This is a genomic window from Marinobacter lacisalsi, assembly GCF_042651045.1.
GTDB classification, from domain to species: domain Bacteria; phylum Pseudomonadota; class Gammaproteobacteria; order Pseudomonadales; family Oleiphilaceae; genus Marinobacter; species Marinobacter lacisalsi.
Map to the genome: position 1 here is coordinate 115,344 of NZ_JBHSDI010000012.1, position 167,667 is coordinate 283,010.

Here is a 167,667-nt window from a genome sequence, read left to right on the forward strand (position 1 = left end):
TCGCCGGGGATGAAATCCCCAAGCCGGAAGGCGGTGGCGGGGGCGGCTCAGGCGCCGGCCAGGCCAGCCCCGACGGCGAGGGCATGGACGAGTTCGCCTTCCAGATCACTCAGGACGAGTTCCTGGACTTCCTGTTCGATGACCTGGAACTGCCCAACCTGGCTCGCAAGAAGCTCAAGGACACCGAAGCGTTTACCCTCCAACGCTCCGGCTTTACCTCCCAGGGCGTGCCCGCCAAGCTGGATGTGGTGCGCTCATTGCGGGGCGCCCACGCCAGGCGACTGGGCCTGAGCGGTGCACGCCGTAAAAAGATCCGTGAACTGGAGGCCCAGCTCGCCGCCCTCAGGGATGCCCCGGACGACCTGGACCCGGCATTCAGCCATGCCGACCAGATCGAAGCGCTGGAATCGGAAATCGCCCGGCTCAAGGCGAATGTGCGCCGCATTCCGTTCATCGACGAGATCGACCTGCGCTACCGGCAGCATGTGAAGAAGCCCAAACCCGCCACCAGCGCGGTGATGTTCTGCCTGATGGACGTGTCCGGCTCCATGACCCAGACCCACAAGGATATTGCCAAGCGCTTCTTCATCCTGCTGTACCTGTTCCTGAAGAAGAACTACAAGAAGATCGACGTGGTCTTCATCCGCCACCACACCAGCGCCAAGGAAGTGGACGAGGAAGAGTTCTTCTACAGTCGGGAAACCGGCGGCACCATCGTGTCCAGCGCGCTGAAGCTGATGCACAAGATCATCGAGTCGCGCTATTCACCGGACGAGTGGAACATCTACGCGGCCCAGGCATCAGACGGCGACAACTGGAACGACGACTCCCCCATCTGCGGCAAGATCATGGCGGAACGCATCATCCCTCTGGTGCAGTATTACTCCTATGTGGAGATCACGCCCCAGGATCACCAGATGCTGTGGTACGAGTACGAAAAGATCATGGAGCGCTTCCCGCAAAGCTTCGCCATGCAGCAGATCGCCGATCCGGCTGAAATCTACCCGGTGTTCCGCCAGTTGTTCGAGAGGAAAGCCGCATGACACATACCATCGAGCACCCCAAGCTGCCCGATCGTGAACAGGTCCGGCCAGATCCGATTTCCACCGGGTCAGAGTGGACCTTTGACCTGATCCGGGAATACGACGAAGAGATCGCCAAATGCGCCGAAGAGTTCGGCCTGGACACCTACCCCAACCAGGTGGAGGTAATCAGTGCCGAACAGATGATGGACGCCTACAGCTCTGTGGGCATGCCCGTGGGTTACCATCACTGGTCCTTTGGCAAGCAGTTCCTCAACACCTCCAAGGGCTACCAGCGGGGGCAGATGGGCCTGGCCTATGAGATCGTGATCAACTCCAACCCCTGCATTGCCTATCTGATGGAGGAGAACACCCTGCCCATGCAGGCACTGGTTATTGCCCATGCCTGCTACGGCCACAACTCCTTCTTCAAGGGTAACTACCTGTTCCGCACCTGGACGGATGCCAGCGCCATCATCGATTACCTGGTGTTTGCCCGGAACTACGTTGCGGAGTGCGAGGAGCGACACGGTGTCGAGGCAGTGGAGGAGATCCTGGATTCCTGCCATGCCCTGATGAACCATGGCGTTGACCGCTACAAGCGCCCGCCACCCATTTCAGCAGCGGAAGAGCGTCGCCAGCAGAAGGAACGGGAAGAATACATCCAGCGCCAGCTCAACGACCTGTGGCGCACCATTCCCAAAATGGGTGATGAGGATGAGGACTCCGAGCGCCGCCGCCAGCGGTACCCGTCGGAGCCCCAGGAAAACATCCTCTACTTCATCGAGAAGAACGCCCCGCTGCTGGAAACCTGGCAGCGGGAAATCATCCGCATCGTGCGCAAACTGGGGCAGTATTTCTATCCCCAGCGCCAGACCCAGGTCATGAACGAGGGCTGGGCCTCCTTCTGGCACTATACCCTGCTGCACCGCATGTATGAGAAAGGCCTGGTCACTGACGGCTTTATGCTGGAGTTCCTGCAGAGCCATACTGCCGTTATCTACCAGCCGCCGTTCAACAGCCCCTGGTACAGCGGCATCAATCCTTACACCCTGGGTTTCTCCATTTTTTCCGACCTGCGCCGGATGTGTGAGAACCCCACGGACGAAGACCGGGCGTGGTTCCCCGACATTGCCGGCAGTGACTGGCTCGAGACGCTCCATTTCGCCATGCGTAACTTCAAGGACGAGAGCTTCATCCAGCAGTTCCTGTCACCCAAGGTGATGCGGGACATGAAGCTGTTCTCCATCGAGAACGATGATCAGGAGGAGGTCTACCGGGTAACCGCCATTCACGATGACCCCGGCTACCGGCCCCTGCGGGAAAAACTGGCCCGCCAGTACAACCTCAGCTATCGGGAGCCGAATATACAGGTATGGAATGTGGATGTGCGGGGTGACCGCTCGCTGACCCTGCGTCACATCCCGGTGGACCGGGTGCCCCTGGGCGATGATGCCGACGAGGTTCTGCGGCACGTGCACCGACTCTGGGGGTTCGATGTGCACCTGGAAAGCGTGGATGATGGTACGGTTGTCGCTGAACACCACTGCCCACCCGCGGATCTGGATGACGAATAACGGCCCTGCTGGCACGGCGTTGGGTAACCACCCCAGGGCCGGGCCAGTGTCCCGTCAGCGGTTTACCCGGACAGGTTAAACCTCAGACTTCGTCCGGCGATATGATCACCCCATGGTTTCGCAACAGGTCTGAAAAGGCCTTCGCTGTGCTGGGTCGGCTGAAGTAGAACCCCTGGGACTCATCACAGGACACCCCCCGCAGGAAAGCCTCCTGGGCTTCGGTTTCCACCCCCTCGGCAATCACCGTCAGGCTCAGGGTACGGGCCATGTTAATGATGGCTTCGGTGATGGCCCGGTCATGGTCACTCTCCGGCAGGTTACGGATGAACGACCGGTCCACCTTCAGGGTATCAATGGGGAAACCCTTGATCTGTGCCAGGGAGGAGTACCCTACCCCGAAATCATCCAGGGCCGTGCGAACGCCTATTTCCCGCAGCTGTGTCAGGGTGCGGATGGTGTGATCCGGGTTCAGCATCACCATGCTTTCGGTGAGCTCCAGTTCCAGCAGCTTTGGATCCATCCCGCTTTTGTCCAGGGCGTCATGGATGTGCTGCAACAGGTCCGGATCTGAAAACTGCCGGGCCGAGACATTCACCGCCATCTTCACCGGCGGTAAGCCCTGACGCTGCCATTCCACGTTCTGTCGGCAGGCGGTCTCCAGTACCCAGCGTCCAATGGGAATAATGGAGCCATTCTCCTCACACAGGGGGATAAACTGCTGCGGAGAGATCTCGCCCATTTCCGGATGTGTCCAGCGCAGCAGGGCCTCAACGCCGGTTATACGGTTGGTTTTCAGGTCGAGCTTGGCCTGATAGTTCAGTACGAACTCATTGTTGACCAGGGCGTTGCGCAGGGCCGCCTCCAGCACGAGCCGTTCGTTGGACAGCGACTGCATGCCGGGCACGTAGAACTCGTAGGTGTTCTTGCCCTTCTCCTTGGACAGGTACATGGCGGTGTCCGCATTCTTCATCAGCGTCTACTGGTCTTCCCCGTGTTCCGGATAGACACTGATGCCGATACTGGCGGTCACCCGGCACTCCTGCCCCACGACGTTCACCGACTCCAGCGCCGCGTCCAGCAGCTTGCGGGCCACCAGTGCGGCGTCGTTGGCTGCAGCCACGTCATGGAGCAGCACCACGAATTCGTCGCCGCCCAGCCGGGAGAGAATGTCCGACTCCCGCAACACGGCTCTCAGGCGCCGGGCCATCTCCTGCAGCAACTGATCACTCGCAGCGCTGAGGTTACCGTCTACAGAGTTGACCTGATCCATCGGTTCCCCTTTCCTGTCACTCTGAATTCCAATGGCTGTCTTGCCCCGCCAGTGCCCAGGTATTCCTGCCATTGTCCTTGGCCTGATACATGGCAAGGTCCGCCGCTTTCATGAGCGCCCTCTGGTTTTCGCCGTGATGCGGATACAGGCTGGCTCCGATACTCAAGGTGACCACCAGTGGCTGACCATCCACCTGGACCGGGTCCTGGGCAGCCGCCAGCAGCTTTTCTGCCACCCGCTGCGCGTGTTCCCGCCGGTCAATATTCTGCACCAGTACCACGAACTCATCGCCCCCCAGGCGCGCCAGCACATCGTGCTCACGCAGGACGCAGCGAAGCCTGCCTGCCATCTGCTCCAACACCCGGTCACCGGCGTCGTGGCCCCAGGTATCGTTGATCTGTTTGAAATTATCCAGGTCGACAAACATCAGGGCCGGGTTATGGCCGGTCCGGTTGACCGAGGCAATGGCCTGGTCCAGCAGATCTGTCAGCAGGTTCCGGTTCGGCAGGCCGGTCAGGCTGCAGTGGGTTGCCAGGTAATGGGCCCGGTCCTCCGCTTCCCGTCGCACCTGTTCCCGTTCAAACGACTGCAGTGCAAAGGCAATATTTTCCGCCATGCGCACCAACAGGCCGACAATTTCCTCGTCAAACGCGTTCTTTTCCCGGGAACACAGATGCAGGGTGCCAATAGCCTTGCCGTTCAGCAGAATGGGAACCGAGGCCACTGCCTTGAGCAGGGTACGGCTGCGCATCTGTTGGTGCCAGGGGCCCGTGCGACGGTCTTTGAAATAGTCATTGGAGACGGCAGGCTTACAGGTTCGAAACGCGGTTCCGTTAAGGCCGCGCCCCTCGGGCCGGTCCGGTTTGATCGATATGACGGTCTCCATCAGGACTTCACGGCCATAGCCGGCCATGGCTTTCATCTCCATCAGGTCAGACCCGGGGCGGGGCATCAGAATCGCCGCTGTCGTCATGCCACCGCTGTCGATGGCGGCATCACATACCGCCTGAAACAACTCCTCTCTGGACGATGAGCGGATAATGGCTTCATTAGTGGCACTCAGCGCGGCATAGATTCTCTTGGTGCGGTCGGCGGCCCGTTCCGCGAGAACGCGGCGGGTCACCTCACGGGAGACAATAACAATCACGCCCCGGCCATCAAGTTCCTGATAACGGAAGTGGGCCTCCCACCAGCCACGACGCGACCTGCCCTTGTTGACCATCAGGCGCGGCTCGTCCGTATAGCCCACCAGGCCTGCCTGCCGGGCACGGCCATAGGTTTCACGGACAGCGGCCGGGGCTTGCTGGGTCAGTTCCGGTGCCGTCATGGAAAGCAGCTCATCCCGGCTGTAGCCGGTCATGTCGCAGGTGGTCTGATTGACATAGAGATATTGCAGGGACGACGCATCGCAGACCAGGATGCAATCCGGAGAGGAATTGAGGAATGCACTGAGGTTCTTGTGCAGGTCCTCATCAAGGTGTTCCCCTGCCATTTTTAACTCCCAACAGCGTACGACTGTCTTTTTGTTCTTCTTACAGGTTAGCCTTATCTGGACCGGGTGGCCAGATCGTTACCGATTAGCTGTGCAACCAAATGTAACCTTGCGCGACGGGTTATCAAGATTAGCCTGTTTGTCTCCCAATCGATATGCTGAAGCATCATTTTCACACCCTTTTACAGTTCTCCCGGCGGATTCGACAGCCCGGGTCCGATGCTTCAGCAACAGGAGGCTCCCGAAGCATGGTTTTTCTGCCACCGGATAACATCACGATGCATGCCCCCCCAAAACAGGTCAGCTTGCCGCCGGGCCGATTATGACCGAACGCCCGGCAAGCGCTCCGTACGAGCTACCCCCGATCTTTGCCGGCCCTATCCTTCGCCGGACCGTGGAGAATCGCCTGTGCCTGTGGCTTGCAGGTCGTCCGGACCTGGTTTTCCTGGTACGAGTCACCTGCCGGGATCAGTTCCTGGTAGACCGCCCCCTCCGAGAGGAAGAAGTCACGGCCCTGCCTGTGGGCCGGCATGCCACCATCTGGTTGCTGGATGTACAGCTTGACGAGCGCCTGCCTGAAGGCGAATGGCTGCACTACGACGTATGGATTCGTGACCGTAACTCAGGCTGGCAAGGCCTCCGGGATTGGGCATCTCACCTGAGCTATGGGGATTCTCACCTGCCCCGTTTTGTCCATCATCGCTCGATCGGCAAACTGTTTCATGGTTCATGCCGGCGCCCCCATCACCCCAGCGCTGACGGGCTCAGGCGGGTTGACCGAGAGCTGCGGCAGGCCGCCAGTCCGTCGGACCAGCCGGCCCTGCTGATGCTCACCGGTGACCAGATCTACGCGGACGATGTGGCCGGCCCCATGCTGCACGCCATCCATTGCGTGATCCGCAGGTTGGGGCTCTTCCAGGAAGACCTGGACGCCGCCGATATCCATAACAGCAATGAGCTGTTCGATCATCCACTGGGCTACTATCAGCGAGACCAGCTATTGCCGGAGTCTGAGTTTAATGAGGCCGTTACCGAGAAGTTCTTCGGCGGCGTCCGCAAGCCGGTCTTTACCACCGCCAGTGCCGGCAACCACCTGATCTCGTTCAGTGAAGTGCTGGCCATGTACTTTCTGGTCTGGTCGCCGGTGCCCTGGCAATGGGTCGAGGGGCAACCCCAATTGGACAACCCAGAACTGGCACAACGTTACCGGGCCGAAAATGAGACCATTGAACGCTTCCGTGAGGGGCTTCCGGAAGCCGCCAGGGCGCTGGCCAATGTCCCCGTCTACATGATCTTCGATGATCACGACATCACCGACGACTGGAACCTGTCTGCCCTCTGGGAAAGCACCGCCTACCAGCACCCCTTCTCCCGAAGGATTATCGGCAATGCGCTGATGGCCTACCTGATCTGCCAGGCCTGGGGTAACGATCCACAGCGCCTCCTGCCGCTGCTTGAGCAAGTGAAACCGGTTCTGGATCCTGAGCGCGGAGACGATGGTCTGCTGAACAAGACGCCCCACGACACGCTGATCGGCAAGATGCTGGATTTCAACAGCTGGCATTACACCCTGCCCACCTCACCGAAACTGATGGTCCTGGACACCAGAACCCGGCGATGGCGCAGCGAACTGGCACGGTCACGGCCCTCCGGCCTGATGGACTGGGAAGGCCTGACCGAGTTCCAGCATGAACTGCTCGGGGAGTCTTCGGTGATCGTGGTATCACCGGCGCCAATGTTCGGTGTCAAGCTGATCGAAACCATACAGATGATGTTTACCTGGGCCGGCAGGCCACTGACAGTAGACGCCGAGAACTGGATGGCACATCGCGGTGCCGCCAACGTGCTTCTGAACATTTTTCGCCACACCGGTACCCCGGAGAACTTCGTTATCCTGTCTGGCGATGTGCACTACTCGTTCGTCTACGACGTGAGACTCCGGCAGCGGCCGGAAGCGCCCCGGATCTGGCAGATCACCAGCAGCGGCATCAAGAACGAATTTCCCGATTCGCTGCTGGACTGGCTGGACCGCCTCAACCGGTGGCTCTATGCCAGCCGGTCGCCACTGAACTGGTTCACCAAGCGTCGCCGCATGCGGATTTACCCGCGCCTGCCGTCGGCGCGGAGCCGGGGTGAGCGATTATGGAACCAGGCCGGCATCGGGGAGGTTTGCCTGTCACCCGACGGCCAGCCCGAGACCATCCGGCAACTGGGCTCCCTCGGGCAGGATTGCCGCTTTGACCCCGGGGAGATTAACTCCCCGAGCTCACAAACCGATCAGGTCCACCAGCCAGGGTACGATCAGGGCAGTGGCGAGCGCTGACAATGCCATCGCCAGGCCGGAAAACGCCCCCATGGTCTTGCTGACCTGGAAAGCCCTGGCGGTACCGATGCCGTGAGCGGCCACCCCCATGGCAATGCCCCGGACACTGTCATCCCGGACCCGGAACAGGTCGAACAGGCGCGTACCCAGCACGGCCCCGACGATTCCCGTCACCACCACCAGCACCGCGGTCAGTGACGGCAGCCCACCGATGGTTTCGGAGATGCCCATGGCCACCGGCGCGGTGGCTGACTTGGGCGCCAGTGAAAGCTGGGTCTGACCGGAGGCCCCCAACAACCAGGCCAGGGCAACAGAGCTACCGGCCGCGAAGATAACCCCGGACACAATGGCAATGGCCACCGGCAGCCAGAGCTGTCGCAGCCGGTTCAGCTGCTGATACAAAGGCACCGCCAGCGCCACCGTGGCCGGCCCCAACAGGAAGTGGACGAACTGGGCCCCATCGAAGTAATCCTGATAGGGAATACCGCTGGTGAGCAGCACCAGGATAATCATCACCACCGCCACCAGCACCGGATTCAGTAACGGCGACCCGCCCCCGCGCTGATAGAGCTGAAACGCCAGCAGGTAGGCCACCAGCGTCATGGTCAGTCCCAGCAGTGGCGAGGCGGAGAGGTAAACCCAGATGTCGGCAAGATCCGGATCAGTCACGGTCCTTGCCTCCCCTGTCATGGTAACCCGGCGCCAGCCAGCGGGTTGCCAGCATCATAACGCCGGCAGTCACCAGCATCGTCAGCAAGGTGGTGACCAGCAACACGACCACGATAGGCAGCCACTCTGCCAGCAGTCTGTCGGCATGGACCATAATGCCCACGCCGGCGGGCACGAACAGCAGGGAAAGGTGGCCCAGAAGGCCCGAGGAAGCGGTATCCAGAGGCGCGGGCACCCGCCTGAGCAACAGCAGCGACACAAACAGCAGGAGCATGCCCAGCACCGGGCCGGGCACCGGCCACTCCAGCAGGCGGACCGTGACCTCTCCGATCAGCTGGAACACCAGCAGCCAGGTGATACCGTTGAGAAACATCATGGGGCAGACCCGTTACAAATGAGAAGGATTTTCTTTACTATTACCAAATGTTGAAGTTCCTTTTCCAGGCGACACCATGGTACCGGATACACAGACGCCCCAATCAAGAATCGGACAGGTCCTGCAGTTTATCCACTGTCATCTGGACCAGCCATTGACGGTGGCCTCCCTGGCCGCTCTGGGTGGCTGGTCACGGTGGCAGTTCCAGCGGGTCTTTGCCGCCCATACCGGCTCATCGGTGGCGCAGTACATTCGCGAGCTGCGACTCAGCAAGGCTGCCGAGCAGTTGCTCTGTACGGGTGACCGCCAACTCGATATCGCCCTGTCCTGCGGTTTCGAGTCCGATATCAGTTTCAGTCGCAGTTTCCGTCAGTACTTTGGCTGCTCCCCCGGACAGTATCGCAACCGGGGACTCCGCTGCCACCTTCGGGCGCCCATACCCGTATCACCACTACCTGCCCCGCCCACGTCCGATAGCCCCTACCGGACCCGCATACGGGTGGAGTCCCGGCCGGCGTTTGATGTTATCGGACTGTCCTGCCAGATCCACGGTATCTATTCGCCCACGCCGGACTTTGCCCAGCGGGTACCGGACCTGTGGCGGCGCCTCGGCACCCGCCACAGTCTTCCGGAAGATGCCGCCAGGCTGGGCGTCATGGATGTGTCCGGCGATGGGGGTGATCACTGCTTCCCCTACTGGGCCTGCGTGGAAGCCGCGGCCTGGCGCGACCACCCGCCACTGCCCCGCTTGACGGTGCCGCCGCAGGAATACGCGGTGGTCCCTTTCCAGGGCCCTGTCGCCGGCCTTGAGCAAACCCTGTCGTGGTTCCTCAACCAGTGGCTGCCAGCCTCCGGCTATCAGGGCTGCTACGGCTTTGACCTCGAAATCTACCCCGCCGGCGCTCGCCAGAACATTCCGGGCAACCACATCTCGGTGGAATACTGGGTTCCCATCCGCGCCGCCGGGAACAGAACGCGACCCATGCACCAAATGGTTAAGTGAACGCCTGTCAACCAGATTATAATGCGAATGATTCTCATAACGCGCACAGCGATCGCGTGCGCCCATTTTCATCGCAATGCAGGACATGTTCATGCCCACCAAGACGTTCTTCCATCGTTCGCTGCTCTCGCTGGCCATCGCCAGTACAGCCGCTTCCGGTAACTTCGCACTGGCCCAGGACAGCAGCCAAGGCACAGAACTGGCGCCATTGACGGTCTACAGTGACACCTACCGGAACACTGCGACGAAAACCGCACTGGAACCAGATGAAACACCCCAGAGCATTACCGTCGTTGACCAGACAGCACTGGACATGCGGGGCGCCGAGTCCGTGGCCGAGGCGCTTCGCTATGCCCCGGGGGTGAATACCGAGCTGCGGGGCGGCGCGATCAACCGACTGGACCTGTTCAGTATCCGCGGCTTCATCAACTATCAGAATTACTACGACGGCCTGCAGCTGCTCTACAACGACTGGAACCTACAGCCCCAGGTCGACCTGATTGCGGTGGAACAGGTGGAGGTCTTCCGCGGCCCCACATCTTCCCTGTACGGCAGCATGCCACCGGGCGGCATGGTGAACCTGATCGGAAAGAGTCCCTCTACCGAATCTTTCAACCGGGTTGAACTCTCAGGCGGCACCCAGGACCTGAAGCAGGCATCCTTCGAGAGCACGGGTCGGATTGGTGATAGCGACCTGTCCTACAGCCTGGTCGCACTGGGCCGTGACAAGGATGGTCAGGCAGAGACCACGAAGGAAGAGCGCTACCTGTTCGCCCCCTCCGTGGACTGGCAGATCACGGACGACACACTGCTGAACGTAAACCTGTATTACCAGAAAGACCCGGAAATGGGCATGTACACCACCGTGCCCGCCTCCACCCTGTTCAAGGATAACCCCAACGGCCACCTGGACCAGGATGCTTTCTCCGGCGACGCGAACTGGAACGAGTTCGACAAGGAAGTGCTGATGGCAGGCTACAAGATCAACCACAACTTCAACGACGACTGGAATTTCCTCCAGAACTTCCGATTCACCGATGCCGACGCGTATCAGTCCAATACCTACAGCACCGCACTGGACGCTGACAACCGCACCCTCTACCGCAGGGCCTACCTTACCGATGAGGCGACCACCGGCTTTACCGTGGACAATCAACTTTCAGGCCGCTTCAAGACCGGCGCCTTGTCACACAACGTGTTGATGGGCGTGGACTACATCAAGCTCGATTCCGATATCGCCTATGAAGATGCCGCAGCGCCCGCCATTGACCTTTACAACCCTGACCATACTCAGATCGACCCCGACATGAATCTGAGCGGTACCGCTTACACTTCGGACTTCGAGCTCTCCAAACGGCAGCTCGGTATCTACCTGCAGGATCAGATCCGCATCGACCAACTGGTACTGATCGGCGGTGCACGCTGGGACGACTTCAGGGGCACCGAGGAAGGCACCAAGTACGGCGCCAGGGTCGACAATGAGCTGGAGCAGGACAACTGGTCATACCGCATTGGGGCCCTGTACGAGTTCGACAACGGGGTGTCTCCCTACGTGAACTACGCTGAAAGTTTTGAGCCCCTGGAAGGCAGTGACCGTAACGGCAACGAGTTTGATCCTTCTACCGGCAAGCAATTCGAAGTGGGCAGCAAGTTCACATCAGCGAATAACCGTCACAGAATTGATGTCGCACTCTTCCAGGTCGTGAAGGAAAACGTCCCGACCCGTGACCCAAACGGCACTGCCTATGACAAGGTTCAGGCCGGCGAGGTACGCTCGCGGGGCGTCGAGGTGGAAGCCTCCAGCCAGCCCACCGACAACCTGATGCTGTCGCTGGCTTACACCTACCAGGATATGGAAGTGACCGAAGACAACTCTGGCCTGGAAGGAAAGACGCCGGTATGGGTTCCTGAACAATTGCTCTCTGCCTGGGCGGACTACACTTTCTATGATGGCGATGCGGCAGGTCTGACACTGGGTGCTGGCGTTCGCCACATCGGTGAGTCGCAGGTCAATGCCGCCAACACGGCCGGTAAAGTACCCGAGGTAAACCTGGTCGACCTGGCCCTGACATACGACCTCAGGCATCTGGCATCAGATCTGACCGGGACTGAGGTGGGACTGTCCGTGAACAACCTCTTCAACGAGGAATACTACACCTGCTTCGACGAGCTGAACTGCTGGGTCGGGGCGGAGCGTTCAGTGCAGGCCAAGGTCTCCTACACCTTCTGACACCCGGCCCCAAAAGACAAAGCCCGCCATCTGGCGGGCTTTGTGTTATTCCCTACCAGCCAGTCAGGCCGTCACACACTTGGCAAACCCGACAAGGCCATGCCCAGCTCGGCGTCGTCGTACTCGTAATCCCCCAGCTCACCGGCAAAGTACGAGGTATAGGCCGCCATATCGAAGTGGCCATGGCCGCAAAGATTGAACAGGATGGTTTCCGAGGTACCTTCCCGCTTGCATCGCAGCGCTTCCTCGATCGCCCCCTTGACCGCATGGTTGGCTTCCGGTGCGGGCACGATGCCCTCTGCCCGGGCGAACAGCACGCCGGCTTCAAAGCATTCCCGCTGGGTGTAGGCCGTGGCTTCGAACAGGCCCAACTCCTTGGCGTGGGACACCATCGGCGCCATGCCGTGATAACGCAGGCCGCCGGCGTGGAAGCCCGGTGGCGTAAAGCTGGACCCGAGGGTATGCATCTTGGTCAGCGGCGTCATGTGGGCGGTGTCGCCGTAATCGTAGGCAAATTTGCCACGGGTCAGGGTCGGGCAGGCGGAAGGCTCCACCGCCACAATCCTGGGGCTTTCGCCGCCACGGAGGGCGTGGCCCATAAACGGGAAGGCGATGCCGGCAAAGTTGGAACCACCGCCGGTACAGCCCACAATCACATCCGGCCAGGTGTCAGCCATTTCCATCTGCTCCATGGCTTCCAGCCCGATGACCGACTGGTGCACCAGCACATGGTTCAGCACCGACCCGAGGGCGTACTTGGTGTTGGGGTCCTGCACCGCCAGCTCCACCGCTTCCGAGATGGCAATACCCAGGCTGCCGGTATGGAGGGGGTTCTCCGCCAGCACCTTGCGTCCGAACTCGGTCATCTCAGAGGGTGAAGCAACACACTTCGCCCCGTAGGTTTCCATCACCGCACGGCGGTAGGGTTTCTGGTCGTAGGAGACCCGGACCTGGAAGACGTTCACGTCCATATCGAACAGGGAACCGGCAAAGGCCAGCGATGTGCCCCATTGCCCGGCCCCGGTTTCAGTGGTCAGGCGGTTGATGCCTTCCTGCTTGTTATAGAAGGCCTGGGGAATGGCCGTGTTGGGCTTGTGGCTGCCAGCAGGGCTGACGCCCTCATACTTGTAGAAGATTTTCGCGGTCGTACCCAGTGCCTTTTCCAGGCCATGGGCCCGGTACAGGGGCGCCGGACGCCAGAGACGATAAACCTCCTGCACGGGCTCGGGGATCTCGATTTCCCGCTCGGTGCTGACTTCCTGCTCGATCAGGGCTTTCGGAAACAGGGGCTCGAGGTCCGCAGGGCCCACCGGCTGTTTGGTTGCCGGGTGAAGCACCGGTGCCATCGGCTCGGGGAAGTCCGCCTGGATGTTGTACCAGCTTTTGGGCATGCGGGTTTCGTCAAGGAGATACTTTGTTGTCATTTTTCAGGGTCCTTAGTCAGCACTACGTATTCGCTCACATTACCATATCATCCCGACTGTGAGCCTGCTTCACATCAATAACCCAGCTCCCGGGCGCCACCCCGGGTCACTGGCTTCATTACCAATTTGTCGCCAACCAGTCCCCCTTGCTCTGTTAATCTCGGCATCAATTCCCGACGGGAAACCGGGTGGGAACGCCTGTAATACTGGAAACCGATGAATCCGAGGATCTTCTATGAATAACGGACTTCGCGGGCTGGCAGCTGCCGCCCTCCTCCTCCCCACTGCTTCAATCGCGGAAACGCTGAGCTACAACTATCTGGAGGGCGGCTTCGCCTTCTATCCGGATTTCGAGTCCCAGGATTTTATTGGCCTGGACACCCGGGGTTCGGTGGCGCTGAACGAAAACATCTTCGCCTTCGGCGGGCTGAAATTCCTCACTGACGATGTCGACCTCACTGCCCTGCATGCTGGTGGCGGCCTCCGTCACGGCCTGGACCGGAACACCGATATCTGGGGTGGCCTGACGGCCGAGTACCAGGAATACGAGTGGGACCGGGGCGGCGATGTGGATGACACCGGACTCGGCTTCCGGGCCGGCATCCGGCACCAGGTCAACAATGACCTTGAACTGGGTATCGGTGGGCGCGTGATTACCGGCGACCTGGACTATGTTGGCTTTACCGGCACCGCCCGCTATGCGCTTGAGCCGGATTTCAAACTGTTTGCCGAACTTGATGTGTATGACGGCGAACCCGGTGTTATCGGCGGCGTGACCTTCGAGTTCTGATCCGGGCGCCAGTGTGCCTTAACACAGGTGTCGAGTTTGATTGATTAGCTGGCCTCAAACCAGGGGGCCAGCCCCTCCCACTGCGCAACCGCCTTCAACCCGTCCACATTCATGTATCGAAGCCCGGCGGGGGAATCTTCAATCAGGCCATCGTCCTTGAGCTTGCTCAGGGTACGACTCACATGAACAATGCTCAGTCCGAGCGTATCAGCAATAACCGCCTGCGGAAGATTGAGAGTAAAGGCGCCACAGTCTGAAAGCAGGCAGTGGTTTTCAGCACCGGCACCCACCGGATGCAGCTCGCTGGCCGTGAGCGCCCTGACCCGAACCTCCAGGAGAAAATGCGCAATTCGCTGGCTCGCCGAGCTATGGGCTACCCCGACCAGGCGTTTTGTCAGAATGACCTGCTCACGGGCGATACATTCCACCAGGGTCCTGGACAGGGCCGCTTCCGCATAACAGCGTTGGGTGAAGTCGTCCACGGGGTAAGCCACCAGTTCCGCCGGGGTAAGTGCAGACAGGCCACTGACGAATTGCTCCTGGGTCAACGCCTCAAGGCCCACAAAATCGCCTGGAAAGGCCAGGTCAATAATCTGCCGGCGGCCATCCTCGTGGTAGCGAAAGCTGAAACACAACCCACTTTTCACTACATAGACATGTTGTGCCGGATCGCCCTCCATAAACAGAACACCGGACTTATCAAGCTCTTTTACTGAAGAAGAAATACGGCAGATACTGAAAGGATCAACCCTCTCACTGGCCTGCGCCTCTCCGCTTCTGGCTTTCACAGCCTCAGGTATTCTCCACCCCATGCAACCCCCTCATCTGACCCAGACTCACCCATACGTGGGTCGCCCAGCAGCAGACCCGTTACAGCTAAAGCATCATTAATGCCGCCATAACAGCAGCTTAAGAAATCCCAATGAGCCATTGACCATACAACGTGTCAAATCCCCTGACGCTAGCGGATATTACATTAATGGAATGAAGCTAATTATCAATAATTATTTTATGGACCTTAAGGCTACACATTATATGTTAATGCCAGTTGCTTCGTTAAAGGGTATTGGAGTAGGTGTTTATTAATTACAGGATTCAAATGGTCAGTGTCCAGCCTATAGCCAGGCCCCTGACGGGTCCGTTCCCGTGGTGCAGCTTGTTGTCCATCGGGGTATCACTGGAATGACGATAATTTGATGTCGGTTCGGAAGATTCGTTACAAAGTTGCCCGCCCGATCTCGGACAGGATTATGGATTTCTGCCCCCTGGCGAGCGTAGACTGGTCAAAACGGTTTCACAAAACAACCACAATAAGGTCTGCTGATGGGGAGTTCAGACATGAATGACATGACCGCAGGCGCCCGTGATCGCGCCACCTTCTCGGATATGAAAGAAAGCACCCAGGAAGACTGGGAGAAGATTGGCAGCTGCTTCCGCGACTTTGCCAAAGGCCACCCGGACCGTATCCTCGAACACCTTAAGCTACTGGACGGTGACTTCGGTGGCTTCCAGGTGGACCGTCTGACCCACTGCCTTCAAACCGCCACCTTTGCCTATCGGGACGGCAAAGACGAGGAGTACGTAGTCTGCGCCCTGCTTCACGATATTGGCGATACCCTCGGTACGTTCAATCACGCGGACATCGCTGCAGCCATCCTGGAACCCTTTGTATCGGAAGAGAACCACTGGATGGTGAAACACCACGCCATCTTCCAGGGCTATTATTTCTTCCACCACCTGGGCATGGATCGCAATCTGCGAGAGCAGTACCGGGATCACCCCTACTACGAGCGTACCCTGGAGTTCGTCAGCAAGTACGATTCTCCGGCCTTCAACCCGGATGGGGAAATCCTGCCCCTGGAATTTTTCGAGCCCATGGTGCAACGCGTTATGGCCAAGCCCAAGCGCTCACTGTACAAGGCCGTTTCCGAGTAGGCCGTTTTCCGGCCACAAAAAAGCCCGGCCGATGAATTCTCCGGCCGGGCTTTTTACTGTGCGCGGGCACCAGTCAGGCGATCTGAAGCAATCGTAACAACTGAGGGCGGTGGCGGTCGGGCAACACATCCTCCAGGGTGTACTCATCGAGGGCTTCCAGGAACGCCTTGAGGGCATGGTTGAACGCTCCCTTCAAACCACACACCGGTGAAATGGCGCAGTGCCCTTCCGACGAAAAGCACTCCACCAGATTCAGGTCCTGCTCGGTCTCCCGCACCAGCACGCCGATATTGATCGTGCTGGGCTCGCGGTGAAGGCGCATGCCGCCACTCTTGCCACGAACCGTTTCGATGTAGCCCTTCTTGTTAAGCTGGTGCACCACTTTCATCAGGTGGTTCTTGGAGATCTGGTAGCTGTCTGCAATCTCCTGGATGGTAGAGAGCCGATCCCGCTGCATGGACAGGTAGATCAGTACTCGCAATGAGTAATCCGTGTAACGGGTAATATGCATCTGGGACTCCTGAACCCTTATTGTCAGGGGCGCACCCCCGCCACTTCATGCCGTTGGGCGCGTAAACAGAAACGCCACCAGGCCCATAAAAAACACGCCAGTCAGAACGAGTGCTGCCGCTGGCAAACCTGACCACCACAGCACCACCCAGCTGAACAGCAACATGGCGCCAGCCAGCCATTTTGCCTGCAACGGAACGGCACGCTTATCACGCCAGTTGCGAATCACAGGACCAAAGGTCTGATGCTCGTGCAGCCACGCCGCGAAGGCCGGCGAACTCCGACTTGCGCACCATGCCGCGAGCAGTACAAACGGCGTGGTTGGCAACAGCGGCAGCGCGATACCGGCAACCCCGAGACTCAGACTTATATACGCAAGAACCCGGTAAGCGGTTTTTTCCATGTTGCTTTTCTCCGCAAGCCGCCGCGCTCGTGACAACGTGAGCCAGGACGACCTGAAGCCGCCAGCTCGCTATAGGGTGCCTGACCAAGGTCGCTTTGCCGTGCGACATTCGGTCGCAAAGGCAACCATTTTACCGCATTTCAATGAACAGGTCTCCCCAGACTACGGAGTGAAACCAACCTGGTGACATACGAAAGCTTGAGTGTCGTCGCAAAAATCAACGTGGCAATGTGGGCCCCTATCTGCGCCGGCATGGACAGGCTATCGGCCAGGGGATAGGCAAGCACCACCGTCGCCAAGGTCGCCAACACACTTAGCGCCAGGGCAGCGTTAGCGAAGCGCAGCAGGTTTTCCATAAACCGATCCCGCTCTGTCATCTCGACCCCCAAAACATTTATGTACTTTATATCTAATAAACCACAACCCCGGATAAGATTCAACCAATATGACTCTATAAGGGCAGTCTTGTAGCGAGTGAAGCCTGAAATCCCTGATCAGAGCCTACCAACACCCCAGGGACCCCCCTATTTTACATACATTATGCTTACATCTTTAATAAGGATGCGGCATACTTCTTTACGCTGACACGTTGACCATCCGCCACAGACTGGCCGGCAGTACGCACGCAGTTCCAACCCAAAAAGAGACTTTCACCCCACGGAAGGGACGGTCTTTATTCCTTTCCGAGGAGACTTATCATGAGTAACGACATCACACAGGCCAGCACCGAAGAGCTGATTGAGCACATCCTTACCCGATTCCATGACACGCACCGGGACCAGTTGCCGGAACTGATACAGCTGTCGGAACGGGTGGAGCGGGTGCACGGCGGTCACACCGAGTGCCCGGCCGGCCTGGCCGCCCACCTTCGGCAAATGCAGGAAGAGCTCGAAACCCACATGGCCAAGGAGGAGCAGATCCTCTTCCCCATGATTACCCGCGGCATGGGCGCCATGGCGGGCGGCCCCATAGCCGTCATGCAGAGTGAGCACGAAGAGCACGCCGCAGCCCTCAATGAGCTGGCCAAACTCACCAACAACCTGACTCTGCCGGAGGGCGCCTGCGGCAGCTGGCAACGGCTTTACCGGGGTATAGCAGCATTCCGCGATGACCTGTCCAATCATATCGGGCTGGAGAACGACGTGCTCTTTGCCCGCGTCACCGAAAGGACCGCCGGCTGACACCGCGTCGGGCAACGTTTACAGCGCTGCCTGGTATACTCCCGCTGGGGTATCGGATTTCACGGGCCGATTTGTCATACTTGGACTATGCTAGTGTCCCGTTTGGTTAATTCGCTGACCTACTGCGTGACGCTGGGGCCCTCTGGCCAAGGCGCCAGTCCGCAGGTGTGGTGGTTCCACATCAAGGGCTGGCAACACCGGCCAGAGGCCCCAGCGTCGCGCCCTTCGGGAGCCACTGAGAGCCTTGATAGCCGCGTTGCGCTGACTCGATTTGGAACCACCGGAGCGCCGGCCGCCAACCCTTCGCCACCGCGCCTTGCTCTCAAGGCTCTCAGTGGCTCAGTAGATCAGCGAATTGACCAAACGGGACACTCTGGTGAACACCCACACGGCAAAACGACAGGATTACTGCATGCCCCACTCCAAGCTGACTGACCGCTTTGGCCGCACCGTGAACTACGTGCGCCTGTCTGTCACTGACCGGTGTGATTTCCGCTGTGTCTACTGTATGGCCGAGGATATGACGTTCCTGCCCCGACAGCAGGTGCTCACCCTGGAGGAAATTGCCCGGCTGGCCCGCACCTTCACCGAACTGGGTACCGAGAAGATCCGCCTGACCGGTGGTGAACCACTGGTACGACGGGATATCCTGGAGCTGGTGAAGGAAATCGGCAGTTACGGCCTGCGGGATTTTGCCATGACCACCAACGGCAGCCAGCTGCCCACCATGGCGGAGGACCTGCGCCGGGCGGGCATGCACCGCCTCAACATCAGTCTGGATTCGCTGGATGCCGACAAGTTCCGGCGCATTACCCGCACCGGCAACCTGTCGCAGGTGCTGGACGGCATCGACGCCGCCCGTGAGGCCGGCTTCCGGGGCATCAAGCTCAACACGGTGGTGCTCAAGGGCCGCAACGACGAGGAAGTGCCGGACCTGGTGGACTTCGCCCGGCGCAAGGGAATCGACATCACCTTTATCGAGGAGATGCCGCTGGGGGAGATCACCGAGCATGACCGGGCCGTGGCCTTCTGCAGCAGCGACGAGGTGCGGAACATGATCCGTCAGCACCACGAGCTGGTACCGGCCACAGACGATTCCGGCGGCCCGGCCCGCTACTACCGGATGCCCGGCAGCAAGACCCGGGTCGGGTTCATTTCACCCCATTCCCACAACTTCTGCTCCACCTGCAACCGGGTTCGGGTAACCGTTGAAGGCCGGTTGTTGCTGTGCCTCGGCAATGAGCACTCGGTGGATCTGCGGCGCGTGCTGCGGGGTAACCCGGTGACCGACGACAAACTGCGCCAGACCATTATCGACGCCATGGAACTGAAGCCCGAGAAGCATCACTTCGACCTGAACGGCGATGTTCAGATTCTGCGCTTCATGAACATGACCGGCGGTTGAACCACACTCAGGACTCCCGGACTGCCCAGCGCAGCGCTATGGCCCGGGCCTCATCAAGCGTGCGCGCATAAGTCAGCACGCCCAACTGCTTGCGCACGCCCGCACGCCGTAACTTCACAATGATCCTTGCCGGCAACCCGGTGAGAACCAGGCTCACGCCCTGCCGCTGCATCTCTTCCATCAGTGAACGCATGGCAACCAGGGCCGTGCCATCCATGCTGGGCACATCGTGCATATCCAGGATAACCGTGCGAACCCTGGGGTCGACCGCATGCAGCGATCGCAGGGCGGTCTCTGCAACACCGAAGAACAGGGGACCATTGATATCGTAGACGGTGACCGACGCCGGCAAACCATCCAGCGACGGATGATGGTCCGCCCCGGCCGGCTCCGTCCGGGTAAGCAAAGCCATCCGCCGGATGAACAGCGCTGCCGCCAGCCCTACCCCCACGGCCACCGCCAGCACCATGTCGAACAGCACGGTCAGACCGAAGCAGGTCACCAGGATCACCACGTCGCCGGCAGGTGCTGAACGCAGGGTATGAACAAAGTGCCGTGCCTCACTCATATTCCAGGCGACAATGAACAACAGTGCTGCCAGCGCTGCCATAGGCACCAGACCAAGCACCCCGGCGAGCACCACTACGGAGAGAAGTACAACCACGGCATGAACCAGTGCCGCGACCGGCGACCGGGCGCCACTACGAATGCTCGTTGCAGTTCGGGCCAGCGCCGCGGTAGCGGTGATACCACCGAACAGGGGCGCTGCAATATTACCCAGCCCCTGGCCAATCAACTCCGCATCCGGGTCGTGACGGGTCCGGGTCAGCCCGTCAGCCACCACGGCGCACAGCAGGGATTCGATCGCCCCCAGCATGGCAATGGCAAACGCCGGCCCCAGGAGTGCCCGGAACAGGTCGAAACTCAGCACGAGAGACTGCCCGTCCGGACCGGGCAACTTCCAGGGCGCTATCAACGTAGGCAACACCGGGGGAATCCCCTGCCCGGACTCGCCACCGGCCTCCCAGGTAAAGCGGGAGGCAATGGTCTCCACGGCCTGTGCACCGTCGCTTCCGAACATGGCGTTAACACCCCACGCTGCCAATCCACCGGCAACAAGGCCCACGAGCGGCGCGGGCACCGGTATGCCCAGTTTCGGCCAGAGCAGCATAAGGGCCAGGGTAAATACACCGATACCGAACTCAAACGGTTCCAGTGTCGGGAAGGACGACAGGATAATCCCGATATTCTCGGTGAAATGCTCACCCATGGGTCCTGTGGTCAGCCCCAGAAAATCCGGCACCTGCAACATGGCAATCACTACGGCAATACCGGCGGTAAAGCCAAGCACCACCGGATAGGGAACAAACTGGATCAACCGCCCCATACGCGCGAGCCCGAGGGCTACGAGCAGCAACCCGGCCATCATGGTGGCAATCAACAGCCCGCCCAGTCCGTATTGCTGAACAATGGGAAACAGGATGACCACGAAAGCCGCCGTCGGCCCGGAAACGTTAAAACGTGCACCCCCGGTCAGCGCAATGATGGCTCCGGCCACAATGGCGGTATAAAGCCCATGCTGGGGCGGCACCCCGGTGGCGATGGCCAGCGCCATGGACAGGGGCACGGCTACCGTTCCCACCGTCATCCCGGCCATCACATCCTGGCGCAGTTCCGCCGCCCCATAACCTTCCCGCAATGCCCCACGAAGCCCGGTGGCAATACCGGGAAGACTGACCGGAAATCGTTGACGCGCCATGACAGGAAACCTCTCCAGGGAAAACGGACACCCGGCACTAAAGATAGCCGATACCCGATAATTCGAAAGCAAACTATGTTAATTACATTAACATGTGGTTATTATCTTATGCAAATTATCCCGGCGACTCCCACATTGCCGGAACCGACCAAAAACATTAACGTCAGATGTTAATAAAACAGACAGGAGACGAGAGGTGGAAAAGAAGACGGCGCGGCTGACCTTGCTGATCGACCCGAACAAGAAGAAGGCGTTCGAGCAACTCTGCGCCTCACAGGATCTCACCCCGTCACAGGTGGTGCGGCAGATGATCCGGGAGTACTTGCGGGAGCATGGCGCCAGCTACAAGACTGGCGGGGATAGTTCGACTGGTCACCGCACAGAATAGGCACACCAGGGACAAGACCAGCAGTTGATTGGGGCGGCCAGCGCAACCCGGTCAGGGTTCGGTGCCGCCGGGGGTGCTGACCTCCACCCAAACCAACAGGCCTGAACAACATAAAGATAGAGAGGCCTACATGGAATGAGAACCACCCATCCCGGACGACATCCCACCGCCGGAACTCAGATGCTCCATAGTCACATCTGCAAAGGCCACAACCTCACCCCCGAATTCCGTGGCAAACGCCTCAGCCGCTGACTTCTCGGCAAAGGACGCCAGCGTAGGGCCCATAGCACCGCTGCGCTCAGACCCGACCACATAAAATGCCTCGCGGGCATCGATCAGTGCCGCATCATCGGGCGCCTGCCACTCGGTATCGGCCATATCGTGCACGTATAGCACATGGTCACGGTTCACGTTTTCCGGCTGAAGCACCCAGGAGAACATATCCCGGGTGGAGCAGAACTTCCGCGCCTGCTCTTCCTTGCCGGCGATGGCCTCACCTTTGGGCCCCGGGAACCGGGTAATCACCATGCCACACACATGGCACTCATCGCCGGACTCGAAATGGACCGGGTCAGGCTTCGCCCGGGTGACTTCTTCCGATTCAGAACAGGCAACCAGGAACAGGGCCAAAGCCATGACCAATATGGCACGAACAGTGGATAACCTTTTCATCAAAAGACTCCGATCAGATACGACGGTTACGGAACAACGCCCAGGCACCCGCCAGGGGAACAGCAAACCAGACCACCAGCGCGGCCCACAGCCCGGCAGGCCCCATAGGCAGGTCGGATCCCAGGCTCAGCACCCCGGTCAATTGTGCCCCGCCCTCAAATGCCACAATGTTGAGCAGACGGTAGATATCCGTGGGGTTCAGCAATAACAGCCAGGGCAGCAGATCCGGGTTCAGCTTGCCCTCACTGGCAACCAGAACGCCCAGCAGCACCAGGTCAAAGATCAGCACAAAGAAGAACCAGATCGCCAGGGCGAGGCCCGCAGCCAGGGGCTTCTCGCTGACCCGGACGCTGATCAGGTAGGCCAGGGCAATAAAGCCCCATCCCAGCAGCACTGTGGACAGGATGAACCGGAACAGGGCCTCCGCCAGGGTGCCAATGGCCACATCGTCCACCAGCAGCGCAATAGCGACGCCTGCCACGCCAAAGCCGATCAGGGTCGCCAGTGCCAGGGTCAGACCATGGCCCAGGAACTTGCCGAACAGCAATTGGCCCCGGCTCAGCGGGTAGGTCATCAGCAGCAGGAGGGTGCCGCCCTCCTCCTCACCGACGATGGCATCGTAGGCCAGCAGCAGGGCAATCAGCGGAATCAGGAAGATGCCCAGACTGGCCAGGCTGGCTATGGTTGCCGGCGTGGAAGCGTAACCCACCGTGCCTGAGGCGGCCGCACCGAACCAGGCGATGCCCAGTGCGAGGATGGCGAAGATAATGGAAATGGCGACTAGCCAGCGGTTACGCAGGCTGTCCGCCAGCTCCTTGCGGGCAATGGTCCAGATCCCGTTCACAGGGCACCTCCCCGGTGGGCAAGGCCACCAGACCCGATAAAGTGCACGTAGATGTCCTCCAGGGTGGGTTCGACAACGCCAAGATCCCGCACTTCACCGGTGGCCAGCAAGCGGCGAATCATCGCCATTTTGCTGTCCGCCGGCACTTCGATCCGGAGACTGCCGTTTTCCATCACGGATGTACTGGCACTCAGGCCAGCAGCTTCCGCAACGGAAGCCAGATGACCGTCACCATTGGCCGGGGCGACCGTCAAGGTTACCGGCATGCTGGCCTGGCGGCGCAATGCAGACAGGTTTCCTGCCGCCTTGAGCATGCCCTCGGTGAGTATCGCAGCACGGTCGATGTAGGGCTCAACCCCCGGCAGCACATGGGAACACAGGACAATGCCGGTGCCTTCATCCCGCAGGCGGCGCAGCAGGCGATAAAGGTCTGCCGTGGCCACCGGATCCAGTCCCACCGTGGGTTCATCCAGCATCAGCAGTTTTGGCTTACCCAACAGCGCCTGGGCCAGACCAAGACGCTGGCGCATGCCCTTGGAATAGGTTTTCACCCTCGCCGCCATGGCATCCCCCAGCCCCACCTGTTCCAGCAGGGTGGGCACCTGGGAAAGCGGTGCGCCTTTCAGGCGGGCGAAATGGGTGAGAATCTCGCGACCGGTCAGTTGCGGATAGAACATCACGTTCTCCGGCAGATAACCGATATGCTGGCTTACCTCCGGATCCCCGGCCTGGCCACCCAGCACCGACACTGTGCCCTGCTGAGGCGTCATCAGCCCCAGAATCAGCTTGATGGACGTGGTCTTGCCGGCCCCATTGTGGCCAAACAGACCCAGTATTTCCCCCGGCTCAAGACTCAGGTCGATGCCGGTCAGAACGGGACTCTTGCTATAGCGATAGCTCACGTTTTCAAGACGAAAACAGCTCATGGCATCTCCGCACGAAGGGTTTCAGGAGGGCGCATTAATGGATAGGAATCGGTAACGCCGGCCGCCTTGACCACCGGAAAGGCTTCCTGCACCCAGCGCAGGGTATCCACCGCCGGGCTGTGCATCAGGATGCGGGCCTCAGGATAGGTCCACAGCAGCCGGTCCACATTATCGTTGGGCTCATAGGGCACATCACCCAGCCCGTCCTGGTTCCGGTCCCAGCCCAGGTAGTCGCTCCAGTAGTTGCCGCGTTCGTCCTTCGACCATTCCTGGGTGCGGGTAGCCACATACTTCACCTGGCGCTCGTTGTTCACAAACGCGTTGCCGAACACCTCGTTTTCCTCGGAACCCGCAGTCAGGTGGATACCCACATTGCTGTTGGCAAACATATTGTTCTCGAAGGTGTTATAGAGCGAGTTGTAGATAAACACCGCCTTGCCTTCGGCCCCGGAAACGGCCACACCGCCCCGCTGCTGCTGGGACACCCCGGTCACCACATTGCCGCGCAGGGTCGAGTTGGTAATGAAATTCATGAGAATGCCGTAGTTCTCGTCATTCTCCGAGCGGTTATTGATCACCGTCAGCCGCTTGCTCTGCATCAGGGCATAGCCGGTGCGGGTATTGCGGGTGACGTTGTCCTCGAGCCGATTGTCCATCGAGTACATGTAATGGATCCCATAGCGCAGGTCCGCCATGGTATTGCCCCGAATGGTATTCTTGTTGGCAGTCTCGATATAGATGGCATCCCGGGTCTGGCGGATATCATTCCCCTCGACCAGCGCCCCGGTGGTATTGAACAGATGAATCCCGTTACCCCGGTCCTGGGACCGCAAACGCGTCTCCCCCCGGATCACGTTATCCCGCACCGTTACATCCGGTGTGGCGTCCAGCCAGATACCAAAGGCCGGCCCTTGCAGGCGATTGCCCTCAACCACGGAGCCCTTCGCCTCCCGTGCCACAAAAACTCCCGCATCCAGCTCATTCAGATCCTCCCCCCAGTTGCGAATCTCACAACCACGGAGCGTCACCCCCGGCGCGGTAATATCAACGGCATTTCCGGAACCACTTCCATCAATCACCGTCTCCGGCGCACAGGCAATCGTCACACCGGCCACATTAATGTCCAGCGGCGAGATCTGTTCCGGGGGCAGCTCAAACGATGCACCAGGCTCCAGCGCATCCAGGTCTTCCTGCAGGTCCGCATTCGCGGTCAACGCAAACAGAGCGACTGTCAGGGCCACTCCATAACGCGATTGTCTATACATCAAATAGTCTCTGGAGGTCGTTCAGCGGGTTATGCCCAATGCTTGGCAAGCCAAGTGGAGAGCACTTTCCAGAACCGTGCGGAGCCATGGATGGCGGAGCCCGAGCAACACAGGGAAGTGCCGGAAGGAGCGTGTTCTGGAAAGTGCTCTCCACTTGGGTTGTTACTCCCAAGGAAAAAAGCTGGGGCCCAGGTAGCGGGCCCCAATAAAGCAAAAAGATACTAATCAGGCCTTCTCAACCAGCATCCGGCCACCCATCTCCATATGGAGCGCATGGCAGAACCAGTTACAGTAGTACCAGTACACCCCGGGCTTGCCGGCTGTAAAGGTCACGGAGGCGGTCTGCTGAGGGCTGATTTCCATGCTCACACCATGGTTCACCATACAGAAGCCGTGAGTCACGTCCTCAATGGTATCCAGGTTGGTCACGTAAACCGTCACCTCATCGCCTTCCTTCACCTTGAACTCGGTCATACCGTACTGCGGCGCCACAGAGGTCATGTATACCCGAACCTTGTTACCGTCACGGATCACCTCATTGGCTGACTCCAGACTGACACCGTCCTTCTCCGCCTGCTCACGACAGCTGGCAAAGTAGGCATCGTCACGATCATAGATCTTCTTGGTCTTGATCTGATCACGGCGCACCAGGATACAGTCGTGGGGCTCGGCAAAAGCCGGACCGTCGTGAACCAGCTTCATCTCCTCGCCGGAAATATCGATCAGCTGATCGTTCTCCGGATGCAGCGGGCCTACCGGCAGGAAACGGTCCTTTGAGAACTTCGACAGCACCACCAGCCACTTGCCGTCGGCATCACGGGACTCGGTCAGCGACGCGTGGTTGTGGCCAGGCTGATAGTGCACATCCAGCTTCTGGCGGATGTAGTTCACATCTTCGCCGTTGTAGGACTTGATGGCATCCGCAATGTTCCACTTGCACACCTGACTGTCGATAAACAGCGTGGTGTAGGCATTGCCACGACCATCAAAGGTGGTGTGCAGCGGCCCAAGGCCCAGTTCCGGCTCGGCCACAACCGTGTCACGCAACTCGATCTTGTTGTCGAACAGATCGTCCAGCTTGTCGATCTGAATCACGGATGCCGTCGGAGACAGCTTGCCGTTGGCAATGAAGTATTTGCCATCCGGCGACGTGTTCAGGCCGTGGGGGTTTTTCGGAATCGGAATATAACGGGTCACCTCGGTATCGCCGCGGCCGTCCACCACCGGCACCTCTGAGTCGCCCAGAGTCTTGAAGTTACCGGCCTCAATGGCGGCTTCAATGCGATCAACGTTGAAAACCACCACCCAGTCGCGGTCGTTACGCATGGTGCCGGCAAGATCTACGGCCTTTTCAGAGTTGTAACAGGTCGAGGCGGCGTATCGGCCAGTGTAGTCAGCATCGGTGTTGTCCAGATTGCCGTCCACAATGACCTGCCAGGCCACTTCCATGGTGTCCGCATTAACGGCGGTAAACATGGTGTAGCTGTTCTCCAGACTGAAATCGCTGCCATCGTTGGGATGGGGGATCACAAATTCCGCATTGCAGAAAACGTACTTGGTACGGGGGACTTTCTGCAGCCGCAGACCATGAATCGCCTGAACGTTCGGAATATGGGTGATCTTGTCCGTTTTCATGATATCCATACGGATACGGGCAATACGGCTGTTGGCCTTGTCGTTGATAAACAGGTATTTGCCGTCGTAGCGACCATCGTCCATGGACATGTGGGGGTGGTGGCAATCACCGTTCAGGTATTGCCGATCACCACCAAGGATTTCCTTGCTCTCGTTGGTGATACCCCAGCCGGTGGCTGAATCCACGTTGAATACCGGAATCCGCATCAGCTCGCGCATGGAAGGCACGCCCAGCACCCTGACCTCGCCCTGGTGGCCACCGCTCCAGAAGCCGTAGTACTCGTCCAGTTCGCCGGGGCCAACGTGGGCCTTGTTCCTGGCTTCCTGGGCAGCCGCAGCCCAGGATTCCCGGCTCATTACAGCGCTACCAAGCCCTGTGGCACCAGCTACACCGGCAAGGGCAGCGGCGCCCATAAAGCGGCGACGGCTCAGGCCATTTTCTGCCTGCGCCGGGGTAGCCTTGTCCAGCTCATTGCGTTTACTCATAGCATTCACTCCGTACGTTTTCTGGCGGTTGTTTTCTTCTTGCATCAGCTCACCTGGGTGACCGGGATCTGCTCCGGCCGCCCCGGTGAATTCTGGCCACGGCGCTTGCCGCGGCGTTTGACGATCAGTGGCGGACACTTGTTGTCGTCGAAATACGTCATCTGGCAATCCAGGCAGTAATGACATTCCTGGTAATTAATGGTGCCGTCCGGGTGTATGGCCTGTACCTCACATTCCTTCTCGCACAGGCGGCAGGGGTTACCACATTCCTTGCGCCGCTTGAGCCAGTCGAACACCCGCACCTTGGTGGGCAAGGCCAGGGCTGCACCAAGGGGGCACATGTAGCGACAGAACACCTTGCGGGTGAAAATATTCACCACCACCAGCAACACGGCGTAGGTCACAAAAGGCCAGCTGCGGTCGAAGCGCAGGGTGATCGCCGTCTTGAAGGGTTCTACTTCAGCCAGCTGCTCGGCAGTGGCCATGGAATCCAGCGACACCCCGAACAGCACCAGCAGGATGATGTACTTGATCGCCCACAGACGTTCGTGGATCGGGAAGGGCACCGTGTACTGGGGCACTTTCAGCTTGCGGGCAATCTCGTTCACCAGCTCCTGCAGGGCACCGAACGGGCACAGCCAGCCGCAATAAACCGCCCTACCCCACAGCAGGATGATGCCGGCCACTACGGCCCAGAGCACAAACATCACCGGATCTATCAGGAAGGTTTCCCACTTGAAGCCGGCAAACAGGCTGTGCACGAACGTCAGCACATTGACCACCGACAGCTGCCCCAGGGCGTACCAGCCAATAAACACCAGGGTGTAGGTGAGGAACGCGTGACGAATCCAGCGGGTGACCTTCGGCTTCTTCACCAGCCAGTCCTGGAAGAACAGGATGAACAGCAGGAACACCAGCCCGGCGCCCAGCACAGCCACCTGGAACTTCTTCTGGTACCAGACCTGGACCCACATGGGCTGGGTTTCCAGCCACTGCTCTTCGGTCAGCTCCACTTCCGGCCGGGTGTAGTACTGGTCCGGCAGCTGGTAGGTCAGAGGGAAGACCGCGAACTCGCTGTCCAGGGGGCCGGTCTGCCGCTTCACGGTCAGCTCGAGCGCCCACTCCGTGCCCGGGTCGAACTTGTATTGCTGGCGTACGATGAAGATGGCCATCTCGGAAAATTCCGGCATGCCTTCAGCGTAGACATCGCTGAGCCGATAGAAATCCAGGTCACGGAAGTTGAAGGTGTCACCGAACTGGCGGATTTGTACCCGGTCGAAAATACCCCCACGCACATAGCCGGATCCCTTGAAGGAATAGTCCCCGCTGGCCATCACCGCGATGGCGTGTTCGCCTTCCTGCAGCTCACCCATCAGCCAGTCATACTGGCTTTCCCCCAGCAGGTTGCGGCCGATCGTCGGCACATTCAGATAGCCGGTGTAAAGATCAATAAAGGGCTCATTCCGCTCGTCGGCAGGCGTGGTGTCGACGCCTTCCGCCTCGGTGCCCCTGAAAGAGTCATCCACCTGGCCGCGGGTCAGCAGCAGGCGACGGATGGAGCCATCCCCGGCCAGTTCCTGCCAGGCTTTCGGCTCGAACTGATCCATTTTCACATTGGCTTTGGGCGGACGGGCATCACCCGCGCCTTCCACCAGGCCCAGCTCCACGCCCACACGGTGGGCGCTTTTCATGATGACTTCGTTGATGACCATAACGGTCACCGTGGCACCGGAGAGACCATCCACCGATACACGGGTTTCCGAGGACTTGCCACCCACGGTCACCCGCTGATCCGCCGCCAGGCCTGTGTACTGGTCGGTAAAATCGTGCATCTTGCGCTCGGGGATACCGATCAGCAGGATGGGCTCGTCATGGTGAATGACCTTGGTGGCGCGAATCTCGCCTTCGGTATCCAGCACCACGGTGGCGTCCAGGGGCTTGCCGGAGTAGGCCGGGGTCTGCAGGAAATCCAGGGTCTGATAGGTGTAGCCAAGCAGCTTGTCGCCGGCATAGACTTCCTTGATGGCCCGGTTCTCTTCCAGCGGGCGAATCTCGCCCGCCTCGGGAAAGGCGGTGGTAATAACCTGCCTGGCCTTGATGGGCTCGTAGTTATCCAGTGAGGCAGCCATCGATTCACCAGCCAGAATCAGCAGAAAACATACAGCGCTGATCATCCACCGAACAACCAGGGCAAACCGGCGATCTGACATACTTACTCCACAGCTCAGGACTTCGTTAAACTGGCTTCTGTTAATCATCTTATCGGTCGCCAACGTTGGCGGGCTTGATATTGTTCAATGTGGACCGGACTCCAGAATAATTAGTTGACGACCAAGCTCCCTTCAAATCTGTGATTCATCAACCCAGGTCAACCGCGTGCCCGTTTCGGTCCAGCGGCAGATAGCCCCCCACATGCCCCAGCCGTATGGATTCCACCATCATAGTCAGGGGCTGCTGGGCCTCATCCGACGACGGGGCAATGCCACCACGGCCCGACATTGCCGCCACGAACACCATGTCCCACGCCTGGCCGGTCTGCTGCGACTCCTCCACCAGCGCCGGGAAGGCCTCTACCTCATCGGGCGACTTGTCGACGCAGATAACCGGCGTCAGGGCACCGCCCTCACCCTGTTCGAAGCCGGCCTTTTCTTCCTCGGTGGCGTCATCGGGCAGTTCGGCGCGGCAGAAAACGAACAGCAGGCGCTGGGGCTCGTCCTGCTCGTGGACGGCCTGGATCAGGTCGGCATAGCTGGCAATCATTGGGAATATCCTTCAGGAAGTCAGGGTGAAACTGAAAAAAGGGCCGCCCCACCGGGCGGCCAGGTCAGGGAGAAATCCGGGCGTCTCGGCGGGCCAGAATGGTCTGGCAAACCTCCTCGACCGCCTCGTCGTCATAGCTCTTGCCGTAACGCTTCTTGAAGCCATAGTCATACAGACGAACGTGTTCGTCCGGGGTCACGCCCACGTTCTCCAGACAGTGGAGAGCGCAATGCAATGGACAACCATCGATCACTGTGATGTTCCGCCGGGCCTGCGCGGTCTTTACCAGTGCCGGCACCTTGCCGCCGACACCGGAGATGCAGGACATCTCGTATTCGCCAGCATGATCCAGCTTCACCGCTGCATTGTTCGCCAGCTGGGCCACATCGGAACAGCCGGAGCAGGAATAAATCAGTGGTCTCTGCTTGCGGGTGGTCATCTGGCCCCCTGGTATTTCCCGGTAATGGATTACTGACTGAGCTGAACCAGCCTCATCGGATCCGAAATAAACAGCTTGCTGCGGTTCACCCGCACCAGGCCATTGCTCTTCAGGTCCGCCAGAATCCGGGAGAAGGTTTCCGGTTGCATGGCCAGGCGTGAGGCAATCAGGCACTTGGGCAGCGGCAGCTCAACTTCACCACCCACCTTGCGGGCAGACTCCGGCAACAGGTCGATCAGGTAACGGATCAGACGGTCCCGGGCGCTCTGCACCGTCATGATCTCCAGGTCATGGAACCGGCTGACCGCCCGCATGGCAAAATGCTGAAGCGCGGCCCGGGTATAGACGGCATTGCCTTCCAGCAGGTCCTGATAGACCTTCACCGGAATCATCAGCACTTCACTGTTCTTGAGGGCTTCGGCATAGCAGGCGTACCGGGGCGGATCCGCATAGATCATCACTTCCGCAAAACAATCGCCAGGCAGCAGGCTGTCCAGGGTGCGGTCAACGCCGGAGGCATCCAGGCGGTAAAGGCGGAGACGACCGGAAATCACAAAAAAGAAGTGATGGGCCGGCATATCCTGACGGTACAGCAACTGGTGGTGCCCCAGCCTGACACGACGGGAGTGCTGCAGGAGATATTCCAGATCCCACGGTTCCAGTGATGAGAACAGGGGATGTTTCTGCGGCGACACCAGGCCGTCCTCTTCGAACGGATGGTTGGCTGCCAACAGGACCGGTTTTTCGTATCTTTTATCAACGGACTGAATAAGAGCCATGATGGTTATTCCCCGTTATATGCATTATGGATGATGATTTACAGAGTAGACGCAGACCGGAGAAATTGCTGTCCCCCGATAGGGGTAGAAGGCAGGCTCTTGGGGGATAACCATACGGAAATTGAGTTGAATCAATCACGGGGGGAGTGGCGCTCCCCCCCGTTCACAGGACGGTTTTTATTGCATCAAAGGTGAATCCGGCAACTCCAGATCCACGCCTTCCACGCCGGCCTCGGCCGCCAGGACCTGCAGGAACTGGCGCATGGCGCGGCGCGTAACGCTTTCGCTGAGGTACTGCCGGATCTGGGGTTTGACGTAGTCGTAGGGCAAATGCTCACCCTCGATGCGCTGATCCACCCGGACAATATGCCAGCCGTACCGGGTTTCGATCAGCTCCGGATTGAGCCCCTCATTGAGGGCCAGCACCGGCCGTTCGAACTCGGTGACGGTCTGGCCTTTACTGATCTGGCCCAGGCTACCGCCCTGGTGACGTGATTCGCATGCAGAATACTGCTTTGCCAGCGCCGGGAACTGGGCCCGGCCATCCAGCAGGGAGGTCAGAAGCTGACGCCCCACTTCCTCCTGGCGGATACGCTCCTGCACATCATCGGGAGCGGCCGCCAGCAGAATGTGACTGACCGCCATCAGGGTCGGACTGCGGAAGCGGGCCGGGTTGGCGGCGTAGAAGCGTTCGCAGTCCTCTTCCGACGGGTCTGGCACATTCAGTTCCAGCTCCAGAACCCGGGCGATGCGATCTTCCTCATCCAGGGTTTCCGGCAGTTGCAGCTGACTGGCCCGCTGCAACAGCAGCTCACGTATAACCAGGCTGCGGGCGGCTTCGTGCCAGGCTTCAGCCACTTCTTCCGCCGGGTGGTGCTGCATTTCCCGGGCGATATCGTCTTCGTGGATGAGGGTCTCACCCACGTAGACCGGCGGGAACTGGTTTCTGGGCTTGTTGGCTTCGCCGGTGGGGATCAGTTGCATGGTAATTATCTCCAAACTGTTTTATCCCCTCTCCCCTGGAGGGAGAGGGTTAGGGTGAGGGGGAAAGCGAGGAACACTGTACGGGTAGTCTCCCCCCTCACCCCGGCCCTCTCCCTCCAGGGGAGAGGGAGCCCTGGCCTCTTGCTTCTTGATCAGGCGCGCTTACGCACCACCTGGTACCGGCGACCGAAGTACTCCACCGGAACGCTCAGCATGTGCACCAGGCGGGTGAACGGGAACAGCACGAAGATGGTCAGGCCCAGGAAGATGTGGGTCTTGTAGATCCAGTGTACGTCCGCGATATGTCCAGCCACGCCACCCTGCAGGGTAAAGATACCCTGGGCCCAGGCGGAGAACTTGAGCATGGTGGCGCCGTCCAGATGCCCGAGGGTGGGCAGGATGGTGAGCAGACCGAGCGCCAGCTGGACCACCAGAATCAGGATGACCAGGTTGTCGGCAACGGTACTGCTGGCTTTGACCCGGGGGTCTGTCAGGCGCCGGAACGCCAGCATGCCACCGCCGATGAGGGCCATCACGCCGGCGATCCCGCCCACGACAATGGCCATGACCTGCTTGGTGCCTGGTGTCATGAATGGCTCATAGAGGGCGTGGGGGGTCAGCAGGCCCACCAGGTGGCCGAAGAAGATCACCAGCACGCCCACATGGAACAGCACGGAGGCCAGCACCATGTTCTTCTTGCGCAGCATCTGGCTGGAATGGGCCTTCCAGGTAAACTGGCCATGGTCGTAACGGGCCCAGGTGCCGATGACCAGCACGACGAGGGCGACATAGGGGTAGATTCCGAACAGTAACGTGTTGAGATAGGACATCGTCATTTCCTCCAGCGCCCTCAGGCGCGCCCTGCCTGACGGGGTGTCACATCCGTCATCAGTTGATCACTCAGGTGGATGGTCTGGGTCTGCTCCAGCTCGCGGCGGCGCTGACCTACCACGCCACCACTGCTGCAGGAACTGCCCTGATCATCCACGAATTTCACCATTTCCTCTTCCCAGACCTTGTCCAGGGCTTCGGGGGTGTCGTCACGCTCTTCGGCGGCCACGATCTGCGCCAGCTCCTGGCGGTCCGCCGTGCGGCCGGAGAGTACCAGCAGCGAATCCATCACCAGGTGATAGAGGCTCTCCCGCTGATACAACCGCTCCCCCAGCAGGCCGAGGATATGGTGAATATCCTCCAGCCAGTTCTGGATTTCTTCCCATGGCCGGGTGGACAGGTACTCCAGGAACAGCGGCAGGTAGTCCGGCAGCTCCCGTGCGTCGATTTCCAGGCCATTGGCGCGGTATTGCTCCATCAGATCCACCATGGCCTGCCCCCGGTCCCGGGACTCGCCATGGACATGCTCGAACAACAGCAGCGACGTTGCCCTGCCTTTGTCGAACGTGCCCACGTAGTTTTCCTGTATGTCGAGCAGGTCGCTGTCACATACCAGATCAACGCAGCGCAGCAGCTGTTGCTTGTTCTGCGCCGGCAGACGGTCGTCCTGAAGGACAGCCGCCACCAGTGCATCCTTCGATTCCTGCAGCTCGGCGGTGGGGTATTCCAGCAGCCTTGCCATGACTTTCAGTACTTGCATGATCGATTCCTTATTCCTGCAGCTGCTTGGGATCTACCTGCTTCACGGTAGCCAGTTTCTGGACCATGCTGGTGGTCTGCTTGCGACCGCCGAACAGGTTGAATTCGCTATCACCGTTGCAGCCATCACCGAAGCTGAAGCCGCAGCCATTACGCTCGGCGTAGGCAGAGGCGTCCGGGAAGGCTTCCTTCGCCAGCTCACGATGGCTGGTGGGGATGACAAAGCGATCCTCGTAGTTGGCGATGGCCAGGTAACGGTACATCTCGTCGGCCTGGGCCTTGGTCAGGCCGCACTCTTCCAGGGCACGCAGGTCTTCAACGCCTTCCACGGTCTCTGCCCGCTTGTACAGGCGCATGGCCATGATCCGCTTGAGGGCCAGCACGATAGGCTTCTCGTCACCAGCGGTGAGCAGGTTGGCCAGGTACTTGACCGGAATCCGCAGGCTCTCGATCTTGGGCAGCACGCCGTCAAACTCGACCTTGCCGGCTTCCGCCGCGGACTGGATCGGGCTCAGTGGCGGCACGTACCAGACCATGGGCAGGGTGCGGTATTCCGGGTGCAGCGGCAGGGCCAGTTTCCAGTCCACCGCCATCTTGTAGACCGGGCTGCGCTGGGCGGCCTCGATCACGTTCATGGGAATACCGTCTTTCTTCGCCTGCTCGATAACCTTCGGGTCGTTCGGGTCCAGGAAGATTTCCAGCTGCTTCTCGTACAGCTCATGCTCGCCCGGAGTGCTGGCCACTTCCTCAATGCGGTCGGCATCGTAGAGCAGAACACCCAGGTAGCGGATGCGGCCCACGCAGGTTTCGGAGCACACGGTCGGCATGCCGGCTTCGATCCGCGGGTAGCAGAAAATGCACTTCTCGGACTTGCCGGTTTTCCAGTTGAAATAGATCTTCTTGTACGGGCAGCCGGAGACACACATCCGCCAGCCACGGCACTTGTCCTGGTCAATCAGTACGATGCCGTCTTCCTCACGCTTGTAGATGGCGCCACTGGGGCAGCTGGCCACACAGGTGGGGTTGAGGCAGTGCTCGCACAGGCGCGGCAGGTACATCATGAAGGTGTTTTCGAACTGGCCGTAGATGTCCGCCTGGATCCGGTCGAAGTTCTTGTCCTTGCGACGCTTGGCAAACTCGGTACCCAGGATTTCTTCCCAGTTCGGGCCCCACTCGATTTTCTGCATCCGCTGGCCGGAGATCAGCGACCGTGGCCGGGCTACCGGCTGGTGCTTGCTGTCACCAGCGGTATGCAGGTGCTGGTAATCGAAATCGAACGGCTCGTAGTAGTCATCGATTTCCGGCAGGTCCGGGTTGGCAAAGATGTTTGCCAGTACACGGAACTTGCCGCCGATGCGGGGGCGGATCTTGCCGGAGCTGTCGCGCATCCAGCCGCCCTTCCACTTGTCCTGGTTCTCCCACTCTTTCGGGTAGCCGATACCAGGCTTGGTCTCGACGTTGTTGAACCAGGCGTATTCCATGCCTTCACGGCTGGTCCAGACGTTCTTGCAGGTCACTGAACAGGTGTGGCAACCAATGCACTTGTCCAGGTTCAGCACCATGCCAACTTGGGAGCGGATTTTCATTTTACTGCCTCCTGTACAGAGTCATTGCCTTCGCCATCGAGCCAGTCGACGTTGTGCATCTTGCGCACCACCACAAACTCGTCACGGTTGGAGCCCACGGTGCCGTAGTAGTTGAAGCCGTAGGAATACTGGGCGTAGCCGCCAATCATGTGCGTCGGTTTCGGGCATACCCGGGTAACCGAGTTGTGGATACCGCCACGGGTACCGGTAATTTCCGAACCGGGTACGTTCACGATCCGCTCCTGGGCGTGGTACATCATCACCATGCCGGGCATGACCCGCTGGCTGACCACGGCCCGGGCCGCGATGGCGCCGTTGGCGTTGAACAGTTCGATCCAGTCGTTGTCTTCCACGCCGATTTCCAGGGCGTCGTCCTCACTCAGCCACACGATGGGGCCGCCGCGGGACAGGGTCAGCATCAGCAGGTTGTCGCTGTAGGTGCTGTGGATACCCCACTTCTGGTGCGGCGTGATCCAGTTGAGCGCCTTCTCCGGGTTACCGTTGGTGCGCTGGTTGATCATGCTGCCCACCGCCTTGGTGTTGATGGGTGGACGGTAGACCAGCAGGCTCTCACCGAAGGCACGCATCCACTCGTGATCCTGATAGAACTGCTGACGGCCGGTCAGGGTGCGCCAGGGGATCAGTTCGTGGACGTTGGTATAGCCGGCGTTGTAGGACACATGCTCGTCTTCCAGACCTGACCAGGTCGGGCTGGAGATGATCTTGCGCGGCTGGGCCACGATGTCCCGGAAGCGGATTTTTTCCTCTTCCTTGTTCTTCGCCAGGTGGCTGTGGTCCAGGCCGGTGAACTCGGACAGCGCCGCCCAGGCCTTCACGGCTACCTGACCGTTGGTTTCCGGCGCCAGGGTCAGGATGACTTCTGCCGCATCAATGGCGCTCTCGATCTTCGGGCGACCGGCGTTCGCGCCGTCGATATGCTTGTAGTTCAGGTCGCCGAGGAACTTCACTTCCTTCTCGGTGTTCCAGTTGATGCCCTTGCCACCATTACCCAGCTTGTCCAGCAGCGGCCCGAGTGAGGTAAAGCGTGCATAGGTGTTCGGGTAGTCCCGCTCAACCGTGATGAAGTTGGGTGCGGTCTTGCCCGGAATCAGGTCGCACTCACCGCGCTTCCAGTCCTTTACATCGAATGGCTGGCCCAGCTCCGCCGGCGCGTCATGCAGCAGCGGCAGGGTAACCACGTCTTTCTCGACGCCCAGGTGGCCTTCGGTGGCCTTGGAGAACGCCTTGGCAATACCCTTGTAGATTTCCCAGTCACTGCGAGCTTCCCAGGCCGGGTCAGTGGCGGCGGTCAGCGGGTGGATGAACGGGTGCATGTCGGAGGTATTCAGGTCGTTCTTCTCGTACCAGGTCGCGGTCGGCAGCACGATGTCGGAATACAGGCAGGTGGTGGACATACGGAAGTCCAGGGTCACCAGCAGGTCGAGCTTGCCTTCCGGCGCCTCGTCGTGCCACTTGACCTCTTCCGGCTTGGCGCCACCCTCGATGCCCAGGTCCTTGCCCTGCAGGCCGTTGGTGGTGCCCAGCAGGTACTTGAGCATGTACTCGTGCCCCTTGCCGGAGGAGCCCAGCAGGTTGGAACGCCACACGAACAGGTTGCGGGGGCAGTTCTGCTTGGCTTCCGGATCTTCACTGGCGAAGGCCAGGGAGCCGTCCTTCATGGACTGGGCCACGTAGTCGGAAACCTCCATGCCTGCCGTTTCTGCCTCTGCCGCAATACCCAGCGGGTTGCGGTTCAGCTGGGGCGCAGACGGCAGCCAGCCCATGCGCTCGGCGCGTACGTTGTAGTCGATCAGGCTGCCGCCGAATTTGGACTTGTCGGCCAGCGGCGACAGGATCTCGTCCACACCCAGCTTCTCGTAGCGCCACTGGCCGGAGTGGGCGTAGAAGAAGGAGGTGGAGTTCATGTGGCGGGGCGGACGCTGCCAGTCGAGGCCGAAGGCCAGGGGCTGCCAGCCGGTCTGCGGACGCAGTTTTTCCTGACCCACATAGTGAGCCCAGCCACCACCGCTCTGGCCGATACAGCCACACATGATCAGCATGTTGATCAGGCCGCGGTAGTTCATGTCCATATGGTACCAGTGGTTCATACCGGCACCGACGATGACCATGGAACGGCCCTTGGTCTTGTCGGCGTTGTCGGCGAATTCACGGGCAATACGGATAACCTTGTCGGCAGGTACGCCAGTGATCTTCTCCTGCCAGGCCGGGGTATACGGCTTTACTTCGTCGTACGAGGTTGCGCCGTCATCGTCGCCCAGGCCACGGCTGATGCCGTAGTTGGCCACCATCAGGTCGTAAACCGTGACCACGCGACCTTCGGTGCCATCCGCCAGCTGAACCTTGCGGGTGCCCAGCTTGTGCTTGAGGATGTCGTTGACCTCGACATGGTTGTAGTGGTCATGCTCGATGCCGCCGAAGTACGGGAAGGCCACATCGACGACTTCGTCGTGCTTCTCGACCATGGAGAGCTGCAGGTTGACGTCCTTCGCGCTGGCGGTCTGCTTCAGGTTCCACTTGCCCTTCTCACCCCAACGGTAACCGATGGAGCCGTTGGGCGCGGTCAGCTCGCCGCTGGCCTCGTCAATGGCAATGGTTTTCCACTCGGGGTTGTTCTCTTCCCCGAGCCCATCCACCAGGTCGGCCGCGCGCAGGAAGCGGCCTGGCGCGTAGCTACCGTCGTCGCGCTGCTCCAGCATGACCAGGTACGGCATGTCGGTGTAGCGGCGAACGTAATCGGTAAAGTACTCGCTGGGCTTGTCAACGTGGAATTCCTTCAGGATCACGTGGCCCATGGCCATGCCAAGCGCAGCATCGGTGCCCTGCTTCGGGTTCATCCACTCGTCTGACAGCTTGGACACTTCCGCGTAGTCCGGAGTGATGGCCACAGTCTTGGTGCCCTTGTAGCGCACCTCGGTGAAGAAGTGGGCATCCGGGGTACGGGTCTGGGGTACGTTGGAACCCCAGGCGATGATGTAGCCGGAGTTGTACCAGTCGGCGGACTCGGGCACGTCGGTCTGTTCGCCCCAGGTTTGGGGGGAGGCCGGCGGCAGGTCGCAGTACCAGTCGTAGAAGCTCATGCACACGCCACCGATCATGGACAGGTAGCGGCTGCCGGCGGCGTAGGAGACCATGGACATGGCCGGGATCGGCGAGAAGCCGATGATGCGGTCCGGGCCATATTGCTTGGCGGTGTAGACGTTGGAAGCGGCAATCAGCTCGTTGACTTCGTCCCAGCTGGAACGCACGAAACCGCCCATGCCACGGCGGGGCTTGTACTCGGCGGTTTTCTTCGGGTCTTCCACGATGGAAGCCCAGGCGTCTACCGGATCGTTGTGCTCGGTTTTCGCGGCCCGCCAGAGCTTCATCAGGTGCTTGCGCATCAGCGGGTACTTCAGGCGGTTGGCGCTGTACATGTACCAGGAATAGCTGGCGCCACGGGGGCAGCCACGGGGCTCATGGTTGGGGAGATCCGGACGGGTGCGGGGGTAGTCAGTCTGCTGGGTTTCCCAGGTGACCAGGCCATTCTTGACGTAGATTTTCCAGCTGCAGGAGCCAGTGCAGTTCACGCCATGGGTGGAACGCACGATCTTGTCGTGCTGCCAGCGCTGGCGGTAGCTGTCTTCCCATTCGCGGCTGACCTCGTGGGTCTCGCCATGGCCGTTTGCAAACGGCTCGCGCTTCTTTTTGAAGTAACTCAGTTTGTCGATCAAATGACTCATGGTCTCTCTCCGTTGTCCGGATCGTTGTTCCGATTTGAGACCATTGTGTGGGAGAGAAACCCCGAAAGCTGCATGGTTACTACCACATAACCACCCCTTACCCCCGAGGTGGTAGGAAGGCTATATCCCCGGGTGGAGAAGCCTCTCACGCTCGTGACGACGGCTGGTACGGGCGAACAGGATGAGACTGGCGGCAAGCGACAGAAACAGGATCATGAAGACGGCACTGCGTACGCCAATCCACTGATTCACCGCTGCAAAAATCACCGGCAGGACGAACCCCACGGAACAGGCACTGACCAGCAGGACCCCGGCCACGAAAGCGGTCGCCTCCCGGTTCTCGATGACCATCATGCGCTGCAGTCCGGCCATGGCGCAGCCCAGGGCCACACCCAGCAATACGATCAGCGCGCCCTCCAACATCAGGGGCATGAGAAATTCCACCTTCAGGGTCTGGTGAACACCCTCGATCGAGAGCGTCATCGGGGGATATGACAGCACGAACAGGGCGAGCAGACCGGCCAGCAGGGACCGGCTCACTACCCGGGTCGAGCCGAAGCGGTCCGCCAGCCACCCTCCGGGTACCTGGGCCAGCGCGCCGGGGATGACGAACCACTGGGCAAACGCCGCTCCGGTCTGCACCGGTAGCTGATACTGGGACGCCAGATAGTCCGGCAGCCACAGGGCCAGGGCAAGAAAACTCCCCGCGACCACCCCGAACCACAGGGCCACCTGCCACAGACGCAGCCGCGACACCCGTGCCAGGATCAGCGGGAACGGGGTTTCCGGGGCGGTATCACCGTCAGCGTCCTCTTCGGCGGTCAGCATCAGCAGCAGGGCTAGCACCAACAACAGGACAATCAGGTAGGCCAGGGGCACCACCGGCCAGGAAAAGGCATCGAGTATCAGCGGCACCAGGTAGTAACTGAAACCCACCCCGGTGATGCCAGCGCCGAACAGCCCCAGCACGAGGCCAATATGCCGGCGGGGTGAATGACCGGTAACGAACTGGAGGCCGGCACTGTAATAGCCCCCGGCCAGGCCCAGCCCGGCGCCGGCCACCAGGAAACCGGCCAGGGACTCAACACGTGTCAGTATCAACATGCACAGGGCCAGGCCGGCAAGACAGGCCATCATGACCCGGCGGGCACCAAAGGCCTGGGCCGCCAACCCCGCGGGAATGGCCAGCAGCGCTCCGGTGGCCATGGGCAGTGACAACAGGAAGCCAAACGCCACACCATCAAGCGCCAGGGCCTGACGGATGTGGGCTCCCGCCACCGAAAACAGCGACCAGCTCCCGGCGGCCAGGGCAAAACCGGCCACCGCCAGTGGCAGCACAACCGCCAGCGAATTGATTTTGTCCTCGTCGTCAGGGCTGATACCGGCGCGCATGGGAGTTAGCCTTTCCATAGGTGGTCTCCCAGTTTCATCTTTGCCCTGACGGGGGGTCAAAGACTATGATGGGAGATCACCCATCGGGGTAATTGACTATCCGCAAAGAGGTAGTCACCCGTGCAATGCAGGTGCACAATTGAGCATCTGCGGCCTCAGAGAAGGGTTCAATGAAGTCCAGAAGTCCCCTGGTCAACCGAATTGCCATTGTAGTGGGCGCCATCGTGCTCACCGCCATCGTGAGTATGGCCACCACCCTGTCGGTGTCCCGCAGCATTGAAGGCAACGCCACCGCCATCAACCAGGCCGGTGCACTGCGCATGGGTGCCTTCCAGTTGCTGGCGAAGGCCGCCGGTCAGACTGATACGGGGGCACAGTCTCTGGCCACCCATCTGGACACCTACGAAGCCCGGCTGAACCAGTCCGCGCTCACCAGAACGATCCCGTCGGCCACTGACCACCCGCTGCATCAACAGTATCGCTCCATGCTGAACAGTTGGCGGCAAATGCTGCGCCCTGCCCTCGAGCGTCAGGACGGGGATTTCCTGGTCAGCGGGGAGCTGCTCGCCATGACCGAGAGTTATGTCAGTAACGTAGACACCCTGGTATCCATGCTCGAACAGCGCACCGAGGCGCGCATTGACCTGCTCCACGTGATCCAGATCATCAGCCTGATATTTTCCGTGCTGATTGCCGTGGCGCTCTTCCTCGACCTGAAGAACCGGGTGCTGAAGCCGCTTCGCAAGCTGGTCCGCATTGCGTCGGCGGTCGGCGACAAGGACTTTTCCCAGCGGGCCGATCTACAGGGCGCCGATGAACTGTCCCGCCTGGGTACCGCGTTCGATCAGATGACCAGTGAGCTGGCCCTCAGCTACCGGGAACTGGAAACCGAGGCCAGGGCCAAGACCCGGGAACTGGAGAAAAGCCACCAGGCGCTGGAACTCCTGCACAGTGCCAGCCGCACTCTGTTCTCCAACCACGACCTGTGTAATGCCGCCATCCCCATGCTGCAGGAACTGGAAGACCTGCTGGGTATTGGCCCGATCCGCCTGTACCTGCATGACAGGAACGCCAGCGAGCCGGTGGAGGCCATTACCACGGCCACGGCGGAGCGCCCCTTCTATTGCCGTGATCACCACTGCAATGCCTGCCTGGTGGAGCCGGAGGTCTATGACGAATTGCCCAGCGAGGGCAACGACGGGCGCCGCCTGCTGTTGCCTATACGGACACCCGGGCAACTGCTGGGCACCCTGGAAGTCTGGTACCCGGTGGAGAAAGGCCTGTCAGAGACCGCCCGCCGGCTGCTGGAAACCCTCAGCGACCAGCTCGCCACAGCCATATTCCTGGAAAAGCAGATTACCGAAGAGCAGCAGCTTACCCTGGCGGAGGAACGCGCAGTTATCGCACGGGAGCTTCACGACTCGTTGGCCCAGTCACTGTCCTACCTGAAGATGCAGGTGGCCCGGCTGCGTCGCCTGAACATCACCGGCGAGCAGCAACAGACCCATGATGCCATTCTCGAGGAGCTGAGCACTGGCCTGAACAGCGCCTACCGCCAGCTGCGGGAACTGCTGACCACCTTCCGCCTGAAGCTGGACACGCCAGACCTGCTGACAGCGCTGCGGCAAACGGTGGACGAATTCAGTGAACGCCTGGGGCAGCCGGTACAGCTAAGATATGATCTTCCTCCCAATACGCTATCGCCCAACGAGGAGATCCATACCCTACAGATCGTACGTGAAGGGCTGGCCAATGCGGTCAAACATGCCGAGGCCTCGGAAGTAACGGTTGAGGTTCTCTTTGAATCCCCACGGGTTCAGGTCAGAATACTGGACAATGGCAAGGGGTTGCCTGGTGGTGACCAGCCATCACAGCACTATGGCCTGGTCATCATTCAGGACCGCGCCCGCACCCTCGGCGGAAAGGTCACCGTGGCCAATCGCGACAGCGGCGGTGTAGAGGTGACCCTGAACTTTATTCCGAAAAGCCGCCACATGATTCTGACCCGTCAGGCAACCGCCAGCTAGGTACGCCCCGGGCACCCAAATACAAACAACCAGAGAATGAGAGAGACCATGTCCGAGACACCTGCCAGTATCCTGCTGATTGATGACCACCCCCTTTTGCGACAGGGCATCAAGCAACTGATTGATATGGAAGATGATATGCAGGTGGCTGGAGAGGCCAGCAACGGCCCGGACGGTATCCGCAAAGCCGCTGAAATTGAGCCCGACCTGATTCTGCTGGACCTGAACATGCCGGAAATGAACGGTATTGAGGTGCTGAAGCAGATGCGGGACCAGGGGGTGGCTTCCCGGATTGTGATCTTTACGGTATCCGACCATGAAGATGACGTGGTCGCTGCCCTGCGGGCTGGCGCCGATGGCTACCTGCTGAAGGATATGGAGCCGGAAGACATGATTGCCCAGTTGAAACAGGCGGCGGTGGGCAAACTGGTCATGAGTGACCGCCTTACGACGCTGTTGGCCCAGGCCCTCAGGTCGCAGAAGCCGCAACAGTCAGCAAGGCCCGATTTTGACAGCCTCACCCCCCCGTGAAAAAGACATCCTGCGGCTGATTGCCGAGGGGCTGTCCAACAAGATGATTGGCCGAAAGCTGGATATCAGCGATGGCACCGTCAAGGTTCACGTCAAGCACCTGCTGAAGAAACTGAACCTTCGCTCCCGCGTGGAGGTGGCGGTCTGGGCCGTAGAGGAAGGCCTGCACAAAGGCTGACCCCCACCGTGGTGACTCGCTACTTTTATTAGCCTAAATCAATTCCTGTTGTGGCCATCAAGGTTACCCTTAAAACGGTAATCGAGTATGGAGATGGCCACAACCCCAGTATTACTCCGTCCTCCACCCCGCCGCCTCCATCTGGCCCTGGCCTGTCAGGCGCAGCTCGACAGCCCCCTGGCGGAACCGCGAGAAACCGCGGTGACACCGACAATAACGATAATGAAAAACAGCATGATCCAGAGAGGTCCGGCATGCGTCGCCATCTGTCTCCGACAACGGTACAGCCATCGTCAGCGAACCTGACCGCGGTCACCGGATTCCACCTTCCCAGGCTTACCCTGGGCCGTAAACTCCTGCTCATTACACTGGCGTTCTCAATCCTGTGGCTGGGTTTCTTCGCGCTAAGCCACCTGAGCCAGACTCACACCAGGGCGTTCACCACCCAGATCAACGAAGCCGGCAAACTACGCATGTTCAGTCAGCGGGTCGCCTATATTATTGCCGCCTGTCATACGGATCCGTCCGCCTCCGGAAACCTGGCCGTGTGCAGCACCGACCCTCTGACGTCGACCATTGCCGGCTACAATGAGAGCCTCAAGGCAGTGGAGAATATTCCATCCATGCTGTTCCTGAAGGATGATCAACAGGCGTTACAGAAGGCGATTCGCTCCATCCGTTCGGAATGGGAACGCTACAGCTCAACCGCCCGGATTGTGGCCGACTCGGAGGGACCGGCAAGAGCCGACGCCAGAACCTATATGGAAACCCGGGCAGAACCCCTGCTCGAGCAGACCCGGGCGCTGGTCCGGCAGTTGGTGGACAGTCAGCTACGGGCCCAGGCCTGGCGGGATCGGGCCCAGAACGCTCTGCAGGGCATTTCCATACTGCTGCTTGCCGGTATCGCGGTTTTGGGCTACCGGCACGGTGTACGCCCCTTGCGGGACCTTGTCGAGCTGACACGCCGTGCCGGTGAAGGAGATTTCCGTGGCCAGAGCCACTATGTCGCCCGTGACGAGATCGGCGAGCTTGTCAATGCCTTCAATAACACCAACGTCCGCACTGAGCACCTGATTGCCGACCTTCAGGCCGAGGCCCTGGCGGCCCGCCGGGCAGAGGAAACGTCGGAAAGCCTTTTCGAGGCTGCAGCCGACGGCATCGTCATCAGTGATCTTGGCGGTCGCATCCTCAAGGTAAACCGCGAGGCTGAACAGATTTTTGCCTACCCGCGGGAAACGCTTCTCTCCAGCAATGTGGACGACCTGCTTCCGGATCGACTTCGCAGCCGCCACCGGCACTATGTGAAAGACTATTCGTCGCATCCGGGCCCGCGTTCCATGGGACGGGGATCGGTGGTGCTGGGCCGGCGCGGTGACGGCAGCGAAGTCCCCCTGGAAATCAGCCTGAGCCCGGTGCGGATTGGGGACGATGAGCGAGTGATCGCGGTTATCCGGGACATATCTGAACGCCTGAAAACTGAATCCGATCGCCAGCGACTGCTCACCATCCTGGACATGACGCCAGATGTAACCGCCATTTTCACCATGAACGGCGAGCTGGTCTATCTCAACCCCGCGGGGCGCCATTTGCTGGGGATATCCGATCAGGCTCCCCTGACCAGTCATGAGTTCGAAAACCTGCTCACCCCCCACGCCCGCAAGGTACTGCGCTCGGGGGCTATCCCCTCGGCCCTGAGTACAGGCCTCTGGCACGGCGAGATGAACCTCCGGGACCGGAGCGGAACCGAGATACCGGTGTCGCAGCTGCTGATTGCCCATCCGGGCAAGAAGGGGGAATTGCAGTTCTTCTCGACCATCGCCCGCGACATCAGTGAGCGCAAGGAGCACGAAGCTGAACTGCTGCGCCGGGCTACCCACGACTCGCTGACCGGCCTGGCCAACCGGGTCCTGTTCAAGGATCGCCTGAAGCAGGCCATGCGCCATGCCGATCGCGAAGGCAACCTGACGGCCGTGATGTTCATCGACCTGGATAACTTCAAACTGGTCAACGACACCATGGGGCATTCCGCCGGTGACGCCCTGCTGTGTGAAATCGCCCGCCGGCTGGACGCCCAGCTTCGTAGCAGCGATACCAAGGCACGGCTCAGTGGCGATGAATTTGCCTGCATTCTGGAGAACCTGAAAACCCCGGACGATGCCGCCAGAATCATCCATGGGCTGGCCGAGGCCCTGCATCGTCCGATCAGTCTGCCCGGTCGCCAGCATATTATCACCACCAGCATCGGGGTCAGCCTGTACCCCACCAACGGCAATGACGCCGAAACCCTGCTGATGCATGCCGACAGCGCCATGTACCAGGCCAAGGCGTCGGGCAAGAACTGCTACCATTTCTACAATCGCGAAATGAACCTGAAGGCCAACCAGCGTCTCGACCTGGAGTTGGACCTGCGCCAGGCGCTCGAGCTGAATCAGCTGAAACTTTACTACCAACCCATCGTCAACGCCCGGAACCTGGCTCTGGTCGGTTGCGAAGTGCTCCTGCGCTGGGACCACCCGGACCGGGGCCTGGTGTCGCCGGCCCAGTTCATTCCCATTGCCGAGGAAACCGGGCTGATTGTGCCGATTGGCGAATGGGTTCTGAAACAGGCCTGTCTGCAGGCTCAAGCCTGGCGATCTGCTGGCTGTGACCTGACCTTTATCTCGGTGAACATCTCCGCCAACCAGCTGCGTGGCCGGTCCCTGGTGGACCTGGTCAGAACCGCCCTGGACGACAGCGGGCTGGACCCCGGCGTACTGGAGCTGGAGCTAACGGAGGGCAGCCTGCTGCCCAACCCACTCGTCGCCCGGGATGTGCTTGATGAGATACGGGAAATGGGCGTCAGGCTGGTGGCCGACGATTTCGGAACCGGCTACTCCAGTCTCAGTTACCTGAAGATCTTCCGCTTCGACAAGATCAAGATCGATCTCCAGTTCGTCAGAGACATGCTTGACGACGCCGGCGATGCCGCCATTGCAAAGGCCACCATAGCCATGGCCCATGCTTTCCAGGCCAAGGTCGTCGCCGAAGGGGTTGAAACACAGGAACAGGTTGACGAGCTCATCGCCTGCGGTTGCGATCAACTCCAGGGTTACCTGTTCGCCCGCCCGGAGCCTGCGGATCCCTTCCAGCAACGCCTGCGCAAGCGTATCGGTTCTGAACACTGATGCCAGTCGACTGGCACCGGGGTCCGCATACCAAGGGGACACCGGCAGGGCTGTAGTTGTCGGAAATCAATCAAAAAATTGCCGTACTGAACTACCCTGTCCGGGACCAATGGCCCGGAGAACACCATGCTTCCAGTCCTGCCAAAACCGAGTATTCCCAACGCCCTGTCAGGCCAGTGCCTGCAGGTCATCAGGGAATTCGCTCCCTCACCCGCCCCGCTGATCCGCCGTGCCGAGCGGCATACTCCCTATGCGCTGAAGCAATTGATGGCCGAACTGCCCCTGAACCGGGTGTTTGCAACCGCCATTGCTGAGGGAGAATTCGACGATTTCGAGGGGCGCACACTCCGGCTGGAGATTGATGGCGGGCAACCCGGCATCACGCTGGGGTTCTGGCAGGGCAGGCTGAGAATGGTCGACGGACCGGGCGAGGCCACCATCCGGGGCAGTTGGTCCGCTTTTCGTGAACTCGCCAGACGGAAGCTGGACCCGGACCAGCTCTTCTTCCAGCGCCGGCTGATCATCGAAGGCGATACCGAGCTCGGGCTCGGCGTGAAGAACCTGCTGGACAGCCTGAACTGGCAGTTACTGCCGGGAACCTTTGGGAAGTAAGGCGTTTCCCCGGTAAACTTGGCACCTCACTACCCAGCTTCCGGAACAGCCATGCCTACCGACCACAAGTACGGGAACGCCACCCGCATCATCCACAACCGTCGCCACCAGGACCCTTTTGGAAGTCCCTACTCGCCGGTGTACAACACCACCACCTATCGCTTTGCCGATACGGAAGCACTACTGGATGTGATTGAAGGCCGTGAAGACGGCTACCTCTACACTCGCTGGGGCACCAACCCGACTATCCGGGAGCTGGAACAGGGCCTGGCGGCACTGGAAAGCGCCGGCGCTGCGCTCGCCTTCGCCTCCGGCATGGCGGCGATCTCGGCCACCCTGCTGGCCCACGGTCGTAAGGGCATTGTCTGCATGGGCGACCTGTACGGTGGCACCCAGAACCTGCTGGTCAACCATTGCCAGCCGCTGGGTATTCCGGTCACTTTCCTGCGGGCACACGAGCTGGACCAGCTGGATGCTGCCCTGGTCGAGCCCGGTATGCTGGTATTCTGTGAAACCCCGGCCAACCCCACCCTGGCCATTCTCGATATCCATGACCTGGCCCGCCGCGCCCACAGCCGGGGCGCCCTGCTGGCCGTCGACAACACCTTCGCCTCGCCAATCAACCAGCGCCCCCTGGAGCTGGGCGCCGACCTGGTACTCCACAGTGCGACCAAATACCTGGGCGGGCACAGCGACCTGACAGCCGGAGCCCTGATGACGTCGGAGCCCCTGGCCAAACAGGTCGCCGCCTGGCGCAAGAACCTGGGGCAGCTGCTGTCCCCGGAAACCGCCGCCCTGCTGTCCCGCAGCCTGCGCACGTTGCCCGCGCGCATCCGCCAGCATAACGAGAATGCGCTGGCACTAGCCAAAGCCATGGAAACCCACCCGGCGGTTAACAGGGTGCTCTACCCCGGCCTGGAGACCTTCCCCGGCCACGCCCTGGCGGCCCGGCAGATGGCGGGATTCGGCGGGATGCTGACCATTGAGCTGGCAGCCAGCCGCAAGCAGACAGCAGCGGTCGCCGACCGGTTGAAGGTGTTCCTTCTGGCTACCAGCCTGGGCGGGGTGGAAAGCCTGGTCAGCCAGCCCTGTGCCACCAGTCACCATGGCATAAGTCCGCAGGAGCGCGCACGGCAGGGTATCACCGACGGTATGCTAAGGCTTTCGGTGGGACTGGAAGATGCCAGTGACCTGATCAACGACCTGGAGCAGGCCCTGTCGGGACACTAGAGCCGGTCATCCAGAATAAAGTCCCGTAGCGCTACCGCATTGTTATGTTTGGTATCTTTCGCGGCAAACACCAGCGTAATACGGTTGTGCTCTTCAAGCAGTTTTTTGAGCTTTCCAAGATCTTCGCGGGCGTCTTCAGCAGTCAGCTCCCGAAGGTATCGTTCCCGGAACGCCTGCCATTTTTCCGGATCGTGGCCGAACCACTTCCGCAACTCGGTGGACGGCGACAGCCCTTTCAGCCAGTAGGCTATATCAGCCTCTTCCCTGGCGACTCCTCGGGGCCAGATACGATCCACAAGCACCCGTGGGCCGTCCGAGCGTGCGGCGGTGTCGTAGGCTCGTTTCAGGCGAATTTCCATAGGCGCGCTCCCGGATATAGGTGGACTTTCCAGCCTAGTCCCGGATGCAGAGGGTTTCAAAAAGTAGAGCGAATGCAGGAAAACCTGGCCAACAGGACACCCACGGTTTGCTCTCAGGCATAGAAACAAGGCGACCGCAGTAGTTACACGGAGAACCCGGCAAATCCATTTGCGCTTTTACTGGCCCCGGCGGGCGCGGCCATGATCGGCCTGAGCATCGGTGACAGCATCGAGTGGCCGGTAAAGGGCCGTAAACCCCTGCACCTGAAGGTGGTCAGCGTCACCCGGCCGGAGTAACCGGCAACCCCTCATACCAGTGCGGCGGGCGCTCAGCGCATATCGAAGAATTCACGATGCAAGCGCCTGCCCAGTCTCCCTTAGTCGTATCCTCCAAACGGCTTTTACCTACACCATGAACCACGGCTCGCTCACCTTGCTTCTTGCATAATCGGCATTCAGCCACCAAAATAAAGCAATTGATTACTTTCTTTTAGAGAAAATCCAATGGCAACCGTAAAAGCCCCCGATAAACGCACCTACCAAAGCACCGAACTACGCCAGTCCGCCACCATCGAGGCGGTTGTTCAGCTGTGTGCCGAACAGGACCCGGCCACCCTGACCACCGCCCGGATTGCGGATGAAGTGGGACTGTCGCAGGGCGCGCTGTTCAAGCATTTCCCGAACAAGAACCGGTTGTGGGAATCAGTGGCAGGCTGGGTCTCGGAGCAGCTGACCAGCCAGGTGTTCCGGGAGGCAGATCGGCATGAACACGCTGACAGAGCCCTGGAAGCTATGTTCCTTGCCCACGTGGGCTTTATCGCCCGGCACCCGGGCATCCCCCGCCTGATGCTGGGAGAGCTGCAAAAACCCGGCAACGGCCCCGCAAAAACCATCGTCCGCCAGACACTTGCCCGCTACCGAAAAAAGGTAGTCGGTTTACTCGAGCTCGGCATCGAACAGGGGCGCATAGCCGCCGGTATCGATACCGAAGCGGCGGCGGTGTTGTACCTCGGCGCCATTCAGGGGCTGGTGGTTCAGGGCATGGTGAGTGGCGAAATGGCTGCCCTTGAGCAGACTGCTCCCCGAATCTTCAAACTTTACAGCGCCAGCTTCCAGGAGATGCCCGATGACCCGGAAAAATAAACTGACTCTGGCGCTGGCCCTGATTGTTGGCATTGCCTTTGTGGTGATCATGGTAAGGCTGAAACAGCCACCGGAAAGAGTCGAGGCACAGGCAACCGCAACGCCGGTGCGGATTATGGAAGTCACGCCCCGTGAGTTCCGTACCGAAGCCCGCGGGTATGGTCAGGTGCTGCCGGCCCGAAGCTGGAATGCGGTGGCCAACGTGGGTGGCCGGGTTATCTGGAAACACCCGGAGCTGGAAAGCGGCAATCTGATCCCAGAGGGCACGCGGCTGCTTGAGATCGACCCGACCCGCTATGAACTGGCCGAAGCCTCCGCCAGCGCGGACCTGGCCGGCATTGAAGCGGAGCTGCGACAACTGGACCAGGAAGAGCGCAATACCGACGAGTTACTCAAGCTGGAAGAACGCCGGTTAACACTGGCCCGGCGGGAGCTGGACCGGGCTGAAACCCTGGTGGCGCGGGGTGCCCTGTCGCAAACCCGCTACGACGAGCAGCAACGAGCCACCCTGCAACAGGAGCAGGCGGTCCAGACCCTGCGCAACCAGCTGAACCTGGTTCCGGTCCGGCGTGACACCCTGCAAGCCCGCATGGCCCGGGCGGAATCTGCCCTGGCCAGTGCCCGGGAAGACCTGGACGACACCCGTTTCGAAGCGCCCTGGGATCTGCGGGTACACCAGGCCAACATCGACACCGGCCAGCATGTCAGCCCCGGGCAGACACTGTTTATTGCCGACGATATCACCCGCGCCGAAGCCACCGTGCAGTTGGAAGTGGCGGAACTGCGCCGGGTGCTGTCGCAGTTGTCCGGGGGCAGCCTGCCGGAAACGGGTTCCACCAACCACTTCACCGACTTTCATGATCAATTGCCCCTGGGCGAGCTTGATATCCGGGTAACCCCCACCAACGTGCCGGATGCCCACTGGCCCGGCAAACTCACACGGGTCACCAGTAGCCTGGACCAGGCCACCCGCACCGTCCAGGCTGTTATTTCTGTAGACGAACCCTACCGCAACGCCAATCCGCCAGCACGCCCGCCCCTGGTCCGCAACATGTTTGTGCAGGCCAGCATTACCGCGCAGACTCCGGAGCCCGTCATCGTCATCCCGGCCAGCGCGGTGCATCAGGGTGTGGTGTACCTTGCTGACGAGGACAACCGCCTGCAGCGCCAGCCAGTGTCTGTCGCCTGGCAACAAGGTGAAGATGTCATTATCGATGACGGACTGGCACCGGGAGACCGGCTGGTTCTGGATGACCTGGTTCCTGCCATCGACGGCACCCCGCTGGCCCCGGGAGATCAGCCATGATCCGCTGGTTCGCGGGGCACCCGACCGCCGGTAACCTGCTGCTGATCCTGATTCTGGCAGTAGGCCTGTTCGCCGCGCCCAACCTGACCCGGGAAACCTTTCCGGACTATCTGCCGCCGGAAGTCAGCATTACGATGGAATACCGGGGCGCCACCGCCGCGGATGTAGAGGAAGCCATTTGCCAGCGGCTGGGTGAAGCGCTACAGCGGGTGGATTACATGAAGGAGGTTTCCTGCAGCGCCCGGGATAACCAGGCCCAGACCATTGCCAGCATGGAACCCCGGGGTGATATGGGCCGGTTCCTGGACGATATCCGCACGGAAATCGAAGCCCTGACCGACCTGCCCGAAGAAGCCGAAGACCCCGTCATCCAGGAGCTTTACCGCACCAGCCTGGTTGCAGCAATCGCGGTTTACGGGCCCATGAGTTTCTCTCACCTGGAAGCCTACACCAGTCAACTGGAAGACCGCCTGTTCGCCATGGACGGGGTGGCCGATGTGATTCCCGTGGGCCTGTCCCAAAGCCAGTGGCACATCGAAGTGTCCCGGGACCTTCTGCGCCAGTATGGCCTGGGCGTGCGCGATATTGCCCGGGCCATCAACAGCCAGAACCTGGACATGCCCCTGGGCACTATCGAGACCGACAGCCAGGACATCCAGCTGCGGTTTATGGATGAACGCCGCTCCCTGCAGGCCCTGGCCGAACTGCCTGTGATCGGTGGAGAAGCCGGCGCTGTGCTGACGCTGGGCGACATTGCCACCATCACCGAAGCTCACGAACGGGAAGAGGAACGGGTGGATTTCAACGGCCAGCGCGCCATCGTTCTGGAGATCCACAAAAACCGCCATGACGATGCCCTGCGGGTGATGGATTCCCTGGAAGCCTTTATCGACGAGGAAAAAGCCCGCCGTGGCGGCAATGTCGAGCTGGAAATTACCCAGAACATGACCTCGATTGTGAAGGACCGCCTGCAAATGCTGGTGGGCAACGGTATTACCGGTCTGCTGTTGGTGGGCCTGGTGATGGCCCTGTTCTTCCGCCCCCGCCTCGCCTTCTGGGCCCTGTTTGGCTTGCCCGCTGCCTTTGCCGGGGCCTTTGTGGTGATGGCCCTCACCGGCCTGTCCCTGAACATGATTACCCTGGTGGCCCTGCTTATGGCCATCGGTATTGTGATGGACGATTCGGTGGTCATCACCGACAACATTGCCCAGTGGCACGCCGACGGCAACAGCCCGCTGGAGGCGGCCGCCAAAGGAACCCAGGAGATTCTGCCAGGGGTCCTTTCCTCCTTCCTGACCACGGTGTCCGTGTTCATCCCGCTGGCGTTTCTGGCCGGAGAGCTGGGCGCGGTGCTGGAGGTACTGCCGGTGGTGTTGATTGCGGCGCTGGCCGCCTCGCTGATCGAAGCCTTCTGGATACTGCCTCACCACCTGAAAAGCGGCCTGGGCAAGAGACGCGAGAAGGCCCCTTCCCGTTTTCGTTCCGCCTTCGACAACGGTTTTGAAAACGTCCGGGAGAAAGTGGGGCAACTTGCCGACCGCGCTATCCGGTTCCGCTACGGCGTACTGGCCGCTATGCTGCTGATACTGCTGGGCTCGGTGGGGCTGATGGCCGGCGGCCATGTGCGTATGGAAGCCATGCCGGAAATCGACGGCGATGTACTGGAAGCCCGGGTGCTGATGCCCCAGGGCACGCCCCTGCACCAGACCCGGGCCATTGCCGAACGCATCACCTCGGCCATGCTCCAACTCAACGAGGAATACACGCCAGACCAGCCCGACCAGCAAGTCCTGGTACAGAACATCCAGACCCGCTTCAACCAGCACGCCGGTGCCGGCGAGAAAGGCGCCCACGTGGCCACGGTGATGGCCGATCTGCTGACCGCGGAGCTGCGCACCGTGGACCTGGCTACCCTCACCGACCGCTGGTATGAAGAGATCGGAGACATCCCCGGCCTGATCGCCCTCAATATCCAGGAACCCGGTTTCGGCCCCGCGGGCATTCCCATTGAAGTGCGCCTGCAGGGTACTGACCTGGATGAGCTGAAGGCCGCGGCCCGGTATCTGAGCGACGAAGTTGCCACCTATAACGGCACCTTCAACGTGCTGGATGATCTTCGCCCCGGCAAGCCCCAGCGCACCCTGTCGCTGAACGACCGCGCCCTGTCGCTCGGATTGACGGCATCCGACGTGGCCAGCCAGATTCGAACCGGGCTGCTCGGGGATATCGTGGATACGGTGCAGATTGGCGATCAGCACATCGAAATCCTGGTGCGCCAGACCAGCGCCGAGCGCAATACCCGCCAGTTTCTGGAAGACACCGTGATCACCACCGGCAAGGGCCAGATGGTGCCCCTGCGGGAGGTGGCCGATATAACCGAGGAACGCCAGTGGGCTCAGGTGACCCGGATTGACGGCCTGCGCACGGTCACCGTGTCTGCCGATGTGAACGGCCGGACAACCAACGCCGATGCCATCGTGGCGGATTTACAGAGCCAGGTATTCCCGAAACTTCAGGAGCAATGGCCGGAAATCACCCTGCAGGTAGAAGGCCAGACCGCCCGCTCCCGGGAAACCGGCCAGTCCATCGCCCGAGGCTTGCTGATCGGCCTGCTGGGGATCTTCCTGATCCTGTCTTTCCAGTTCCGCAGCTACCTGGAGCCGGTCATTGTGATGCTGGCCATTCCGGTCGCATTTATGGGAGCCGTCTGGGGCCACCTGCTGATGGGCTACAACCTGTCCATGCCGTCACTGATTGGTGCCGCTTCACTGGCCGGGATAGTGGTGAACAACGCCATCCTGCTGGTGCAGTTCATCAAGAGCTACCGGGAACAGGGCATGAGTGCACAGGAAGCTGCCGGTGCCGCCAGCCGGGCCCGCTTCCGGGCCATCCTGATTACCACCAGCACCACCGTAGCGGGCTTGTTGCCACTGCTGGCGGAAACCAGCACCCAGGCCATGGCAGTGATTCCACTGGTGATATCCGTGGTTTTCGGCCTGCTGGTGTCCACCGTGCTGATCCTGATTGCCTTGCCGGCACTCTATGGGATTCTTGAGGATTTGGGGTGGGCAAAAGCACCCGTCCCTGACAAAGCATAGCGTCACTGCTATGGTGCCTAAAACCTGCAAGTAAAAGGAATCAATGAAATGACGACCAGAAGTGGAAAGTTGCTGACAGCCTTGCTGCTGGGCCTGTCACTCTCAACCAGCTCACTTGCGGCAGAGCCCGTTACCCCCAAGCTCACCGATAAACTGAGTCGGCTGTTACAAGAAGAAATGCGCTCCGTACAGGCTGCCATGACCACGATTCATTCTGCCATGGTCATGGGCCAGCATGAGGATGTTGCCGAGAACGCCCAGCAGATCCACGACAGTTTCATCCTCTCTCAGTCCATGACCGACCAGGACCGTAAAGACCTGATGTCCGCCGTGCCCGAGGATTTCGTAAAACTGGACCAGGAGTTCCACGAGCTTGCCGCCGCACTGGCGGAGGCGGGCCGGACCGAAGATACGGACGAACAGCAAAAGCTGTTTGGCGAGATGACACGGAACTGCATCCAGTGCCACAGCACCTACGTTTCCGACCGTTTCCCGGGCGTTCAAGCCATTAAAGACTGAGCGGGATCAGCCCACCAGGTCCATACCGGGCCTGCCATACCAGTACCCGTTGCAGGGCGGTGCCTCTACCAGTTGCAGCGGGTCGGTGGCCGGCACTATACCCTGGCGTACCTGATCAAAGCGCTGCACCACCTCATCCATACCCTGGTGTTCCGGGCTCAGGCGCACCGTGCCTACCCCCATACGCGCCATATCCGGTAACTCCCGCATCAGGTCATAACGGGAACCTGACAGGGTCGAGGTCCCGTTGAGCCGGAACAGCTCCTGGCTTTCACGGGAGCGCAGCTCCATACCATCCGGATGCTCCAGGCAGCGGAACTCACAGTTATCCTTGGGCAGGTTGTAATGGCGGGCGGTAAAGCAGCGGGAAGACCAGGCCAGGGGCAGGAACCCCCAGGAAAACACCTCTGCGGGCAGGTCCAGCCCTTCGGCTTCCAACTCCCTGATGAGCTGTTCAAGGGTTTCCTTGCCCAGTTCAACCGGCAGATTCCAGCCTTGCAGCCCTTGGCGGGCCAGGATTTTCAGGGTGGCCGTATTGTAGATATTCATGGAGGGGCCGGTGATAAACGGAAGGTCATTCCGGATGGCCATCTGCAGGGCACTCTGGTCGTTGGCTTCCACCAGGAACTCGTCCTGCTCGCAGAACCGGCGCAGGCGACGCAGATCCGCTTCTGATTCGATCAGTGTGAGGGTGGAGAGCACCACATCCTTGCCGCAGGCCTTCAGGTCCCGGGCCAGGTCCAGCCAGTCATCCGGTTTCAGCTCCCGCCGGCGAGAGCACACCACCTCGCCCAGATAAATGGTATCCACCGGCCATTCGGCTGCCTTCGCATAGAAATCAAAAACACTTTGTTTGGACCAGAACCACAGGATGGGGCCCAGAGATAATTTCATCATGATCTCAGCACCTTATTTCCACTTGCGATGGTAAGCGCCCAATGTGGTGAGCCCACCTTCGGACAACCCGGCGAGGGTGGATTGCCAGGCTGGGTCGACGGCGAATTCCGGCCCCCTTTCCAACCGCTCCAGCGCCTGGCGCCAGGTGCGGGCCACATCGGCGATATACGACGGGCTGCGCTGGCGGCCTTCGATCTTGACGGCGCTGATGCCCAGGGCTTTGAGTTCCGGCAGCAAATCCAGGGTGTTCAGGCTGACCGGCTCCTCAATGGCATGGTAGATGTCGCCTTCCACGTCGAACCGGCCCTTGCACAGCGTTGGATAACCGGCCGACTCGCCCCGGGCGTAACGGTCGATCAGCACATCGTTGAGGCGGGATTCCAGGCTGCCATCGCCGGTTTCCTCCCATCGCACGGCCTTGGCCGGCGAGCAGGCGCCCTTGCTGTTGGGGGACTCGTCGGTGAGATACGACGACAGGTAACACCGGCCTTCGGCCATGATGCAGAGGCTGCCGAAGGCAAATACCTCCAGCTCCACCGGGCTGTGTTTTGCCACACCTTTGACCTGATCGAGGGAAAGCACACGGGGTAACACCGCCCGGCGAATATCGAAGTTGTCCTTGTAGAACCGGAGCGCCTCATAACTGGTGGCCGAGCCCTGTACGGACAGGTGCCGGGGCAGGTCCGGGTAGCGATTGGCGGCATAATCCAGCAGCCCCATATCGGCCAGTATAACGGCATCCACCCCCAGGCTGGCGGCACGATCAACCGCGGACGTCCACGTCTGCCAACCCTGGGGCTGGGGATAGGTATTGATGGCACAGAACACCCGGGTGCCTTTGGCGTGGGCATACGCAATGCCCTCGGAAGCCCGTTTGTCATTGAAGTTGAGGCCGGCAAACTGACGGGCGTTGGTGCTGTCCCGAAAACCGAGATAGACGGCATCGGCACCATTATCTACAGCCGCTTTGAGGGCGGGCAGACTGCCGGCGGGGCAGACAAGTTCCATGGTGTTCTCCGGAAACTGAATATTTCCGGAGACCCTATCCTTTCCGCATGGGCGACGCCTTGACCGTTATCAGCACAGCGGTGAGGGGCTACGGATTACCCATATGGTAGTACCCTACGGGTTATCCCCTATCAGGAATTTTTATCTTTATATTCAAAGATATAACAAGGCGTTACACATCCTTTCATTCAGAAACTACCTCTTCGTTTACCCCATGGTGCCGATACCAACCCCTGGCACCCTCACCCACAATGGCGGCAAGACTTAAGGAAGGGGCAGTCTCATGAACGTCATCAATAACCTATCCATGCGCGGCAAGCTGATCACCCTGGTGTTGCCGGCGCTTCTTGTCATCATTTTCTTTGCCATTATCAGCATTACTGAAGATGCCGCCGAGTACCGGAACATGAGCCAGTTAAAGGCCATGGTGAAGCTGGCCGAAATCGGTGATCCCCTGGTGGAAGCCCTGCAGAAAGAACGAGGCCGCTCGGCTGTGATGCTGGCTGCCGAGCCGGGGTCCGAAGCCGAGCAGCAAGCCAGACGAATACTGGGGAACCAGCGTCAGCAGGCCAACAGCGCCCTGTCTGACTATCGTTCAGAAGTCCAGGCACTGCGGGCTGAGACGGATCTTGATGACATCGTTACCGGGAGTATTGAACGCCTGGATACTGAGCTGAACCGCCTGAACGCCCTCCGGCAGGACGTTGACCGTCGGGACCTGAACGGCGCCGAGGCCGGCAAGCGTTATACCGGACTGATCACCGAGATCATCGACAGGGTCCCCCTGCTGGTCCGTCGCTCCACAGATGCCGCGCTCACCCGCGAGATCAATGCCTACTACGCCCTGGCGCAAACCTCCGAAATGGCCGGCAGAGAGCGTGCCGCTGGCGCTGCGTTGATCCGCTCCGGTAATTTCGACCTTCCCGCCGTGGGCCGGGCTGCGGCATTGAAAGGTCAACAGGACGCCTGGTACCGCAATGCCGTTGACATGCTCGCCTCTGACGACCCTCTGCACCGCAGGCTGGGCGGATTTGTGGCTGGCACTGAAGTGCAGGCACTCCAGGCGCAACGGGAGACTTTGCTGAGCAGTGCTTCCGGTATGTATGCACTGGACGCGAACGAATGGTTTGAAACGTCCACCCGGGCCATCGAGGCACTGAACATTATTCGCCAGGAAACGCTGTCCCGGGTTGAGATCGCGGCTGCGAAGGCTGTTGGTCGGGCAAGAGACGATCTGATCAGTGCGTTGGTGATCGCCGGGGCCGCCATCCTCTTCGTGATCGCTCTGATGTCTCTCATCATCCACGCCATTCACCGGCAGGTGAACGAATTGCTGACCGGCGTTCAGTACGCCATGGATGAAAAGGACCTGACCCGGGAGATTCCGGTATCCAGCAAGGACGAAACCGGCACCATTGCCAAGGCCATCAACACACTGTTCAGCCGCTTCGGAGAGGCTCTGGCGCAGATCGACAGGGCCAGTGTGCAACTGGCCACCGCCACCGAAGAGACCAGTTCCACCGCCAACCAGAACACCAAGCAGGTGAAAGACCAGCAGCAACAGATCGAGCAGGTTGCGGCCGCCACCGAGGAAATGTCCTCCACATCGGAGGAAATCTCCCGCAACACCCAGCAGGTGGCGGAAGCGTCTGGCAGCGCCATGGAAAAGAGCCGCAACGGTGAGCAGGTACTGCACGCCAGTGTGCGCCAGATCCGCGATCTGGCCGGCTCGGTGCAGGAAGTAAACCAGGTGATCGAGGAACTGGAAAACCGCAGCAGCACCATCAGCGACGTGGTAGATGTCATCCGCAAAGTGGCAGACCAGACCAACCTGCTGGCCCTCAACGCCGCCATCGAAGCCGCCCGGGCCGGCGAGCATGGCCGTGGCTTTGCTGTGGTGGCCGATGAAGTCCGAACCCTCGCTCAACAGACCCATGAGTCCACCACGCAGATCGAGGAAATCATCAACGGATTCAGAGACATTACCGACAGCGCCAGCCGTTCCATAAGCGCCAGTCACAAGCTGGCGAATCAGACCAGCGAGCAGGCATCAGAGATGGAACAGACCTTTGCCGATATCCTTCTGGATGTGAACGGCATTTCCGATATGGCAACACAAATAGCCACGGCGTCAGAGCAACAGGTTTCGGTCACCCGCGAACTGGCCGGCAATATGGAGAGCATCAGCGAGTCCGCCATCCTGACCCTCACCGGATCACAGGAGATCACCCAGGTCACCACCGAGCAGGCCCGCCTGGCCCGGGCACTGCAGGACCTGGCCAATGAGTTCAGGGTGACCACCGCCTGAACTGACAGGAAAAAGGGGACCCTCAGGTCCCCTTTCTGTTCTCAGGCGGTCCAGTGGTCGTCCGAAAACGCCATTACACTGCCCTTGCCACTTTCAATGTCCTTCAGCAGCCAGTCAGTCTCCGGCAACAGCTTCTCGAAATAGAAGCGCGCCGAGATCAGCTTGCTTTCCAGCAGCGGCGTATTGCCGGTACCTTTGTCCAGCCCCAGCTGGGCAGCAGCGGCCATACGGGACCAGAGATAGCCAATCACCGTCAGTGCCATCAATCGCAGGTAGGGTGTTGCGGCTGCGCCGGCCTGCTCTGGGTCCTTCGGGGCATGACTGGCCAGCCACATGGTCGCCGTTTCGAGACGTCTGATGGCGGCCTTGAGCTCTTCCCGGTGAGGCGCGTCCGGATTGTCCTTCAGGTAGCCAGTCAACTCTGCGAACAGGCTACGAACCAGGGCTCCGCCCTTGAGACCAAGCTTTCGCCCCACCAGATCCATGGCCTGGATGCCATTGGTGCCTTCGTAGATTCTGGCAATCCGACCGTCCCGGACCAGTTGTTCCAGCGGCCAGTCGGTGGTAAAGCCCGAGCCCCCCAGTACCTGGAGCCCGGTGTTGGCGTTGTTGAACCCCTCATCAGTGAGGAAGGACTTGACCACAGGGGTCAGCAACTGGACGAGGTTATCGGCGGTTTCCCGGACGCTCTCGTCACCATGGGCCACCGACAGGTCAAGCTGGTGACCGGTAAACAGTGCCATGGCCCTCATGCCCTCGTTAAGGACTTTCTGGCGCATCAGCATCCGGCGCACATCCGGGTGCACGATGATCGGGTCAGCGGGGCCTTCAGGGTTTTTCGGACCACTCAGGGAGCGGCTCTGCAGCCGCTCCCGGGCGAAACCAAGGCTTTCCTGGTATGCCATTTCCGCCAGGCCGAGCCCCTGCATACCGACCATCAGCCGGGCTTCGTTCATCATGGTGAACATGGCTCGCATGCCGTCGTTCGGCTCGCCCACCAGCCAGCCTCTGGCACCTTCGAAGTTCATCACACAGGTGGCCGAGCCCTTGATACCCATCTTGTGTTCCAGGCCTCCACAGAACGCCGGGTTACGCTCACCACTGTCGGGGAGGAACTTGGGCACCACAAACAGCGAAATGCCCTTGGTGGTATCCGGGGCGCCCGGCAGTTTCGCCAGCACCAGATGGACAATGTTGTCCACCAGGTCGTGCTCGCCGCCGGTAATCCAGATCTTGGTGCCCTCTATGGCATAGCTGCCATCTTCATTGGGCGTGGCGCGGGTGCGGATCATGCCCAGATCAGTACCACACTGGGGCTCGGTCAGGCACATGGTGCCGGTCCATTCGCCGGAAATGAGTTTCTCAAGATAGGTCTGGCGCAGTTCATCGGAGCCATGCCGGTAAAGTGCGCTGATGGCGCCATGGGTCAGCCCGGGATACATGCCCAGAGAAAGATTGGTCGAACAGACCATTTCGTCCACTACAAACTTGAGGGTATGTGGCAGCCCCTGCCCGCCGAACTCCAGTGGCGCATCTAGGGCAGTCCAGCCACCCTCCGCAAACTTGCGATAGGCCTCTTTGAAGCCCTCGGGAGTGGTTACACTGCGGGTTTCCGGATCGTAGTGACAACCCTGACGGTCACCCACCTGATTGGTGGGCTGGATCACCTCCGCCGCCAGTTTGCCGGCCTCATCAATAACCGCCGAGATCAGGTCCGGCGTTGCGTCCGCGTAGGCCTCAAGCTCGTGGAGCCGGCCAACACCCAGTACATCGAACAACAGAAAACGAAGGTCACTTGCAGGCGCCTGGTATTGCATGGGTTCTACTCCTCAGCACAATCGCGTCTAGGTGGGGCAAAGCGCACCACGAATGGATTAACTGAGGATTCATACGGGCGTTTGATTCAGCCGGTTCAGTAACGCCTCAAATGATACGGGAAAACCGCTGGGATGCGCCTTCCTTGCGGTACAGATCGAAAATCTGGCAAATCGCCCGGATCAGCAAGCGGCCAGCAGGCTGGACCTGCAGCACGCGCCCGTCATCGGCAACCAGCTCATCCTGAATCATCGGCCGCAGGCGACACAGTTCATCGGCAAAATAGCCATCGAATTCCACGCCCCACGCTGCCTGAAGCTGCTCCCGGTCCAGCCGGAACTGGCAGATCAACTGGCCGATCACCCAGCGACGCACCTGATCGTCACGGGTCAGGGCCACGCCACGGATGGTGGCCAGCTCACCCGCGTCGATCGCCTGCTCCCAGGCCGGCAGGTCATGGTTGTTCTGGAAGTAGGCATCATCGGTCTGACCAATAGCCGAAACCCCCAGCGACACCAGATCGCAGTCTGAGTGGGTGGTGTATCCCTGGAAGTTACGGTGCAGGCGCCCTTCCCGCTGGGCCACCGCCAGGGAATCATCCGGCTTGGCGAAGTGGTCCATGCCGATGTATTCGTAGCCTGCCTCCAGCAGACGATTGATGGTGTTGTGCAGGATGGTCAGCTTCTGCTGCGGGCTGGGTAACGTGTCACCCTGGATCCGGGTCTGGGGATAGAACCGGTCCGGCAGGTGGGCATAGCTGAACACCGAGAGCCGGTCCGGTGACATCTCCAGTACCGACTCCAGGGTCTCGGCAAAGCTTTCCGGGGTCTGGTAGGGCAGCCCGTAGATCAGGTCCAGGTTGATGGACCGGAAGCCGATGCGGCGTGCCTCGTTCAGCACCGCCTCGGTCATTTCCCGGGGCTGGATGCGGTTCACCGCCTTCTGAACTTCGGGATTCACGTCCTGCACGCCCAGACTGATACGGTTGAAGCCCAGTTTCCACAGGGTTGGCAGGGTATCGTCGTCCACTTCCCGGGGGTCGATCTCCACGCTGTAGTCCCGCTCGTCGCCGGTTTCCAGGTTGAACAACTCGCCATAACCGGCCATCAGGTGCTCCATCACATCCTTCGGCAGGAAGGTAGGTGTGCCGCCGCCCCAGTGCAACTGCTGAACCGGCCGGTCAGCGCCGAACAGCTTCGACTGCATGGCCGCTTCTTTCAGCACCCGCTCCACGTAGGGCATGGCCTTGTCACGCTTCTTGGTGATCACCTTGTTGCAGGCGCAGTAGTAGCACAGGTGGGCACAGAACGGCAGATGGGTATACAGCGAGACCGGTCCGCCAGCCGCGCGGCTGCGTTCCGCGGCCCGCACCATGTCCGTTGCCCGGAATTCCGGCGTGAACTCCACGGCCGTGGGATAGGACGTGTACCGGGGGCCGCTCAGGTCGTAACGGCGGATCAGGGCATCGTCCCAGATAAAGGCGGGAAGGACAGACTCGGCAGTAGCCAGGGAAGCGGGCATATCAGGTACTCAATTGGCAATGGACAGGCAGTACCCAGTCTAGGCGAAGCACCTTCACCGGATATTGATCAACGTCAGTTACAGTTTACTCCGGCCTGGCCTGAACCACCCTCGGACTAATGGCGTACTTTCACTATCCCTTTGGTAATAGGCGTACCCGATCCATGGCCAACCTGATACTGATCCTCGGCGACCAGCTCAGCCACACCCTCAGCGCCCTGGAGGATGCCGCCCCCGGCAAAGACCTCGTGGTAATGGCGGAAGTGCACGATGAGGCCAGTTACACCAACCACCACAAGAAGAAACTGGTGCTGATATTCAGCGCCATGAGGCACTTCGCCCGGGAACTGGAGGATCGCGGCTTTCAGGTTCACTATCACCAATACGACCCTGCCAGCCAATGCCAGAGCCTGGCGCAGGTCGTTCAGGAAGTGGCAGGACAGCTCAACCCCGAAAAAGTGGTCACCACCGAATGCGGCGAGTACCGGCTGGATGCCCAGATCCGCCAGTGGCACAAGCAAATGGGCGTCCCGGTGGAAATCCGCCCGGATACCCGGTTTCTGGCCAGCAAGGACGAGTTCGCCCGCTGGGCAGAAGGTCGCAGACAACTGCGCATGGAGTTCTTCTACCGGGAGATGCGCCGCAAGACGGGCCTACTGATGACGCCGGAGGGAGACCCCGAGGGTGGTCACTGGAACTACGATGGCGATAACCGCCGCAAATGGACTGGCAAACCACCGGCACCCGCCCCGTTCCGGGTGGAACCCGACCAGCTTACCCGTGACGTCATCGACCTGGTGGAAACCCACTTCAGCAGCCACTTCGGCACCACCGAAGACTTCCATTTTGCGGTCACTGCCGATGATGCCCGGGCAGCGCTGGACCACTTTATCGATTTTGCCCTGCCCTGCTTCGGCGACTATCAGGACGCCATGTCGGACGACGAAGACTGGCTGTTCCACTCCATCCTGTCCCCCTACCTGAACTGCGGCCTTCTGGAGCCCATGGAGGTCTGCGAGGCTGCGGCTCGGGCGTGGTACACCGGCCAGGCCCCGATCAATGCGGTGGAAGGGTTCGTGCGCCAGATCCTCGGCTGGCGGGAGTTCGTGCGGGGCATCTACTGGCTGAGAATGCCGGACTACGCCCGGGAAAACCGCCTGGGCAACCAGCGCCCCCTGCCCTGGCTCTACTGGAGTGGCGACACCCATATGCGCTGCATGCAGCGGGCCATCGACAGCACCCGTCGCAACGGCTACGCCCACCACATCCAGCGCCTGATGGTCACAGGCAACTTTGCCCTGCTGGCGGGCGTGCGCCCTGAGGACATCTGCGACTGGTATCTGGCGGTGTATGTGGACGCCTACGACTGGGTCGAGCTACCCAACACCCTGGGCATGGTCATGCACGCCGACGGCGGCTACCTGGGCTCAAAGCCCTACGCCGCCAGCGGCAAGTACATCAACCGGATGTCGGACCACTGCAGCCAGTGCGCCTATAACGTCAACCGCACCACCGAAGACGATGCCTGCCCCTTCAATGCCCTGTACTGGCACTTCATGGATCGTCACCGGAAGGACTTTGACAATAACCCGCGGATGAGGATGATGTACCGGAACTGGCAGCGGCAGGATGAGGATCGCAGGAAGGCTACCCTTGAACGCGGCGACTGGCTGCTCGCCCATCTGGAAACGCTTTAGTGTGCCGTTTGGTCAAGGCCCCAGTCCACAGACTTGGCGTTTCCGGCGTCAAGCAGGAGGTCAGCGAACTAACCAGACGGAACACCAGAAGTCTGGCGGTCGCTTCCCGCAAGTTGAACTATGCTGTAAAAGCATCCGGGTATGTCATCCAGGAAAGTCAAAGGCCACCCACAACACACTGTTTTTCCCGTGGCGTCATCCGATCGCTGTATGCCGCCGCAGGTAAGTGGATCAACGGAACCGATGTCGCCATGAAGTACCTGCTCTGCCTCGTGCTTGCCCTGCCGCTCTGCGGACTGCCTGGCGCCAGCGCCGATGCACGCACACTGAACCTGTATACGTTCCACTCACCCCCCTATCAGGACAGGCCTCCTCCGGCTGAGGGTAGCCTTCAACGACCATTCGGCACAACGGTGGAAACGGTCCGCTGTGTGGCCAACATCATGGACTGGCAGACCCGGATCCGTATCGTCCCCCAGAACCGCGCCCTGCATGGTCTGCAGAATCATCTTATCGATGGCTACTTCGCTGTGGACGAATCCGATCTGCTGAACCGGTTTGCACAGCCCACCGCCCCGGTCGCTCTGGAGAAATGGTATTTCTACTCCCTCGCGCCAATAGAGGATTTTTCCCGGGCCCGCATAGCCACCATCGCCGGCAGCAACGAAGCCATCTGGCTCGAACAGAGCCGATACGGCACTGCGCTTACCGTCACCTACCCTGAGCAATTACTGGCCCTGCTGGAAAGAGGACGGGTTGATGCCGTGCTGATGGACGAACGGGTCATGTCGTTACAGCAGCACAAGGACAACAACCCGGACAACCTGCACAGCCGTTTCGTGCGCTTTGCGCCCCTCAGCCTGTACGTCACCCTGCCCTTCGCCGCCGCCAACCCGTCGTTCCTGAATGAGTTCAATGGCCATATAGCGGAATGCATGAACGGCGGATTCGAGCTGAGCGAAAAGGAAAGGGCATCCGCGACGACCGCAGCCCGCGCCCTGATGAATGAGCTGGTGGCGGCTTACCATCTTCCGGCCTATCTTAAGGATCCCGAACCACCCGCCCAGTTGAGCCGTATTCTCGAACTCGACGAGCGCTGGCAGGAGCAGGCGCCCTATCGGGCATCGGAAAAAGCAGCGGAAATATTGAGCTCCCGGCTGAGCGTAAAACTGGCTCAGTGGCAATATGAGCAGGGCGGTGGGGTGACCGAAATCCTGGTGATGGATACCGTCGGGGCCAACGTTGCCATCAGCGTGCTGACCTCCGACTACTGGCAGGGTGACGAGCGCAAATTCACAGCCATTGCCGGCAAGGGCAGCGATGCGCTCTATCTGGGCCCGGTACGCTTCGACCCGTCAGCCCAGGAGTTCCAGGTAATCGCCTCGATGCCGGTACACGATCCGGACACCGGGCAGTTTATCGGTGGCGTGGCCCTGGGCCTGAACATCGAACATATATTGCGTAGCCAGTACCTGCTCCCGGTGGAGTAACTATTGCGGCTTGTCCGCTTTCTCGAGCCTGACCACCCGCCCGTTCTTCAGCACCACCACACGGCGGAACTGGTTCCGGCCAAAGTCGTACAGCCATTCCTGGACCGGCACCACACCCTGAACCGTGCCGGTATGACGGTACTCCCCAGGGGCCGACATCGCCGACCATTCAACCCGGCTCGACAGTGGCTCACCGCAGCGGGATACCACTTCGAACTCGCTGGTGCCAGCACCGATGGCCGACGGCGAGCAGGGACCCGGGCTGTCGCCGGAAAACCCGTAGCCCAGGCTTTCCTCCCGTTGCAGTTTACCGTTGCGGAATTCAAACCGGCGCATGAACTGGCTCGGGCCGTGGTTGTAATACCAGTGCTCCATCTCTTCCACCACGCCGATACCGGGGATGGTGGCAGAGGGATAAGTGGCGATGTAATCCGGCTTGCCGCAGCTTTCTTCCACTTCCACCGGCCAGTCACCGATATCCACCAGCGAGGCGCCACAGCGAATGCTGGCATGAGTCGCCGTAGACAGCGATGCCAGAGCTGTCAGACAGACAGCCTGCCAAGGAGAAGCTGCGCGCATGTAACAATGCAATCCCACCATAAACGGACCCCGTCTCCCCCGCCTGATTGCCAGTCTATTTTTGACCATACCTCCAAACTCAAACGCTCTATATGCCCGACGTCACCTACAATAGCAAACGTCACGGCTTTGCCGCTCCGCGATTTGAGGCCGGCATTAAATCGCTCAATTGTCGAATTCTGTGACCGTCTGGACGGCCACCTGTAGTGGGGTTGGGAGTTACACAGGTTTATTGTCAGGCTCTTACGGACGAATGCGTTTCTCGCTTTCCGGGTCGAAGAACACAACCTTTCTCATATCGAACATCAGCTCAGCCTCCTCGCCCCATTCCACTGGATGCTCCGCATCCAGCCGGCACTGCACATCAATATCATTGAGGCGAATAACCGCAAGCACGTCCGGCCCGGTCGGCTCGGTGACCTCCACCGTGAACCTGCCCTCTGTCACCATCCCATTATCCCTTTTCTGTTCGTCGGGCTGGCTTATGTGTTCTGGTCGGATACCAAGCACCACACGTTTGCCAACCCAGCTCTCCAGATACTCCGGCGCTGGCAAAACCAGTTCGCGCCCGTCGTTACCTTCGACCGTCACTGACAGACCCGCCTCCGATCTTTCAACCGTTACCCCGATAAAACTCATGGAAGGCGAGCCCATGAAACTGGCTACGAAAAGGTTCTCTGGAGTGTCGTAGACTTCCTTTGGTGTGCCCAGTTGCTGCAACTCGCCACCCTTGAGCACGGCAATCCTGTCTGCCAGGGTCATGGCCTCGATCTGGTCATGGGTGACGTACACGATTGTGGTTTTCAGTCGCTGGTGTAGCTTCTTGATCTCGGTACGCATTTCCACCCGCAGCTTGGCATCCAGGTTGGAAAGCGGCTCGTCGAACAGATAGATCTTCGGCCTGCGGGCCAGCGCACGCCCCATGGCCACACGCTGTTGTTGGCCGCCAGAAAGCCGGGATGGCTTCTTGTCCAGCAATGGGGATATCTGAAGCAGGTCGGCCACCCGCTCCACCTCCTGACGGATTTCCTCTTTCGGCATCCCGCGAATCTTGAGGCCGAAGGCAATGTTTTCGCGCACGGACATGGTGGGATAGAGCGCGTAGGACTGGAACACCATGGCGATGTCCCGGTCCTTGGGCTCCATAGCGGATATGTCCTTGCCATTCACCACAATCGACCCGCCGGTAATGGTTTCCAGGCCGGCAATGCTGTTCATCAGCGTGGACTTACCACAGCCGGATGGACCGACGAGGGTCAGGAACTCGCCTGAGGAGATGTCAATGTTGATGCCTTTGAGGGTCTCATCATGGGCCCCTGCGTAGGTCTTGCGGATGTCCCGCAGTTCAAGTTGTGACATTGTTGCTTTACCCTTTAACCGAGCCGGCCGTCAGGCCGCGTATAAAGTACTTGCCAGCCACGATATACACCACCAGTGTTGGCAAGGCGGCGATCATGGCGGCGGCCATATCCACGTTGTATTCCTTCACCCCGGTACTGGTGTTCACCAGGTTGTTCAGTGCGACCGTTATGGGCTGGCTGTCGCCGCTGGCGAACACCACACCAAACAGGAAGTCGTTCCAGATCTGGGTGAACTGCCAGATCAGCGACACCATGAAGATTGGCGTGGACAGGGGCAGCAGGATACGGAAGAAAATGGTGAAGAAGCCGGCGCCATCCAGCCGGGCAGCCTTCACCAGGGCATCAGGGATGGCCACGTAGTAGTTACGGAAAAACAGCGTGGTGAAAGCCACCCCGTAGATCACATGAACCAAAACCAGTCCGGCGGTAGTGTTGGCCAGGCCTAGCTTGCCCAGGGTGGCCGCCATTGGCAGAAGCACAACCTGGAACGGCACAAAACAGCCAAACAGCAGCATGCCAAACATCAGGTCAGAGCCCTTGAACTTCCACTTGGACAACACATAGCCGTTAAAGGCACCCAACAACGTGGAAATCAGCACTGCCGGAACCGTCATCTTGAACGAATTCCAGAAGAACCCTCTGACTCCTTGGCACTGAACACCGGTGCAGGCCTCGGACCAGGCCTTGGTCCAGCCCACGACAGTCCAGTCTGCAGGAAGCGAAAGCAGGTTGCCGGTGCGGATATCCATGGGTGTCTTGAAGCTGGTGATCAACATGACGATCAACGGAATCAGGTACACCAGGCATGCCAGTAGCAGCACCCCGTAGATTGCAATGCGACTGGGGCGGAACCCGCTACGAACCACATCAGTCATGGCGCTTCTCCCTCAGTTCGGAATACAGGTAAGGCACCAGCAGTGCGAGAATGGCCCCCAGCATCAGCATGGCGCTGGCGGAACCAAGGCCCATCTGGCCGCGGGTAAAGGTGTGGGCGTACATGAACACCGCGGGCAAATCGGTGGAATAGCCAGGCCCACCAGAGGTCATGGCCATAACCAGGTCAAAACTCTTTATGGCGATGTGGGCCAGTACCATCACGGAGCTGAAGAACACCGGCCGCAGCGAAGGCAGGAGGATTTTCCAGTAGATCACCGGCAGGCTGGCGCCATCCACCCGTGCGGCGCGAATAATCGACGAATCAACACCCCGGAGGCCAGCCAGGAACAGGGCCATGACAAAGCCGGAGGCCTGCCACACCGCGGCCATAACAATGGTGTAAATGGCAAAGTCAGATTCCACCAGCCAGTCAAAGCTGAACGAGGTCCAGCCCCAGTCGTGCATGAGTTTTTCCAACCCCAGACTGGGATTCAGGATCCACCGCCAGACGGTGCCCGTTACAATCATGGACAGCGCCATGGGGTATAGGTAGATGGTGCGGATGGCACCTTCCTGGCGGATGCGCTGATCCAGGAAAGTCGCAAGTACCACACCAAACAACAGGCATATCCCGATGAACAGTCCCCCGAAGATCGCAAGGTTCCACGATGCGACCAACCAGCGCTCGCTCTCCAACAGCTTGGCGTACTGATCAAGACCGACGAAATCGTAGCTGGGCAGGAAACTGGAGTTGGTAAAGGACAGCACGCCCGTCCACAACATGTAGCCGTAGATACCAATGCCCACCAGTATAAAGGTTGGCGCCACCACCAGCTTGGGTAGCCAGCGCTGCAAGCCATCCATCAGGTCAGACGATGCCCTGGCCACCTCGGCAGGGCGACGTTGAATGTGTTCCATGAAAACTCCCCCCAAAAAACCCTAAGGCCGCCCCGCCGGGCGGCCTGATACGGCATTACATTGCGGACTGGATGGCTGCTGCCAACTGGTCCGTGGTTTTTACCGGATCCGGGTTGCTGGAGTTAACGAAGTTGGTGACCACATCGAAGATCTGACCCTGGATGTAGCTGGTGGTCGCCAAGCCGTGAGAGAAACTCGGCACGAGCCCACCATCGTCAGCACTGGCCTTGAACGTCTCCATCGATGCCTGAGCACAAATATCAAATTCGCCCATATCCATGTCGGTACGAACCGGGATGGAACCCTTGTTCTGGTTGAACAGGGTCTGGAACTCGGGTTCCAGAATGGTACGCGCCAGATCCTTCTGCGCCTTGATGTCCTCGTCCTCTGTCAGGCTGAACATGGCGAAGGAATCCACGTTGAAGGTGAACTGACCCGCAGTGCCTGGAGCCGGCGCACACAGGTAGTCCTCACCCGGTGTCAGCCCGGCAGCGGTGAATTCGCCCTTGGCCCAGTCACCCATGATCTGCATGGCCGCCTCACCGCGAATCACCATGCCGGTGGCTGTGTTCCAGTCGCGGCCAGCAGCGTCGTCATCCACGTAGCTCATGACCTTGGCGAACTGCGCGAAGACCTCTTCCATTTTATCGCTGTTAATCACGTCCATATCGTGCTCAACAAATGCCTTGCGATAATCCTCGGGGCCCAGTTCCGCCAGGGCGACCGCGTCAAACACGGTTGCGTCCTGCCAGGGCTGGCCGCCGTGGGCCAGGGGAATGTACCCCTCGGCCTTGAGCTTATCGGCCACTTCGAAGAACTCGTCCAGTGTGGTGGGAACCTCAACGCCGGCATCCTTCATAACCTCCGGGTTCACCCACAACCAGTTCACTCGGTGCACGTTCACCGGCACAGCCACGTACTCACCCTCGTACTTCATGACATCGGAAATCATGGGTGGAATAAGCTGGTCCCAGTTTTCGGCGTCGGCAACACTGTCCAGATTGGTCAGGAAGCCGAGCTCCGCCCATTCACGAATGTCCAGGCCCTTGATCTGGGCTGCCGCGGGCGGATTACCAGAAACCGCTCGGGTTTTCAGCACAGTCATGGCGGCTTCACCACCACCGCCAGCTACCGCGAAGTCTTTCCAGGTATGGCCCTGCTCTTCCATCATTTCTTTCAGGGCGGCAGCGGCCCGGGCTTCACCACCGGCGGCCCACCAGTGCAGAACTTCCACTTCACCGGCCTGAACGGCCGCTGTTGGCATCAGGGCGGCAGACACCGCCAGGGCAGTAAGATGACGCTTGAACGTTTTCATGATAAATCCTTATTTTTGTTGGACAGACACTTGTCGTTATCAGAACCAGATTTCCATCTGGGTACCGAAGGTCCACTGGCTACCGCCAAAGTCTTCCTGGCCGAGAGCGTCGCCGCCGTCGTAGCGATTCAGCTCGTCGTCCCAGGTGGAGTAGCTGGCGAAAACACGGATTTCCGGGCGAATCCAGAATCCGCCCACCTGAGGCTTGAACGTCGGTGCAATGGTGAAACGGGCATAATCGCCATCCACGTCACCGCGCCCTTCGTAGCCTTCGGTTTGCAAATCCATCACCTGCCAGGAGGCCTCGTACTGCATCTCGAAGTTGGCATTCAGTTCGTTGGCCAGGCGGGCGCTGAGGGTCAGCCACTGGTAATCATCCCCTTCCACATAACGGTCCTTGCTCGTTTCCGCCAGGATCGCCGGTGCAATCCGCCAGCTATCATTCAGCCGGGTAGTTCCGTAGGCTGCTATTCGGGTGCTGACAGCATCTTCATGCAGGTTTCCATCGGCGCCGATGTTCTTGACTTCCGCGCCCAGGCCCTGTCCGTGCAACAGCGCCAGCTTGAAGCTACCGTCGGACACCCCGAAGAAGCTGTCGCCGTGGTAGGCCAGCATGGTTTGCACCCCCGTGTCGGCCGCTTCCATAACGCCTCCGACGATACGATCATCATTATCAGCAGCGGACATACCGTTGATCAGCCACTGGATGTTGCCGAAGTAGTTATTCGCGGTGAGGATCAGATTGTCGGTGTCGGACTCGCCGTCGGTGGTGTCAGGATCGGAGGGAAATTCCAGGAAGCTGCGGCCATAAAAGGAAAAGTTGGACTTCGCTGACTCGCTGAAGGCCACATCGTATATACCGGCACCGGTGCCCCCCAGGAATACGATGTCACTGTCGAGCCAGTGGATATCAAAGTCGAGGTCCCGGTCAAAGCGCTTACCGGCCCAGATCGAGGCATCCTCAAAAATGCCGGTAAAGCTGGCGAGATTACTGAATTCCACATAGGCCTGACGCACGTTCAGGGCGCCGTCTCCGTCGGTCCAGTCGTTACTGGAGGTGGTAGAATCGGCAATCATCAAGCGGTAATGAGCCTTGGTGCCGTTGTCCGCCACAGTCTTGTAGTTGAGGATGGCTTCCAGGTAGGTGTCGGGCTCGTTACCCAGTCGACCCACGGCACCACCAACGGATCCGGCAGGGGTCAGGTACGGGCCACCGGGAGCACTTTTACCATCGCTGTTGAGCAGCAGCCCGGATCGGGCATAGGTGTTGAACGAGAACCCCTCGTCACCCCGGGCATGGGGTTCGACCTCTGCCAATTGCTGTTCCAGGGCAGACAGACGCTCTTCCACACTTTCCTGGGCTTGCGTGTGGCTGGCAAACAGCCCCAGTGAAGCCACACTTACGGCAATCGCCAGTCGGTGACCGGCCATGGCATCACTAGTCCAGACATTACGATACGATTTACAGGTATTCATGATGACTCCTTGTTTTTGTTTTATTGGCAAGTTCAGAGTCTATGGCAATACCTGGAAGGGGAAAGTATCAAACGGAAAAGCCCATGTAACAATGCTGTTACATGGAAAATTTAATGTCGGGGTAGTGTAAGAGTCACGTCCAGGCCGCCCTCGGGCCAGTTCGCTATCTCAAGATCGCCACCATGAGTTTGGGCAATGTTGCGGGCGATCCCGAGGCCAAGACCATGCCCTCGCCGGTGCTCCTGACCAAGGCGGTAATAGGGCTCGAAAATTCTCTCGAGCTCCGCTTCCGGAATTCCCGGTCCATGATCCCTGACATGTATGATGAGCTGCTCAGGGGAGTCCTCCACGCTGATGGTCGCAATCTCCCCGTACTTGATCGCATTATCCACCAGATTGCCCAGGCAGCGTTTCAGCGCCAGGGGCTTGCCCCGGTACGGGGAACAGCTTCCCTCCACTACAACCGCAGGGCTGTCTCCTGTATAGGCGTCCGCCATTCGACGCAACATGCCTTCAATATCAACAAGCTCGACGTTCTCATGGATGTCCGTATCCTTCACGCTTTGCAGGGCACCTTTTACCAACAACTCCAACTCCTGCAAGTCACTTTCAAAGCGCTCGCGAATGTCTTCATCGTCAATAAGATCGGCTCGCAGGCGTAGCCTGGTTATCGGTGTTTTAAGATCATGGGAAATTGCCCGAAATAACTGGTCCCGGTCACTGATATAGCTTTGAAGGCGTCGGCGCATGGCGTTGAACCCCCGGGTAACTGCAACAATTTCAGCACTGCCCAGCTCCCGCAATGGCGGCTGGTATTCGTCCAGCGGCAGATCCCGCGCCGCCCTGGCGAGCTTGCGCAATGGCCGGGTCTGGCGTCTCACCAGCCATGCCAGCACAGGAAAGAGTACGCCGATCATCACCAGGATAAAGACAATCTGCTGGCCGGGAATGCTTTCGTCACCCAATGACACATACGGCGATGGTAGTAGCGAGGCCAGATACAACCACTCACCATCAGCCACTTCAACCTGAGTGACCAGAACCGGGGGCTTGATGGGCTCGAGTGTCAATGCGTAATGAGCCCAGGATCGGGGTAACGCATCCAGTGGCAACTCGGTATTGAGGATTCTCAAGTCATCAGGGTGAACAAATTCAACATGCATATTAGTCGACTTGCCGAGCCGCCTTCTGAGCACCGACTCGACTTCCTCTTTAACCAGCCGCTTGCGCTCACTGTCTGGCAGCGCACGCATATCGATGCGCTTGTCGTTGAGAGAGACAAAAAAGCGTGAGCCCCCCATGTCACTTAGCTGATCCAATACGATATGACGGTATTGCAGCGGCAGGGACTTGAAGAACTGCGTGGTTGCCGCTGCGGAAGAAGCGAGGTTGCGGGTGGTGCTGACCAGCCCCTCCACTTGCTGCGCCCGGAAGGTGCCCACCCAGATCACGCTTGAGACCACCTGGGCAACACCCATAGCCAACGACGTCAGCAGCAGGATGCGGCCAAGCAGCGACGACGGCACAAGATGCCAGACTTTACGACCAGTCTTCATCGCCCCAGTATCATTCCGCAACATGGGTCACCGTTGCCGCCAGCAGGTAGCCAGCCCCACGCACGGTCTTGATCAGCCTGGGCTTGCGGCCCTGATCCCCAAGACGCTGGCGCAGGCGGCTGACCGCAACATCTACCACCCGGTCCAGCGGCATGGACTCGCGACCGCGAGTCACACCGGAAATGGTATCACGGTCCAGCACTTCATTGGGGTGAGCGAGGAAAAGCTGCAACAGGGCAAAGTCGGCGCCAGACAGCGCGATGGTGTTTCCCTCCTCCGAGATGAGTTCGTGGGCCAGAGTGTCCAGCCGCCAGCCATCAAACCGGACAAACCTGGGGTTTTCCGCCCGGGTGAAACTCGAACGCCGCAACAAGGCTTTGACCCTGGCCTGTAATTCACGTGCACTGAATGGTTTTGCCAAGTAATCGTCGGCACCGATTTCCAGGCCCACCACCCGGTCGGTTTCATCGGAGCTAGCCGTCAGCATGATGATGGGCACCTGCGAATGCTCACGTATCTCGCGACACAGCGTAAAGCCGTCATCCCCGGGCAACATAACATCCAGCACAATTAGGTCCACCCGTGACTGTGCCAGACTTTGACGCATTTCATCGCCGTCAGCGGCTGTCATCACGTCATAGCCAACCCGGGACAGGTGTTCCTGCAATAGCTGGCGTATCGCCAGGTCGTCGTCCACGACAAGGATCGACGCTTTTGCATCAGACATTGGGAGACCTTTCTTGTTATTAAGGGGGGTCAGCATAGGATTAAAAGCTAAGGGGCAAAAGTCCCACGACTCTCAAGGCGGTCCCATTTCACACGCCAGAACCAACGCCCAGAACTCCGAGAAGTCATTGACCACCACGTCGGGCTTGTGGGGGTGCTTGTGGGTGCCGGGGAAAATCTTGTTCAGCCAGGGCAGGTCCCATTGGGCGCCATTGAAGAATACCGAGGTCAGTCCGGCCCGCTTGGCGGAAATGACATCGGTGGTACTGTCTCCCACGTACCACACGCTCGGGTCCGGCGGGTAGTCCAGCTTCTGGATGGCCAGCAACAGCTGGTCCGGGTGGGGTTTACGCAGAGGCGTGTCGTCACCGCATACATCCACATCGAACAGCTCTGTCCAGCCCGTGTCCTCCACGGCGGCCAGTTCGTGCTCAAAGAACTCCCGGTCGCGGTTGGTGATCACCCCGACCTGGATGTCCAGCTTGCGGAGCCCCTCCAGAACCTCCCGCACCTTGGGTTCGAAGGCTTTCACCGTTCCGAAATGCTCACGGTAGTGGCGGTTGAACACCGTGTGGGCGATCTGCTTGGCATCCTGATCGTCGCCAAACAGCACTTCGAAGATATCCGTGCGGGAGATCTTGCGATCGGCCCGAACCTTGGGGTGCAGGCAGGCAAACTCACGCACGTAGGCCACCAGGCGTGCATCCTCGGGGGTCTTGCTGTCCTCCGGCGCCATCATGCGATCGCTCAGCCCCAGCTCGGCAAACTCCGGCAGCATATCGTCCACCGCGTGGTACATGGCATCCAGGGTATCCACCAGGGTGGCGTGCCAGTCAAACAGCACCACCGCCGGCCTGATCAGCTTCACCACGGCTGGATGCCAGTCCGGCTCAATCCTCGGCGCCGGCCGCTCCGGCGGCGGGTACGGGCGCGGGCGTGCCTCCGCCGGGGTCATGGCAAAACTCTCCGGGTGTCCGCGCTCCAGCAATGCCAGCAGGTCCATCAGGTCCTCGAAGCTGTCCAGGATCGCCGCCGGCGCATCCCGGTGACTGAACCAGCTGTCGATGCGGCCCGCTTCCCAGCAGGCACCGTTGTAGAAGACACCGGACACCCCGGCCTTGTTGGCGGTCAGCATGTCCACGTAGCTGTCACCCACATACCACGCCCGGTCGTCCAGGGGCAGGTCCAGTTTTTCCAGGGTCTTCAGGATCACCTGTGGATCGGGCTTGTATTCGGTGACGTCATCGGCACAGACGGTGGCATCAAACAGGTTGGCCCAGCGACCCTCATCCACCGTACGCAGCTCCTTGTCGAGGAATTCCCGGTTGCGGTTGGTAGACACCGCCAGTTTGAGGCCCATGCGCTTCAGGGCGGTAAGATACTCATAGGCCCCTGGCTGAAAGGGTTTGACCTGCCCGAAATACTTCCGGTAGCACTCGTTATAGGCCTTGTGGGCAATCAGCTTGGCGTCCCGGTTGTCGCCGAATATCGCGTTGAAAATATCGGTGCGGGACACCCGCCGTTCCGCCAGGATGCGGGGGTGCAGTCGCCGGAAGATGCGGATATAGCGCACCAGGCGGGCATCGTCCTGGGTCCGGCACTGGTCCTCTGGCAACAGCTGTTCCACCAGCCCCAGATCCTCCAGTTGGGGCAGCATGTCTTCCATGGCGCTGAACATGGCATCGTGGGTGTCCACCAGGGTGCCGTGCCAGTCAAAAATCAGCACCGACGGCGGTGGCAGGCAGTCACTGAATCGTGCCATCAATCGATCTCCTGGACTGGGCCCGGATTTCTGGGCTGAAACCGGGAACCGGGCGTAAAGGTCTGTTGTCTCCCAGTTAAACGCAAGATACCACGATGCACAAAAAAACCACGCTGCCGAGTAAAACCTGTCCGGTCTGCCAGCGCCCCTTCTCATGGCGCCGCAAATGGTCCCGGGACTGGCATCAGGTGCGCTACTGCAGTGAACGCTGCCGGAGAAACCGGAACACTGCGCCATGACCACCATTATCCGGTTCAAACGGGAGGCTTCCGGTCCGACGGCGATCTTGCTACGCTCGCGTCTGGGCCAGACGACTTGCGGCCCTGCCAATAACAACATCAACAAAGGTCCTGACGCCCTGGCGTGATTCCATGAACTGGTCCGTGCTGCTTCCCTACGATTTCTCGCCCCTGACGGTTCTGGCTTACCTGCTGGCCGCATCCGGCTATATCTGGGCTTTCCGCGCCCTGCCCCACGGCGAGCGCCCCGGACCGGTGCGGGTATTTGCTTTCTTCCTTGGCCTGGGTCTGTGCTACGCGGTCATGCAGACCCGGTTCGACTACTACGCCCAGTACATGTTCTTTATCCACCGGGGCCAGCACCTGATCCTTCACCACCTGGGGCCTGTGCTGATTGCCCTGTCCAACCCGCTGCCGATCCTGCGTTTCTGGCACGGGCAGATCAAGCCGTATCTGGGGGCCTGGGCTGCCCCGGTCAGGGTGAGCTACAACATACTGCAGCAACCGCTCATTGCCGCTTTCCTTTTTGCGGGGCTGGTGTATTTCTGGCTCTGGCCGCCCATCCATTTCGATGCCATGCTCAGCCGTGACCTTTACTGGGTGATGAACTGGAGCATGCTGCTGGACGGGCTGCTGTTCTGGTGGCTGATTTTCGACTCCCGCTCGCCCCACGACACCGGGTCACTGGGGTACGGCAAGCGCATCCTGCTGCTGGTGCTGGTGGGGGTGCCACAAATGTTCCTGGGCGCCTGGATCGTATTCAACCGCGGAATGGTGTATGACGTTTACGAAGTCTGTGGCCGGGCCTGGCCCATGTCGCCGGAAGACGACCAACTGATTGGCGGCATCCTGACCTGGATTCCGCCGGCCATGATGAGCGTACTCGGCATCCTGATTGTGCTGTCCCGGGCCATGAAAGACGATCGCCCGAAGCCCCACCCAAACGCCCTGGAGGGAGCAACCCGATGAACTGGCCCAAGCCTCTGATGACAGCCTGCCTGGTTCTGCTGCTGAGCGGCTGTTTCGGTTCGGAACAGAACTGGCACGCCAAGGATATCGACGGTCTGATGCCGGAACTGCAGTTTACCCTGACCCGCGGCGACGGTGAGACAGTAACGGCGGAGGACTACCAGGGCCAGATCCGTCTGCTGTTCTTCGGTTTCACCAACTGTCCGGACGTCTGCCCCGCCACCATGGCACAGCTTGATCAGGCTATCGAGGCGATGCCCGACGACCTGCAGGCAGACGTCACCCCGTTGTTTGTCAGCGTCGACCCGAAACGGGACACCCCGGAAAAACTGGAAAACTACGTCAGTTTCTTCAACGACCGTACCGTGGGCCTGACCGCTGACACGGCTACCCTGCGGGACCTCGCCAAGCGTTATCGAACCACCTTTGGCTACGACGCGCCGGACGAGCGCGGCAACTACAACGTATCGCACAGCTCGGCGGTCTACGTGTTCGACGGCGACGGCGAGGCAAGGCTGTTGTTACGCCCCGGCCTGACCACCGAACAGATGACACAGGACCTGACCCGGCTGGCCCGTAGCAGCCGTTCCTGAAGACCTTCCCATCCGACCAGTGAACAGCTCCGGAACCAGAGTCACCAGCGGCGGGCAGCAGGGCAACACACTATCAGGACGGCATACCGCCGCCCGGCATGATCTGACTCTGTCACACCCGTAATGTCAGAACGGTCGCCGGTGGTTCACAATATCCCTCTCGGAGCTACTGATGCCACGCAGGCACGGTGGCTGATATACCCGTTGGAATGACCAGCGGTAACCCGCTTGATTGCCCCCCGATGCATGGGGGCTCAGGGAAGTCCGAAGTGTTAGGGAGATGTGCCCGTTATGCGCCGTTCCATCCGCTCCAGCCTGTTCCTGCTTGTTGCCCCCTTTGCCCTGACGTTTACCCTGCTGGCATGGGTCGTGAGCAGCAAGATCGGCCCCTGGCTGGCACAACCACTGGTTGCCAACTGCGCTGACAAGGGCTATTCCGAATGGTTCTGCAACCTGCAGGCCGGTCTCATGCCATGGCTGTTGCTGGGGGCGGGCATCCTGATACTGCTGTCCGTGACCGCCACTCTGTCCCTGGGCCTGTTCCGGGCCCATCTGAACGAGTTGCAGAAGGACGTGCTGGACTTCCAGAAGGGGCATCGCAATACACTGGACTCTGAGGCACCAACCGAAATAAGCCCCCTGGTTCAACTGCTCAATCGGATTCTCCAGGCGGGTGGCGAACACCGCCCGGAAAGGCCAAGTGCCTGGTCACTTGGCACCCAGGAACCACTGAGTTCCAGCGGAAACCGTCCGGTAACCCCCCCCACCAGAACCGGTCCATACGGACCGGCCTGTATCGCAGCCCGAGGCACCGCCACAGCGCCCTGCCCCCGGGCCCCGGGAGCCCGTCCGCCCGGAGCCGCCTGCGCCAGAAGCCGCACCGGCCCGTCCGCCAGAACCCAAAAGGAAGCCGGATCCACCCCCCGAGCGCGCACCAGCGCCTCCGCCGACACCAGCGCCCGATCCGGAAGACACGGAGGACCTGGAAGTGTCGTTGGAAGAACTGGACGCCGATCTCGACAAGGCCCTGAAGGAGGAACCCCCTCAGCCACGGCGACCAGTGGCTGCCCGGTCCAGACCTGAGCGCACGGCCAGCAGCGCCAACGGGGCCGCCAGGGCCACCGCACAGGACAGCCACCAGGCGCCAGTTACGCCGGCCACCAGCAAGAACCTGGCCTTTCCGACACGGAAGTGCCGCAAACTGCTCGCCATGCTGGGTCACCGATACCCGGACGTGAACTTCGACCTGATCACTGACGTGGCGGAAAGCGACCCCTGGACCATCCGCGAGGCGGAACTGACGGAAGTGTTTGGTCAGTTGCTGGACAACGCCGGCAAATACGCGGAATCCCAGGTCAATATCTTCCTGGCCATCAAGGGCAACATGCTGGTCTTCGGCGTGGCGGATGATGGCCCCGGCGTTGACCCCGAGCTGACACAGCAACTGGGTGAGCAAGGGTTCCGCGTTAATGAAGAAACGCCCGCCGGCGAAGGCCTGCTGACCGTGCGCCGGATTCTGGACGCCCACGGCGGCTCACTGGCCTTCGACCGCAGCCGGCTGGGGGGCCTTGAGGCCATCGCCGCTATCCCCGGGTCGCCGCTGGGCCGGAACTTCGCCTCCAGGGATGCGTATCACTGAGAGGCCGGAATAACCGCGGTCTCCGGGCTGTCAGGGTAAACCGTTGCCGGCAAACAAGCCCCTTTGCCTGCTGAACACTCTGTGGTACATATAGCAACCGACTGTTTGCAGAACCTTATCACCCACCAAGACGCCAGGTAATCAATCCGTGTCATCCAGCGCCCTGCTCCACTCGTTTCTGCGCCTGCTTGCACTGACGCTTCTGCCGTCAGCTCTGGCTGCATGGGGAGCCGCAGACCTCCTCTCCGCAGAATCGGACCAGCGCTTCCAGGTCTCGTCCGTGGAAGAATGCCTGAGCCTGGCGGCACGCGTTGACGACAGCAATCCGGATGACACCCCGGATGAGGCCACGCTCCAGCATCCGCCGAACGATCTGTCGCCCGGCCTTCAGACAACCCGCATCGGATTCCACCCCTCCACGGCTCACCTCCTCAGTGACCCCGGATTACCAAGGGCCCCACCGGCCTGACGCCTGCCCAACACCGGACTATGATAGAAGCTGAGTAAGCGGCCGACGGCCAGACTTGCCCAGGCCTGAAGTCCGGCTGTCCCCGAAGCTACTTCAAAAGCCTTTAAAGAAGGAGGTCATACCATGGCCTTTCGAAAGCTGCTGATCGCCAACCGCGGCGAGATAGCGGTGCGGATCGCCCGCGCCTGCCATGAGCTGGGCGTGCGCTCCGTTGCCATCTATTCCGAAGCAGACAAGTATTCGCTTCACGTCAAAAAGGCCGACGAGGCCTACCGCATCAGCCAGGACCCGTTGTCCGGCTACCTGAACCCGCACCACATCGTGAATATGGCCGTGGAAACCGGCTGTGATGCCCTGCACCCGGGCTATGGTTTCCTGTCGGAGAACGCGGAGCTGGCCGCCATCTGCGAACAACGGGGAGTCACCTTTGTGGGACCGTCCGCCGACGCCATCGGCGCCATGGGTGACAAGACCCGTGCCCGGCAGACCGCCATCGCTGCCGGCGTGCCAGTCACCCCCGGCTCCGAAGGCAATCTGGACGATGTGGAGGACGCCGTCCGCCAGGCCGATGACATTGGCTACCCGGTCATGCTGAAAGCCACGTCCGGAGGCGGCGGCCGGGGTATCCGCCGCTGCGACAACGAGAAGGAACTGCGCCAGAACTACGAACGGGTCATCTCCGAAGCCACCAAGGCCTTTGGCAGTGCGGAAGTCTTCCTGGAGAAGTGCATCATCGACCCCCGCCATATCGAAGTGCAGATACTGGCAGACCACCAGGGCAACGTGGTGCACCTGTACGAGCGGGACTGCTCGATCCAGCGCCGCAACCAGAAGCTCATCGAACTTGCGCCATCGCCGCAGCTGGATGAGAAGCAACGGCAATACATCGGCGACCTGGCCAGGCGTGTGGCCAGTGGCTGTGGCTATGTCAATGCCGGTACCGTGGAGTTCCTGCTGGATCATGACGGCAGCTTCTACTTCATGGAGATGAACACCCGGGTACAGGTGGAACACACCATTTCCGAGGAAATCACCGGGGTGGACATTATCAAGGCACAGATCCGCATTGCGGCTGGCGAACACTTGTGGCTGAAGCAGGAAGACATTTCCTATCGCGGCTTCGCCGCCCAGTTCCGTATCAACGCGGAGGATCCGAAGAACGGCTTCCTGCCCAGTTTCGGCCGCATCAGCCGTTACTATTCCGCCGGCGGACCAGGGGTGCGGACCGATGCCAATATGTACACCGGCTATGAGATTCCCCCCTACTACGATTCCATGTGCGCCAAGCTGATTGTCTGGGCCATGGACTGGCCGGAGCTGATTGCCCGTTCACGCCGGGCCCTGAATGACATGGCCATCTATGGGGTGCATACCACCATCCCCTATTACCAGGAGATTCTCGGCCACCCGGATTTCCAGGAGGCGAACTTCAATACCGGCTTCGTGGAACGCAACCCGCAACTGCTGGAGTACAGCACCAAGACCCGCCGTGAATCCGTCGCCACGGCCATCGCCGCTGCCATCGCCGCCCAGGCGGGCCTGTAACCGAATTCCGGAGAGAGATCATGAGCAAACGCAAGATTCACATTACCGACGTTATCCTGCGGGACGCGCACCAGTCACTGATCGCCACCCGCATGCGCACCGAAGACATGCTGCCGGCCTGCGAATGGCTCGACCAGGCCGGATACTGGTCACTGGAATGCTGGGGCGGCGCAACCTTTGACGCCTGTGTCCGGTTTCTGAAGGAAGACCCGTGGGAGCGCCTGCGCACCCTGCGCAAGGCCCTGCCCAACACCCGCCTGCAGATGCTGTTGCGGGGCCAGAACCTGCTGGGTTATCGCCATTACGGCGACGACGTGGTGGAGGCCTTTGTGGCCAAGGCCGCGGAGAACGGCATGGACGTGTTCCGCATCTTCGACGCCCTCAACGACGTGCGCAACCTGGAGACCAGCATCCGCGCCGTCAAGAAGGCGGGCAAGCATGCCCAGGGCACCCTGTGCTACACCGTCAGCCCGGTGCACACCGTGGATGCCTATCTGGAGCAGGCCAAGGCCATGGCCGACATGGGTGCCGACAGCATTGCTATCAAGGACATGGCCGGCCTGCTGGCCCCGGCGGTCACCGCCGAGCTGGTGGGTCGCCTGAAAAAGGAACTGACCCTGCCGGTATTCCTGCACTCCCATGCCACCTCCGGCATGGCCCCCATGTGCCAGTGGGCCGCCATGGAAGCGGGGGTGGATCATATCGACACCGCCCTGTCCGCCTTTGCCGGTGGTACCAGCCACCCGCCCACCGAGTCCCTGGTGGCGGCGCTGCACGACGCCGGCTACGAGACCGGCCTGGACCTGGAGCTGCTGGACAGGGCCACCCGTCACTTCCGCGAGGTGCGCAAGACGTACCACCAGTTCGAGAGCGACTACAACGGCGTGGACACCTCGGTACTGCTGTCCCAGGTGCCGGGGGGCATGATGTCCAACCTGGCCAACCAGCTCAAGGAACAGGGTGCCCTGGACCGCATACAGGAGGTATTCGAGGAGATCCCCCGGGTACGCAAGGACCTGGGCTACCCGCCGCTGGTCACGCCCACTTCCCAGATCGTGGGCACCCAGGCGGTGATCAACGTGCTCTCGGGCAAGCGCTACGACACGATCACCAATGAGGTGAAGAAGTACTTGCAGGGCTGGTACGGCAAGGCACCGGCGGACGTGGACCAGGAGCTGCAGCGCCGCGCCGTGGGCTCTGAGGACCTGATCACCGAGCGCCCGGCCAACCTCATACCCAGGGAGTTCAGCGACCTTGGCAAGCAGGTGGGCGAACTGGCCCAGACCGAGGAAGACGTGCTCACCTACGCCATGTTTCCGGACCAGGCCCGCAGCTTCCTGGAACAGCGGCGTGATGGCACCCTGCAGCCGGAACCCCTGGAGCCCATTCCCGGCAAGGGTGATGGGGGCCCGATCTCAACCCAGTTCCAGATTACGGTGCACGGTGAAAGCTACGACATCCACGTGACCGGCGCCAATCCGGTTGAGGAGTCCCGCCGCCGCTTCTACATGACCGTGGACGGCATACCGGAGGAAATTGAACTGGAGTCCACCGGCCAGGAAGGCGGCTCCTCGGCCAGTGGTCGTGGCCGCGCCACGCAGGAAGGCCATGTCACCACCAGCATGCCCGGTAATATCGTGGACGTGCTGGTGAAAGATGGCGACAGCGTGTCCGCCGGCGACCCGGTGCTGATAATCGAAGCCATGAAAATGGAGACGGAGGTCAAGGCAACCGTGTCTGGCACGGTGCAGGCTGTCCATATCAAGAAAGGCGACCGGGTCACCCCGGGCGAAACCCTGATCGAAATCGAATGAGTCCCTCCTGCCCCGGCTGCGGCCGGGGCCTTTTTTCTCCCGGAGAATGCAAAGAATGAAGAAACACCTGTTGTTGCCGGCAGCGACCCTGCTGTCGGTATCCGGCCCGCTATCGGCCGCCCCCGCTTCAGAGGCACTGTCACTGATCAACCACCCGGTCGGCTACCTGGCCATCGCCATCTTTGTGCTGGGCTACGTGTTGGTGATGCTGGAAGAGAAGATCCACCTGGCCAAATCCAAGCCCATGTTGCTGGCAGCCGGCCTGATCTGGGTACTGCTGGCCATTGTCTACCGGATGCACGGCATTGATGGCGAGGTAGAAGAAGCCATCCGCCACAACTTCCTGGAGTACGCCGAGCTTTTCTTCTTCCTGCTGGTGGCCATGACCTACATCAATGCCATGCTGGAACGAGGGGTTTTTGACCAGCTACGGCTGTGGCTGCTGGGCCAGGGCTTCGGTTACCGCAGGCTGTTCTGGATCACGGGCACCCTGGCGTTTTTCATCTCGCCGGTGGCCGATAACCTCACCACGGCCCTGATCATGTGCGCGGTGGTCATGGCCGTGGGCCGCGACAGTACCCGCTTCGTATCTCTGTCGTGCATCAATATCGTGGTGGGTGCCAACGCCGGCGGAGCCTTCAGCCCCTTCGGCGATATCACCACATTGATGGTCTGGCAGAAGGGTATCCTGCCTTTTCAGGACTTCTTCCACCTGTTCCTGCCCAGCCTGGTGAATTTCCTGGTGCCCGCCGCACTGATGCACTTCGCCCTGCCTGAGGGGCAGCCCATGGCGGCAGAGAACCGCAGCAAAGTACTGCGCCCGGGCGGGCTGGTGATCTGCGCCCTGTTCCTGGCCACTATCGCTACCGCTATCAGCTTCCATCAGTTTCTGCACATCCCGCCGGTGTTCGGGATGATGACCGGGTTGGCCTACCTCAAGCTATTCGGCTACTTCCTCAAACGCCACGAGGAGTACCACTGGGACGAATCCTCCGAGACCCCGCCGGGCCACAGCCCCCGAGGCTCCTTCAATATCTTCGATCACATCGCCCGGTCGGAGTGGGACACGCTATTCTTCTTCTACGGCGTCATCCTGGCGGTAGGTGGCCTGGGCTTTATCGGCTACCTGGGCCTGATATCCAACACCCTGTATGTCGACTTGGGCCCCACCGTGGCCAACTCCATGATCGGCGTGATCTCGGCGTTGGTGGACAACATCCCGGTCATGTTTGCTGTCCTGTCCATGAACCCGGATATGTCGGACATGCAGTGGCTGCTGGTCACCCTGACCGCTGGCGTCGGCGGCAGCCTGCTGTCCATCGGTTCCGCGGCCGGAGTTGCGTTGATGGGCCAGGCCCGGGGCCAGTACACCTTCTTCAGCCATCTCAAGTGGACGCCAGCGATTGCCCTGGGCTATGCCGCCAGTATCTGGGTACACTTCCTGATAAACGGATAGGCAGGGCTCCAAGGGGAGAACAGGACATGAAGATTGGCGAAGTGGCGCAGCAGGCTGGCATTCCGGTGGAAACGGTGCGCTATTACGAGAAGATCGGACTGCTACCGCAACCGGACCGGCAGGCCAATGGCTATCGGCGCTACCGCCAGTCTCACCTGGACCGTTTGCTGTTCATCCGCCGCTGCCGCAACCTGGACATGGCCCAGGATGAAATCCGCGAACTGGTCCGCCTGGCGGACCAGCCGGATGCCGACTGCAGCGAAGTGGATGCCCTGCTGGCCCGGCACCTCGAACACGTGCGGGAACGGCTTGAGGAATTGCAACAACTGGAGTCAACCCTGTCCCGGCTACAGCAGGCCTGTTCAGAGGGCCGCACCGTGGCAGAGTGCGGCATTCTTGGCGGGCTGTCAGACGAGCTGACAGGCAACTTGCCCCACGACAGTCACAACCATATTCCGGGCAGTCATGGCACCCGGTAAGAATTACCGGCCTGATTGCTTGACGCTGTAGCGCTTGACCCTGTAGCTACTACAGGCCTTGTAATGACCATAGTCAAAGATCAGGAGGTCATTATGAGCAGTTGCTGTTCCGCCCCGGAGCCAAAGAACCCTTCCCCGGGATTCCGCCGCGCCCTGTGGATTGCCTTGTGGGTCAATCTGGCCATGTTCGTGATTGAGGGCGTCGCCAGCTTCCAGTCTGGCTCCGTCTCCCTGATGGCCGACGCCATCGACTTCTTTGGCGACAGCGCCAACTACCTGCTGTCGCTGTCGGTGCTGTCCATGGGCATGCTCTGGCGTGGCCGGGCGGCCATGGTCAAGGGCGTCACCATGACGGTTTTCGGTATCGCCGTACTGGCCCGGGCGGTCTGGGTCGCCCAGAGTGGCATCACCCCCGAGGCCGTCACCATGGGGCTGATCGGCTTCCTGGCACTGGCGGCCAACGCCTCGGTCGCCTGGCTGTTGTTCCGGTACCGTACCGGTGATTCCGACATGCGCTCGGTGTGGCTGTGCAGCCGCAATGATGCCATCGGCAACGTGGCGGTGATGGTGGCGGCCCTGGGTGTATTCGGCACCGGCACCGCCTGGCCCGACCTGGCCGTGGCTGCGGTGATTGGCAGCCTGGCTGTGACCTCCGGCATCAGCGTTGTCCGCCACGCCCGCAGTGATATCAGAGATGCCCATCTGGCGGGTGGCACAACCCACTGATGGGGCACGTGGCAGACCAACCCGGTCAATGGCGCGTATGATGGGGCACTGACGCTTTCGCGCTCCTGAACCAGGCGAGCGCCCCAACAAAAATCACTAACAAAAGGTACCAGCCGATGACCAAAGCCATTCGATTTTCCGAAACCGGCGGCCCGGACGTCCTCACCCTGGAAGATATCCCACAGCCGGAACCGGGCCCAGGTCAGATCCGCGTGAGTAACCGCGCCATCGGTCTGAACTACATCGAGATCTACTTCCGCTCCGGCGTCTATCCGGTGCCCTCCCTGCCCTCGGGCCTGGGTACGGAAGGCGCCGGTGTGGTGGACGCCATCGGCGCTGACGTCACCGACTTCCAGGTGGGCGACCGGGTGGCCTATGCCCAGGCACCGCTGGGCTCCTACGCCGAACAGCACGTGCTGCCAGCAGAGAAAGCCATCGGCATTCCGGATGATGTGGACTTCGAAACCGCAGCGGCCACCATGCTCAAGGGCCTGACCGTGCAATACCTGCTGCGCCAGACCTACCCGGTGAAGGCCGGTGAGACGATCCTGTTCCATGCCGCCGCCGGCGGTGTCGGCCTGATCGCCTGCCAGTGGGCAAAAGCCCTGGGGGTAAAACTGATCGGTACCGTAAGCGGCCCGGAGAAGGCCAAGCTGGCCATGGACCATGGCGCCTGGGCCACCATCAACTACAAGGAAGAGAACATCGTGGAACGGGTGCGGGAGCTGACCAACGGCGACATGGTGCCCGTGGTCTACGATTCCGTGGGCAAGGACACCTGGGAAACCTCTCTGGACTGCCTGCAGAAGCGCGGCCTGATGGTCAGCTTCGGCAACACCACCGGCCCCGTGAGCGGCGTCAACATCGGCATCCTCAACCAGAAGGGCTCGCTGTTCGTCACCCGGCCCAGCCTGGCCGGCTACGCCGACACCCGCCCCCGCTTCGAAGCCATGTGCGGCGAACTGTTTGAAATGCTATCCAGCGGCGCCATCAAGGCGGATATTAACCAGCGCTTTCCCCTGGCGGAGGTGGCAAAAGCCCATGAGGCCCTGGCGAGTGGGCAGACCACCGGCTCGACGGTGTTGCTGCCCTGATCGTAATGAAAAACGGGAGCCTGTCGGCTCCCGTCACCAATCACACTGGTCAAACGCCTGTTGATCCGGATTGGCTCTTTGATCAATTGTGTTCTTGAGTGTTCATAGCACCGAAAAACGCACTTTTTCAAAGAGCAATCTGCACCTCACCTACTCCGCCAGCTCCCGATCAATCGCCTGCTGAACCTGCCGGAAAAAGGCCAGACGCTCCGCCCCGTGGGTAGCGCCCTGACGATCCGAGGCCTGTGGCCAGTTGCCGTTGGACGCAATGACCAGGTTCCGCTGCGGGTCGATGAAAATACCCTGCCCAAAGATGCCCCGGGCCATGAACGCGCCGTCGTCCAGGGTCCACCATTGGTAGCCGTACCCGTAGTCCGGCTGGTCCGTCTCCGCCTGCGTGCTGGTGGCCTGGGTCAGCCAGCCGTCGGGCAAAACCGGTTCGCCGTCAACCATGCCGCCGCCCAGAATGAACAGGCCGAATCGGGCGAAGTCACGGGTGGACGCCTGTATGCAACAGCCACTGATTTCGTGCCCCGTGGATCCCAGCAGCCAGCTGGCATCCTGCTCCATACCGAAAGGCTTCCAGATCTTCTCCGAAAGATAGTCGGACAGGGTCTTCCCGGTGGCGGAGCTGACCAGTACGCCAATCAGGTTGGTTTCGCCGGTCTTGTAGACCCATTTGGTACCGGGGGGCGCCTCCGCTTCCAGCTGGCGCATATAGCTCACGGTGACATCGACGCCCGGGTCGGCTTCGTGGGCGTTGAACAAGGCGACATCGGATTGGGGATCCGCGTAATCCTCATTCCAGGCCACACCCGACGTCATGGTCAGCAACTGCCGGATGGTGACATTGTCGTAGGCCGAACCCTGGAGGTCCGGAATATACGCCGACACCTTGTCTTCGAGACTGTCGATATACCCGTCTCTCAGGGCGGCGCCGACCAGAGTGGAGGTAAAGGACTTGGCCACCGAGAAGCTGGTCCAGCGTCCCTCTGGACCGAAGTCCAGGCCATAACGCTCAAACCGTACCTTGCCGTCCTGCACGATCAGCAACGCGGCAGTGCGCTGGGACGCCATAAAGGCATCAACGTCCGCATCCAGGTCCAGCGGTTCGCCTTCGGGTAACGGATAGGGATTGTCTCCCGCCTCGATGGTCCGGGATTTCGACAGCAGGGGCACCCGGTCCATGGCTCGGAACACGGCATCCCGCTGCGGGGTTTCCCAGAAAAGCACATTGGTATCAGTTGGCATATTCAGCACCAGCCGGCGCATGTCCTTGTCCGCCATGGCCCAGAACGTTCCGCACGCCAGCACAATCAGAACGATGACTGCTACAGTCCATTTTTTCATATTGTCTCTATTTCTGTTTTATTAGTTAGGGGCCCGACGGGGGCAGAATGCGGTTGATTGCCGGGTTCCATGCCTACCACTCAATTTGAATATCGGTACCGACCTGGACCAATTCCATGAATTCATCCATTTCCGGGTTGGTGAGTGCGATACACCCATCTGTCCAGTTGAATTGCTGAGTCAATGGCGCTAACCACCCCAACCAATTTCTCTGACCATGGACCATGATAAAACCTCCAGGTGATACACCGCGTTGCCTGGCACCTGCTATATCCTGGTCGTTTGGATAGCTGACATGCATTGCCCGATAAAAGGCGGAATCTTCCTTTTTATAATCCAATGTGTAGGAACCTTCGGGCGTTCTTTCATCACCTTCCTGCTGCTTATGGCCCTTGGGGTTGGCACCAAAAGCGACATCGTATTCCTTGATCACTTTTTCGCTATCAAGCAGATACATCTTGCGTTCCGACTTGTCTACTTTGACAAGATCAACGCCAGCAAGGGCAGAATTTGTCAACGCGATGAACAGTAATACGATGTATCTCATAGCAAGTAGCGCCCGCCACCACCGGCGATCAAACCAGAGCAAAGTGGCGTTTTTGGCATCTGGTGCGTGGCATTGTATGGATAATTTCTGCCGTGTTTGGGTAAATTGAGGCCCACCCCCAGTGGCCGCTGGGGGCCTTCGTGCAGCAGCTCGATGCTTGGCAGGCTCCTCTTTCGAGAGACCGGTAACCAGTGCGTAGCGCTGCATGACTCTAAAGCGATAACTCGAACAGTCATCGGGGCCTCGAGCCCGTATAGCAAGGCAGAGTCAGCTTATTATGAACAACACGGAAATCCAAACTTCAGTCAATATCGGAGTCGATGTCGGTAAAGAAAACCTGGACATCGCCCTCCATCCCTCAGGGCAATTTCACACTATTCCAAATACCGAAGCCCACATCCGGCATTTCATTAAAATTCTCAAAGACTACAAGGTCGAACGCATCGTCGTGGAAGCCTCAGGGCGGTACGAGCACGCGCTGGTTCAAGCCTGTAACCAGGCTGATCTACCCATCATTGTAGTCAACCCAATCAGCGTTCGGCGCTACGCCCAGGCTATCGGTGTGCTCGCCAAAACCGACCGGATTGATGCACAGATCATTGCCCGATATGCCGCCACGCTGAAACCCGAATTCAAGCCGATTCCGGATAAAACATCTCAGAAAATTAAAGACTTACTGGTCAGGCGCACCCAGCTTCTGGAGATGTCCACGATGGAGAAAAACCGTCTCCAGATTTTGCCAAAATCCCTCCACAGATCCATTAAAAGCCTGCTCAGGATGCTCCAGAACCAGATCGAAACGGTCACTCGACAGATCGAAGAGGAGGTCGCCAAAGTCGATCATTGGCGGACTAAAATGGAGATCATGACCAGTGTGCCCGGCGTTGGGAAAGTACTCGCCTACACCTTCCTGAGTGAGCTTCCAGAGTTCGGTTCGCTGAACCGAAAGGAGATTGCCGCGCTCGTCGGCGTCGCTCCCATCAACAGGGACAGCGGCAAGCTCAATGGCAAACGCAGGATACGAGGAGGCCGCCATAGAGTACGCACGGTGATGTTCATGGCCATGCTCTCATCGATCCAGTGCAACCCCGTGTTCAAGCGATTCTATGAGCGCCTGAAAGCCCAGGGGAAGATACCGAAAGTCGCTCTCATCGCCTGCATGAGAAAGATGATTGTGGTGCTCAATACCATGATGAAAAATCAGGAGCCGTGGCGTGAAAAAATGGCCTGATTAATGGGTTTGACACCACAGTCACTGGTTATGCGGCATGCAGCGGCTTGATCCGATCCACTTCTTCCTCAACCGATTGAGCGGCAATCCAAAGGTCAACAGAGCGCTTCACATCCAGCCAGAATTCCAGCGAATTCCCAAACAAACGGGCAAGCCGAAGCGCCATTTCAGGGCTGACAGCACGACGTTCGCGCAGTAATTCATTAACTGACTGGCGAGAGACACCCAGAGATTCAGCCACCCCCGGAACGGTCAGTCCATAGTCCGGAAGAAAATCCTCCCTCAGCATTTCTCCAGGATGAGTCGGTTTGCGCTGCATACCAGTAGTATTAAGAATAGCCATAGTGATCACCTCACTCAATGGTAATCACACACTTCGACCTCATACGCATCGCCATCGTCAAAACGAAAGCCGATAAGTCACTGATCATTTATTGAAATTGCGTACTGCCCCTGCCTGTTTCCCGACAGCGGGTGGAGGCGAACCTGATCATACGGCAAAGCGTATTCCGTCACGTGACGCGTGCCAACGAAGGTAGGCGTTTCCTGCCTCTTTTCGTCGTTACACGAGGAAGTTACCGCCTTCCGTTGGCGGTAGGCAGGATGCGGGCGTCGCTCTAATTATTGATACGACACTTCCCGCTTGGTTACCAGGCAGGTATTACCGGATTCAGACGGGGTCAGATAATAGTTCAGGCCGTTGCCATTTTTCAGCGCCATCGTTGTTTCGTTCAATGACCCTGCATAATCCATTTCGCCAAACATTTCCTCACGAACGATCTGGCAGGGCTGCTCGACGGGATAAGTCTCTGTGTAAGACCAATCGCACTGGCCGCCCCGCGGAACGATTGTTAGAGATATATGGCTATCGCCGTCGGAGTAGTCCTTAACAATGACGGAATCAAAGAACCGCTCATTGACGGCTTCCTTGTTCCAGAAATCATGTGAAGCATGTGCATGCTTCTTGACCAGGAAGTCCGCCAGTTTCTTCGTCGTCTCAAGGCAGTTAGTGAAACCCGCCGCTCTGGCCTGGTCCTCTACCGTGGTTGCCAGAGATGCCTGTGCCGCAAACGAAAACAACAGGGCTAAACCTACCTTTTTCATCTTGTCTCCTGATTGAGCTTGATTGGGATTCGGCGTCCCCAAACGACGCCTGACAATTGGCGTACCGCAGCCCTCGGCTATGTTCCGGTTACCCGGCTTTTTGCCATTGATCCCGCCGCGCTACGCTGATGATAAAAGTCTGCATCGACCGGGCCGCCAATGCGAGCAAACCGTGGAGAAAAGGCTGATTTTTTGCAGGATTTTGCAGAATATGCGTGTGGTGGTCAGAGAACAAATGGAGATCCAGAAAGAGCTGTTTCAGCCAGCCGAAAAGCCGGCAAGGTCGACCTTTATCTCTCGGATAGCCCTCTGATCGGAAGGAGACGATAGTGGCGGAAGGGTATGGGAGTCGAACCCACCAGGCACGCGTTGCGCACCTCACCGGATTTGAAGTCCGGGCGCTCCACCGGGAAGCGATCCCCTTCCATTGTTCAGGTGTCGGCAGTGTAACCTTTTTCGTCGTTGCCTGGGACAGTGACCGCCTTGCGTTGGCGGTAGGCTGGCTGCAGGCGGCGCTCCTCGTTGATGAAGGCGGTGACGCCGGCGCGGTCCAGATATTCCAGTACGCTGACCGTGAGGCGGCGGCCAATGCCGGAGCGGTCCCGGTAGGCGCGGGCGTCGAAGGCGCCGGTGGGGGAGTTTTCCGCCAGTTCCACAGCTATCGCCGCCAGCTCGGTGACCATTTCCGGTCGGTAGAAGCGGTTGGGGGCGACTGCCACCAGTTGGCCCAGGCGGTCCATCCTCTCCAGGAAGGCCAGCATGTCATCCCGCGTCAGGCCCAGGGCCTCGGCCAGTTCGCCGGCAATCGGCGGTTTCAGGCCGGTACCCTCCAGTTGCCCCAGAACCCGTTCCAACAGCGCCTTATCGGTGGAATCAAGCCTGGGCCAGTGTGCCGGCCGGCGGAGGCGAAAGCCGCTTCGGCACACCTCGCCTTGATCGATCAGCCCCTGTAGCAGGCGATGGCGCACCCGCTGGTCCAGCTGCGGCCCCGTCAGGCGGGTCAGTTCCGCTTCTGTGGGGCCGATCTGCTCCGGGCAGTCCAGGTGCCATTTGTCCAGGCGCTCCAGCAGACGAGACTGCCACCGTGTCCAGTGGTCGGCTGCAAAGGCAAGACGCAAAGACCCGGCCCGGATCACCATCGGACGCAGCCGCCCCAGCAGCTCATCCAGGCGGTCATCGGTCAGGTTGTTGGCCCTGGCGAACGGGTCCAGATCCACACCCTGTGACTGCGCCTGCAACCGGGCATTCAGGCGCCCGGTGACATCCCGACTGGCTGACAGGGCCGCCAGCAGACCCGTCCGGCTGTCCGCCGACCGCCCCCGCCGCAGGCCAAAGGGATCCACCACCCGGCCGCCGCCGATGGTGCTGTTCAGGGCCGGATCTCGCAGGATCAGCCGATCATCGGTGCATGCCTGCACGGGGTGCTCCAGCATCAGCTGAGCCAGTGCAGGCGCGTCAGGCGTTGCCGGCGCCAGCATGACTACCCGGGCACTGCGCGCCGCCGCGCCGATGTGGACCTGGAAGGTGCCCCGGTGCAGCCGGGCCTCTTGTGACAGATTCAGCGCGACGTCAAGGCGGTCGGTGGGCTGGTGCAGCCAGGGCGCGACCAGCCAGTCACCCCGCTGGATACTGTCACGGCTGATGTCGCCGGCCAGGTTCACGGCACAGCGCTGGCCCGCCCGCACCCGATCCACGCTCTCCCCATGTACCTGTAGGCCACGAACCCTTAGTGGAATTCCCGCCGGCGACATCATCAGCGTGTCTTCCCGGCACAGGGGGCCGTCGAGCAGGGTTCCGGTGACCACGCAGCCGCTGCCTTTCACGGAGAAACTACGATCTACCACCAAGCGGACGCCTGCCGCCGGGGGTTCCGGTTGTCGTTCATGTTCGATGGCCCGGCTTGCCAGCCACTTGGACAATGCTGGAACGCCCTCCCCGGAGATCCCTGAGACCGGGAACACCGGCGCCTCTGCCAACCCGGTATCCGCCAGCATCTGCGAGACTTCCGCCCTGACCTCTTCAAGGCGCCGCCCATCCACCCGATCTGTTCGCGTCAGGACCACAAGGCCCTCACTCGCACCTAACAGATCGAGAATGGCCAGATGCTCCCGGGTCTGGGGCATGGGGCCGTCGTCGGCCGCCACCACCAGCATCACCGCATCCACCGCCGCCACGCCGGCGACCATGTTGCGGATGAACTTCTCGTGGCCGGGTACATCTACGAAGCCGAGCCAGTGGCCCTGCTCCGTGCGGGTCCAGGCGAAGCCCAGGTCGATGGTGAGACCGCGACGCTTTTCCTCCGCCAGCCGGTCCGTATCTTCACCGGTCAGCGCCTTGATCAGGGTGGTCTTGCCGTGGTCCACATGACCGGCGGTGGCGATGATCACGGCTCGTTTGCCTCCGCTTCAAGCTGCGCCAGAAAGGCTCCGGAATCCTCCAGGCAACGGCAGTCCAGCAGCAGGGCATCTTCGGAAACCCGCCCGATCACGGGAATGGGCAACTGTCGCAGACGGGCGGACAGCTCTTTGAGCTGGCGGCTGCGCTGGCGTTTATTGCCCGACACCGGCGTCAGGCGCACAGCGGCGCTGGGCAGCAGGTCCAGCGGCAGCGAGCCGCTGCCGATCTGGCTTTTGACTTCTGCCACACTCACGTCCCAGTCTTTCCCGGCCCACTCGGACAGCGGCCCGGCGATAGTGTCGGCGGCCTGCCGAATCGCCGCTTCGGGGCGGGTCAGCAACCGCAGGGCCGGCACCCGCTCAACCACGATGTCCGGGTTGCCATAGAGCCGCAGCACTGCTTCCAGGGCCGCCAGGGTCTGTTTATCGCACCGCAGGGCCCGTTTCAGGGGGTTCTTGCGGATCTTGCTGATCAGCTCGGCACGGCCAGCGATGATGCCTGCCTGGGGGCCGCCCAGCAGCTTGTCGCCACTGAAGGTAACCACGTCCGCACCCTTGTCGAGGGTTTCCCGCACCGTGGGTTCGGCGGGTAGTCCCAGGGCCACCATGTCTAGCAGGCTGCCACTGCCCAGGTCCACGGCCAGGGGGAGTTGGTGGTCATGGGCGATGGCGGCCAGTTCTGCCTCCGCCACTTCCGCCGTGAAGCCCTCGACCCGGTAGTTGCTGGTATGGGCCTTCATCAGCAGGCCGGTGCGGGGGCTGATCGCGTTCTCGAAATCCCGGGGATGGGTGCGATTGGTGGTGCCGACTTCATGAAGCTTGCAGCCGGCCCGGGCCATGATGTCAGGCAGGCGAAAGGCGCCGCCGATCTCGATCAGCTCGCCCCGGGAGACAATCACTTCCTTGCGCCGGGCCAGGGAGTTGAGCACCAGCAACACGGCGGCGGCATTGTTGTTGACCACGGTGGCGGCTTCGGCGCCGGTCAGGCGGCAGACCCACTCCTCCACATGGTCGTCCCGGTCGCCGCGCTTGCCCTTGTCCAGATCGAACTCCAGGTTGGACGCCCCTGAGGCCACAGACACCATAGCCTCAATGGCTTCCTGGGGCAGCGGCGCCCGGCCGAGGTTGGTGTGCAACACCGTGCCGGTCAGGTTGAACACCCGCCGCAGTGAAGGGGCCACCGTCGACAGAACAGACCGCTCCACAGCGGCGGCGAAATCGGTATCGTCAAAGGGCTCCGATTGCTGGCGCCATTGGTCCAGCCGCTCACGGATAGACTCCAGCACCACGGGACGGCCATGGATAGCGCAGAGCCGCACCATGACTGGCCAGGCAAGGATCAGGTCCACGGAGGGTGGCCGTAGTCGGGTGCCCTGCGCAGAAATTGGTTCAGATGAAGTCATGAATTCCGCCATCCCTGGCGGACCAGGGATGTCTACTCCGTATGTGTCAGTAGCCGGACAATCTCCTCCAGGGCCTCATCCGCCAGTGCCCGCATCTCGTCATCGGTACGGTCCTGGATCGGGTGGCCCACGAACACCATGGCCGGCTCGAAACCCAGGGTTTTCGACTGGGCCGCTGCGGCCTGGATAAACTCGCTGGAGGCAACGCCTACGCCCGGAATGTTGCGACCTTCCAGGTCCGCGATGTCATGTGTACAACACGACGTGCAGGAACCTCAGTCGGCCAGCCCTTCCACGATCAGGTCCACTTCACCGGCGATCTGCTGTTTCAGCTCGGTGGGGGCGACCCGGGTGAACGTGGGCTTGCGGTAGCGTTTGACGGTCACCTCCATGGCGGTCAGGCGTTCCTCGATGCGATCCAGGAACACGTCACCCCGGGGCTTGGAGATATCCAGCAGCCCGACGGTCTTGCCCGCCAGACTGGCGGGCCGGGCCAGCCTGGCCCGTACCGCCGGTGACAGCTCGCCCGTGGGGTCGAGCATCACGCCTGTGTGTGTCATACCTTCACCTCTCTGGTTACAGGACTGGAACCGACCGGACCGGAAGCGGCCCAGCCGGCAATAACGGCAGAAAACAGGCCGGCGGTGCCGCCAGCCCGGACAATCAGTAACCCGCCGGGGCGGAACTTGGGCACGGTCTTGTCCCGGAACTGCTCCGGGATGCCTTCCGCAATGCCGCCGGCGCCGGCGACCATTTCCTCCCCGGGGAACCGGAGCAGTGATTCCAGTTCCTCCAGCAAACGGGCCTTGGTCCAGCCCGCCTCGATAAACACGCGGCTATGCTCGGGGGAGACCACCAGCACCGCATCGCCGGCCATGGCCATCTTGGGGTGGTCCACGGCCCTCAGGGCCAGTGCAAAGGACTTTGCCAGCGACTCGGGCGTACGGGACTTCTGGTCGACAACGCCCTGCACGCCTTCCCCGGCAAACAGGGTAACCGCCGAGTTGCCGGAAGGTACGCCACGCTCCTCGGCGAGGGGCAGCCATTCGCTGTCCTCCGCTTCGGCAAAACAGAAGGTGTACTTGCCCGGTGTGCCCAGGGTGGCCCGGTCGATCTCGCCGGGGCGGCCGCCGCCGACATTGCGCACAATCAGCTGCAGGGCCCGGCCGATGGTGGCATTGGCGCGATTGCCCTGGCCCAGAGCATTGGCCCCGGAATTCATGCCGATGGCTTTGGTGACCGGACCGTTGGCGATAATCATGGGCCCACCAAACATGGTGGTACACAACAGGCCATGAAGCCCGAATTCATCGGTCAGGGCCGCTTCCAGGGCCGCCAGCAGCACCGGCATGTATTCCGGTTTGCAGCCGGCCATGACCGCGTTGATAGCCACCTTTTCCACCGTGCAGGGGGCCAGGTCCGGCGGCGCCAGGCCGACCTCCTCCGCCGGGTCACGGTCGGTGCCCTTGAGCATCCGCAGCACCCGTTCCGGGGTCGGTGGCACCACCGGCAGGCCATCGCTCCAGCCCCGCTCATAGCAGGCTTCGATCAGGTCATCGGCATCAGTCTCAATCTCGCGGGCGCTGAGGCGGGTGTCGCCAAACTGTACTTCCAGCTTCTCGGCAATACCCGGCTCCAGGGTTTTCGAGCCGCAGCCGGGACGCATCGGGGGCAGGTCCTCCCCCAGCGTCGCGATGCCGGTCATCTGCTGCCAGTCCCCCCGGTGCCAGCCATAGGTCCGTTCCACTTCCTGGCCGTTCTCAACACGGATAAGGGTGGGCACGAACTCGGTCTTCAAACGAAAGGAGTGCTCCAGGGTGGCGTCATGGTGTGCACCACTGACACCCTCTGCAAAAGCGGGGTCATCCTGGGAATAGACGGTGAGCGGGCCGGCCTGGCGGTCAATATCCGCCAGCAACGGTTCGATCAGCTGGCAGGTGGGGCAGTCGCGCTTGGCGACCACGATCAGGCCATCGGGTAATGAAGGCATGGTTTTGGTTCCGCCCGGTTTCCGGGTCTTGTTGACGTTTGGGGATGGAAAACAGGATAGCAGGCGGCAGGAAAAAATCGAGCGGTTGTCCTAAAAACGATGCTGATTGAGATCTCCGCAGGGCTGTGGAACAGTAGTATTCTGACCACAAAGAGGCCGGAAGACACGACCATGAAAACCGTCTACTCGCCGCTGCATCACCGCCGCACCGCCACCTCCGAACTGGATGGCGGGGTACTGATCGAACCCCACGAGCGACCGTCGCGGGCCGAAACCATCCTGCAGCGTGTTCGCGACCAGTCACTGGGTGAGATTGTGGCGCCGGTTAACTTCGATCTGGCCCCCATTCTGCGGGTGCATACCCTGGAGTACGTCAGCTTCCTGGAACACTGCTGGAGCGAGTGGGCCGCCGCCGGCAAACCGGGCGAGGCCATCCCCCAGTTCTGGCCGGCCCGTGGCATGCGCCAGCGGGTGCCGAAAGACATCGACGGGCGGTTGGGCTATTACGCCCTGGGTGCAGATACGTCTATCACCGATGGCACCTGGGAGGCAGCCCGGGCCTCGGTGGACGTAGCCCTCACCGCCCAGCGGCTGGTGGCCGATGGCGAGCGGGCAGCCTTCGCCCTTTGCCGACCCCCGGGCCATCACGCGGCAGCCGACCTGTTCGGTGGCTACTGTTTCTTCAACAACGCCGCCATTGCCGCCCAGGCTTTCCTGGACCAGGGCGCGAAACGGGTGGCCATCCTGGATGTGGACTTCCACCACGGCAACGGCACCCAGAGTATTTTCTATCGCCGCAATGACGTGCTGACCATCAGCCTGCACGGGGATCCGGATCTGGTATTTCCCCACTTCCTGGGCTTTGAGGACGAGATTGGCGAGGGTGACGGCGAAGGCAGCAACCTGAACCTTGTCTACCCGCCGGGCACACCGTTCAGCGAATGGCGGCAGGGCCTCGAGACTGCCTGCAAGCGCATTGCGGACTTCAGGCCGGACGCGCTGGTGGTGCCCCTGGGCGTGGACACTTTCGAGGGTGACCCGATCTCGTTCTTCAAACTGACATCAGAGGACTACCTGGCAATGGGCGAACGCCTGGGCCGGATGGGCCTGCCGACGCTGTTTACCATGGAAGGGGGTTATGATGTGGAGGCCATCGGGGTCAATGTGGCCAATGTCCTGACGGGGTTTGACCAGCTGGCCTGATCTCGCTCACCCCTGCTATTGGCTACGTGCCTGCCCGGCGCGGGTCCACGTGGAGGTACGACCGAAAAGTGGCATACCCACGTAGCCCCGCAGTTCGAGTACATCCGGCTTTTCCAGGCTGACCTTGGCGTTATAGGTCTTGCCACTTTCCGGGTCATAGACCTTGCCGTCTTCCCAGCTTTTACCGTCACCGCCGTCCTCCAGCCCCCAGACAATCTTCAGGCCTTCAATGGGACGGTCACGCAGCTCGGGTTCCGGGTTTTCGCCGTCGGTCTTGGGATTGCCCTGGTCATCCAGAGGCTCTTCCAGCCAGACGATATGGCCACACAGATGGTTGCCGCAGGATTCCAGCTGCACCTGGGCGCTGTCGTCTTCGGTATTCCAGAGGCCACGGGGGTCTGCGTAAGCTTCGCGAACGGAAAGCACAGACAGGACAACCGCCAGCGCGGTCAGCAGGTTCAGTTTGAGTTTCATGTGGTGGATCTCATTGTTTTTGTTATACCCGATCACAACGGGCGTGGTGCCAGAATAGCTATCCACAGCCAGGAATGCCAGACCCGGTTTCACACTATCAGCAACGGGACACTAGTTACCGGAGCGTGGCCCGGACCAGGGTGTTGGTATCGGTGCCGAACCACAATGCCCGGACGTCAGGGTCGAACACCATATGACGCACGGTACCTCCACCACTGGGAATGGTAGCGGGGGTGGAGAAGGTTTCGGTCTGCGGGTCAAACCCGATCAGCCGGTTGGGGCTGGCACCGGTTTCCACGAACCAGGGCCGGTCCTGGTCATCCAGCGCCATGGCATAGGGCCGGGCATCAGCGCCGCCGGGAACAGGCCATTCCAGGATGTCGCCGGTTCCGGTGTCCAGCCGTCCCAGGAAGCCTTCGGCATAGTCCACATACCACACCATGCCATCATCGGTCATATCCAGCCGCCGTGGCCGGGCCCCGTCCCGGGGCAGGGTCACTTCGTGCAGTTTCCCTTTGGCGTCCACCGTTGCCAGTTTGTTGGTACCGAACAACGCCACCCAGGGCCGGCTTTCACTACTTACCACCAGGCCATAGGGTCGGGCCCACTCGGTCTCCACATCAAACATGCGGAAGTCGTATTGGTCCACATCCAGCCAGCCTATACGGTTGCCACCCTGCTCGGTGAAGAAGATGTCGCCGTTGGCATCAAAGCCCATGGTGTGGACATCCCTGGGGCCATCACCTTCCAGCCTGAACTTGCGGATATCGCCGCTTTCCGGATCGATCAGGCCAATGTGCTCGGCCTGATTGCCGGCATAGAAGGCGCCGCGCTCATCGGCAATGACATTATGGGGGCCCGTGCCCGGGTCCAGGCGGTAGCGTTTCAGGTCACCGGTTTCAGGGTTGAGGGTGGCCACGTAGTCGCCGGCCTGACCCACGAACCACACCGTATTGTCCTGGGGCCCAACCCACGGGTCGCGGGGGCGGCTGTTGTCCCAGGGTATTTTCCATTCCTTCAGGTCGGGTGTTGCCGGTGCAGCGGCCTGTGCCACTGGCAGTGCCAGGGCAAGCACAAGTCCGGCAAGAATCGGGGCGAAAGGCTTCATGGCAGCGCTCCTTGAACAGAGTTCCTCATTCAGGTCTCACTATAGTATGACGGTGCGGCCTCAGGACAGGACCATGGCCACCATGAAAGGGATAAAGCCCAGCGCAAACAGTGTACTGAGCAGTGCTGTGCCGGCAGCCTGCCTTGGCGCCGTATCCAGCAGAGTGGCGATCACCACGGTGTTAGCGGCAATAGGGGTGATGGAGATCAGAAAGATGGCCTGATGGACGGCGGTGTCGTAGATACCCAGCACCGTGGCATCGAGCCACCAAAGGGCAATGGCCACCAGCGGCCAGGTCACAAACTTGCCGAAGAACGCCAGCCCGGTAAACCGCAGGTTCCCCGCCAGCCCCCGGAAACTGAGGATGCCCATGCCGATAATCATCATGCCGAGGATACTGTAGGCCCCGCGCAGGTTATCAAACAGCGGCGTAAGCACCTGCGGAATACCAAGCCCTGACAGGTTCAGCACCACCGCCAGCCCGAAGGCATACACCGAAGGCAGCCGCGCCACCCTCATCAGCGCATCCCGGATGCTGTAACGACCGCGGGCCGCGAGGTAGAAGCCCAGGGAGTTTTCAAACAGGGTGGTGCCCAACATGCAGACAATGTAGAGCGCCAGCCCCTGCTCGCCGAACAGCAGCAGCGCTACTGGTATACCAAAGTAGCCGGTGTTGCCGGTACCCACTGACAGGGGAATCATACTGGCGCTGCCATCGTGCAACACCCGCCGCGCCAGCCACAGGTGGGCCAGGCCGATCAACGAGCACAGGGCAAACACCACAAACGGCAGCAGGATGACTTCCGGCGACAGCGGCGCCGCCATCACCCCGGAAAACACCACCGACGGGGTGACGATGTACAGCATGATGCCGGCAATATGACTGCCGCTGGCCTGCAGATAACGGCCGGCAATCCAGCCCAGGGCGACGGTGATATACAGGGGCAGCAGCTTGAACAACAGCGCGAGTGCGGCGGTCATGACTTCTCCTGATGAGGGAGCGCCATTGTAACCTCAGTTGCCTGGCCCGTCGTGGCCCCTTTCCGCCCTGAGTTTTTCCAGCTCCTCTTCCGCAGCCCGGCGCGCGGCCCGCTCCTTCATCAACTGAACGGTGCTGCCGGAGAGCTTGCCGTACATTTCCAGAATGGCCTTGACCATCACTGACGTGGTGCCACTGAGGGTACGGTCGGCGTCATCTGCCGCTTCTTCGATGGAATACCCGGCGCGGATGGAGAAGGTCATCAGCGCCATGCGCCGGTCCGCTTCGAGAATATGAAAGGCCAGCCACCGGGTCAGGAAGTCGAACATCTCCGCCAGGGTGCTCTCCTCGCCCCGCTGACGCCGCTCCTCATAATGGCGGACCTGCTCGAAGAAATACTCGTGGGCCTGGTGATGGTTGGCTTCCAGGCTGCTGCCACTGAAGTACTTCTTCCAGATGGCCTCTTCACAGCGGAAGTGGTAACCGGCGTAGTCCAGCAGCTCATCCACCACGTCGCCAGCGCGCAGTTCGTCCTGTTCGGCGGACAGGTGCCAGGCCAGGCGATTGAGAATTTCCACCAGCTTCTGGTGCTGCTCGTCAATCTGATCGATGCCGGTTTCGAACTGGCTCGTCCAGGGGAATAGCTGGAAGTCAGGCGAGGGGGCAGACCGTTGAGACATGGGGTCACCATCCTTCAGTGGGGCATTGAGTGTGCCGTTCGGGTAATTCGCTGGCCTACTGAGTTACCTGGATCAGCGAACTACCCGAACGGCACACTATCGCCAGAGTACATCACCACCCCCGAAACGTGCGTACTCCTCTGGAGGTAATCGGCAGGATATTTGGTAAATGACTGGCCGCCTTTGACAATCATCAAACCTTTCCCACTTCCTACTTTATACCCTAGCGCTGTAGTCGGGTTTTATAACGAAAACGGAGAGCAGACCAATGGCCGAGCGCTTTACCAAAGGCATGGCCAGGAACATTTATCTGGGGGGGAGTGCCTTCTTCGTCCTCTTGTTCCTGGCGCTGACTTTTGACACTCAGATCCGGGCAATGCCCGAACGGGATAACCGTGACCAGCTGACCGATCAGGTGGTTCGCGGCAAACACCTGTGGGAAGAGAACAACTGCGTTGGTTGTCACTCCATCATGGGCGAAGGGGCCTATTTTGCACCGGAGCTGGGCAACGTGTTCGACCGCCGTGGTGGCGGTGACAGTGAAGTCTTCCGGTCCTACCTCAACGCATGGATGAACGCCATGCCCACCAACGTCCCCGGGCGCCGGCAGATGCCGGACTTCAATCTGACCGATGAGGAGATCGACGATCTCGCGGCGTTCCTGGAGTGGACCTCCAAGATCGACGACAACGACTGGCCACCCAACATCGAAGGCTGAGGGCTCCGATATGAAATACGAATCCCAAAGGGTTGCAATGCCCTACTTTATCTTTGCCCTGATCCTGTTTGCCGGCCAGATCGTGTTCGGCCTGGTACTGGGGCTTCAGTATGTTGTGGGTGATTTCCTGTTTCCGGAGATTCCCTTCAACGTAGCGCGCATGGTTCACACCAACCTGCTGATTGTCTGGCTATTGTTCGGTTTCATGGGCGCAACCTACTACATGGTGCCGGAAGAGTCCCAGACGGAGCTGTACAGTCCGCTGCTGGCGTGGATCCTGTTCTGGGTGTTTGCCGCTGCCGGCACCCTGACCATTCTCGGTTACCTGTTCGTGGACTATGCCACCCTGGCAGACATCACCATGAACCGTTTACTGCCCACCATGGGGCGGGAGTTCCTTGAACAGCCCACCATCACCAAGATCGGCATACTGCTCGTGGTTGGCGGCTTTCTGTTCAACATTCTGATGACAGCCCTGAAAGGACGGAAAACGGTCGTCAACATTGTGCTGGTGACCGGCCTGATCGGCCTGGCTGTGCTGTGGCTGTTCTCCTTCTACAACCCCGGTAACCTGGCTACCGACAAATACTTCTGGTGGTTCGTGGTGCACCTGTGGGTGGAAGGCGTATGGGAGCTGATCATGGGCGCCATCCTCGCCTACGTACTGATCAAGCTTACCGGCGTGGACCGGGAGGTCATCGAGAAGTGGCTGTACGTGATCGTCGCCATGGCGCTGATTACCGGCATCATCGGTACCGGACACCACTTCTTCTGGATCGGGCCGCCCGAGTACTGGCTGTGGCTGGGCTCCGTGTTCTCCGCACTGGAACCGCTACCGTTCTTCATGATGGTGGTGTTCGCCTTCACCATGATCAACCGGCGCCGCCGCAACCATCCCAACAAGGCGGCGCTGCTGTGGGCCATGGGTACCACCGTGATGGCGTTCCTGGGTGCTGGCGTGTGGGGCTTCCTGCACACCCTGGCGCCGGTGAACTGGTACACCCACGGTAGCCAGATCACGGCCGCCCACGGCCACATGGCGTTCTACGGCGCCTATGTGATGATCGTACTGACCATCATTTCCTACGCGGTGCCGATCATGCGGGGCCGGCCCTATGGCAACGGCAACACCGCCCAGGTTGTGGAAATGTGGGGCTTCTGGCTGATGACCATCTCCATGGTGTTCATCACCCTGTTCCTGACCGCCGCCGGTGTACTGCAGGTGTGGCTGCAACGGATACCGGAAAGTGGCGAGGCCATGTCGTTCATGGCAGGCCAGGATCAGCTCGCCCTGTTCTACTGGATGCGGTTCGTGGCTGGTGCCTTCTTCATGGCCGGCCTGGTGGTGTACCTCGGCAGCTTCTTCATCAAGGGTCAGGCAAGCCCTGCCGAGGAAGTCCGTGGCCCGGCTACCGCCGACGCCTGATCCGCAATAACCACCGGGGCCTGCGGGCCCCGGTTTTTTTTCCTCAGATTCGGACCAACGTTGTGCATGCGCAAACCGTCAACAGCAAGGACACCCTCCAGCAGAAGCGGCTGATGACACGCAGCGCCTTCTTCGCGCTGTTCCTGCTAGCGCCTGTACTCAATATATTCCGCTACGACCTGACCGAAACCCGTTTCGTGGTGTTCGGCTTTCCCCTGTCATTCAATCTGGACCCGGCCTGGGTATCCCAGAGTTCACCGGCGGAAGTGGCCGGGCAGATCCTGTTCTGGTTCGTCCTGCCGATTCTTGTTCTGGTGCCGCTGGCACTATGGATATTCTACAAGTGGGGGCGCCTGTACTGTGGCTGGCTGTGCCCGCACTTTTCCGTGGTCGAGACTATCAACAACCTGATGACCCGGATCACAGGCCGTCCCACGCTCTGGGAGGCCCTCAGAAAAGGCAACACCGGCAAAGCCGTGCATTGGGCGGGCCTGACCCTGGTCTGCGCGCTGATTGGTTTTTCATGGGCGCTGGCCATGCTCTCTTACCTGTTACCACCCATACCCCTGTACACCGACCTGGTAACCGGGCAGCTGGGCCGCTATCCAGCCATTTTCCTGGCGGTTGCCACCGCCGTGTTCACCTTCGACTTCCTGTTTGCCCGGCACCTGTTCTGCAAATACGGTTGTGCCGTCGGGCTGGTGCAGAGCATCGCCTGGATGACCAATGGCCGTGGTCGGGTGGTCACCTTCGACGCCAGACGGGCCGCCGCCTGCCGTGACTGCACCAAAGCCTGCGACGAGGCCTGCCCCATGCGGCTGCCCACCCGCAGCCACAAGCGGGCCAAGTTCTCCTGCACCCAGTGCCTGCAATGTGTCAGCGCCTGCCGCGAGGTCCAGAAGGACAACCCGGAGGGTTCACTGCTGCACTGGGAACCCGGCACACCGGGCAGGCAGACCGTGCTGATACCAATGCGTCAGATCGACACCACACCATCCACACGCCTGAACACGGGGAGTTGATATGGAAGAGTGGGTAGGCTTCAAATGGCATGAGTACGTTACCCGCCATGCCATGGGCGAGTTCCCGGAACATGCGGTTCACCTGAAGGATGAAGCCCGCACCCTGGGCGTGCTGTTCCGGGCCCTCGGGGGCGACCCGGCCCTGAGCCTGGTGGTGGCCGAACCCCGCCACTTCCGCACCCGTCGCCGTTTCCTGCAGAAACTGGCGGGCACCCACAAGAAGTTCGAACTGGCCTGGCGGGACGAACAGAGCCTTCGACTGCCGGACCGGCTGGCGCTGTTCCCCTCGCAACAGCTCAACCGCGACCTGTACCTGTGGCTGGCCGCCCTCGCCGCCCAGGGCGAATGCACGGAAGACGACTGGCTGACCGGCAACCAGGCCATGGTACAGACCCTTCTGGCCCGGTGGCCGGGGCTGGAGCCTGTCTACCAGCGCCTGGTCCGGCACACCCTGCAATGGCGCCCGGATTCGACCACTTTGCCAGAAGCCGAAGGCAACCGTGAAAAGGCCATCCGCCAGGCGCTGATCCACCCGGGCAGTGTGGATTCACTGCCGGCGGCGGACTCCGACCCCTGGCCGGTGATCCTCTGGCTCTACCCCACCATGACCCCGGGCAAGGTGACCGGCCAGATCATCGGCGATGACAACATGAGCTCAAAGCCAGGGGGGCTGGAGAAGAAGCGCAAGCGCCGCCGGGCCGAACGGGTGGATGCCTTCGACAAGGACCAGGGGCTGATGCTGTTCCGCCTGGAAAGCCTGTTCTCCTGGAGCGAGTTCATTCCCGTGGACCGGGCGGGCGACGACACCGAAGAGGACGATGCCGACGCGGTGGCGGACGACATGGATATGATCTCGGTGTCCAGCGACCGCCGTGAGTCATCTTCCGCCATCAAGTTCGACCTGGACCTGCCCTCGGAGGAGAACGATGATCTCCACCTGGGCCCAGGCATACATCTGCCGGAATGGGACTGGCGCAGCCAGGACTACCGGGACAACTACTGCTGCCTGCAACCCATGCTGAGCAAGGAGTCCGTGCCCTCCCCCCTGCCGGATCACCTGTCCCGGTCCGCCATGCGCCTGCGCCGCCAGTTCAGCGCCCTGAAGCCCTTGCGCCATTGGGAACGCCGGCAGACCGAAGGGGAAGAGCTGGACCTGGACGCGTGTATGGAGCGGGAAGTCCAGCATCGCCGGGGTATCGGCGAAATTGACCAGAAACTGTTCCGCCGCTGCAAACAGAACCAGCGGGACCTGGCCTGCCTGATCCTGACGGACATCTCCATGTCCACGGACACCTACATCAACAACAGCCAACGGGTAATCGACATTGCCCGGGATGGGCTGCAACTGCTGAGCGAGGCCCTGCAGGCCAGCCGCGATCCCTTCGCCCTGTTCGCGTTCTCATCCCGCCGTCGCGACCATGTACGCTTTCACCATATCAAGGCGTTCGACGAGCCCTATAACGATGTCAGCCGGGGCCGCATCCAGGCCTTGGAGCCGGGTTACTACACCCGCATGGGCGCCGCCATCCGCCAGGCCGCCCGGCTGCTACAGGGGCGTCACGAGCACCAGAAGATCCTGCTGCTGCTCACCGACGGCAAGCCCAACGACCTGGACCTGTACGAAGGCCGGTACGGCGTGGAAGACACCCGCATGGCGGTGCAGGAAGCCCACAAGGCCGGCCTGACGCCGTTCTGTGTCACCATTGACGACGACGCCAGCGAGTACCTGCCCTACGTGTTCGGCAGCAATAACTTCGTGGTGATCAAGGATCCGGTCCAGTTGCCTCTGCAGCTGCCCAAGCTCTACATGAACCTGACCCGCTGAGCCGTATGGAAAACGCCCCATCCGACAACCGGCACCTGCCCGGCGACCTGGCCGTCTGGTTCTTTATCTTTGCGGAACTGGCGGTGTTCGGCATCTTCTTCATCGGCTTCGGCATCGCCCGCAGCCTTGATCCGGACACTTTTGCCGCCGGGCGGACCGCGCTGCACCCCTGGACCGGCCTGATCAACACCGTGGGCCTGATCACCGCCAGTTACCTGGTGGCCGTTGCCGTGCACCGCCTGCGTCACCGCCAGCCCCGGGTGGCCCTGCTGCTCTGGGGAGCCATTGCGGCGTCCTCCATCTATACCTTCGGCAAACTCTGGGAGTACGTGGAGCTGTACAGCAGCGGCTACAACCTGGGTACAGACACCTTCTTCATGTTCTATTTCTTCCTCACCTTCTTCCATTTCATGCACGTGGTGCTTGGCCAGATCATCCTGGTGGTACTGGCGGTGAAGGTGAAAAACGGCGACTACAACGGTGACGACATGAACGGCATGGAATCCGGAGCATCCTACTGGCACATGGTGGATCTGGTGTGGCTGGTGCTGTTCCCGATGCTCTACGTTCTGGCCTGAGGGGGGTTACTGATGCTCGCTGTCTATCTGGTTCTTCTGGCATGCACCATGGCGCCGGTGATCGCTCTGCAATTGGGAGCCGACGCGTCGATTCTGGTCTGGATGGTATTCATCCTGGTCCTCATCAAGGCCACTCTGCTGGTGGATCACTTTATGGAAATGAAAGATGCCCCGAGAGGCTGGCGACTGGCTACCCAGGGCTGGGCTGTGGTTGTCATTGCGGCGTTGGCCGGAGTTCGTAGTTTGTTATAGGGTGTCTGGCCCTCAGGGGCCATCGTCGCGGCGGCGACCCCCAAGTTCAAAGGGAGGGGCCGGGTAGGCCTTTCCGGAACTGTGCGGAGCCATGGATGGCGGAGCCCAAGCAACACAAGGGTGAGGCCGAGCGCTTATGAAGCGAAGCTTCATGCGACAGCCTCACGACCGCAATCTGCGATTGCGGGCCGGACCCCGCAGGGGTGCCGGAAGGAGCGTGTTCCGGAAAGGCCTACCCGGCCGCGCCCTCCTCCACAAATATTAATACTTAAACCAACGGCGCGGACTTAAACAAACCGTCGCGGAAAGTAAGGCGGCTTCTCCCCAATAGCCTGGGCCAACGCAATCATCCCCCACAAAACGAAGCTGGTATGCAACACGATGGCCCACACAATGGCGCCGGTCCAGAAGTTGCCGGTATGGCCGAAGGCCAGCCAGAATGCCCCAACGCCGCCGAAGATCAGCACCGCACCGATGATCGACATATAGAACGTCGCCCGGGCATGCATTCGCCGCAGCTCCGGCATGTCGGCAGAGTGCAGATAGAGCCACAGCAGCACCGCAAACCCGATGACCGGCAGGGCCAGCAGGTTGAGCAGGTACCAGATCACCGGTACCACGGCCCCGCTACTGGCTTTGCTCTGGCCTTCCGAATACGGCATACACCACCTCCATAAGAGCGTTCACGGTTGCTTCGTCGTCGGACAGGGGCTCGATCATTCCGGCCCGGCAGGCCCGGGCCACCGGCACTCCCGCCTTGATCAGGTGGGCGGTATGGATCAGCAGGCGCGTTGACGCCGCTTCTTCCAGATCGTGGTCCTTCAGGTTGCGGACCGACTGGGCAAGGCTCACCAGTTGTGCGGCGAGGTCCCGGTTACACCCGGACTCCTCCATCACGATGGTCTGCTCCATATCCGCTTGCGGGTAGTCAAAGCTCAGGGACACAAAGCGCTGGCGGGTACTGGGCTTCATACCCTTGAGCAGGCTCTGATACCCGGGGTTATAGGACACCACCAGCATGAAACCCGGCGCCGCCGTCAGCACCTCACCCGTGCGCTCAATGGGCAGCTCCCGGCGATCGTCCGCCAGCGGGTGCAACACCACGGTGGTGTCCTTGCGGGCTTCCACCACTTCATCAAGATAGCAGATACCACCTTCGCGCACGGCTCTGGTCAGAGGGCCGTCCTGCCAGTAGGTACCCTCGGGGCCGATCAGGTGGCGGCCCACCAGATCGGCCGCCGTGAGGTCGTCGTGACAGGCGACAGTATAGACCGGCCGATCCAGCTGCTCTGCCATGTAGCGGACGAATCGGGTCTTGCCGCAGCCTGTGGGGCCCTTGATGAGCACGGGCAGGCCGTTGTCGGCTGCCGTGCGGAACAGTTCAACCTCATGGCCAACCGGTTGGTAGAACGTCATTGGCTACTATCCTCTGAATTCTGACTGTCGTGCCGGGCGAACCCGGCAACCCATTCGGGAAAGGCCGCAAAGGCCTGGCGATCATCGTCGCGTTGCCGCCGGGCCAGCGCCTGCTCGCAGGCGGCAACAGCATTGTTCCAGCCGGCACGGCGATACCACCCGCCCGCTATGACCGGCTCGCCTGACCAGGTGACCACCAGCCCGTTCTTGTCCAGGAACGGCTCAACGAAGCCAAGCTCCGAGACCGCTGCGTGAGTGTTGTTATGGAGAAGCAACCCCAGTGCCGAGCTGTAGTCACCCGCCTCATAAAACCGTCCGGAATCGGGCAATACGCCCTCGCGCCGGAGTGCCGCCAGGGGTAACTCGGAGCCCAGCGGGTCATGACCGGCCACGGTTGCAAGGTCACGATTTTCCAAGTCCGCCAGCCCCCGGACGCCGGCGGTCCGACGTGTTATCCAGGCCGGTTGCGGAAGCCTGCCACCAGCATTGACTGCCACCAGTACCGGTGTTTCACCGGCACCGGGAATACCAGCACGGAACACCAGCGCCAGAGCCGGGTCATCGGTGGTGAAGCGGATGTCGGCCAGACACCCCTGGGTATCCAGATACTTTTCCAGGCGGCGACGCGCCACTTCTGAAACCCGGCCGTCGGGCTCGATACCGATCAGAAAGGCCGGCTCCCCGGCATGCGCCGATCCCCCGAAGAGGCCGATTGAGGCCCCTGCCAGCAACGCTGCCGCAATGCAGCGCCGGAACTCAGAGCCCAAGCGAATGAGCCCGGCTGGTAAAGAAGATGCCACTGGGCTTTTCGGCACTGAATGACGCCACCGGCTCAAGGGTGCGGGTGTCATACACCGTCACCCGGTTACTGTCCCGGGCGGAAATCCAGACCCTTTCGCCCCTGGGGGTGAACTCCATGTGCAGTACTGCCTTGCCCGGTTCCAGGGTACGGATGATCTCCCGGGTGCGGGCATCAATGACCTGTACCACATCGTTCCTGGGGTGGGCAAAACTCACCCAGATCTGGCGATTATCGGGGCTGGCCATGACGAACACCGGCTGGCCCTGCACCGGGATGCGCTCCATCAGGGACCAGTCATTCATATCCGCCACCAGCACCTGGTGATGCCCCACCGCCGGCACGAAGGCGCGGCCGCCGGCAATTGCCCAGCCTTCCAGGTGGGGCATCTTGTAGACTGGCAGCTGTTGTTCCCCCTTGCCATAACCCGGCAGGATGTCGATGGCCCCGGCTTCCGGCTGCCAGAGGTCCAGCATGCTCAGGCCATCCTCACCGAACAGTCCGGCAATGTAGAAGCGGCCATCTGGTGTGATCAGGGCATCGTAGGGCGCCTTACCAGCGTCGTATCGGGTCACGTCCGGGGTATCGCCAGCCACGTCGAGTGTCCATATTTCGTTAGCATCGAACAGGCTGAAGACAAACCGGTTGCCCGGGGCATCCACCAGCCCCACGGTCTTGGATCGTGCAGTCTCCCCCTGCGCATTGGTGTAGGTGGCGGGTACATCGGCCACCAGTTCCAGGGTCTCGCTGTCGAAGACCTTCACGCCGCCAGGCTCATAGTTGGACACGGCCACATAACGGCCATCCTGGGAAATGGCGCCGCCAATGCTGTTGCCGGACTGGATGACCCGATCCTCGATGGACCGGGTCAGCAGGTCCACTTTGGTCAGCCCACCGTCACGCCCGAAAACATAGCCATAACGGCCGTCCCGCGAATACACCACAGAGGCATGGGAGAGGTCACCAAGGCCTTCTATGCGACCCAGCACGCTGTTGCCGGTGGTTTCCACCACCAGCACAGAACCCGTGGCCCGCTCTATCACCAGCCCCAGGTCGCCGGTGCCACGCAGCTCACTGACGGTGGCAGGGCTCTGGCAACCATTCAGGCCCAGCAGCACCAGAAGCATAACCACCAGCATTGCTGTTCTCTGTCTCATGAACCCTCCCGTTTCATTCGTCCTGTCCTGACATCAGGGCACCGGATTTGAGTCGTTCACTGATCCAGTGGATTTCCGGCTCGCTGAGCAATGCCTTCCAGGGCGGCATGGCGGTGCCCGGCACCCCCTCCCGGATCAATGCGGCGATGGCTCCCACCGACATCTGCGCCAGGTCATCAGGGCGCAGTGAAGGCCCCAGGCCACCCCGGAGCGTCATGCCATGGCAGGAGCCACAGTCCTGCAACACCAGGTTCCTCAGCTCCGCGTCATCAACCTTATCATCGCTAACAGCGGATACAGGGATCGTCACCAGCACGAACACCAGCAAACGGCAGCAACAGGCTTTAACACGGGGTATCAACGCAGTCATTGGCCACTCCCGGGGCATCAGACCTCCATCGTGAAGTCCGGGCCGGGGGCCAGCCTTGATATCCGTTAATTCACGTCGCCAGAGAGCCGGAATCTTTCGGCATACTCCCGGTGAGGTAGGTTGCAGCACATTTTTTGTACATCTGACATTGATCAATGTTCCAGCACCAAAAGAGGCGAAACCTAGAGGGACTCTGCACAACAAGGAGAGACCCTGATGAGAGTAACCAACCTGTTTTTCACACCACTGGCACTTGCCGTGGCGGTCGCGTCCTTTGCCGTGATGACCACCCAGGCCAGTCCTCAAGACCCGGACCCGGCCACCACCGCCTACGAGGGCACCGCCAGCTCGGTCGACCCGGGATCGGCAAAAGTGGTCCGCACACCGGGGGCCCCGGACCTGACTGACGCTGAGTTCCAGGAAGCCAAGCAGATCTACTTCGAGCGTTGTGCCGGCTGCCACGGTGTCCTGCGCAAGGGGGCCACCGGCAAACCGCTCACCCCCGACATCACCCAGGAACGGGGCATGGATTACCTCAAGGCCTTTATCAGCTATGGCTCACCGGCCGGCATGCCGAACTGGCTGACTTCCGGGGACTTCACCGAAGACGAAGTAGAGCTGATGGCCAAGTACATCATGCACGAGCCACCCCAGCCACCGGAATACAGCCTTGAAGATATGAAGTCCACCTGGGAAGTGATCGTGCCTCCCGAGGAACGCCCCAGCAAGCAGATGAATGACCTGAACCTGGACAACCTGTTCAGCGTGACGCTGCGGGATGCCGGCCAGGTTGCCCTGATCGACGGCGATACCCACGAGATCGCACACATTATCGACACTGGCTATGCTGTGCACATCTCCCGCATGTCCGCCTCTGGTCGCTATGTGATGGTCATCGGCCGGGATGCCCTGATCAACATGATCGACCTGTGGATGGAAGAGCCCGACACCGTGGCCAAGATCAAGGTCGGCATGGAAGCGCGGTCGGTGGAAACTTCCAAATACAAGGGTTTTGAAGACAAGTACGCCATTGCCGGCACCTACTGGCCCCCCCAGTTCGTGATCATGGATGGCCAGACCCTGGAGCCGAAGAAAATCGTCGGCACCCGGGGCATGACCGTCGACACCCAGGAATACCACCCGGAACCACGGGTAGCGGCCATCGTGGCTTCCCACAAGCATCCGGAGTTCATCGTCAACGTGAAGGAAACCGGCAAGATCATGCTGGTGAACTACGAGGACCTTGAAAACCTCTCCGTCACCACGATCGACGCCGCCCGGTTTCTGCACGACGGTGGCTGGGACAGCAGCATGCGCTACTTCCTGACGGCGGCAAACCAGTCAGACAAGATTGCCGTGGTGGATTCCCAGGACCGCAACCTGGAAGCCATGGTGGACGTCGGCAAGATTCCCCACCCGGGCCGCGGTGCCAACTTTGTTGACCCCGAACACGGTCCGGTATGGGCGACCAGCCACCTGGGCGACCCCACGATCCAGATGATCGGCACCGACCCGGAAGGCCATCCGGACAAAGCCTGGAAAGTCGTGCGCACCATCGACGGCCAGGGCGGCGGCTCGCTGTTCATCAAGACCCATCCGGAATCCGACAACCTGTGGGTGGATACCGCCCTGAACCCGGCCGAGGCGATCAGCCAGAGCGTTGCGGTCTTCGACATCAATGATCTGGAGGCGGGCTACGTCGTGCTGCCAATTGCCGAGTGGGCCAACCTGGGTGAAGGCCCGAAGCGGGTCGTGCAGCCGGAGTACAACGTGGAAGGCGACGAAGTCTGGTTCTCGGTGTGGAATACCCAGGACAAGAAATCCGCCCTGGTGGTTGTGGATGACAAGACCCGCGAGCTGAAAAAGGTGATCACCGATGAACGACTGGTGACCCCGACCGGCAAGTTCAACGTCTACAACACCCAGCACGATGTTTACTGATCGCTGACCTCCGGCGGAGATGACCCGATGAAACTGGACCGTACCGACCAGCAACTGATCAACCTGTACCAGCGGGGCCTGCCTGTCTGCGAGCGCCCCTACGAAGTGATGTCCGGCAAGCTGGGCATCAGCGAAGACGAGTTGATTCAGCGGCTGCGACGACTGCAGTCCGATCGGGTCATCAGCCGGGTCGGTCCGGTCTTTGAGCACCACCGCGCCGGCGCCAGCCTGCTGGCGGCGGTGGCGGCACCACCGGAACAGATGGATCTGGTGGCTGCCCGCATCAACCGTGCCCCGGGCGTGAATCACAACTACGCCCGGGAGCACCTCTACAACCTCTGGTTCGTCATGACCGCACCGGACGAGGACACCCTCGATGAGCGACTCGACGAGCTGGAACAGCAGCTACGACTACCGATACTGCGCCTGCCCATGGTCGAGGGCTACCACATCGACCTGGGATTCGCCATCGACTGGGAGGCCCTGGCATGACACCAAGATTGCATACCGATGTCAGCTCGGCACTCCGCAAATCACCGCCATCGAGCCCTTGGGGCCTGCTGCGCCTGCGCCGACTGCTGGAGAAGGGCTTACCCCTGACATCCAGGCCCTTCCAGACCCTGGCGGAACAATCCGGCCTCAGTGAAGCCGAGGTACTGGACGCCGTGGGTTGCTGGCAGCAGGACGGGCTGATCAAGCGCATGGGGCTGGTGGTCCAACACCGCACCCTGGGCTACCGGGCCAATGCCATGGTGGTATGGGATATTCCCGACGAGCAGGTCAGCGGTCTGGGCCGGCAGTTCGCCGACGTCCCCTTTGTTACCCTTTGCTATCAGCGTCCCAGGCGACTGCCTGACTGGCCGTACAACCTGTTCTGTATGATCCACGGCACTTCCCGGGACCGGGTGGAGGGGCAGATCAACGAACTGATCCGCACTCACCAGCTCCAGCATTGCCCCCACGCCGTGCTGTTCAGCAGCAAGGCCTACCGGCAACGGGGAGGCTGTTATGTCGGCTCAGACTGAAGCGCTGGTGTTTACCGACGTGGAGCGGGCCGTGATCAACCGGTTACAGCTTGGCCTGCCTCTCACTTCCAGACCTTACGCCGACGTGGCAGCGGAACTGGGCATCAGCGAGGCAACCCTGCTTGTCACCCTCACCCGTCTGCTCGACAACGGCACCCTGACCCGCTTCGGGCCCATGTTCCACGCCGGGGAGCTGGGCGGCGGTCTGTCACTGGCGGCCATGCGCATTACCGAAGACGACTTTGACCGGGTCGCCGAACAGGTGAACCGGTTTCCGGAGGTGGCCCACAACTACCGCCGCGAGCATGAACTCAACATGTGGTTCGTGCTCGCCTGCGAACAGCCCCAGGGCATCACTGACACCATTGATGCCATCGAACGGACCACCGGCTACCCGGTTTTCAACATGCCCAAGGAGGAGGAATTCCATGTCAGCCTTCACTTCCCCGTCTGACCAACCCTATGTCCTGTGCGAGCGGGACCGTGCCCTGATACTGGCCACCCAGGGTGGCCTGCCACTGGTACCAGAGCCCTGGGAAGACCTGGCACGACAGCTGGACATGTCCGCTGACGAGGTACTTACCCGCTTCCGGCGCATGCAGGAGCACGGCATTATCCGCCGCGTCGCAGCGGTGCCGGACCATTACCGGCTCGGCTATCGCTTCAACGGCATGACCGTGTGGGACGTTGCCGATGACCAGGTCTCCGATCTGGGCCGGGCCGTGGGCAACCTGCCCTTTGTCAGCCACTGCTACCGGCGCCCCCGCCATCTCCCCTGGTGGCGCTACAACCTGTTCGCCATGGTCCACGGCACCAGCCGCGACGAAGTGGAACAGAAGGCCGGGCACATCGAGGCGTTGCTGGGTGACGCCAGCCGTGCCAGCACCATCCTGTACAGCTCGGCGATCCTCAAGAAAACCGGATTACGTTTCAGGAAACAGAAAGAGGCGTCCTGAACTACTCCATCGAAGGTATGGAATCACGCCGCCGTCAGGACGATAGTGAAAGGGCAAAGAGCCGGTAAAGGCCAGCCCGGAGAGGCAGAAAGCCACTCCTGAGGAGAGAGATAACCTATGTTTCGCATGACCCGATATATCAAGAGCCTGATGAACCCGGCCCCGGTGCGCCCGATCCCCAAACCGCGCGCTCCGGTGGTGATCTGGAACCTGATCCGCCGCTGCAACCTGACCTGCAAACACTGCTACTCGATCTCGGCGGATATCGACTTCAAGGGCGAGCTGAGCACCGAGGAAGTCTACACCGTGATGGATGACCTCAAGGCCTACGGCGTACCGGTGCTGATCCTGTCCGGTGGTGAGCCGCTTATGCGCCCGGATATCTTCGATATTTCCCACCGGGCCAAACAGATGGGCTTCTACGTGGGCCTGTCCACCAACGGCACCCTGATCACCGAAGAGAACATCGAAAAAATTGCAGCCGTTGGCTATGACTATGTGGGCATCAGCATCGATGGTCTGGAACAGACCCACGATACCTTCCGTCAGAAAAAGGGCGCCTTCCGGGAATCCATGCACGCAGTGGCGCTTTGCAAGCAGGCGGGAATCAAGGTGGGGTTGCGCTTCACCCTCACCCAGGACAACTACCCCGAACTGCCGGCCATGCTGGAGATGCTCGACGAACACGACATCGACAAGTTCTACCTGTCCCACCTGAACTATTCCGGGCGGGGCGGGCGCAACCGCAAGCGGGATGCCTGGTACGACATGACCCGGGACGCCATGAACCTGCTGTTCAATCACTGCCATGATGAACTCAGTCGGGGCATCGAACGGGAATACGTCACCGGCAACAACGACGCCGACGGCCCCTTCCTCATCGAGTGGGCCAAACAGCACTACCCCGATCAGGTCGAGGCACTGACCCAACGGCTCACCAACTGGGGCGGCAATGCCTCCGGGGTCAATATTTCCAACATCGACAACCTGGGCGTCGTCCACCCGGACACCTTCTGGTGGGACCACGACCTGGGCAACGTGCGGCAGACGCCTTTCTCGACAATCTGGGCCGATACCCGGGACCCGCTGATGCAGGGCTTCCGTCAACGGCCACGTCCGGTGAAGGGCCGCTGTGCGGAGTGCAAGTACCTGGCCATCTGCAACGGCAATACCCGGGTGCGCGCCTATAACGTGACCGGTGATTTCTGGGAAGAAGACCCCGGCTGCTACCTCACCAACGAGGAAATCGGTGTGGTGGACAACCTGCCCCGCCGCGTGGCCGCGCAAGCCACCGAGATCCCGGTCCACAACCTGTAAGGAACCACGCCATGAACACGCATCCACACAAGAAATGCCTGGTGGAATTCCAGATGGCGGAGCAACCCTTGCGGGTCGGGGAGGTCGCCATTGTCGGGGCCGGCCCCGGAGACCCGGGTTTGCTGACCCTGCGGGCGCTGATGCTCATCCAGCAGGCAGACGCCATCGTCTACGATCGGCTGGTGTCCCCGGAGATCATGGAACTGGTTAACCCCAAGGCCGAGCTCATCCATGTGGGGAAGGCCAGCGGCTGCCATTATGTCGCCCAGGAGGAAACCAACGAGTTGCTGGTACAACTGGCGGTCCGCCAGCATCGTGTGGTCCGCCTCAAGGGCGGCGACCCCTACATTTTCGGCCGGGGCGGCGAGGAAGCCGAGTTCCTGGTGGAAAATGATATCGACTTCCAGGTGGTTCCCGGCATCACCTCCGCCGCCGGTTGCGCGTCCTATTGCGGCATCCCCCTGACCCACCGGGATTATGCCCAGAGCGTCACCTTTGTCACCGGACACCGCAAGGCCGATCAGACCCTGGAGCTGAACTGGCAGGTGCTGGCCGCCCCGGGCCAGACGCGGGTGTTCTATATGGGGCTGCACAACGCCCCGACCATTGTCCGGGAACTGACCGCCCACGGTTTGTCGGGGGACTGCCCGGTGGCACTGGTTGAGCGCGGTACCACACCACAGCAACACATGGCGGTCACGACCCTTGCGGCACTTGAAACAGCCATCGCCCGCGAAAGCTTCCAGCCACCCACCCTGATCATCGTTGGTGAGGTGGTAAAACTGGCGGAATCTCTGGCGCAGCCTGCCCGTAGCGGCTGGACCAGCGCTCCTGCCCAACATTCAGCTCTTTCCGCAGGAGGCCGACCGGCGTGATTCCAGACAAGACCATACTGCTGGTCATCACAGCCAGCCTGTTACTGTCCGCCACGTTGCAGGCGGCCAGCGAGACCGAAACCGAAGCCCTGTACCAGCAACACTGCGCCAGTTGCCATGGTGCCGACCGCCTCGGGGGCATGGGCCCGGCCCTGTTGCCGGAGAACCTCTCCCGCCTGAAAAAACCCGAGGCCGAGGCGGCCATCCGCCACGGCCGGCCCGCCACCCAGATGCCGGCGTTCGCTGATGTCCTCGACGACGCCTCAGTCACCGCTCTTGCCGAGTACATCTATCAACCACCGGCGACCACCCCCACCTGGACCCGGAAAGACATCACCGACAGCCATCTGTTGCCCCACCCGGCAGGCACGCTGCCCGATGAGCCCACCTATGACACGGATATGATGAACCTGTTTCTGGTGGTGGAGATTGGTGACCACCACGTCACCCTGCTGGATGGCGACACCATGGAACCTATCCACCGCTTTGCCAGCCGGTACGCACTGCATGGTGGCCCCAAATACAGTCCCGATGGGCGTTTCGTCTACTTCGGGTCCCGCGATGGCTGGATCACCAAATACGACCTGTACAACCTGAAAGTCACCGCTGAGGTCCGCGCCGGTATCAACATGCGCAATATTGCCGTGTCCGCCGATGGCGAGCACGTCCTGGCCGCCAACTACCTGCCCCACACTCTGGCATTGTTCGACGCGGAAAACCTTGAACTGATGGAGATCATCCCGGTAGAGAGCGGCGACGAGACGTCCCGGGTGAGCGCAGTCTACGCAGCCCCTCCCCGCGACAGTTTCATCGCCGCCCTCAAGGACATCCCGGAAGCCTGGGAAATCACCGTCGAGGACGGCGCGGCCGAAGTCCGCCGGATGCAGACCGATACCTGGCTCGACGACTTCTTCTTTGACCCGGGCTATGACCACCTGATCGGTGCGGCCCGCGACGGCAAGCATGGTCATGTGATCGACCTGGACTCCGGCGACACCGTCGCCAACCTGCCACTGCCGGGCATGCCCCACCTGGGGTCCGGTATCACCTGGGAATACGAAGGGCGGCGGGTGATGGCAACCCCCCATTTTCGCACCGGCGCGGTGTCCATCATCGACATGGATAACTGGGAGGTCATCAAGACCCTGGAAACCGAAGGCCCCGGTTTCTTCATGCGCAGTCACGAAAACTCCCGCTACGCCTGGGTGGACGTATTCTTCGGCCCCAACAAGGACAAGGTCCACCTGATCGACAAACAGAGCCTGGAGATCGTCAGGACACTGCAGCCGGCCCCAGGCAAGGTGGCCGCCCATGTGGAATTCGACCGCTACGGCGAGAAACTGCTGCTGAGCGTATGGGACGAGGACGGAGCCATAATCGTCTACGACGCCGATACCCTGGAAGAACTCAAGCGCCTGCCCATGAACAAGCCCTCGGGCAAATACAATGTCTGGAACAAGATTCACTATGAGGAAGGCACCAGCCACTGAGCTGGCCGGGGCAGATGACCTATGTCATTTAACAGGCATCATCAATAGTGGAATAATCATTGTGCACTCACCATCAGGCTGATAGGCACCATGAGCGAAGCATACGACGAAACCGGGCCGAACTCACCGGCCTCCTCCCCCTGCCTGCTGGATGCCCACCAGCCGGACATCATGCAGCCACCCCGGCCGACGCCGGCACTGGCACTGCTGAACGGCCTCAGCCGGGTGTTTGGTATGCGGCTGGATGGAACCCCCGAAGAGTCACCAGACTACCGCTTTCTCTCCGATCTGGCCCAGCTGTTTCAGCTTCGTCGCGTTGAGCCGGAAACCACCCTGGAGGTCCAGGACCGCCCCTGGGGGCATGTCTACCTGATCCAGTACGGTGTCACGCGTCTGTACCGGGAAGCCCCCAGTGGTCGCACGGCTGTGCATCACTTCTTCTCGGAGGGGGACCTGGTATGGCCTGTATTCGGGCGCACCCGCACCAAGCGCAACACCCTCTGCCTGACTACAGTCACTGGTTGCACCCTGTGGATGGCCAACTTCTCTGCCTTCCGCTCTGCCGTAACCAGACGCGGCGACGGAGCCTGGGCCCGGTTTGCCCTGTCGCTGACCGAAGAACTGGCGGAACTGACCAGCATGCGGGAATTCCGCAAGCAGACCATGCCGGCGAAGGAGCGCTACGAGCTGCTGCTGGAGGAGTATCCGGAACTGGTGCGGCGGGTGCCGGACAATCAGCTGGCCGCCTGGCTGGGGGTGGTGCCGGCGACGTTCTCCCGACTGAAGAATGCCAGGGGTTGAGTGTTAGCGGGCTGAGCCACGGCCTTCACGGGCCGCCTTCCGAATAAAAAGGCCACCCGCGCTCAGTAGCATGGGTGGGCGCAATTTTCGACGTGCATCACGCTACCGTGATTGACGATTTTTTAACCAGACGGCAATCTTCAACCAATCCGTCAGACGAAAAATACAAAGCTATGTATATCAGTGCGTTACGATCTATTTAAACGTTGATCGCCAGAACCACCTGTCGTCAAGAGACGGGTAACAGGGTGTCGTCAGATCGATGTACGCTGCATGAACTGTGATAATCTCACCAACAACAGCTTGCACAACCCGGTTCAATAAAATAAGACACCTCCCATGACAATCATCGAGTCCAGAGCCACGACCGTTCATGACCGGATCGAAGAATGGATCAACAGCGCCACTCATGGCCTCGGCGCGGTTCTCAGCGTCATCGGCACGGCCGCCCTTATCCTCGCTGCCAGCCAGATGGGTGATGTCTGGAAGATCGTCAGCTTCAGCATATTCGGTACGACGCTCATCCTGCTGTATCTCGCCTCGGCGTTCTATCACGGCAGCCGCAACCCGAAATTCAGGTCGGCCTTCAAGACCCTGGACCACTGCGCCATCTTCCTGTTGATTGCGGGCACCTATACGCCGTTTCTGCTGGTCAACATGCGGGGTACCGTGGGCTGGACCTTCTTCTCGATCATCTGGTCGCTGGCCTTTACCGGCGTCGTCCTGAAGGTTATTTTCAAGCACCGTTTCAAGCTGGTCCGGGTGGGGATCTACCTGGCCATGGGCTGGCTGATCGTATTTGCCTCCGCCGATCTGATGAACAGCCTCAGCGACACCGGCCTGCGCCTGATTGTTGCCGGGGGCCTGGTCTATACCATTGGTGTGATCTTCTACCTGCTGGATCGTATCCCCTACATGCACGCCATATGGCACCTGTTCGTCATTGGTGGCAGCGCCTGTCATTTCAGTGCCATCTACTTCGGCGTGCTACCCCACGTAGCCTGATCAGAACGCCCACACGATAGCCATCAGCACACCCCAGGCCAGCACGGAGGCCGCCATGACCGTATAGGTCGCGGCCATGGCTTCCACGTCGTTGTCCGTTCTGTTGCACAGAAACCGGACTCCCTGATAGACCAGCGCGCAAGACAGGAACAGGCCAGCGAACACCGCCACGACGCTGACCGCCAGTACCGGCACCAGCAGCGCCAGTGATGACAACCACAGGGGGACAGGCGCCACTGCCGCCAGCAGGTAGGCATCCTGGTAGCTGATGGTCAGTTTCTGGGCATCCAGCACGGCCTGTATGAGCCAGCCCATCACAAAAAAGGTCAGCAGTTCCGCCAGGAACAGAATGGTCGTAATAAGCCCCCATTCCTTGCCCCCAAAACCAACCAAGAAGCTGTCGCCGTAATGGGTGCCCGCGTAATAGAGCATCACTGGCGGCAGGAAAGACATGGGCACAACCAACACCCAGGCCAGAGCCGGAATCGAAAGATTCAGTCGCCGCAGTTCGCGCCAGCCATCGTCACTGGTGAACGGCAGTTTGATCAGCTTACCAATATTCATTGTCGGCCTCCCCTGAGCCACCGACACGGGAACATGCCAGCGGGCTTGTGGGCATGGAATTTATGTTACCTTTCATTTACTTTTTTAGGCTCACCTCATCATTCCGTCAAGGAGCTGGGATGACTTCGGGCAAGACCACTATCCAGGCTTTCCGGGTATTTTTTCCTGCAGCCTCCCTCTATGCTGCCCTGTCAGTCCCTCTGTCCGTAGTAGCTGTCATGTCTGGCAGTGGATGGCCCCCGGGGCTGTTGGGTGCCGGTCATGGCCATGAACTGATCTTCGGCTTCGCCCTCGCCCTGATTGCCGGCTACACCCTTGGCCCACAGCCCCCGCGCCTGATGGTGATGCTGCTCGGCCTGTGGCTGGTGGCGCGGGTCAGTTGGGCCCTGGTGCCAGAGAGCTGGTTTGCCCAGGCGATGAGCCCGGCCTTTGCCCTGGTACTGGCCCGCTATGTGGTACCGCGCTTCAGTGCTGCCAAGAAATGGCGCAACAAAACCGCTGCGCCACTCATCCTGCTGATCTGTCTGCTTGCGCCGGCATTCTGGCTGGCCAGCGAGACACGGGCCGCATACCCGCCGTTCGCGCCTGACCCGTATCAGTTGATGCACTCCGCCATCCTGGGTCTCATATTGCTGATGACCTTTATCGGTGGCCGGATGATCGCCCCGGCTGTGGCCGGAACCCTGGATAAAAAAGGCATTGCCCTGGAGGCCAGGGTGCAGCCCCGGTTGGAGGGGGCACTGATCATCCTGTTGGCCACCGCTACCATACTCAGTCTGACAGCCTTGCCACCATGGCCAACCGCGCTGGCACTGCTTTCAAGCAGCGTGCTGATCGCCCTGAGAACCGCTCGCTGGAAGCTCTGGCACTGCCCGGAACGGCCTGATCTGCTGATGCTGGCCGTGGGCTATCTCTGGCTGGCCATCGGCACAGCCATGACGGGTATACACCTGATGATGGAGGTGTCCGTGGCACCGGCACTCCACCTGGTTACCATCGGTGCTCTCGGCACCCTGTCCACCAGTGTCATGCTGCGCCTGGCCTGGCAGCGCGCGCACAGACGCCCGCCACCACCGTGGCAGGTGCTTTCCGTGACGCTGCTGACATCCATAGCGGCCGTTGCCCGCTACCTGGCGGGACCAGCCGCGTTCACCGAACCGGGCTGGCTATGGTTGTCTGCGACGTCATGGAGCCTGGCCTATGGTCTGGTCTCCATGCAGCTGTTTTTGCTGCTCCGATCACCCCATACAGCCCGGAAATGATTGGCTACCTCCACTGCGCCTCACCGCATCCGCACTTACCCTGTTGGTGATACCACCATTATATCTAGCTGTTTTTAATAGATTTATAGCTCCAAAAAAAGCGACCACAGACAGCCGGAAAATCCACTACCGACAGCCGCTTTTTGTCCTTGCGCAATATCAAGCGCGCTCCCCCGACCGAGTTAGCACAATGTCATCGAGAAGCCTGCGAACCGCCGGTGCGGTTCATGGCATGTTAACCAAGGGAGTCACGATATGGCCAAAACCAACGCAGACATCGAACACTGGGATGTCGAGAATGACGAATTCTGGGAGCGGGAGGGCAAGCGTGTTGCCAGCCGCAACCTGTGGATTTCCATACCCAGCCTGCTGATGGGCTTTGCCATCTGGCTGATGTGGGGCATGATCACCACCCAGATGAAGAATCTGGGCTTTCCGTTTACGGTTGAGCAGCTATTCACCCTGAGCGCGATTGCCGGCCTTTCCGGTGCCACCCTGCGTATACCCGCGTCGTTCATGATAAAGATCGCCGGCGGACGCAATACGGTCTTTCTGACCACCTCGTTGCTGATGATTCCCGCCCTGGGCACCGGTATTGCCCTGATGAATCCGGAGACGCCCTTCTTCGTGTTCCAGGCGCTTGCGCTGCTGTCCGGTATCGGTGGTGGTAACTTCGCCTGCTCCATGAGCAACATCAGCGCCTTCTACCCCAAGAGCAAGCAGGGCTATGGCCTGGGAATGAACGCCGGCCTGGGCAACTTCGGTGTGACCACCATGCAGGTGGTGATCCCGCTGGTGATGACGGTGGGTATTTTTGGCGCCCTGGCCGGGGGCCCTCTGGAACTGCAAAGCCCCAGTGGCACGCTGATCGGCCGTATTGAGGCCGGCACCGAGACCTGGATACAGAACGCCGCCTTCATCTGGCTGGTGTTTCTGATTCCGCTGGCCTTTGCCAGCTGGTTTGGCATGAACAACCTGAAGGTGGTTACCCCGAATCCCGGCAACCCGCTCTCTGCCTTCGGCAAGATCCTGGGCCTCTACGGCGTGGGGATTCTTACCTCCATTGCCGGTGTCTGGGCGCTGAGTGTCCTTAACATGTGGGTTGCCCTGCCCATGACCATCATTCTGACGGTGGTTCTGCTGCGCCTGATACCAGGGAACATCAAGCCCAACATCAAGAACCAGTTCGCCATCTTCAGCAACAAGCACACCTGGTCCATGACCGTGCTCTACATTCTCACCTTTGGCTCGTTCATCGGGTTCTCGGCGGCCCTGCCCCTCTCCATCAGCGTCATCTTTGGCAACATGATGGAAGCGGGCGCGGATGGAACCCTCACCCGGGTGGTGAATCCTGATGCCCCCAGCGCACTGACCTGGGCATGGATTGGCCCCTTCGTTGGCGCCCTGATCCGCCCGGTAGGTGGCTGGATTTCCGACAAGATGGGCGGCTCGATAGTGACGCAGATTATCTCTGTCGTCATGGTGGTAGCGTCTGTGGCAACCGGCTACGTGATGATGCTGGCCTACAACTCCACCGATCCCAACAGCTACTTCGCCGTGTTCATGATCCTGTTTATCGTGATGTTTGCCGCCAGCGGTATTGGTAACGGCTCCACCTTCCGCAGCATCGGCGTGATTTTCGACCAGCAGCAGAAAGGCCCGGTTCTGGGCTGGACTTCTGCGGTTGCCGCCTACGGCGCCTTTATCGCACCCCGTGTGATGGGCCAGGAAATCCAGGCCGGCACCCCTGAAGTGGCCATGTATGGTTTTGCCGTGTTCTACGCGGTCTGCCTGCTGGTGAACTGGTGGTTCTACCTGCGCAAGAACGCCTACATCAAGAATCCCTGAACCAGCCAGTCAGTCTCAGGGCCTCCTTCGGGAGGCCTTTTTATTGGCTGCACTATCGCGGCCCCGGTTTCTCGCGCTCGCAGGCAAGGCGTGGGAGCGCGCTCATTTGCCAGATCCGCTCAGCACGCGTGCCCAGATACCAGAAACTCACCGCCAGGACCCCGAAGAAAATGGCCTTGTGGGTGCCGTCCCAGAAAAATTCGAAGAACCGCGTATACAGGTTGATAAAGAGAAAAGTCAGGCCGAATCCCCGGGTCATGGCATCATCATGACGAACGCCATGGTAAATGCTTGCCAGGGCCGCCAGCGCAAACAGTACCGACCAGTGCAGCAACGCCAGTTGACCTGCCGCCTGCCAACGTTGCACATCACCATAGTTACCAAAAATCGACATCAGCCAGAGCGCAATGAAAAGATACAACAGGCCCACCGCCCGGGTGGGCTTCAGGAATGCCTGCCGGCCCTGCCATTTCCGGAACACGTAACTGCCCGCCAGAATCAACACCAGTCCGAAAAAGACAAAGCGCAGGGGTACATTCATGCCCAGGTAATAGGCACCCCATCCCGACAGGTAACCGGTTTCTGCGCCGAACCAGCTGCCCAGGGACAGCAAGGCGAAGACCCATACCAGGGTCGATGGGAACCAGAGCCCCAGCAACCCATACAGTACGGCGGCCAGAAGAAGTAACAGGGAGAAGTGATCCGAGCCACTGCTGATGGCCTCCCCCAGGAAGCCGATGGCCAGGGCAGTGGCTATGACGCCGAGGAAGAACATGGCTTCATTGCTGAACCGTTTTTCGGGCCAGCGGTACTTTCGGCGAACCCCCAAACCATAGAACACTGCTGCAATAACAACAAAGGCGACACACTTGACCCAATCGGATGCGGAGAAAAGCCGCTCGAACAGCTGCACCAGCCAACGATCCGCCAAAACCGCTGATACGGCAATCACAATGCAGGCCAGGGCCAGCCAGAAAGCGTATTTGGCCACCCGCTTCCAATCGAATACGCTGACTTCCAGAGAATCACGCAGGGCGTTCGCCTGCTTGTCCGAAACCAGTCCCTCGGCCTGCCAGTGCTCGATTGCCTGGCCAAGGAGCCGCACTTCTTTAGGGGATACCTGCATAGCCTGCTTCCTGCATGAGTCAACGACATGAGGGAGATAGTGCCATGCGGTCGACGCCCACGTCCCGGCCCACCAGGGAAACGGTTAACAGATCACAAAAAAAGGCCCGCCGGGATCACTCCCGACGGGCCTGGAAAGGGCCGGTAACTTCAGCTGGTAGCGCTGGCAGCCTGCCGGCGGCGCTCCTCCTCCTCAATCTCGAGATCCACAGAAGATACCTGGTACTCCTCGGCAAACCCGGACTCCGGCTCCTTCAGCCACATGATGCAGAGCAGCCAGCTGACAAATGCACCGCCTGCGATGATGTAGAAGAACTGGGTCGGAGTGACGAAAGTAAAAATGGTGAGGTAGACCACCGCACCCACGTTACCGTAGGCACCGGCCATACCGGAGATCTGCCCGGTCAGCCGGCGCTTGATGGACGGTATGATGCCGAAGGTAGCGCCTTCCGCCCCCTGCACGAAGAACGAGGTGAACACGGTAATGCCCACGGCGATGATCAGCGGCCAGTTGGAATTCAGCAGGCCCATCAATGCAAAGCCGACCGAGATACCGAACATGTAGCTGAGCATGACGAAGCGGCGATTGCCCATGCGGTCAGACACCAGGCCACCCATGGGTCGGGCCACCAGGTTCACGAAGGCAAAGGAGGCGGCAATCAGGCCGGCGGCCGTGGCGCTGAGGCTCCAGGTTTCCTCGAAAAACATGGGCAGCATGGAGACCACCGCCAGCTCGGCGCCAAAGTTGGCAAAGTAGGTGCTATTGAGGGCCGCCACGCTGTTGAACGGGTATTTGTCATCCTCCGGCACGCCCTTTTTCAGGATAGGCACGTTCACCCGCAGGATCTGTACGATCTGGTAGCAGACAATGGCGACAATAACGGCATAACAGATGATCGCGCCGGTCACACTCAGGTAGCCCATGTTCTGGATACGCCATACCAGGATACCCAGCACACCCACCAGAGGGATGGTCCAAAGGATCAGTTTGATCATGTCGCCCCAGCTACTGACTTCCAGCGCCACAGCCTTACGGGGCTTGCGATGGACCGTGCCCGCAGGGCCGTCGGTAATCGCAAACCAGTAGTAGACGCCGTAGGCGGCCATCACAATGGCGCTCTGGGCGATGGCCCAGCGCCAGCCGTCCTCACCACCGTACATTTGCAGGGCAATAGTGGGCAGCGTAATCGCGGCCGCGGCGGAGCCAAAGTTGCCCCAGCCGGCATAGAAGCCTTCAGCGAAGCCGATGTCCTTGGGCTTGAACCACATGGCGGTCATGTGGATGCCCACCACGAAACTGGCGCCGATGGAGCTCAGCACCAGACGGCTGACCAGCAGCTGGGTCATGGTGTTGCCGAACGCGAACACCAGGGCGGGAATGGACATCACCACCATCAGTACCGAGAACACCCGGCGGGGACCAAAGCGGTCAAGGGCCATGCCCACCACGATCCGTGCCGGAATCGTCAGTGCCACGTTACAGATGGCAAACAGGCGCAGGTCATCCGCCGTCAGCCAGTTAACGCTTTTCAGCATGCTCGACGCCAGCGGCGCCATATTGAACCAGACGTAGAAGGTGATAAAGAATGCAATCCAGGTCAGGTGCAGGGCCCTGACCTCCGGATTGCGGACGCGGAATACGTCAGCGACTTTCATGGCAGCCTCCTTGGGCTATCAACTCGACTATCAGCTTGAAAAACACGACCGCACTCAGCGGCTGGGCAGAATCAGGAGCGGGCACTGAATCCGGCGGGCGAGAAACGAGCTCACGCTGCCGAAGGTCATGTAATCCAGCTCATCAACGAAATAGGTCAGGGAACGGGCAATAAAGCCGCCATCCGGCTCGTGGCTGTGCCGGGCAATAACCAGCATGTCCGGCTGGAACTTCTTCTCGGTGGCGTAGAGCAGCATCTTGCGGGGGTCGCCCTCCAGCATCAGGCTCTCGCCGGTCACCGACTCGCCTTGGCAGACCTCAAGGGCTTCCTTGAGATGCTGCTTGAGCTCGGTGACTTCCTGCTGGAACAGGTCTTCATTACCGGAGGTGATGTCGCGGGGGTTTTCCGCCACGGCGACCAGAATCAGGTGAGGTTTCAGCTCCCTGAACATGGTGATGGTCTGGGCAAGGGCCAGTCTGGCATTCCTCGAACCATCGTAGGCAAGCATGATTTTCATGGGCTTCTCCCAAGGCAGGCAGTGATCCCGGAAACGGGGCTCAATTGATATCTGTCGATCATTAGCCCATACCCGAACCATGCTTCTGATTGACGTAAGTCAACGCTGGAAGCCCGTACCCCACGAGAGAAATCAAGAGCCTACCACCTGCCGGTCATTATCTGGCCAATGCCTACCCCTTCTCCATCCACCCGGAGGTACCTCTAATGCCCCGCCTGAAAAAACCCTGCGTTTGGTAAGGTGAAAGCGTCTGAAATGCAGAAATGGAGCGCATCAATGACGACCACTCCCACTCGCTTCCAACAGAACCGGGCACTGGGTCTATCAACCTTCTCGTTCACCCTGTGCTTTGCGGTATGGACCATTTTCTCGATCATCGGCATCCGCATTGCGGAAGACCTGGGGCTGTCAAATACCCAGCTCGGGCTGTTGATGGCCACGCCCATCCTGACCGGATCCATCAGCCGCCTGTTTCTGGGCATCTGGACTGACCGTTACGGCGGGCGCTGGGTATTCGGGATCCTGATGCTGACAACCGCTCTGTGCGTGTACCTGCTGACCTTTGCCACCAGCTACGCCATGCTGTTGGTGGGCGCACTGGGGGTGGGCCTGGCCGGCGGTTCGTTCATTGTCGGGGTGGCCTACACCGCCGCCTGGTTCGAGCCCAAGCGGCAAGGCACCGCCCTGGGCATATTTGGTGCGGGTAACGTTGGCTCTGCGGTAACCAACTTCGGTGCGCCTTTCCTGCTGGTGGCGTTCGGTTGGGAACAGACTGCCCAGATCTATGCAACGGTGCTGGCCGTCATGGGCGTACTGTTCATTCTTCTGGCAAAGGAAGATCCGCTGGCTGCGAAGCGCAAGGGGGAGGATGCGAAATCGTTCATGGAACAGATGGAGCCTCTGAAAGAGCTCCGGGTGTGGCGGTTTGCACTGTATTATTTCTTTGTTTTCGGTGCCTTTGTGGCGCTGGCACTGTGGCTACCTCATTACCTGATCGGGGTCTATGGGCTGGATATCAAGACCGCCGGCATGATTGCGGCGCTGTACACCATCCCGGCGTCCCTGTTCCGGATTCTCGGGGGCTGGCTCTCAGACCGCTTCGGGGCACGGCGGGTGATGTACTGGACCTTTATAGCGTCGGTTATCTGCACCTTCCTGCTCAGCTACCCACCCACCGAGTACATCATTCACGGCATTGATGGTGATATCCGCTTTACCCTCACCATAACCCTGCCCCTGTTCATCGTGCTGATCTTCACTCTGGGTTTTTTCATGTCCCTCGGGAAGGCGGCCGTCTACAAGCACATCCCGGTGTATTACCCGCTCCACGTCGGCGCCGTGGGAGGTGTGGTCGGCATGATCGGTGGCCTGGGTGGCTTCATCCTGCCGTTGACGTTCGGCGTGCTGAACGACATCACCGGCATCTGGCAGAGCAGTTTCATGCTGATGTTCGTGATTGTGGCCTCGGCTCTGATATGGATGCACTATGCCATCCGCACGGCCGAACGGGAGGAATGGGCCTCGAACCGGGAACAGACTGACCTGCCCGAGCTGGCAATGCCCCACCTGTTCTATCCGCTGAACCGCTCACAGGCTCCGCAGGCCAACGGCAGCCCGCCACCGCCCCGGAAACCATGAGCCGTTGCACTGGCCCACTCCCGGGAAGTGGGCCGGTGCAGGGGAATACCCGGGGAAACTGCCCTGCCACTGGTTCGCCAGGGCAACCGGCTCTAGGTCATGCCCACGGACGACAGGGAGTGTCACCCTCGCCTGTGGCCGCATGAATACCGGAACATATATACCCGGCCCGCCCTCCGGATTAGAATCGCAGCGTCGTATCCACCTGGAGCTGCCGTTATGTCTGCCGACCTGAACCCGAAGTCCGGGTTGCATCAGTTGCGCCATATTGAATCCAGCAAGATCTTTCAGGGCCTGGTGATTGCCATCATCATCCTTTCCGCCCTGACGATCGGTGCCAAAACCTACGAGCTGCCGCCGTTGGTGGAAAGCAGCCTGACGGTGATGGACAATGCCATCACGGTATTCTTCCTGATCGAGATCCTGTTCCGGTTTGCCGCCAGCCCCGACAAGAAGCGCTTCCTGTTCGATGGCTGGAACCTGTTCGATACCCTGGTGGTGGTCGGCAGTCTGATCCCGCTGAACAACGCGGATGCGGTGTTGCTGGGTCGCCTGTTGCGGGTATTCCGGGTGCTGCGCCTGGTGTCCGTGGTGCCGGAGCTGCGGTTCCTGATCAACTCGCTGCTCAAGGCCATCCCCCGTATGGGCTACATCGCCCTGCTGATGTTCATCATCTTCTACATCTATGCCGCCATGGGCTCGATGTTCTTTGCGAATGTGGATGAAAACCTGTGGGGCGACGTCGCTGTTGCCATGCTGACCCTGTTCCGGATAGCCACCTTCGAGGACTGGACCGATATCATGTACGCCACCATGGAAGCCTACCCGCTGAGCTGGATCTACTACCTGACGTTTATTTTCCTGACCGCCTTCGTGTTCCTGAACATGATGATCGGCGCGATACTGGAGGTGATGAGCGAAGAGCAGAACGCGGTAGAAGCCAGCAAGGCCCACGACGAGCGTGACGAGATGTCCCGCCAGCTAGCCGCCATACAGGCACAGCTGACCGAGCTGTCAGCGCAGGTCGGAGCGGGGCCGCGCCAGCAATGAGGGCGATGGCGCTCCTCCCGGAGCGCCATCGTGGGTCAGAACGGCAGTGCCCTGGTCATGGCCAGGTGGAAAATGAACGCTACCTGCAACAGCGCCAGAACTGCCGCCACCGAGCGTACAGGCACACTGAATGTTGGCTTCATGGCAAATATACCCGTCACGATATAGCCCACCAGCAGCACTACCTTGAGAGTCAGCCAGTCATGGACAAACGGCATCCATGGCGTCACCACCACCAGCCCGATGGCGGCAACCAGCAGGACTGTATCGTTAGCATGGGGGATCCAGCGCAGGGGCGTCTGACGCCATTGCGGTTTCCCCACCGCATCCAGCAGCAGACGCAGGGCAAAGAGCGTGATCGTCAGATAGGCGGTGAGCATATGGAGATGTTTGAATATTACGTAAGCCATGGTGTCCCTTTGTTCGATGAACCAATACGATGGCGGCATTGTACGCATTTGACCGGTCGAATACCTCCAAGCAGGTATGGTGATTGCTGAGCTCAACAACTAACATATACCAACAATATATGTTAAGCGGAGGTCCGCCATGCAGACCATAGCCTCATCCCGTTCAGACACAGGCCAGCGCGCAAGCCCGGGCCAGCTGTTCGGCTACCCGTTCCGCATCTTTTTCCTGTCACTGACCCTGCTCTCGCTGGTCGGCATCCCTCTGTGGGTTCTGCAGGTCACCGGTACCATCCAGCTGCCGCTGGCAATGCCGGGCATTTTCTGGCATCAGCATGAGATGCTGTTCGGCTTCCTGTCAGCGGCCATTGCGGGTTTCCTGCTCACTGCAGTCTGTGTCTGGACCGGCACCGAGCGCACCCATGGCATGCAGTTGTTCCTGTTATGGGCTGTGTGGGCAGCCGCACGGGTTCTGCTCACGGTTGGCGGCGACCTGCCCGGCTGGCTGGTGCAGGGCGTCAACCTGGCCTTCCTGCCGCTGGTGATGCTGGATGCCGGCTGGCGCATCTGGCACGCCCGCCAGAAGCGACAACTGATGATCCTGCTGGTGCTTGGCCTGCTGTGGCTCATGCAGGTCGCCTTTGTGGTGCGCCTGAACCCGGTGTATGCCTACGGGGCGCTGATCATGGCGATGGCGCTGATCAGCATTATCGGCGGCCGGATCACCCCCGCATTCACCACTGGCTGGCTGCGACAGCGGGGCCTGGGCGCTGACCGCGTGCGAATGGTGCCGGCCCTGGATATGGCCAGCGTGTTCACCATGATCCTGCTACTGGCCTCACTGGTGACCGGCTGGACCATGGTCACTGCCGGCCTCGCCCTGGGCGCCGCAGCCCTGATGCTGGTCCGGCTCTATAACTGGAAAGGCTGGCTGGTGCGCCAGGAACCCCTGCTGTGGATCCTGCACCTGTCGATACTCTGGGTACCGGTGGCGCTGGTTCTGCTCGCCGGCAACCTGTTGGCCGGCTGGCCTGCCTCGGCCTGGACCCACGCCGCCGGCACAGGTGCCGTGGCATGTCTGATACTGGGCGTGGTCGCCAGGGTGTCGCTGGGCCATACCGGCCGCCCCATGGTATTACCCAGGGGTATGGTGCTGGCGTTCGCTGCTATCCACCTGGCAGCCCTGACCCGGGTCGTCACAGCCTTCGAGGGATTGCCCTGGCACGCGGGTGTCACCGCCAGTGGACTCCTCTGGGCCCTGGCCTATGCCATCTTCCTGGCCAGGTACACCGGTATCCTCGCCAGCCCGAGGGTCGATGGCAAGCCGGGCTGATTCGTTTCCCCTTATGGGAAATAACCCAAACCCTCCCGGAGCCCTTACCACAAGGCTCCGGAGGTAACCCGAGCAACCACCAGTCAAAAAACTACAACCATCGGTCAATAGATTTTTCTGCTGTAACGAGTAAAGTGTAGGTTACAGTCAGAAACGGAACTCCCCGCACTCATGAAGCCAGACCACTTTGATAAAGCCGCACTGATCGACTGCGGGCACGGTCGCCTGTTTGAAGGTGATATGCGCCTGCCCATCGACGAAATGCTGATGGTGGACCGTATTACCCACATCAACGACACCGACGGCGCCTACGGCAAGGGCAGCCTTGTCGCCGAGCTGGACATCAACCCGGACCTCTGGTTCTTCAAAGTTCACTTTCAGGGCGACCCGGTCATGCCGGGCTGCCTCGGCCTTGATGCCATGTGGCAACTGGTCGGGTTCTTCCTGGCGTGGACCGGCGGCACAGGCAAGGGTCGCGCCCTGGGGGCCGGCGAAGTGAAATTCTTCGGCCAGGTGCTGCCAGAAAACAAACTGGTCCGGTATCATCTTGATATCAAAAGAATGGTCAACCGTAGGTTGACCATGGCCATCGCTGATGCCCGCATGGAAGTTGACGGTCGTGAAATCTACACGGCCAAAGACCTGCGGGTTGGCCTGTTTACCTCAACAGACGATTTTTAGGAGCCGGGACCATGCGTCGAGTTGTCATCACCGGAATTGGCATTGTTTCCAGCCTCGGTAACAATAAAGAGGAAGTCACGCAGTCATTACGTGACGTGAAGCCCGGAATCCGTTTCAGCCAGGAGGCCAAGGATGCAGGTCTGCGCAGCCACGTCTGCGGTGACATTGACCTGGACTACAAGGAGTTGATTGACCGCAAACTGCTCCGCTTTATGTGCCCGGCCTCTGCCTACGCCTACCTGTCGATGAAAGAAGCCATCGAGCAGTCGGGGCTGACCGACGAGCAGATCAAGGCCGACACCACCGGCATCATCATGGGCACCGGTGGCGCGTCCACGGTCGAGCTGATGGATTCCATCGATACCCACCGGGAACGTGGTATCCGTCGGGTGGGCCCTTACCGGGTGCCCCGCACCATGGGCAGCGCCATCAATGCCTCGCTGTCCACCGCTTACGGCATTCGCGGCGTGAACTACAGCATTACCTCGGCCTGTGCCACCAGCGCCCACTGCATCGGTCACTCTGCCGACCTGATCGCCATGGGGCGCCAGGACATCATGTTTGCCGGTGGCGGTGAAGACGTTCACTGGAGCCTGAGCCTGCTGTTTGATGCCATGGGCGCCCTGTCCACCAAATATAACGACACTCCGGAAACCGCATCCCGCACCTACGATGCCAACCGCGACGGTTTCGTTATTGCTGGCGGCGGCGGCGTGGTCATCCTGGAAGAACTGGAGCACGCCAAGGCCCGTGGCGCCAATATCATTGCCGAACTGGTCGGCTTCGGTGCGACCTCGGATGGCGCCGACATGGTAGCTCCAAGCGGTGAAGGCGCTGTTCGCTGTATGCAGCAGGCGCTGAAAAACGTCGAGGGTGAGCTGTCGTACATCAACACCCACGGCACCTCAACGCCGGCCGGTGATGTGACCGAACTGAAAGCCATCAAAGAAGTATTCGGCGACAAGATCCCGCCCCTGGGGTCCACCAAGCCTCTGACCGGCCACTCCCTGGGCGCAGCAGGCGTGCATGAAGCCATCTACACTCTGCTGATGCAGCAGAATGACTTCATCACCCCGTCCGCCAATATCGAGACCCTTGATGAAGGCGCCGAGGGCTACCCGATTATCCGCGAACTGCAGAACACCCCGACCGACCTGATCATGAGCAACAGCTTCGGTTTTGGTGGGACAAACGCATCGCTGGTGTTCAGGAAGTACCAGGGCTAAGCGGCTTCGCTCATGGCCTGATCGGCTATGTGGTGGGGTAGCTTTCGTAGCAGCGCCATGGGTGAGACCAGTGTTTATGAAGCAAAGCTTCATGCGCAGGTGAACGACTGCCATCTGTGATGGCAGGCCGGACCGGCGCGGTGCAAGGTCGGTACAGGGACGTACCGTGAATTGCAGCGGAGAAAGCTACCCCACCGCAGAGCCAGCCCCCAAGGCCAGCCCCCGCCACATCAGCAAGCCGCCCGAAACTCAGCCGGTGACTTACCCATCCATCGCTTGAACGCCCGACTGAACGCACTGAGCTCGGAAAACCCGAGCAGCTCTGCCACCTCTGAAAGCGTCCGGTTGCGATCATGCAGGTACTTCAATGCCTGCTCCCGCCGCACGTCCTCCAGCAAACCCGCGAAGGTCAGATTCTCCTCCTTGAGTTTCTTGTACAGCGTATGGCGGCTCATGTTCAGCTCCGCTGCCACGGCCCCCACCTTCACCCTGCCGCGGGCAAGATGACGGGCAATCAGCGGGCGAACCTGTCGGCTGAAGGTAATGGTGGGCAAAATCCTGGTCTGTATCAGCTGCCACAGGCGCTGCATCTGTGACGGCGACAAACGGGCCTCGGGCTCTGCCAGCTCATCCGCAGACAGGCCTGCATAACGGGCCAGCTCGCCCCGGGAAAAACCCGACGATTGAAGAAATTGCACCATGGCGACGATCAATGTCCCCAATGCATCCGACCTCATGGGCTGGAAACCTCGCTGCGTTTGGTTGAGTTCCTGGTGTATTTGAGCGTACAGATGTTAGCTCAAAACTTGTCTCATGAACATTGAGACGGATCAATGCATCCCATCCAAAGCACCGGCAGACTCCCCACCACGCATTCTTCCGGACAACTCATACCCATGCACAAGCCCGAACTTCTCGCCCCCGCCGGCACCCTGGACCACCTCAAAACCGCCCTCGCCTATGGCGCCGATGCCGTCTATGCCGGCCAGCCCCGCTACTCCCTGAGAGTGCGGAACAATAGTTTCAGGGATGTGGCAGCCCTGGCGGAAGGTATCGAGCTGACCCATGATCAGGGCAAGGCATTCTATCTGGTTTCCAACATCGCCCCCCATAACAGCAAAGTGCGCTCCTACCTGAGGGACCTGGAACCCATCATCGAGCTCAACCCCGACGCCCTGATCATGTCCGACCCCGGGCTCATCATGCTGGTACGTGAACGCTGGCCGGACCAGGCCATCCACCTGTCCGTGCAGGCCAATGCCGTCAACTGGGCCACGGTGGAGTTCTGGCGACGCCAGGGTATCCGGCGCGTGATCCTGTCCCGGGAACTGGCCCTGGAGGAAATCCGGGAAATTCGCGGGATGGTGCCGCACATGGAACTGGAGGTGTTTGTCCATGGCGCGCTCTGCATGGCCTACTCCGGGCGTTGCCTGCTGTCGGGCTACATGAACCACCGGGACGCCAACCAGGGCGCCTGCACCAACGCCTGTCGCTGGAACTACAAGCCGGTCGCCCACCAGCAGGATCAGACCGGCGACCTGATCGCCACCTCAAAGGACGACTCAGTCGGGCAACTCGAGCCCCGGGAGATGCTGCTGGAAGAACCCAATCGCCCCGGCGGTTTCATTCCGGCCTATGAGGATGAGCACGGCACCTACATCATGAACTCGAAAGACCTTCGTGCCGTGCAGCATGTGGCGGAACTGGTGAACATGGGCATTCACTCCCTGAAGCTGGAAGGGCGCACCAAGAGCACCTACTACGTGGCCCGGACCACCGGCGTGTACCGGCGGGCCATTGACGATGCCATGGCGGGCAGACCCTTCGACATGGCCATGATGGATGAACTGGAAGCCCTGTCGAACCGTGGCTACACCGAGGGCTTCCTGCGCCGTCATCCCCCGAAGGAATACCAGACCTACGAGCAGGGTTCCTCTTTCCTGGGCACCCAACAGGTAGTAGGTACGATCACTGATCGCTCCGACGCCTGGCTGACCGTTGATGTGAAGAACCAGTTCCGGGTTGGCGATACCCTTGAACTTCTCACCCCTTCCGGCCGTACGAGATTCGTGGCCCGGCACATGGAAACAGCCCGGGGTGACGCCACAGAGCGCGCACCCGGCAGCGGTCATGTGGTTCGCATACCACCACCGGCCAACACCCCCGCCGACCTCACACACGCCTACCTGACCCGCGTGGACCGCCAGTAAATACCGCCTGCCACCACAGCCTGCCGCTATTACCCCGATTACCGCGCCCGGCGAGCCTCGGAGCGGTGATTGGGGTATAATTCTGACTGTCACGAAATAATACCTGACTAAAATACTCTGATATTGTACAATTGGTCATCAGAAACATCGGGATAGCCTTACCAGGCGCTGCTCCCCGGGATTTTCCCGGGCGGCAACTCATCCAATAACTGATTGCAGGGCGTACTCACAGGATGAGCGACCACTGCGACATCCCAGCTTAGAATCTGCCTCCCGTGGCGAATGGTCGCCCGGTTGCAGGCAACACCAATGGGCCAAGCGCCCACGATGAGAGAATTACGGAGCGACGATCATGGCGACCACCGATAATGAGGTGAAAGAGCTGATCAAACGGGAATACGAGCACGGTTTCGTGACTGAAATCGAAACCGATTCGTTCGAGCCCGGGCTGAACGAAGATGTCATCCGCCGCCTGTCGGAGATCAAGCAGGAGCCGGAGTTCATGCTCAACTGGCGTCTGAAAGCCTACCGTCGCTGGCTGGAGATGGACGATCCCACCTGGGCGCACGTGGATTATCCGCGGATGGACTACAACGCCATCTCCTACTACTCCGCGCCCAAGAAGAAAGAAGACATGCCCCAGAGCCTGGACGACGTGGATCCGGAGCTGCTGCGCACCTACGAGAAGCTTGGCATTCCCCTGCACGAGCGGGAGAAACTGGCCGGCGTAGCCGTGGACGCGGTCTTCGATTCCGTGTCTATCGGCACCACCTTCAAGGAGCAGCTCGCCGAAGCCGGCGTGATCTTCTGCCCGATTTCCGAAGCGGTGCAGAAGTATCCAGAGCTGGTAGAAAAGTATCTGGGCTCAGTCGTTCCGGCCGGCGACAACTTCTTCGCGGCCCTGAACTCCGCGGTCTTCTCTGACGGCTCGTTTGTATACATTCCCAAGGGCGTTCGCTGCCCGCTGGAGCTGTCCACCTACTTCCGCATTAATGCCGCTAACACCGGCCAGTTCGAGCGTACGCTGATTATTGCCGATGCCGGCAGCCATGTAAGCTACCTGGAAGGCTGCACCGCCCCCATGCGGGACGAGAACCAGCTGCACGCAGCGGTAGTCGAGCTGGTGGCGCTGGACGATGCCCAGATCAAATACTCCACCGTGCAGAACTGGTACCCGGGCGATGAGCACGGCAAGGGTGGCATCTATAACTTTGTCACCAAACGCGGCGCCTGCCGCGGCAAGAACTCGAAAATCTCCTGGACCCAGGTAGAGACCGGCTCCGCCGTCACCTGGAAGTATCCCAGCTGCATCCTGCAGGGTGACAACAGTGTCGGCGAGTTCTACTCGGTGGCCCTGACCCACAACTACCAGCAGGCGGATACCGGCACCAAGATGATCCATCTGGGCAAGAATACGACCAGCACGATCATTTCCAAGGGTATTTCCGCCGGTCGCAGCTCCAACGCCTATCGCGGTCTGGTGAAGTTCCAGCCCGGTGCCGAAGGGGCCCGTAACTATACCCAGTGTGACTCACTGCTGATCGGTGATCAGTGCGGGGCGCATACATTCCCGTACATCGAGAGCAAGAACAAGTCGGCCATTGTGGAGCATGAGGCCACCACCTCGAAGGTGAGTGACGAGCAGATGTTCCTCTGCCGGCAGCGGGGTATCGACCCGGAGCAGGCGGTTTCCATGATTGTGAACGGCTTCTGTAAAGAGGTGTTCAAGGAGCTGCCGATGGAGTTTGCGGTCGAGGCCGGGAAACTGCTTGAAGTGAGCCTGGAAGGGTCTGTTGGCTAATTGATTTGCCTGCTGGCTTGGGTGGAGAGCCAGCAATCGGGAGGGACTTTCCGGGACACGCCGTGGATACGTCCCTGTAGGCTCTTCAAAAACGTCCATGTTTTTGAAGGTCCCGGAAAGTCCCTCCCGATCACTGCCCCCAAACTATTTTCTGGCCTGCTGAGATCTCACAGCGCCAGCTGGGGGATAGACGAGATTGAATTCTGAACGTTTTGACGAGAGAGAATCCGACAAATGCTGAGTATCAAGAACCTGCACGCCTCCGTTGAGGGGAAAGAGATCCTCAAGGGCATCAACCTGGAGATCAAGGCCGGGGAGGTCCACGCGATCATGGGGCCCAACGGCTCGGGCAAGAGTACCCTGTCCCAGGTGCTGGCAGGCAATGAGGCATTTGAGGTGACCTCCGGCGAAGTCACCCTGAACGGTGAAAACCTGCTGGATCTGGAAACCGAGGAGCGGGCACGGGAAGGTATTTTCCTGGCGTTCCAGTATCCGGTGGAAATTCCCGGCGTCAGCAATATGCAGTTCCTGCGCACCGCCGTTAACGCCATGCGCAAGCATCAGGGGCAGGAAGAGATGAACGCTGCCGAGTTCATGAAGCTTGCCAAGAAGGTCTCCCAGCAGGTGGACCTGGATCCGGCGTTCCTCAAGCGTGGTGTTAACGAGGGTTTCTCCGGTGGCGAGAAGAAGCGCAACGAGATCCTCCAGGCCCTGTTGCTGCAGCCCAAGCTGGCGATTCTGGACGAAACCGATTCCGGTCTCGACATCGACGCCCTGAAAGTGGTGTCCGACGGGGTCAATGCCCTGCGCGCGGAAGACCGGGCGATACTGATGGTGACCCACTACCAGCGCCTGCTGAACCACATTGTGCCGGATTACGTGCACGTGCTGGCCGGCGGCCGGATCGTCAAGTCCGGCGGTCGTGAGCTGGCCCTGGAACTGGAAGAGCGCGGCTACAGCTGGCTGGGCATTCAGGAAGACGAAGCAGCAGCTGCCAACTGATCGGGAGGTCGTGGAATGAAACCAGCACCAACGCTTTCCAGCGCCTTCCTGCAACCGGCGGGTGAAGCACTGCCACAACCGCTGCTGGCGCTGCGCAAACAACGGGGTACGGCGCTAGTGGATATGCCACTGCCGACCCGCAAGACCGAGAACTGGAAGTATTCCAGCAAGCATCTGAAGCTGTCCGACGAATTGGCCTCTGGGCTGCCCGCCGGCGGTGCCAGTACCCGCATCGCCGAAGACGGCTACCGGGTGGTGTTCCGCAATGGTGTGGTAGACAGCCAGGCCAGCAACCTCCCACAGGTGGACGGCCTGTCGGTGCAGCGTTTTGCCGACCTGTCCGATGACGAGGCGACTTCCCTGGCCGAGCGCCTGGACAATACCCTGGACAGCAACGCTACACAGATGGCGCGGCTTAACTCCGCCCGCTTCGAGGATGGCCTGCTGATCACCCTGAAACCGGATACAGCGCTGCGCGAGCCACTGTTTATCGTCCATGAGGTTACCGCCACCGCCAGTGGTTCCGCCTACCCGCGGATCTATGTGGATGCCGGCCGCCACAGTCAGATAATCCTGGTGGAGGAATACCTATCCAGCGGCGACGAGTCGGTCATGGTCGATGCCGTCACCGAATTCATGGTGGCCGACGGCGCACAGATCACCAGCATCCGCCTGAACGTGGAAGACCAGAACGTACAGCATATTGGCGCCACCGGTGTCCGCCAGCAGCGGGACTCCCGTTTCGAGAGCCACTGTGTCGGCTTTGGTGGCCCCCTGCGCCGGCACGACCTGCAGTTGCGACTGGAAGGCGAAGGCGCCGAGTGCAAGCTAAACGGCGTGGTGGTTACCCAGGGCAAGCAGCACTACGACAACCACACCTGCATTGAACATATGGTGCCCAACTGCAACAGCGAGGAGACCTACCGGAATATTGCCGGTGATCAGTCCCACGCGGTGTTCAACGGTCGTATTCATATTCACAAAGACGCCCAGAAGTCCAATGCGAATATGAACAACAAGAACCTGTTGCTGTCTACAGGGGCAGAGATAGACACCAAGCCGGAACTGGAAATCTACGCCGATGACGTCAAGTGTGCCCACGGCGCCACCATCGGCCAGCTTGATGAGACGTCGCTGTTCTACCTGGTGTCCCGGGGCATCGACCGTCGCGACGCCAACGTATTGCTGACCATGGCGTTCATCAACGAGCTGGTTTCCCAGATTCCGGTACAGCAGGTTCGCGACAGCGCCAACGAGCGCCTGAACCAGTTCTTTGACGATTCCTTCAAGGAGGCCTGATCCGGCATGACCGATCTCTCCGTGGCAAATAACGCCAGCAAAACCGGCTTTGACGTTGCCGCTGTTCGCCAGGATTTTCCGATCCTGTCCCAGCAGGTGAACGGCAAGCCGATGGTGTACCTGGACAATGGCGCCTCGGCCCAGAAGCCGGTGGCGGTGCTGGATGCCATGGACCGGTATTACCGTGAGATGCACTCCAACGTTCACCGGGGCGCCCATACCCTGGGCGACCGGGCGACGGCAGCCTTCGAAGATGCTCGTGAGACGGTACGTCGGTTTCTGAACGCCGAAAGCGCCCGCCAGGTCATCTGGACCCGTGGCACCACCGAGGCCATCAACCTGGTGGCCAACGGACTGGCGCCGCGCCTGAAAGAAGGTGACGAAATCCTGGTGAGCCATATGGAGCACCACGCCAACATCGTGCCCTGGCAGATGGTGGCGGAGCGCACCGGTGCCAAAGTCGTCCCGATTCAGGTGCACCCGAACGGTGAGCTGGACCTGGACTCGTTCAACAGCCTGCTGGGCGAGCGCACCCGGGTGCTGGCCATTACCCACGTGTCCAATGTGCTGGGCACGGTCAACCCGGTGGCCCCGCTGATCGAGCAGGCCAAGGCACAGGGCGTGATCACCGTGGTGGATGGCGCTCAGGCGGTGCCCCACTTCAAGCCGGACGTGCAGGCCCTTGGCTGCGACTTCTACGCCTTCTCATCGCACAAGCTGTTCGGACCCACCGGCATTGGTGTGTTGTACGGCAGGGAGCAGCTGCTTGAGGAGATCCCCCCCTACCAGGGCGGTGGCGAAATGATTGAGCGTGTCTCCTTCGAGCGGACCACCTGGAACACCCTGCCCTACAAGTTTGAGGCAGGCACCCCGGCGATTGCCGAAGCCGTGGGTCTCGGTGCTGCCATTGACTACCTGGACAGCCTGGACCGGCCGGCCATGGAGGCCTCGGAAAAGGCCCTGCTGGCGCGTGCCAATGAACTGGTCGAGACGGTTCCGGGGATGAGCGTGATCGGTACCGCGCCCAATAAAGTGCCGGTTATGTCCTTTAAAATCGAAGGCCTGCACCCCAGTGATATAGGGACGCTGCTGGACCAGCAGGGTATCGAGATCCGCACTGGCCACCATTGCGCCATGCCGCTGATGGATTTTTACGGGGTTCCCGGCACCGCCCGGGCGTCCTTTGCGTTCTACAATACGCTGGAAGAGGTGGACCAGTTGTTCACCGGTCTGCAGAAGATCCAGCGCCTTTTTGCCTGACGGAGGTGGAACCATGACAGCTGAAACCTTCACTCCGGCCGCCGGGGTCACCATGACCCCGAGCGCCGTAGAGCATGTGCGCAAGCAGCTGGCGAAAAAGCCGGAAGCCAGGGGCATTCGTCTTGCTATCCGCAAGAGCGGCTGCTCCGGTTTCAAATACGAAACCCATTGGGTCGAGGCACCGGAAGCCGACGACGAGGTGTACTCCGTGGATGGCGTGGATATCTACGTCCGGAAAGAGCACCTGCCCATGGTTAATGGCATCGAGATCGACTTTGTGACCCAGGGTGTCAACTCCATGTTCGAGTTCCGCAACCCCAACGCCACCGCCGAGTGTGGTTGTGGTGAGAGTTTTACGGTGGCTTGACGAATTGATTGGCCACGAAATCCACAGAATGACACGGAAAGAAAAAAGGAAAAACTTTAGCCACTAAACCCACTAAAAGACTCGAAAATAACAGGTTGAAAACCCAGAATCTTTGTCTTTAATTTCGTGTTCTTTCGTGGATTTAGTGGCCAATAACGCCTTTATCCTTTGCTTTTCCGTGTTCTTCCGTGGGTTCCGTGGCAAAAAAGAGAGCTTTAGAAAAGGCTGATTCAGCATGCAAGAACGGGAAGTGGTCCTGACCAAACGTGAGGTGGAAGCCCGCATTGTGCCCTCCGGCACGGAAATCATGATTCCGTCGGACACTTTTGTGACGATCACCCAGTCATTGGGCGGCAGCTTTACGGTGGCGGTGAACGGCAACCTGGCCCGCATTGAAGGCCATAACGCCGATGCCCTGGGCAAGAAGCCCATGGAGAGCAGCTTCGAGACACCTGCCGATGGCACCGTCAACGAGAACCAGGTATGGGAAGCCCTGCGCAACTGCTATGATCCGGAAATTCCGGTAAACGTGGTGGACCTCGGGTTGATTTACCAATGCCGCATCGAGAACGGTACCGAGGAAGGCAACCAGGTCTACATTCGCATGACGCTGACAGCCGCAGGTTGTGGCATGGGACCGGTGATCACCGATGATGTTAAGCTCAAGGTCGAGCATGTGCCCAACGTCGACAAGGTCACCGTGGAACTGACCTTCGACCCGCCCTGGAGCAACGACATGCTGACTGACGAAGCCAAGCTTGAACTGGGGATGCTATGACCGCCAGCGAACAGCAGTTTCTCGACAATCCCCTGGGCAGGGACACCACCCTGGACGATGTGGTTGATGCCTTTGAGCTTCTGGATGACTGGGAAGATCGCTACGCCTACATTATTGATCTGGGCAAGCAGCTACCGGACTTTCCGGATGATGAACGAGTGGAAGACAACTATGTTCACGGTTGCCAGAGTCAGGTCTGGTTGATTAACCACTTCGACGAGAGTAGCAACCGGCTGTACCTGCTGATTGATTCAGACGCCATGATCGTGCGCGGCCTGGCCGCTATCATCTTGGTGGCCCTGAATGGCAAGACGCCCCGCGATCTGCTGACAACGGATGTGGACGAACTGTTCGAACAGCTGGACCTGTTCCGCCACATTTCCCCAACCCGGGGTAACGGGCTGAGGGCCATGGTGGGCAAGATCCGCGACATCGCGGCAAAAGAAGTAACAGCCTGACCTTTACCGGGCGCTGACTACCAGCCCGGGCCGCCAGTGAGGCGGCCCGGCACCTCAACCCTTTCCTTTCCAGCCGTCTTCCCGCAGCACTGACCCCACATCCAGCACCGGGGATGCATCAAGGTCGTCCGCATCCATCATATTCGCAACACGCTGCAGCGACGCCACAATCATGCTCTGCTCCCATTGATCCAGATTCTGGAACTTGCGGATGAAGTTGTCCTGCAGGGGCAGCGGCGCACGGCCCAGCAGTTCAGCGCCATCATCCGTCAGATGGGCATGGACCTTACGTTTGTCGCGGGTACTACGCACCCGATAGACCAGGTTACGGTGTTCCAGCCGGTCAAGGATGGTGGTGACCGTAGCCTGACTGAGGCTGACATGGTCGGCAATGGTGCCAATGGTCACCTCGCCCAGATCCCGGATCGTGCGCATGATGAGCAACTGCGGGCCTGTCAGGCCAACGTGCTTGCTCAGTTGCTTGGAGTGGAGGTCAGTGGCACGAATGACCCGGCGCAGGGCGACCAGCACCTGCTCATAACTCTTACCGTCAGCCTGCGAGGCTATTGCATCGCCTTGGCGCTCTTTCAGGTTGGACATGTTTTAACAACACCATTTGTTTATACCACTAACTATTAGAGGTCTTTACGCCATGAAAAGCAAGTACGGCCTACCCCCTACCTGTATTTTCCATCGCACGGGAGCAGCCTCTTCCATGGCCCTGTAAAGCTGCGGCAGAGCACGACGGGCACAGGTACGCCACCCGCAGGTTATGCTATGGTTCGCATCAGGTTTCCACCCGACTTACAGGAATTGCGATGCACCAGATACCCTCCCTCCGAGCTTGCCTGCTGGCACTGCTGCTTGTTCTGCCAGTCATTGCCGAGGCACAACCCACCGGAGAAGAACGAGGCGGCCCCACGGCAGAGGATGTGGAGAAAGAGATCCCCGAGCTTGAGAAGTCCATGTACACGCCATTCGTGGAACTGTACCTGCTGGAAGAAACCAAGGCCCTGCGGACCGAGATGCAGAACACCCGCGCGGAACTCATCGAAAAGGTGGTGGACAAGGAACTGTCCGTGGCAGACAAGACCATGTCCTATGCCACCGATACCGTGACCTATTTCTTCTACCTGATCGCCGGTGCCACTTCTATCCTGGTGGTGATCGGCTGGAATTCGATTCGTGACATGCGCAATCAGCTCACCAGCCTCGCAGAGAAGCGGGTGAACGAACTGGTGGTGGAATACGAGAACCGTCTTGAGTCCATCGAGGAACAGCTGCAACAGAAATCCGACATCATCCACCAGAACCAGGCAGAGATCGAACGCACCAACGAGGTGCATTCCCTGTGGCTGAAAGCCAGCCAGGAAACCTCCCAACAGAACAAGATCAGCGCCTACGACCGCATTCTGGATCTTCGCCCGGACGATGTGGAAGCCCTGAGTTTCAAGGCCGATGCGGTACTGGAAATGCAGGAACCGCTGTGGGCCATCAGCCTTTGTCAGCGGGCACTGAAGCTGGACCCCCAGAACGGCCACGCTCACTATCAGCTTGCCTGTGCCTATGCCGAGATCGGCCGCTGGGATGATGCCGTGGCCAACCTCGCCACGGCGGTGGAAATCTCCGACGCCTACCGCGACGACGCCTCGGTGGATCCGAGCTTTTCCAGGCTTCAGGATCACCAGGCCTTCCGCGACCTGATCTACCCGGAAGAGTCCGACCCGGAACAGGAGGAGACCTGAGCAGGTCATCATATGGACGATCAGCACTAAGGATGGCGCGGCTCTTGCTACCATTTCGCATCATCGGGAAATCACCACGGATCGTCTGCGATATTTTGCCCAAAGCCATCGAAAAATGATTCTTAATATCACATAATCCGGCATCGTCCGGTGCAAAAGGAGGCAGGCAACCGGGAAAAATGGGATCAGCGACCGGTATCGGCAACATGCCAACCAGCTGTTCCCGGGCGTCCTTGACAGGGAAGATCAGGTGGTGTTTGTTTAATCCGTTGTCAATAAAGAAAAAATCATAACTGGCAGGAGCTTCACATGATCAAGAACTTCACGAAACTTGCCCTGGCGACCGGCGTTACCGCCGCCATCGCCGTTCCCGCAGCTGCGCTGGCAGAGATACAGATCGGTATAGCGGGCCCCATGACCGGGCCTGTCGCCCAGTACGGCGATATGCAGTTTGCCGGCGCCCGCATGGCCATCGAGCAGATCAACGCCAATGGTGGCGTGGATGGCGAAATGCTGAAGGCCGTGGAAATGGACGATGTGTGCGACCCAAAACAGGCCGTTACCGTAGCCAACAGCATGGTCAATGACGGCGTCAGCTTTGTGGTGGGCCACCTCTGCTCCAGCTCGACCCAGCCTGCCTCCGATATCTACGAGGATGAAGGCATCCTGATGATCACGCCGGCATCCACCAGCCCTGCCATTACCGAGCGTGGTTACGAGCTGGTGTTCCGCACCATCGGCCTCGATAGCATGCAGGGCCCGGTGGCGGCCAATCACCTGATCGCTCAGGATCCCCAGCGCGTCGCAGTGATTCACGACAAGCAGCAGTACGGTGAAGGCATTGCAACCGCCGTCCGCGATACCCTGGAAGATGCCGACGTCAACGTGGTGATGTTTGAAGGTATCACCGCCGGTGACAAGGATTTCTCATCGCTGGTCACCAAACTCAAGCAGGCCGATGTCGATTACGTCTACTATGGCGGCTACCACCCCGAGCTGGGGCTGATTCTGCGTCAGGCACGCCAGGCGGACCTGGATGCCACGTTCATGGGACCTGAAGGGGTCGGCAACAAGGACATCAACACCATTGCCGGTGAGGCCGCCGAAGGCCTTCTGGTCACCCTGCCGCCGAGCTTTGACCAAAAGGCGGAAAACCAGGAACTGGTAAAGGCATTCGAGGAAAAGGGTGAGGATCCGTCCGGCCCGTTCGTACTGACCTCCTATACCGCCGTGCAGCTGATCGCCGAAGGCATTGAACAGGCCGGTTCCACCGACCCGTTCGAGGTCGCCGAAGCCCTGCGCGAAGGGTCCTTTGAAACGCCCATTGGTACCGTCAGCTACGACGACAAGGGTGACATGGAATCCTTCGAGTTCGTGGTTTACGAGTGGCACGCTGACGGCAGCAAGACGCCCGTCAACCAGTAATCCTTAACCCGAAGTGACCTCCCCGGGGGCGTGTCCGGCCCCGGGGAGGTCACTTGCGTGTCAGGTTGGCGGAGAATTCCTTCCATGCAAGACCTGCTTTATTTCTGTCAGCAGCTGATCAACGGACTGACCATCGGCAGCACCTATGCCCTGATTGCCATCGGCTACACCATGGTTTATGGCATCATCGGCATGATTAACTTCGCCCACGGCGAGATTTACATGATCGGCGCCTACACCGCGCTGATTGCCATCACCGGTCTGGCCACCCTGGGCATCGCCTGGTTGCCGCTGGTGCTTCTCATCGCGCTGATCTGCGCGGTCATTGTGTCCAGTTCCATGGGCTGGGCGGTGGAGCGGGTCGCCTACCGGCCGGTTCGCGGTCGGCATCGCCTGATTCCGCTGATTTCCGCCATCGGTATGTCTATCTTCCTGCAGAATTATGTCCATCTGGCCCAGGGTTCCCGCAACATCGGTTTCCCGGCGCTGATTGAAGGTGGCTTCCAGTTTGGCAGCGATGATAGCTTCCAGATGTCCCTTTCCTGGATACAGATCGTCATCTTTGTCACCACCTTTATCTGTATGACGGCCCTGTCGGTGTTTATTTCCCGTTCCCGGATCGGACGTGCCTGCCGGGCCGTGTCCCAGGATCTGGGCATGGCCAACCTGCTGGGCATTGATACCAACCGCATCATCTCCGCCACCTTTGTGATCGGCGCCGCCCTGGCAGCCGTTGCCGGCCTGTTGCTGGGCATGTACTACGGCTCGGTGGACCCCCTGTTTGGCTTTATCGCCGGCCTGAAAGCCTTTACCGCTGCGGTTCTCGGTGGCATTGGCAGTATTCCGGGCGCCATGTTGGGCGGATTGATACTGGGTATCGCAGAGGCCATGACCTCCGGCTATCTCAGTGGTGAGTACAAGGACGTGATTTCCTTCAGCCTGCTGATTCTGATCCTGCTGTTCAAGCCCACCGGGCTGCTGGGCAAACCGGAAGTGGAGAAGATTTGATGGTCGTCCAAAACTTCCGACACGCTTTCTTTTGTGCCGTCATCACACTGATCATTGCCTGGCCGATTCTGGGCTTCAAGCTTGTCGCCGAGGGGACGCAGATCACCGTTACCGGCGCCAGTGCCTTTACCTGGATTGCCGTGGCCGTCGCCGCCATGGTGGTATTCCTGTTCCAGCTGCTCCGTGACCGGATCATGAGTGGCTTCGGTGGCCTGGCGGAGCTCAACCCCATGGCCAACCGGGCTCCCATGCCCCAGGAAAAGCGCGTTCGCCTGGAGAATATTGGCCTCGGCATCCTGATCGCGATTGCACTGATCTGGCCATTCTTTGTCTCCCGGGGCTCAGTGGATCTGGCCACCCTGGTGCTGATCTACATCATGCTGGCGCTGGGCCTGAACGTTGTGGTGGGCCTCGCGGGCCTGCTGGACCTGGGTTACGTGGCCTTCTACGCAGTGGGAGCCTATACCTTTGCCCTGCTCTCCAACTACTGGGGTTTCTCCTTCTGGATGGCCCTGCCCATCGGTGCCCTGCTGGCGGCCCTGTTCGGCCTGGTGCTGGGTTTTCCGGTGCTACGGTTGCGAGGGGACTACCTGGCCATTGTCACCCTGGGCTTCGGCGAGATTATCCGCATCCTGCTGAACAACTGGACCAGCGTCACCGGTGGCCCCAACGGCATTGGCGGCATACCTGATCCGACCCTGTTCGGCATGGAATTTGGTCGGCGGGTGAAAGAGGAGGGTAATACCTCCTTCCATGAAACCTTCGGCATCGCCTATGCCGGCGAACACAAGGTCATCTTCCTTTACCTGATCGCATTGGTGCTGGCCATCTTCACGGCTTTTGCCATCCGCCGGCTGATGCGCATGCCGGTGGGTCGCGCCTGGGAAGCCCTGCGGGAGGACGAAATTGCCGCCCGCTCCCTGGGCCTCAGCCGCACCGGGGTCAAGCTGTCAGCGTTCACTATCGGCGCCTTCTTTGCAGGTTTCGCCGGCACCGTATTCGCCTCCAAGCAGGGGTTCATCAGTCCGGAATCATTTGTGTTCCTGGAGTCCGCCATCATCCTGGCCATTGTGGTTCTGGGGGGCATGGGATCCCAGATGGGGGTCATCCTGGCGGCTATCGCGGTCACCATCCTGCCGGAACTGGCACGGGAGTTTTCCGAATACCGCATGCTGATCTTCGGTGCCGCCATGGTGCTGATGATGGTGTGGAGGCCCCAGGGCCTGCTTCCCATGCGACGCCGGAACATCAAACTCAAGGCGGGGGAATAAACGTGTTAGAAGTACAGAACCTGTCGATGCGTTTTGGTGGCCTGCTGGCGGTGGATCAGGTCTCACTGGATGTACAGGAACATGAGATCGTCTCCATCATCGGTCCCAACGGTGCGGGCAAGACCACCGTTTTCAATTGCATGAGCGGTTTTTACAAACCCACTGGTGGCAAGATTCTGCTGGAAGGCCGGGAGATTCAGGGCAAGCCGGACTTCAGGATCTCAAGGATGGGCCTGGTGCGCACCTTCCAGCATGTGCGGCTTTTCGGCCGCATGACGGTAGTGGAAAACCTGATGGTGGCACAACACCGACACCTCAACACCAATCTGCTGTCCGGCCTGATTGCAACGCCCAATTACCGGGCCCGGGAGCAGAAAGCCCTGGACCGGGCCGCCTACTGGCTGGAAAGAGTCGGTCTGATGGAGATGGCAAACCGTGAGGCAGGCAACCTGGCCTATGGCCAGCAGCGACGTCTGGAAATTGCCCGCTGCATGGTCACCGAACCCCGGCTGCTGATGCTGGATGAGCCTGCGGCCGGCCTCAACCCGGCAGAAACCCGTGAGCTGGACCAGCTGATCATCAGCCTGAAAGAAGATTACAACGTATCCGTGGTGCTGATCGAACACGACATGAGCCTGGTTATGGGCATATCCGATCGTATCAACGTGATCAGCCAGGGCCGTCCGCTGGCTCAGGGAACACCGGACGAGATCCGCAACAACGACGACGTTATCAAAGCCTACCTGGGAGAAGCCTGACCCATGCTGTTACTGGAAGATGTTCATACCCACTACGGCAAGATCGAGGCGCTCCATGGCGTGTCCGTCGAGGTAAAACAGGGGGAGATCGTCTCCCTGATCGGTGCCAATGGCGCTGGCAAGACCACCCTGCTGATGACCGTGTGTGGCACTCCCCAGGCGACATCGGGCCGGGTCCTCCTGGAGGGCCGGGATATCACCCGGCTGCCCACCGCAGACATCATGCGCTCTGGCATCGCCATCGTCCCCGAGGGGCGTCGCGTCTTCTCGGGCCTGACCGTGGAAGAGAATCTCTTCATGGGGGGCTTCTTCAATTCGCGGGCGGATAACCAGAAAGGCATCGAACACGTCTACGAGCTGTTCCCGCGCCTGAAGGAGCGGGAACATCAACGGGCCGGCACCATGTCAGGCGGTGAGCAGCAGATGCTGGCCATCGGCCGGGCGCTGATGAGTAGACCGCGGATGATGATCCTGGATGAACCGTCCCTGGGACTGGCCCCTCTGGTGATCAAACAGATCTTTGAGATCATCGGAAAGTTGCGGGAGGAAGGTATCACCGTGTTCCTGGTGGAGCAGAACGCCAACCAGGCACTGCAGCTTGCCGACCGTGGCTATGTCCTGGAGACAGGTCGCATCAGGCTTCAGGATACCGGAGCAAACCTCCTGGCCAACCCCGACGTCCAGGCTGCCTATCTCGGTGGATGAGAAACGGTCGTTATTTCTTCCGGAATATCAACGATCAAGCTTGGCGTTTGGACAGTCTGGACTATACTGTTCCAGGAACAGTCAGGGTTCCGGACGAGGAGCCTGCGCGGCAGATAGTCAACCGCGCAGACTACTGTACCTTACGAATGCAGGCTCCTGGAGAGCCCATTCGGCAATGAGCGACGCAAAACGATAATCAAGGAGCAGAACATGAAAAAACTGATTGCAGGTGCCATTCTACTCGGTGCATCCAGCATGGCTTTCGCACAGCCAGGATGTGGTGTCGGTGCCATGGTCTGGAAAGGACAGTCCGGCATCGCCCCGCACGTGTTGGCAGCAACCACCAACGGTATTTTCGGTAACCAGACGTTTGGCATGACGACCGGCACACTCGGCTGTCAGACCAACGAATCCGTCCAGTCCATGGCCATGTACATGGACAGCAACATCGACAAGGTTGCCCGCGATATGTCTCGCGGTTCCGGCGAGAACCTGGAAACCCTGGCGGTCCTGCTGGGCGTGGATGAGTCCGATCGGGGCGAGTTCAGCCAACTGCTGCAGGATAACTTTGCATCTATCTTCCCGGATGCTGATACCACCTCTGATCAGGCAGTAGATGCCATTGTGGCACTGCTCGAGCAGAACGAGCGTCTGAGCAAGTACGTAGCCTGATACGTCGATGCTCTCCGACGGTCCGCCCCCCCGGGGCGGGCCGTCAATCTCCCGGATCCACTGCCTGCACTGCAGCCTTTCAGCCACAAGACCACACTTTCCATGCCACCACGGACCTTTCCAGGCCTGACTCTCGGGCTGCTGCTTACCGCCGCCACAGGCGCCCTTGCCGACACCCTGTCCCCCGAAAAGCTGACGGAACTCGCAGCTTCCGACGCCTGGCTCACACTCGGCCACTATCATCCGGATACCCTGGGCTCCGGGCACACCGGCCAGGCCGATGACGCCAGTTTTTTCCTCGCCGAGAACGGCAAGCACGACCCACGGGCGGAACTGAAGGCCACGATCGATGCGATCACCGCCCCCGTGAGCGGTGAACCCAACGCGCATGCCCGATGCCAGTTCCCGGCCCGCGACGCCTGGATCCGCTCCCAACTGGAGCTGCCCGCACCTGAGCCGGCGTGCACCGACTTCAATGACTGGAAAGCGCAGCTGAACACCCGCGCCGTCACCATGGTTTTTGCCGCTTCCTACCTGAACAGTCCTTCCTCCATGTTCGGGCATACCTTTCTGCGGCTGGATCCACCGAAAGAAGACGGCGAGACCAATCTGCTGCTGGCCAACACCATCTCCTATGCCGCCGATGCCGCGGAGCATGACAGTGAAATCCTGTTTGCCTACCGGGGAATCGTTGGCGGCTACCCCGGGATCACCTCCGTTCGCCCCTACTATGAAATGGTGAAGGTGTATTCCGATATCGAAAACCGGGATCTTTGGGAATACGAGCTCAACCTGAACCAGGACGAGGTCGACCAGATGCTGGCCCATACCTGGGAGATACGGAACCGCAATTTCGACTATTACTTCTTTGACGAAAACTGTGCCTACCGACTGCTGGCCCTGATCGACGTTGCGCGCCCCGGCACCGGACTGCTGGACGAAGTCAGCACCCACGCCATTCCCTCGGACACCATCCGTTGGATAGTCGACCGTGACCTGGTGGCGGACGTCACCTATCGCCCCTCCTCTGCCACCCAGGTAGGCCATGCACTGAACAGCCTCGACAGCAACGAGCGGCAGCTGTCAGCAGCGATCGCCAACGGCTATGTGCGCGTGGACGACACCGAAGTGCGATCGTTGCCTGACGCCTCAAAGGCGAAGGTGCTTGATGCCACCTACGACTATGTCCGCCATCAGACCCAGGAAGAGGACTGGCCCCGGGATTTTGCTGCCCCCCTGTCCCACGACCTGCTGGTCGCACGCAGCCAACTGGACGATCAGCCACCCATAGCCCCCCCGGAGCGACCCGAGGTTCGGGATGATCAGGGCCACGACACCATGCGCATCGGCGTTGCTGGCGGCTACACGGGAGCCCGACACTACACGGAGCTGTCGCTGCGTCCTGCCTACCACGACCTTCTCGATCCGCCGGCAGGTTACCGCCCTGGCGCCCAGCTGCAGTTCCTGCGTTTGGACACACGGCTTTACCATGATCACCAGGAATTGCAGGTTGAACGCCTGGTGGGTGTCGGTATTCGCTCACTGACGCCCCGGGATGCGTTCTTTACCCCGCTCTCATGGCAGGTGAGTTTTGGCGGCCGGCGCTCGGAAGTGGCTGACGGCGACCGGATCTTTACACCCTATGTGGAAGGTGGCGCCGGTGGCACCTGGCGCCTTGGCAGCCAGCTCAGGGCACTGACCATGGTCACCGGTGACCTGGAGATAAGCAAGCACATGCGGCGGGGCTACGACATAGCCCCCGGCGCCGATCTGGCCCTGCTCCGCCAGGGCGATCTCGTAAGCCTGATGACCGGCCTGCGTAGCAAAGCCTGGATCGCCGGCGACCAGCATCGGGAGGATACGTTATACCTTGAAGGCGCCTGGCACTTCGGGCGGGATTACAGCATAAAAGCGTCACTGGAGAGGAACCACCACTACGACCGGTATGAAAGCCTATGGAAGCTCGGATTCCGCGCCTACTTCTGATCGTCACGCTGACCAGCCTGGGACTGCTACAAAGTGGTTGCACCAGCCTGTTCTTTTTTCCGGACCGGCAGGTTTACATTACGCCTGACCGCCTGGAACTGGCCCATGACGAGATCTGGATCGATACCCCGGACGGAGAAACCCTGCATGCGTGGTGGCTACCGGCCCAGGGCAACGCCCGCGGCCATGTCTATTTCCTTCACGGCAATGCCCAGAATATCAGCAGCCATATCCTTAACGTGGCCTGGCTGCCTGAGGCAGGCTACAACGTCCTGCTGATCGACTATCGGGGGTATGGTCAGTCCTCCGGCGCACCCGACCTGGAGGGCGCGTTGCACGACGCGGAGACAGGTCTGCGCTGGCTGGGTCGGGAAAGGGACACTGACGAGCTTCCGCTCTACCTGCTGGGCCAGAGTCTGGGTGGCGCCGTGGCCATCACGCTGGCGAGTGAATGGGTTCCTCGCAATGAACACCCGCCTCTATCCGGAGTTATCGCAGACAGCACCTTTTCGGGTTTTCGCGCCATCGCCCGGGAAAAACTGGATAACTTCTGGCTGACATGGCCATTTCAGATACCGCTGAGCTGGACGGTCACCGACCAGTACGAGGGCGTGGACCTTATAGGCAGGATCAGCCCGGTGCCCGTTATGATCATTCACAGCGTTCGGGACGGTATCATCCCCATCCACCACGGCCTTGCCCTCTACGAGGCCGCGGAAGAGCCCAAACGTTTCCTGCGCACCGACATGCCCCATGCGGGTAGCTTCATGCTGCCCGAATACCAGGAGGCCCTGTTACGGTTCATGGAAGAGTCGTCAAGCCGATAGGCGTCCGACCAGTCCACGGCATGGCTTGGACATCCAACACCCTGCTCCCTGTCCTGCAGACAAAAAAAAGCCGGAAGCTTGTGGCCCCCGGCTTTTTCTCGGATACGACGACGAAACTTACTCGTCATCGACCTCTTCGGCTTCAATGTCCACAGGACGACCAACCAGCTCGACGAATGCCATCGGGGCATTATCGCCGGCACGGAAGCCGCACTTGAGGATACGCAGATAGCCACCAGGACGTTCGCTGTAACGCGGGCCCAGCTCGTCAAAGAGCTTGGCGACTGCTGCATCGTCGCGCAGGCGGGAAAATGCCAGACGACGATTGGCAACCGAATCATTCTTGGCGAGCGTGATCAACGGCTCCGCTACCCGACGAAGTTCCTTCGCCTTGGGCAGGGTTGTTTTGATCAGCTCATGACCAACCAGTGACGCAGTCATGTTCCGAAACATGGCCTTGCGATGCGCACTGGTCCTGCTGAACTTACGACCACTCTTACGATGACGCATTGCTCTTATTCCTTAACTCGAACTAATCGGCGATCAACCGCCCAGAACCCGGTCATCACCACGAAGGCTTGCCGGCGGCCAGTTGTCAAGACGCATACCCAGGGACAGGCCACGGGAGGCCAGCACGTCCTTAATTTCGGTAAGCGACTTTTTACCCAGGTTAGGCGTCTTCAGCAGCTCTACTTCTGTCCGCTGGATGAGATCGCCGATGTAGTAAATGTTTTCTGCTTTGAGGCAGTTTGCTGAACGGACCGTCAGCTCCAGATCATCCACCGGACGCAGCAGGATCGGATCGATTTCTTCCTCTTCCTCTACGTTCTCCGGCTCTTTCTCATGATCGAAGTCGACAAAGACGGCCAGCTGCTGCTGGAGAATGGTGGCGGCCCGGCGAATCGCTTCTTCCGGATCGATCGTACCATTGGTCTCCAGGTCGATAACCAGCTTGTCCAGGTCGGTACGCTGCTCTACACGGGCACTTTCAACCGCGTAGGCGACGCGACGTACCGGACTGAAGGTAGCGTCCAGCTGCAGGCGTCCAATCGCACGGGTCTCGTCTTCATCAAGACCGCGCTGGTCAGCAGGCTCGTAACCACGGCCGCGCATAACCTTCAGGCGCATGTTCACTTCACCCTTTTCACTCAGGTGACAGATCACATGATCCGGATTGGTCACTTCAACATCGTGATCCAGCGCGATGTCGCCAGCGGTCACAACACCCGGGCCTTTCTTGCTGAGGGAGACCTCAGCTTCGTCACGCCCGCCCATCTTGACCGCGATGCCCTTGAGGTTCAGAAGAATCTCAATGACGTCCTCCTGAACGCCCTCAATAGCACTGTACTCGTGCAGCACACCGTCGATCTGCGCCTCGGTGATGGCACAGCCCGGCATTGAGGACAAGAGGATACGGCGCAGGGCACTGCCCAGGGTATGACCGAAGCCACGCTCGAGCGGCTCCAGAGTCACCTTGGCGCGAGTGCTGCTCAGCTCCTTCACGTCGATGGTACGAGGTGTCAATAACTCATGTACTGAACGCTGCATAGACGCCCCTATCTGCTCTCGTTGCTAATGGACTTTACTTGGAGTAAAGCTCGACGATGAGGTTCTCGTTGATGTCCGACGACAATTCGGTACGCTCAGGTACCGTCTTGAAGGTGCCGGTCATCTTGTTGGCGTCAACCTCGACCCATTCTACCGGGGCACGACTCGCAGCGAGATCCAGCGCACCCTTGACGCGCAACTGGTTCTTGGCCTTTTCACGGATGCTCACCACGTCACCGGGACGAACCTGGTAGGACGGGATGTTCACCGGCTTGTCGTTCACCAGAACCGCCTTGTGGGATACCAGCTGACGTGCTTCGGCGCGGGTGCAGCCAAAGCCCATGCGGTAAACCACGTTGTCGAGACGGGCTTCCAGCAATTGCAGCAGATTCTCGCCGGTAGCGCCCTTCAGACGGGCAGCTTCCTTGTAATAGTTGCGGAACTGCTTCTCCAGTACGCCGTAGATACGACGGACTTTCTGTTTTTCACGGAGCTGTACGCCATATTCGGACAGACGACCACGACGGGTGCCATGCATGCCCGGCGGCTGTTCGATGTTGCACTTTGACTCAAGCGCACGAACACCACTTTTCAGGAAAAGATCTGTCCCCTCACGGCGAGACAGCTTACATTTCGGACCTATGTAACGTGCCATATCTAACTGTCTCCTTTAAACGCGGCGCTTCTTGGGCGGACGACAGCCGTTATGGGGAATCGGCGTCACATCAGTAATGTTCGTAATCTTGTAGCCACACGCATTCAGCGCGCGAACTGCAGATTCACGTCCGGGCCCGGGACCCTTAACCTCTACGTCCAGGTTTTTAAGGCCGTATTCAGCAGCCGCATTACCGGCTCTTTCAGCTGCTACCTGCGCAGCAAAAGGTGTGCTCTTGCGTGAACCACGGAAACCGGAACCACCAGAAGTGGCCCAGGACAGGACGTTGCCCTGACGGTCGGAAATGGTCACGATAGTGTTGTTGAAGGACGCGTGGATATGCGCGACGCCATCAACAACCGTCTTTTTCACCTTTTTACGGGTACGTGTACCTGGCTTTGCCATGTTTGCCTACCTGCTTACTTTCGAATCGGTTTGCGAGGACCTTTACGGGTGCGCGCGTTGGTCTTGGTGCGCTGGCCACGAACCGGAAGGCCGTGACGATGACGCAGACCACGGTGGCAACCGAGATCCTTCAAACGCTTGATGTTCATCTGGACTTCGCGACGCAGATCACCTTCAACGGTCAGCTTGCCCACTTCAGTACGAAGCGACTCCACTTCCTCGTCGGACAGGTCCTTGATCTTGGCGTCCTTCTGGACACCTGCTGCATCACAAAGCTTCTGGGCTGCTGTCTTGCCAACACCAAAGATGTAGGTCAGCGAGATAACAGCATGTTTGTTGTCGGGTATATTGACACCGGCTATACGTGCCATTCAGATTACTCCGCGTTCAAAGCTTTGCTGTGTGAATGTTCCGCCACAAATAGGGCGCGAAATAATAGCGCTTGACCCCGTACGGAGTCAAGCGCTATCAGTCAAGCCCTGTTCGCGACCAGTCCTGATTTCTGGGAAATCAGCCCTGGCGCTGCTTGTGACGAGGCTCCGTGCAAATGACCCGTACTGAGCCATTGCGACGAATTACTTTGCAGTTACGGCAAATTTTCTTTACCGAAGCGCGTACTTTCATTGTCGACTCCAGATTTCAATGGGGGCTGACGGATCAGCCCCGGCCATAGCCCTTGAGGTTGGACTTCTTCATCAGCGATTCGTACTGATGGGACATCAGGTGAGACTGCACCTGGGCCATGAAATCCATTACCACGACTACCACAATCAGCAACGACGTACCGCCCAGATAGAACGGCACATTACCTGCCACCATCAACAACTGCGGGAACAGGGATACCGCTGCAATATACATCGCACCGAAGAGCGTCAGACGAGTCAGCACGCCATCAATGTACTTGGCGGTCTGCTCTCCCGGCCGAATACCCGGAATAAAGGCACCGGACCGCTTCAGGTTGTCAGCCACCTCTTTCGGGTTGTACATCAGTGCCGTGTAGAAGAAGCAGAAGAATATTACTGCTGCCGCAAACAGGATGATGTACAGCGGCTGACTGGGCGCCAGCGCCTGAGACAGCGAGCTCAGCCACTCCATGCCCTCACCCTGACCGAACCACTGCCCCAGCGACGCCGGGAACAGCAGGATGGACGAGGCAAAGATGGGAGGGATAACACCAGCCATGTTCACTTTCAGAGGCAGGTGGCTGGACTGCTGGGCAAACACCCTCCGGCCCTGCTGCCGTTTCGCATAGTTGATGGTCAGGCGACGCTGACCTCGCTCCATGAAGACCACGAAACCAACCACGGCGACGGCCAGGACACCAATGCCGAGCACTACCAACAGGCTCATCTCACCGCTGCGGGCCTGCTCCAGAGTCTGCCCGATCGCACCGGGCAGACCAGCGACGATACCCGCGAAGATCAGCAGCGAAATGCCGTTGCCGATGCCACGCTCGGTAATCTGCTCACCCAGCCACATCATGAACACCGCACCGCTCACGAAGGAGACCACGGCCACAAAGTGGAAGCTGAAGCTGTCGTTAAAGGTCACACCCTGGGACGCGAGCCCCATGGAGATACCCATACCCTGCACCAGGGCCAGCACCACCGTACCGTAACGGGTGTACTGACTGATCTTGCGGCGCCCGGACTCACCCTCTTTCTTGAGTTGCTCAAGTTTCGGGCTCACCGCCGTCATCAACTGCATGATGATCGACGCCGAGATGTAAGGCATGATGCCGAGGGCGAAGATACTCATCCGCTCAAGCGCACCACCGGAGAACATGTTGAACATGCTCAGGATCGTGCCCTGATTCTGATCAAACAGTGCCGCCAGGCGATCCGGATTGATCCCCGGGACCGGAATATGCGCGCCGATCCGGTAGATCAGCAGCGCCAGGACCACAAACCAGAGCCGCGAACGCAGCTCTGAGAGTCCCTTACCCGCACCCGCAGGCGTTGATGATGTCTTGGCCATGCAGTCCTCGACTCGCCTTATTCTTCGATTTTGCCACCCGCGGCAGTGATTGCCTCGCGAGCGCCCTTGGTCACCTTCATGCCCTTGACCGTCACCGGACGGGTCAGTTCACCGGACAGGATGACACGCGCTACGCGGATTTCTTCACGGATCACGTCGGCTTTCTTCAGGGCTTCCAGGTCGGCTACATCGCCGTCAACCTTGGCCAGTTCGTTAAGCCGGATCTCCGCCACGTAACGCTGCTGACGGGAGGTGAAACCGAACTTCGGCAGACGACGGGCCAGCGGCTGCTGACCGCCCTCGAAACCTGGCGCAACGGAGCCACCGGAGCGGGCCTTCAGACCCTTGTGCCCGCGACCGCCGGTCTTGCCAAGGCCACTACCAATACCACGACCAACGCGCTTGGCGGACGGGCGTGAACCCGGTTCCGGACTAAGTTCGTTCAGACGCATCTTAGTTCTCCTCGACCCGTACCAGGTAGTTTACCCGGTTGATCATACCGCGGATGGACGGTGTATCTTCCACTTCCACGGTGTGACCGATTTTACGAAGACCCAGACCCTTCACACACAGTTTGTGCTTGGGCTGACAGCTGATCGGGCTGCGGGTCAATGTTACTTTGATTGTCTTGTTCGCCATGACTTCAACCCAGAATATCTTCCACGGTCTTGCCGCGCTTGGCTGCAACATCTTCAGGCGCATTCATGGCCTGGAGACCCTTGATGGTGGAACGTACCACGTTCACCGGGTTGGTAGACCCGTAACACTTGGACAGTACGTTCTGAACACCTGCCACTTCCATTACCGCACGCATCGCACCACCGGCGATGATACCGGTACCTTCAGAGGCCGGCTGCATGTAGACCTTGGAGCCGCCATGCTGAGCCTTGACCGGATACTGCAGGGTGTTGCCGTCGAGAGCAACGTCCACCATATTTTTACGCGCAGCTTCCATGGCCTTCTGGATGGCAACCGGAACTTCCCGGGCCTTGCCACGGCCGAAGCCTACACGACCCTTGCCATCACCCACTACTGTCAGTGCAGTGAAGGCAAAGATACGACCGCCCTTAACCACTTTGGCTACGCGGTTAACCTGAACCAGCTTTTCCTGGAGCTCAGGCGCCTTCTGTTCGTTAACGCTCATCTTCTCCACCTCTTAGAATTGCAAGCCAGCTTCACGGGCGGCGTCGGCCAGGGCCTGGACGCGACCATGGTAACGGTAACCGGACCGGTCAAAAGCGACCTTTTCGACACCAGCAGCCTTGGCACGCTCAGCAATCAGCTGGCCCACCTTGGTGGCTGCATCCACATTTCCCGTAGCACCCTGACGCAGGTCCTTGTCCAGCGTCGAGGCAGAAGCGATAACCTTGCTGCCATCTGCGGTGGTGACCTGGGCGTACATATGCCGCGGTGTACGGTGTACACAGAGGCGGTCAGTGCCCAGCTTACGGATCTTCATGCGCACCTTACGTGCGCGACGCAATCTTTCAGTATTCGCGCTCATAGTCCCGCCTTATTTCTTCTTGGCTTCTTTGCGTCTGACCTGCTCATCCGAGTAACGAACACCCTTGCCCTTATACGGCTCGGGCGGACGGAACGCGCGGATTTCAGCAGCGACCTGGCCAACCTGTTGCTTGTCGATCCCGCGGATAACAACCTCCGTATTGGACGGAGTTTCAGCGGTGACCCCCTCGGGCAGCTCGTACTCAACCGGGTGTGAGAAACCCAGTGTCAGGTTGAGCTTCTTGCCCTGTGCCTGTGCCCGGTAACCAACGCCGGTCAGGTTGAGCCTGCGCTCGAACCCGGAAGAAACGCCGGTAACCATGTTGTTGACCAGCGCACGGGTAGTGCCAGCAAGAGCGCGGGACTGTTTGGCACCATCACGGGGACCGAAGCGCAGTACGTTATCGTCCTGCGTTACTTCCACCGCCTGGTGAATGGTGAAATCAAGCGCTCCCTTGGAGCCCTTTACGTTAATGTCCTGTCCGTTCAGCTTAACCTCAACACCGGAAGGCAGCACGACAGGATTATTGGCAACCCTGGACATGTGTATCTCCTAAAATACGGTGCAGATGACTTCGCCACCAACGCCGGCCGCTCGTGCAGCGCGGTCGGTCATAACGCCCTTGGACGTAGACACGATGGCGACCCCAAGCCCACCTGCCACCTTGGGCAGAGAACCGGCGCCGTTGTACTGGCGCAAACTGGGGCGGCTGACACGCTGAATGTCCTCAATAACCGGCTTACCGCCGAAGTATTTGAGGGTAATGGTCAGTTCCGGCTTGGCGTCAGCTGAGACGGAATAATCCTCGACATAGCCTTCGTCCTTCAGGACCTGGGCTACTGAGGCCTTCATTTTGGAAGACGGCATGGCCACGTCGGCCTTCTGTGCCATCTGTGCGTTACGGATACGGGTCAGCATATCCGCAAGCGTGTCTTGCATACTCATTGGTATGAGGCTCCTGATCTTTTTAGTTGTGCAGCGGCTTGCCGCACCGCTTACCAACGATCGCCGCGATAAACTGCGGCGACAATTACCAGCTTGACTTGGTCAGGCCCGGGACATCGCCACGCATGCCGTGCTCACGGAGTTTGATCCGTGACAGCTCGAACTTGCGCAGGACGCCGTGGGGACGACCGGTAACCTGGCAACGATTGCGAAGACGCGAGGGGCTGGCATCACGAGGAAGCTTTTGCAGCTTGATCTGTGCGTCCCAACGTTCTTCGTCGCTGATATTCGGGTTCTTGATAATCGCCTTGAGCTCGGCGCGCTTGGCGGCGTACTTCTGTACCGTCTTTTCGCGCTTGAGCTCACGGTTCTTCATGGAAACCTTTGCCATGTCACTCGTTCCTTATTTCTTGAACGGAAAGCCAAAGGCTTTCAACAGTTCGCGGCCTTCGTCATCGGTTCCAGCAGTCGTGGTGATGGTGATATCCAGACCCCGGATCTTGTCGGCCTTGTCGTAGTCGATTTCCGGGAAAATGATCTGCTCACGCACACCCATGCTGTAGTTTCCACGACCATCGAAGGACTTCGGATTCAGACCACGGAAGTCACGAACGCGGGGAATCGCGATGTGAACCAGGCGATCAAAGAAGTCCCACATGCGCTCGCCACGCAGGGTCACTTTACAACCGATGGGCCAACCTTCACGGATCTTGAAACCGGCAACGGATTTACGTGCCTTGGTCACAACAGGCTTCTGGCCCGCCAGACGTTCAAGATCTGCAACGGCGTTCTCGATCAGCTTCTTGTCGCCAACCGCTTCGCCGACACCCATGTTCAGGGTGATTTTCTCGATACGCGGTACCTGCATGACGTTCTTGTAGCTGAACTCTTTCTGCAGAGCCGGTACCACTTCCTTACCGTATTGCTCTTTACTGTTAAGCATCGTAACCACCACCCTTACTGGTTATCGACAGCTTCATTCGTGGACTTGAACATCCGCACCTTGGCGCCGTCTTCCTTGATCTGGAAGCCTACGCGATCGGCCTTGCCGGTCTGCGGATTAAAAATAGCCACGTTGGAAGCCTGGATAGGCGCTTCTTTCTCGACGATGCCACCCTGGGTACCCAGCATCGGGTTAGGCTTGGTGTGTTTCTTCATCATGTTGATGCCAGAAACCACCAGGCGACCGTCATCCTGAACCTTCAGGACTTTGCCGCGCTTGCCCTTGTCTTTACCCGTGGTCACGATGACTTCGTCATCTCGTTTGATCTTTTTCATAACCGGCCTCTGGTCCTTAAAGTACTTCGGGTGCCAGTGAGATAATTTTCATAAACTTCTCGTTACGCAGTTCGCGGGTTACCGGCCCGAAAATACGGGTACCGATGGGCGCGTCCTGGTTGTTAAGAAGTACCGCCGCGTTGCCATCAAAGCGGATCAGCGACCCGTCCGGACGACGAACACCCTTACGGGTTCTTACAACGACAGCGTTGAGAACCTGGCCTTTCTTCACCTTGCCGCGGGGGATGGCTTCCTTGACGGTCACCTTGATGATATCCCCTACCTTGGCATAACGCCGGTGTGAACCGCCCAGGACCTTGATGCACTGCACCTGACGCGCGCCGCTGTTATCAGCGACTTCAAGCATGGTTTGAGTTTGAATCATGGTTGTTCTCCGGGCGAATTACACCTTGGAAGCGCGTACGGTGACTTCAACCAGAGCCCAACTCTTGTTCTTCGAGATGGGGCGGGTTTCCTGGATGGTTACCAGATCACCGATACTGCACTGATTCTGTTCGTCATGAGCCTGGATCTTGGTGGAGCGCTTTACGTACTTGCCGTAAAGCGGGTGCTTCACCTGACGCTCCACCAGAACAACAACAGACTTGTCCATCTTGTTGCTCACGACCTTGCCGCTGAGGGTTCTGGCAGTTTTGGTAGCTTCAGTCATGTTACTGTCCTGCCTTTTCATTCATTACCGTTTTCACACGAGCAATGTCGCGCTTCACCTTGCCGAGAAGGTGACTCTGATTCAGCTGACCTGTCGCCTTACGCATACGCAGGTTGAACTGCTCCTTCAGGAGGTCGATCAGCTCATTGTTCAGCTCGTCGACTGATTTCTCACGCAGCTCTGTTGCTTTCATCACATCACCGTCCTCGTTACAAAGGTGGTCTGAACGGGCAGTTTGGCAGCGGCAAGAGTGAACGCGTCACGTGCCACTTCTTCGGGAACCCCCTCCATTTCGTACAACATACGACCTGGCTGGATTTCCGCTACCCAGTACTCGACAGAACCCTTACCTTTACCCATACGTACTTCGAGCGGCTTGCTGGAGATCGGCTTGTCCGGGAACACCCGGATCCAGATCTTTCCGCCCCGCTTGATCCGACGCGTCATGGTACGACGGGCCGCCTCAATCTGGCGTGCTGTTATACGCCCACGGGTTGTCGCTTTCAATCCGTATTCACCGAAGCTCACCTTGTTGGCGCGATGAGCAAGACCAGTGTTACGGCCTTTCATTACCTTTCGGAATTTCGTGCGTTTTGGCTGCAGCATACGAGTGCCCCTTTACTTGGAACCTTTCTTGCGAGAGGCATTCTTGTCAGCGCGGACCTCGTCCATGCCACCAAGAATCTCACCCTTGAAGATCCATACCTTTACGCCGATGATGCCGTAGGTGGTCTTCGCTTCGTAGGTGGCGTAATCAATGTCTGCACGCAGTGTGTGCAGCGGAACGCGACCTTCACGGTACCACTCGGAACGGGCAATTTCGGCGCCCCCGAGACGACCACCAACCTGAATCTTGATGCCCTTGGCACCCTGACGCATGGCGTTCTGTACCGCGCGCTTCATGGCACGACGGAACATCACGCGACGCTCGAGCTGACCGGCAACGTTTTGCGCTACCAGCTTGGCATCCAGATCCGGCTTGCGGACTTCCTCGATGTTGATGTGCACGGGCACACCCATCAGCTCGCCAACTTCGCGACGCAGACGGTCAACATCTTCACCCTTTTTACCGATAACGATACCGGGACGGGCGGTATGGATCGTGATGCGGGCATTTTGAGCCGGGCGCTCGATCACGATCTTGCTGACTGACGCCTTTACAAGACGCTTTTCCAGGAATGTGCGAACCTGAATATCATTCAGCAGTTTTTTCGCATAGTCCTTCTTCTCGGCATACCAGACAGAGTTGTGCTCTTTGACAACCCCGAGGCGCATGCCGGTCGGATTTACTTTATGACCCATCTGAGCATCTCCTACTTGTCGGCGACCTTGACGGTGATATGACAGGTGCGCTTCAAAATACGGTCAGCGCGCCCCTTGGCTCGAGCTTTGATCCGCTTGAGCGTCGGACCTTCATCCACCATGACGGTGGAAACCCGCAGATCATCTACGTCCAGACCTTCGTTATGCTCAGCGTTGGCAATGGCGGACTCAAGAGCTTTCTTGATGATCACCGATGCCTTCTTCGGGCTGAAAGTCAGAATGTTAAGGGCGTCCTCAACTGCCTTTCCACGTACCTGGTCAGCGACAAGACGTGCTTTCTGAGCAGAGAGGCGAGCGCCCTTGTACTTGGCTGCTACTTCCATTTCGTTTCCCCTCACAATCAGCGTTTAGCTTTCTTGTCGGCAGCATGACCACGGTAAGAACGCGTTGCCGCGAACTCGCCCAGCTTGTGACCTACCATATCTTCGGTCACATAGACGGGCACGTGTTGCTTGCCGTTGTGGACTGCAATGGTCAAACCAACGAACTCCGGAAAGATCGTGGAACGACGGGACCAGGTCTTGATTGGCCGCTTGTCGTTCGCTTCCAGAGCTGTTTCGACCTTCTTCATCAGATGCAGGTCTATAAAAGGACCTTTCTTCAAAGAACGTGGCACAGCAATTACCTCTATGTAGTCGTTTACTTGGCCGAACGACGACGTACTATCATCTTGTCAGTACGCTTGTTCTTACGAGTCTTATGCCCTTTGGTCGGAACACCCCACGGAGTAACCGGGTGACGCCCGCCAGAGGTACGCCCTTCACCACCACCATGTGGGTGGTCAACTGGGTTCATAGCAACACCACGTACTGTTGGCCGTTTGCCGCGCCAACGTGATGCACCCGCTTTACCAAGCTGCTTGAGGCTGTGCTCGCTGTTGGATACTTCACCCAGCGTTGCACGGCATTCTACAAGCACCTTTCGCATTTCACCTGAGCGCAGGCGGATGGTGGCATAAGCCCCTTCCCTTGCAACCAGCTGTACGGATGCGCCCGCGGAGCGAGCCAGCTGGGCACCTTTGCCAGGCTTGAGTTCGACGCAGTGGATCACGGAACCAACCGGAATGTTCCTGATTGGCAGCGTGGAGCCCACCTTGATCGGTGCGTCGATACCGGAGCGCACAGGATCACCGATGCTCATGCCCTTGGGAGCGATAATATAGCGACGCTCGCCATCGGCGTACTTCAGCAGTGCAATGTGCGCAGAGCGGTTCGGATCGTATTCCAGGCGCTCGATGACCGCCGGAATACCATCTTTGGTCCGCTTGAAATCAATGACGCGGTAGTGCTGCTTGTGGCCACCACCAACGTGACGGGTAGTGATACGACCAAAATGGTTACGACCACCCGATTTGCTCTTCGATTCTACCAACGGCTCGTAAGGGCGCCCCTTGTGGAGATCCGGGTTGTAAAGCTTTACAACGTGACGGCGTCCGGCAGATGTTGGTTTGGTTTTGACGATCGGCATATTACGACCCCTTTACCTTATTCCACATCCAGAAAATCGATGTCCTGACCTTCCGCAAGCTTCACATAAGCCTTACGGATGTCAGCACGCTTGCCGAAGCCGCGAACGGTACGCTTGAGCTTACCCTTACGGTTCAGAACCTGAACACCTTCGACGGTGACGTTGAACAGCTGCTCAACGGCTTTCTTGATCTCCGGCTTGCTCGCATCCGGGGCGACCCGGAATACAACGTGGTTGCTTTCAGCAGCCAGAGAGGTCTTTTCTGATACGTGCGGTCCCAGTAGAACCTTGTAGATACGTTCCTGATTCATCCCAGCATCTCCTCGATCTTCTTAAGAGCCGGAACGGTAACCACAACCTTCTCAAAGGCAACCAGGCTTACCGGATCAAGGCCAGCAACGTCGCGCACGTCTACGTGCGGAATATTGCGGGACGCCAGATGAAGGTTCTGCTCTACATTCTCGGCGAGGATCAGGGCATTGGTAACACCCAGACCCTTCAGCTTCTCGCTGAACGCCTTGGTCTTCGGGCTGTCGACATTGATGTCGTCAACCAGCACCAGGCGTTCCTGACGAACCAGCTCGGAAAAAATGGACTGCATCGCGGCCCGATACATCTTGCGGTTAACCTTCTGCTCAAAGCTGCGAGGCTTGGCCGCAAATGTCACACCACCGGAGCGCCAGATCGGGCTGCGAATGGTACCGGCACGGGCACGACCCGTTCCCTTCTGACGCCACGGCTTCTTGCCACCGCCGCTGACTTCAGAACGGGTCTTCTGAGCCTTGGTACCCTGACGACCACCAGCCATGTAGGCGGTGACGACCTGGTGAACCAACGACTCGTTGAATTCTTTGGCGAACGCGGCGTCGGATACCGAAACACCCTTGCCGCTACCTGTAATTGTCAATTCCATCGCACCGCTCCTCAGGCTTTAACTGCAGGCTTGATGATCACGTTGCCACCGGTAGCACCGGGAACAGCGCCACGAACCAGCAGCAGATTGCGCTCGGCGTCAACACGAACCACTTCCAGATTCTGGGTGGTTACCTGCTTGTTGCCCATCTGACCGGCCATCTTCTTGCCCTTGAATACCTTACCCGGGGTCTGGTTCTGACCAATGGAACCCGGAGCACGGTGAGACAGGGAGTTACCGTGGGTAGCGTCCTGCATGGAGAAGTTCCAGCGCTTCACGCCGCCCTGGAAACCCTTACCCTTGGAATGGGCAGTGGCATCCACGGTCTGACCGTCTTCAAAAACGGACACGGTGATTTCGCCGCCGGCCTGCAGATCGTCGCCTTCACCATCGGCGAGACGGAATTCCCACAGACCACGACCGGCCTCAACACCCGCTTTCGCGTAATGACCAGCTTGCGCCTTGGATACCCGGGAGGGACGACGGTTGCCGACCGTTACCTGAACGGCACGATAGCCATCGCTTTCGAGGGTCTTCAGTTGGGTAATGCGGTTAGCTTCAACCTCGATTACCGTTACGGGCACTGAGCGCCCGTCTTCCGTAAAAATACGGGTCATTCCGGCCTTACGACCGACTACACCAATTGCCATGTTTCACCTCTATAGTGTACGGGGCTCGCACCCTCTATGGCCTTAGGACAGTTACACTGACCAATACCGGTCCGGTATTAGCCGAGGCTGATCTGAACGTCTACACCCGCTGCCAGATCCAGCTTCATCAAAGCATCTACTGTCTTTTCCGTCGGCTCGACGATGTCGAGCAAACGCTTATGAGTACGAATTTCATACTGATCGCGCGCGTCTTTGTTGACGTGCGGGGAGATCAGGATGGTGTACTTTTCCTTCCGCGTCGGCAGAGGGATAGGTCCACGCACCTGAGCGCCGGTCCGCTTTGCGGTATCGACAATCTCCTGCGTGGACTGGTCGATCAGGCGATAATCAAACGCCTTCAACCGGATTCGAATCTTTTGGCTTTGCATGATGCACCAAACTCCACTCGTAGCAGCTACTGTTAGCCGACCTTCAAAAAAAGGAGCCGCATTGTATGCATAATACCCAGCAGTGTCAAGCAGCTATCCAGCCACCCACAATGCAGGGTGTACGTACTTGCGGAACAGAAAAAGGGGCTGCAAAGCAGCCCCTTTTCCGGACCATCGAAGCAACTTACTCGATGATCTTGGAAACCACGCCGGCACCAACGGTACGGCCACCTTCGCGAATCGCGAAGCGCAGGCCATCTTCCATGGCGATCGGAGC

168 protein-coding genes, 1 tRNA gene and 1 pseudogene (1 of these 170 cut by a window edge) are annotated in these 167,667 nt (G+C 59.9%); 76 read left to right on the forward strand and 94 right to left on the reverse strand.

Features of this window, described 5'->3' with window-relative positions; translation table 11 throughout:
• Positions 1-1,043: the 3' portion of a YeaH/YhbH family protein gene (locus ACFOZ5_RS09055; protein WP_379886884.1), read on the forward strand. The gene continues 247 nt to the left of window position 1, outside the view; 1,043 of the gene's 1,290 nt are visible here — the last part of the coding sequence; its start codon lies beyond the left edge, outside the window; the stop codon is at positions 1,041-1,043.
• Positions 1,040-2,599 (forward strand): SpoVR family protein, encoded by a 1,560-nt coding sequence (locus tag ACFOZ5_RS09060; RefSeq protein ID WP_379886718.1) that lies wholly within the window; start codon positions 1,040-1,042, stop codon positions 2,597-2,599. The genes ACFOZ5_RS09055 and ACFOZ5_RS09060 overlap by 4 nt, the downstream gene beginning before the upstream one ends.
• Before the next feature lie 82 nt (positions 2,600-2,681).
• Here the strand turns inward: ACFOZ5_RS09060 and ACFOZ5_RS09065 are convergent, their stop codons facing one another.
• From ACFOZ5_RS09065 to ACFOZ5_RS09075, 3 genes are read right to left on the reverse strand one after another with little or no spacing between them, the layout of a single operon-like run.
• On the reverse strand, positions 2,682-3,569 hold the full coding sequence (locus ACFOZ5_RS09065) for a putative bifunctional diguanylate cyclase/phosphodiesterase (protein ID WP_379886719.1): 888 nt from the start codon (positions 3,567-3,569) through the stop codon (positions 2,682-2,684).
• A gap of 6 nt (positions 3,570-3,575) precedes the next feature.
• Positions 3,576-3,869 (reverse strand): diguanylate cyclase domain-containing protein, encoded by a 294-nt coding sequence (locus ACFOZ5_RS09070; protein ID WP_379886720.1) that lies wholly within the window; start codon positions 3,867-3,869, stop codon positions 3,576-3,578.
• 16 nt (positions 3,870-3,885) lie between these two features.
• A complete protein-coding gene (locus tag ACFOZ5_RS09075; RefSeq protein WP_379886721.1) occupies positions 3,886-5,361 on the reverse strand; it encodes a sensor domain-containing protein in 1,476 nt (491 codons plus the stop codon).
• Positions 5,362-5,683: 322 nt separating this feature from the next.
• Here ACFOZ5_RS09075 and ACFOZ5_RS09080 point away from each other — a divergent pair, with 322 nt between their 5' ends.
• Positions 5,684-7,684, forward strand: a complete 2,001-nt coding sequence (locus ACFOZ5_RS09080; protein ID WP_379886722.1) for an alkaline phosphatase D family protein — start codon at positions 5,684-5,686, stop codon at positions 7,682-7,684.
• Here the strand turns inward: ACFOZ5_RS09080 and ACFOZ5_RS09085 are convergent.
• Together ACFOZ5_RS09085 and ACFOZ5_RS09090 are read right to left on the reverse strand one after the other, a co-directional pair.
• Positions 7,628-8,353 (reverse strand): LrgB family protein, encoded by a 726-nt coding sequence (locus tag ACFOZ5_RS09085; protein WP_379886723.1) that lies wholly within the window; start codon positions 8,351-8,353, stop codon positions 7,628-7,630. The two genes, ACFOZ5_RS09080 and ACFOZ5_RS09085, sit on opposite strands and share 57 nt — an antisense overlap.
• Positions 8,346-8,729, reverse strand: a complete 384-nt coding sequence (locus ACFOZ5_RS09090) for a CidA/LrgA family protein (protein WP_379886724.1) — start codon at positions 8,727-8,729, stop codon at positions 8,346-8,348. The genes ACFOZ5_RS09085 and ACFOZ5_RS09090 overlap by 8 nt, the downstream gene beginning before the upstream one ends.
• A 76-nt stretch (positions 8,730-8,805) precedes the next feature.
• Between ACFOZ5_RS09090 and ACFOZ5_RS09095 the strand changes: the two genes are divergently transcribed.
• Together ACFOZ5_RS09095 and ACFOZ5_RS09100 are read left to right on the forward strand one after the other, a co-directional pair.
• A complete protein-coding gene (locus ACFOZ5_RS09095; protein WP_379886725.1) occupies positions 8,806-9,732 on the forward strand; it encodes a helix-turn-helix domain-containing protein in 927 nt (308 codons plus the stop codon).
• 91 nt (positions 9,733-9,823) lie between these two features.
• A complete protein-coding gene (locus tag ACFOZ5_RS09100; protein WP_379886726.1) occupies positions 9,824-11,962 on the forward strand; it encodes a TonB-dependent siderophore receptor in 2,139 nt (712 codons plus the stop codon).
• 71 nt (positions 11,963-12,033) lie between these two features.
• On the opposite strand, the gene ACFOZ5_RS09105 is transcribed toward ACFOZ5_RS09100, so the two are convergent.
• Entirely contained in the window at positions 12,034-13,386 is a 1,353-nt protein-coding gene (locus ACFOZ5_RS09105) for a TrpB-like pyridoxal phosphate-dependent enzyme (RefSeq protein ID WP_379886727.1), read from the reverse strand.
• Positions 13,387-13,621: 235 nt separating this feature from the next.
• On the opposite strand from ACFOZ5_RS09105, the gene ACFOZ5_RS09110 reads away from it, so the two are divergent.
• Complete coding sequence (locus ACFOZ5_RS09110; protein WP_379886729.1) at positions 13,622-14,176, forward strand: hypothetical protein; 555 nt, start codon at positions 13,622-13,624, stop codon at positions 14,174-14,176.
• A 44-nt stretch (positions 14,177-14,220) separates the two neighbouring features.
• On the opposite strand, the gene ACFOZ5_RS09115 is transcribed toward ACFOZ5_RS09110, so the two are convergent.
• Complete coding sequence (locus ACFOZ5_RS09115; protein ID WP_379886730.1) at positions 14,221-14,964, reverse strand: Crp/Fnr family transcriptional regulator; 744 nt, start codon at positions 14,962-14,964, stop codon at positions 14,221-14,223.
• Between the two features lie 559 nt (positions 14,965-15,523).
• On the opposite strand from ACFOZ5_RS09115, the gene ACFOZ5_RS09120 reads away from it, so the two are divergent.
• The gene (locus ACFOZ5_RS09120) at positions 15,524-16,111 is read left to right on the forward strand and encodes an HD domain-containing protein (RefSeq protein WP_379886885.1); all 588 of its coding nucleotides are present in this window, start codon (positions 15,524-15,526) and stop codon (positions 16,109-16,111) included.
• A gap of 73 nt (positions 16,112-16,184) precedes the next feature.
• Here the strand turns inward: ACFOZ5_RS09120 and ACFOZ5_RS09125 are convergent, their stop codons facing one another.
• From ACFOZ5_RS09125 to ACFOZ5_RS09135, 3 genes are all read right to left on the reverse strand, one after another.
• The gene (locus tag ACFOZ5_RS09125) at positions 16,185-16,622 is read right to left on the reverse strand and encodes an RrF2 family transcriptional regulator (RefSeq protein ID WP_379886731.1); all 438 of its coding nucleotides are present in this window, start codon (positions 16,620-16,622) and stop codon (positions 16,185-16,187) included.
• Between the two features lie 45 nt (positions 16,623-16,667).
• The gene (locus ACFOZ5_RS09130) at positions 16,668-17,024 is read right to left on the reverse strand and encodes a YbaN family protein (protein WP_379886732.1); all 357 of its coding nucleotides are present in this window, start codon (positions 17,022-17,024) and stop codon (positions 16,668-16,670) included.
• A gap of 140 nt (positions 17,025-17,164) precedes the next feature.
• Positions 17,165-17,380 (reverse strand): hypothetical protein, encoded by a 216-nt coding sequence (locus ACFOZ5_RS09135; protein ID WP_379886733.1) that lies wholly within the window; start codon positions 17,378-17,380, stop codon positions 17,165-17,167.
• A 342-nt stretch (positions 17,381-17,722) separates the two neighbouring features.
• Here ACFOZ5_RS09135 and ACFOZ5_RS09140 point away from each other — a divergent pair, with 342 nt between their 5' ends.
• Both ACFOZ5_RS09140 and moaA read left to right on the forward strand, forming a co-directional pair.
• Positions 17,723-18,205 (forward strand): hemerythrin domain-containing protein, encoded by a 483-nt coding sequence (locus ACFOZ5_RS09140; protein WP_379886734.1) that lies wholly within the window; start codon positions 17,723-17,725, stop codon positions 18,203-18,205.
• 412 nt (positions 18,206-18,617) lie between these two features.
• Positions 18,618-19,610, forward strand: coding sequence for a GTP 3',8-cyclase MoaA (gene moaA / locus ACFOZ5_RS09145; RefSeq protein WP_379886735.1), 993 nt, complete (start codon positions 18,618-18,620; stop codon positions 19,608-19,610).
• Between the two features lie 7 nt (positions 19,611-19,617).
• Here moaA and dauA read toward each other — a convergent pair whose 3' ends face one another.
• Complete coding sequence (dauA, locus tag ACFOZ5_RS09150; protein ID WP_379886736.1) at positions 19,618-21,369, reverse strand: C4-dicarboxylic acid transporter DauA; 1,752 nt, start codon at positions 21,367-21,369, stop codon at positions 19,618-19,620.
• 196 nt (positions 21,370-21,565) lie between these two features.
• Here dauA and ACFOZ5_RS09155 point away from each other — a divergent pair, with 196 nt between their 5' ends.
• Positions 21,566-21,757 (forward strand): ribbon-helix-helix protein, CopG family, encoded by a 192-nt coding sequence (locus ACFOZ5_RS09155; protein ID WP_379886737.1) that lies wholly within the window; start codon positions 21,566-21,568, stop codon positions 21,755-21,757.
• A gap of 126 nt (positions 21,758-21,883) precedes the next feature.
• Here the strand turns inward: ACFOZ5_RS09155 and ACFOZ5_RS09160 are convergent, their stop codons facing one another.
• The 15 genes from ACFOZ5_RS09160 to ACFOZ5_RS09230 all read right to left on the reverse strand — a co-directional run bounded on the left by ACFOZ5_RS09160 (position 21,884) and on the right by ACFOZ5_RS09230 (position 40,873).
• Positions 21,884-22,429, reverse strand: coding sequence for a nitrous oxide reductase accessory protein NosL (locus ACFOZ5_RS09160; RefSeq protein WP_379886738.1), 546 nt, complete (start codon positions 22,427-22,429; stop codon positions 21,884-21,886).
• A gap of 13 nt (positions 22,430-22,442) precedes the next feature.
• Positions 22,443-23,273, reverse strand: coding sequence for an ABC transporter permease (locus ACFOZ5_RS09165; RefSeq protein WP_379886739.1), 831 nt, complete (start codon positions 23,271-23,273; stop codon positions 22,443-22,445).
• Positions 23,270-24,199 carry an ABC transporter ATP-binding protein gene (locus ACFOZ5_RS09170; RefSeq protein ID WP_379886740.1) on the reverse strand — a complete coding sequence of 310 codons (930 nt, stop codon included), beginning with the start codon at positions 24,197-24,199 and terminating at the stop codon, positions 23,270-23,272. Before ACFOZ5_RS09170 ends, ACFOZ5_RS09165 begins: the two co-directional genes overlap by 4 nt.
• Positions 24,196-25,464, reverse strand: coding sequence for a nitrous oxide reductase family maturation protein NosD (locus ACFOZ5_RS09175; RefSeq protein ID WP_379886741.1), 1,269 nt, complete (start codon positions 25,462-25,464; stop codon positions 24,196-24,198). The genes ACFOZ5_RS09170 and ACFOZ5_RS09175 overlap by 4 nt, the downstream gene beginning before the upstream one ends.
• A gap of 225 nt (positions 25,465-25,689) precedes the next feature.
• Positions 25,690-27,585: a TAT-dependent nitrous-oxide reductase gene (nosZ, locus tag ACFOZ5_RS09180; protein ID WP_379886742.1), complete on the reverse strand. Its 1,896-nt coding sequence runs from the start codon at positions 27,583-27,585 to the stop codon at positions 25,690-25,692.
• Positions 27,586-27,629: 44 nt separating this feature from the next.
• On the reverse strand, positions 27,630-29,795 hold the full coding sequence (gene nosR / locus ACFOZ5_RS09185) for a transcriptional regulator NosR (RefSeq protein ID WP_379886743.1): 2,166 nt from the start codon (positions 29,793-29,795) through the stop codon (positions 27,630-27,632).
• 148 nt (positions 29,796-29,943) lie between these two features.
• A complete protein-coding gene (locus ACFOZ5_RS09190; protein ID WP_379886744.1) occupies positions 29,944-30,345 on the reverse strand; it encodes a ribonucleotide reductase subunit alpha in 402 nt (133 codons plus the stop codon).
• Between the two features lie 64 nt (positions 30,346-30,409).
• Complete coding sequence (locus ACFOZ5_RS09195) at positions 30,410-30,784, reverse strand: putative zinc-binding protein (protein ID WP_379886745.1); 375 nt, start codon at positions 30,782-30,784, stop codon at positions 30,410-30,412.
• A gap of 29 nt (positions 30,785-30,813) precedes the next feature.
• Positions 30,814-31,563 (reverse strand): Crp/Fnr family transcriptional regulator, encoded by a 750-nt coding sequence (locus ACFOZ5_RS09200; protein WP_379886746.1) that lies wholly within the window; start codon positions 31,561-31,563, stop codon positions 30,814-30,816.
• A 177-nt stretch (positions 31,564-31,740) separates the two neighbouring features.
• Positions 31,741-32,547 carry a peptidylprolyl isomerase gene (locus ACFOZ5_RS09205; protein WP_379886747.1) on the reverse strand — a complete coding sequence of 269 codons (807 nt, stop codon included), beginning with the start codon at positions 32,545-32,547 and terminating at the stop codon, positions 31,741-31,743.
• Between the two features lie 152 nt (positions 32,548-32,699).
• Positions 32,700-33,377: a respiratory nitrate reductase subunit gamma gene (narI, locus tag ACFOZ5_RS09210; protein ID WP_379886749.1), complete on the reverse strand. Its 678-nt coding sequence runs from the start codon at positions 33,375-33,377 to the stop codon at positions 32,700-32,702.
• 20 nt (positions 33,378-33,397) lie between these two features.
• The gene (gene narJ / locus ACFOZ5_RS09215) at positions 33,398-34,138 is read right to left on the reverse strand and encodes a nitrate reductase molybdenum cofactor assembly chaperone (RefSeq protein WP_379886750.1); all 741 of its coding nucleotides are present in this window, start codon (positions 34,136-34,138) and stop codon (positions 33,398-33,400) included.
• 10 nt (positions 34,139-34,148) lie between these two features.
• Positions 34,149-35,723, reverse strand: coding sequence for a nitrate reductase subunit beta (gene narH, locus ACFOZ5_RS09220; RefSeq protein ID WP_379886751.1), 1,575 nt, complete (start codon positions 35,721-35,723; stop codon positions 34,149-34,151).
• Positions 35,720-39,463, reverse strand: a complete 3,744-nt coding sequence (locus tag ACFOZ5_RS09225) for a nitrate reductase subunit alpha (RefSeq protein ID WP_379886752.1) — start codon at positions 39,461-39,463, stop codon at positions 35,720-35,722. Before ACFOZ5_RS09225 ends, narH begins: the two co-directional genes overlap by 4 nt.
• Positions 39,464-39,583: 120 nt before the next feature.
• Positions 39,584-40,873: an MFS transporter gene (locus tag ACFOZ5_RS09230; RefSeq protein WP_379886753.1), complete on the reverse strand. Its 1,290-nt coding sequence runs from the start codon at positions 40,871-40,873 to the stop codon at positions 39,584-39,586.
• Between the two features lie 152 nt (positions 40,874-41,025).
• Here ACFOZ5_RS09230 and ACFOZ5_RS09235 point away from each other — a divergent pair, with 152 nt between their 5' ends.
• From ACFOZ5_RS09235 to ACFOZ5_RS09255, 5 genes and pseudogenes are all read left to right on the forward strand, one after another.
• Entirely contained in the window at positions 41,026-42,882 is a 1,857-nt protein-coding gene (locus ACFOZ5_RS09235) for a HAMP domain-containing protein (RefSeq protein WP_379886754.1), read from the forward strand.
• A gap of 48 nt (positions 42,883-42,930) precedes the next feature.
• A pseudogene (narL, locus tag ACFOZ5_RS09240) lies at positions 42,931-43,591 on the forward strand (two-component system response regulator NarL).
• 254 nt (positions 43,592-43,845) lie between these two features.
• A complete protein-coding gene (locus ACFOZ5_RS09245; protein ID WP_379886755.1) occupies positions 43,846-46,755 on the forward strand; it encodes an EAL domain-containing protein in 2,910 nt (969 codons plus the stop codon).
• Positions 46,756-46,881: 126 nt separating this feature from the next.
• Positions 46,882-47,367: a ubiquinone anaerobic biosynthesis accessory factor UbiT gene (gene ubiT / locus ACFOZ5_RS09250; protein ID WP_379886756.1), complete on the forward strand. Its 486-nt coding sequence runs from the start codon at positions 46,882-46,884 to the stop codon at positions 47,365-47,367.
• Between the two features lie 51 nt (positions 47,368-47,418).
• A complete protein-coding gene (locus ACFOZ5_RS09255) occupies positions 47,419-48,597 on the forward strand; it encodes a trans-sulfuration enzyme family protein (protein ID WP_379886757.1) in 1,179 nt (392 codons plus the stop codon).
• On the opposite strand, the gene ACFOZ5_RS09260 is transcribed toward ACFOZ5_RS09255, so the two are convergent.
• Positions 48,594-48,956: a DUF488 domain-containing protein gene (locus tag ACFOZ5_RS09260; RefSeq protein WP_379886758.1), complete on the reverse strand. Its 363-nt coding sequence runs from the start codon at positions 48,954-48,956 to the stop codon at positions 48,594-48,596. The genes ACFOZ5_RS09255 and ACFOZ5_RS09260 overlap by 4 nt on opposite strands.
• A gap of 504 nt (positions 48,957-49,460) precedes the next feature.
• Between ACFOZ5_RS09260 and ACFOZ5_RS09265 the strand changes: the two genes are divergently transcribed.
• Genes ACFOZ5_RS09265 through ACFOZ5_RS09280 form a run of 4 tightly spaced genes read left to right on the forward strand, consistent with a single transcriptional unit; the run spans position 49,461 to position 55,022 of the window.
• The gene (locus tag ACFOZ5_RS09265) at positions 49,461-50,099 is read left to right on the forward strand and encodes a TetR/AcrR family transcriptional regulator (protein WP_379886759.1); all 639 of its coding nucleotides are present in this window, start codon (positions 49,461-49,463) and stop codon (positions 50,097-50,099) included.
• Positions 50,083-51,405: an efflux RND transporter periplasmic adaptor subunit gene (locus ACFOZ5_RS09270; RefSeq protein ID WP_379886760.1), complete on the forward strand. Its 1,323-nt coding sequence runs from the start codon at positions 50,083-50,085 to the stop codon at positions 51,403-51,405. Before ACFOZ5_RS09265 ends, ACFOZ5_RS09270 begins: the two co-directional genes overlap by 17 nt.
• A complete protein-coding gene (locus tag ACFOZ5_RS09275) occupies positions 51,402-54,503 on the forward strand; it encodes an efflux RND transporter permease subunit (RefSeq protein WP_379886761.1) in 3,102 nt (1,033 codons plus the stop codon). Before ACFOZ5_RS09270 ends, ACFOZ5_RS09275 begins: the two co-directional genes overlap by 4 nt.
• A gap of 48 nt (positions 54,504-54,551) precedes the next feature.
• A complete protein-coding gene (locus ACFOZ5_RS09280) occupies positions 54,552-55,022 on the forward strand; it encodes a cytochrome c (protein ID WP_379886762.1) in 471 nt (156 codons plus the stop codon).
• Between the two features lie 6 nt (positions 55,023-55,028).
• Here the strand turns inward: ACFOZ5_RS09280 and ACFOZ5_RS09285 are convergent, their stop codons facing one another.
• Together ACFOZ5_RS09285 and ubiU are read right to left on the reverse strand one after the other, a co-directional pair.
• Positions 55,029-55,919, reverse strand: a complete 891-nt coding sequence (locus tag ACFOZ5_RS09285; RefSeq protein ID WP_379886763.1) for a U32 family peptidase — start codon at positions 55,917-55,919, stop codon at positions 55,029-55,031.
• Positions 55,920-55,931: 12 nt separating this feature from the next.
• Complete coding sequence (ubiU, locus tag ACFOZ5_RS09290) at positions 55,932-56,927, reverse strand: ubiquinone anaerobic biosynthesis protein UbiU (RefSeq protein ID WP_379886764.1); 996 nt, start codon at positions 56,925-56,927, stop codon at positions 55,932-55,934.
• A gap of 283 nt (positions 56,928-57,210) precedes the next feature.
• Here ubiU and ACFOZ5_RS09295 point away from each other — a divergent pair, with 283 nt between their 5' ends.
• Entirely contained in the window at positions 57,211-59,235 is a 2,025-nt protein-coding gene (locus ACFOZ5_RS09295) for a methyl-accepting chemotaxis protein (RefSeq protein ID WP_379886765.1), read from the forward strand.
• A gap of 41 nt (positions 59,236-59,276) precedes the next feature.
• Here the strand turns inward: ACFOZ5_RS09295 and ACFOZ5_RS09300 are convergent, their stop codons facing one another.
• Positions 59,277-61,052, reverse strand: coding sequence for an acyl-CoA dehydrogenase C-terminal domain-containing protein (locus ACFOZ5_RS09300; protein WP_379886766.1), 1,776 nt, complete (start codon positions 61,050-61,052; stop codon positions 59,277-59,279).
• Positions 61,053-61,158: 106 nt separating this feature from the next.
• Positions 61,159-62,571 (reverse strand): oxygen-independent coproporphyrinogen III oxidase, encoded by a 1,413-nt coding sequence (gene hemN / locus ACFOZ5_RS09305; protein WP_379886767.1) that lies wholly within the window; start codon positions 62,569-62,571, stop codon positions 61,159-61,161.
• Positions 62,572-62,735: 164 nt separating this feature from the next.
• Here hemN and ACFOZ5_RS09310 point away from each other — a divergent pair, with 164 nt between their 5' ends.
• Both ACFOZ5_RS09310 and ACFOZ5_RS09315 read left to right on the forward strand, forming a co-directional pair.
• Positions 62,736-64,268 carry a cryptochrome/photolyase family protein gene (locus ACFOZ5_RS09310; RefSeq protein ID WP_379886768.1) on the forward strand — a complete coding sequence of 511 codons (1,533 nt, stop codon included), beginning with the start codon at positions 62,736-62,738 and terminating at the stop codon, positions 64,266-64,268.
• A gap of 251 nt (positions 64,269-64,519) precedes the next feature.
• Positions 64,520-65,758, forward strand: a complete 1,239-nt coding sequence (locus ACFOZ5_RS09315; protein ID WP_379886769.1) for a transporter substrate-binding domain-containing protein — start codon at positions 64,520-64,522, stop codon at positions 65,756-65,758.
• Here the strand turns inward: ACFOZ5_RS09315 and ACFOZ5_RS09320 are convergent, their stop codons facing one another.
• The 9 genes from ACFOZ5_RS09320 to ACFOZ5_RS09360 all read right to left on the reverse strand — a co-directional run bounded on the left by ACFOZ5_RS09320 (position 65,759) and on the right by ACFOZ5_RS09360 (position 76,327).
• Positions 65,759-66,337 (reverse strand): DUF2845 domain-containing protein, encoded by a 579-nt coding sequence (locus ACFOZ5_RS09320; protein WP_379886770.1) that lies wholly within the window; start codon positions 66,335-66,337, stop codon positions 65,759-65,761. It abuts the gene before it with no gap.
• A gap of 243 nt (positions 66,338-66,580) precedes the next feature.
• Entirely contained in the window at positions 66,581-67,696 is a 1,116-nt protein-coding gene (locus tag ACFOZ5_RS09325) for an ABC transporter ATP-binding protein (RefSeq protein WP_379886771.1), read from the reverse strand.
• Between the two features lie 7 nt (positions 67,697-67,703).
• Positions 67,704-68,573 carry a carbohydrate ABC transporter permease gene (locus tag ACFOZ5_RS09330; protein WP_379886773.1) on the reverse strand — a complete coding sequence of 290 codons (870 nt, stop codon included), beginning with the start codon at positions 68,571-68,573 and terminating at the stop codon, positions 67,704-67,706.
• Positions 68,566-69,492, reverse strand: coding sequence for a carbohydrate ABC transporter permease (locus ACFOZ5_RS09335; RefSeq protein ID WP_379886775.1), 927 nt, complete (start codon positions 69,490-69,492; stop codon positions 68,566-68,568). The genes ACFOZ5_RS09330 and ACFOZ5_RS09335 overlap by 8 nt, the downstream gene beginning before the upstream one ends.
• A 55-nt stretch (positions 69,493-69,547) precedes the next feature.
• A complete protein-coding gene (locus ACFOZ5_RS09340) occupies positions 69,548-70,807 on the reverse strand; it encodes an ABC transporter substrate-binding protein (protein ID WP_379886776.1) in 1,260 nt (419 codons plus the stop codon).
• Positions 70,808-70,846: 39 nt separating this feature from the next.
• A complete protein-coding gene (locus tag ACFOZ5_RS09345) occupies positions 70,847-72,283 on the reverse strand; it encodes a carbohydrate porin (RefSeq protein WP_379886777.1) in 1,437 nt (478 codons plus the stop codon).
• A 110-nt stretch (positions 72,284-72,393) separates the two neighbouring features.
• On the reverse strand, positions 72,394-73,839 hold the full coding sequence (locus tag ACFOZ5_RS09350; RefSeq protein ID WP_379886778.1) for an ATP-binding protein: 1,446 nt from the start codon (positions 73,837-73,839) through the stop codon (positions 72,394-72,396).
• Between the two features lie 10 nt (positions 73,840-73,849).
• Positions 73,850-74,566, reverse strand: coding sequence for a response regulator (locus ACFOZ5_RS09355; RefSeq protein ID WP_379886779.1), 717 nt, complete (start codon positions 74,564-74,566; stop codon positions 73,850-73,852).
• Positions 74,567-74,638: 72 nt separating this feature from the next.
• Positions 74,639-76,327, reverse strand: coding sequence for an HAD family hydrolase (locus ACFOZ5_RS09360; protein WP_379886780.1), 1,689 nt, complete (start codon positions 76,325-76,327; stop codon positions 74,639-74,641).
• Positions 76,328-76,422: 95 nt separating this feature from the next.
• On the opposite strand from ACFOZ5_RS09360, the gene ACFOZ5_RS09365 reads away from it, so the two are divergent.
• The 12 genes from ACFOZ5_RS09365 to ACFOZ5_RS09420 all read left to right on the forward strand — a co-directional run bounded on the left by ACFOZ5_RS09365 (position 76,423) and on the right by ACFOZ5_RS09420 (position 87,350).
• On the forward strand, positions 76,423-76,566 hold the full coding sequence (locus ACFOZ5_RS09365) for a DUF2256 domain-containing protein (protein WP_379886781.1): 144 nt from the start codon (positions 76,423-76,425) through the stop codon (positions 76,564-76,566).
• A gap of 132 nt (positions 76,567-76,698) precedes the next feature.
• Complete coding sequence (locus ACFOZ5_RS09370) at positions 76,699-77,535, forward strand: cytochrome c oxidase assembly protein (RefSeq protein ID WP_379886782.1); 837 nt, start codon at positions 76,699-76,701, stop codon at positions 77,533-77,535.
• Positions 77,532-78,128 (forward strand): SCO family protein, encoded by a 597-nt coding sequence (locus ACFOZ5_RS09375; RefSeq protein ID WP_379886783.1) that lies wholly within the window; start codon positions 77,532-77,534, stop codon positions 78,126-78,128. Before ACFOZ5_RS09370 ends, ACFOZ5_RS09375 begins: the two co-directional genes overlap by 4 nt.
• A gap of 291 nt (positions 78,129-78,419) precedes the next feature.
• Positions 78,420-79,211 (forward strand): hypothetical protein, encoded by a 792-nt coding sequence (locus tag ACFOZ5_RS09380; RefSeq protein ID WP_379886784.1) that lies wholly within the window; start codon positions 78,420-78,422, stop codon positions 79,209-79,211.
• A complete protein-coding gene (locus tag ACFOZ5_RS09385) occupies positions 79,117-79,767 on the forward strand; it encodes an ATP-binding protein (protein ID WP_379886785.1) in 651 nt (216 codons plus the stop codon). Before ACFOZ5_RS09380 ends, ACFOZ5_RS09385 begins: the two co-directional genes overlap by 95 nt.
• A 148-nt stretch (positions 79,768-79,915) precedes the next feature.
• Positions 79,916-80,236, forward strand: coding sequence for a hypothetical protein (locus tag ACFOZ5_RS09390; RefSeq protein ID WP_379886786.1), 321 nt, complete (start codon positions 79,916-79,918; stop codon positions 80,234-80,236).
• A 123-nt stretch (positions 80,237-80,359) separates the two neighbouring features.
• A complete protein-coding gene (locus ACFOZ5_RS09395) occupies positions 80,360-81,781 on the forward strand; it encodes an acetyl-CoA carboxylase biotin carboxylase subunit (RefSeq protein WP_379886788.1) in 1,422 nt (473 codons plus the stop codon).
• 20 nt (positions 81,782-81,801) lie between these two features.
• Entirely contained in the window at positions 81,802-83,595 is a 1,794-nt protein-coding gene (oadA, locus tag ACFOZ5_RS09400; protein ID WP_379886789.1) for a sodium-extruding oxaloacetate decarboxylase subunit alpha, read from the forward strand.
• A 55-nt stretch (positions 83,596-83,650) separates the two neighbouring features.
• Entirely contained in the window at positions 83,651-85,051 is a 1,401-nt protein-coding gene (nhaD, locus tag ACFOZ5_RS09405) for a sodium:proton antiporter NhaD (protein WP_379886790.1), read from the forward strand.
• Between the two features lie 26 nt (positions 85,052-85,077).
• Positions 85,078-85,530, forward strand: a complete 453-nt coding sequence (gene cadR / locus ACFOZ5_RS09410) for a Cd(II)/Pb(II)-responsive transcriptional regulator (protein ID WP_379886791.1) — start codon at positions 85,078-85,080, stop codon at positions 85,528-85,530.
• Between the two features lie 93 nt (positions 85,531-85,623).
• On the forward strand, positions 85,624-86,256 hold the full coding sequence (locus ACFOZ5_RS09415; RefSeq protein ID WP_379886792.1) for a cation transporter: 633 nt from the start codon (positions 85,624-85,626) through the stop codon (positions 86,254-86,256).
• 116 nt (positions 86,257-86,372) lie between these two features.
• A complete protein-coding gene (locus ACFOZ5_RS09420) occupies positions 86,373-87,350 on the forward strand; it encodes a quinone oxidoreductase family protein (protein ID WP_379886793.1) in 978 nt (325 codons plus the stop codon).
• Between the two features lie 150 nt (positions 87,351-87,500).
• Here the strand turns inward: ACFOZ5_RS09420 and ACFOZ5_RS09425 are convergent, their stop codons facing one another.
• Together ACFOZ5_RS09425 and ACFOZ5_RS09430 are read right to left on the reverse strand one after the other, a co-directional pair.
• Entirely contained in the window at positions 87,501-88,700 is a 1,200-nt protein-coding gene (locus tag ACFOZ5_RS09425; RefSeq protein WP_379886794.1) for a serine hydrolase domain-containing protein, read from the reverse strand.
• Positions 88,701-88,773: 73 nt separating this feature from the next.
• Positions 88,774-89,454: a L,D-transpeptidase family protein gene (locus tag ACFOZ5_RS09430; protein ID WP_379886795.1), complete on the reverse strand. Its 681-nt coding sequence runs from the start codon at positions 89,452-89,454 to the stop codon at positions 88,774-88,776.
• 70 nt (positions 89,455-89,524) lie between these two features.
• On the opposite strand from ACFOZ5_RS09430, the gene ACFOZ5_RS09435 reads away from it, so the two are divergent.
• Positions 89,525-90,478, forward strand: a complete 954-nt coding sequence (locus ACFOZ5_RS09435; protein ID WP_379886796.1) for an IS110 family transposase — start codon at positions 89,525-89,527, stop codon at positions 90,476-90,478.
• A gap of 28 nt (positions 90,479-90,506) precedes the next feature.
• On the opposite strand, the gene ACFOZ5_RS09440 is transcribed toward ACFOZ5_RS09435, so the two are convergent.
• The 7 genes from ACFOZ5_RS09440 to ACFOZ5_RS09470 form a co-directional block, all read right to left on the reverse strand.
• The gene (locus tag ACFOZ5_RS09440) at positions 90,507-90,821 is read right to left on the reverse strand and encodes a HigA family addiction module antitoxin (RefSeq protein ID WP_379886797.1); all 315 of its coding nucleotides are present in this window, start codon (positions 90,819-90,821) and stop codon (positions 90,507-90,509) included.
• 278 nt (positions 90,822-91,099) lie between these two features.
• A complete protein-coding gene (locus ACFOZ5_RS09445) occupies positions 91,100-91,582 on the reverse strand; it encodes a hypothetical protein (protein WP_379886798.1) in 483 nt (160 codons plus the stop codon).
• Positions 91,583-91,912: 330 nt separating this feature from the next.
• Positions 91,913-92,008: transfer RNA gene (locus tag ACFOZ5_RS09450), tRNA-Sec, on the reverse strand.
• A 5-nt stretch (positions 92,009-92,013) separates the two neighbouring features.
• Positions 92,014-93,969, reverse strand: coding sequence for a selenocysteine-specific translation elongation factor (gene selB, locus ACFOZ5_RS09455; RefSeq protein ID WP_379886799.1), 1,956 nt, complete (start codon positions 93,967-93,969; stop codon positions 92,014-92,016).
• Positions 93,966-95,381 (reverse strand): L-seryl-tRNA(Sec) selenium transferase, encoded by a 1,416-nt coding sequence (gene selA, locus ACFOZ5_RS09460; protein ID WP_379886800.1) that lies wholly within the window; start codon positions 95,379-95,381, stop codon positions 93,966-93,968. Before selA ends, selB begins: the two co-directional genes overlap by 4 nt.
• 32 nt (positions 95,382-95,413) lie before the next feature.
• Positions 95,414-95,941: a UGSC family (seleno)protein gene (locus ACFOZ5_RS09465; RefSeq protein WP_379886801.1), complete on the reverse strand. Its 528-nt coding sequence runs from the start codon at positions 95,939-95,941 to the stop codon at positions 95,414-95,416.
• Complete coding sequence (locus tag ACFOZ5_RS09470) at positions 95,938-97,371, reverse strand: thioredoxin family protein (RefSeq protein ID WP_379886802.1); 1,434 nt, start codon at positions 97,369-97,371, stop codon at positions 95,938-95,940. The genes ACFOZ5_RS09465 and ACFOZ5_RS09470 overlap by 4 nt, the downstream gene beginning before the upstream one ends.
• A gap of 171 nt (positions 97,372-97,542) precedes the next feature.
• Here ACFOZ5_RS09470 and ACFOZ5_RS09475 point away from each other — a divergent pair, with 171 nt between their 5' ends.
• Positions 97,543-98,574, forward strand: a complete 1,032-nt coding sequence (locus ACFOZ5_RS09475; protein WP_379886803.1) for a histone deacetylase family protein — start codon at positions 97,543-97,545, stop codon at positions 98,572-98,574.
• A 15-nt stretch (positions 98,575-98,589) separates the two neighbouring features.
• Here the strand turns inward: ACFOZ5_RS09475 and ACFOZ5_RS09480 are convergent, their stop codons facing one another.
• From ACFOZ5_RS09480 to ACFOZ5_RS09495, 4 genes are all read right to left on the reverse strand, one after another.
• A complete protein-coding gene (locus tag ACFOZ5_RS09480; protein WP_379886804.1) occupies positions 98,590-99,048 on the reverse strand; it encodes a DUF2147 domain-containing protein in 459 nt (152 codons plus the stop codon).
• Positions 99,049-99,163: 115 nt separating this feature from the next.
• Entirely contained in the window at positions 99,164-100,156 is a 993-nt protein-coding gene (locus ACFOZ5_RS09485) for a Vgb family protein (RefSeq protein WP_379886805.1), read from the reverse strand.
• 60 nt (positions 100,157-100,216) lie between these two features.
• Positions 100,217-101,137 (reverse strand): AEC family transporter, encoded by a 921-nt coding sequence (locus ACFOZ5_RS09490; RefSeq protein WP_379886806.1) that lies wholly within the window; start codon positions 101,135-101,137, stop codon positions 100,217-100,219.
• Positions 101,138-101,170: 33 nt separating this feature from the next.
• The gene (locus ACFOZ5_RS09495; RefSeq protein WP_379886807.1) at positions 101,171-101,815 is read right to left on the reverse strand and encodes a bacteriohemerythrin; all 645 of its coding nucleotides are present in this window, start codon (positions 101,813-101,815) and stop codon (positions 101,171-101,173) included.
• Positions 101,816-102,083: 268 nt separating this feature from the next.
• Between ACFOZ5_RS09495 and ACFOZ5_RS09500 the strand changes: the two genes are divergently transcribed.
• The 6 genes from ACFOZ5_RS09500 to ACFOZ5_RS09525 all read left to right on the forward strand — a co-directional run bounded on the left by ACFOZ5_RS09500 (position 102,084) and on the right by ACFOZ5_RS09525 (position 107,636).
• Positions 102,084-102,533, forward strand: coding sequence for a c-type cytochrome (locus tag ACFOZ5_RS09500; protein WP_379886808.1), 450 nt, complete (start codon positions 102,084-102,086; stop codon positions 102,531-102,533).
• Between the two features lie 10 nt (positions 102,534-102,543).
• Positions 102,544-103,959 carry a cbb3-type cytochrome c oxidase subunit I gene (locus ACFOZ5_RS09505; protein ID WP_379886809.1) on the forward strand — a complete coding sequence of 472 codons (1,416 nt, stop codon included), beginning with the start codon at positions 102,544-102,546 and terminating at the stop codon, positions 103,957-103,959.
• A gap of 62 nt (positions 103,960-104,021) precedes the next feature.
• The gene (locus tag ACFOZ5_RS09510; RefSeq protein WP_379886810.1) at positions 104,022-104,981 is read left to right on the forward strand and encodes a 4Fe-4S binding protein; all 960 of its coding nucleotides are present in this window, start codon (positions 104,022-104,024) and stop codon (positions 104,979-104,981) included.
• A 1-nt stretch (position 104,982) separates the two neighbouring features.
• On the forward strand, positions 104,983-106,806 hold the full coding sequence (locus ACFOZ5_RS09515; RefSeq protein WP_379886811.1) for a nitric oxide reductase activation protein NorD: 1,824 nt from the start codon (positions 104,983-104,985) through the stop codon (positions 106,804-106,806).
• A 5-nt stretch (positions 106,807-106,811) separates the two neighbouring features.
• Positions 106,812-107,384, forward strand: coding sequence for a cytochrome c oxidase subunit 3 (locus ACFOZ5_RS09520; protein ID WP_379886812.1), 573 nt, complete (start codon positions 106,812-106,814; stop codon positions 107,382-107,384).
• Positions 107,385-107,396: 12 nt separating this feature from the next.
• Positions 107,397-107,636, forward strand: coding sequence for a cytochrome C oxidase subunit IV family protein (locus ACFOZ5_RS09525; protein WP_379886813.1), 240 nt, complete (start codon positions 107,397-107,399; stop codon positions 107,634-107,636).
• A 287-nt stretch (positions 107,637-107,923) separates the two neighbouring features.
• On the opposite strand, the gene ACFOZ5_RS09530 is transcribed toward ACFOZ5_RS09525, so the two are convergent.
• Genes ACFOZ5_RS09530 through ACFOZ5_RS09550 form a run of 5 tightly spaced genes read right to left on the reverse strand, consistent with a single transcriptional unit; the run spans position 107,924 to position 111,378 of the window.
• Positions 107,924-108,298 (reverse strand): hypothetical protein, encoded by a 375-nt coding sequence (locus tag ACFOZ5_RS09530; protein WP_379886814.1) that lies wholly within the window; start codon positions 108,296-108,298, stop codon positions 107,924-107,926.
• On the reverse strand, positions 108,264-109,052 hold the full coding sequence (locus ACFOZ5_RS09535; RefSeq protein WP_379886815.1) for a CbbQ/NirQ/NorQ/GpvN family protein: 789 nt from the start codon (positions 109,050-109,052) through the stop codon (positions 108,264-108,266). Before ACFOZ5_RS09535 ends, ACFOZ5_RS09530 begins: the two co-directional genes overlap by 35 nt.
• Positions 109,049-109,819, reverse strand: a complete 771-nt coding sequence (locus ACFOZ5_RS09540; protein ID WP_379886816.1) for a PhnD/SsuA/transferrin family substrate-binding protein — start codon at positions 109,817-109,819, stop codon at positions 109,049-109,051. Before ACFOZ5_RS09540 ends, ACFOZ5_RS09535 begins: the two co-directional genes overlap by 4 nt.
• The gene (locus ACFOZ5_RS09545) at positions 109,809-111,008 is read right to left on the reverse strand and encodes a cytochrome D1 domain-containing protein (protein ID WP_379886817.1); all 1,200 of its coding nucleotides are present in this window, start codon (positions 111,006-111,008) and stop codon (positions 109,809-109,811) included. The genes ACFOZ5_RS09540 and ACFOZ5_RS09545 overlap by 11 nt, the downstream gene beginning before the upstream one ends.
• Before the next feature lie 13 nt (positions 111,009-111,021).
• Positions 111,022-111,378, reverse strand: coding sequence for a c-type cytochrome (locus ACFOZ5_RS09550; protein WP_379886818.1), 357 nt, complete (start codon positions 111,376-111,378; stop codon positions 111,022-111,024).
• Positions 111,379-111,660: 282 nt separating this feature from the next.
• On the opposite strand from ACFOZ5_RS09550, the gene ACFOZ5_RS09555 reads away from it, so the two are divergent.
• The 10 genes from ACFOZ5_RS09555 (at position 111,661) to trhA (ending at position 120,788) form a co-directional block, all read left to right on the forward strand.
• The gene (locus ACFOZ5_RS09555) at positions 111,661-113,319 is read left to right on the forward strand and encodes a cytochrome D1 domain-containing protein (RefSeq protein WP_379886886.1); all 1,659 of its coding nucleotides are present in this window, start codon (positions 111,661-111,663) and stop codon (positions 113,317-113,319) included.
• 27 nt (positions 113,320-113,346) lie between these two features.
• Entirely contained in the window at positions 113,347-113,811 is a 465-nt protein-coding gene (locus ACFOZ5_RS09560) for an AsnC family transcriptional regulator (RefSeq protein ID WP_379886819.1), read from the forward strand.
• Entirely contained in the window at positions 113,808-114,344 is a 537-nt protein-coding gene (ahbB, locus tag ACFOZ5_RS09565; protein ID WP_379886820.1) for a siroheme decarboxylase subunit beta, read from the forward strand. Before ACFOZ5_RS09560 ends, ahbB (ACFOZ5_RS09565) begins: the two co-directional genes overlap by 4 nt.
• Entirely contained in the window at positions 114,328-114,798 is a 471-nt protein-coding gene (locus tag ACFOZ5_RS09570; protein WP_379886821.1) for an Lrp/AsnC family transcriptional regulator, read from the forward strand. The genes ahbB (ACFOZ5_RS09565) and ACFOZ5_RS09570 overlap by 17 nt, the downstream gene beginning before the upstream one ends.
• Positions 114,773-115,300, forward strand: a complete 528-nt coding sequence (ahbB, locus tag ACFOZ5_RS09575) for a siroheme decarboxylase subunit beta (protein WP_379886822.1) — start codon at positions 114,773-114,775, stop codon at positions 115,298-115,300. Before ACFOZ5_RS09570 ends, ahbB (ACFOZ5_RS09575) begins: the two co-directional genes overlap by 26 nt.
• A 117-nt stretch (positions 115,301-115,417) precedes the next feature.
• A complete protein-coding gene (gene nirJ / locus ACFOZ5_RS09580) occupies positions 115,418-116,617 on the forward strand; it encodes a heme d1 biosynthesis radical SAM protein NirJ (protein ID WP_379886823.1) in 1,200 nt (399 codons plus the stop codon).
• A gap of 11 nt (positions 116,618-116,628) precedes the next feature.
• Positions 116,629-117,492 (forward strand): uroporphyrinogen-III C-methyltransferase, encoded by an 864-nt coding sequence (cobA, locus tag ACFOZ5_RS09585; protein ID WP_379886824.1) that lies wholly within the window; start codon positions 116,629-116,631, stop codon positions 117,490-117,492.
• A 14-nt stretch (positions 117,493-117,506) separates the two neighbouring features.
• Positions 117,507-118,982, forward strand: coding sequence for a cytochrome D1 domain-containing protein (locus ACFOZ5_RS09590; RefSeq protein WP_449288623.1), 1,476 nt, complete (start codon positions 117,507-117,509; stop codon positions 118,980-118,982).
• A 90-nt stretch (positions 118,983-119,072) separates the two neighbouring features.
• Positions 119,073-119,783 carry a Crp/Fnr family transcriptional regulator gene (locus ACFOZ5_RS09595; RefSeq protein ID WP_379886826.1) on the forward strand — a complete coding sequence of 237 codons (711 nt, stop codon included), beginning with the start codon at positions 119,073-119,075 and terminating at the stop codon, positions 119,781-119,783.
• Between the two features lie 339 nt (positions 119,784-120,122).
• Positions 120,123-120,788 (forward strand): PAQR family membrane homeostasis protein TrhA, encoded by a 666-nt coding sequence (gene trhA, locus ACFOZ5_RS09600; protein ID WP_379886827.1) that lies wholly within the window; start codon positions 120,123-120,125, stop codon positions 120,786-120,788.
• Here the strand turns inward: trhA and ACFOZ5_RS09605 are convergent, their stop codons facing one another.
• On the reverse strand, positions 120,789-121,352 hold the full coding sequence (locus tag ACFOZ5_RS09605; RefSeq protein ID WP_379886828.1) for a Yip1 family protein: 564 nt from the start codon (positions 121,350-121,352) through the stop codon (positions 120,789-120,791).
• A 119-nt stretch (positions 121,353-121,471) separates the two neighbouring features.
• On the opposite strand from ACFOZ5_RS09605, the gene ACFOZ5_RS09610 reads away from it, so the two are divergent.
• Both ACFOZ5_RS09610 and ACFOZ5_RS09615 read left to right on the forward strand, forming a co-directional pair.
• Complete coding sequence (locus ACFOZ5_RS09610; protein ID WP_379886829.1) at positions 121,472-122,614, forward strand: NnrS family protein; 1,143 nt, start codon at positions 121,472-121,474, stop codon at positions 122,612-122,614.
• 255 nt (positions 122,615-122,869) lie between these two features.
• A complete protein-coding gene (locus ACFOZ5_RS09615) occupies positions 122,870-124,462 on the forward strand; it encodes an antiporter (protein ID WP_379886830.1) in 1,593 nt (530 codons plus the stop codon).
• A gap of 52 nt (positions 124,463-124,514) precedes the next feature.
• Here ACFOZ5_RS09615 and ACFOZ5_RS09620 read toward each other — a convergent pair whose 3' ends face one another.
• The 3 genes from ACFOZ5_RS09620 to ACFOZ5_RS09630 all read right to left on the reverse strand — a co-directional run bounded on the left by ACFOZ5_RS09620 (position 124,515) and on the right by ACFOZ5_RS09630 (position 127,759).
• Positions 124,515-125,588, reverse strand: coding sequence for a hypothetical protein (locus ACFOZ5_RS09620; protein ID WP_379886831.1), 1,074 nt, complete (start codon positions 125,586-125,588; stop codon positions 124,515-124,517).
• Positions 125,589-125,737: 149 nt separating this feature from the next.
• The gene (locus ACFOZ5_RS09625; protein WP_379886832.1) at positions 125,738-127,243 is read right to left on the reverse strand and encodes an MFS transporter; all 1,506 of its coding nucleotides are present in this window, start codon (positions 127,241-127,243) and stop codon (positions 125,738-125,740) included.
• Between the two features lie 54 nt (positions 127,244-127,297).
• The gene (locus ACFOZ5_RS09630; RefSeq protein ID WP_379886833.1) at positions 127,298-127,759 is read right to left on the reverse strand and encodes a universal stress protein; all 462 of its coding nucleotides are present in this window, start codon (positions 127,757-127,759) and stop codon (positions 127,298-127,300) included.
• Between the two features lie 276 nt (positions 127,760-128,035).
• Here ACFOZ5_RS09630 and ACFOZ5_RS09635 point away from each other — a divergent pair, with 276 nt between their 5' ends.
• Positions 128,036-129,397: an MFS transporter gene (locus ACFOZ5_RS09635; protein ID WP_379886834.1), complete on the forward strand. Its 1,362-nt coding sequence runs from the start codon at positions 128,036-128,038 to the stop codon at positions 129,395-129,397.
• A 219-nt stretch (positions 129,398-129,616) separates the two neighbouring features.
• On the forward strand, positions 129,617-130,447 hold the full coding sequence (locus ACFOZ5_RS09640; RefSeq protein WP_379886835.1) for an ion transporter: 831 nt from the start codon (positions 129,617-129,619) through the stop codon (positions 130,445-130,447).
• Between the two features lie 35 nt (positions 130,448-130,482).
• Here ACFOZ5_RS09640 and ACFOZ5_RS09645 read toward each other — a convergent pair whose 3' ends face one another.
• On the reverse strand, positions 130,483-130,857 hold the full coding sequence (locus tag ACFOZ5_RS09645) for a SirB2 family protein (RefSeq protein WP_379886836.1): 375 nt from the start codon (positions 130,855-130,857) through the stop codon (positions 130,483-130,485).
• Between the two features lie 139 nt (positions 130,858-130,996).
• Between ACFOZ5_RS09645 and ACFOZ5_RS09650 the strand changes: the two genes are divergently transcribed.
• From ACFOZ5_RS09650 to fabB, 3 genes are all read left to right on the forward strand, one after another.
• A complete protein-coding gene (locus ACFOZ5_RS09650) occupies positions 130,997-132,187 on the forward strand; it encodes an NnrS family protein (RefSeq protein ID WP_379886837.1) in 1,191 nt (396 codons plus the stop codon).
• 171 nt (positions 132,188-132,358) lie between these two features.
• Positions 132,359-132,868, forward strand: coding sequence for a bifunctional 3-hydroxydecanoyl-ACP dehydratase/trans-2-decenoyl-ACP isomerase (gene fabA / locus ACFOZ5_RS09655; protein WP_379886838.1), 510 nt, complete (start codon positions 132,359-132,361; stop codon positions 132,866-132,868).
• 11 nt (positions 132,869-132,879) lie between these two features.
• Positions 132,880-134,094: a beta-ketoacyl-ACP synthase I gene (gene fabB / locus ACFOZ5_RS09660; protein ID WP_379886839.1), complete on the forward strand. Its 1,215-nt coding sequence runs from the start codon at positions 132,880-132,882 to the stop codon at positions 134,092-134,094.
• Positions 134,095-134,324: 230 nt separating this feature from the next.
• Here fabB and ACFOZ5_RS09665 read toward each other — a convergent pair whose 3' ends face one another.
• Positions 134,325-134,795 (reverse strand): helix-turn-helix transcriptional regulator, encoded by a 471-nt coding sequence (locus ACFOZ5_RS09665; protein ID WP_379886840.1) that lies wholly within the window; start codon positions 134,793-134,795, stop codon positions 134,325-134,327.
• 195 nt (positions 134,796-134,990) lie between these two features.
• Between ACFOZ5_RS09665 and trhP the strand changes: the two genes are divergently transcribed.
• The 8 genes from trhP (at position 134,991) to ACFOZ5_RS09705 (ending at position 143,269) form a co-directional block, all read left to right on the forward strand.
• Entirely contained in the window at positions 134,991-136,304 is a 1,314-nt protein-coding gene (gene trhP, locus ACFOZ5_RS09670; protein WP_379886841.1) for a prephenate-dependent tRNA uridine(34) hydroxylase TrhP, read from the forward strand.
• 352 nt (positions 136,305-136,656) lie between these two features.
• A complete protein-coding gene (gene sufB / locus ACFOZ5_RS09675) occupies positions 136,657-138,105 on the forward strand; it encodes a Fe-S cluster assembly protein SufB (RefSeq protein ID WP_379886842.1) in 1,449 nt (482 codons plus the stop codon).
• Between the two features lie 234 nt (positions 138,106-138,339).
• Positions 138,340-139,107 carry a Fe-S cluster assembly ATPase SufC gene (sufC, locus tag ACFOZ5_RS09680; RefSeq protein WP_379886843.1) on the forward strand — a complete coding sequence of 256 codons (768 nt, stop codon included), beginning with the start codon at positions 138,340-138,342 and terminating at the stop codon, positions 139,105-139,107.
• Between the two features lie 15 nt (positions 139,108-139,122).
• Positions 139,123-140,406 (forward strand): Fe-S cluster assembly protein SufD, encoded by a 1,284-nt coding sequence (gene sufD, locus ACFOZ5_RS09685; RefSeq protein WP_379886845.1) that lies wholly within the window; start codon positions 139,123-139,125, stop codon positions 140,404-140,406.
• Positions 140,407-140,412: 6 nt separating this feature from the next.
• Positions 140,413-141,666: an aminotransferase class V-fold PLP-dependent enzyme gene (locus ACFOZ5_RS09690; RefSeq protein WP_379886846.1), complete on the forward strand. Its 1,254-nt coding sequence runs from the start codon at positions 140,413-140,415 to the stop codon at positions 141,664-141,666.
• A gap of 13 nt (positions 141,667-141,679) precedes the next feature.
• Positions 141,680-142,033, forward strand: a complete 354-nt coding sequence (locus tag ACFOZ5_RS09695; RefSeq protein WP_379886847.1) for a HesB/IscA family protein — start codon at positions 141,680-141,682, stop codon at positions 142,031-142,033.
• A 235-nt stretch (positions 142,034-142,268) separates the two neighbouring features.
• On the forward strand, positions 142,269-142,811 hold the full coding sequence (sufT, locus tag ACFOZ5_RS09700) for a putative Fe-S cluster assembly protein SufT (RefSeq protein ID WP_379886848.1): 543 nt from the start codon (positions 142,269-142,271) through the stop codon (positions 142,809-142,811).
• Complete coding sequence (locus tag ACFOZ5_RS09705; protein WP_379886849.1) at positions 142,808-143,269, forward strand: SufE family protein; 462 nt, start codon at positions 142,808-142,810, stop codon at positions 143,267-143,269. The genes sufT and ACFOZ5_RS09705 overlap by 4 nt, the downstream gene beginning before the upstream one ends.
• Positions 143,270-143,323: 54 nt before the next feature.
• On the opposite strand, the gene ACFOZ5_RS09710 is transcribed toward ACFOZ5_RS09705, so the two are convergent.
• Positions 143,324-143,869, reverse strand: a complete 546-nt coding sequence (locus ACFOZ5_RS09710) for a MarR family winged helix-turn-helix transcriptional regulator (protein WP_379886851.1) — start codon at positions 143,867-143,869, stop codon at positions 143,324-143,326.
• Between the two features lie 218 nt (positions 143,870-144,087).
• On the opposite strand from ACFOZ5_RS09710, the gene ACFOZ5_RS09715 reads away from it, so the two are divergent.
• The 9 genes from ACFOZ5_RS09715 (at position 144,088) to ACFOZ5_RS09755 (ending at position 153,666) form a co-directional block, all read left to right on the forward strand.
• Complete coding sequence (locus ACFOZ5_RS09715) at positions 144,088-145,014, forward strand: tetratricopeptide repeat protein (RefSeq protein WP_379886852.1); 927 nt, start codon at positions 144,088-144,090, stop codon at positions 145,012-145,014.
• Between the two features lie 309 nt (positions 145,015-145,323).
• The gene (locus tag ACFOZ5_RS09720) at positions 145,324-146,439 is read left to right on the forward strand and encodes a branched-chain amino acid ABC transporter substrate-binding protein (RefSeq protein ID WP_379886853.1); all 1,116 of its coding nucleotides are present in this window, start codon (positions 145,324-145,326) and stop codon (positions 146,437-146,439) included.
• 84 nt (positions 146,440-146,523) lie between these two features.
• On the forward strand, positions 146,524-147,447 hold the full coding sequence (livH, locus tag ACFOZ5_RS09725; RefSeq protein ID WP_379886854.1) for a high-affinity branched-chain amino acid ABC transporter permease LivH: 924 nt from the start codon (positions 146,524-146,526) through the stop codon (positions 147,445-147,447).
• Entirely contained in the window at positions 147,447-148,718 is a 1,272-nt protein-coding gene (locus tag ACFOZ5_RS09730) for a high-affinity branched-chain amino acid ABC transporter permease LivM (protein ID WP_379886855.1), read from the forward strand. The genes livH and ACFOZ5_RS09730 overlap by 1 nt, the downstream gene beginning before the upstream one ends.
• Positions 148,719-148,720: 2 nt before the next feature.
• Positions 148,721-149,476 carry a high-affinity branched-chain amino acid ABC transporter ATP-binding protein LivG gene (livG, locus tag ACFOZ5_RS09735; protein ID WP_379886856.1) on the forward strand — a complete coding sequence of 252 codons (756 nt, stop codon included), beginning with the start codon at positions 148,721-148,723 and terminating at the stop codon, positions 149,474-149,476.
• A gap of 3 nt (positions 149,477-149,479) precedes the next feature.
• Positions 149,480-150,181 carry an ABC transporter ATP-binding protein gene (locus ACFOZ5_RS09740; protein ID WP_379886857.1) on the forward strand — a complete coding sequence of 234 codons (702 nt, stop codon included), beginning with the start codon at positions 149,480-149,482 and terminating at the stop codon, positions 150,179-150,181.
• Positions 150,182-150,391: 210 nt separating this feature from the next.
• Complete coding sequence (locus tag ACFOZ5_RS09745; RefSeq protein ID WP_379886858.1) at positions 150,392-150,853, forward strand: DUF3015 domain-containing protein; 462 nt, start codon at positions 150,392-150,394, stop codon at positions 150,851-150,853.
• Positions 150,854-150,955: 102 nt separating this feature from the next.
• Entirely contained in the window at positions 150,956-152,839 is a 1,884-nt protein-coding gene (locus ACFOZ5_RS09750; RefSeq protein WP_379886859.1) for an Lnb N-terminal periplasmic domain-containing protein, read from the forward strand.
• Positions 152,809-153,666 (forward strand): alpha/beta hydrolase, encoded by an 858-nt coding sequence (locus tag ACFOZ5_RS09755; protein WP_379886860.1) that lies wholly within the window; start codon positions 152,809-152,811, stop codon positions 153,664-153,666. The genes ACFOZ5_RS09750 and ACFOZ5_RS09755 overlap by 31 nt, the downstream gene beginning before the upstream one ends.
• Before the next feature lie 117 nt (positions 153,667-153,783).
• Here the strand turns inward: ACFOZ5_RS09755 and rplQ are convergent, their stop codons facing one another.
• The 29 genes from rplQ to ACFOZ5_RS09900 all read right to left on the reverse strand — a co-directional run.
• On the reverse strand, positions 153,784-154,176 hold the full coding sequence (rplQ, locus tag ACFOZ5_RS09760; RefSeq protein WP_379886861.1) for a 50S ribosomal protein L17: 393 nt from the start codon (positions 154,174-154,176) through the stop codon (positions 153,784-153,786).
• 33 nt (positions 154,177-154,209) lie between these two features.
• The gene (locus ACFOZ5_RS09765; protein ID WP_379886862.1) at positions 154,210-155,214 is read right to left on the reverse strand and encodes a DNA-directed RNA polymerase subunit alpha; all 1,005 of its coding nucleotides are present in this window, start codon (positions 155,212-155,214) and stop codon (positions 154,210-154,212) included.
• A 34-nt stretch (positions 155,215-155,248) separates the two neighbouring features.
• On the reverse strand, positions 155,249-155,869 hold the full coding sequence (gene rpsD, locus ACFOZ5_RS09770; RefSeq protein ID WP_379886864.1) for a 30S ribosomal protein S4: 621 nt from the start codon (positions 155,867-155,869) through the stop codon (positions 155,249-155,251).
• A 15-nt stretch (positions 155,870-155,884) separates the two neighbouring features.
• Positions 155,885-156,274 (reverse strand): 30S ribosomal protein S11, encoded by a 390-nt coding sequence (gene rpsK, locus ACFOZ5_RS09775; protein WP_007153992.1) that lies wholly within the window; start codon positions 156,272-156,274, stop codon positions 155,885-155,887.
• 14 nt (positions 156,275-156,288) lie between these two features.
• Positions 156,289-156,645, reverse strand: a complete 357-nt coding sequence (gene rpsM / locus ACFOZ5_RS09780; protein WP_379886865.1) for a 30S ribosomal protein S13 — start codon at positions 156,643-156,645, stop codon at positions 156,289-156,291.
• 139 nt (positions 156,646-156,784) lie between these two features.
• Positions 156,785-156,898, reverse strand: a complete 114-nt coding sequence (gene rpmJ / locus ACFOZ5_RS09785) for a 50S ribosomal protein L36 (RefSeq protein ID WP_004580765.1) — start codon at positions 156,896-156,898, stop codon at positions 156,785-156,787.
• 33 nt (positions 156,899-156,931) lie between these two features.
• Positions 156,932-158,251 carry a preprotein translocase subunit SecY gene (secY, locus tag ACFOZ5_RS09790; protein WP_379886866.1) on the reverse strand — a complete coding sequence of 440 codons (1,320 nt, stop codon included), beginning with the start codon at positions 158,249-158,251 and terminating at the stop codon, positions 156,932-156,934.
• Positions 158,252-158,268: 17 nt separating this feature from the next.
• Positions 158,269-158,703, reverse strand: a complete 435-nt coding sequence (rplO, locus tag ACFOZ5_RS09795) for a 50S ribosomal protein L15 (RefSeq protein WP_379886867.1) — start codon at positions 158,701-158,703, stop codon at positions 158,269-158,271.
• A 1-nt stretch (position 158,704) separates the two neighbouring features.
• The gene (rpmD, locus tag ACFOZ5_RS09800) at positions 158,705-158,890 is read right to left on the reverse strand and encodes a 50S ribosomal protein L30 (protein ID WP_092016150.1); all 186 of its coding nucleotides are present in this window, start codon (positions 158,888-158,890) and stop codon (positions 158,705-158,707) included.
• 4 nt (positions 158,891-158,894) lie between these two features.
• Complete coding sequence (rpsE, locus tag ACFOZ5_RS09805) at positions 158,895-159,395, reverse strand: 30S ribosomal protein S5 (RefSeq protein ID WP_379886868.1); 501 nt, start codon at positions 159,393-159,395, stop codon at positions 158,895-158,897.
• Between the two features lie 12 nt (positions 159,396-159,407).
• Positions 159,408-159,755, reverse strand: a complete 348-nt coding sequence (gene rplR, locus ACFOZ5_RS09810) for a 50S ribosomal protein L18 (RefSeq protein WP_189577157.1) — start codon at positions 159,753-159,755, stop codon at positions 159,408-159,410.
• 9 nt (positions 159,756-159,764) lie between these two features.
• Positions 159,765-160,298: a 50S ribosomal protein L6 gene (gene rplF / locus ACFOZ5_RS09815; protein ID WP_379886869.1), complete on the reverse strand. Its 534-nt coding sequence runs from the start codon at positions 160,296-160,298 to the stop codon at positions 159,765-159,767.
• A 9-nt stretch (positions 160,299-160,307) separates the two neighbouring features.
• Entirely contained in the window at positions 160,308-160,700 is a 393-nt protein-coding gene (gene rpsH / locus ACFOZ5_RS09820) for a 30S ribosomal protein S8 (protein ID WP_379886870.1), read from the reverse strand.
• Positions 160,701-160,785: 85 nt separating this feature from the next.
• Entirely contained in the window at positions 160,786-161,091 is a 306-nt protein-coding gene (gene rpsN, locus ACFOZ5_RS09825) for a 30S ribosomal protein S14 (protein WP_379886871.1), read from the reverse strand.
• Between the two features lie 12 nt (positions 161,092-161,103).
• A complete protein-coding gene (gene rplE / locus ACFOZ5_RS09830) occupies positions 161,104-161,643 on the reverse strand; it encodes a 50S ribosomal protein L5 (RefSeq protein ID WP_379886872.1) in 540 nt (179 codons plus the stop codon).
• Between the two features lie 14 nt (positions 161,644-161,657).
• Positions 161,658-161,978 (reverse strand): 50S ribosomal protein L24, encoded by a 321-nt coding sequence (rplX, locus tag ACFOZ5_RS09835; RefSeq protein ID WP_379886873.1) that lies wholly within the window; start codon positions 161,976-161,978, stop codon positions 161,658-161,660.
• 16 nt (positions 161,979-161,994) lie between these two features.
• Positions 161,995-162,363: a 50S ribosomal protein L14 gene (gene rplN, locus ACFOZ5_RS09840; RefSeq protein WP_379886874.1), complete on the reverse strand. Its 369-nt coding sequence runs from the start codon at positions 162,361-162,363 to the stop codon at positions 161,995-161,997.
• Positions 162,364-162,381: 18 nt separating this feature from the next.
• On the reverse strand, positions 162,382-162,648 hold the full coding sequence (gene rpsQ / locus ACFOZ5_RS09845) for a 30S ribosomal protein S17 (RefSeq protein WP_379886875.1): 267 nt from the start codon (positions 162,646-162,648) through the stop codon (positions 162,382-162,384).
• 1 nt (position 162,649) lies between these two features.
• Entirely contained in the window at positions 162,650-162,841 is a 192-nt protein-coding gene (rpmC, locus tag ACFOZ5_RS09850; RefSeq protein ID WP_379886887.1) for a 50S ribosomal protein L29, read from the reverse strand.
• Complete coding sequence (gene rplP / locus ACFOZ5_RS09855; protein WP_328187359.1) at positions 162,841-163,254, reverse strand: 50S ribosomal protein L16; 414 nt, start codon at positions 163,252-163,254, stop codon at positions 162,841-162,843. Before rplP ends, rpmC begins: the two co-directional genes overlap by 1 nt.
• 12 nt (positions 163,255-163,266) lie before the next feature.
• A complete protein-coding gene (gene rpsC / locus ACFOZ5_RS09860) occupies positions 163,267-163,950 on the reverse strand; it encodes a 30S ribosomal protein S3 (RefSeq protein WP_379886876.1) in 684 nt (227 codons plus the stop codon).
• An 11-nt stretch (positions 163,951-163,961) separates the two neighbouring features.
• Positions 163,962-164,294 (reverse strand): 50S ribosomal protein L22, encoded by a 333-nt coding sequence (gene rplV, locus ACFOZ5_RS09865; protein WP_189577139.1) that lies wholly within the window; start codon positions 164,292-164,294, stop codon positions 163,962-163,964.
• 17 nt (positions 164,295-164,311) lie between these two features.
• Positions 164,312-164,587 carry a 30S ribosomal protein S19 gene (rpsS, locus tag ACFOZ5_RS09870; protein WP_189577137.1) on the reverse strand — a complete coding sequence of 92 codons (276 nt, stop codon included), beginning with the start codon at positions 164,585-164,587 and terminating at the stop codon, positions 164,312-164,314.
• Between the two features lie 23 nt (positions 164,588-164,610).
• Positions 164,611-165,438 carry a 50S ribosomal protein L2 gene (gene rplB / locus ACFOZ5_RS09875; protein WP_379886877.1) on the reverse strand — a complete coding sequence of 276 codons (828 nt, stop codon included), beginning with the start codon at positions 165,436-165,438 and terminating at the stop codon, positions 164,611-164,613.
• A 17-nt stretch (positions 165,439-165,455) separates the two neighbouring features.
• Positions 165,456-165,749 carry a 50S ribosomal protein L23 gene (gene rplW / locus ACFOZ5_RS09880; RefSeq protein ID WP_379886878.1) on the reverse strand — a complete coding sequence of 98 codons (294 nt, stop codon included), beginning with the start codon at positions 165,747-165,749 and terminating at the stop codon, positions 165,456-165,458.
• Positions 165,746-166,351, reverse strand: coding sequence for a 50S ribosomal protein L4 (gene rplD / locus ACFOZ5_RS09885; RefSeq protein ID WP_379886879.1), 606 nt, complete (start codon positions 166,349-166,351; stop codon positions 165,746-165,748). The genes rplW and rplD overlap by 4 nt, the downstream gene beginning before the upstream one ends.
• An 11-nt stretch (positions 166,352-166,362) precedes the next feature.
• Positions 166,363-167,001, reverse strand: a complete 639-nt coding sequence (rplC, locus tag ACFOZ5_RS09890; RefSeq protein ID WP_379886880.1) for a 50S ribosomal protein L3 — start codon at positions 166,999-167,001, stop codon at positions 166,363-166,365.
• Positions 167,002-167,078: 77 nt separating this feature from the next.
• Positions 167,079-167,390 (reverse strand): 30S ribosomal protein S10, encoded by a 312-nt coding sequence (rpsJ, locus tag ACFOZ5_RS09895; RefSeq protein ID WP_077529290.1) that lies wholly within the window; start codon positions 167,388-167,390, stop codon positions 167,079-167,081.
• 184 nt (positions 167,391-167,574) lie between these two features.
• A partial coding sequence (locus ACFOZ5_RS09900) for an EF-Tu C-terminal domain-related protein (protein WP_207545791.1) occupies positions 167,575-167,667 on the reverse strand: 93 nt, incomplete at its 5' end.

Coding starts and splice junctions, on each gene's coding strand:
- ACFOZ5_RS09110 (WP_379886729.1), top strand. CDS start 13,622: ATGAATAACGGACTTCGCGGGCTGGCAGCTGCCGCCCTCCTCCTCCCC.
- ACFOZ5_RS09100 (WP_379886726.1), top strand. CDS start 9,824: ATGCCCACCAAGACGTTCTTCCATCGTTCGCTGCTCTCGCTGGCCATC.
- ACFOZ5_RS09570 (WP_379886821.1), top strand. CDS start 114,328: ATGTCGGCTCAGACTGAAGCGCTGGTGTTTACCGACGTGGAGCGGGCC.
- ACFOZ5_RS09070 (WP_379886720.1), bottom strand. CDS start 3,869: ATGGATCAGGTCAACTCTGTAGACGGTAACCTCAGCGCTGCGAGTGAT.
- nosR (WP_379886743.1), bottom strand. CDS start 29,795: ATGTCAGATCGCCGGTTTGCCCTGGTTGTTCGGTGGATGATCAGCGCT.
- cobA (WP_379886824.1), top strand. CDS start 116,629: ATGAACACGCATCCACACAAGAAATGCCTGGTGGAATTCCAGATGGCG.
- narI (WP_379886749.1), bottom strand. CDS start 33,377: ATGTCCTATCTCAACACGTTACTGTTCGGAATCTACCCCTATGTCGCC.
- rplC (WP_379886880.1), bottom strand. CDS start 167,001: ATGGCAATTGGTGTAGTCGGTCGTAAGGCCGGAATGACCCGTATTTTT.
- ACFOZ5_RS09355 (WP_379886779.1), bottom strand. CDS start 74,566: ATGTCTGATGCAAAAGCGTCGATCCTTGTCGTGGACGACGACCTGGCG.
- rplR (WP_189577157.1), bottom strand. CDS start 159,755: ATGAGCGCGAATACTGAAAGATTGCGTCGCGCACGTAAGGTGCGCATG.
- rpsE (WP_379886868.1), bottom strand. CDS start 159,395: ATGAGCGTTAACGAACAGAAGGCGCCTGAGCTCCAGGAAAAGCTGGTT.
- ACFOZ5_RS09310 (WP_379886768.1), top strand. CDS start 62,736: ATGGCCAACCTGATACTGATCCTCGGCGACCAGCTCAGCCACACCCTC.
- ACFOZ5_RS09375 (WP_379886783.1), top strand. CDS start 77,532: ATGAACTGGCCCAAGCCTCTGATGACAGCCTGCCTGGTTCTGCTGCTG.
- ACFOZ5_RS09340 (WP_379886776.1), bottom strand. CDS start 70,807: ATGAAAACGTTCAAGCGTCATCTTACTGCCCTGGCGGTGTCTGCCGCC.
- dauA (WP_379886736.1), bottom strand. CDS start 21,369: ATGGCGCGTCAACGATTTCCGGTCAGTCTTCCCGGTATTGCCACCGGG.
- ACFOZ5_RS09550 (WP_379886818.1), bottom strand. CDS start 111,378: ATGACTGCGTTGATACCCCGTGTTAAAGCCTGTTGCTGCCGTTTGCTG.
- rplP (WP_328187359.1), bottom strand. CDS start 163,254: ATGCTGCAGCCAAAACGCACGAAATTCCGAAAGGTAATGAAAGGCCGT.
- sufB (WP_379886842.1), top strand. CDS start 136,657: ATGGCGACCACCGATAATGAGGTGAAAGAGCTGATCAAACGGGAATAC.
- ACFOZ5_RS09195 (WP_379886745.1), bottom strand. CDS start 30,784: ATGACCACCCGCAAGCAGAGACCACTGATTTATTCCTGCTCCGGCTGT.
- rplW (WP_379886878.1), bottom strand. CDS start 165,749: ATGAATCAGGAACGTATCTACAAGGTTCTACTGGGACCGCACGTATCA.
- secY (WP_379886866.1), bottom strand. CDS start 158,251: ATGGCCAAGACATCATCAACGCCTGCGGGTGCGGGTAAGGGACTCTCA.
- ACFOZ5_RS09230 (WP_379886753.1), bottom strand. CDS start 40,873: ATGGAAAGGCTAACTCCCATGCGCGCCGGTATCAGCCCTGACGACGAG.
- ACFOZ5_RS09440 (WP_379886797.1), bottom strand. CDS start 90,821: ATGGCTATTCTTAATACTACTGGTATGCAGCGCAAACCGACTCATCCT.
- ACFOZ5_RS09630 (WP_379886833.1), bottom strand. CDS start 127,759: ATGAAAATCATGCTTGCCTACGATGGTTCGAGGAATGCCAGACTGGCC.
- ACFOZ5_RS09485 (WP_379886805.1), bottom strand. CDS start 100,156: ATGAAGCCTTTCGCCCCGATTCTTGCCGGACTTGTGCTTGCCCTGGCA.
- ACFOZ5_RS09595 (WP_379886826.1), top strand. CDS start 119,073: ATGAGCGAAGCATACGACGAAACCGGGCCGAACTCACCGGCCTCCTCC.
- ACFOZ5_RS09095 (WP_379886725.1), top strand. CDS start 8,806: ATGGTACCGGATACACAGACGCCCCAATCAAGAATCGGACAGGTCCTG.
- ACFOZ5_RS09490 (WP_379886806.1), bottom strand. CDS start 101,137: ATGACCGCCGCACTCGCGCTGTTGTTCAAGCTGCTGCCCCTGTATATC.
- ACFOZ5_RS09175 (WP_379886741.1), bottom strand. CDS start 25,464: ATGTATAGACAATCGCGTTATGGAGTGGCCCTGACAGTCGCTCTGTTT.
- ACFOZ5_RS09140 (WP_379886734.1), top strand. CDS start 17,723: ATGAGTAACGACATCACACAGGCCAGCACCGAAGAGCTGATTGAGCAC.
- rplN (WP_379886874.1), bottom strand. CDS start 162,363: ATGATTCAAACTCAAACCATGCTTGAAGTCGCTGATAACAGCGGCGCG.
- ACFOZ5_RS09430 (WP_379886795.1), bottom strand. CDS start 89,454: ATGCAGCGCTACGCACTGGTTACCGGTCTCTCGAAAGAGGAGCCTGCC.
- ACFOZ5_RS09690 (WP_379886846.1), top strand. CDS start 140,413: ATGACCGATCTCTCCGTGGCAAATAACGCCAGCAAAACCGGCTTTGAC.
- rpsJ (WP_077529290.1), bottom strand. CDS start 167,390: ATGCAAAGCCAAAAGATTCGAATCCGGTTGAAGGCGTTTGATTATCGC.
- ahbB (WP_379886822.1), top strand. CDS start 114,773: ATGTCAGCCTTCACTTCCCCGTCTGACCAACCCTATGTCCTGTGCGAG.
- ACFOZ5_RS09710 (WP_379886851.1), bottom strand. CDS start 143,869: ATGTCCAACCTGAAAGAGCGCCAAGGCGATGCAATAGCCTCGCAGGCT.
- ACFOZ5_RS09765 (WP_379886862.1), bottom strand. CDS start 155,214: ATGCAGCGTTCAGTACATGAGTTATTGACACCTCGTACCATCGACGTG.
- ACFOZ5_RS09125 (WP_379886731.1), bottom strand. CDS start 16,622: ATGCATATTACCCGTTACACGGATTACTCATTGCGAGTACTGATCTAC.
- ubiT (WP_379886756.1), top strand. CDS start 46,882: ATGCTTCCAGTCCTGCCAAAACCGAGTATTCCCAACGCCCTGTCAGGC.
- ACFOZ5_RS09715 (WP_379886852.1), top strand. CDS start 144,088: ATGCACCAGATACCCTCCCTCCGAGCTTGCCTGCTGGCACTGCTGCTT.
- ACFOZ5_RS09470 (WP_379886802.1), bottom strand. CDS start 97,371: ATGCCTTCATTACCCGATGGCCTGATCGTGGTCGCCAAGCGCGACTGC.
- ACFOZ5_RS09285 (WP_379886763.1), bottom strand. CDS start 55,919: ATGATGAAATTATCTCTGGGCCCCATCCTGTGGTTCTGGTCCAAACAA.
- sufC (WP_379886843.1), top strand. CDS start 138,340: ATGCTGAGTATCAAGAACCTGCACGCCTCCGTTGAGGGGAAAGAGATC.
- ACFOZ5_RS09445 (WP_379886798.1), bottom strand. CDS start 91,582: ATGAAAAAGGTAGGTTTAGCCCTGTTGTTTTCGTTTGCGGCACAGGCA.
- trhP (WP_379886841.1), top strand. CDS start 134,991: ATGCACAAGCCCGAACTTCTCGCCCCCGCCGGCACCCTGGACCACCTC.
- rplB (WP_379886877.1), bottom strand. CDS start 165,438: ATGCCGATCGTCAAAACCAAACCAACATCTGCCGGACGCCGTCACGTT.
- ACFOZ5_RS09300 (WP_379886766.1), bottom strand. CDS start 61,052: ATGCAATACCAGGCGCCTGCAAGTGACCTTCGTTTTCTGTTGTTCGAT.
- ACFOZ5_RS09555 (WP_379886886.1), top strand. CDS start 111,661: ATGACCACCCAGGCCAGTCCTCAAGACCCGGACCCGGCCACCACCGCC.
- hemN (WP_379886767.1), bottom strand. CDS start 62,571: ATGCCCGCTTCCCTGGCTACTGCCGAGTCTGTCCTTCCCGCCTTTATC.
- rpmD (WP_092016150.1), bottom strand. CDS start 158,890: ATGGCGAACAAGACAATCAAAGTAACATTGACCCGCAGCCCGATCAGC.
- rplQ (WP_379886861.1), bottom strand. CDS start 154,176: ATGCGTCATCGTAAGAGTGGTCGTAAGTTCAGCAGGACCAGTGCGCAT.
- ACFOZ5_RS09075 (WP_379886721.1), bottom strand. CDS start 5,361: ATGGCAGGGGAACACCTTGATGAGGACCTGCACAAGAACCTCAGTGCA.
- ACFOZ5_RS09105 (WP_379886727.1), bottom strand. CDS start 13,386: ATGACAACAAAGTATCTCCTTGACGAAACCCGCATGCCCAAAAGCTGG.
- rpsK (WP_007153992.1), bottom strand. CDS start 156,274: ATGGCAAAGCCAGGTACACGTACCCGTAAAAAGGTGAAAAAGACGGTT.
- ACFOZ5_RS09320 (WP_379886770.1), bottom strand. CDS start 66,337: ATGCGCGCAGCTTCTCCTTGGCAGGCTGTCTGTCTGACAGCTCTGGCA.
- selA (WP_379886800.1), bottom strand. CDS start 95,381: ATGACTTCATCTGAACCAATTTCTGCGCAGGGCACCCGACTACGGCCA.
- ACFOZ5_RS09750 (WP_379886859.1), top strand. CDS start 150,956: ATGCCACCACGGACCTTTCCAGGCCTGACTCTCGGGCTGCTGCTTACC.
- ACFOZ5_RS09545 (WP_379886817.1), bottom strand. CDS start 111,008: ATGAGACAGAGAACAGCAATGCTGGTGGTTATGCTTCTGGTGCTGCTG.
- rpsN (WP_379886871.1), bottom strand. CDS start 161,091: ATGGCAAAGGTTTCCATGAAGAACCGTGAGCTCAAGCGCGAAAAGACG.
- fabB (WP_379886839.1), top strand. CDS start 132,880: ATGCGTCGAGTTGTCATCACCGGAATTGGCATTGTTTCCAGCCTCGGT.
- ACFOZ5_RS09625 (WP_379886832.1), bottom strand. CDS start 127,243: ATGAAAGTCGCTGACGTATTCCGCGTCCGCAATCCGGAGGTCAGGGCC.
- ACFOZ5_RS09205 (WP_379886747.1), bottom strand. CDS start 32,547: ATGCAACTGATCCCCACCGGCGAAGCCAACAAGCCCAGAAACCAGTTC.
- ACFOZ5_RS09740 (WP_379886857.1), top strand. CDS start 149,480: ATGCTGTTACTGGAAGATGTTCATACCCACTACGGCAAGATCGAGGCG.
- ACFOZ5_RS09060 (WP_379886718.1), top strand. CDS start 1,040: ATGACACATACCATCGAGCACCCCAAGCTGCCCGATCGTGAACAGGTC.
- ACFOZ5_RS09535 (WP_379886815.1), bottom strand. CDS start 109,052: ATGACGTTCTACCAACCGGTTGGCCATGAGGTTGAACTGTTCCGCACG.
- ACFOZ5_RS09350 (WP_379886778.1), bottom strand. CDS start 73,839: ATGAAGACTGGTCGTAAAGTCTGGCATCTTGTGCCGTCGTCGCTGCTT.
- ACFOZ5_RS09265 (WP_379886759.1), top strand. CDS start 49,461: ATGGCAACCGTAAAAGCCCCCGATAAACGCACCTACCAAAGCACCGAA.
- ACFOZ5_RS09610 (WP_379886829.1), top strand. CDS start 121,472: ATGACTTCGGGCAAGACCACTATCCAGGCTTTCCGGGTATTTTTTCCT.
- ACFOZ5_RS09345 (WP_379886777.1), bottom strand. CDS start 72,283: ATGAATACCTGTAAATCGTATCGTAATGTCTGGACTAGTGATGCCATG.
- ACFOZ5_RS09170 (WP_379886740.1), bottom strand. CDS start 24,199: ATGAGCTGTTTTCGTCTTGAAAACGTGAGCTATCGCTATAGCAAGAGT.
- ACFOZ5_RS09505 (WP_379886809.1), top strand. CDS start 102,544: ATGAAATACGAATCCCAAAGGGTTGCAATGCCCTACTTTATCTTTGCC.
- ACFOZ5_RS09190 (WP_379886744.1), bottom strand. CDS start 30,345: ATGATTGCCAGCTATGCCGACCTGATCCAGGCCGTCCACGAGCAGGAC.
- ACFOZ5_RS09650 (WP_379886837.1), top strand. CDS start 130,997: ATGCAGACCATAGCCTCATCCCGTTCAGACACAGGCCAGCGCGCAAGC.
- ACFOZ5_RS09665 (WP_379886840.1), bottom strand. CDS start 134,795: ATGGTGCAATTTCTTCAATCGTCGGGTTTTTCCCGGGGCGAGCTGGCC.
- rplO (WP_379886867.1), bottom strand. CDS start 158,703: ATGCGTCTGAACGAACTTAGTCCGGAACCGGGTTCACGCCCGTCCGCC.
- sufD (WP_379886845.1), top strand. CDS start 139,123: ATGAAACCAGCACCAACGCTTTCCAGCGCCTTCCTGCAACCGGCGGGT.
- ACFOZ5_RS09315 (WP_379886769.1), top strand. CDS start 64,520: ATGAAGTACCTGCTCTGCCTCGTGCTTGCCCTGCCGCTCTGCGGACTG.
- rpmJ (WP_004580765.1), bottom strand. CDS start 156,898: ATGAAAGTACGCGCTTCGGTAAAGAAAATTTGCCGTAACTGCAAAGTA.
- rplF (WP_379886869.1), bottom strand. CDS start 160,298: ATGTCCAGGGTTGCCAATAATCCTGTCGTGCTGCCTTCCGGTGTTGAG.
- ACFOZ5_RS09705 (WP_379886849.1), top strand. CDS start 142,808: ATGACCGCCAGCGAACAGCAGTTTCTCGACAATCCCCTGGGCAGGGAC.
- ACFOZ5_RS09365 (WP_379886781.1), top strand. CDS start 76,423: ATGCACAAAAAAACCACGCTGCCGAGTAAAACCTGTCCGGTCTGCCAG.
- ACFOZ5_RS09280 (WP_379886762.1), top strand. CDS start 54,552: ATGACGACCAGAAGTGGAAAGTTGCTGACAGCCTTGCTGCTGGGCCTG.
- trhA (WP_379886827.1), top strand. CDS start 120,123: ATGACAATCATCGAGTCCAGAGCCACGACCGTTCATGACCGGATCGAA.
- rpsH (WP_379886870.1), bottom strand. CDS start 160,700: ATGAGTATGCAAGACACGCTTGCGGATATGCTGACCCGTATCCGTAAC.
- ACFOZ5_RS09090 (WP_379886724.1), bottom strand. CDS start 8,729: ATGATGTTTCTCAACGGTATCACCTGGCTGCTGGTGTTCCAGCTGATC.
- ACFOZ5_RS09360 (WP_379886780.1), bottom strand. CDS start 76,327: ATGGCACGATTCAGTGACTGCCTGCCACCGCCGTCGGTGCTGATTTTT.
- rplD (WP_379886879.1), bottom strand. CDS start 166,351: ATGGAATTGACAATTACAGGTAGCGGCAAGGGTGTTTCGGTATCCGAC.
- ACFOZ5_RS09495 (WP_379886807.1), bottom strand. CDS start 101,815: ATGTCTCAACGGTCTGCCCCCTCGCCTGACTTCCAGCTATTCCCCTGG.
- cadR (WP_379886791.1), top strand. CDS start 85,078: ATGAAGATTGGCGAAGTGGCGCAGCAGGCTGGCATTCCGGTGGAAACG.
- ACFOZ5_RS09160 (WP_379886738.1), bottom strand. CDS start 22,429: ATGAAAAGGTTATCCACTGTTCGTGCCATATTGGTCATGGCTTTGGCC.
- ACFOZ5_RS09380 (WP_379886784.1), top strand. CDS start 78,420: ATGCGCCGTTCCATCCGCTCCAGCCTGTTCCTGCTTGTTGCCCCCTTT.
- ACFOZ5_RS09255 (WP_379886757.1), top strand. CDS start 47,419: ATGCCTACCGACCACAAGTACGGGAACGCCACCCGCATCATCCACAAC.
- ACFOZ5_RS09645 (WP_379886836.1), bottom strand. CDS start 130,857: ATGGCTTACGTAATATTCAAACATCTCCATATGCTCACCGCCTATCTG.
- ACFOZ5_RS09695 (WP_379886847.1), top strand. CDS start 141,680: ATGACAGCTGAAACCTTCACTCCGGCCGCCGGGGTCACCATGACCCCG.
- rplX (WP_379886873.1), bottom strand. CDS start 161,978: ATGAAAAAGATCAAACGAGATGACGAAGTCATCGTGACCACGGGTAAA.
- narJ (WP_379886750.1), bottom strand. CDS start 34,138: ATGCAAGTACTGAAAGTCATGGCAAGGCTGCTGGAATACCCCACCGCC.
- oadA (WP_379886789.1), top strand. CDS start 81,802: ATGAGCAAACGCAAGATTCACATTACCGACGTTATCCTGCGGGACGCG.
- rpsM (WP_379886865.1), bottom strand. CDS start 156,645: ATGGCACGTATAGCCGGTGTCAATATACCCGACAACAAACATGCTGTT.
- ACFOZ5_RS09295 (WP_379886765.1), top strand. CDS start 57,211: ATGAACGTCATCAATAACCTATCCATGCGCGGCAAGCTGATCACCCTG.
- fabA (WP_379886838.1), top strand. CDS start 132,359: ATGAAGCCAGACCACTTTGATAAAGCCGCACTGATCGACTGCGGGCAC.
- nosZ (WP_379886742.1), bottom strand. CDS start 27,585: ATGAGTAAACGCAATGAGCTGGACAAGGCTACCCCGGCGCAGGCAGAA.
- ACFOZ5_RS09120 (WP_379886885.1), top strand. CDS start 15,524: ATGACCGCAGGCGCCCGTGATCGCGCCACCTTCTCGGATATGAAAGAA.
- rpsQ (WP_379886875.1), bottom strand. CDS start 162,648: ATGACTGAAGCTACCAAAACTGCCAGAACCCTCAGCGGCAAGGTCGTG.
- ACFOZ5_RS09425 (WP_379886794.1), bottom strand. CDS start 88,700: ATGAAAAAATGGACTGTAGCAGTCATCGTTCTGATTGTGCTGGCGTGC.
- ahbB (WP_379886820.1), top strand. CDS start 113,808: ATGACACCAAGATTGCATACCGATGTCAGCTCGGCACTCCGCAAATCA.
- ACFOZ5_RS09335 (WP_379886775.1), bottom strand. CDS start 69,492: ATGGAACACATTCAACGTCGCCCTGCCGAGGTGGCCAGGGCATCGTCT.
- ACFOZ5_RS09480 (WP_379886804.1), bottom strand. CDS start 99,048: ATGAAACTCAAACTGAACCTGCTGACCGCGCTGGCGGTTGTCCTGTCT.
- nhaD (WP_379886790.1), top strand. CDS start 83,651: ATGAAGAAACACCTGTTGTTGCCGGCAGCGACCCTGCTGTCGGTATCC.
- ACFOZ5_RS09065 (WP_379886719.1), bottom strand. CDS start 3,569: ATGAAGAATGCGGACACCGCCATGTACCTGTCCAAGGAGAAGGGCAAG.
- rpsD (WP_379886864.1), bottom strand. CDS start 155,869: ATGGCACGTTACATAGGTCCGAAATGTAAGCTGTCTCGCCGTGAGGGG.
- ACFOZ5_RS09720 (WP_379886853.1), top strand. CDS start 145,324: ATGATCAAGAACTTCACGAAACTTGCCCTGGCGACCGGCGTTACCGCC.
- ACFOZ5_RS09635 (WP_379886834.1), top strand. CDS start 128,036: ATGACGACCACTCCCACTCGCTTCCAACAGAACCGGGCACTGGGTCTA.
- ACFOZ5_RS09395 (WP_379886788.1), top strand. CDS start 80,360: ATGGCCTTTCGAAAGCTGCTGATCGCCAACCGCGGCGAGATAGCGGTG.
- ACFOZ5_RS09620 (WP_379886831.1), bottom strand. CDS start 125,588: ATGCAGGTATCCCCTAAAGAAGTGCGGCTCCTTGGCCAGGCAATCGAG.
- ACFOZ5_RS09200 (WP_379886746.1), bottom strand. CDS start 31,563: ATGGCTCTTATTCAGTCCGTTGATAAAAGATACGAAAAACCGGTCCTG.
- ACFOZ5_RS09225 (WP_379886752.1), bottom strand. CDS start 39,463: ATGAGTCATTTGATCGACAAACTGAGTTACTTCAAAAAGAAGCGCGAG.
- ACFOZ5_RS09730 (WP_379886855.1), top strand. CDS start 147,447: ATGGTCGTCCAAAACTTCCGACACGCTTTCTTTTGTGCCGTCATCACA.
- ACFOZ5_RS09640 (WP_379886835.1), top strand. CDS start 129,617: ATGTCTGCCGACCTGAACCCGAAGTCCGGGTTGCATCAGTTGCGCCAT.
- ubiU (WP_379886764.1), bottom strand. CDS start 56,927: ATGGAACTTGTCTGCCCCGCCGGCAGTCTGCCCGCCCTCAAAGCGGCT.
- ACFOZ5_RS09275 (WP_379886761.1), top strand. CDS start 51,402: ATGATCCGCTGGTTCGCGGGGCACCCGACCGCCGGTAACCTGCTGCTG.
- ACFOZ5_RS09615 (WP_379886830.1), top strand. CDS start 122,870: ATGGCCAAAACCAACGCAGACATCGAACACTGGGATGTCGAGAATGAC.
- ACFOZ5_RS09745 (WP_379886858.1), top strand. CDS start 150,392: ATGAAAAAACTGATTGCAGGTGCCATTCTACTCGGTGCATCCAGCATG.
- ACFOZ5_RS09530 (WP_379886814.1), bottom strand. CDS start 108,298: ATGCCGTATTCGGAAGGCCAGAGCAAAGCCAGTAGCGGGGCCGTGGTA.
- ACFOZ5_RS09135 (WP_379886733.1), bottom strand. CDS start 17,380: ATGGAAAACCTGCTGCGCTTCGCTAACGCTGCCCTGGCGCTAAGTGTG.
- sufT (WP_379886848.1), top strand. CDS start 142,269: ATGCAAGAACGGGAAGTGGTCCTGACCAAACGTGAGGTGGAAGCCCGC.
- ACFOZ5_RS09130 (WP_379886732.1), bottom strand. CDS start 17,024: ATGGAAAAAACCGCTTACCGGGTTCTTGCGTATATAAGTCTGAGTCTC.
- narH (WP_379886751.1), bottom strand. CDS start 35,723: ATGAAAATCCGCTCCCAAGTTGGCATGGTGCTGAACCTGGACAAGTGC.
- ACFOZ5_RS09605 (WP_379886828.1), bottom strand. CDS start 121,352: ATGAATATTGGTAAGCTGATCAAACTGCCGTTCACCAGTGACGATGGC.
- ACFOZ5_RS09520 (WP_379886812.1), top strand. CDS start 106,812: ATGGAAAACGCCCCATCCGACAACCGGCACCTGCCCGGCGACCTGGCC.
- livH (WP_379886854.1), top strand. CDS start 146,524: ATGCAAGACCTGCTTTATTTCTGTCAGCAGCTGATCAACGGACTGACC.
- nirJ (WP_379886823.1), top strand. CDS start 115,418: ATGTTTCGCATGACCCGATATATCAAGAGCCTGATGAACCCGGCCCCG.
- ACFOZ5_RS09420 (WP_379886793.1), top strand. CDS start 86,373: ATGACCAAAGCCATTCGATTTTCCGAAACCGGCGGCCCGGACGTCCTC.
- ACFOZ5_RS09260 (WP_379886758.1), bottom strand. CDS start 48,956: ATGGAAATTCGCCTGAAACGAGCCTACGACACCGCCGCACGCTCGGAC.
- rplV (WP_189577139.1), bottom strand. CDS start 164,294: ATGGAAGTAGCAGCCAAGTACAAGGGCGCTCGCCTCTCTGCTCAGAAA.
- ACFOZ5_RS09270 (WP_379886760.1), top strand. CDS start 50,083: ATGACCCGGAAAAATAAACTGACTCTGGCGCTGGCCCTGATTGTTGGC.
- ACFOZ5_RS09330 (WP_379886773.1), bottom strand. CDS start 68,573: ATGACTGATGTGGTTCGTAGCGGGTTCCGCCCCAGTCGCATTGCAATC.
- moaA (WP_379886735.1), top strand. CDS start 18,618: ATGCCCCACTCCAAGCTGACTGACCGCTTTGGCCGCACCGTGAACTAC.
- ACFOZ5_RS09560 (WP_379886819.1), top strand. CDS start 113,347: ATGAAACTGGACCGTACCGACCAGCAACTGATCAACCTGTACCAGCGG.
- rpsC (WP_379886876.1), bottom strand. CDS start 163,950: ATGGGTCATAAAGTAAATCCGACCGGCATGCGCCTCGGGGTTGTCAAA.
- ACFOZ5_RS09325 (WP_379886771.1), bottom strand. CDS start 67,696: ATGTCACAACTTGAACTGCGGGACATCCGCAAGACCTACGCAGGGGCC.
- ACFOZ5_RS09525 (WP_379886813.1), top strand. CDS start 107,397: ATGCTCGCTGTCTATCTGGTTCTTCTGGCATGCACCATGGCGCCGGTG.
- ACFOZ5_RS09245 (WP_379886755.1), top strand. CDS start 43,846: ATGCGTCGCCATCTGTCTCCGACAACGGTACAGCCATCGTCAGCGAAC.
- rpmC (WP_379886887.1), bottom strand. CDS start 162,841: ATGAAAGCAACAGAGCTGCGTGAGAAATCAGTCGACGAGCTGAACAAT.
- ACFOZ5_RS09755 (WP_379886860.1), top strand. CDS start 152,809: ATGGAAGCTCGGATTCCGCGCCTACTTCTGATCGTCACGCTGACCAGC.
- ACFOZ5_RS09500 (WP_379886808.1), top strand. CDS start 102,084: ATGGCCGAGCGCTTTACCAAAGGCATGGCCAGGAACATTTATCTGGGG.
- ACFOZ5_RS09435 (WP_379886796.1), top strand. CDS start 89,525: ATGAACAACACGGAAATCCAAACTTCAGTCAATATCGGAGTCGATGTC.
- rplE (WP_379886872.1), bottom strand. CDS start 161,643: ATGCTTAACAGTAAAGAGCAATACGGTAAGGAAGTGGTACCGGCTCTG.
- ACFOZ5_RS09475 (WP_379886803.1), top strand. CDS start 97,543: ATGAAAACCGTCTACTCGCCGCTGCATCACCGCCGCACCGCCACCTCC.
- ACFOZ5_RS09370 (WP_379886782.1), top strand. CDS start 76,699: ATGAACTGGTCCGTGCTGCTTCCCTACGATTTCTCGCCCCTGACGGTT.
- ACFOZ5_RS09235 (WP_379886754.1), top strand. CDS start 41,026: ATGAAGTCCAGAAGTCCCCTGGTCAACCGAATTGCCATTGTAGTGGGC.
- ACFOZ5_RS09415 (WP_379886792.1), top strand. CDS start 85,624: ATGAGCAGTTGCTGTTCCGCCCCGGAGCCAAAGAACCCTTCCCCGGGA.
- ACFOZ5_RS09080 (WP_379886722.1), top strand. CDS start 5,684: ATGACCGAACGCCCGGCAAGCGCTCCGTACGAGCTACCCCCGATCTTT.
- ACFOZ5_RS09515 (WP_379886811.1), top strand. CDS start 104,983: ATGGAAGAGTGGGTAGGCTTCAAATGGCATGAGTACGTTACCCGCCAT.